Genomic DNA, 227,846 nt, shown 5'->3' with positions numbered 1-227,846 from the left:
CCGTCCGCCGCAATCCGGACGGCGACGTCGTCGAGCGGCCGGCCGTCGTACACGCAGCCGCCGCTGGTCTCGGTCATGCCGTAGGTCTCGACGGCGTTGGCGGGCAGGGCCATGCCCGGTGGGGCGCCCCCGATCAGCACCGCGTCGAAGGACGCCAAAGCGTCGGCGCCCGCGGGGTCCGCGATCACCCGCCGCAGTTGGGTCGGGACCAGGGAGACGTAGCGTCGGCCGTGCGGCATGGCCGCGGTGGCCGCCGCGAACGCGGCCGCGGTGAAGGGGCCGGTCGCGAGCGTGGTGACTGACGCATCGGCCATCCGCGCCCTCGCCAGCACCATGGCGCCGGCGATACGGTCGGTCGGCATGGCAAGGAGCCAGTGGCCTGGACCGCCCAGGCGGTCCAGCGTCGCCGCACTCGACGCCCGCATCGCAGCGCCGCTGACCCACACCTCCCGCGGTTCGCCCGTGGAGCCCGACGTGCGAGCGGCGATGCCGTCGGTATGGCGGTCGAGCGCCGCGGCGACGGCAGCCTCGGGACCCTCGACAAGGGGCGCGTAGTTCATGCCGCCAGCCTAGGTGCGCCCCCTACACTGGTTCGCATGAGGACCCGCCGCGCCCTGCCGCTCACCGCCCTCGCCGCCGTCACCGCTTTGGTCACCGCTGCGTGTTCGTCATCGCCGGAGGTCGTGGAGACCCCCGCGGTGACCACCACCGCCTCGCCCACCGCCGTGGAGCGCACCACGCCGCCGTCGCCGTCGCCCGCACCCGTGGGCCCGGAGGTGGTCTGGCCCCTGACCGGCGTGGACGCCGAGGGTGCCGACAAGGCCGCGCTCGCCAACCCGGCGCTGTCCATCAAGATCGAGAACTCGGCGCAGGCGCGACCCCAACAGAATGTGCAGAACGCGGACATCGTGTTTGAGGAGTACGTCGAGTCCGGCATCTCCCGCCTTCTCGCGGTGTACCAGTCGGACATTCCCGACACGCTCGGCCCGGTGCGTTCCATGCGCCCCATGGACAAGAACATCATGGGGTCGATGGAGGGTCCGCTGATCTTCTCGGGCGCCCAGCGCCGCTTCATCAACGCCACGGTGGACTCTGGCCAGGAGGTCATCGCGCAGGACACCGGTGGGTACGGCTTCTACCGCACGTCCAACCGTTCCGCGCCACACAACCTCTATGGCACCCCGGCCGACTTCCTCGAGCAGACGGACGCCGCTGCGCCCCCGCAGCAGTTCGCCTATGCGTACGAGCCCGAGACCTCGAACGTGGTCGAGGAGGGCTCTACCGTGTCCTCGATCGACATCTCGATGTCGCGCTACTCGCAGCCCTCGTGGGACTGGGACGGCTCCGTGTGGCAGCGCTTTGAGGGCGGCTCACCGCACACCCAGGACGACGGTACGCAGCTCAGTGCCACGAACGTCATCGCGCTGTGGGTGACGGTGAAGTACACGTCCTCGAGCGGCGGCTCCTCGGTGCCGGAGACGCTGGTCGCGGGCGAGTCGGGTGAAGGCTACGCCGTGGTCGGCGACTCGATGGTCGAGGTCACGTGGTCCAAGGCCGGCCAGTACGACCCGTTCGTGATCGAGACGCCGGCGGGCGAGCCCATCGAGCTGCTTCCGGGCAACACCTGGGTCGAGCTCATTCCGAATGCCGGTATCTCTAACTCGACATCGATCGACATCTCGTAGCGGCGACGCGGCGCCTCGCCGCCACTCACTGCCCCCAATGGGACAACCACCGTCGCTTTGGGAAGATCTGTGCGTCCTCTGGGACGCATACCGTCGCGCGGCCGGTCAGAACGCGTACGGAAACTTTGTCCAGTCGGGCTCGCGGTGCTCCAAAAACGCGTCGCGACCCTCCTGGGCCTCGTCGGTCATGTAGGCCATTCGGGTGGCCTCGCCCGCGAACACCTGCTGGCCGGCGAGCCCGTCGTCGGCCAGGTTGAACGCGTACTTGAGCATGCGGATGGCCTGCGGCGACTTGGTGGCGATGATCTTCGCGTACGCGAGCGCCGTCGCCTCGAGCTCGGCGTGAGGAACCGCCTCGTTGACCGCGCCCCAGCGTTCGGCATCGGCCGCCGAATACTCCCGCGCCAGGAAGAAGATCTCCCGCGCACGCTTGTCGCCCACCTGCCGGGCGAGCAGCGCGGAACCGTAGCCGGCGTCGAAGGACCCAACATTCGCATCGGTCTGCTTGAAGCGCGCGTGCTCGAGCGACGCGATCGACAGGTCGGCCACCACATGCAGGCTGTGCCCGCCACCGGCCGCCCAGCCGTTGACGGCCGCGATGGTCACCTTCGGCATGGTCCGCATGAGCCGCTGGACCTCGAGGATGTGCAGGCGGCCGCCGTGCGCCGGGGCATCGGCCGCCGTGCCCTCGTAGAGGTAGCCGTCACGCCCGCGGATGCGCTGGTCGCCGCCCGAGCAGAACGCCCACACGCCGTCCTTGGGCGCCGGCCCGTTACCGGTGATGATCACCGCGGCGACGTCGGCGGTCATGCGTGCGTGGTCGAGCGCGCGGCAGAGCTCGTCGACGGTCTGCGGCCTAAACGCGTTGCGCACCTCGGGTCGGTTGAACGCGATGCGCACGGCGGGCAGGTCCCGTTCCGTGTCCCCGGACCGATCGACCCACCGGTGGTACGTGATGTCGCCGTCGGGGAAGCCGTCGATCGCGCGCCACTCGTGGGCGTCGAAGGTGTCGGACACGGAGGCGGGTACGTCGCTCATGCGGCCAGCGTATCCGCGCCCCTCATATCGCTTTGGACCACACGTGTGACTCGTGAGGCGCGAGAGGCGGCTGTGCTCCTCACTTCCGCCCCAGAGGTCACAAGCGTCACATCTGTGGGCCAAACCGATAGGGGCGCGCGCCGTAGGCTGAGCCCATGGAGTTCCGGCCCTTTACCGTCGCGCTCTCGACGCGTTTCCGGGCCACGACTCGTCGCACCGGCGTCCTGATCCGCACCCGCGATGACGAGGGGCGTGACCACTGGGGCGAGTACAGCCCGTTTCCCGACTACGACGCTGAGCGGGCCTCGCGCTGGTGGCGCGGTGCCATGGAAGCCGCCCGCGGCGACTGGCCGAGCCCCCGTCGCGAGAGCGTCGCCGTCAACGCCATCGTCCCGCTCGTCGACCCCGACCGGGCTCGCGAATATGCGACCCGCAATGGCTGCACGACCGCCAAGGTCAAGGTGGGCGGAGGCTCTGAGCTCGCGGAGGACCTTGCCCGCGTCGAGGCGGTCGCCGACGCGCTCGGGCCCCAAGGTGCCATTCGGGTCGACGTCAACGGCGGCTGGGATCTCGACGAGGCCGCTCGCTGCCTCCCTCTCCTCGACCGCGCCGCCCGCGCCGGGGGCGCACACGGCCTCCAATACGCCGAGCAGCCCGTCGCGACCGTCGAGGACCTCGCCGCCCTGCGCCGCCGCGTCGATGTACCCCTGGCCGCCGACGAGTCCGTGCGCATCCCCGGTTCCGCCGACGCCGTCCTCAAGGCCCATGCCGCCGACGTCATCATCCTGAAGGCTCACCCCCTGGGAGGGGTGCGCCGCGCCCTCGACATCGCTGACAGCGTGGGCGACCTTCCCATCACCGTGTCCTCCGCGATGGAATCCTCCGTGGGCCTCGCTGCGGGAGTGGCCCTCGCCCTCGCGCTCGATCGTGAGCCGCTGGCCTGCGGCCTCGGCACCGGTGCGCTCCTCGCGACAGACACCGTGGCCCACACCTGGCTGCCCTCCCACGGCCGCATGGGCCTGCAACCCCTCGAGGTGACTGCGTGAGTTATCCGTCCGCTGCGTTTGCCCGCGAACTCGTCGCGACCCTCGCCCAACGAGGCGTGCGCGAATTCGTGCTGTGCCCCGGCTCCCGCTCGGGCCCGCTTGCGCACGCACTTGCTGAGGCCGGCGCCGACAATCCGCCGCTCGGAGCGCCCGGCGTGGACCTCCACGTGCGCATCGACGAGCGCTCCGCGGCGTTCCTGGCGCTGGGGCTTGCAAGGGGTGCTGCCGCGACAGGACAGGCCCGGGCCGTCGCCATCGTCACGACGTCCGGCACCGCCGTGGGCAACCTCATGCCCGCCGTCATGGAGGCGCACCACAGTGGCCTCCCGCTGCTGCTCCTCACCGCGGACCGTCCCGGTGAGCTCCGAGGCGTGGGAGCCAACCAGACCACCGACCAGGTGGGCATCTTCGGCACCTTCGTGCGCTGGAGCGCGGACGTCGCGGCCCCGGCGGACGGTGACGCCCCGGGCCACGCCGCCCGCCTCGCGACGCAGGCCGTCGGCGTCGCGCTCGGCGATCCCAACCGCGACGACATGACGGGCACGCCCGGCCCCGTGCATCTCAATCTCGAGTTCCGCGACCCCCTGAGCACCGACAACGGCGTGTGGGACGACCCGCCGCACGTCGACGCGCACCCGTCCACGGGCTCACACGGCATCCCCATGGTCGACGAGCCCGCGCCGCTGCCCGAGGTCGAGCGCGGTCTGGTCATCGCGGGTGACGGCGCGGGCCCCGCCGCCCGGCTGATCGCCGAGGCCCACGGGTGGCCGCTCCTCGCCGAGCCCACCTCGGGCGCCCGCGAGGGCGACGCCTGCATCCCGCGCTACCTGGACCTCTTGGCGGCCGATGCCGGACGCACCCTGGCGAACCAGGTCCACCAGGTGGTGGTGGTGGGCAGGCCCACGCTCACCCGCCAGGTGCAGCGGTTGATCGCCGATGCCCCCGCACTCATGGTCGCGGGCCACGGTGCACGCTGGCGCGAGGCCCCCCGGCACGCCGAGCGTGTCCTCAGGGGCGTCCCGGCCTCGTGGACGCAACGCTCGGACGGGACGCTGGCGCTAGGCGACTCCGCATGGCTCGCGCGCTGGCGCGAAGCGGCCTCCGTCCTCGAGCCCCAGGCGACTTCGTGGGACCGCCGGGCCGTGGCATCGGCCTTCCTGGAGTCCCTGACCCCCGGCGAGCCCGCGCTCCTCGGCTCCTCCGGTTCCATCCGCGCCGTGGACCAGGTGGCCCCTGCGTGGGAGGTGGGCGACGCCCCGGTGCTGGTAGCGAATCGCGGGCTCGCGGGCATCGATGGCACCGTGGCGACGGCCGTGGGCATGGCGCTCGCGGCACGACGGCCCGTGAGTGCGCTCATGGGCGACGTGACGTTCCTGCACGACGTGGGTGGGCTGCTCATCGGCCCGCGCGAGACACGGCCGCGCGTGCGCATCGTCGTCATCAATGACGGCGGCGGCACCATCTTCGGCGGGCTCGAGCACGCCAGCGCGCCGCCGCCCAACGTGGAGCGCGTCTTCACGACGCCCCACGGCGTGGACCTCGCGCCGCTCGCGGCCGCCTACGGGGTCCGCCACACCCGAGTCACGAACGCCGACGCGCTCGCCCGCGCCCTCGCCTCGCCGGTGACGGGCATGGAGCTCGTCGAGGCCGTGGTGCGCGCTTAGGCGACCTCCAGGACCACCTTGCGCTGGCCCGGCCGAGGGGCGCAGGCGGCGGCGAATGCTCGCTCCACCTCTGCGATCGGGACGACGTCGGTGACCATCCGCTCGGCGAACCACGGCTCGGCAATGAGGAAGTCCTGCGCGCGCTCGAGCATCGCGCGGTGGTGGCGCGTCACGCCCGTCACGAGTGTGCCGTGGCGACGGAAGAAGGACCGCATCGGCAGCGCGTACCACTCGTCGTCCGGCACCCCGAAGGCGACGACGGTGCCGCCGGGAGCGACGGCGTTCATCGCATCGGCCACCGTCGACGGTTGATGGCCCACCATCTCGATCACGATGTCGGGACGATCCGCCTCTGCGAGACCCCCAGCCCAGACCCGTGAGTTCTGCCTGACCAGCGCGTCAAACCCGAGCCCCTCGGCATCCGCGGCCCGGTCGAGTGGATCGATCCCCGTGATGCGCCCCGCGCCGAGCTTTCTGGCCAGCACCGACGTCATCAGTCCAAACGGCCCCACGCCCACGATCGCCACGGAGCGGCCCGCCAACGGTCCCAGCCGGTCGAACACGGTGAAGAGGCAGGCGACCGACTGCGCGACGGTCGCGAGCGCATCGGTCGTCTCCATCCGCACCTTCGCGACCTGGTCGCCGCGCGTCACGAACACCCCGCGCAGCGCGTCCCAGTTGGAGGCCCAGCCGACCACGCGGTCGCCGGGGGAGAAGTCCACGTGGGCGCTCGCGAGCACCTCGCCCACGACTTCGTGCATGGGGCGGCCCGGCTGGCGCGGCCCACCCTCGGGCACCAGCGCGCCGCGCGCGAACGGCAGGTCCGAGCCGCACACGGCCCCGGCGGTGAGGCGCACCAGCAGCTCGCCCGGCCCGGGCGCCGACGGCACCGGCACCTCGACGCGCTCGAACCGATAGGGGGCGATGAGGCGGTAGGCCCACGTGGTGTCGTCGCTCATGGCGCGACGCTAATGGCCTATGCCGCGGCTGGCCTGGGACCGAAGGCCGGGGTGGGCGTCAGGGCGAGGCCTGCGGGGTCTAGTGGCGCCGTGCCACGAGTACCGCGTCTCGCCACAGCCGCTCGTGACCGGCCTCGACCATGGTGACGCGCTCGCGGATCGAGGCTGACACCTCCCACTCCGAACGGTCCAGCACGTCCGCGACGTCCTCCGCCGCGAACGCGGATCGCGCCAGGTCGGGGTGTTCGGCGGCGTGGGGATCGGTGGGGTGGTGGCCCACGACGAGCAGGCGACCGCCCGGCGCGACAGCGGCAGCGAGCGTCTCCACGAGCCACCGGCCACCCTCGCCGGGGTGCGTGTACATCGACGTCACCAGCTCCCACGGCCCATGGTCCGCGATGACGGCGCTCAACTCGCGGTCGGTGAAGGTCACGTGCGAGGACACGCCCGAGGCCTCGGCGTGCACCTGGGCACGCGCCAGCGCCGTCGCAGAAAGATCAACGCCCGTCACCTGCCACCCCTGGGTGGCGAGCCACACGGCATCGGCTCCCTCGCCGCATCCCACTTCGAGGGCCGATGCCGGGGCGAGGTTCTCGACCTCGTCCACCAGCGGGGCGTTGGGCTGGCCGGACCACAGCGCCTCGCGCTCGCGGTACTTCGCCTCCCACGATGCACGCGAGAAGTCCGTCATCGGCTCCGCGTCGTGCGAGTGGGAATGTGCAGTGTGCGTCATCATGCCTCCCTGCGCTGCGTGCTAGCTCTCATTGTGCCTATGCCCACCGACACGCGCGCGGCGCGCGTCCCGAGTCAGGCAGGTGACAGCGTCCAGGAGACCCGGGGCGCATCACAATGTCGGACGCCAGATGGCCTCATCTCGACGCTTCGGGCGATTGCAGGTATCGGATGAGGTTCGGAGTCAGGACGAAGGAACCGCTGCCGTTGTCGACCACAACGCCGACTTCCGCGTTCAACGTCTCCACCAACTGCGCTCCAGTCATCTCTAAGGCGAATGGAGCGACTTCCTGCGCACGCTCCAGCGCGACATTGGAAACGAGAGAAACAATGCAGGTCGTGCCCTCGTGATCGATCGTGAGGGGCGAGAAGCCGCCGACTACCGCGGGGTCACCCCTCGACGGGACCACCACTGGCACCTGTAGGAAGAGGCGCGCCATTGCAAGACGAGCCGCGTCCTCCTCACTTCCCGCATTCATGAGTGCCTTGAGAACGTCGAGAGGCGTTGGTTCGCTCACAGTCCTGCCTCAATGTCGCGTAGCGACGCTCGTGCATGTCGCTCGTCGCGCTGGCAGATGCGTCCGCTGAGGTCGATGTCGTACCACTGGCCGCACGTGTCGCATTGGTAGACCTGGAGAAAGGTGGTCTTCGCCTCTGCAACGAGTCGAATGTGACGGTACTCCACAGCTCGCAGTTCTGCGAGGCACATATCGCATCCGTAGTCAGGGTGTCGCATGGTGGAATATCCCCACATTGAAGCGCCCCGGGACACACCAACCTGAAGTCATGAGAACGGTCTCGTCCGAGGCTCGTTCTGCTTTCGACAGTATCCACCGAGCCCCGTCGTGTCGGACGTCATAGCGAAGGTCACTACCGTCGTCTGCGATCACGATCGCGTCCTCGTCAATGATCCGGTGATAGCCGGCCGTGGAAGCCCACACGGAAAACGCTGCCAACTGATCGAGCATCATGGGTCCATGCCGCCCTTCACTTCCACAAGGACGCCAAGCCTGAGGGACTGCTGAGGGTTGAGGTGTGACTCCTTAGTTGCGGTGGCGGAGGCGCGCTTGCACGTCAAAGGGCGGCTTGGAGTGCGACGTCGGTGCGCGTCTCGGCGGCGTTCGACAACGACGACAACGGCACGATCGCCTCGTAGACGCCGGCAGCGGTCTTGGCCAGGTTCATCGACTCGGCGTCATGCGCGTTGTGGCCGGTGTAGACAATGTGGGCGTTCGGGCCGCCGTCACCTGCCTCCATGCCAACAATCTGCACTGGCCTGCCGTCAAGCGTGGCGGTGACCCGCACGACGTCCATCGAGTCGAGCGTGGGGGACGCGACGCTCTTCCACCAGATCCCGCGTGGAGATAAGAGCATGCCTTCTTGCTCGACGGGTGAGCACACGATGATGCTTCCGTCGGGCAGGGTGTCGGCGAGGAAACGGTTGCCCGCGATCGTCGCCCAGGTCCCGATCATCTCGGGAAAACGTACGGGGGTGGGGCGCAACTGCTGCTGCGGGGAGGGCCCCACCCATCCCAGTGCGATGTGCGCGTAGGTTGCCAAGGCTTCCTCGCGGCCGTCAGCATAGACGCGCCACAAGGTTGTCCCCGCCGGGATAGGGGACGGTGCCATCCACCAGTAGGGCACGAACCCCGACGCCGATTCCACAAATCCCGTACCGGACAACGGGGAATGGTCGACGAATGCCGGTGCGTCACTGCCCGGCGAAGCGAGCTGCACTGTCCCGGTGACTGGCAGACGCAAGATATCTAGCGACGGCGCCGCGGGATCGAAAGGCGAGCCCGGGAAAGACAGGCCAAGCTCCTCGTGAAGCGCCGCGACCGTCAGCCCCGACGCGAGGTCTTGTCCGCGCACCACGTAACCGCCCAGCCACGGCAATCCCGCCTCGATCAAGGACCGCGCACGCGCACCAGTGACCGCTGAAACAAGGAACGTCATCTGGCCGTATCTCCGTTCGTCATCCACGGTGGATCGATCGGGGTACGGATCAGCTTGAACTCCAAGTCGGGATCGTCGAGTTCGACGATCTTGTCCCACTGGTCGGGCCCCATGGCGCCATAGTCAAACTCCGCAGCGCGAGCCTGCTCGCGCGTGACTGGCGACCCTACATGCCCTGTGTCGAGGTACAGGGTGAACCTGCCCGCCTGGTTGGGGTACCCGTTAACGAGCAAACCCTTGTATGTCACGTCGTAGGTGTAGTTCACACACTCAAGCCACTCATCCGGGGCCGGATAGTGGGCGAAGCCGTCCGGTTCTCCGGTGACGATCCCGACGCGAACAGACTCGAAGCCCTCGCGAGCATGCTCGGACCATGCGTAGTACCTGTGGTCCGCACTCGTGAATAACGGGAACTCCTCGCCATCGATGACAGCGTAGGGGCCCGAGGGTGACGTCCGGCGCCTCATGGTTGAACTCCCCGCGCTACTGACCAACTGCCTCGCTCCAAAACCCCGACAAGTCTCGGCCCATCTGGCCCGACCTGCCACAACTTAGCGCCGTCGCTCAGCGACACCGCGCCGCCGTTGATTTCATACTCGGGTCTCCATGTGCCGTCGGTATTGCCGACGAAGCCGTTGCCAGTGAACGGCTGATCGTGATCCGAGCTGCCTCCGAACTTCTGCGAGTACGGGGTGTCAATGCGCGCGGCGTCAGGGGTCGTGAACTCGATGTACGCGTAACCCTTCGCGTCCGCAGCAGTGTAGGGACTGCCGTCATAATCCAATCGAAGGTCCTCGACGACGCGGGAGAGACCGCCCTGGGGTTCGATGTCCGTGGCGCGTGCGACGAACCCGCGCACGGCGGCGTCGTATTCACCCGACAGGTATTTCTGGGCAGTGTCCAGCGGCACGACCTTCACCATTGCGGTGTCGGGGGTGGGAGCAGGAATGAGCTCGCGCAATTCCTTGAGCGTGGCAACCTGATCGGCAGTGAGATCGTCAACGGGCGTGCGTCGAAGGTCGTGCAACTGCTCGTTCGACAAGCTATGAGACTGCGCGAAATCGAGGATCGCGGAGTCAGAGGACTCGATGGGACCGCTGCTGCTCGTTCCCCCCGTGGGAGGTCGAGGCTGATCACCGCTGTCCGGTCTGTGCCCACCGGGAGTTGGCGCTTCGGGTGTGTCCGTGTCGGGCTTGACGGAGGGGCCGTCCGTGTCGGGCCTTAAGGCGGGCGCCTCGGTGTCAGGCCTCACGACTGGCGCGTCCGGGTCGGGCCTCACCTCGGGAGTCTCCGCGTCGATCCGTGGCGCGGGGGTGTCGATGCGGGGGGTGTCGACGTCGGGTTTGACGCTGGGGGTGTCGACGTCGAGGTGGACGCGTGGTGTGTCGAGGCGGTTGAGGTCGGGGAGGAGGTGGCTGGTGATGCGCGTGGTGACGCCCTCGATGCGGGTGATGGCGGAGGTGACGCGGGTCAGGCCTGCGGCTTTGGACAGTCCCTTGATGGTGCCGGCGGCCCAGCCGCCGACGGGGATGAACATGGTCGCAATGTTCAACACGGTTTCGGTGCCCGCCTGTGCGGGTGCGTCTTCCCACGTGTCCCACGCGACCAGGGACTTGCCCAGTTCCGTCATGGTCGTGAGGGACTCGCCGTACGCTTCTGGTCCGTTGACGGCCATGTTGACGAGGCCGATGGGGCTGGCCGTCACGGTCGATAGCGCGACGACGGTGTCACCGATCCCCGCCCAGGAGTCCAGCGCGAAGTCCCAGTCACCCCATTCACCGGTGATCGGGTTGTAGGAGATCAGGGAGCCCAAGCCCTCGACGGTGCCCTTGCCGAACTGAACGAAGCCGTTGCCGACTTGTTCGCCGCAGTTGCGTTCTTCCTCGACCTTCGCACCCCAGGGAAGCTCGGTGCCCTCTTGTTTGAGCTGCCACGCCTCCACCGCCTGAACCTCGGCGAGGCAGGCGTCTTCACGAAGCGCGTTGATCGCGTTGGCGCATTCGGCCTCTGCCTGGGATAACAGCGCGAAAGCGTCAGCGACCTCGTCCATGAGGTCGTTATTGATGCCCACATGCTCGCCCGACTCGAGCCAGGACACGAGAATCTCGACCCGGCCACCCACGATTCTCGTGGTCTCGCCCCTGCCTTGCAGATAGGCGGCAGCGTCGTACACCGAATGCCACGTATCGGCCTGGGTGTCGACACCTGCGGTCGCGTAGCCGTAGCCGTAGCCGGTCAGGGAGTGGGCCGAAGCGTTCGCATCCCACTGGTAGGTGGTGGTGGAGCGCGCCGACATCCACACCGTGTTGCCCGGCTCCAGGGAGTTGACGAACGTGTGTGCACGCGTCTTGATGTCAGACAGGGTGGTCTTGATGGGGGTCACGGTGGAGGCGTAGTCCTCCAAGATTCCCGCCATCGACACCATCCTGCCCGCCACGACCTCAAGCGACGCGCTCGGCGCATCCATCGCGCCATACATGGGTTCGCCGTCGGGAATAGTGAACACGCTCGGAAGGGCACGCCACGCGGTGGACACCTCGTCGGCCTTACCCGTCAGGTTCGACGCCAACGTGCGCGCACTCGTGGCCGCTGAGACAATCTTGTCGGCATTGAGCTGATGGCCGGGAATCGCTTCGGGCTGTATGAGCCCATCAAACGCGACACACTGGCCTACCGTGACAGTCACAGGCCCACGTCCGTCGAGTCCGCAGCCGCCTGACGAATGATCCCGGCCTGCTCCTCATCACCAGCCATGACGAGATTCGCGGCTTGAACCGTCGAGGAAAGAGCCGTCTGGTAAGCACCGATCGCGGGCGAGACCCGGTTCGTCAACTGGTCCGTGAGCAGCCCCGACACGGCCTCCATCACCACCCCGTCGAAACCGGTTGACTCAGCCAACACGTCAACACAGTCCTCACCCAAAGCGGTCGACAAGCCCCCATCGGAGGCCACAAACAAGCCCGCTAGGTCACCCACCAGCGTCGATGTCGACTCAACCGTCGATTGCAACGCCTGCGGCTGCACATGCCAACCCGTCACTACCTACCCCCTTAAGACGGCACCGAAACCACGACGCCACCTGCCGCCTGGCCCCTCGGAACGCCACACGCTCGCGCGTTAGCCGATGTTGCCCACAGCCGTCTTGGCCTTCGACAACGCCGCCTGCGCCGTCTCGTCGGACTGCTCCAGGGAAGCACGCAGCGTCGCGATGATCTGCTTCACGCCGGCAGCCGCGTTCTTCCACCGCAGTTCCTTCGCCGCATAGTCGTCCGACACGCCATCGGCCTGATAGTCGGCCATCGCGGTGCGCACGTCAGCATCACGAGCCTCGATCAACGCCTCCAAGCGAGCCGCGACCGCGTTGAAGTTGTCCTGCGCATTCTGCGACGCCGCAACGTCATAGTCGCGACGATCCGTCACATTCCCAGCCATGGCTCCCCCTCACGCACCCGTCGAAAATCGAGCGGCATCGAAACTGACCGAACCCTGGCTCGAGCGCGTCTGATCCGCCATCTCGGACTCGGACTCCACGAACGACCGGTCCATTCCGGCTACACCGGCGAGAACAGCCTGCAACGCGCCCGACAACTCCACAGCAATCTGATCCGTGTTTACCTTGAACTGATCAAACGCCGCACGCGCCGTGCCATTGAACCTGCCCTCTAACGGCTCCGCAGCATCACCCAACTGCCGTACCAACGAAGCCAAATCCTCGCCCGACGTCTGCGTCTGCTTGGTCAACTGACCAAGCGTCTGAGAACCCATAGCAAACTTCACGCCTGCTCCTCCCCTAAAGATGAGTACTGACTGGGCCACCATACATAAGAGCATCGTTTCCCGGCAGGTCGATATGTCCAAATCCTCACACGTCCTACCGACAACGCCTCTGCACCTCTACGATGCGGAACGTGCCAGCCCCCATCACGTCCGCCTCCCGTAGTGCCAGCGTGGACGCCTCGAGGGCCATCGCCGCCGCCACCCCCGCGACAACCACGGCGGCGTGGCTTCTTGTCGTCATCGAGTTCCTCGTCCTCGTCGGGGTCGTGGTGGCCGCGCGCCACACCGGGCCGTTGGTCGCCGGGGTCGCATTGCTCGTCGTGGTCCTCGTTCTAGCGGCCGATGCCGGGGCCACGGTGGGGCGTGGGCAGGGCCTAGCATTCAGGCTCGTGGGCGTCGTGATGGTCGCGAGGGAGGACGATGCGCCACTGGGCTGGGCACGGATACTTCCCCCGCGTCCGGCGCGGCTCGCGACCCTGCGGGGCGGAGCTCACCCCGTCGACCCGCGTCGCGGCCCCGTGGTCCTTGTCGCGCTCGACGCGCGGCGCGACGAGTCCTCGTCCCGAGTTGCGCGGTCCCGACCGGGCGCGGACATCGCCGTCCCCGACCACCACGCGTCGACCCGAGACGCACAACCGCGCATCCCGGTCCTGCCGCCGGGAATGGAGCCGGCCCCGCCGCCCCCGCGTTCGCTGCGGGGCCCTGTGACGCTGACGGTCGACGGGTCTGCGCGCCACGCGGTCACCGGCACCGTCATTATCGGCCGGCGGCCGGCGGCGCAGGACGGCTCCGGGACGATCGTCGTGAATGACCTCAGCCGTACGCTGTCGAAGAGCCACCTGCGCCTTGAGGTGCAGCCCGAGGGGCAGATCTCCGTGACGGACCTCGGGTCGACCAATGGCAGCGCCATCGTCGCGCCGGAAGGATCGCGCGTGCGTCTGGCCGCCCACGTGCCTCGAGAGGTGCCGCTCGGCGCCTCGGTAGAGATCGGCGACCACATGGTGACGTTCAGCCATGGAGGCCACTCATGACAGAGCGGGACCTGGCGATCGTCGAAACGGCGCGCGAGCGTCGCGACAGGCTCGCGGCCGCCGCCGTTCACGGAGGGCTCGACGTGCGCCGGCGCGTGCGGCCCGTGCACATAAGGATCGTTGTCGGCATCGTCGTGGGTGCCATCGCGGTGGCCGTATGCGCCGGCGTGTCGTTTGTCGGTCAATACCTGCACGACCGCGCGGATGCGGCAGCCACTGGCGCCGCGACTGTCGCGTGGACCGCACCGGGGGGGAATGAAGAAGCATGACGCAGTACACACGGTTGGTCGTTGTCGGATCCACGCGACGCGCCACGATGGTGGTGCCCAGTGACGAGCCGCTTGCGGCGCACCTGGCGACCATCGCGGACACCGTCGAGGAGCCGCACGCGATCGCCCGCCTCGCGGTGGTCGACGACGCCGGCCAGGAACTCGACACGAGCCATGGTCCCGCCGAGTTGCAGATCGCCGACGGCGCCGTGCTACGCCTGGTGCGCGCCGCCGCCCTTCCCGCGCCCCCCGAGGTGCTGGATGTGACCGATGCCGTCGCCGAGGCACGTGACGGCCACCCCGGCGCCTGGGGTTCCCCGCACCGCCGCCGCGCCGCTGGCGTGGTGGCCGGCGTTGCCACGGCGGTGGGACTGCTGCCGGCAGCGGATGCCCTTCCATGGCTCGCAGGTACTGTCGCGATCCTGATTGCGGCGGCGTGCGCCGCAGCGGCGCTCACCGGCAAGCGTGACCTCGCCGCGCCGCTCCTGGGCGCGGCGGTCGGCGCCGCCGTCGCTGCTGCCCTCCCGGTGGCATCGGCCATTGACGCCGATTCTCCTCCCGTGTTGGTCGCCGCGACGGCGGGCACCGCGGTGTGGCTGGTGCTCATCGTCGGGGCGGGGGTGCGCCACCGCGCGGCCGCGCTCGGCAGCGCCATCGGCACCGCGCTCATGGGAGGCCTGCTCCTGGCCCTCGCATGTGGCGCGGGAAGTGCTCAGGCGTCAGTGGTGCTCGGCGCTGTCGCGATCGCCGCGCTCGGCGTGGTGCCGGGGCTCGCGTTGGCCTGGTCGGGACTCGCGCGCCTCGACGACCACGCGAACGACGGAACGCCGCCACCACGTGCGACCGTGACGGTCGGCATCGCGCAGGCTTACAGGACGAAGACGTGGAGCGTGTACGCGCTCGTCAGTGTGCTCGCGGTGGTGATCGCGTCGCTCTTGGCCACAGGGGAACTGTGGGCTCAGCTCACGGGCGGAGCCATTGCCGTCGTCATGCTCCTACGCTCGCGCGTCATGGCACTTGCCGTGCACATCTGGCCGGTGATGCTCGCTCCCGTTCTCAGTGTCGCGCTCGGGCTCGTGGTCGCCGGCGATCAGACGACCATGGTCGCGGTGGCGAGCGTGGCGGCGCTGGGTGCGGTCGTGGCCGGTGCCCTCCTGCCTGCCCAGCACACGCGCATCCGCCTGCGGCGGTGGGGGGACACCATTGAGGCGATCGCGGCGATCGCGATAGTGCCGTGCGCCATCGGCGTGTACGGCGTCTACGGCACCATGCTCGGGTTGTTCTCGTGACGCTGGTCGTAGGAGCGGCGTCCATGGGAGCGCTCGCGGATGCTTTGCCGCGCGTCGCTTCCCCGACGGCGACGGTGAGGCGCATTGTCGTGACATCGCTCGTTGCGGGGGCGGGCACCACCACTGTCGCGTCGCTCCTCACCCGCACGCTGGCGCGCCACCGCAGCGGGCCCGTCCTGCTCACCTCTCCCGCTATCGCGGGGCGCACGGACCACACGGTCCCGTGGCATGGAGCAAGCCTTGGCGCAGCGTTGGGCGACGACAGGAGCTTCGACGTCTCGGTGGTCGACCGCGCGAGGATTGGCGACCCCGCCTTCGCGCTTCCTGCCGTCGCCGATGCCACGATCGTCGTCATCGTCAGCACCTGGGACCGCGCGGTGGGTGAGGACTCGCTCGCCCTCGCCGACGCCCTCGCCGCTCACCCCGACGGGTGCGCGAGTATGGTCGTCTTCACGAACGGTGGCCGGTCGCGTTCGCCGTGGTCGACGTTCGTCGCGGAACGCCATCCGCGCGCGAGCGCGAGCCTGCCGTACGACGAGGCCCTCACCATGGGCCAACTAGAGCGAGCATCGATCCGGACCCGAATCGCCGCCGTGACCGCTGCGGGTGACGCCATGACCGCCACGCGCGAGGGGCTGCACGCATGACCAGCCAACTCGTCCATCGTCCTGGCCGCGAGACGCGTCCCCTCGAACAGCCCGAGGCGCGCACTCTTGCCGCGCCTCCGCCGCTCGGCGACGCGCCGCCCGGCGGCCTCCCTTTGCAGTCATTACTGCCCGTCATCGGCTCACTGTCCTCCATCACGATGATGGTGGTCCTGCGCGGCAACCCCGTGATGGTGATCGTCGGCGCCATGATCCTGGTGGTCGCGCTGGTGGGTGGTGTGGGCATGGCGGTGTCGTCTCGCGGGCGTCAGGTGCGTCAGCGTCGCCTGGCCCGCGAGCGCTACCTCGACTACCTGGAACGTGTCCGTTCCGAGGTCAGGAGCGAGCGGACGGAGGTCCGTGACGAGGCCCGGCTGCTTGATCCCGCTCCGGTGGACCTTGCGGACGTCATCCGCAACCCTGCACGCCTGTGGGAACGCCGCCGCGGCGACGAGGACTTCCTGCGCCTGCGCGTGGGAGAGGGCGTGGTCCCCTGGTTTGGCCTCGCCATGCCGGAGGAGCACGACCCCGTCCAGCCCCACGATCCGATGATGGTCAGGGCGGGGCAGCAGGTGTGTGAGCTCTACAGCGCTATTGGGGGCATGCCGATGGTCGCGTCGCTCGCCGGCGCCGCCGCGGTCACCATCGTGGCGCCCCGGGAGCAGGGAAGAGCGCTGGCGAGGGCGATCCTCGCGCAGACCGCCGCGCTCCATGCACCGACCGACGTCTCCCTCGCCCTTGCCTCCCCGCCCGAGGCGCGCACCGAGTGGGATGGCTTCGACCTCCTTCCTCACGCCGCGCTTGATGGTCAGTGGGATGGACCGATTCTCGCGCGCCGGGTGGGTGCGGGTGCGGCCGAGGTGCTGGCCACCATGGCGGACGACGTGACGGCGCGCACGGCGTTCGCCTCGGGCAGGCGAGCGGGCGAGCGCGCGCCCTTCGGGGCGCTCCTGGTCGTCGAGGACTATCACGAGGGGGCGACGGCGCCCCTGGCGTTGCCGGGCGGCGTGGCCGCGCGTACTGCGGGGTTGATCCACCTCAGCCTCGTCGAGAGCCGCCTCGACGAGCCCTCGGACACCGACGTGAGGTTGACTGTCACCGTCGAGGCCGATGGCCCGCGCCTCACCGTCGAGTGGCCCGACGATCCCGACCAGCCAACCGTCTCCGCACGGCCGGACTCGCTGTCGCCTGCGGTATTTGCCGCGCTGTGCTCGGCGCTTGCTCCGCGACGCCTCAGCGTCGTGTCGCGAGCCGAGGGAGGGACGGGAGGAACGGTCGGCCCCCTCGATCTCCTCGGCGTCGCCGCGGTTGAGGAGCTGTCGCCCGCGCGGTGGGCGACCCACGCCGGGCCCCGTTTCCTGCGCGTCGGTGTCGGGTCGGACGACCTCGGCAACGCCGTGGAGATTGACCTCAAAGAAGGCGCCCAGGGGGGCATGGGCCCCCACGGCATCTGCATCGGCGCCACCGGATCCGGCAAATCCGAATTCCTGCGCACCCTCGTCCTGGGCCTTGCCGGGCAGCACAGCCCCGAGGACCTCGCGATGATCCTCGTCGACTACAAGGGTGGGGCGGCCTTCGCGCCGCTGGCCCCGTTGCCACACGTCTCGGGACTGATCGACAACCTCGAGGGCGAGTCGGGTCTCGTCGAGAGGGCTCGCGCGTCGATCGCGGGCGAAGTGGTACGTCGCCAACGCCAGCTGAAGGAGGCCGGTTCCCTCGCGTCGATCACCGAGTATCGCCGCGCCCGTGCCGTCAACCCGCACCTGGCTCCGATGCCGCATCTGTTTGTGGTCATCGACGAGTTCGGTGAGCTCCTCACCGCGGAACCCGAGTTCGTGGACCTGCTCCTCACCATCGGCCGCATCGGGCGTTCCATCGGAGTGCACATGCTGCTGTCGAGTCAGCGCATCGAGTCGGGGAAACTCCGGGGGCTCGATACCTATCTGTCGTACCGCATCGGCTTGCGCACCTTCTCGGAATCCGAGTCGCAGGTGGTGCTCAACACGGTTGACGCCTTTCACCTGCCCCCCGAACCTGGCTGGGGCTTCCTGAAAGTCGATACGACCGTCTACACACGATTCCGCTCAGGGTACGTGTCGGGGCCCACCCCAGGACCCATCGAGCTCGACACGGATGAGCCCGCCTTCGCCGTGCCGCTGCCGGCATCGAACAGCCTGGCGGCGGTGCTGCAGGGCCGCGAGGAGAGCAGTGCCACTCGGGCCACCCCCGACGCGCCGCGGCCCCCGCTCGTGGAAGAGGCCGTGGCACGACTGCGGAAGGATGTACCCCCGGTAGCGAGCGTCTGGCTTCCGCCACTTCCCGAGCGACTCGCCCTGTTCGACGTCCTCGACAGCCACCATCGCGAGCCGCTTCAGGTTCCCCTCGGACTCATCGATGACCCGGCACGCCAGTTCCAAGGGTCATGGCGCATCGACCTCGACGCCAACGGTGGTCACCACGCCGTCATTGGTGCTCCGCAGTCGGGCCGCACCACCTTCTTGCGCGCCTTCGCGGCGGGCATCGCCACAACCCACACCCCGGCACAGGTCACGATGTACGGCCTTGACCTTGCAGGCGCCGGGCTCGCGCGGCTGGAAGGCTTTCCGCATGTGGGAGGCATTGTCACGCGCCATCGCGCGGAGCAACACCTGCGCCTGCTGGAAGAGCTGCACGCCATGCTCGCCGAGCGCGAGCGGCTCTTCAGGGAAATGGCGATCGAGTCGATGGCCCACTGGCGTGCCGTCCACGCCGCCGGCCGTCTTCCGACAGTGATCTCGCCCGACGTGGTGCTCCTCGTCGACGGCTATGGGTTGGTGCGCACGGACTTCGACCACCTCGAGGCCCCCATGGCCGACCTGCTGACGCGCGGCGGGTCCTTCGGTATCCACGTGGTGATGTCGCTCACCCGGTGGGCGGAGGTGCCCATGCGGCACCAGCCTCTCATCGGCAACAAGGTCGAGCTCAGGCTCAACGACCCCACAGAGTCCACCATTGCGCGCAAACTCGCGGAGACCGTCAAGCGCCCGGGACGCGCCCTGACGGCGGCCAAGCTGTTCGCGCAGGTCGCCATCCCGCGCATCGATGACGGGCCTGAGGAGAACGCTGGCGAGGCGTTGACCGCGCTGGCGCAGCGCACGGCGGCCGATTGGCGTGGCCCGGCGGCGGCGCCCATCCGGCTCTTGCCCGACATCCTCGCCCCAAGCACGCTGCCCGGGGTGTTCGACGAGCCCGACCGTATTCCGCTGGGCCTGCGCCAGGACACGATGTCCCCCGAGATGCTCGACCTGGCCGGAGCAGACCCCCATCTGCTGGTGCTCGGCGATCCCGGCTCGGGCAAGACCGCGGTACTGCGACGCATCATCGTGGGCCTCACCGAGCGTCACGGGCCCGACGAGATGGTCATCGCCCTCATGGAGCCGCGTGGCACGCTCGCAGCGGAACTTGACGACGACTACCTCGGCGGCCACGCCACGAGCGGCCCGCGGGCGCGCGAGCTCGCGGCCGCCGTCGCGCAGGAGCTCGCCAAGCGTCGCGACGGGCAGTCCTCCGCGGCCATGCGCGTCGTTGTCATCGCCGACGACTTCGACATCCTCTCGGCCGGCAACTCCGCTCCGCTCGAGCCGCTGCTGCCGTTCCTGCCGCAGGCGCGCGACCTCGGCCTATCGGTGATCCTGACGCGCCCGGTGGCGGGGGCGTCGCGCGCGTTGTACGACTCGACCATGCAGACCGTCAGGGATGTGGGGGCGACCGGTCTGCTGCTGTCGGGCGAACGCTCGGAAGGTGCCCTATGGCCGGGCGTATACGCGGGTGCCGCCATTCCCGGGCGCGCGCGCATCATCCGCCGGGCCCAGCCGCCGCGCCTCATGCAGGTCGCGTTTGACGAGCCGGGCAGCGACTCGAAAGGGGCCGACGCATGATCGGTGAAGTTGACCTGGGTCACCATCCGCTTGTCGCAGCCGTGACCGAGTCCATGGTGGTGGTTGACGCCCCGGCTCGCGTGGTCTATCTGAGCGATGCCCTGGTCGACGTTCTTGCTCGTGCGGCGGAGATCGGCCTCAGACCGGTCCTTCGCACCCGCCCCGGCGCAGAGATGACCTTCGCCGCGCGCTATCTGGTCGAGGTGCTCGGTGGAGCCTGGGTGGCGGCCGCGCCGGACGGCACAGTGGAGTCGCCGACCACCGGCCACGTGTGGAGTGCAGTCGCCGACCCCGTCACACCCGGCCCCCGTGAGTCGCCGGTGGCGCTACGCACGCTAGACGCGCCTCCCACCCTCGTCGCGGCGTTCTCCGTGTCCGTCCACCATGCCGCGGACGAGGCCACAGAGCTGGGGCGGACGCTGGAGGTCCTCGCCGCCGCGCTCGCGGACGATGCCCCCGCGGGATGGAACACCCACGAGCCCGCGCTGCTGCCGTGGGACGAGGACGTGCTCACTCGCCATGCGCGAGGACGCATGCCCACGTCCACCCGTTCGGTGGTGGTAGGCCGCGAGGGGCGAATTGAGGCCACGATCGTGGCGCGACGCACCACCACGGGAGTCGACGAGACGGTCGTGGGACTGGCCTCGGTGCCGGGGGTGACCGTGATGGCCGGCGCGCTCGAGGCCATCACGGAGCGTGCAGACCATGCGCTCCGTCGGGTCGCAGACGCCGCTCGCATGCCACTCATGGGAGCGGTATCGGCCGTGACCGGCTGGCCGGACCTCGTGCAGCGTCCCGGGCGGGCATCGCCCCCCACTCCGGTGGCGCTCCTCGTCGGGCCCCGTGCCGCGCGCGGGTTGGCCAAGGACATCGATCAATGGTCTGACCGTCATCGTCTCTCGCGGGCGGGACGCCAGCGTCTTCCGAGCCTGGTCGCGACCTTCGAGCCCAGTGCGAACGGCAGCTGGGGTCAGCTCGCGGAACTCTTGCGGGAGGTGGGCGTGGAACGCCTCTCAGCGGCGGCGGGCGTCATGTCGCCCGAGGGTGCCAAGGAGGGCAACTCATGAGCAGCGGCGCCCTCGTCCCCGTGGTGTTGCTCACGGAAGACAGCCCGTCGGCTGCCCTGATCGAGCACCTCGCTTTGAGCGTCGACGAGTCGTTTACGGTGCTTCCCTCGGCCGACGGCGCCACGGCGAGCGTGTGCGACGCGTATGGCCGGCGGATGCTGGAGGTGTCCGTTCCCAAAGCGATCGCGTACTCCGCCGATATCCCACGCGTGCTGCGCCTTCACGACCCGGGCGTATGGGCGGGGGCGCGATACTGGACCGAGGTATGTGCCTGGGTGGTCGACCCCGCCGTGGGGATGGACGTCGCCCCCAACCTCGGGATTGCCCTGGCAGCAGCCCTGGGCGAGGAATGTGGGGGAGTCGCGATCCTGACCGCGACGGGCGACATCGTCTGACGCGGTCAGGCTCCTACAGCGTTCCCAGCGCGCGGCGCATCGGCTCGAGTTTCGCTTCCGATTCTGCCCATTCGGAGTCGGGTTCGCTCGCCGCGACGATCCCGCAGCCGGCGAACAGGCGCAGTCGAGTGGGGTCGGACGGCGACACCTCGGCCGAGCGCAGGCCGATGCACCACTCGCCGTCACCCGCAGCGTTGATCCAGCCCACGGGTCCGGCGTAGCGGGCGCGGTCGAGCCCCTCGAGTTCGTCGATCACGCGCGCGGCCGTGAGTGTGGGCGTCCCGCACACGGCGGCCGACGGGTGCAGCTCGCGGATCAGTTCGAGCGCCGACGCGTTGTGGCTGAGCACGCCCGTGACGTCGGTGGCGAGGTGCATGACGTTCGGAAGGTGCAGCACCGAGGGCTCCTCGGGCACATTGACAGATCCACAGTGGGCCTCGAGCACGTCGCGCACCGAGCGCACCGCGTACTCGTGCTCCTCGCGGTCCTTCGATGAGCGCGCGAGCGCGGCGGCGTGGGCGAGGTCGGCCGTCTCGTCTCCCGTGGGCCGGATGGTGCCGGCGAGGACGCGCGACGTCACCAGGCCGTGGTCCACGCGCGCGAGCAGCTCGGGCGTCGCGCCCATGAGCCCGTCGACGGCGAACGTCCAGCAGCTGGGGTAGTCTTCGGCCAGGCGTGCGAGCACGGCTCGGGTATCGAGGGGAGCCGATGCCGTGGCCGCCACCGCGCGCGCCAGCACCACCTTGTCCAGCTCGCCGGCGCCGATGCGGTCCACGGCGGCCGTCACGGCGCTTGCCCACGCGTCGCGGTCGCCGTCCGCGATGGCAACCGAGGGCATCGGAGCGACGGGAGTGGCGTTCGCGGTGGCCTCGTCGAGCCCGGGGAGATCGATGGCGCCGTCCTCCGAGATGACGGTGAGCCACGCGGTATCGCCGCGCACGCCCAGCACGTAGCGCGGCACGATGAGCGCCCCGCCCGCGGGCGACGAGTCGGCGAAGGCGAAGGAACCGAACGCGATCAGCCCGGTGCCGGGAACGTGGACGTCGTCGCGCACCACGGCGTGCCGGGTGACGCGGCGCCACCAGGCGTCGGCCTCGTCGATGCGATGGGTCCCAGCGGTGTCGAGCCGGGCGACCTCGCCCCACGCGACCATGCCCTCGCCGCGCCTCACCCACGAGATCCCGGGGACCGGCAACCGCGAGATGAGGTCACCGGGATGGTCGATCTCCACGGTGCGGACGGTCAGCGGGCCGGGGGTGGCTGGTTGGACGCTCACCTGACGAGCCTACGCCGGGCCGATGCCCCGGCAGGACCGCGCGCGGTCTCGCCTACGCGCGGATCCCCAGCCGCCTGAGGTGCGCGTTCGCGAACCGACCCGTCGGGTCGAGGGCCTCGAACAACAGCCTCGCCTGGGCGAGCTGAGGATGGACGGCGGCCACGGCATCGGCCGTCATCGTGTGGACCTTGCCCCAGTGCGGGCGAGCGCCGAACGGCGCGAGCGCCTCCTCGATGCGCGGCGTGAGCGCGGCGACCTCGGCGGGCCGGTTGCGCCACGTGAAGTGGATCGCGAGAGTGTCGCGCCGGTAGGCGCCCGAGAGCCACAGGCCGTCGGCGGCCAACGTCCGGAGCTCCGTCACCAGGAGGTGCGGCGCGATGTCGGCGGCCAGGGCGCGGACCGCTACCAACGCATCGGCCCCGTCCTCGAGCGCCACGAAGTACTCGGTCTGGATCTCGTCGCCATTCGAGGGAGTGTGGTCCAGGCGGAAGTGCGGGAGCCGCTCGAGCCACGGACCCTCGACACCGCCGCGCACCGTGAGTGCCGCCGGGTCGGCGTCGACCAGCCCCGACTCGTCGGGGGTCTCGAGGCGCGAGCCCAGCCACGTCGGCCCGGGCTCGTCGCTCACGCCGAGGCGGGTCTTGCGCCACACCTGCTGCACCGTCTCCTCGTCCCAGGTGGTGAACGCGCTCACGGAGTAGCCGGCGCCCATGACTCCCGGAAGGTCGTCGAGCAGCGCCGACCACGGCAGGCCGCGGTACACGTCCTGACGGACCACGTAGGAGGGCTGGATGTCCAAGGTGAGGCGCACCACCACGCCGTAGGCCCCCAGGCCGATGACGAGCCCCTCGAAGCCATCCTGGCCACGGGCCACGGTGCGCAGCACTCCCTGGGCGCCCACAAATTGCAAGCCGGCCACGGCATCGGCCAAACATCCGTTGGTGAGCCCCGAACCGTGGGTGCCCGTCGCTACGGCCCCGCCCACCGAGATGTGGGGCAGCGAGCCCATGTTGTGCAGCGCCCAGCCGCGTTCGTGGAGCCAGGCGGCCAGCACGCCGTAGCGCACGCCCGCGCCGACGGTGACGGTGCGCGCCTCCTCGTCGAGGACCGGGTCGGCGGGGATGTCCGTGACGGTGACGAGCGTGCCCGCGGTGTCGGCGAGGTCGTTGAAGCTGTGGCGGGTGCCGAGCGCTCGCACGGGACCGTCGGTGTCCGCGAGCAGCTCCTGGACCTGCTCGATGCTGGTCGCCTCGACCAGGTCACTCGCGCGGAAGTGGTGAGTGCCTGCCCAGGTGGCGCCGATGCTCATGCCCGCCAGCCTAGGGGGAGCGGGGAACGTCGCGGGGAACCATGACGAGGGCCGATGCGTTGGCCGGGTGACGCAGCACGCCGCCAATGGGCGCCTGGGGCCGCCGGGACCGACGTCCCACGGATCTAGGTCCCGATTTATGCAACAGATGGGTTGCCATTTTCGTGCGGGGAGCGGCGCATTTAGGTGCGCACGCACTCCCTCACACCCCGTAGGCTATGTGCGTGAAATCCACAGCCGATGTCATCGTGGTGGGCGCAGGGCCCGGAGGCTCCGCCGCCGCGTACTACCTGGCATCCGAGGGTTTCGACGTCATCGCCCTGGAGAAGTCGCGCTTCCCGCGCGAGAAGGTCTGCGGCGACGGCCTCACCCCCCGCGCCGTGCGCGAGATCGACCTGATCGGCCTGCCCACCCCCCGCGAGGAGGGGTGGATTCCCAACTGGGGCCTGAGGATGGTCGGCGGCGGCCACCGCCTGGAGTTCCCCTGGCACGAGCAGGAGTCGTTCCCGAACTACGGCCTGTCGCTGCCGCGCGCGAACTTTGACCACAAGCTGGCCGAGCACGCCCGCTCCGCAGGCGCCGATGTCCGCGAGGGCTGGTTCGTCACCGGCGCCGTGCGCGACGAGCGCACCGGGCGGGTCATCGGCGTGACCGCGCGCGAGACCGATGACAAGGGCCGCAAGGTCGGTGACGAAGTCACCTACACGGCCCCGGTCGTTATCGCTGCCGACGGCGTCTCCGCGCGCATCGCCCTCGGCCTTGGCATGGAGCGCAAGGACGACCGGCCCATGGGCGTGGCGGTGCGCACGTACTTCGAGACCCCCCGCCACGACGAGGAGTGGATGGAGGGCCACCTCACCATCTGGGACGGCGAGCCCGGGAACTCGAACCTGCTGCCCGGCTACGGCTGGATCTTCCCGCTCGGTGACGGCACCGCCAACGTGGGCCTGGGCACTCTCAGCCCCAACGGTCAGCCCTCGGGCCTCGACCACCGCGCGCTGTTCGACGGCTGGGTTCGCAACGGCATCGAGGGCTGGGAGATCGACCCCGACGTCCCCGTGTCCAAGGTGCAGGGCGCGGCCATTCCTATGGCCTTCAACCGCCAGCCCCACTACGTGCCCGGCATGATGCTGGTCGGCGACTCGGGCGGCATGGTGAACCCGTTTAACGGCGAAGGCATCGCGTACGCGATGCAGGCCGCCCGCCGCGCCACCGAGCAGATGGTGGCCTGGCGCGAGGCGACAACCGACGCCGCCAAGGAGGCCGCGCTCGCGGGCTACGCGACACGAATGAAGGACGACCTGGGCGGGTACTACTCGCTGGGCCGGGTCTTCGCCCAACTGATCTCGCATCCCGAGGTCATGAAGGTGTGCACCCGCTACGGGCTTCCTCGTCCGGTCATCATGAGGTTTACGCATAAACTGCTCGCGGATGTCTATGAGCCGCGTGGCGGGGACTGGGCCGACAGGCTGTTGTCCACACTGACAAAGATTGCGCCGGCCGCATGAGCCGCGCACGGCGAGCCGAGGACGAGACAAGCAAGGGAGTCGACCAGTGAATCCGTATGTGCCGATCGTGGTGATGATCGTCATCGCGGGACTCATGGCAGCGGCGGGCCTCATGGCCAGCAACCTGATTGGTCCCAAGCGTTACAACTCGGCCAAGCTCGACCAGTACGAGTCGGGCCTGCAGCCCACCCCCGGCGCCGCGGGCGGCGGGCGCATCCCGATTAAGTACTACCTCGTCGCGATGAGCTTCATCGTGTTCGACATCGAGGTGGTGTTCCTCTACCCGTGGGCCATCGCCCACCAGGCGCTGGGCTGGTTTGGCCTCATCGCCACCATGACGTTCCTCGTCCTCATCACGATCCCGTTCGTGTACGAGTGGCGACGCGGCGGATTCGACTGGGAGTGATCTGACATGGCACATGACGACAGCGCACCTCCGTTCCTGCTGGGCACCGTCGAGAAGTTCGTGGGCGCCATGCGCGCCGGCTCGCTGTGGCCCGCGACCTTTGGTCTCGCCTGTTGCGCGATCGAGATGATGGGCACCGGTACGTCCCGCTTTGACATCGCGCGCTTTGGCGCCGAGGTGTTCCGCGCCTCGCCGCGTCAGGCCGACATGATGATCGTCGCCGGCCGTGTGTCGCAGAAGATGGCGCCCATCGTGCGCCAGGTGTACGACCAGATGCCCGAGCCCAAGTGGGTCATCTCGATGGGCGTGTGCGCCTCGTCGGGCGGCATGTTCAACAACTACGCGATCGTGCCCGGCGTGGACCACGTCGTCCCCGTGGACGTGTATCTGCCGGGCTGCCCGCCGCGCCCCGAGATGCTGCTGAACGCGCTCATCACCCTCCAGGAGCAGGTCAAGCAGTACCCGATGCTGTCGCACCGCAAGGAGATCGCGCGCAAGGCCGAGGCGGCCGCGCTCGCCGCGACCCCCACCTCCGAGATGAAGGGCCTGCTGCGGTGAGCGACGACAAGAACCTCGACGCCGTCACCGGCCCCGCGTCCCCCGAGGGTCGCGCGCCGCTGACGCTGATCAACGTCCGCGAGGGCATGTTTGGCGCCAAGGGCGATACGTCCGGCTACGACGGGCTCGTCCAGCAGGTGCAGATGCCGGGCGCCTCGGAGCGCCCCTACGGCGAATGGTTTGACGGCGTCGTCGACGTCCTCAGCGAGCTGCTGGGCGACGACGCCGATGAGGCGATCGAGTACGTCGTGGTCGATCGCGGCGAGCTCACGCTGTACATCGCTCGTGAGCACCTGCTCGCCGTCGCGCAGCACCTGCGCGACGACCAGGACCTCCGCTTCGAGATGTGCCTGGGAGTCTCCGGCGTCCACTACCCCGCGGACACCGGCCGTGAGCTCCACGCCGTCTACCCGATGCAGTCGGTCACGCACAACCGACGCCTGCGCCTCGAGGTCGCCGTCCCCGACGGCGACTCGCACATCCCGTCGATCACGTCGATCTACCCGATGAACAACTGGCACGAGCGCGAGACCTGGGACTTCTTCGGCATCATCTTCGACGGCCACCCCTCGCTCGCCCGCATCGAGATGCCCGACGACTGGGTAGGCCACCCGCAGCGCAAGGACTATCCGCTCGGCGGCATCCCCGTCGAGTACAAGGGCGCCGAGATTCCCTCGCCCGATGAGCGGAGGCAGTACCGATGAGCACCGACACGAAGGCCACCGGCCCCTTCGTCGAGGACCCCGACGTCCCCGAGTACACCGTCTACGGCTCGGACTGGTCCGAGGTGGCCGCCGAGGCCGCCCGCCTGGGCCAGCAGCGCATCGTCATGAACATGGGCCCCCAGCACCCGTCGACCCACGGTGTGCTGCGCGTCATGCTCGAGCTCGAGGGCGAGATCGTCACGGAGGCCCGCGCCGGCATCGGCTACCTCCACACGGGCATCGAGAAGAACATGGAGTTCCGCACCTGGACCCAGGGCGTGACCTTCTGCACGCGCATGGACTACGTGGCCTCCATGACTCAGGAGCTCGCGTACTGCCTGGGTATCGAGAAGCTGCTCGGCATCACCGACGACATCCCCGAGCGCGCCTCCGTGCTGCGTGTGCTCATGGCCGAGCTCACCCGCATCGGCTCGCACCTCGTCGCCGTCGGCACCGGCGGTAACGAGCTGGGTGCGACGACCATCATGACCACGGCATTCGTGGCGCGCGAGGAGACCTTCCGCGTCATCGAGGCGATCTCCGGCCTGCGCACCAACAACGCGTACGTCCGTCCCGGCGGCGTGGCCCAGGGCCTGCCCGAGGGCGGCGTCGAGATGATCCGCGCGATGATCCCCAAGGTCAAGGAGGGGCTCGACGAGCTCGCCCTCCTGCAGATGGAGAACCCCATCCTCAAGGGGCGCCTCAAGAACGTCGCGACCATGAACCTGTCGGCCTGCATGGCCCTGGGCATTACCGGTCCCATCCTGCGCTCGACGGGCCTGCCCTATGACCTGCGTAAGGCCGAGCCGTACTGCGGCTACGAGACCTATGACTTCCAGGTCCCCACCTCGACGGACAACGACGCGTGGTCGCGCATGGTCATCCGTATGGAGGAGTGCTACGAGTCGCTCAAGATCGTCGCGCAGTGTGCCGACCGTCTCGAGAAGATGGGCGACGGCCCCGTCATGGTCGAGGACAAGAAGATCGCCTGGCCCGCACAGCTGTCCATTGGCGGCGACGGCCAGGGCAACTCGCCCAAGCACATCAAGCACATCATGGGCGAGTCCATGGAGGCGCTGATCCACCACTTCAAGCTGGTGACCGAGGGCTTCGACGTCCCCGCCGGCCAGGTGTACCAGGCGATCGAGGGCCCCAAGGGACTGCTCGGCGTGCACCTGGTGTCCGACGGCGGCACCAAGCCGTGGCGCGCCCACTTCCGTGACCCGGGATTCAACAACTTGCAGGCACTGTCGATCATGGCGCAGGGCGGCCAGATGGCCGATGTCGTGGTCGCCATCGCGTCGATCGACATGGTGCTGGGAGGCGTGGACCGATGACCTACACCCCTGAGACCCTCGCGCAGCTCGAAGCGGACGCCGCGGACATCGTCTCGCGCTACCCCGTCAAGCGCTCCGCGCTGCTGCCGCTGCTGCACCTCGTGCAGTCCGTGGACGGCTACGTGAGCCCCGACGGCATCGCGTTCTGCGCGAAGACCGTGGAACTCACCAGCGCCGAGGTCAGCGCCGTCGCGACCTTCTACACCCAGTACAAGCGCCGCCCCAACGGCGAGTACCAGGTGGGCGTGTGCACCACCGCGCTGTGCGCGATCATGGGCGGCGACGAGATCTGGCGCCAGGTGTCCGAGAAGGCCGGCGTCGGTCACGACGAGACCACCGCGGATGGCAAGATCACGCTCGAGCGCATCGAGTGCAATGCGGCGTGCGACTACGCCCCCGTGATGATGGTCAACTGGGAGTTCTTCGACAACATGACGCCCGACCGCGCACTGCGCGTCGTGGACGACATTCTCGAGGGACGCGACGTCAAGCCCACGCGTGGCTCGCACAAGGTCGGTACCTTCAAGGAGACCGAGCGCGTGCTCGCGGGCTTCGAGGACGGCCGTGCGAATGAGGACCAGGGCGTGGGTGACCCCACGCTTGCGGGCCTCAAGGTCGCGCGCGAGCAGGGCTGGGAGGAGAAGCGATGACCGACCTCACACCGGTGCTGTCGGCGACCTGGGACGCCAAGGAGTCCTGGACGCTCGACACCTACACGGACCACGGCGGCTACGGTGCGCTGAAGAAGGCGCTTGGCATGGCGCCCGGCGACCTCATCCAGGCCGTCAAGGACTCCGGCCTGCGCGGCCGCGGCGGCGCAGGCTTCCCCACCGGCATGAAGTGGGGCTTCCTGCCTCCGGACGACGGCGGCCCCCGCTACCTCGTGGTGAACGCCGACGAGTCGGAGCCGGGCACGTGCAAGGACATCCCGTTCATGTTGTCCGCACCGCACAACCTCATCGAGGGCGTCGCGATCACGTCCTTCGCCATCGGCTGCAACCACGCCTTCATCTACCTGCGCGGCGAGGTCACTCACGTGTACCGCCGCCTGCTGCAGGCCGTGCGCGAGGCCTACGAGGCCGGCCACCTGGGCAAGGACATCCACGGCAGCGGCTTCGACCTCGACGTCACCGTGCATGCGGGTGCCGGCGCCTACATCTGTGGCGAGGAGACCGCGCTGCTCGACTCGCTCGAGGGCCGCCGCGGCCAGCCGCGCCTGAAGCCCCCGTTCCCGGCGGTCGCGGGCCTCTATGCCCGCCCCACGGTCGTGAACAACGTCGAGTCCGTCTCCTCCGTGCCGGCGATCGTCGAGCGCGGCGTGGAGTGGTTTACGTCGATGGGTACCGAGCGCTCGAAGGGCATGGGCCTGTTCTCGCTGTCCGGCCACGTGGAGCGTCCGGGCCAATACGAGGCGCCGCTGGGCATCACCCTGCGCGAGCTGCTCGAGATGGCCGGCGGCATGCGCGGCGGCAAGAAGCTGAAGTTCTGGACCCCCGGCGGATCGTCGACGCCCATCTTCACCGATGAGCACCTCGACACCCCGCTGGACTACGAGTCCGTCGGCGCCGCCGGCTCGATGCTCGGCACGCGCGCCCTGCAGATCTTTGACGAGACCACCTGCGTGGTGCGCGCCGTGACCCGCTGGACGGAGTTCTACAAGCACGAGTCGTGCGGCAAGTGCACGCCGTGCCGCGAGGGCACCTACTGGCTCACACAGATCCTGAAGCGCCTCGAGGCCGGTCGCGGCACCGAGGCCGACATCCAGCAGCTGCTCGACACGTGCGACTCGATCCTGGGTCGCTCGTTCTGCGCGCTGGGCGACGGCGCGACGAGCTCGATCTCGTCGGCCATCAAGTACTTCCGCGAGGAGTTCGACGCACACGTCGAGGGCGGCTGCCCGTTCGACCACGCCGCGTCCGCGCTGTTCGCGTACGAGCCGAAGGCCATCGAGGAGGCCCACGCATGACCGCCACCCCCGAGAAGGCCGCGGCCGTCGAGACCGTCTCGCTGACGATCGACGGCACGGAGGTGACCGTTCCCAAGGGCACGCTCATCATCCGTGCGGCCGAAGAGGTCGGCATCGACATCCCGCGCTTCTGCGACCACCCGGCGCTCAAGCCCGCCGGCGCGTGCCGCCAGTGTCTCGTGGACGTCGCCGCCCCCGACCGCGAGGGCAACGTCCGCCCGTTCCCCAAGCCCCAGGCCTCGTGCACCATGACGGTCATGGAGGGCATGGTGGTCAACACCCAGCACACTTCCGAGGCCGCCGACAAGGCCCAGAAGGGTGTGATGGAGCTGCTGCTCATCAACCACCCGCTGGACTGCCCCATCTGCGACAAGGGCGGCGAGTGCCCCCTGCAGAACCAGGCGATGAGCAACGGCCGCACCGAGTCGCGCTTCATCGACGTCAAGCGCGTCTTCGAGAAGCCGTTGGCGCTCAGCTCCGAGATCCTCCTCGACCGCGAACGCTGCGTGCTGTGCCAGCGCTGCACCCGCTTCTCCAAGGAGATCGCCGGCGACGCGTTCATCGACCTGCAGAACCGCGGCGCGATGCAGCAGATCGGTACGTTCAACGAGGACGTCCTGAACTTCGATGGCTACGAGCCCATCGGCGTCGCCGCAGAGGACGAGTCCGGCAAGGCCTTCTCGTCGTACTACTCGGGCAACACCGTCCAGATCTGCCCCGTGGGCGCGCTGACGTCCGCCGCCTACCGCTTCCGCTCGCGTCCGTTCGACCTCGTGTCGTCACCGAGCATCTCCGAGCACGACTCGTCGGGCTCGGCCATCCGTGTGGACCACCGCCGCGGCAAGATCCTGCGCCGCCTGGCCGACCAGGACATGGTCGTCAACGAGGACTGGATCACCGACAAGGACCGCTTCGCGTTCGCGTGGCAGAACCTTGCCGACCGCATCACCCGCCCGCTGGTGCGCGGCGAGGACGGCGAGCTGCACGAGGCGTCGTGGCCCGATGCTCTCGCGGCCGCAGCCGCAGGGCTCAAGGCCGCCACCACCGGCGATGAGGCCCTGGGCGCCGCGGTGCTGCCCGGAGCGCGCGTGACCCTCGAGGACGCCTACGCGTACTCGAAGTTCGCCCGCCTCGCGCTCGGCACCAACGACATCGACGCGCGCACCCGCATCGCGTCCGACGAGGAGCAGGCGTTCCTCGGTGCGACCGTCGCCGGCACCGGCCTCGGCGTGACCTTCGCCGAGCTCGAGAAGGCCCCCGCCGTGCTTCTGGCCGGATTCGAGCCCGAGGACGAGGGCGGCGTGGTGTTCCTGCGCCTGCGCAAGTCGCTCGGTCGCCAGCAGGTCTTCACCATCGCTCCGTTCCTCACGCGCGGCGCCGAGAAGCTCTCCGCGACCCTGATCCCCACCGCCCCCGGTGGCGAGGGCAAGGCGCTGGCCGCCGTGAAGGGTTCGACCGACGCATCCGAGGCACTCAAGGCCGAGGGCGCCGTCATCGTCGTGGGCGAGCGCCTCGCCGGCTCGCCCGGCGCGCTCACCCAGGCGCTGGCTTTGGCCAAGCGCACCGGCGCCAAGCTCGCGTGGATCCCCCGCCGTGCGGGCGAGCGCGCAGCGCTCGAGGCCGGGGCTCTGCCCGGCCTGCTGCCCGGCGGACGTAGCGTCACGAGCGCATCGGCCGTCCAGACGGTGGCCGATGCGTGGGGTGGCTCCGTCCCCAGCTCACCTGGGCGCGACGCGGCCGCGATCGTGGCCGATGCCGCGGCAGGCAAGGTTGGCGCGCTCGTCGTGGGCGGCGTGACGCCGTCCGACGTGACCGGTCCGTTCGCCGAGGCCCTCGAGCGGACGCCTTTCGTGCTGTCGCTCGAGGTGCGCCGCGGCGAGGTCGCCGAGTACGCCGACGTGGTCCTGCCCGTGGCTCCTCCGTCCGAGAAGGCCGGCACCTTTGTGAACTGGGAGGGTCGTCTGCGTGGCTTCGCCACCGCGATCCCGACCGACGCGATGGGCGACCACCGCGTGCTCGACCTGCTCGCCCGCGAGCTCGGCACCGACCTGCGCACCGGCTCCGTCGCGGACGTCTACGCGCAGATCGCCGCGCTCGGCACCGCCGCCAAGGGTGAGCGTCCCGACGCCCCCAAGGTGGACGCGGCCAAGGTCGACGCGAAGGCAGGCGCCTCGCTCGTCCTCGCGTCGTGGCACCAGCTGGTGGACTCGGGATCGCTCCAGGAGGGCGAGCCCTACCTCGCCGGCACCGGCCGCACGGCCGTCGCCCGCATCGCCCCTGCCACCGCTGCCGCCGCCGGCATCACCGACGGCGTCGTCACCGTGGCCTCGGCCTACGGCGCCATTGAAGTGCCGGTCGTCGTGACCGACGGCATGGCCGATGGCGTGGTGTGGGTCCCGACCAAGTCGCCCGGTTCGTGGGTGGCACAGGAGCTCGGCGTGGAGCCGGGCGCACTCGTCACCGTGAAGGGGGGAGTGGCGTGATCCCGTTCGAGACTGTCGACCCGGCGGACCTGACGAACGCCGAGGCCCTGGCGAATGACCCCATCTGGTTGGTCATCGTCAAGGCCGTCATCATCCTGGTGTTCTTGCTCACCAGCGTGCTGTTCGCGGTGTGGTTCGAGCGCCGCGTGATCGGCCGCCTGCAGCGCCGCCCCGGCCCCAACCGCCTGGGCCCGCTGGGATTGCTCCAGTCGGTGGCTGATGCCACCAAGCTGCTGACCAAGGAAGACATCACCGTCCGCGCGGCGGACAAGGTGCTCTACATCGTCGCCCCGGCGATCTCGGTGTTCTGCGCGTTCCTCATCTTCGCGGTCATCCCGTTCGGTCCCACCACGCACATCCCCGGCACCGACATCTACACGCCGCTGCAGCTGACCGACTTCCCCGTCGCGATTCTGTTCATTCTCGCGTGCGCGGCCCTCGGTGTGTACGGCATCGTCCTCGGTGGCTGGGCCTCCGGCTCGGTCTACCCCCTCATGGGTGCGGTCCGCTCGACCGCTCAGGTGATCTCCTACGAGCTCGCCATGGGTCTGTCGCTCGTGACCGTGTTCCTGCTGTCCGGCACCATGTCGACGTCCGGCATCGTGGAATCCCAGGCCGACCGCTGGTGGGCCTGGCCGCTGTTCCCCGCCTTCGTGCTCTACGTCATCTCGATGGTCGGCGAGACCAACCGCCTCCCCTTCGACCTGCCCGAGGCCGAGGGCGAGCTGGTCGCCGGCTTCATGACCGAGTACTCGTCGATGAAGTTCGCCTGGTACTTCCTCGCGGAGTACATGAACATGGTCAACGTCTCCGCCGTGGCCGCCACCCTGTTCCTGGGTGGCTGGCACGCGCCGTGGCCCGCCTCGTGGGCCGGCGCCGAGTTCCTCAACTCCGGCATCTTCCCGCCCATCTGGCTGATCGTGAAGATCTGGCTGCTGATGTTCGTGTTCGTGTGGATCCGTGGTTCGCTGCTGCGCTTCCGCTACGACCAGTTCATGCGCTTCGGCTGGAAGGTCCTCATCCCCGTGGGCCTCGCGTGGGTCGTGTTCTTCTCGGTCGGCCGCCAGGCGTTCGATTCGTGGGGCCGTGACCTCAACGTCTACGACGCCGTCGCCGGACTGGTCGGCATCCTGCTGACGATCTCCGTCATCAGCTTCATCTCCGATTCCAAGGAGACCAAGGCAGCCAAGGAGGCCGCCGCTGTAGAGCCCGAGCCCGAGGTGCTCGACGCGTTCGCCGGCGGCTACCCGGTGCCGCCGCTGCCGCACCAGACCCTGCCCCCCTCGCCGCGCTCGGGTCGCACCGTCGAGGCGAGCGCCACCCGTACCCCGGAAGGAGGCGCCGATGACTGAGTCAGACGACGTCTGGAAGGTCAATCGCGAACGCGACGGCCAAGCCAAGCCGTTCGAGTCGAACCTGCCCCAGGCCGGCCCCGTCGGCAAGATCTTCGCGCCCGTCGCCGGGTTCGGCGTCACCATGCGCAACTTCTTCAAGCCGACCGTCACCGAGCAGTACCCGGAGAAGAAGGTCGCGCCCATGCCGCGCTACCACGGCCGGCACCAGCTCAACCGCTATGCCGACGGTCTCGAGAAGTGCATCGGCTGCGAGCTGTGCGCGTGGGCGTGCCCCGCGGACGCGATCTACGTCGAGGCCGACTCGAACACCCCGGACGAGCAGTACTCGCCCGGTGAACGCTACGGCCGCGTCTACCAGATCAACTACCTGCGCTGCATCTTCTGCGGCTTGTGCATCGAGGCGTGCCCCACGCGTGCGCTCACGATGACCAACGAGTACGAGCTCGCGGGCCCCACCCGCGAGGGTCTCATCTACGAGAAGCAGGACCTGCTGGCCCCCATGGGTGAAGCGATGCTCGCCGCGCCGCACCCGATGGTGCCGGGCACTGTCGACGACGACTACTACCGCGGCGACGTGCTGAAGGTCGTCGAGGAGCAGACCGAGTGGGTGCGCGAGAACCGTCCCGAGGACCCCACGCTGCCCGAGAACCGCGGCATGCGTGAGGAGAACCCCGAGCACCGTCGCGGTGAGCACTCGGATGCGAGCGCGAACGTGGCGCGTCACCAGACCGCAATGCAGGGCGTCAAGGGCGGCCTCGGGAGTGGGATGTAGTCATGGTGAATGAAGCCCTCTTCTGGATCGTCGCCATCATCACGGTGACCGGATCGCTGTCGTTGCTGTTCGCCCGCAAGGGCGCACACATCGCGATGAGCATCGTCACGGTGATGTGCGGCCTGGCCGCCGCGTACGTCGGCCTGGGCGCGCCGTTCCTCGGCGTCGTCCAGATCGTCGTCTACACCGGCGCCGTCATGATGCTGTTCCTGTTCGTTCTCATGCTCGTCGGTGTCGATCAGCGCGAGTCGCTCAAGGAGACCATCAAGGGCCAGCGCTGGATCGCCCTCGCCGGCGCCGGCGGCATCGCGCTGCTGCTGATCTCGGTCATCGGCCGCGTCACCCTGTACTCGCCCGACGAGTTCACGGACGGCAACCCCGAGGAGATCGCCCTGGTGCTGTTCTCCGACTACGTGCTCGTGATCGAGGTCCTCGCCGCGCTGCTGATCACGGCCGCCGTCGGTGCGCTGATCCTCACGCACGTACCGCGCTTGGTACCTAAGCACTCGCAGGTCGAGCTCGCCGAGGCCCGCATACTGGCCGGCGCCGACCCCGTCAACAAGCCGATGCCCGGTGTGTACGCGCGCCACAACGCGCTCGACGTGCCCGCGCTGGACCCCGAGGGCAAGCCCATCGAGGACTCCGTCTCGCGTGTGCTCGAGATCCGTCACCAGACGCAGGAGGGTGCCGAGTTCCGCCACCAGCTCGCGGATGCCGACAACCCCGACCACGACGCACAGCCCTCCGACGCGCCGCCGCGCGACTCGCACGACCGCAACCCGCGCCAGGGCAAGGGGGAGTCCCGATGAACCCCATGAACTACGTCATCCTGGCGGCCATCCTGTTCTCGATCGGCTCGGCCGCCGTACTCCTCCGTCGCAACGCGATCGTGGCGTTCATGGGCGTCGAGCTCATGCTCAACGCCGCGAACCTCGCGCTCGTGGCGTTCTCCCGGATCCACGGCGAGCTGAACGGTCAGATCATGGCCTTCTTCGTCATGGTCGTCGCCGCCGCTGAGGTGGTGGTGGGTCTCGCGATCATCATCGCGGTCTTCCGTGCCCGCCAGTCCATCTCGCTCGACGAGCCGGCAGAGCTGAAGGGATAAGCAACCAATGCAGTCACTGATCTGGCTCGCGATTGCGCTGCCACTGGCGAGCGCGGCCGTGCTGCTCCTCGCGGGGCGTAGGGCCGATGCGTGGGGCCACTGGGTAGGCGTCGCCGCCTCAGGCGCCGCGTTCCTCGTCGGCTTCTTCGCGCTCATCGAGATGCTCGGCAAGCCCGCCGAGGAGCGCGCCCTCGACACCACGCTCTACACGTTCATCCCCGGCTCCGACCTGCAGGTCGACGTGGGTCTGCTCGCGGATCCGCTGTCGATCACGTTCGTGCTCCTCATCACGTTCGTGGGAACGCTGATCCACGTGTACTCCGTGGCCTACATGGAGCACGACAAGGACCGCCGCCGTTTCTTCGCCTACCTCAACCTGTTCGTCGCGGCCATGCTGCTGCTGGTCCTCGCGGACTCGTACCTGCTGCTGTTCGTCGGCTGGGAGGGCGTGGGCCTCGCCTCGTATCTGCTGATTGGCTTCTGGAACCACAAGCCCGAGTACGCGACCGCCGCGAACAAGGCGTTCGTGGTCAACCGCATCGGCGACATCGGCCTCATCATCGCGATGGGCATCATGTTCACCACGTTCGGTGCGCTGGACTTCGCCACCGTGGGTCAACTGGCCGGCAACGCGTCGACCACCACGCTCACGGCAATCGGCCTCGCGCTGCTGCTCGCGGCCTGCGGTAAGTCCGCACAGTTCCCGCTGCAGTCCTGGCTGGGCGACGCCATGGCGGGCCCCACGCCCGTCTCGGCCCTCATCCACGCGGCCACGATGGTCACCGCTGGCGTCTACCTGATCGTGCGCTCGGCGCCCATCTTCAACGGCGCCCCCGACGCGCAGGTGGTCGTGGCGATCGTCGGCGCGATCACGCTGACGCTCGGTGCGCTCATCGGTATGGCGAAGGACGACATCAAGAAGGCGCTGGCCGCCTCGACCATGTCGCAGATCGGCTACATGATGCTCGCCGCGGGTCTCGGCCCCATCGGCTACGCCTTCGCGATCTTCCACCTGGTCACGCACGGCTTCTTCAAGGCCGGCATGTTCCTCGGCGCCGGCTCCGTGATGCACGCCATGAACGACCAAGTCGACATGCGCCGCTTCGGTGCCCTCAAGGGCGCCATGGTCGTCACCTGGGTCACGTTCGGCCTGGGTTGGCTCGCGATTCTCGGTGTCCCGCCCTTCTCGGGCTTCTGGTCCAAGGACAAGATCATCGAGTCCGCGTTCGTGGGCGAGGGGTGGCAGCCGTGGGTCTTCGGCCTCACCGCGCTGATCGGCGCCGGCCTCACGGCCTTCTACATGTCGCGTCTGTTCTTCATGACCTTCCACGGCAAGGCCCGCTGGACCGATGAGGTGCACCCGCACGAAAGCCCCGCGCTCATGACCGTGCCGATGATCATCCTCGCGGTCGGCTCGGCCTTCCTGGGCCTGTTCCTCGCGGTCGGCGATCGGTTCTCGCACTTCCTCGAGCCCGTCACCGGGCACGTCGAACATCACGAGCCCGTCCTGCCGGTGCCGGTCATCATGGCCGCGACGCTCATCCTGGTCGCCGCGGGTGCCGTGTTCGCGTGGCTCAAGTACGGCCGTGCCGAGGTCGCCGAGGAGGCCCCCGCGGGCTCGCTCGCGACCATTACGGCTCGCAACGACTTCTTCCAGGACTCGGTCAACCGCGCGGTCTTCCAGCGCCCCGGCCAGCACGTCACTCGCACCCTCGTCTACGCCGATGCGGCGATCGTCGACGGTGCCGTCAACAAGCAGGCCCGCGGCTGGGCCTCGATCGGCGAGGCTTCCCGCAAGGTCCAGAACGGACAGGTGCGCTCCTACGCAGCCACCATGCTCGTCGGACTGGTCATCGTCGTCGCCGTCATCGTGGTGGGGGGTCTGTAAACCGTGTTCCCATTCCTGACCGTTCTCGTCGCGCTTCCCGCGATCGGTGCCGCCCTGCTGTGGGCGCTGCCGTCGTCGGCGCTGACGCGTGTGCGCGAGATCGCGCTCGGTATCACCGTCGTCGAGGCTGTGCTGTTCGTCATCATGGCGCTGCAGTTCGACAAGGGTGACGCCGGCGCCTTCCAGTTCTCCGAGACCTATGCCTGGATCCCCCAGATCGGCGCGAGCTGGGCGCTCGGGGTCAACGGCATCGGCCTCCTGATGGTGGCCCTGTCCGTGATCCTGGTGCCGCTCGCGATCCTCGCGGCATGGCGTGAGGACAAGATCCCCGCGCGTCGCCGCCACTACCTCGCACTGATCTTGCTGAGCCAGGCGTTCATGGTCGGCATCTTCGCCGCCCGCGACGTCTTCCTCTTCTACGTGCTGTTCGAGGCAATGCTGATCCCGATGTACTTCCTCATCGGGTCGTTCGGCGGCGCCCAGCGTCGCTACGCCGCGGTGAAGTTCCTGCTGTACTCGCTGGTCGGCGGATTGATCATGCTCGTCGCCGTGGTCGCGCTGTACTTCGCCGGTCCCGGCGGGGAGCAGGCGTTCCTGACGGACAACCTGACCGGCACGCTCGACCTCACCACGGCCCAGGAGCGCCTGATGTTCGTGGCGTTCTTCCTGGCGTTCGCGATCAAGGCGCCGATGGTGCCCGTGCACACGTGGCTTCCGACGGTCGCGGAGGAGGCCCGCGCGGGCACCACCGCGCTGCTGGTCGCCGTGCTCGACAAGATCGGCACGTTCGGCATGATCACGCTGTGCCTAGCGCTGTTCCCCGAGGCCGCCCAGTGGGCCGCCCCGGCGATCATCGTGCTCGCCGTGATCTCGGTGATCTACGGCGCCCTCCTGGCGATCGGCCAGAAGGACATGCTCCGCCTGGTCGCATTCACGTCGGTAAGCCACTTCGGCATCATGGTCCTCGGCATCTTCGCGTTCCAGGCCACCTCGGTCGAGGGCGCGGCGCTGTACATGTTCAACCACGGACTGTCGACCGGCGCGTTGTTCCTGCTGGTGGGCTTCCTGATCTCCCGCACGGGCACCGCAGACGTCGACGCGTACGGCGGTCTCCAGCGCATCGTCCCGGTGTTCGCCGGCACGTTCCTCGTGGTGGGCCTGTCGGCCCTGTCGCTGCCCGGCCTGTCGCCGTTCGTCTCGGAGATTATGGTCCTCGTGGGCGCCTACCCGGTCGCCTCCGTCGCCGTCATCATCTCCGCGGTCTCGGTGGTGCTGGCCGCGCTGTACATCCTGCTGACCTACAAGAAGGTCTTCACCGGCGGCGTTCCTGCCGAGACCCCGGCGACGACCCGCGACCTCAGCCTGCGCGAGAAGCTCGTGGCATGGCCCCTGGTGGGCCTCATGCTGCTGCTGGGCTTCGTGCCGGGCATCGCGATCGACTATCTGCGCGAGCCGTCTGCTGACGTCGTCGCGCACGTCACCCTCGAGGAGGCCGACGCGTGAACTTCGTGACCCCCACGATCGACTGGGCGGCGCTGACGCCCATCATCATCGTGCTCGGCGCCGCCGCGGTGGGCATCCTCATCGAGGCGTTCGTGAAGTCGCCCGCCACCCGCCGCACGGTCCAGCTGGGCCTCGCGGTCGTGGCCCTTGCGGCCGCGCTCGGCGTGGTCATCGCCCAGTGGGCGACCCTCGAGGGCGCCGGCACCGTCGCGATGGCGGGCATGCTGACCGTGGACCGCCAGGCGCTCGCCTGGATGTCCATCCTCCTGGTCTTTGGCATCCTCGCCATGCTGCTGTTCGCCTCGCGTGACGGCGGCGGAGCGTTTACAGAGTTGGGTGCGAGCACGCCCGGTTCGCTCGAGGAGAAGCTCGCGCGCCGCGCGGGCCTCGCGGTCACCGAGGTCTACCCGCTCGCGTTGTTTGCGGTGGGCGGCATGATGCTGTTCACGTGCGTGACGGACCTGGTGTTCCTGTTCGTTGCCCTTGAGGTGTTCTCGCTGCCGCTGTACATCATGGTGGCGCTGTCGCGCCGACGTCGGTTCCTGTCGCACGAGGCCGCGCTGAAGTACTTCCTGCTCGGCGCGTTCTCCTCGGCGATCTTCATCTTCGGTGTGGCGCTGGTCTACGGCGCCACCACGGTCACGAACCTCGACATGATCGGTCGCGGCGCGACGATGATCGCGGACGCCGACCCCATCCTGCTCGCGGGCGCCGTCATGGTCGTCGTGGGCCTCATGTTCAAGATCGGCGCCGTGCCGTTCCACTCCTGGGTGCCCGACGCCTACCAGGGTGCGCCCACCCCGCTCACCGCGTTCATGGGTGCGGCGACGAAGGCCGCCGCGACCGCCGCGCTGGTGCGTGTCATGTTCGTGGCGTTCGCCCCGCTCGAGTGGGAACTGTCGTGGCTGATCTGGGCCGTCGCGATCGCGTCGATGGTGCTCGGCACCGTGGTCGCGCTCGTCCAGACCGACATCAAGCGCATGCTCGCCTACTCGGCCGTCGCACACGCCGGCTTCATCCTGGTGGCCTTCGCGGGTCTCGAGGGCGAGGCGCTCACCGCGCTGCCGTTCTACCTGCTCGCCTACGGCCTGGGCACCATCGGTGCCTTCGCCGTGGTCTCGCAGGTGCGTGAGCGCGCCGAGGACGGCGGCGTGGGTGCCGAGGCCGTGCGCCTGGGCCAGTGGGCTGGCCTGGGCAAGCGTTCGCCCCTGCTCGCCGGCTCGATGGCGCTGTTCCTCCTGTCTTTCGCCGGTATCCCGCTCACCGCGGGCTTCATCGGAAAGTTTGAGGCGTTCTCTGCGGCCGTCGCTGGCGGCGCCTGGGTCCTCGTGCTGATTGCCGTCCTGGCCTCGGCCGTGGCTGCGTTCTTCTATGTGCGCCTCATCGTGCTGATGTTCTTCACCGACGCCCCCGAGGGTGCCGAGGAGGTCATCGCTATCGAGGACTCGGCCCTCACGCGCACGGTCATCTACGTGACCGCCGTCGCCATCCTGATCCTCGGCATCCTGCCCGCCGGTGTGCTCGACCTGTTCGCCGACGCGTCGGTGCTGCTGGTCAACGCTGGCTGATCCGATGACCTCGCTGCCGATCGGTGACGCCGAGCTCGAGGAGAGGCTGCTGCCTCGCCTCGAGCTCGTCGAGGAGCGCCTGCGCGACGCCGTCGCGCAGTCAGACTCGCTCGCCGATGCCACGTCGAAGCACCTGGTGAATGCCGGCGGCAAGCGCCTGCGTCCCATGCTCACGCTGCTCGCCGCGCAGCTCGGTGACGGCGCCCGGCCCGAGGTCGTCGAGGCCGCGGTCGTGGTCGAGCTCACGCACCTTGCGACGCTGTACCACGACGACGTCATGGACTCCGCTCCCACCCGTCGCGGCGCCCCGTCGGCGCACGAGGTGTGGGGCAACTCGGTCGCGATCCTCACCGGCGACCTGCTGTTCGCCCGGGCGTCGCGTGTGGTAGCAGGGCTGGGACCGGAGGCCGTCCGGCTCCAGGCGGCGACGTTCGAGCGCCTGTGCCTGGGCCAGCTGCACGAGACCGTCGGCCCCGACGAGGGCCAGGATGCCGTCGCGCACTACATCCAGGTGCTCGCCGACAAGACGGGGTCGCTGATCGCGACCTCGGCCCGGTTCGGCGCCCTCATGGCGGGCTGCACGCCGCAGGTCGTGGATCAGGTCACGCGCTACGGCGAGCTCGCCGGCGTGGCGTTCCAGTTGGCCGATGACGTGATCGACCTACGTTCGGACGCCGCCACCACCGGCAAGACGCCAGGCACCGACCTGCGTGAGGGCGTGCCCACCATGCCCGTGCTGCTGCTGCGTGCCCGCGTGGCCGCCGGCGGCACCGACGAGGAGCGCCAGCTGCTCGCCGACATCGACGGCGACCTGTCGGACGACGCGGTGCTGGCCGACGTGGTTGCCCGCTTGGCGAACCACCCCGTGGTCGACGAGACGAGCGCCAAGGCCCGCGAGTGGGCCGTGCGCGCCGAGGAATCGGTCGCGTCGCTTCCCGATGGCCAGGTCAAGGCCGCGTTCAACGCCTTCGCCGACGCCCTCGTGGCCCGCGCCTCCTAGCACCCGCCCCGGCGACAGTGTGAGCCGACACACCCGGGACACGTGTCGGTTGAGCCCACACCTGTGACGGATGTTATCTCGTGTGACAGCGCACGGTGTCTCATCAGCGACATTGGTCACTTCTGTCACAGGTGTGGGCCAAACCGATTCAGACGGGCTCCGCCGCCTCCACCTGGGCCACACCGCGGCGAGGACGAGCCCGCCACGCGTCGACGCTGATCACCACAAGCGCGACCCACACCAGCACAAATCCCGCCCAGCGCGACGGCGGCATCGGCTCCCCGAAGTGCCACACGGCAAGGATGAACATCATGGTGGGCGCGATGTATTGCAGCAGCCCCATGACGAACAGCGGCAGTCGCCGCGAGCCCGCGGCGAACAGCAGCAGCGCTCCGGCGGTGAAGATGCCGGTCGACATCAGCAGCAGGTCGTGGCCGATGCCTAGACCGGGCTCACCGCGGTCCCCAAAGGTGCCGGTCGAGCCCATGACGAGAATCGCGATGAGGCCCACGGGCGCGAGGACCAGCGTCTCGACCGTGAGGCCCGTCACCGCGTCGACGGAGGTGCCGACGCGCTTCTTGATCAGCCCGTACAGGCCGAACGAGCCCGCCAGGACGAGCGAGATCCACGGGAACTCGCCCAGGCCGAACCCAATGACGAGCACCGCGACGGCCGCGATGGCGAGCGCGACAATCTGCATGCGCCTCAGTCGCTCGCCCAGGAACACGACTCCCAGCAGCACGGTGAAGAGCGGGTTGATGTAGTACCCCAGCGATGCGGAATTCACGTGGTCGGTCACGACGGCGTACACGTAGATCAGCCAGTTGACGGCGACCACAATGGCGGCAGCCGCGAGGGTCAGGAACGCCCGCCGGTTGGCGAGCACCTCGCGTAGAGGACGCCAGCCTCGCACCACGGCAACGATGGCGAGACACACCACCAGTGACCACACGGCGCGATGAGCGGTGATCTCGATGGCACCGGCGGGCTCGAGCGCCGCCATGAGCAGCGGGAACAGGCCCCACATGAGGTAGGCGCCCGCGCCATACGCGAGGCCGGAGCGTGAAGAGGTCACGGGGATCAGTCAACCACCGGCCGATGCGCCTGCGGACCAGTCACGAAGCGTCGCCGCAGGGTGGTGCCAGCGGCGTTGCCGCTGGCACCACCGCGTTCGGTGGTCAGTCCGCGGTCATGGCATCTGCGCCGCGATGAACGCGAGCATGGCAGCTCGCGAGTTGCCGCCGTCGATCGCCTCGTCAGGCAACGCGACGGCCTCCTCCCACGCGGCGCCGGCATCGTCCTGGCCGGCCAGAGCGAGGTACATGAGGAGGTAGTCGCCGAAGCCGGCCTCGCCGGCATCGGCCCGAGCGCCTTCGACGGTGTCGCGGATCACCTGGGCGTCGTCCTCGTCGATCGCGGCGAGGTGCTGCTGCACCGGCGCCATCGGGATCAGCTCGATGCCCAGCTTTGCGGCCTCGGCGGGGGAGAACCACGTGGCATGCTCGCGTTTGCCACCCCACTCGAGGGAGACGAAGTCGTGCTCGTATTCGGGAAACTCCGACAGGTCGGGCCGGACCCACCGGGTGAGTGCGGCATCGGCCTCCGCGGACAGGAGCCAGGTGGCGGTCTCGGTCATCGCGTCGTCCCCACGGGCCTCGGCCCAGGCGGCGAGCCCGTTCCACGCGAGCACCGCCTCGGAACTGGACTCCTGGTTGTTGCCGTCGCCGAACGGCGACATGCCGGACGCCCACGCGTGCCCCGCGACCGGGTCGAAGGACCGCAGCTGGGGGAAGCGCTCGGAGGCCGTGGGGCTCGCGATATCCGCGGCGAGCTGATCGATGACGGGACCGATCGTGTCGGCCAGCGCGGGATCGTGCCCCACCGCCACGGCCGCAGCGTTCAGGAAGTAGCCGTAGTGGAAGTGGTGGTCGTTGAATTCCTCCGATCCGAACGACGGCTCCATCCCGGTCACGCCACGGAAACCCGGGTCGTAGACAAAGCACTGGGTGTCCCGTGACTCGCACCCACCGGCCTCGGTCCACACGGCGAGGGCGTCATTGAGGGGGCCGGCGAGGGAGTCCGCGAGCTCGTCCTCTCCCAGCTGGTCCGCGATCGACACGAGCATGGCCTGACGGTGCAGGGCCTTGCCGCCAAAGTAGGTGTCCACCGGGAACTCCGGGGTGCTTGCCGCGGCCTCCTGAAGCGCCGCGACGATGGCCGAGCGCTGCTCGGAGCCGATGCCGCCGAGGTCGAGCGCCATCGTGGGTGCGGTCAGCGGCACGTCCCATGACACGGAGCCCGCCGCACACGCGAGCAGCGGGCCGTGAATGGTCTCGTAGCTGCCCAGGGAACAGTCGAGCCCCTCGGCGCGGTCGTGCGGGACGGCGACCACGGTTCCCGATTCCGCATAGGTCACCGCGGTCGTGGCGCCATCCTCGCCCACTCCCATGGCAAGCTCCGTGGCGCCGACCGGCTCTCCCAGCGCCGCGGCGAAGGCGGCGGGGTCGCCGTCGTCGGGCACCACGGCAAGCTGGGCCGTGGAGCCCTGCGGCAGCGTCAGTGCGCTGCCGTCAACCGTCCCGCCGTCCGTCACGAGGACGTAGGTGGTGTCGCCGATCTCCAGCACGGCGAACTCGTCGTCCTGACGCGCGGGCGCGGAGAGCGTGAGGGACACGTCGGAGGCGGCCGTCACGGCGATGGCGGGCCATCCCTTGGCGAAGCTCACCTGCGCGAGCGTGGAGCCGGCGCCGTCACGGTAGTCGAGTGTGGCGCCCACGGGGTCGGCGGCGGAGGCCACCGGCAACCCCTCGGCGCCGTCGACCTGCATCGTCACGTCCCGTGCGGCGGGGCCGGCGATGAGGTCGGCCGAGGCCTGCACGCGGGGAAGGCCCACGGCCATGCCCCCCTCGACGGTCGTGAGCGACAGGGGATCCCCAAACGCGGAGTACGACTGATCCCCGAACACCAGGCCCGAGTACCACCGGTTCGTGGGTGCGGGCAGGTCCTCGACGACGCGGGCGGACCCGGTGGGCGCGAGCTCTCGCTCGGGAAGGCCCGCGCCTTCCGGTGCAGCGGTCATCGCCACGGCATCGCTGCCCGGAGCCGTCGTCTCCTCGGCGTCCTCGCACGCTGCGAGTGCGAGGACGCCCGCACAGGCGATGGCGGTCATGGTCATCCACCTCATGTGAGCCCCATCCGTGCAAGGAAGTTCATCGCCGCGTCACGCAGACCGGCCAGCGGACCATCGTCGCGAAGGTCGACGGTCGTGACGAGCGGGGTGCCTGGCGCGGTGAGTCCGGTGGGCTCGCTATCGTCCAAGGCGGCCGATGCCACGGTCACCACCGCACGGGCCTTGCCGTCCTCGGTGGTCGCCTCGACGGTGTGGACCTCTCCCGTGAACTCGGAGCGGTCCGGCAGTTGGATGGTGGCGGCCGCGCCGTCCTCGAGGCGGTCGTAGTCGCGCGGGCTGAGGGTGAGCTCCGCCTCCACGCCGAGAGATCCCTCCTCGTAGACGGTCGCCACGGCGCCGCCTGCGGGGATGTAGCCGCCCTGACCCACGGGAAGCTGAGCGACGGTGCCACTCGCGGAGGCGGTCACCGTCCACGAGTCGTCGACCAGCTCGGCGGCCTCGGCGGCCTCATCGGCCAGCTCGTCGGCTTCGTTCTTGTCGGCGACGGTGGCGCCGTGACCGGAGGCGACCTCCGCCGCACGGTCGGCGGCCGTCTCCGCGGCATCGGCCGCCTGCTGAAGCTCGTCCTCGCGGTCTTGGCTCTCCAGAGTGAGAAGGGGGTCGCCCTCCACGACGGTGTCGCCAACCTCGACCATGGTTGCGGTGACTCGCCCCCCATAGTCGGTGCCCATGGGCAGGTCGGTCGCCGTGAACGTGGCCGTCTCGGACATGGCGCTTGACTCGCGCTCGGTGTACACGAAGGTAAGGGCCGCGACGATCGCCACGACGACGATCAGTCCCAGCGTGAAGCGGATGCGATTGGCCCAGGTCATGACAGCTCCCTCCAGGTAATTCGTCCGGTATGGGTGGTCGTTGCGGGTGCGGGGGTCCACGGTGACGCCGCCCGTGCGAGGGCGGGTTCACCGGTGTGGTGGGGCTCAGCGGGCCGGGCGACGACCGTCCGGACGGGCTCGGTGCCGTGCGTCATCGCAGCGGCAGGGGCATCGGCACCCACGCCGCGGGCCTCGCGCCGCGCGGCGCGCAGGAACGTCGCGAGGATCAGGGTGTTCGTGACGCACCAGGCCGTCGCGAGGGACACGCCGCCGTCCTCGATGTCGCGCAGGACACCCACCGCCGACGTCAGCAGCAGAAACACGAAGAACAGCATCTGCGGCACGACGTAGTTGTAGGGCGAGCTGGAGCGCGCGGTACCCGTTGCCTGCCAGCCCACATCCTTGCGACGCAGGGCGTTCATGAAGGCCTTGACGTAGATCGGGAAGGAGACAGCGGCAAGCGTCAGGGTTTCCCATCGGAAGGAGCCCATCGTGTACCAGGCGAACAGGATCTGCATCACGTAGAAGCCCGCGTAGTACAGGAACCAGGTGAGCACGGTGGTGGTGATGGTCACCGGCCGCAGGTCGAGGTAGATCTCGAGGGGTGGCAACAGCAACAGGATCAGGGGCGCGATGCCGGTGAGGTAGAACGTCGCCGTCACGAGGTACTGCAGGCGTTGCTCCCCGGTGAGGCGCACGCGGCGGCTCAGCGGGTTGCGGGTGAGGAGGATTTCGAAGCCACCGGTGGCCCAACGCAACTGCTGCTTCGAGTAGGCCTCGATGGTCTCGGGCGCCTCGCCCACGGCGAGGACGTCGGGGATGAACAGCGATCGCCAGCCGGCTTCGTGCAAACGCAGGGACGTCCACACGTCCTCCGACTTCGAGTCCGTGGACATCCCGTCGATGTCATCGATCGCCGCGCGCCGGAAGATGACGTTGGTGCCCACGCAGAAGGCGGCGTTGTAGCGATTGCGTCCCGGCTGGATGAAACGGTAGAAAACCGCCTGCATGTAGCCCGCGCCACGCGCGATGGGGGTGCGGAGGTTGTCGTAGCTCTGCGGCGACTGGACAAAGGCGAGCCGAGGGTCGTGAAAGAACGGCACGGACTGCTCGAGGAGGTGGGGGCGGGGGACGAAGTCGGCGTCGAGGATCACAAAGAAGTCGCCTTTGGCAAGGGTGAGGGCGTGATTGACGTTGCCCGCCTTGGCGCCTCCGGATGTGAGGCGGCGCACGTACCGGGCGCCCTCCTCGGCGGCGAGCGCCTGGACGGCGTCGGACCGGCCATCGTCGAGTACCCAGGTGCGGTGCAGGCCGTGAATGTTCACCGCCGCGCGCACGGTACGCCTGATCACCTCGGGGTCCTCGCCGCACGTGGTGATGAGAACGTCGATGTCGACGGGGCGGCCGTCCACATGGAGCCGGCGCTCGCGGGGGTCGCCGTCGACAGCGCCGTCGGGACCATAGAGGTGGTCCTTCGCGTGGTAATACGCGAAGTCGCGGGGGTTGTGGCCGCCGGACAGGATGGTCCACATCGCGACAAAGGCCTGGGCGACGAGAACGAACTCGGCCACGAGGACCATGCCGTAGGGAAGCCAATCACCCCGGTGGGCGGGGTTGAGAAGGAACGCCGCGTAGGCGAGGGTGCCGATCGCGGCGGCGCCCACGGTGAGGAACATGAGGGGGCTGGGGGTCGTGCCCGGTTCGATATCGGGCAGGGAGCGCCGTGCAGGCGCGGGGGCAAAGGGGGACGTGGGTGCGGACATCAGTGCTCTCCTTGGTCACGTGCGGCATGCGGGGACGCGGCCGCCACGGGGCGGGAGGGGGAAGCGCGACAGGCCGGACGGTCCGTGCCTGGGGCACTGTCGACAACGTCGGCGGTGGCGCGTGGAGGCGCCCTGCGCGGGTCGGGAAGGACGGTCCTTCCGGTCTGGCCAACGTAGGCACCGCCCGTTCACAGAGTCGAGCGGCACTCTCTCAGATTCGCCCGCCACGGACGCGGATTCCTACAGCAGGCCGATGCGGTCGGCGAAGTCCCGTACGGCGTCCTCGACACCCGCCAGCGGGCCGTCGTCACGGAGATGCAGCGTCGCTTCGAGGGGGGTGCCCGCCTGGATCAGTCCCCCGGGTTCGGCGTCCAGCGCGTCGGAGTCCACGCGCATGCTGACGTGTGCCGCACCGTCGATGGTTTCCACGGTCATGTCGGTGACGGTGCCGGCCAGGACCCGTTCGTCGGGCAGGCGCAGTTCCACCACGGCGCCAGGCTCGACGAGCCCGAAGTCGCGCGGGGTGAGCACGAACTCAAGGTCGGCGAACAGGGTGCCCGCCTCATCGATGGTCGCGAGGACGGAGCCGGGCCCCGCGTACGAGCCCTCGGTGATGTCGATGGCGGAGACCACGCCGTGGGTGCCGGCGCGCAGGAGCACGCTGCCGTCCTCCTGGATGTCCGCGCTCGCGGCGGAGACCACGCCTGTGGAGACGTCCTGCTCGAGCCTCAGGCTCGTGACGAGGAACAGCTCGTCGCCGGCGTCGACGCGGTCGCCGCGGTCCACGTAGGACTCGGTGACGATGCCTCCGTAGTCGGTGCCGACGGCGAGTTCTGCGGCGTTGATCGCGCCCGACGTGCTGGCGACCTCGGTGCGCCGTTGGTTGAACAGGAGGGTGGCCGCGGCCACGACGATCAGCACCGCGAGGATGCCTACCAGCAACTTGAAGCGATTGGCCCAGGTCATGGCACGAGCTCCTTTCGACGGGTGCGTCGCGGCGGCGCGGGTTCCCGCTGCGGCTCGACGCGGGCCGCGATGGCAGCGGGCGGACGGGCGACGACGATGCGCGGCTCGGCCGCGTGCCGGGTGGCTGGCGCGGGCACGGGCGCGGGGACGGCGGTCGGACCTCGTCGCAGGGCGCGCGCCTCCCGGTGGGCGGTCCACACGAAGGCGCCGAGAATCACGGTGTTGGTGACGTTCCAGGCGGTCGCGAGGGTAAACACGCCGTTGTCGACGTCACGCCAGACGGCGACCGCCGACGTGAGGGCCAGGAACAGGAAGAACAGGATCTGCGGGATGACGAAGTTGTAGGGCGAGTGGCCCTTGGCCGTGCCGGTCGACTGCCATCCCACGTCGCGTCCCGTGAAGGCGTTCACGAACGCCTTGGTGTAGATCGGGAAGGAGACGGTCGCGAGGGTGAGGGTCTCCCAGCGGAACGACCCCAGGGTGTACCAGGCCAGCAACACCTGCATGAGGTAGAACCCCGCGTAGTACAGGAACCAGGTCACCACGGTGATGGAGAGGTTCATGGGCCTGAGGTCGAAGTAGATCTCGAGCGGCGGCACGAGGATGAGGAGGAGGGGGCAGATCCCGGTGAGGTAGAACGTCGCCGTGACGAAGTACTGCACCCGCTGATCGACGGTGAGCTTGCGGCTGGCGAGCGGCAAGTGGGTGAGGAGGATCTCGAACCCGCCGGTGGCCCACCGCAGTTGCTGCTTCGAGTAGGCCTCGATGGTCTCCGGCGCCTCGCCAACCGCGAGCACCTCGGGGATGAATACCGAACGCCAGCCCCGTTCGTGGAGGTGGAGGCTGGTCCACACGTCCTCGGACTTGGAGTCCGTGCAGATGCCGCCCACATCGTCGATGGCCTCGCGCCTGAAGAGCACGTTGGTGCCCACGCAGAAGGCCGCGTTGAAGCGATTGCGGCCGGGCTGGATGAAGCGGTAGAAGACGGCCTGCATGTAGGCCGCGCCGCGGGCGACGGTCGTGTGCAGATTGCCGTACGCCTGGGGCGTCTGCACGAACGCGACCTGCTCGTCCACCATGAACGGCACGGTCTCCTCGAGAAAGGCGGGATCGGGCACAAAGTCGGCGTCGAAGATCGCGAAACAGTCGCCCTTGGCGATCGTGAGCGCATGGTTGACGTTGCCGGCCTTGGCGCCCCCCGAACTCAGCCTGCGCACGTAACGTGCGCCGATCTGGGCGGCCATGTCTCGCACCTCATCCGAGCGGCCGTCGTCCAGAATCCAGGTGCGGTGGCGGCCGCGGATAGCGATCGCGGCCTCAGCCGTGCGTCGGATCACGTCCACGTCCTCGCCGTAGACCGTGATGAACACGTCGACGGTCAGCCGCCGACCGGCCACGATGAGGGGCCACTGGCGCGGATCGCCCTCGGGTGAGGGGCCGTAAAGGGTGTCCCGCGTGTGGTGGTAGGCGAAGGACCTGGGGTCCTGACCGCCGGACAGGATGGTCCACATCGCGAGGAGCGCGTGGAACACCAAGACCGACTCTGCAGCGATGACCATGAGCCACGGGATCATGTCGCCACGATGGGCGGGATCGAGCAAAAACAGGGAGTAGACGAGGATCCCGATGGTGCTGACGAGCACGATGAGGATCATGACGGGGGACTGGCCCGCGAGGCGTTGCCGGGTAGCGGCGTCGCGGCTGGTCGACATCGAGGACATCACGGCCTCCGGTGTACGGCGTGAAGTGCTGTTCAGATGCACGAATGCGGTTCGACGCCGTCGGCGATGGGACGGCATGGCCGCCTGCCCTGAGTGCCACGAGACGCGGAGGTCTCGTCGTCAGCGTACGACGCGTCAATGTGACGAACCAGACATTCCGCGTAAACAACGTGTGACACGAGTCTCACGACAAGGCGCCCTTACGCACGGAAGCCTCGGTAGCGCTACCGCTACCGAGGCTCCCTCGACGTCTATGGCATCGGCCACACATCGACATCCCGACGGCCGATGTCGTGGTCGGCTACACGTGAATGCCGCACTCCGTCTTGCCCTGGCCCGCCCAGCGGCCCGAACGCGGGTCCGCTCCGGGGGCGACCTTTTGGGTGCAGGGCGCGCAGCCGATGCTGGGGTAGCCCTGGGAGGTGAGCGGGTTGCGGGGGAGATCGTGCGTGGCCTGGTAGTCCTCGACGGACTGGTCGTCCCACAGGGCAAGGGGGTTGATCTTGACCAGGCCGTGCTTGGCGTCCCAGGAGACCACCGGCATCTCGGAGCGGGTGATCGCGTCAACGCGGCGGGCGCCCGTGACCCACGCGCGGTAGTTGCCGAGAGCCCGCTTGAGCGGCTCGACCTTGCGCATCTGGCAGCACAGGTTGGGGTCGCGAGCGAAGAGGTCCTTGCCGTACTGGGCGTCCTGCTCGGCAACCGAGAGCTCCGGCTCGGCGTTCACGATGGTGATCGGGAACGCTGCCGCGGCGGCGTCGCGCGTCGCGAGCGTCTCGGCAAAGTGGTAGCCCGTCTCGAGGAACAGGACGTCCACGCCCTCGAGCCGGGTCCCGAACAGGTGCGGGAGGATCGTGTCCTGCATGGAGCCGGCGACCACCAGATCCTGGCCGAACGTCGCCACCGCCCAGTCGGCGATGTGGCCCGCGGAGGCGTGCTCGAGCCGGGCATTGACCTCCGCACACGTCTCGGCGTTCCACTCCTTGGGGTTGAGGAGGGTCAGCATGGCGGCCCCAGGCAGGATCGTGGTCATTTGATCAGTTCCTCCTCGGCACGGAAGGCCCAGTCCGCGAACGTCTCGTCGGCGCTCACGCGGTCGGCGAGGTAGTTCGTGGTGACCCGCTCCACATATTCGGGCATGCCCTTCTCGGTGACCTTGTGGGCGCGGATCTTGCGTCCAAAGTCGTTGTCGTCGCCGCGGCCCAGGCGGCCTCCCAGGTGGACCTGGAAGCCGGGGACCTGCTCGCCCGACTCCTCGTCCAGCACGAGCTGGCCCTTGAAGCCGATGTCCGCGATCTGCACCCGCGCGCACGAGTTGGGGCAGCCGTTGACGTGCACGGTGATGGGGTTGTCGAGGTCGGGGAACTTTTCGTCCAAGACCTTCACCACCTCGCGCGCCGTCGCCTTGGTCTCGACGATCGCGAGCTTGCAGTACTCGATTCCCGTGCAGGCGATGACGTTGCGGTGGAACTCGCCGGGGTCGGACTCGAGCTCGAGCGCGCGCAGGCCGTTGACGACGTCGTTGACCTTGTCCTCGGGCACGTCGAGCACCAGGATCTTCTGCAACGGCGTGAGGCGGATGCGGTTCGAGCCGGCCGCCTCGGCGATGTCCGCGATGGCGTTGAGCTTCGCGCCGGAGACGCGACCGGCCACCGGGGCGACGCCCACGTAGTAGTTGCCGTCCTTCTGACGGTGGATGCCCACGTGGTCGCCGCGGTCGCCGCGCTGAGCGAGCTTGGGGGCGGGGCCCTTCGGCAGCTCGTAGCCGAGGTAGTCGTCCTGCAGCACCTGCAGGAACTTCTCGGGACCCCAGGCCTTCAGGACGAACTTGAGGCGGGCGCGCGTGCGCAGGCGGCGGTAGCCGTGATCACGGAAGATCGAGGCGACGCCCTTCCACACCTCGTGGGCGATCTCGGGCTTGACGAAGACGCCCAGACGGTGGCCCAGCATGGGGTTGACGGATAGGCCGCCGCCCACCCACAGGTCATAGCCCACGCCTAGCTCGGGGTGCTCGACCGCGCAGAAGGCGATGTCCTGCACCTCGTGCAGGATGTCGGGGATCGGCTGCCCGGTGAACGCCGTCTTGAACTTACGCGGCAGGTTCGAGAACTCGGGGGAGCCAATGTAGCGATCCATGATGTCGCGGATCTGCGGCGTGGGGTCGATGAGCTCGTCCTCGGCGACGCCCGCCACGGGGGAGCCCAGGATGACGCGCGGGACGTCGCCACACGCCTCGGCGCACATCAGCCCGACCTCTTCGACGCGGCGGAAGATCTCGGGAACGTCCTCGATGCGGATCCAGTGGAGCTGGATGTTCTGGCGGTCCGACACGTCCGCGGTGTCGCGCGCCATCGTCTCGGAGATGGTGCCGATCGTGCGGGCCTGCGCGACGGACAGCTGGCCGCCGTCCGAGCGCACGCGCAGCATGAAGAACTCGTCGTCGAGCTCGTGCGGCTCGAGGATGGCGGTCTTGCCGCCGTCGATGCCCTGGCGACGCTGCGTGTACAGGCCCCACCAGCGGAAGCGGCCGCGCAGGTCGCCCGGCGGGATGGACCAGAAGCCCCACTTGGAGTACATCGACTCGATGCGCCCGCGCACCTCGAGCGGGTCGCCCGCAGCCTTCATCTCCTCGTTGGGGTTCAGCGGTGTGCGGTCGCCCGCGGCCCACTGGCCGTCCTTCGAGGCGGTGTTCTTGCGCGCGGCGGCCTCGCGGGTGCGGATGAGGCGCGCCTCTTCGCGGTGGCGCCGGCGCTCCTCCGCCTCGGCGGCGGCAGCATCGGATGCAGGCTTGGTGGTGTCGGTGTCGGTCACCGAGACTCCTCGACTCGTCAGGTTCTGGGAGCGAGGCCTTGTCGAGCGCGACTGGTTAGCGCTCGGAAGGCCGAGCGCCCAGGGCTACAGGGGATCTGTGTCCGTGGGCGGTCAGGCCGGCAGACACATGGCACAGCAGCAGCGGCACATCATGGATGCGCGGACAATCTGCTGCTGGGACATAGGTCCCAGTGTGCCACAGGGGTTCGTGCGCGGGAACCCCCTAGTTGGCCGCCTGTGGGGCCACCTCGCGGCGGTGGAAATCGATCAGTTGGCTGATGAGTCCGTCACGGTGCGTCAGCAGCGCGATCTCGCGGGTGCCGAGCCTCACGCCGCCGGCGACGAAGTTGTGGGAGCCCGTCAGCGCCACGCGCCGCCCACCGGGAAGCGTGAACACCATGAACTTGGCGTGGAGGTAGGTGTCCCGCCCGTAGCGTGTGCGGTGGCCCGTCACCGCCATCGACGAGGAGATCAGCACGCGGTTCGCGGCGGAGGCCAGGCGGGGCGGGTTGAAATACAGCTCGTGGTCGCGCGACTCGATCAGGCGTCCCAGTTCGCCCGTGGGGCAGTACTGGCTGACCAGCAGGATGTGCTCGGCACGCTTGGCGTACTTCACCGCGCGGCGGTAGATGATCGAGTCGCCCGGCACTCCGCCGTCCACGAGCACCTCGTCCCGGTTGCCCGTGCGCAGCGACAACGAGCGATGGCCCTGCTCCAGCAGGCTTGCCTCGCGGATGCGTGCAAACACCGCGTCGAGCATGTCAGCGAGCGTCGCGTCCTCGCACCTGAGCATGAAGTCCACGTTGCTGACGCCCCGGTCGTCGAGGTTCACCCCGCCAAACGCGTACGCCACGTCGTCGACCACGCAGAACTTGGTGTGGGTGCGCCCGCGCCAGATGAGGCCGCGCTCGGACCCGAGCCACATGAACGTCGCGCCCGCGTTCGCGAGTCGCGAGGCCATCGCGGAGCTCGCGCGCTTGCGGCGCGTCAGGTGCCCGCGCGGCAGGAACGTTCCGGCGGCGTCGACATAGGTGAAGACGTCGGCGGCGACGCGCACGTCGACGCCTCGCCGCGCGGCCGCCTCGAGCGCCGTGATGAGCGGCCCCGTCTTGTCGTCGTCGGCGAGCGTCAGCGTGGTGATGAGGACGCGGCGGGTCGCGGTCGCGATGCGGCTGACCGCATCGGCCAGGTAGTCCGTCGCCGTCAGCAGGCGAGGAGTCACGACGGCCGATGCCGTGGCTGGCTGGGCGGCGGCGGGAGCCGTGGGGGCGGACGGGGCCATGGCTCCAGCGTGGCGGGGTGCGCTCGGCCGTGCTCGCAAGGACGCCGATTGGCTAGCAAATGTTCATGTCTATACTCGGTCCCTAGTGCCGTTCGAGAGCGCCCTCGAGGCCTGCTTCCCTGCCGCCAAAGAAAAAGTGAGTCCCGTGACCACCGAACGACCCTTGCGCGTCGCCGTGATCGGCGCCGGCCCCGCCGGAACGTACGCCTCCGACATCCTGTCCAAGTCCGGCCTCGACGTGTCCATCGACATCATCGAGCGCCTGCCCGCGCCCTTCGGGCTGGTCCGCTACGGCGTGGCCCCCGACCACCCGCGCATCAAGCAGATCATCGTCGCCCTTGCCAACGTGCTGGGCCGCGGCGACATCCGCCTACTCGCCAACGTCAACATCGGCACCGACCTCACCCTCGAGGACCTGCGCGCCCACTACGACGCGGTGATCTTCGCGACCGGAGCCTTCAAGGACTCCGACCTCAACATCCCTGGTATCGACCTGGAGGGATCCTTCGGAGCCGCCGACTTCGTGTCGTGGTTCGACGGCCACCCCGACGTCCCGCGCACCTGGCCGCTCGAGGCCAAGGAGGTCGCCGTCCTCGGCGTCGGCAACGTCGCGCTCGACGTCGCCCGCGTGCTCGCGAAGCACCCAAAGGACATCGCCGTCACCGAGATCCCTCAGAACGTCTACGAGGGGCTTGCCGCCTCGCCCGTGACCGACGTCCACGTGTTCGGTCGCCGCGGCCCCGCGCAGGTGAAGTTCTCGCCGCTCGAGCTGCGTGAGCTGGGCCACGTGCCCGACGTCGACATCGTCGTGTACCCGGAGACGGACTACGAGTTCGACGAGGCCTCGATGGAGGTCGCCGAGAACAACAAGCAGCAGAAGCAGGTCGTGAAGACCCTCACCGACTACGCGATGAAGGACCCGGGCACCGCCTCGCGCCGCATCCACCTGCACTTCCTGCAGTCCCCTCACGAGGTGCTCGGTGAGGACGGCAAGGTCGTCGGCATCCGTATGGAGCGCACCGAGCTCCAGGGCGACGGCAACGTCAAGGGCACGGGCGAGTTCATCGACTACCCGGTCCAGGCCGTGTACCGCGCCGTCGGCTACTACGGCACCGAGATCGACGGAGTGCCGTTCGACCACTCGCGCGGCACCATCGCCAACGAGGGTGGCCGCGTGGTCGACGGCGGCGACGTCGTGCCTGGTTTCTACACCACCGGCTGGATCAAGCGCGGACCCGTGGGCCTCATCGGCCACACCAAGTCCGACGCCCAGGAGACCATTGCGAACCTGGTCGAGGACGCCCCGCGCCTCTACGCCGAGTCGCAGGCCGGTGCCCAGCAGCTGAGCCCGGACAACGTGCTCCACCTTCTCAAGGAGCGCGGCGTGGACGTGGTCCAGTGGCACGACTGGGAGATCCTCGACGCCCACGAGCTCGCGCTCGGCGAGGCCGACGGGCGCGAGCGCGTCAAGGTCGTTCCCCGCGAGGAGATGACGGACATCGCGCTCAAGCGCAAGTAGTCATGGCAGGGCACGAGGCCGGCGCCGGGGGTGACCCCGCGCCGGCCTTCGTGCGTTCCGTGCGGGCTGCGCGTGCGGTGCCGACGGTGCGCCCCGCTCGGCCCGACGACCCGCGCGACCGGAGGGCCGTCTCCGACCTCCTCGCCGCCTACCTGATCGCCACGGAGCGCGAGAAGGGCGCAGAGGTTGCCGGGACATCGGCCCTCCCCGAGAGCTATCGCCGGGAGGTCGCGGACCCGGCCGCCGCGCTCGCGGGCGCGACGGTGCTCCTGGCCGAAGACGCGGGCGAGCCGCTCGGGATGGTCGTGTTGACCGCGCCCGATGAGGGTCGGTGCGAGGTCAAGCGGCTGTGGACGGTGCCGGCAGCCCGGGGCCGCGGGGTCGCGGCGGCGCTGGTCGAGGCCGCGTGCGAGCGCGCACAGGCTCGCGGCGACGCGGAGGTCGCGCTGACCGTGTGGAGATGGCGCGACGGTGCGAGACGGCTCTATGCGCGGCTCGGGTTCGTCGAGGTCGATTCGTGGGAGGAGCGCGCCGACCTCGTATGCATGACACGCGCGCTCGCGCCCGTCATCTCACCGATCGACGGGCCCGAGCGCTCGTAGAATCACTCCAGCCCGTCGATACGGACGCTGACGGGCTCGAGTGCGTATCCGGGCGTCGTGGCCCGGGAACCCGGCCGCGGCATCGGCCGTTGCCACGCTGAAGGACCACGAGGGAAGAGGAACCGTGTCAGGCAAGTACTTCAACGGCGTGAAGACCATGGGGCTGTTCGTCCTGATGTGGGTCGTGTTGTTGGGCATCGGCTCTTTCGTGAACGGCGGCCAGTGGCTGTGGGCCTTCGCGCTGTTCGGCGTCTTCGGCACCTTCTACGGGTACTGGAACTCCGACAAGCTCGCGATCCGTGCCATGCACGCCCGCCCCGTGACCGAGGTCGAGCAGCCCGCGATGTACCGGATCGTCCGCGAATTGTCCGCCGAGGCCAACCAGCCCATGCCCGCCCTGTACGTGTCGCCCACCCAGGCGCCCAACGCCTTCGCCACGGGCCGCAACCCCAAGAACGCCGCCGTGTGCTGCACCGAGGGGATCCTGCAGATCCTCGACGAGCGCGAGCTGCGCGGCGTACTCGGCCACGAGTTGCAGCACGTGTACAACCGCGACATCCTCATCGGCTCTGTCGCCGCGGCCTTCGCGGGCATCATCACGGCGCTCGCGCAGATGATGTTCTTCTTCGGTGGCGGCGGCAACAACCGCGACAACCCCCTGGGTCCGCTCGGCATGATCGCGATGTTGATCCTTGCACCCATCGCCGCGACCCTCATCCGCATGGCCATCTCCCGCACCCGCGAGTACGACGCGGACGAGGACGGGGCGACGCTCACGGGCGACCCGCTCGCCCTCGCGAGCGCGCTGCGCAAGCTCGAACGCGGCACCGCCGCCCGTCCTCTGCCGGCCGACCCCAAGCTCGAGAACGTGTCGCACATGATGATCGCCAACCCGTTCAAGGCCGAGGGTCTCGCGAACCTGTTCGCGACGCACCCGCCCATGGACCAGCGCATCGGCCGCCTCGAGGAGATGGCCCGCCGCAACGGGCAGCACTTCTAGGAACCCCGTCTCGTCGGACGCGGGGCCAAGGGAATGGTCGGCCCCGGCCGGGACGTTGCCCTCGTGCAAGGTTCGTCGCCGACCGAGCGGCGCCTCGCAGCGCGGAGGCACCATGCCCGGCAAGCGGGTAGGAACGTCACTGACCGGAGCCATGGTGGCGCTGGGCGCCACGGCAGCGGTCGCTGCGTACGACCTGCTCCAGCGCAAGCATTCGGTACTGCACAACTATCCGGTGGTGGGGCACCTGCGCTACGGGCTGGAGAAGATCCGGCCGGAGATCCAGCAGTACTTCATCGAGCGCGACTGGGACGGTAAGCCGTTCGACCGGGACACCCGCTCGATCATCTACGAACGGGCCAAGGGCACTCACTCGGAGAAGGCCTATGGCACCGAACTCGACGTCTACGAGACCGGTCACGAGTTCCTCGTGCACTCCACGGCGCCGCTCGAGGCGCCCGACGAGCCCCCGCGCGTGAGCGTGGGAGGCCCCGACTGTGCCAAGCCCTACTCGATGTCGCTGCTCAACGTGTCGTCCCTGAGCTTCGGTGCGCTGTCCTCCAACGCCATCCGCGCCCTCAACCGCGGCGCCGAAAAGGGCGGGTTCGCCCACGACACGGGCGAGGGAGGCATCTCCCCGTATCACACGGAAAGCAACGGCGACCTGGTGTGGGAGATCGGCACTGGGTACTTCGGGTGCCGCACCGACGACGGTGACTTCGACGCCGCGCAGTTCGCGCAGAAGGCTCAGTGGGACCAGGTGAAGACCGTGTCCCTCAAGCTGTCGCAGGGCGCGAAGCCGGGCATCGGCGGCGTGCTGCCGGGCAAAAAGGTCACGGAGGAGATCGCCAAGACCCGCGGCGCCAAGGTGGGCGAAAAGCTGGTCAGCCCTCCTCGCCATCGGGTGTTCTCGACGCCCACCGAACTGATCGAGTTCATCGCGCGCATGCGTGAGCTGTCCGGCGGCAAGCCGGCCGGCTTCAAGTTGTGTGTGTCGTCACGAGTCGAGGTGCTCGCGATGGTGAAGGCGATGCTCGAGGTGGGTACCGCGCCCGACTTCATCATCGTCGACGGCTCCGAGGGCGGCACCGGTGCCGCCCCCCTCGAGTACGAGGATCACATGGGGATGCCGCTCACCGATGGACTCATGCTTGTGCACAACGCGCTGGTGGGCGCGGGCCTGCGCGACCGGGTGCGCCTCGGCGCGAGCGGCAAGGTGGCTGCGGGTAACGACATCGTGAAGCGCCTCATCCAGGGCGCCGACTACACCAACGCCGCACGGCCCATGATGATGGCCACGGGCTGCATTCAGTCCCAGCGCTGCCACCTCGACACGTGTCCGGTGGGGGTCGCCACCCAAGACCCGCGCCGCGTTCGCGCACTCGACGTGGAGGACAAGTACATGCGGGTCTACCGCTATCACAAGTCCACCGTCGACGAGGCCGCCCGCATGATGGCGTCCATGGGTGTGCGCCGCCCCGAGGAACTCAGTCCCGAGCAGTTGCGGCTTGTGATCGGCCCCGGCGAGACGGTCTCGTACGCCGACCGCTACGACTGGCTGCACACCGGTGAGCTGCTGAGCGAGGCCCCCGCCAACTGGGCGCGTGACTGGGACCTCGCCTCCGCCGATTCCTTCCATACCCCGCACGTCACCACGAGAGGAGACACCCGATGAGCACGACCGTCGCGACACACATTGTCGACGCGCTCGCCGACCACGGCGTGACGCAGATCTGGGGGGTGGTGGGCGACGCGCTCAACCCCCTCACGGATGCCATCCGCACCGAGGACCGCCTGGAATGGGTGGGGGTGCGCCACGAGGAGGCCGGCGCCTTTGCCGCGGCCGCGCAGGCCCAACTCACCGGACGTATCGGCGTCGTGATGGGCACCGTGGGCCCCGGCTCGCTGCATCTCATCAACGGCCTGTACGACGCGAAGAAGTCGCACACCCCGATGCTCGCGATTTGCGGCCAGGTGCCGAGCGCAGAGATCGGCACCAACTACTTCCAGGAGGTCAACAACGACCGCGTCTTCGAGGACGTGTCGGTGTGGAATCAGACGCTGACCTCGCCCGAGCAGCTGCCCCAGATGCTCGTCTCCGCGGTCAATGCGGCCTACGCCCAGGGCGGCGTGGCCGTGCTGACGATCCCCGGCGACATCGGCGGGCTCGAGCTCCCGTCCGGGACTCCTGCTCCCTCCTTCGCGGTCCCCTCGGCCGCCGCCGTCCCGAGCGAGGACGCGCTCGCGGCCGCTGCTGCCGCCCTCGACAAAGGCAAGAAGGTCGCGATGCTCGTGGGCCGCGGCGCCGAGCATGCCCGCGAGCAGACCCTCGCCGTCGCCGGGCGGCTCAACGCACCCATGGTGGTCACCCTCAAGGGAAAGACCGGTTTCGACGGCCACAACCCGTACAACGTGGGCCAGGCGGGGCTGCTGGGCAACAAGGCGGCCGCCGACGCACTCCAGGACTGCGACGTCCTCCTCATGGTGGGCACCGACTTCCCGTACCGAGACTTCTATCCGGCCGATGCCGTGGTCATCCAGATCGACCGGGCCGCCACCCATATCGGTCGCCGGGTTCCCGTCGATGTCGCCGTGACCGGCGACGCGGGCGAGGCGCTCGCGGCCCTGCTGCCGCGCCTGACCGCCCACGAGGACACGGGCTTCCTCGACTCGATCCGCGATACCTACGAGTCGTGGCGCGAGCGCCAGGACCACATCGCGGACCCCGACTACGAGGAGTCCGGCGTGGTCGCGAAGGTGCGCTCGGTCTTCGACAACCCCGACGACCGCATTCGGCCAGAGGCGCTCGCGGCAGCCGTGGACCGTCACGCCCCCGACGACGCGATCTTCACGATGGACACGGGCATGTCCACCACGTGGTCCTCGCGCTACGTGGAGATGCGGGGCGACCGCGAACTACTCGGCTCGTTCAACCTGGGCTCGATGGCCAATGCGTTGCCGCAGGCGCTCGGCGCCCAGGCGCTTGACCGCACCCGTCGCGTGGTGTCGCTGTCCGGTGACGGCGGCCTCATGATGCTACTGGGCGACCTGCGCACCGCGGTCTCGTACCGACTCCCCGTAGTGGTGGTCGTCTTCGACAACGCCTCGCTCGGCATGGTGCAACTCGAGCAACAGGAGGGCGGCATCGCGTCCTTCGGCACGCAGCTCGACAACCCGGATCTTGCGGCCGTGGCGACGGCGATGGGGCTCGCTGGACGTCGGGTCACGGAACCTGACGATCTCGACGGCGCGCTGCAGTGGGCCTTCTCGCAGGACGGTCCAGTTCTGCTCGACGTCGTCACGAATCCCGACGAGGTGGCGGTCCCGCCGCACCCGAAGGTCTCGCAAGCGTGGGGCTACGCGGTGGCGAAGGTGACCGAGGCCGTCGAGAGCCGCTGACTCCGCGCAGTAGCGCCACTCACGCCGATGCCCGGGTCGCCTCCGTAGGGAGGCGACCCGGGCATCGGCCGTATGTCAGCGGTAGTTGACGAACTGGAGCGCGGTGTCGACGTCCGCGTTCTTGAGGAGCGCCATGGTGGTCTGGAGGTCGTCGCGCGACTTCGACGAGACACGCAGCTCGTCACCTTGGATGAGGGCCTTGACGGACTTGGGCCCCTCGTCGCGGACGATCTTGGTGAGCTTCTTCGCCACGTCCTGAGCGATGCCCTCCTTGATCGTGGCGCCCAGACGAAACTCCTTGCCTGACTGCTGGGGCTCGCCCGAGTCGATGGCCTTCAGCGAGATGCCGCGCTTGATGACCTTCGACTGGAACACGTCGAGGATGGCGAGCACGCGCTCCTCGGAGTTCGCCTTCATGACGATGGTCTCGCCGGACCACTCGATCGAGGCGCCCACGCCCTTGAAGTCGTAGCGCTGCTGGATCTCCTTGGACGCCTGGTTGAGCGCGTTGTCGACCTCCTGGCGGTCCACCTTGCTCACCACGTCGAAGCTGCTGTCGGAAGCCATGTCATCCTCCTTTGGGGACCGCCGGAGGGGCGGCCCATGCGTCTGGGTTGTCTGCGTCCGGCACGGATTCGCGTCGGAGCCGCTTTGGTTGCTATCCTTCCATGCGCGCCAGGTTCCTCGCGGACCGGGAGCACGGCAGGTTGCCCGAGCGGCCAAAGGGAGCTGACTGTAAATCAGCCGTCACTGACTTCGGGGGTTCGAATCCCTCACCTGCCACTACAGAAGGCCCCGCTTCGGCGGGGCCTTCGTCATTCTCGTCACTGAGATAAGGGTCACACTGGCTCGTGCCGGGGTGCGGGCGAGGCTACAGTGCCGGGCAGTCAGACGCTGAGGGAGCACCATGACGCCGCTGTTGATGCACCTACCCGCGCGCGTGCGCACGGCCGCGCTGGCCGTCGCCGTCGCGATCCTTGCCGCCGGGTGCGCGGTCCCTGCCGACAGTGTGAGCACGAGCGGCGAGACATCCGTGAACGCGTCTCCCACGCCCGTCTCGAGTATCCCGTCGGCGTCGGCTACTGCGGAGCCGTCGCCCAGCCCGAGCGCCTCGCGCGCGGAGGCAAGCCCCTCGCCGTCGGCCTCGTCCGATGCCGCGGGCTCGGCGATGGCAGCAGTGTTTGCGCTCGCGGTCCGTGAGGCCGCGTCGAGCGACGGTTACTCCCGTGAGCAGTTCGGTGATGGCTGGGTCGACGTGGACCGCAACGGCTGCTCCACCCGCGACGACATGTTGGGGGAGCGCCTCAAGAACATCGAGATCTCGGGATCGTGCACGGTGACCGCGGGCGACCTCCCAGATCCGTTCACGGGGGAGTGGATTCACTTCGAGCGTGGAGGGGCGAGTGAGGTCGACATCGATCACCTCGTGGCGCTGTCAGCAGCGTGGACCACGGGCGCTCAGGACCTCACCTACTCCGAGCGAGTGTCGTTCGCGAACGATCCGTTGAACCTCGAACCGGTGGATGCTGGTGAGAATCGCTCCAAGGGCGACGACGACGCCTCCGAGTGGCTGCCGCCCGAGGCGGATTTCCGCTGCGAGTACGTGGCGCGTCAGGTCGCCGTGAAGGCCAAGTACTCCCTGTGGGTGACCCCGGCCGAGCTCGATGCGATGGTCGACGTTCTCGAGACGTGCCCGGATCAGGAGCTTCCAGCGCCCGGCGATCAGCCCGTGGTTTCGACGGGTCTGGGCGAGGCTCCGGCGCCGGCGAAGACCGCCGAGCCCCAGGACACCCCGGCGCCCAAGAAATCGTCGAACGCGCAGGCCGCGCCCACGGAGACATCAGAACCCGAACTGGACGAGCGCTACCCGTACTGCAAGGACCTGCCCTCCGGCTACGGCCCGTACGTCAAGGGCACCGACCCCGAGTACGAGTGGTACTCGGATCGTGACGGCGACGGGGTGGTCTGCGAGTAGGCGCCCGTCAGCGCTCGATGGCGTTGCCCGCCGCGACGGACGCACGGGCGTCCAGCACCCGCTGGTTGCGTGAGCCCCGGAACGCGAGCGATAGGTCTCGCTGCGACTCTTCGTAGGTGCCATCGATCAGCACGTCGATCTCGGCGAGCAGCGCACGCTTGTCGTCGGAGTCCTCCAGCAGCGCCTCGAACCGGTAGCCCGTCCAGCACCACACGTCGCGAGTGCTCCCGAACTCGGCGCGCAGCCGGCGCACCGCGGCGAGCGCCACCTGGGTATTGAGGAACGGCTCGCCGCCCAGCAACGACAGACCCTGAATCGAGGGGTGAGCCAGATCGGCCACCATGCGGTCCTCGAGCTCGGCTGAGTAGGGCTGTCCGTACCGGAACGACCACGCCGCCTCGTTGTAGCAGCCGTCGCACTTAAAAAGGCAGCCCGCGACATAGAGGGAGCACCGCACACCCTCGCCGTCGACGAAGGAGAAGGGTTTGTAGTCCGCGACGTAGGAGTGCGACACCTTGGTCGCCTGCCACGTGCGGACGTCCGGCTCGCGCGTCATCCCCGGCCCCCGGGACCGCCCTCACTGCCGCGCGAACCGGACGCCGCTTGAATCGACCCGGCCGCGCCGGCAGCAGCCACGCTCACCGCTGTGGCACCCCCAGCGCGCTCGACGGCGCTGTCGCCGCCAAGGCGCACGGTCCCGGGCAGGTGCTTGACCCGCGCCGCGATCTCCTCGTGCCTGCCGTGAACCATGGGTCGCGCCTGGGGGTTGCCCAGGTACCCGCACGTGCGCTTCACGACGTCGCAGGTGCGTGGGTCGTCGTTGCCGCATTCGGGGCACGCGAAGCCGCGCGCGGTGGGGTCGAAGTCTCCGGTGAAGCCGCACGCGTAGCAGCGGTCGATGGGCGTGTTGGTACCCAGATAGCCCACGCGGTCGTAGGCGTAGTCCCACACCGCCTCGAGGGCCCGGGGGTTGCTGCGCAGCACGGGGTACTCGACGTAGTGAATGAAGCCGCCGGACGCGTACTGCGGGTAGGGCGCCTCGAAGTCGAGCTTCTCGAACGGCGTCGGCGCCTTGCGCACGTCGTAGTGGAACGAGTTGGTGTAGTAGTCCTTGTCGGTGATGTCCGCGACGGAGCCAAAGCGCTCGCGGTCCAACCGGCAGAAGCGGTCCGTGAGCGACTCGGACGGCGTCGAGTACACCGAGAAGTGGTACCCGGACTCGGCCTTCCACGCGGCGGTCGCTGCCGCGAGCCGGCGCAGTACCGCGAGCGTCAGTTCCTTGGCCTCCGGCAGCGACTCCCACTGCCCGCCGTGGAACGCCGTGGCGACCTCGTACAGGCCGATGTATCCCAGCGACACCGTGGCGCGGCCGTCGCGGAACAGGTCGTCCACGTCGTCCTCGACCGCCAGGCGCTGCCCGAACGCACCATGCACGTACAGGATGGGCGCGTTCGCGGGCACGGCCTCCTTGCAGCGGGCCACGCGGAACGTGAGGGCGTCGTGCGCCACCGCGAGACGCTCGTCCAGGAGTCGCCAGAAGGAGTCCAGATCCCCCGCTGCCTCGAGCGCGATGCGAGGCAGGTTGAGCGTCACGACGCCCAGATTCATGCGGCCATTCACGACGTCGTTGCCGTCCGCATCGGTCCAGCCCTGCAGGAACGAGCGGCACCCCATGGGCGCCTTGAAGGAGCCGGTGAGCTCCACGATCTTGTCGTACGACAGCACGTCGGGGTACATGCGCTCCGTCGCGCACAGCACCGCCAGTTCCTTGATGTCGTAGTTGGGGTCGTCCGGCTCGAGGTTGACGCCGCGGCGCAGCGTGAACAGCAACTTAGGGAAGATCGCCGTGCGGCCCTCCTTGCCCAAGCCGCGCCGGCGGATCTCGAGGATGGCCTTCTGGATCTCCCGCTCGTACCAGCCGGTACCGAGCCCGAAGCCGACGGACGTGAAGGGCGTCTGCCCGTTGGACGTGAACAGCGTGTTGATCTCGTACTCGAGGGACTGCATCGCGTCCTCGATGTCCTTGCGCGTGCGCGCCTCGGCGTACGGCCGATGCTGGCTGGGGTCGGCGATCCACGTCGCCGCCTCGCCGAGGTGCTTGTCGTAGTTGAGGGCCGCGTAGGGGGCGAGGACCTCGTCGATGCGGTCCACGGTGCAGCCGCCGTACTGGCTCGAGGACACGTTGGCGATGATCTGCGAGATCTGTGCGGTCGCGGTCTGGATGGAGCGCGGCGGCTCGATCTCCGCGTTGCCCATCCGGAAGCCGTGCGCGAGCATCTCGGGCACGTCGATGAGGCAGCAGTTCGTCATGGGGGCATACGGCTGATAGTCGAGGTCGTGGAAGTGCAGGTCGCCCTTGGTATGAGCGTTCGCGACGTGAGGGGGCAGCATCCTCAGGCCGATGGCCTTGCCCACGAGGCCTGCGGTGAGATCGCGCTGCGTGTTGAACACGTCGGCGTCCTTGTTCGCGTTCTCGTTGACGACCGAGGATTCCTTCTCGAGCAGGGTGGTCACGGTGTGGTTGAGGTCGGTCGCCTTCGCGCGACGGAAGTCGCGTGCAACCCGGTAGTCGATGTACGCGCGCGCCACGTCGTATTCGCCGGCCTCGAGCAGCTCGTGCTCGACGGCGCCCTGGATCTCGTAGATCTTGACGTCGCCTACGTGGCCCGCCCGGAGCTCGTCGACGATGCTGGCGGTCAGCGCGGCCACCCGCGCCTCGTGCGCGGCGGTGTCTGCTCCGTGTACCTCGCGGAAGGCCTTGGCGAGCGCCGCCTGGATGCGCCGAGCGTCAAAGTCCAGGGTGCGGCCGTCGCGCTTGACGACGCGCAGGCTCACGACCGTCGAGTCCGTGGTGATGCGATCACTATCCGCGATGGTCATGACCCTGATTCCCTCCCCGACGATGGTCTGGCCCGGCGACCCGTACCACTACATGTGGGGGTGCCGTGTGAGAGATGACACTAGATCTGGTTGTGAGGAGTGCCTGGGCCCTAAGTCCCACGGGTCCGTAGGACGCCTCCTAAACGGGCCAGGACGCGTCCGCGACACGCCGCCCGAGTTCCGGGTCCACCATCGCGCCGGTCGCGCTCATCACCGCGTCGGCACCCGCGGCGACGTGGGCCGCCACGTCCGTGAGGCTCATGACCCCGCCCACGCCAATGATCGAGACGTCCGCTCCGGCATCTGACCTCCAGCGCGCGATGCGGCGCACCATGGCGATGGCCGCGGGAAGGATCGCCTCGCCGCACACCCCAGCGATCTCGCGTCCGGCCCCGGGCAGCGCGGCGGCCCCGGTGGAATCGACGAGGCGCGCGGGCACCGTGTTGATGGCCCCGTAGCCGTCGACGATGGGCGCCGTTGCGGCGAGGAACTCCTCCAGTGCGGGCTGCGACGCGAAGTGGGCGAGCTTCAGCACCACAGGCACGTCGCCCACCGCCTCCTTAACCGCGGCGGCGATGCGGGCCACGAGAGCCGTGTCGAAGCACAGCAGGTTCCCGGTGCCCTCGTTCGGGCAGGACAGGTTCATCTCGAGGATCGGTGCGCCCGCCTCGACGCAGAGTTCGGCCGCGCGCACGTGGTCTGCGACGTAGGCGTCCTCGCCGCTGCCGCGCCCCGTGCCTTGAAAGGAGCCCACCAGCACCTGACCCGGCCCCGCTGCCGCCACAGCGCGTGCCATGTCGGGCTGCCACTCATCGGGATCACGCGACGGGACCCCGAAGGAGTTGGAAATGGACCGCGCGCGGTTCAGATCGGAGCCGGCGACGAGCGTGTCGAGTCGGTCGGGATTGAGCGGGCCCTCCGTGGTGACCGCGAGGCAGTTGGGGAAGGGGTGCGAGGCGTGCGCTCGGGTGCGCACCGTCTTGTAAACCGCGATGTCGACCCCATGCGCGAAGGCCGCGGCACAGAACGCGGCATTGACGAGCGGGCCGGCGGGGATCCCGAAGGGCCGGTGCACGGGCCGGCCCAGGAAGGTGTGGTCGGTGTCGCGCGAGGAGGCCTGGACGGGTGACCCGGCCACGGCATCGGCCGCCCACGCCCCGAAGGGGCCGTGCGCGTAGTTGTCCTCGTACGAGCGCAGCGGATCGTAGAACCAGGTCACACGAGCCACAGTAGGCCCGCAGACGCGCGTCAGCCCGGGACCGACGGTCCCGGGCTGACGCGAGAGGCGAGGGGTCAGTCGATGACGCGCTTGTGGCCGTCTTCGGTCTTGACGAACTTGCCGCGGTGGATCTCCACGCCGTCCATGTCCTCAAGCTCCATGCCCTTGGTCTCCGGCACCTTGAAGATGACGAAGAAGAGGCTCAGCAACGCCATGGCCGCGTAGAAGCCGTACGCGAACGTGAGGCCGATGTGCGCGAAGATCGGGAACGTCATGGTGATCGTCCAGTTGGCCAGCCACTGGGCGGCGGCGGCCACGGCGAGCGCGACCGCACGGATCCTGTTGGGGAAGATCTCGCCCAGCAGCACCCACACGACCGGTCCCCACGTGGCGGCGAAGAACGCGGTGAAGAGGTTGGCTCCGGCCAGGGCGACGCCGCCCCATACGCCGTCGAGCGAGGCGTTGCCGTCGGCGTCCACGGTGGCGGTCGAGAAGGCGATCGCCATCGCTAGCAGCGACAGGAACATGCCCGACGATCCGATCAGCAGCAGGAGGCGGCGTCCAATGCGGTCGACGAAGATGATCGCGACGATGGTGAACACGATGTTGGTGATCGACGTGATGGTCGAGGTGAGGAACGCCTGACTCTCCTCGAATCCTACCGACTGCCACAGCGACGTGGAGTAGTAGAAGATCACGTTGATGCCGACGAATTGCTGGAAGACGCTCAGCAGGATGCCGATCCACACGATCGGCATGAGGCCCAGGCGGTTGCCGCGCAGGTCGCGCACGGACTGGTTCTCGTCGTGGCCGATGGAGCGCTCGATCTCGTCGATGCGGTGGTCGACGTCCTGCTCGCCGGAGAAGTCGCGCAGCACCGCGGCGGCCTCCTCCTTGCGGTGGCGGAACACCAGATAGCGGGGGGACTCGGGAAGCCGCAGGGCCGCAAGGCCGTAGACGAGAGCGGGGATCACGCACACCATGAACATCCAGCGCCAGGCCTCGAGGCCGAACCACAGCACCTCGTCGGCGCCACCGGCGACCTCGGCGAGCACCTGGTCGCTCAGCAGCGCGGCGAAGATACCGAGGACGATCGCCATCTGTTGCAAGGATCCCAGGCGGCCGCGGAACTTGGCGGGCGCCACCTCGGCGATGTAGGCGGGCGCGATCACGGAGGCGGCGCCGATCGCGAGTCCGCCGACGATGCGCCACAGCATGAGGTCCCACACCGCGAAGGCGAGCCCCGAGCCCACGGCGGAGGCGAGGAACAGGATCGCGGAGATCACCATCACGCGGATGCGCCCGTACCGGTTGGCGATACCGCCGGCGAACCACGCGCCGACAGCGCATCCCAAGAGGGCGGAGGCGACGACGAAACCGGTGAGCGAATCGCCCAGGTCGAAGTCGGAGGAGATGGAGTCGACGGCGCCGTTGATGACGGACGAGTCGAAGCCGAACAGGAAGCCGCCGAGTGCGGCTCCGATGGTGATGCCGAGGACGCGGCGATTGAGCTTCGCGTCAGCGATCGGAGCGGGGGAAGTGCTCACGGAAGGGGGCTCGCTTTCTCATCAGCCGTGGCGGCCATCGCCACGGGAGTCGCTCTGCTCACCCTAACGCCGCATCTGTGCCGGCGCCCGCGGGAACCAGGGCAGATGCGAGAGTCGGGGCGAGGTCGCCACGAGGGGCGACGCTGACCGACTCGAGGTCCAACCACCGGGCCATGGTGAGTAATTCCCGCGCCGCTGCCGCGGCGACGCGATCGTCGGGCAACCGGCGCGACCCGGGGGCGGCCGCTGGCTCGCGCCATGAGGCCTGGACCAGCAGCATGCCCGCCTTGCGGTCCGCCTTGAGGTCGAAGCGCGCGGGAATCTGGTCGCCGACCAGCAGCGGCAGGCAGTAGTACCCGTATTGACGCTTCTCCTCGGGCGTATAGATCTCGATGCGGTAGTCGACGCCGAACATGCGCTTCAACCTGGGTCGGAACCAGCACACGGGGTCGAAGGGGCTGAGCAGTGCCGTGGCGCCCGCGCGACCGGGGTCCACCGCGTCGGTGGCGAGGAGCGCGCGGTCCTTCCAGCCCTCGACCGTGACCCACTGGGCGAGCCCGCGCTCGACGGCCGATGCCGCCCACACCGCCGCCCCCTCGCCGTCGCTGCCGCGGGCGCCGGCCGCGAAGGGGAGCCGGAAGTGGTCGGCCAGGTCTCGCAGGGTGCCGATGCCGCACGCACCCAGCGCGCGATCGAATAGCGCCTGGCGTGCGGCGCTCGGGGATTGACCCCAGGACGCGGGCGTCGCGCCCGGGTCATCCGCCCCCAGGGTGGCAGGTGCCTCGCCCCACGCCCGCTCGGTCGAGTCGTACGTGCGCGCAAAGTGCCGTCCCCGCGAGGCGGCAACGCCGCCCGTCATGAAGAGGTACTCGAGGGCGCGCTTCACGTGGCCCTGGTCCCACCATGGCCCCCGTGGCCCCTCGGCGGGAGCAAGGTGTTCGAGATCGCGCGCCACGACGGGCCCATGCTGCTCGACGGCCGCCTGCACGGCGGCGATGAGGCCAGGGCGCTCTGTCTCTAGCGCCGCCCGCGTGCGCGCCTTCCACGACTCGCCGCCCACCATGCGGTGGTACATCAGCGGCAGCAGGTCGTGCGGCATCACCGAGGCCTCGTGTCCCCAGTGCTCGAACGCCTCGGCGGCGTGACCGTGTTCGTGCCCCCACAGGACGTCGTCGGCCATCGCCGTGTCGTACGGCCCCAGACGCGAGTACAGCGGCATGTAGTGCGCGCGGCTAAGCACGTTGACGGTGTCGAGCTGCAGCACGCCCTGGCGCTCGAGATAGGCCGTGACGTCCGCGGGTCGCACCCGCCGGCGCGGACGCGACGTCGTCAACGACTGGGCGGCCAGAAAGATGCGGCGAGCCTCGCGCGCGCTCAACTCCGTGCTCATCCCGCCACCCTAGCCAGGGGGGCTGACAACGCCACCGGACCACGGCATCGGCCGCCCGAAAGAGGGCCCTGGGGGCCGATTTCACTTATCGGTCTCGGGGCGTGTACCCTAGTCCGGCTGGCCCCGATAGCTCAGTCGGCAGAGCGTTTCCATGGTAAGGAAAAGGTCCAGGGTTCGATTCCCTGTCGGGGCTCCAAGGATGGCTCGCCGCCGCACCTCTCGCGAGGACGGCGGCGGTCCCATTCTCGCGGCGGGGTAGCTCAGTTGGTTAGAGCACACGACTCATAATCGTGGGGTCGCGGGTTCAAGTCCCGCCCTCGCTACGACGCGGACGATCCGTCCGCGACCGCGCCTTAAGCAAGCGCGTCACGACAAGGCTGGGAGAGAACCATGGCCAAGAACGACGTTCGTCCGAAGATCACGCTCGCCTGCACCGAGTGCAAGGACCGCAACTACATCACGCGCAAGAACCGCCGCAACAACCCTGACCGTGTGGAGCTCTCCAAGTTCTGCCGGAAGTGCGGCAAGCACACCGCGCACCGCGAGACGCGCTGATCGAGAGATCTGACAGGCCCGTTCCTCCTCATGGAGGGGCGGGCCTTTCGCTATTTCTGGGCGTGTGTGCCGGGCAGCGCTCCCACGTGTGAGAACAGGCTCGCGGCGCACGGTACGCTATCGCCGCATCCTCTGACCGCTTCCGCGAACCCCGACGCGAGCGGCAGAATCACCATTGGGAACTCAGCACCCATCAAGTTACTGAGGAGACACTCATGTCTGCGCCAGCGCGCACCGGCCTGATCGGCCGCGTCGACACCTTCTTCGAGATCACCCAGCGTGGCTCCACCTTCGGGCAGGAGATCCGCGGTGGGCTCACCACCTTCTTCACGATGGCGTACATCGTCGTCCTGAACCCGCTCATCATCGGCACGGTCGCGGACGGCGAGGGCAACTTCCTCGGCGGAGGCGCCGAGCCGAACATTCCGCTGGTCGCCGCCGCGACCGCGCTCGTGGCGGGCCTCATGTCAATTCTCATGGGCGTATGGGCGCGCTTCCCGCTGGCGATGGCCGCGGGCCTGGGCATCAACGCCTTCCTCGCGTACTCGATCGCCTCGCGTGCCGGCATGAGCTGGCCCGAGGCGATGGGCTTCGTGGTCATCGAGGGCGCCATCATCCTGGTCCTGGTGCTCACGAACTTCCGTAAGGCGGTCTTCGCGGCCGTGCCGATGTTCCTCAAGCAGGCCATCGCGGTCGGCATCGGCCTGTTCCTCGCGTTCATCGGCCTCGTGGACGCCGGCATCGTCTCCACCGGCGCGGGCACCATCACGCAGTTCGGTGACGGCGGCTACATCGACACGTGGCCGATGATCGTCTTCTTCGTGGGTCTGCTCACCGCGATCATCCTCATGGTGAAGAAGGTGCGCGGAGCGCTGCTCATCTCGATCATCGTCGCCACCGTTCTCGCCGTCATCGTCGAGGCCGTCGCTGGCCTGGGCGCCACGAACGCCGACAACCCCGGCGGCTGGGCGCTCGTCGTCCCCGCCATCCCGGACTCGGCGGTCTCCGCCCCCGACTTCTCCCTCATCGGCCAGGTGGATCTCTTCGGCGGCTTCGCGTCGGTGGGCTTCCTCACCGCACTGCTGCTGATCTTCTCGCTGCTCATCACCGACTTCTTCGACACGATGGGCACGATGACGGCCGTGGGCGCCGAGGCAAAGTTGAACGACGAGAACGGCAACCCGCCGCGCACCCAGCAGATCCTCATCGTGGACTCGATCGGCGCCGCCGCCGGTGGTCTGGGCTCGGTGTCCTCGAACACCTCGTACATCGAGTCCGCGGCCGGTGTGGGTGACGGTGCGCGCACCGGCCTCGCGTCCGTCGTGACCGGCATCGCGTTCCTGCTGTCGACGTTCCTCACCCCGCTGTACGCGCTGGTGCCCTTCGAAGCCGCCACGCCTGTGCTGGTGCTCGTCGGATTCCTGATGGTCTCGCAGGTCGCCGACATCGACTGGAAGGACTACCGGATCGCGATCCCCGCGTTCCTCACGTTCATCCTGATGCCGTTCGGCTACTCGATCTCCGTCGGCATCGGCGTGGGCTTCATCTCCTACGTGCTGCTCCAGGTGATCACCGGTGCCGGCCGCAAGGTGCACCCCCTGCTGTGGGGCGCCGCCGCGGCGTTCGTGTTGTACTTCGCGCTCGGCCCCATCATGGAGGCCCTCGGCTAACAGCCACCCGTACGACCCGGAGGCCCGCGTCAGTGATGGCGCGGGCCTCCTGGCGTCTCCCCGCGGTGTCGCACATGGCCTCAACTGCGGCACGAACCTGGATGTGGGGACGCTCATGGCCGCATGTGCGCCACGAGGCGGGCGCGGAGCAGGGGTTCGCTAGGCTGGCCGATGTGCCAGTGAATCCCGATGCCGTGGGCCGCGAGTACGGCCCCTTCGAGCCGTACGAGGTGACGCGGGTGAAGATCCGCGAGTTCGCCGACGCCGTCGATGCCATGTCCGGAGCCCACTACGACGTGGCGGTCGCGCGAGCCGAAGGCTACGCCGACCTCGTCGCTCCCTCGACGTTCGCCGTGATCATCGCCCAGAAGGCCGAGTTCCACGTGGTCGTCGACCCCGAAGTGGGAGTCGACTTTTCCAAGGTGGTGCACGCCGAGGAGCGCTTCACGCACGTGCGGCCCCTGGTTGCCGGCGACGTGATCTCGGCCACCATCCACATCGATGCGATCAAACAGCGCGCGGGCATCTCCATGGTGACGACGCGCGCGGAGTTGGCCGACGCGGACGGAGCGCCGGTGTCCACCGTCGTCTCCACGCTCGCGGTGAGGGAGGACGCATGACCGAGTCGACGAGCCCCAGCTTCGCCGGCCTCGAGGTGGGCCAGCTGGTCGCCGAACGCGAGGTCGCCGTCACGCGCGACACCCTGGTGCGCTACGCGGGCGCCTCGGGTGACTTCAACCCCATCCACTACAACGACGTCGTCGCCGAGTCGGTGGGTCTGCCGGGCGTCATCGCACACGGCATGCTGACCATGGGTGTCGGCGCCTCCGTGGTCGAGGAGTGGGCGGGCGCGGGCAATGTGTCCGACTATCAGGTGCGCTTCACGCGCCCCATTCCGGTACCGAACCCCGGTGAGGCCGTCGTGTCTGTCCGAGCCGTCATCGGCGCCCTCGACGAGGAGCGCCGCACGGCGCGCGTGGACCTCACGGTCGAACACGATGGTGTCAAGGTGCTGGGGCGCGCCCAGGCAGTCGTCGACTGCGCGTAGCCCCACACCGCGCGGCGGTGACGGACGGCCGATGCCGTGGCGTCCTTACCGGCCCGCGCCCACCGCTGCGGTCGTCGTGCCAATGCGCAGTTCCAGCGGCGTGAGCACGGGGGCGGGATCGTTGCCGTCGAGCAAATCCTTGACGGCGCGCGCAAGGGCGTGGCCCTTCTCGACGCCGTCCTGATGCACGGTGGTGAGCTCATGCGGAGCGAGCCACGGGAGATCGAGTCCGTCGAAGCCGGTGATCGAGACGTCGCCGGGCACTGACAGGTCGAGCTCGCGTGCGGCCAAGATCGCGCCCGCGGCGAGCAGGTCCGACTGCACCACGAGCGCCGTGGGCTGCGACTCGTGGGTGAGTGCCAGGTGGCCAGCGGCGATGCCCTCGGCGACCATCGACTCGCGCGCCTCGACCACGACGCAGGGTTTCACGCCGGCCAGCCTGAACGCTTCGAGCCGGTGATGCATGGGTGCCCAGGAGGTCTCGGGCCAGTAGTCCAGGGGACGCAGTTGGGTCTCGAGGCCGGGTGCGTGGGGGAGCGTGATGGTGCCGATGCGTTCGTGGCCCAGCTCGCGTAGGTGCTCGATGAGTTCGACGGTGGCCGCGCCGTCGTCGATGGTGACCTGGCCGCCGCCTGCGGGAGGCTCGGCGTCCATCACGACCACGGGTAGGCCGCGCTTGCGCAGAATCGCGAGCGCGGGGTCGTCGTGATCGCGCACACGCAGGATGACGGCGGCGTCCATGGGAGCCGACTCAAGCAGGGAGGTCTCGCCCTCCTCGCCACGCGGCGCGGGGATGAGCAGCGCTCCTAGGCCCATGTCGCCCAGGTCCGAGATGAGGCCGTCCATGACATTGAGGATGAGGGGCGCGCGGAAGGCGAGGGTGAAGGAGTCATGAATGACGACGCCCACCACGCCCGAACGGCCCGAGCGCAGCGCACGCGCCTGCGCCGAGGGACCGGTGTAGCCCAGCTCGGCGGCCGCGCGCTCCACCTTCGCCTTCATCTCGGGGGAGATGGGGCCGGCGCCCGAATAGGCGAGCGAGACTGTCGACAGCGACACCTTCGCGGTTGCGGCCACGTCGGCCATCGTGGGACGTCGTGTCCTCGCCACCGAATCCTCCTCCTGCTGGGTGCTCCTACAGTAGTACCGCCCGTTGGCGCCGAGTGAAGGAGACCGCCACCCATGCCGATCCCGCGATTCGCGCCGACGCACATGCCGCCGCCCGCCCGGGTGGCCCAGGCGCGCCTCGGCGTCCTCGCGTTGTTTGTGCTGATGGGGGCGTGCCTCGCGACGTTCCTGTCGCGGGTGCCGACCATCAGGGACATGTTGGGCGTGAGTTCGGGAACCCTCGCGGTCCTCATCGCGGCTGGCGCCGTAGGGTCCCTCATCGCGCTGCTCGTCACCGGATGGGCCGCCGCCCGGTTTGGCACGCGGGCGTTGTTGGTGTGGTCGAGCGTGACCTGGGCGGTCGCGGTCGGCCTCGTCGGCCTGTCCACCGAGGTCGCCCAGCTGTGGCTGTTCTCGGTCGGGTATTTCCTGGTGACGTTCTCGATGGCGTTTATCAATGTCGCCATCAACGCCGAGGCCGCGACCGTCGAGCGCCACCTGAGCAAGGCCGTGATGAGCCAGTTTCACGGCGCCTTCTCCATCGGCATGGCGCTGTCGCTCGCCGTGGGTGCCCTCGCCTCGCACGCGGGTGTCGCGCCGCTGTGGCACTTCGTTGCCGCAGCCCTCGTCATCACCGTGGTGCGCATCGCGATCGTGCCCGTCGCCTGCCTGGACGGCTCCGCCCAGCCGGCCACGGCATCGGCCACCCTGGGTGGGCCCTTCGCGACCGCGAAGGCGGAGTACCGCGAGCGGCGGGTCATCCTCATCGGCATCATCGTGTTCGCCGCGTCCATGACGGAGATGACCGCGGCACAGTGGATGGCACTCACCGTCGTCGACGACTTCGGCCGTCCCGAGGCCATGGGCGACGTCATCTATTGGGTGTTCGTCGTGGCGATGGTGTCCGTGCGCTGGACGGGCGCGCCGATCATCGCGCGTGTGGGCCGTGTGGTGTCCCTGAGGATCTCCGCGGTCCTCGTCGTCGCGGGCCTGATGGTGTTCGCGTTCGCCCCGTCGTTCGCATGGATTCCCGTCGGCGCCGTGCTGTGGGGACTCGGCGCGGCGCTCGGGGTGCCCATCGCATTCTCCGCCGCGGCGGACGACCCCGTGCGCGCCGCGGCCCGTGTCTCGGCCGTCGCGTCCTTCTCGACCGTCGCCGGCCTGCTGGTGCCGCAGCTCATCGGCTTCCTCGCCGAGGTGGTGCCGCTGCGTGACGCGTTGCTGGTGGTGGCGGTGGCATCGGCAACATCGTTCACCCTCGCGCGGGCCGTGCGTACCGACGCACCGTTATTTCGTTCGCAGCGGTTGGCCCGTCGGCGGGAGGAACGTGCCGCGCTCGAGGCCGATGAGGCTGGCGCCGGTTACGCGGGCTACATCGCGGACGAGCCGGACTCGCCCGCTCGTGGTGCGAGCGGCCGCAACCGCTAGCCGCCCGCCCGTACGCTGGAGACCATGACGACCCTCGCCGAACTCACCACCCTGCGCGTGGGCGGCCCCATCCGCTCCTTGGTGGAGGCGCGCACGGAGCGCGATCTCATCGACGCCGTGCGTGAGGCCGATGCCGCAGGCACCCCGCTGCTCATGCTCGGCGGGGGATCGAACCTGTTGGTCGGTGACGAGGGTTTCGACGGTGTGGTGGTGCGCGACGCACGCGCCGACATATCGCTGCAAAACGATGGCGCCTGTGGCGGACTGTCGATCACCGCGACCGCCGGCACGCCCTGGGACCGGCTCGTCGAGCAGGCCGTGGCCGAGGATTGGATGGGCTTCGAGGCTCTCTCGGGCATCCCTGGCTCGACCGGAGCGACGCCGGTGCAGAACGTCGGCGCGTACGGCCAAGAGGTCGCGGACACCGTCGCGCTGGTGCGCGTCTGGGACCGGCTTGAGGAGCGCGTGCGGTCGTTGCCGCTCGTGGCCCTCCAGTTCGGCTACCGCGACTCGCTCCTCAAGCGATCCATGCGCGGGCTCGCCCCCGACGGCGACGCCTGGCGTCCCACCCCGCGCTACATCGTGCTCGACGTCACCTTTCACACGCGCATGGCGAGCCTGTCGGCGCCCATCAAGTACGCGCAGCTGGCGGCCGCGCTCGACGTTGCCGAGGGCGCGCGCGTGCCGCTGACCGAGGTGCGCGAGGCCGTCCTCGCGCTACGTCGCTCCAAGGGCATGGTGCTCGACCCCGCGGACCGCGACACCTGGTCGGCAGGGTCCTTCTTCACCAATCCCCTTCTGACGGCCGATGCCGCGGCCGGCCTTCCCGAGGACGCCCCGCGCTTCGCGGCGGCGGGGGGCATGGTCAAGACGTCGGCGGCCTGGCTCATCGAGCGCGCCGGCTTTGCGCGCGGTTTCGCCGTAGCGGCCGATGCCCCCGCCTCGTTGTCGACCAAACACACCCTGGCGCTCACGAACCGCGGGCAGGCGAGCGCAGCCGACATCGTGGCGCTCGCCCGGGCGATTCAGGCAGGCGTCGCAGCGCGCTTCGGCGTGGACCTCGTGCCCGAGCCCGTGACGGTGGGCGTCGACCTGTAACCGGCCCCGGCATCGGCCGCCGTCGAGCCCATCCGCATTCCTGGTGGCCGGATTTCCGGCACGGCCTTCCCTGTGGCGCCGCACATGAGGCCATGTGCGGCACCACAGGAGCGGCTTATCCGTCCGCAGCGATCGCCTGCAGGATGTCCAGGCGCGACGCGCGGTACGCGGGCCAGATGGCCGCCACCACACCCGCGATCGCGGCGAGCACCGTGTAGACGATCAGCCACACCCACGGGATGGTGACGCCGTTGAAGCCGAAGTCGGCCAGTGACAGCACCAACGCGGAGCCGAGCGCGACGCCCAGCACCATGCCCAGCAGGGTGCCGAAAACGGCCATGATCATCGACTCGATGGTGATCATGCGCCACACCGAGCGCCGCTTCATGCCGACGGCACGCAGCAGACCGATCTCGCGGGTGCGTTCGGTGACCGACAGCAGCAGGGTGTTCGCGACGCCCAGCAGCGCGATGACGAGCGCCGATCCGAGCAGTGCCGAGATGATGCCCAGCAGCAGGTCGATGAATTGGTTCGCGAGCTGCTCGAGCTGGCCGGGCTGCGCGAGGATGACGAGCGGGAAGTCCTCGCTGAGAGCGTCCTGGATGGCCTCTTGCTGCTCGGAGAACGTCACGCCCCCGTCGGTGGTGTCCGCGTCATCCGCCACGACGGAGTCGTCGAAGACAATCAGTGTCTGGACCACCTGAACGTCCCCGAACAGGTCCTCGCCCGTCGGGAAGGTGACGAAGAACGCACCCTCGTTCTCGTTGAGGTACAGGCCCGTCACGTCGAGCGTGGCCTCTCCCTCGGGGCCCTTGAGCGTGACCTCGTCGCCCACCTCCACGCCGAGGGCTTCGATGGTGGGGTTGATGTAGACCTCACCGTCCGAGAGCTCGCCAATGGCAGGGTCCGTCGCGTACTCGTATGTCTCTGCGGCGGTGGCAGGGTCGAGGACGGCGACCGCGTAATCCATGTCGTCGTACGTCGCGGTGCCGAAGCCCACCGAACTGGTGAAGGCCACACCATCGACTCCCTCGATGACGTCGATTGCGCCATCCGGTACGGGGCCCTGGGCGCCAGTGGCGAAGAGGTCGGCCTTGGTCGAGGCGAACTCCTCCGTGACGACGGACTTCAGCGATTCAGTGAACGTGGCGACCAAGGCGAGCAGCATGACGCCGATCATGAGCGCCGCCGCGGTGTTCGCGCTGCGGCGCGGTTCGCGCTGGATGTTGTTGGCGGCGAGTTTGCCGTCGACGCGGAACCAGGCGGACAGAGGGCGACGCATGCCGCCGGCCAGGGGTGACAGCAACTGAGCCGCCAGCAGGGTGACACCGATGACGAGCATCGCGGCACCCGCGCCCACCCAGATGTACGGCTTGTCGAATCCCGCGTACAGCCCCACGGTGACGAGCACCGCGCCCACCAGGGCGAGGGCGCCGCCCACGATGTTGCGCACCTTGAGGGGCTTCTTGCCGCCGGTGGCCGACTCGCGCAGGGCCTCCATAGGGGCCACCCGCGAGGCGTGGATCGCGGGCAATAGCGCAGACACCAGCGTGACGGCGCCGCCCATCGCATACGCCCATCCGACGGCCTCGAGAGGCAGGGTCATGGTGCCGAAGATGTCGCCGGCGAACAGGGACACCAGCCACGAGAACGCGAGCGCCAGCAGGTAGCCCAGCACCACGCCCAGCGTCGACGCGATGACGGCGACGACGAGCGCCTCGAGCAGAATCATCGAACGAATCTGCCGTCCCGTGACGCCGATCGCCCGCATCAGCCCGAACTCGCGTGTGCGCTGGGTAACGATGATGCGGAAGGTGTTGACGATGATGTACGCGCCCACGAACAACGAGATGAACGCGAAGGCAATCGCGAAGATGTCGACGTACTGCAGGACGTCGTCGAGAGCCTCGGTCTGCTCGGCGGCCTTCTGCTCGCCGGTGAGGGCGCGGGTGCCCTCGGGTAGCACGTCCCCGACGCGCGCGGCCAGCGCCTCGAGGTCCTCGCCTTCCTGGGCGATGACACTCACGGAGGCATAGTTGGGGTCGTCCGCGAGGCGGTGGGCGTCCGCGTCGGAGATGTACGCAAGCGTCGCGCCCTGGAGCGAGTTGTCCTCACCAAAGCGCACCGAACCCACCAGCTCGAATTCGTCGACGCCCGCCTCGGTCGCGATACGCACGGAGTCCCCGAACGTGTATCCGAGGTTCTCGACGGAGTCGAGGTCGAGCACGATCTCGCCGTCGGCCTCCACGCCGCGTCCGTCCACGACGGTCGACTGGTCGACCCGCGGGTCGCCGTAGAAGTTAAAGATCTGGCTGGGGGCGCCACCGGCCGAGGCGAACGGGTCAGCGTCGCCCTCGCCGGCATCGGCCGCCAGCACGGAACCGTTGACCTGGATGCCTCCCGACGCGATATCGACGCCGCCGATGGCCGCGATGGCGTCGACGTCCTCAGGCGTGAAGATGCCGTCGCCGGCGGCGAACGGGTCGCCGCCCTCGTCGGCGTCGGTGGCGTCGGGGTCGACCTCCACGACGATGTCGGTGCCCGCGTAGATGTCGTCGAACAGGTCGGAGAAGCCGCTCGAGAGCGCGTTGGTGAAGGTTTGCGTCGCGGCGACGAGTGAGACGCCCAGAGCCACCGCGATGGCGGTGAGGATCAGCCGCTTGGGGTTGTGCCGTACAGACTTGAGTGCGAGGCGGAACATCAGTGCCCCATCTGCTTCATGCGGTCCAGCACGCGCTCGGCGGTCGGCTCACGCATCTCGTCGACGATCTGGCCGTCCTCAAGGAACAGGATCCGGTCGGCATAGGACGCCGCGGTCGGGTCGTGGGTCACCATCACGATGGTCTGGCCAAACTCCTTGACGGCGCGCTGCATGAATGACAGCAGCTCGGCACCCGAACGCGAGTCGAGGTTGCCCGACGGCTCGTCCGCGAAGATGATCTCGGGGCGCGACACGAGCGCACGCGCAACGGCGACGCGCTGCTGCTGCCCGCCGGACAGCTCGGCGGGTAGGTGGGTGAGCCGCTGGCCCAGGCCCAGGATGCCGATGATCTCGTCGAACCACGCCTTGTCGACCTTGGTACCCGAGATGTCGAGGGGCAGCGTGATGTTCTCGCGCGCCGTGAGCGAGGGGATGAGGTTGAAGGACTGGAAGACGAACCCGATGTACTTGCGGCGCACCTCGGTGACCTGCGCCTCGGATAGCTGCGTGATGGTGGTGTCGGCGATGGTCGAGGACCCCGCCGAGAGCTTGTCGAGACCCGCCAGGGTGTGCAGCAGCGTCGACTTGCCCGAGCCCGAGGGGCCCATGATCGCGGTGAATTCGCTGCGCGCGATCTCGACGCTGACGCCGTCGAGCGCGCGCACCGCCGCCTCGCCGTGGCCGTAGTCCTTGTAGCCGTCTCGCATCGAGGCCGCGAGCGCGGGTGCGGCGGTGGAGGTCATGGTGGTGCCTTTCGTCGGGCAGGAAGGAGGGGCAGACGTCATCGTCGACGCGCCCAGTCTGCCAACTCGCACGCGCGCGTGTGCATCGGCCGCGCGAATGGTTTCGACGGCCGCTGCTCAGGGATGACCCCCGGCTCAGCCTCGGGGGACGACGATGCCCGACTCGTAGGCCTCGACCACGGCCTGCACGCGGTCGCGCACGCCCAGCTTGGTGAGGATGTGGCTCACGTGAGTCTTGACCGTGGTCGATGACACCCACAGCTCCTGGGCGATCTCTTGGTTCGACATGCCGCGAGCGATCAGCCGGAGTACCTCGACCTCGCGCTCCGACAGGTCCCCGATGGCCTCGGGGCTGGGCTCGTGGTCCGCGGGGTCGGCAGGCGCCGTCGCGGCGAAGCGCTCGATGACGCGGCGTGTGACCTCCGGGGCGAGGAGCGCCTCACCGCTCGCCACCACGCGCACAGCGTTGACGAGTGTGTCGCCGTCGGCGCTCTTGAGGAGGAAGCCCGAGGCCCCGACGCGCAGCGCCTCATAGACGTATTCGTCGTCGTCGAAGGTCGTGAGGATGACCACGCGCGTCTCGGGGCTGCCGGCAAGCACCTCGGCTGTCGCGGCCAGGCCGTCCATGCCGGGCATGCGGATGTCCATCAGCACCACATCCGGCGTCCAGGACCGCACCATCGTTGCCGCGTCGGCGCCGTCGGCGGCCTCCGCGACGACCTCCATGTCGTCCTCGGTCTCAAGGATCATGCGCAGCCCCACCCGCACCATCGCCTGGTCGTCCACCAGTGCCACCCGAATCATCGGCCCTCACCCTCCGCCGCCTGTGCGGCCTCCGTCACCTGATCGTCCCCCGAAGGCAGCACGGCGTGCACCTCGAAACCTCCGCCGCGGCGCGGCCCGTGCGACAGTGCGCCGCCGAGCGCCTGCACCCGTTCCACCATGCCGGCCAGGCCGTGGCCGCCGGACACCCGCGCGCCCTCCGAGCCCACTCCCTTGCCGTCGTCCTCCACCGAGATGCGCACGGCATCGGCCGTCCTGTTGACGATGACCTGCGCGCTCGCGCCCGGGCCCGCGTGCTTCATCGCGTTCGTGAGGGCCTCCTGCACAATGCGGTATGCGCTGACCTCGACGCCCGCGGGCACGTGGGACGAGCCGGAGATCTCGAGCGTCACGGGCAGGCCGGCCTCTCGCACCTGGCGCACCAGCGCCGGCAAGGCGGCCAGCGAGGGCATGGGGGACAGCTCGTCGCGCAGGGGCGCGCGCTCGGCGCCGCGGCCGCCGGCAAGCGCGCGGTCCACATCGGCGCGTTCCGCGGCCTCTTGCTCGGAGGCCCTCAGCACCCGAATCATGCGCTGCATCTCCTCGAGGCCGGTGCGCCCCGAGGCCGCGATGGTGGCGAGGGCGTCGCGTAGCTCGGGGGACGAGTCGCCCAGGCGCCGGCGCGCTCCCTCGGCCTGCAACGTCATGACGGTCATCTCGTGGGCGACCACGTCATGGAGTTCGCGTGCGATGCGCGCGCGTTCGGCACGCACCGCATCGGCCGCCGCCTCGTAGCCCGCCTGTTCGCGCCTGGCGTGGGCGACCTCGAGCTCCGTCACACGCTGTCGACGGCGCCGATCGTTCATGCCCAGCAAGACGGGAATGGCGATGGCGACGGGCTCCATCACGAGCGCGTAGACGCCCACGCCGTCCACCGTGGCAATCCCCAGCACGGTCCACGCGAGCGCAATCGCCAGCAACACGGCGGCGTGCGTGAGCGCGACGTTGCGAGGCGTGGAGGAGGCGACGCCGTAGAGAGCGAGGAACATCCCGAGCATCGCCGGCGTGGGCTCATACCCCAGCCCGGCGACCAGCATCCATACCGCGAAGGTGCACCACAAGACGGCGCGCGGGTAGCGCTGGCGCCACACCAGCGGCACCACCATCAGCGCCATGAGGGTCCAGCCCGCCGCGTCCATGGGGCGGTAGTCCTCGAGCGACACCTCGGTCAGGGACAGCGCCCACGCCACCGAGACCAGCAGCAGGGCCGCCGCGATCGCGGCATCGACCCAGCGCGGGGTTTTGATGTCCATTCGCCCAGCGTAGGGCGGCATCGCCCGCCACGACATCCTTCATATGGCCGATGCCGTGGCCGACCCTCGGACGCCACGCACCACCCGTACGGGCGGTGCGTGCGGCATCGGTCCTAGCCGACGAAGCGGTAGCCCACGCCGCGGATGGTCTCGATTGCGTGGGGCCCCAAGTGCGAACGCAGATAACGGATGTAAACGTCGAGGACATTGTCGCGGGCCGCGGAGCCCCACACGTGTTCGAGCGCCTCGGCACGCGGCACCACCTCTCCGCCGCGGGTCATGAGGAGGTGGGCTAGCTGGAACTCGCGCGGGCTGAGCGGGATGGGGGCGCCGTCGCACGTGAGCACGCGAGCGACGGGGTCGAGTTCGCACGCGCCGACCACGAGCACGCCCTCCGGCACCGGAGTCTCCTCGGGCGGCTTGCGTGCACGCAGGCGGATGCGGGCCACCAACTCGTCGAACACGAAGGGCTTGGCCATGTAGTCGTCGGCGCCGCGCTCAAGTCCGCGCACCGTGTCCTCGGCGGAGCTGCGCGCGGTGAGGATGATGACGGGCAGGTCGGAGCCGGTGGCACGCAGGCGCCTCAGCAGGGTGAAACCCTCCTGATCGGGCAGCCCGATGTCGAGGACCATGATGTCGTGGTCGCCTTCGACCGCGCGTTCGAGCCCCTCGCGACCGGTGCGGACGGCCTCGACGTCGATGTCGGCGGTGCGTAGACCCTTGATGAGGGACGCGACGAGCTTGTCCTCGTCCTCGACCAACAGCATGCGGATCATGTGGACACTCCGTTTCTGGGCAGGATCATGGTGAACGTCGAGCCGCGGCCGGGCTCGGAAAACAGCTCGAGGCGGCCCCCGTGGGCCACGACGATCGCGACGACGATGGTGAGCCCCAGCCCCGAGCCCTCGACGTCGGGGTCGAGCCGGTGGAAGCGTTCGAGGATTTCCTCGTGCTTGGTGGCCGGGATGCCGACGCCCTCGTCCGACACCCACAGCCTCAGTTGGGTGGGGGTGAGGGACGAGCCCATCAGGATGCGCGACTGGTCGGGGGAGAACTTCACAGCGTTCGCCGCGAGCTGGAGCCACGCCTGGGTGATGCGCTGGGGGTCGACGAGCACCATGCCGTGCGCGACGCCGTCGAGCTGCCATGCGCGCTCACCTAGGGCGCTCGCGCGGGCAAACGCCGACTCGGTGAGTTCGACGAGGTCGGTCTCGACAGGGTCGATGAACTCGGGGCGGTCGGACTTCGCAAGGGTCACGAGGTCGTCGACCAGGCGGGACATCATCGAGACCTCTTCAAGCAGGTCCTTTTGCGAGCGCTCGACCTCGTCGGGGTCGCGCGGTTCGAGCACCTCGAGGTTGGTGCGCATGATCGCGAGCGGAGTGCGCAGCTCGTGGGAGGCATCATCGAGCAGGCGCCGCTGATCCTCGAAGGCACGCTCGATGCGGTCCAGCATCGCGTTGACCGTCGTGGTGAGGCGCGCGAGGTCGTCGTGTCCCTCGACGGGGATGCGGGCCGAGAGGTCATGTTCCGAGATGCGACGTGTGCGCGCCTCAAGGGTCGCGATCGGTTGCAGGGTGCGTCCCACGGTCGTCCACGCGACCACACCGATGATCGCGAGGGCGAGGGCGGCGACCAGCGCGTACAGCTGGAACGTCTCGGCGAGGTTGGCCTGGAGCGCGCCGCGATCGGTCGCAATCGTGAAGACGCCCACCTGCTCCCCGTCGGGCTCGACGATGGGCACGGCGGCGTAGCGATAGTCCGCGGTGTCGGTGGTGACCTGGCGCACGATGACGGTATCGGCGGCGTTGTCGGAGGCCTCCGCGAGGAACTGCTCGTCGTCCTCGAGTCGGAGCCTGCTCGGGGCCGAGGGCACGTAGCGAGCCACCACTCCCACGTGCGCGACCGCGGATTCGGTGGGGCTCGCGACGACGCGCAACATCGCCTCGCGCATGAGGTCCGTCGAGGACGCGTACGGCTCGCCGGTGGTGGGGTCGACATCGTTGGCGAGGTCGATGAACGCCTGCGTGCGCAGCGCGATGCCCTCATTGATCTGGTTGTCGATCCGGGCGCGTTCGATGGCCCAGGCCGTGAGGCCCGCGATCAGCAGTGCGGCGGCAGTCAGCGCGATCAAATAGGTGAGCAGGCGCGCGCGCACAGACGTGCGCTGTGCCACGCCCGTCGCCTTGTCCATGAAGCGGGGGATGTGCGACCTCCCATCGTCAAGGCTCACGCTAGCGCGCCGCGGGGAGCGCGAAGGGAGGTCCCGGCCGTAGCCGGGACCTCCCTGAGGCGTCTGTGTGCGCGCGCCGTACTCGGTCAGCGGCGCCCCTGGGCTCCGGCACGCTCGCCAGACGCACGCTCGCCCGGTGCGCGTGCGCCCGATGCGCGCTCGCCGCCCTCGGTGCGCGACCACCCGTCCTGCGGGCCGCGGGCGGCGCTGCGCGCGTCATCACCGTGGCTGTCATCACCCTGGCGGGCATCGCGGCCCGAAGCGCGCTCGCGGTCCGCGTCGCTGTCGTCGCTGTTGCGCGTGTCACGCCGGGCTTCGGCGAAGGCGTCGATGGCCGCGTGGAGGTGCTCCCGCTCGGCACTTCCCGCGCGTCGGTCGAACTCGACCCCGCAGTCCTTGGCGGCAGCCACGAACGCGTCTTTCCAGGTGTGCATGGCCTCGCGATGCTCGGCGCGCGTGGCTTCGCGATCGACGTCGGGCCGCTCGGGCAGGTCGCATGCGGCAAGGACGGACCCGAGCGTCGCCGTCTGCCCAGCGGTGCCGACGGGGGAAGGAGCGGTGTCGGCCTGGGTCGTGGCGGACACGACTTGTGCCGACACCTCCTGCGCGCCGACCGCGTCGGATGTCTCCGAGGCGGCGGGCGTGCCGCTGGTGTCGGGGCCGCAGGTGCCGTCCACGTCGCATTCGATGACGGGGTCTGCCCCGATCTCGATGGGCGTGCCGGGAAGGAGTTCCCGCCGGTCATCGGCGTCAACCTGTGACGGCGTCGGGGAAGGAGTCGCGCCCTCCTCCTGGGTCAGCGTGATGCCCGAGCCGACCGCGCCGCCGTCGTGGGCGCCCGCCATCGCCGTCGCGGTGCCCGCGACGATCATGGTGAGCCCGAGGAAACCTGCCGAGACCGCGACGGTGCGAACAGTGGGGTACCTCATGTCCACGAGTGTGCCGACCTGACCCTGAGTGAATCCTCAGGTGAACCGCTCACCGATCGTCGAGTCGCAGCCACCGGAAGGTGCGTGCCGAGATCACCAGACCCGCCACCAGCCACACCGTCAACATCACGGCAATGAGCGGCAACTGCCACGAGCCCGCGGCCTCGGCGGCCTCGAACTGCTCGGGCAGGAACACGGCGCGCATGCCCTGCGCGAGCCACTTCAACGGGAAGATCTCGGCGAAGCGCTGCAGCCACGTGGGCAGCTCCGTGAAGACGAAGAACACGCCGGAGGTGAACTGCAACACCAGCACCACCGGCGTGAGGATGGCCGATGCCGCCTTGCCGTTGCGCAGCAGCGACGAGGTCGCGATGCCCCAGGCGGTCGAGCACGCGAGGCCCAGGATGAACACCCACGCAAACGTGAACCAGTGCCACGCGTCTGGCGGCAGGGTGACGTCGAACAGGAGCACGCCCATCACGATGAGCAGGGCGATCTGCACCACGGAGACCGCGAGCACCTGCAGGATCTTGCCGAAGAAGTACGCCGTCGGCGGCAGGGGAGTGGCGTGAATGCGCTTGAGCACGTCCTCGGAGCGATCGATCGAGATCGAGATCGCGAGCGACTGGAAGCCCGTGTTGAGCATGCCGGACGCGATCATGCCCGCGAGGAAGTACTGGCCGAAGGACACTCCGGTGCCATACAGATCGTCGGTGTTGAAAATGGCGCCGAACAGCGCGAGGAAGATCATCGGGAAGAAGAAGATGAAGATCATCTGCTCGCGCGAGCGCATGAACTCCTTGACCTCAACCACAAAACGGTCGGCGGTCATCGACCACCACGACGGTGCGGTGAGGGCGCTCACGACTCGGCCCCGGCATCGGCCGTCTGGCCGATGAGGTCCAGGTAGACGTCCTCGAGACTCGGGTGCACCACCTCAAGCCCGGGCACCTCACCGTCGTGCCGCGCCAGGAGGTCGCGCAGCAACGCGCTGGGGCCGGTCGTGGTCTCCGTGCGCGTGACGCCGTCCTCGCTCCACGACACCCGGGCGCCGGTCGCGAGCGAGCGCAGCCCCGCGGGGGTGTCCAGCGCGACCAGGCGGCCGCGGGCCAAGATGCCGATGCGGTCGGCAAGGTGGTCCGCCTCGTCCAGGTAGTGCGTGGTGAGCACGACGGTGGTGCCGTCGTCCGTCAGGGATTCGATGAGACGCCAGAATTGGCGGCGTGCCTCGGGGTCGAACCCCGTCGTGGGCTCGTCGAGGAAGATCAGTTCGGGGCGGCCGATGACCGCGAGCGCGACGTCGAGCCGGCGACGCTGGCCCCCTGACAGTTCCTGCGGCTTCTCGTCGGCCTTGTCGGTCAGCCCGACCGCCGCGAGCGTCTCGTCCACATCCCGGGGGTGCGAGTACAGGGCCGTCGCGTGGGTGAGGGCCTCGCGGGCCGTCAGAAACGAGCGCGGGGACGTGGACTGCAGCATGAGGCCCACCCGCTCGCGCCAGGACCGGGTCGCCATGATGGGGTCGATCCCCAACACGCTGACCTCGCCGCCGTCGCGGGTGCGAAAGCCCTCGAGAATCTCGACGGTCGTGGACTTGCCCGCACCGTTGGGTCCCAGCAGCGCGAACACCTCGCCCCGCTCGATCGTGAGGTCGAGGTCGTCGACCGCCCTCGCCCCGCCATAGGACTTCACCAGGCCACGGACCTGGACCACTGCATCGGTCATGAGTACGAGGCTAGTGGGCGGCCGATGCCGTGGTCGCCCTGCCTACAAACCGTACGTTTCGCACAGGCGCAGCCACACCTCGCTTACGGTGGGGAACGCCGGCACGGCATGCCAGAGGCGATCCATGGTGACCTCTCCCACGATCGCGATGGTGGCGGCATGAAGCATCTCGCCGGCGTCGGGGCCGACGAAGGTGGCGCCCACGATCACGCGGCGCTCGCGGTCGACCAGGAGCTGAGCGCGCCCGGCGTAGTCGGGGTGCGTGACGCCGGCGCCCGCGGCGGAGGACATGTCCACTGCGACCTCGTCGACCACGCGGCCGGCGGCATCGGCCTCGGCGCGCGTGAGCCCTACCCAAGCCACCTGCGGGCGCGTGAACACCACCTGGGTCTGGGCGCCGTGGTCCGCGGTAGCTCGGAGGGGGCTCCACGGCGCGGTATCCGTGACCCGCGCCGTCGCGTCACCGTCACCGAAGGTGGCGGCGAGCACGTCGCCGCAGACGCGTGCCTGGTATTTGCCCTGGTGAGTGGTGGCGGCCCGGCCCGTGACGTCGCCGCACGCATAGAGCCAGGGGGCGTCCTCGCTGTCGCCGCGTACCGCGAGCACCGCGGTCGTGTCGTCGATCGCGAGGGCGGACCGCGGGTCGAGCCCGATGCTCTCGAGCCCCACGTCCCCGGTGCGCGGGGTGCGGCCCGTCGCGACCAAGATCTTGCTGGCCGTGACCTGTTCTTCTCCCTCGCCGGTGACTACGGTCGCGGAGACGGAGTCGCCGTGACGCTCCACGCGGGTCACCTGGGTGCCCGTGCGGACGTCGACGCCTGCCGTGCGGAGGGAGTCGGCTACAGCCGCCCCGGCGAACGGCTCGGCGGAGCCGAGGAGGCCGCCGCGGGCGATGAGAGTCACGCGCGCGCCGAGGTCCGCGTACGCCGTCGCCATCTCGCAGCCCACCACGCCCCCGCCGAGGATGATGAGGGACTGAGGCACGGCATCGGCCGCCGTCGCGTCCCTCGATGACCAGGGCGTGGCCTGGGCGAGCCCTGGTACATCCGGGAGCATGGGGACCGAGCCGGTGGCGACCACGACGGCGCGGCGTGCCTCGAGGAGGCGGGTCCCCGTCTCGCCCTCCGGCAGTTCGCCCGCGGTGACCTCGACGCGGCGTGTGCCCGCCAGCCGGCCGTGGCCGCGGATAAGGGTGATGCCCACGGACTCGAGCCAGTCCTCCTGGCCCTGGTCGTCGCCCTCGCCCGTGACGCGGTCGCGCCACGCGAAGATCGCCTCGGGATCGAGGGGGCCGGGCTCGGGCAGGCCGGGGATCCCCGTCGCCGCGGCGCGGGCGGCGCCTGGACGTAGCAGCGTCTTGGACGGCATGCAGGCCCAGTACGAGCATTCCCCGCCCACCAGTTCGGCCTCGATCAGCGCCACGCTGAGGCCTCCTCGACGCGCCCGATCCGCGGCGTTCTCGCCCACGGGGCCGGCTCCGATGACGATGACGTCGTAGGTTTCCATGACCGCATCGTCACCCGGGTGCGATCAGAGCGCAAGGCCAAACGGTGCATCGGCCCTGGAAAGACCGAGGGCGGCCCCGGCGCCTGCCGGGACCGCCCTGTCGGGACGTTGTCGCCTACTGGGCGAGCAGCTCCTGGATGCGGCCCACACCCTCGGCGAGGTCGGCATCGGCCAGCGCGTAGGACAGTCGCACGTAGCCCGAGGGCCCAAAGGCCTCGCCGGGTACGACGGCCACTTCGGCCTCGTCGAGGATGATCGCCGCGAGCTCGGCGGAGGTGTTCGCGACCTTGCCCCGGATCTCGCGGCCAAGGACGCCCTCGACCGACGGGTAGGCGTAGAACGCGCCCTGCGGCACGGGCACCTGGAAGCCGTCGATGGCCGACAGCATCTCGACCATGGTCTTGCGGCGGCGGTCGAAGGCCACGCGCATGGCCTCGACCTCGTCCATGGGCCCGGTCAGGGCGGCGATCGCGGCGCGCTGGCTCACGTTGGCCACGTTGGACGTGAGGTGGCTCTGGAAGTTGGTGGCGGCCTTGATGACGTCCGCGGGGCCCTGCATCCAGCCCACGCGCCAGCCGGTCATCGCGAAGGTCTTGGCAACGCCGTTGAGCACGATGGTCGTGTCGGCGAGCGCGGGAACCTCGCGCAGGATGGGCGTGAACTGGGCGCCGTCATAGAGCAGGTGCTCGTAGATCTCGTCGGTGATCACCCAGATGCCGTGCTCGAGCACCCACTCGCCGATGGCCTTGGTCTGCTCCTGCGAGTACACGGCGCCCGTGGGGTTCGAGGGGCTGCAGAACAGCAGCGCCTTGGTGTTCTCGGTGCGGGCGGCCTCGAGCTGGTCCACCGTCACGAGGTAGCCCTGGTCGGCTCCGGCGAACACCTCGACGGGGGTCGCTCCCGCGAGCGTGATGGCCTCGGGGTAGGTGGTCCAGTAGGGCGCGGGCAGGATGACCTCGTCGCCCGGGTCGAGGATCGCGGCGAACGCCTGGAACACAGCCTGCTTGCCGCCGTTGGTGACGAGCACGCTGGCGGGGTCAATCTCGTAGCCCGAGTCGCGCCGGGTCTTGTCCGCGATGGCCTGCTTCAGCTCGGGAAGACCGGCGGCAGGCGTGTAGCGGTGGTTCTTCGGGTCGCGCGCGGCCTCGACGGCGGCATCCACGATGTGCTGCGGCGTGGGGAAGTCGGGCTCACCCGCTCCGAAACCGATCACCGGACGGCCTGCGGCCTTGAGGGCCTTGGCCTTGGCGTCGACGGCGAGGGTGGCAGACGGCGCAATGGCGCCGAGGCGGGCAGACACGCGGCTGGAGGAGGTCATGGGTGCATTGTTCCACGCGTGCGCGCTGCTTCCACCCGTGAAACCTGTGCCCGTCAGCACCTGCAGCCCAGCCCGTCATCTCGCAGATTGTCGGGCTGGGCTGCAGATATCGGCACTCGCGCCCATCAGATGCCCCGACGACGGGCTCGAGTGCGGGGTGTTGTCCACAGATGGCGTCCCGAGCGCCCGTCCGACGTGAGGACGCGGCAACGTAGACCGCATGGACGTCGCCCGGGCACTGCGCAGATGCGGCGGTGTGGCACGGGTCCGCGACCTGGTGGCGCTCGGGTGCACACGCCACCACATCTCGGTGGCTCGCACGGACGGCGAGATCATCGATGTCTCGCGCGGGCTGGTGGCGCTACCAGACACGGGCGGCGAACGTCTCGCCGCGGCGCGGCTTCACGGCACCGTGACGTGCTCCACCGCGCTCGGGCAGCGAGGCGTGGCCGTGCTCTCATCCCCGTCGTCGGTGTGCGTGGAAGTGGACCGCGCGAGCGGGGCGGCACGTCGCCGGCCGGCGGGAGTGCGCCTTCACTTCCATACAGGCGCGCCGACGCCGCTGCGCGCGATGAGGGTGGCACCCGTGTCCGAGGCGCTCGATGCAGCCGGGTGCTGTCTCGACGAGCGTGAGCACCTCGTGGCCGTGGATTCGGCACTCCACCAGGGCCTGGTGCGGCCGGACCAGATCGCTGCGTTTGCCCGCTCCACGCATCATCGCCGCGACTGGTTGCTCGCTCACATGGATGGGCGGGCGGAGTCGCCTCCGGAGACAATCGCGCGCCTCGACCTCGCGCGGGCCGGGATCTCCGTCCATCCGCAGCGCTTCATTGATGGTGTGGGGCGGGTGGACCTCGTCGCTGCCGAGAAGGTAGTGGTGGAAGTGGATGGTCGTCAGCACCACGACAACCCGGCGGCGTTTCAGCGGGACCGCAGTCGTGACCGCGAACTGACGCGGCGTGGCTACATGGTCTTGAGATTCACTTATCGCGACCTGTGCGGCGCCGCACCGATCAGCGTGGCGGACGCGGTAGCTGCAGCACTGGCCGGGGCGCCGCTCCCGTCAATCCGCTGAATGTCGGGTCCGAGTGCAGGTTTCGGCTGTGCAGCCCGTCAATGCGAGAATGGACGGGCTCGAGAGCCGGAGCGCCGAGGGCGAGCATGCCCCAGGCAGACCGGGTTCGCTTTTCTGAGCCAGAACCCGTACCATTGCAGTTCGGCGATTGACGATCCCGATGATGACCCGCGCCCTGGCACGGTGACGCATCGGCGAACGGCAAGAGCCAACGGAGGTCCCAACGCCTCCGGAGGGTAGTGGCGCAATTGGTAGCGCATCGGTCTCCAAAACCGACGGTTGGGGGTTCGAGTCCCTCCTACCCTGCTGGGCACGGCCTTGGTCGTGCACCCACAACACCCCCGATTCCGAGCAAAGGATTTCCTGGTGAGCGAATCTGCCGTGACGGATTCCGGAGAGCGGGACCCGCGGCACGAAAGCCGCGAGGGCCTGAGCATCTTCGGACGCATCGCGCTGTTCGTGCGCCAGGTGGTCTCCGAGCTCAAGCGGGTGGTGACCCCCACCCGCGAGGAACTGATCCGTTACATCTGGATCGTCCTGGGCTTCGTGGCCGTGATGATGGTGCTGGTGTTCGTGCTCGACCTCGGGTTCGGATCGCTGTCCGCGTGGGTGTTCGGCGGCTAACTGCCGCACAACGAATCTAGGAAGTGGTGACTCGTGAGTGACGACAAGCTCGACGCGGCCGGCGACAAGCTGGACGCCCTCGTAGCCGACATCGCCGAGGCGACCGACCGCGCACAGGCGGCCGCGGACGCCCCGGCCGACGACGTGACCCCTGCGGTCGACGAGGCTCAGCTGTCGGACGCTCCCGAGGACACGCTGATCGAGGACGACGACGACACCATTCCGTCCGACGACGAGATCGAAGCCGCCGAAGAGGCCGCCGTCGAGCTCGAAGACGAGGCCGCGGAGGTTCCCGCCCCGGTCGACCCCATCGAGGAGTTCAAGGCCCAGCTGCGTATGCAGGAGGGCGACTGGTACGTCATTCACAGCTACTCGGGTCACGAGAAGCGCGTGAAGCAGTCCATTGAGCACCGCCGCGAGAGCCTTCACCAGGAAGACTTCATCTTCCAGGTCGAGGTGCCGATGGAAGACGTCGCCGAAATCAAGAACGGCCAGCGCAAGCTGGTGACCCGCGTGCGGATGCCCGGATACGTCCTGGTGCGCATGTACCTCACGGACGAGTCGTGGGGCACCGTGCGCAACACCCCCGGCGTTACGGGATTCGTGGGTCACGCCCACCAGCCCGTGCCGCTGACGCCCGACGAGGTGTACGCGATGCTCGCCCCCAAGGAGGGCGCCGACGCCACGTCCGAGGAGCCGTCGCAGAGCAAGGCCGCGCCCGTCGAGGTCGACTTCGTGGTGGGCGAGTCCATCACCGTCATCGATGGCCCGTTTGCCACGCTGCCCGGCACCATCTCCGAGATCTCCGTGGAGTCCCAGAAGCTCCAGGTTCTCGTCTCCATCTTCGGCCGGGAGACCCCGGTCGAGCTGGCGTTCACTCAGGTCCAGAAGATCTGAGCCTGACGCCAGCACCCACGGCGGCAGCCAGCCGCCCCCAGCAACAGAAGGACCCGAAACATGGCAGCCCCTAAGAAGAAGGTCGCTGGTCTGATCAAGCTTCAGATCCAGGCCGGCGCCGCGAACCCCGCTCCGCCCGTTGGACCCGCCCTGGGTCAGCACGGCGTGAACATCATGGAGTTCTGCAAGGCCTACAACGCGGCCACCGAGTCGCAGCGTGGCAACGTGATTCCCGTGGAGATCACGGTCTACGAAGACCGTTCCTTCACGTTCATCACGAAGACCCCGCCGGCCGCAGAACTCATCAAGAAGGCCGCAGGCGTCCCCAAGGGCTCCGGCACTCCGCACACCACCAAGGTCGGCTCGCTGACCGAGGAGCAGGTGCGCGAGATCGCCGAGCAGAAGATGGCCGACCTCAACGCCAACGACATCGACGCCGCTGCGAAGATCATCGCCGGCACCGCCCGCTCCATGGGCATCACGGTCTCCTAAGGACCGCACCAGAAAGACCAGTGGGAGGGGTCGCGCTGACCCGCCACCACGACTGCAAAGGAAGAAGCAGATGACCAAGCGCTCCAAGGCTTACCGCGACGCAGCTCAGCTCGTCGACCGTAGCCAGCTCTACACCCCGCTCGAGGCCGTGCGTCTCGCGCAGAAGACTGCCTCGAAGAACACCGACTCGACCATCGACGTCGTGTTCAAGCTGGGCGTCGACCCCCGTCACGCGGACCAGGCCGTCCGTTCGACCACCATCCTGCCTCACGGCACCGGCAAGACCGCTCGGGTCCTGGTCTTCGCCAACGGTGACAAGGCAGACGCCGCACGTGAGGCCGGCGCCGACATCGTCGGCGGCGACGAGCTCATCGACGAGGTTCAGGGCGGACGCCAGGACTTCGACGCTGTGGTCGCCACGCCCGACCTCATGGGTAAGGTCGGTCGCCTCGGCCGCGTGCTCGGCCCCCGTGGCCTCATGCCGAACCCCAAGACCGGCACCGTGACGATGGACGTGGCCAAGGCCGTGTCCGACATCAAGGGCGGAAAGATCGAGTTCCGTGTCGACAAGCACGCCAACCTTCACTCGGTGATCGGCAAGGCGTCGTTCGGCGACGAGAAGCTGCTCGAGAACTTCCAGGCCGTCCTCGACGAGGTCCAGCGTGTGAAGCCGTCCGCCTCGAAGGGTCGCTACATCATCAAGGCCTCCATCTCGGCGACCCAGGGCCCCGGTATCCCCGTGGACGCCCTCGCCAAGATCGAGAAGTAGAGCAGGCACACCAGACGCACTCGCGCGAGGCCCGGTGACCCCGGACTGAGTGTCAGAGAGCACGCGACCGCCCTCGCCCCCCACCGGGGACGCGGCGCGTCGCCCGGCCCGGCTGCCCGTCCCACTGGACGGACAGCCGGGTCATCTCCTTTTCCGGCGGCCTATGCCGTGGCATGGCCCCGTATGGAGGCCCGCCATCGCATCGGCCGCCTCAAGGAGACACCACTCGAAAAGTGGTGTAAGATTTTCAACGCCCAAGACCGCCGGTTGTCAGGAGCGCGCAAGCGAGCCCGACCGAAGTCCCGCAGCAGCGGAGGCCAGCGCAGGTGAACTGAGAAGCGTCGTACGACGCGGCCCAGCCCCGCCTGCGCGGGGCTTTTCTGTTGTCCGGGGGAGGCCGTCTCCGCAAGGAGGCGCCGACGGTCACCCGAAGGAAGGACACCCCATGGCGACGCCAGACAAGGTGGCAGCAGTCAAGGAGCTCGCGGACCAGTTCCGTGACGCCTCGGCTGTCGTTGTCACCGAGTACCGCGGCCTTTCGGTGCCGCAGCTCGCTGAGCTGCGCACGAAGCTCCGCGGCGCCGCGACCTACGTGGTCGCGAAGAACACTCTGACGGCGCTCGCGGCCAAGGATGCCGGCGTGGAAGGTCTCGACGACCTCTTCGTTGGTCCCACGGCCATTGCATTCATCACCGGTGACCCGGTGGAGGCTGCAAAGGGTCTGAAGGGTTTTGCCAAGGAGAACGACAAGCTCGTCATCAAGGGCGGCGTTCTCGAAGGCAATGTGCTCTCCGCCGAGGAGATCAACAAGCTCGCAGACCTCGAGTCCCGTGAAGTGCTGCTCGCGAAGGCGGCGGGTGCCATGCAGGCCTCGCTCGTCAACGCCGCATACATGTTCCAGGCACCGCTGTCCAAGGCAGCGCGCGCCGTCGACGCCCTGCGTGCCAAGCAGGGAGACGCGGCCTAAGGGCCGCTACCCCCATCTCCACCCTCTGCTCACACGCAGCAAAAAGTTAGGAAACCATCATGGCTAAGCTCACCACCGAAGAGCTCATCGAGCAGTTCAAGGAGCTCTCGCTCATCGAGCTGTCGGAGTTCGTGAAGGCGTTCGAGGAGACCTTCGACGTCACCGCCGCCGCCCCCGCGGCCGTTGCCGTGGCCGCCGCCCCCGCGGGCGAGGCCGAGGCTGCTGAGGAGAAGGACGAGTTCGACGTCATCCTCACCGCCGTTGGCGACAAGAAGATCCAGGTCATCAAGGAGGTGCGCGCGCTCACGTCGCTCGGCCTCGGCGAGGCCAAGGCGCTCGTGGACGAGGCCCCCAAGGCCGTCCTCGAGGGCGCCAAGAAGGAGGACGCGGAGAAGGCCAAGGAGCAGCTCGAGGCTGCCGGCGCCACCGTCGAGCTCAAGTAAGCTCACCCCTTTTCGCACGCGGGCCGGGTCTCCCTTCGGGGAGGCCCGGCCTTCGTCGTTTCTCCCGATGGCCGATGCCGTGGCGGGCTCGCCCTTGCCGCTCGCCGGGCCGCGGTGGCGCACTCCGTGGCCGGTCATTGGTACGCTCGTGGCCAGCGAAAGCGTTCCGGTGCCGCCCAGATGTGGCAACGCCCGGCGAGTCGGCTTGCGCCGTTGGACATTTTGTCCGGCGGCGAGTACGCTCTTGCTTTGCGCTGTCTATTGCCCTGCCCTCAGATGCCTACCCGGCGCGCCTCCGCTCCATAGCGGCTTGGCCCCGGGATCCGGTGGAGCTGCGGCTTGTGACTCGCGACACGCACGCTACAAAAAGGGAAGGACCCGCCCTTGGCTGCTTCGCGCACCCCCTCGGCTACCGCCATCGCCAACCGCTCCGCATCCCCCCGTATCTCCTTCGCCTCGATTGCCGAGCCGATCGAGGTCCCGAACCTGCTGGGGATTCAGACCGAGAGCTTTGACTGGCTCATCGGCAACGAGACGTGGAAGGGCCGCGTGGCTGCGGCTCAGAAGGACGGCCGCGATGACGTCCCGGAGATCGCCGGTCTGCAGGAGGTCTTCGAAGAGATCTCCCCGATCGAGGACTTCGGTCAGACCATGTCCCTCAGCTTCTCGGACCCGTACTTCGAGGAGCCCCGCAACACTCCCGAGGAGTGCAAGGAGAAGGACTTCACGTACGCCGCTCAGCTGTTCGTCACCGCTGAGTTCATGAACAACACCACGGGCGAGATCAAGTCCCAGACGGTGTTCATGGGCGACTTCCCGCTCATGACCCCCAAGGGCACGTTCATCGTCAACGGCACCGAGCGCGTCGTCGTGTCGCAGCTGGTCCGTTCGCCCGGTGTGTACTTCGAGCGCACGCCCGACAAGACGTCGGACAAGGACATCTTCACCGCGAAGGTCATCCCCTCGCGCGGCGCCTGGCTCGAGTTCGAGATCGACAAGCGCGACGCCGTCGGCGTGCGCGTCGACCGCAAGCGCAAGCAGCCCGTGACGCTGTTCCTCAAGGCCCTCGGCATGTCCGACGAGGCCATCGCGTCGGAGTTCAAGGACTTCCCCGCGCTGCTCGACACCCTCGAGAAGGACACCGTCCACTCGCAGGAAGAGGCGCTCGTCGACCTCTACCGCAAGCTGCGCCCGGGCGAGCCGCCCACGGTCGAGGCCGGTCAGAACCTGCTCGACAACTTCTACTTCAACCCCAAGCGCTACGACCTCGCGAAGGTCGGCCGCTTCAAGCTGAACAAGAAGCTCAAGGTCGGCAAGGCCCTCGGTGACTCGGTGCTGTCGCTCGACGACATCGTCGCCACCGTCAAGTACACGCTCGCCGCACACGCCGGCCACGCGACCTTCGAGTCCCTCGCGGGCGAGGTTGAGGTCGAGACCGACGACATCGACCACTTCGGCAACCGCCGTATTCGCGCCGTCGGCGAGCTGGTGCAGAACCAGATTCGCACCGGTCTGTCGCGCATGGAGCGCGTCGTGCGCGAGCGCATGACGACGCAGGACGTCGAGGCGATCACGCCCCAGACCCTGATCAACACGCGCCCCGTCGTGGCCGCGATCCGTGAGTTCTTCGGCACCTCGCAGCTGTCGCAGTTCATGGACCAGAACAACCCGCTGGCCGGCCTGACGAACAAGCGTCGTCTGTCCGCGCTGGGCCCGGGTGGTCTGTCCCGTGACCGCGCCGGCATGGAGGTCCGTGACGTTCACCCCTCGCACTACGGCCGCATGTGCCCCATTGAGACCCCTGAAGGCCCGAACATCGGCCTGATCGGCGCCCTCGCGACCTACGGCCGCGTGAACCCGCTCGGCTTCGTCGAGACGCCGTACCGCAAGGTCATCAAGGGCCAGGTCTCGGACAAGATCGACTACCTGACCGCAGACGACGAGGACCACTACGTCATCGCCCAGGCGAACGCCGCGCTGGACGACGACAACTCGTTCGCCGAGGAGCGCGTCCTGGTCCGCTCGAAGGGCGGCGAGGTCGAGTTCGTGCCGCGCGACGCCGTGGACTACATGGACGTTTCGCCGCGCCAGATGGTGTCGGTCGCGACCGCCCTCATCCCGTTCCTCGAGCACGACGACGCCAACCGCGCCCTCATGGGTGCGAACATGCAGCGTCAGGCCGTGCCGCTGGTGCGCGCCGACGCCCCGCTCGTCGGTACCGGCATGGAGCGCCGCGCAGCCGTGGACGCCGGTGACGTGGTCGTCGCGACCAAGGCCGGTGTGGTGACCGAGGTCAGCGCCGAGCTGATCACCGTCGCCAACGACGACGGCACCACGGGCTCGTACCGTGCCGCCAAGTTCCAGCGCTCCAACCAGGGCACCAACTACAACCAGCGCGTGCTGGTCGACGAGGGCGACCAGGTCGTCCCCGGCTCCGTCCTCGCGGACGGTCCGTCGACCGACGAGGGCGAGCTGTCGCTCGGCCGCAACCTGCTGGTCGCCTTCATGTGCTGGGAGGGTCACAACTACGAGGACGCGATCATCCTGTCGCAGCGCATCGTGCAGGACGACGACCTCACCTCGATTCACATCGAGGAGCACGAGGTCGACGCCCGCGACACGAAGCTGGGCCCCGAGGAGATCACCCGCGACATCCCCAACGCCTCCGAGGAGGTGCTGGCCGACCTCGACGAGCGCGGCATCATCCGCATCGGCGCCGAGGTGCGTGCGGGCGACATCCTGGTCGGCAAGGTCACCCCGAAGGGTGAGACCGAGCTGACCCCGGAGGAGCGCCTGCTGCGCGCCATCTTCGGTGAGAAGGCGCGCGAGGTGCGCGACACGTCCCTCAAGGTCCCCCACGGCGAGTCCGGCACCGTCATCGGTGTGCGCGTGTTCACCGAGGAGGACGGCGACGACCTGCCCGCAGGCGTGAACCAGCTGGTGCGCGTCTACATCGCGCAGCGTCGCAAGATCTCCGAGGGTGACAAGCTCGCCGGTCGTCACGGCAACAAGGGCGTCATCTCGACGATCCTGCCTGTCGAGGACATGCCGTTCCTCGAGGACGGTACGCCCGTCGACGTGATCCTGAACCCGCTGGGCGTGCCCGGCCGCATGAACGTCGGTCAGGTCCTCGAGACCCACACCGGCTGGGTGGCCAAGCACGGCTGGGATGCGACCGAGTCGACCGAGGAGTGGGCCAAGAAGCTGCCCGAGGCCGCCAAGAAGTCGGCCCCCGGCACGCCGGTGGCAACCCCCGTGTTCGACGGTCTCGAAGAGAACACGCTCATCAACCTCCGCACGGTCATCAACCCCAACCGCGACGGCGACCGCCTGGTCGACGAGAACGGTAAGGCGCGACTGTTCGATGGTCGTACCGGTGAGCCGTTCCCCGAGCCCGTGGCCGTGGGTTACAAGTACATCCTGAAGCTCCACCACCTGGTCGACGACAAGATCCACGCGCGTTCGACCGGCCCGTACTCGATGATCACCCAGCAGCCGCTCGGCGGTAAGGCCCAGTTCGGTGGCCAGCGCTTCGGTGAGATGGAGGTGTGGGCCCTCGAGGCATACGGCGCCGCCTACGCGCTGCAGGAGCTCCTCACCATCAAGTCGGACGACGTCGTCGGCCGCGTGAAGGTGTACGAGGCCATCGTGAAGGGCCAGAACATCCCCGACCCGGGCCTGCCCGAGTCGTTCCGGGTGCTCATGAAGGAGATGCAGTCCCTGTGCCTGAACGTCGAGGTCCTGAACCAGGAGGGTCAGGTCATCGAGATGCGCGACAACGAGGATGACGCGTATCAGGCTGCCGAGTCCCTCGGTATCTCCCTGTCCAGCCGCCCGGACGCCTCCAGCGTCGACGAGATCTGAGAGAAGGAACCTGAATGTTCGACGTGAACGAATTCGGCGACCTGCGCATCGGCCTGGCGACCGCGGAAGAGATCCGCAACTGGTCGCACGGCGAGGTGAAGAAGCCCGAGACGATCAACTACCGCACGCTCAAGCCCGAGAAGGACGGCCTGTTCTGCGAGAAGATCTTCGGCCCCACCCGTGACTGGGAGTGTGGCTGCGGCAAGTACAAGCGCGTCCGCTACCGCGGCATCGTCTGCGAGCGTTGCGGCGTCGAGGTGACCCGCTCGCGCGTGCGTCGTGAGCGCATGGGCCACATCGAGCTGGCCGCCCCCGTGACCCACATCTGGTACTTCAAGGGTGTGCCGTCGCGACTGGGCTACCTGCTGGACCTCGCGCCCAAGGACCTGGAGAAGGTCATCTACTTCGCGGCCTACATGGTCACCGAGGTGGACGAGGAGGCGCGTCACCGCGACCTTCCCGAGCTGCGCAACGAGATCGAGAACGAGAAGAAGTACCTCGCCAACCAGCGCGACGTGGACATCAACAACCGCGCCGAGAAGTTGGAGAAGGACCTCGCCGAGCTCGAGGCCGAGGGTGCCAAGGCCGATGTGAAGCGCAAGGTCAAGGACGGCGCCGAGCGTGAGATGGCGACCCTGCGCAAGCGCGCGGACGCCGAGATCGATCGTCTCGACGCGGTGTTCGACCGCTTCACGAGCCTCAAGGTCCAGGACCTCGAGGGCGACGAGCTGCTCTACCGCGAGCTGCAGCGCCGCTACGGCCCCTACTTCAAGGGCTCGATGGGTGCCGAGGCGATCCAGAAGCGTCTCGAGGACTTCGACCTCGAGGCGGAGGCCGAGAACCTGCGCGACATCATTGCCAACGGCAAGGGCCAGCGCAAGACGCGTGCGCTCAAGCGCCTGAAGGTGGTCAACGCGTTCCTCACGACCACCAACAGCCCCACGGGCATGGTCCTGGGCGCCGTCCCGGTCATCCCGCCGGACCTGCGTCCCATGGTGCAGCTGGACGGTGGCCGCTTCGCGACCTCCGACCTCAACGACCTGTACCGCCGCGTGATCAACCGCAACAACCGCCTCAAGCGACTGATGGACCTGGGTGCGCCCGACATCATCGTGAACAACGAGAAGCGCATGCTGCAGGAGGCCGTGGACGCGCTGTTCGACAACGGCCGTCGTGGTCGCCCGGTGACGGGTCCCGGCAACCGCCCCCTCAAGTCCATCTCGGACATGCTCAAGGGCAAGCAGGGTCGTTTCCGTCAGAACCTGCTGGGCAAGCGTGTCGACTACTCGGGCCGTTCGGTCATCGTGGTCGGCCCCCAGCTGAAGCTGCACCAGTGCGGTCTGCCCAAGCAGATGGCGCTCGAGCTGTTCAAGCCGTTCGTGATGAAGCGTCTCGTGGAGCTCAACCACGCGCAGAACATCAAGTCGGCCAAGCGTATGGTCGAGCGCTCGCGCCCCGAGGTCTGGGACGTGCTTGAAGAGGTCATCACCGAGCACCCCGTGCTGCTCAACCGTGCGCCCACCCTGCACCGTCTGGGCATCCAGGCGTTCGAGCCTCAGCTCGTTGAGGGCAAGGCCATCCACCTGCACCCGCTCGTCTGCGGCGCGTTCAACGCCGACTTCGACGGTGACCAGATGGCCGTGCACCTGCCCCTGTCGGCGGAGGCACAGGCCGAGGCCCGCGTGCTGATGCTCTCGAGCAACAACATCCTCAAGCCGTCGGACGGCCGTCCGGTGACCATGCCCTCGCAGGACATGATCATCGGCCTGTACCACCTGTCGCTGCTCAAGGACGACGTCAAGGGCGAGGGCCTGGCCTTCACCTCGACCTCCGAGGCACGCATGGCGTTCGACGCGGGCGAGATCGACCTCAACGCGCAGATCAAGCTGCGCGTTGACGGCGACACCATCCCGCCGGTGGGCTTCGAGCTGCCCGAGGGCTACGAGGCCGGACAGCCGTTCGTCCTCGAGACCACGCTGGGCCGCGCGCTGTTCAACGAGACGCTCCCCGTGTCGTACCCCTACGTCAACCGCAACGTCGACAAGAAGGTGCTGGGCGACATCGTCAACACCCTCGCCGAGCGTTACCCCAAGGTTGAGGTCGCGGAGTCGCTGGACGCCCTCAAGGCGGCCGGCTTCCACTGGGCCACTCGCTCGGGCGTCACGATCGGTATCGGCGACGTGGCGATGCCCGCCTCGAAGCAGGAGATCCTCGAGCGTTACGAGGCTCAGGCGGAGAAGGTGCAGGTCCAGTACGAGACCGGTCTGATCACCGACGACGAGCGCCGTCAGGAGCTCATCGAGATCTGGACCCAGGCCACCAACGAGGTCGACCGCGCCATGCGTGAGTCGTTCCCCAAGCACAACACCGTCCACACCATGGTCGGTTCGGGTGCGCGTGGTAACTGGATGCAGGTCCGTCAGATCGCGGGTATGCGTGGCCTCGTGGCCAACCCGAAGGGTGAGATCATCCCGCGTCCGATCAAGTCGAACTACCGCGAGGGCCTGTCGGTCCTCGAGTACTTCATCGCGACGCACGGTGCCCGTAAGGGTCTGGCCGACACCGCGCTGCGTACCGCCGACTCGGGTTACCTGACCCGTCGTCTGGTGGACGTGTCGCAGGACGTCATCGTGCGCGAGGAGGACTGCGGCACGGAGCGTGGACTGGCGATGCCCATCGTCGAGACCACCGCGACGGGCGAGGTCGTCAAGCACGAGCGTGTGGAGACCTCGGTCTTCGCCCGCACGCTCGCGACCGACGTCACCGACGCCGACGGCAACGTGGTCGGTAAGGCCGGCGCGGACATCGGCGATGTGCTGATCGACAACCTAATCGGCCACGGCATCACCGAGGTCAAGGTCCGTTCGGTGCTCACCTGTGAGTCCGCCGTCGGTACCTGCGCCAAGTGCTACGGCCGCTCGCTCGCGACCCGTGAGCTTGTCGACATCGGCGAGGCCGTCGGTATCGTTGCGGCCCAGTCGATCGGTGAGCCCGGTACCCAGCTGACGATGCGTACGTTCCACACCGGTGGCGTGGCGTCCGCAGACGACATCACGCAGGGTCTGCCGCGTGTCCAGGAGCTCTTCGAGGCCCGTACCCCCAAGGGTGAGGCCCCGATCTCCGAGGTCGCCGGAACCCTGAAGGTCGACGACTCGGAGGCCACGCGCCGCCTGGTCGTCACGCCCGACAACGGCGACGAGCCGTTCGAGTACCCCGTCACGAAGCGTTCGCGTCTCCTGGTTCAGGATGGCGAGCACGTCGAGGTGGGCCAGCAGCTGGTCGCCGGTGCGGTGGACCCGAAGAGCGTCCTGCGCATCCTCGGCCCCCGTGCCACGCAGAAGCACCTGGTCGACGAGGTGCAGAACGTGTACCGCTCACAGGGTGTGGAGATCCACGACAAGCACATCGAGGTCATCGTGCGCCAGATGCTGCGTCGCGTGACCGTGCTGGACTCGGGTGACTCCCCGCTGCTGCCGGGCGAGCTCGCGGAGCGTGCGCGCTTCGAGAAGGCCAACCGTGAGACCGTGACGAAGGGCGGCAAGCCGGCATCGGCCCGTCCCGAGCTCATGGGTATCACCAAGGCGTCGCTCGCGACCGAGTCGTGGCTGTCGGCGGCCTCCTTCCAGGAGACCACGCGCGTCCTCACCGAGGCCGCGATGTCCGGCAAGTCCGACCCGCTCGTGGGCCTCAAGGAGAACGTCATCCTCGGTAAGCTCATCCCCGCCGGTACCGGTCTGCACCAGTACCGCACGGCGACCGTCGAGCCCACCGAAGAGGCCAAGGCCAACCTGTTCCCGACCTTCGGGTACGAGGAGTGGGACGGCCAGTTCTTCTCGGAGGGCACCGGCGAGGCCGTGCCGCTCGAGGAGTTCGACCTGCCGCGCGACTAAGCGCCGCGTCACGCTTGGCCCGGCTGCCCTTCGGGGTGGCCGGGCCTTCGCGTGTCTCGGCGGGCGCGTGGGCCGGGTCCCGCTCGCCGCCGGGCTGCTCATGTCCTCACGCGCGCCACGACGGGCGCGTGCATGGCGGAGATGAGGACATGTGCGCCACGACCCGAGGGGGCGGGCGCGAATGCACGCCTCCGCGTGGCCGATGCCATACGTACGCTTCGCTGTGGCGCACCTCATACGGCCGTTGCCACGGCATCGGCCCTGCTAAAAAGCCCTCAGCGAGGCGTGCCATAGCAGTCGGGTTGGCGCTGTTCGCGCATGCGCTCCGGCGTGTCTACAATAGATGCGGTCGATCCGACCGCACGGGTGTCGCCACCCGCAGGAGGCCCCGACGGTCCCAGGCTTTGACGCCTACGCGTACGGCGAGTATTGTTGATACTCGTGCCCGCGACGTCGGGCCCCTATGCGTGCCCTTCCGGGTACGCCATCAAGAAGGTGCGACACGCCCGGGCGCGGGGGTCGGACCACCACGAGTTTCGTCCACCGATCAAACGGAGAAGTAGTGCCTACGATTCAGCAGCTGGTTCGAAAGGGCCGGCACCCTAAGGCCAGCAAGACCAAGACGCCGGCCCTGAAGTCCAGCCCCCAGCGTCGTGGCGTGTGCACCCGTGTGTACACCACCACGCCGAAGAAGCCGAACTCGGCACTGCGCAAGGTCGCCCGTGTGCGCCTGTCCAGCGGCATCGAGGTCACCGCGTACATCCCCGGTGAGGGCCACAACCTGCAGGAGCACTCGATCGTGCTCGTCCGCGGTGGTCGTGTGAAGGACCTCCCCGGTGTGCGCTACAAGATCGTCCGCGGCTCGCTCGACACCCAGGGTGTCAAGGGCCGCCAGCAGGCTCGCAGCCGCTACGGCGCGAAGAGGGAGAAGAAGTAATGCCTCGCAAGGGACCGGCCCCTAAGCGGCCCATCATCAACGACCCCGTTCACGGTGCCCCCATCGTCACTCAGCTGATCAACAAGGTCCTGCTTGACGGCAAGAAGTCGACCGCTGAGGCGATCGTCTACGGTGCCCTCGAGGGTGTCGCCGAGAAGTCCGGCCAGGACGCCGTGACCGTGCTGAAGCGTGCGCTCGACAACATCCGTCCCGCCCTTGAGGTCCGCAGCCGCCGCGTTGGTGGCGCGACCTACCAGGTGCCGGTCGACGTGCGTCCGACCCGCTCGACCACGCTCGCGCTGCGCTGGCTCGTCGACTTCTCGCGCGCTCGTCGCGAGAAGACCATGACCGAGCGTCTGATGAACGAGATCCTCGACGCCTCGAACGGCCTCGGCGCCGCTGTCAAGCGTCGCGAGGACATGCACAAGATGGCCGAGTCGAACAAGGCGTTCGCGCACTACCGCTGGTAGTCGCTGCCCTGTTCTGACGGACAACCCAAGGAGAACCACTCGTGGCACAGGACGTGCTCACGGACCTCACCAAGGTCCGCAACATCGGCATCATGGCGCACATCGACGCCGGCAAGACCACCACCACCGAGCGCATCCTGTTCTACACGGGTGTGAACCACAAGATCGGTGAGACCCACGAAGGTGCGTCGACGACTGACTGGATGGAGCAGGAGCAGGAGCGCGGCATCACCATCACCTCCGCCGCGGTGACCTGCTTCTGGGACAAGCACCAGATCAACATCATCGACACCCCCGGTCACGTGGACTTCACGGTCGAGGTCGAGCGCTCGCTGCGCGTCCTCGACGGCGCGGTCGCGGTCTTCGACGCGAAGGAGGGCGTGGAGCCCCAGTCGGAGAACGTCTGGCGTCAGGCCGACAAGTACGACGTCCCCCGCATCTGCTTCGTCAACAAGATGGACAAGCTGGGCGCGGACTTCTACTTCACGGTCGACACCATCGTGAAGCGCCTCGGCGCCAAGCCGCTCGTCATCCAGCTGCCCATCGGCGCTGAGAACGACTTCGTCGGCATCGTCGACCTCGTCGAGATGAACGCCAAGGTGTGGCCCGGCGACGCCAAGGGCGACGTGACCATGGGTGCGACCTACGAGACCACCGAGATCCCCGCGGACCTCAAGGACAAGGCCGACCAGTACCGTGCCGAACTCCTCGAGACGGTGGCCGAGTCGGACGAGGCGCTGCTCGAGAAGTACCTCGGCGGCGAGGAGCTGACCACGGCCGAGATCAAGGCCGCGATCCGCAAGATGACGGTTGCCTCGGAGCTGTACCCGGTCCTGTGTGGCTCGGCGTACAAGAACCGTGGCGTCCAGCCCATGCTCGACGCGGTCATCGACTACCTGCCCGGCCCGGCCGACGTGCCCGCCATCAAGGGTGTCGACGCCAAGGACGAGTCCATCGAGATCGAGCGTCACGCCGACGCGAACGAGCCCTTCGCGGCCCTTGCGTTCAAGGTTGTGTCGCACCCGTTCTTCGGCCGCCTCACCTACGTGCGCGTCTACTCCGGTCACCTCGAGACCGGTGCCCAGGTCATTAACTCGACCAAGGGCAAGAAGGAGCGCATCGGCAAGCTCTTCCAGATGCACGCCAACAAGGAAAACCCGGTCGACACGATCCAGGCGGGTCACATCTACGCCGTGATCGGTCTGAAGGACACCACGACCGGTGACACCCTGTGCAACCCGGACCACCAGGTCGTCCTCGAGTCGATGACGTTCCCGGAGCCCGTGATCGACGTGGCCATCGAGCCCAAGACCAAGGGTGACCAGGAGAAGCTGTCGACCGCCATCCAGAAGCTCGCCGAGGAGGACCCCACCTTCCGCGTGCGCCTGGACGAGGAGACCGGCCAGACCGTCATCGGCGGTATGGGCGAGCTGCACCTCGACATCCTCGTGGACCGCATGCGCCGCGAGTTCAAGGTCGACGCCAACGTGGGTAAGCCCCAGGTGGCGTACCGCGAGACGATCCGCAAGACCGTCGACAAGTACGACTACACGCACAAGAAGCAGACCGGTGGTTCCGGCCAGTTCGCGAAGGTCCAGATCCGTCTGGAGCCCCTCGAGGCCGATGCCGAGGTGCTGTACGAGTTCGACAACGCCGTGACCGGTGGTCGCGTGCCGCGCGAGTACATCCCGTCGGTCGACGCCGGTATCCAGTCCGCGATGGAGCTGGGCATCCAGGCCGGTTACCCGGTCGTGGGCGTCAAGGCCACGCTGCTTGACGGTGCCTACCACGACGTCGACTCCTCGGAGATGGCGTTCAAGATCGCGGGCTCGATGGCCTTCAAGGAGGCCGCGCGCCTCGCGAAGCCCGTCCTGCTCGAGCCGATGTTCGCCGTTGAGGTCCGTACTCCCGAGGAGTACATGGGTGACGTCATTGGTGACATCAACTCCCGCCGCGGCCAGATCCGCCAGATGTCGGATGCGTCCGGCGTCAAGGTGGTCGACGCGCTCGTGCCGCTGTCGGAGATGTTCGGTTACGTCGGCGACCTGCGGTCGAAGACGTCCGGTCGCGCCGTCTACTCGATGGTGTTCGACAGCTACGCGGAGGTCCCGAAGGCTGTGGCCGACGAGATCATCGCGAAGACCCGCGGCGAGTAACCCCAGCCGGCGTAATAATCAGGAACAATAACGACCAGTAGGGATCTACCCCGGATGGCTTCGAGCCACACCAGGGACTAGCATCTTTACCTCAGTCTCACTAATCAGGAGGAATACCTCATGGCTAAGGCCAAGTTCGAGCGGACCAAGGACCACGTCAACATCGGCACCATTGGTCACGTTGACCACGGTAAGACGACGCTGACCGCTGCGATCTCGAAGGTGCTGCACGACAAGTACCCGGACCTCAACCCCTTCACGCCTTTCGAGGACATCGACAAGGCTCCTGAGGAGCGCGAGCGCGGTATCACGATCAACATCGCGCACATCGAGTACGAGACCGAGAAGCGCCACTACGCGCACGTCGACGCTCCGGGTCACGCCGACTACATCAAGAACATGATCACCGGTGCCGCCCAGATGGACGGCGCGATCCTCGTGGTCGCCGCGACCGACGGTCCCATGGCCCAGACGCGTGAGCACGTGCTGCTCGCCAAGCAGGTTGGCGTTCCCTACCTGCTGGTCGCGCTGAACAAGTCCGACATGGTCGACGACGAGGAGATCCTCGAGCTCGTCGAGGTCGAGGTCCGTGACCTCCTGTCCTCGCAGGGCTTCGACGGTGACAACGCTCCCGTCATCCAGGTCTCGGCGCTGAAGGCGCTCGAGGGCGACGCTGAGTGGGTTGCCAAGGTTGAGGCGCTCATGGACGCGGTGGACGAGAACGTTCCGACCCCGCAGCGTGACATGGACAAGCCCTTCCTCATGCCGATCGAGGACGTCTTCACGATCACCGGTCGTGGCACCGTCGTCACCGGTAAGGTCGAGCGCGGCAAGCTGGCGATCAACTCGGAGGTCGAGATCCTCGGCATCCGCGAGCCCCAGAAGACCACCGTCACCGGTATCGAGATGTTCCACAAGCAGATGGACGAGGCGTGGGCCGGCGAGAACTGCGGTCTGCTGCTGCGTGGCACCAAGCGCGAGGACGTCGAGCGCGGCCAGGTTGTGGTCCAGCCCGGCACCACCACGCCGCACACCCAGTTCGAGGGTCGCTGCTACATCCTGAACAAGGACGAGGGTGGCCGCCACAACCCGTTCTACACGAACTACCGTCCGCAGTTCTACATCCGCACCACCGACGTGACCGGCGTCATCACGCTGCCCGAGGGCACCGAGATGGTCATGCCCGGTGACACCACCGACATGTCGGTTGAGCTCATCCAGCCCATCGCCCTCGAAGAGGGTCAGGGCTTCGCGATTCGTGAGGGTGGCCGCACCGTGGGTTCCGGCACCGTCACCAAGATCGTCAAGTAAGTAGTTTCCTACTTCGCGCGAGCGGGGGTTCGGCTTCGGCCGGGCCCCCGCTTGTGCGTGCGGGGGGCCGATGCCGGAGCCGGGTTTCGTCCTCGTAGGCGAGTGGGCGGGATTCGGTCGCGGTGCCCCGCGACGCGAGCGTGATACCACGGTAGAGTGGACGGTCGCAGGCAAGCGGGGCCCGTGTTGCGAGGAACCCCCAAATCTGGCACAATATTCAGGTTGCCTATTGCGGGCAGCCGCACACCACACCCACGTGACCATCGAGAAATCGAAGGCGCACAGGTATGTCGAAGATAAGCGACACGCCCGAGCGCGGGGGTCGGTGGAAGTGGAGACCACAGTCGTCCAAGAGAAAAGGCAGAACCACGCCATGGCGGGACAGAAGATCCGCATTCGGCTGAAGAGCTATGACCACGAGGTCATCGACTCCTCCGCCCGCAAGATCGTTGAGACGGTCACGCGCGCCGGCGCCTCGGTGGTCGGCCCCGTGCCGCTTCCGACGGAGAAGAACGTGTTCTGTGTGATCCGTTCTCCCCACAAGTACAAGGACTCCCGCGAGCACTTCGAGATGCGCACCCACAAGCGCCTCATCGACATCGTGGACCCGACGCCCAAGGCTGTCGACTCGCTCATGCGCCTCGACCTGCCCGCGGACGTCAACATCGAGATCAAGCTCTAATCCAGAGAAATAAGGACACAAGCACCATGACTACGACTTCCAATGCCCAGCGCACCACCCGTGCGCTGCTGGGTACGAAGCTGGGCATGACGCAGGTGTGGGACGACGAGGGCCGGGTCATTCCCGTCACCGTCGTTCAGGTTGACACCAACGTCGTGACCCAGGTGCGCAACGTCGAGCGCGATGGCTACGAGGCCGTCCAGCTCGCGTTCGGCACTGTTGACCCCCGTCGCGTCACGAACCCGCTGAAGGGCCACTTCGAGGCAGCCGGCGTCACGCCGCGCCGCCACGTGGCCGAGGTTCGGACCGCTGACGCCGCCGACTACTCGCTGGGCCAGGAGCTCACCGCCGAGGTGTTCGAGGCAGGCCAGAAGGTCGACGTGACCGGCACCACCAAGGGAAAGGGCACCGCCGGTGTCATGAAGCGCCACGGCTTTGCCGGTGTGGGCGCCTCCCACGGTGCGCACCGCAACCACCGCAAGCCCGGCTCGATCGGTGGCGCTTCGACGCCGTCGCGCGTGTTCCGTGGCCTCAAGATGGCCGGTCGCATGGGTAATGACCGCAAGACCATTCAGAACCTCACCGTCCACTCGGTTGACGCCGAGAAGGGTCTGCTGCTCGTCAAGGGCGCCGTCCCCGGTAACAAGGGCGGGGTCGTCCTCATCCGCTCCGCCGTGAAGGGTGCGTGACACCATGGCTGAAACGCTGACTGTCGACGTGCTCGACGCCTCGGGCAAGAAGGCCGGCACCGCCGACCTGCCCGGCGAGGTGTTCGACGTCGTCACGAACGTCCCCCTGATTCACCAGGTCGTCGTCGCCCAGCGCGCCGCCGCCCGCCAGGGCACCCACGCCACCAAGACCCGCGGCGACGTCGCGGGTGGTGGTAAGAAGCCCTACAAGCAGAAGGGCACCGGTCGTGCCCGCCAGGGTTCGATCCGCGCTCCCCAGTTCGCTGGTGGTGGCACGGTGCACGGTCCCCAGCCGCGCGACTACTCGCAGCGCACCCCCAAGAAGATGAAGGCCGCCGCCCTGCGTGGCGCCCTCTCCGACCGGGCCCGCGCCAACCGCGTCCACGTCCTTCAGGGCGTCATCGCGGGCGAGACCCCCTCGACCAAGCAGGCCCTTGAGGCCGTCGCGAACCTCACCAACGGCCGTAGCGCCCTGGTCGTTCTCGAGCGCTCGGACGAGATCGCATTCAAGTCGCTGCGCAACGCGGCCTGGATCCACGTCATTCCGGTTGACCAGCTGAACACCTACGACGTCCTGGTGCACGACGACACCGTCTTCACCTCCGGCGCTCTCGAGGCGTTCCTGGCCGGCCCGGCCACGGGCAAGTCGGCGACCGCGGTTGCCACCGAGTCCGAGGCGGAGGAGACCAAGTGAGCACCCTGAACAAGAACCCCCGCGACATCCTCATCCGTCCGATCGTGTCGGAGAAGAGCTACTCGCTCATGGACGAGGGCAAGTACACCTTCGAGGTCGACCCCCGGGCGAACAAGACCGAGATCAAGATCGCCGTTGAGCAGATCTTCAACGTCAAGGTTCTCTCGGTGAACACCATCAACCGCAAGGGCAAGACGCGCCGCACCCGCTTCGGGATGGGCAAGCGTAAGGACGTCAAGCGCGCGATCGTCACCGTCGGTGGCGGCGAGGCGCTCGACATCTTCTCGGGCCACGTGGGCTAGGTAAAGGACTCAAGCAACCATGGCTATTCGCAAGTACAAGCCGACGACGCCGGGCCGCCGTGGCTCGTCGGTCGCCGACTTCGTCGAGGTGACCCGTTCCACCCCCGAGAAGTCGCTGACCCGTCCGCTTCACAAGAAGGGCGGCCGTAACAACACCGGTCGCATCACCACCCGTCACCAGGGTGGCGGTCACAAGCGCGCCTACCGCGTGATCGACTTCCGTCGTCACGACAAGGATGGCGTTCCCGCGACCGTCGCTCACATCGAGTACGACCCCAACCGCACCGCGCGCATCGCGCTGCTGCACTACGCGGACGGCGAGAAGCGTTACATCATCGCCCCCGAGAAGCTGTCGCAGGGCACCGTGGTCGAGGCTGGCCCCGGCGCTGACATCAAGCCCGGCAACAACCTGCCGCTGCGCAACATCCCGGTCGGTACGGTCATCCACGCCATCGAGCTCAAGCCCGGTGGCGGCGCCAAGATCGCCCGCTCGGCGGGCGCCTCGGTGCAGCTCGTCGCCAAGGAGGGCCGCTTCGCGCAGCTGCGCATGCCCTCCGGCGAGATCCGCAACGTCGACGCGCGCTGCCGCGCGACCGTCGGCGAGGTCGGCAACGCCGAGCAGTCGAACATCAACTGGGGTAAGGCCGGCCGTATGCGCTGGAAGGGCAAGCGCCCGACCGTCCGCGGTGTCGTCATGAACCCGGTTGACCACCCGCACGGTGGTGGTGAGGGCAAGACTTCCGGTGGTCGCCACCCGGTCTCGCCGTGGGGTAAGCCCGAGGGCCGCACCCGCAAGCCGGGCAAGGAGTCCGACAAGCTCATCGTCCGCCGCCGTCGTACTGGCAAGAAGCGCTAAGGAGCCTGAAGAATGCCACGCAGTCTCAAGAAGGGCCCCTTCGTCGACGACCACCTGCAGAAGAAGGTGGACGCCCAGAACGATGCGGGTACCAAGAACGTCATCAAGACCTGGTCGCGCCGTAGCGTCATCACGCCGGACTTCCTGGGTCACACCTTTGCCGTGCACGACGGCCGCAAGCACGTCCCGGTGTTCGTCACCGAGTCGATGGTCGGTCACAAGCTGGGCGAGTTCGCCCCGACCCGCACGTTCAAGGGCCACGTGAAGGACGACCGCAAGGGCCGCCGCTAAGGCGCCCGAGCGTAGGTAAGAGGAGTTACTGATGGAAGCCAAGGCGCAGACGCGATACGTTCGCGTGACCGCCCAGAAGGCTCGCCGCGTCGTGAACCTGGTCCGCGGGATGAACGCAGTCGAGGCCATCGCCTCGCTGAAGTTCCAGCCCCAGGCCGTCGCTGAGGATGTGCGCAAGCTCATCGCCTCGGCGGTTGCCAATGCGCGGGTCAAGGCCGAAGCCGCTGGTGAGCGTTTCGACGAGCGCGAGCTCGTTATCCAGTCGATCACGGTGGACGAGGGTCCGACCATGAAGCGCATTCAGCCGCGCGCTCAGGGTCGTGCCAACCGGATCCTGAAGCGCACGAGCCACATCACTGTGGTCGTCGCTCAGCCCGCCGCCGTCAAGGAAGGGGCCAAGTAATGGGTCAGAAGATCAACCCGCACGGCTACCGCCTGGGGATCACCACCGACCACCGCTCGCGCTGGTTCGCGGACTCGACCAAGAAGGGCGAGCGCTACCGCGACTACGTGGACGAGGACGTCAAGATCCGCAAGCTCATGTCGCAGGGCCTCGAGCGCGCTGGCGTGTCCAAGGTCGAGATCGAGCGCACCCGTGAGCGCGTGCGTGTCGACCTGCACACCGCGCGTCCCGGCATCGTCATCGGCCGCCGCGGTGCGGAGGCAGACAAGCTGCGCGCCAACCTCGAGAAGCTGACCGGTAAGCAGGTCCAGCTGAACATTCTCGAGGTAAAGAACGCCGAGGTCGACGCTCAGCTCGTCGCCCAGGGCATCGCGGAGCAACTCGCTTCGCGTGTCGCGTTCCGTCGCGCCATGCGCAAGGGCATCCAGTCCGCGCTGCGTGCCGGTGCCAAGGGCATCCGCGTGCAGTGCTCGGGCCGCCTCGGTGGCGCTGAGATGTCGCGTTCGGAGTTCTACCGCGAGGGCCGTGTGCCCCTGCACACGCTCCGCGCGAACATCGACTACGGCTTCTTCGAGGCCAAGACCACCTTCGGCATCATCGGCGTCAAGGTGTGGATCTACAAGGGCGACATGACGGAGAAGGAGTGGGCCGCCGAGCAGGCGAAGGCCCCTCGCCCCCAGCGTGGCCGCCGTGACGGCCGCGGCCCCCGTCGTGACGGTGGCCCGCGTCAGCAGTCCGCCTCCGGTTCGGCCGAGGCTCCCGCAGCCGAGGCTCCGGCCGAGGCGAAGAAGGAGGCTTAAGCAGCATGCTTATTCCCCGTCGTGTGAAGTACCGCAAGCAGCACCACCCGAAGCGTTCGGGTATGGCGACCGGCGGTACCCAGGTGACGTTCGGCGACTTCGGCATCCAGGCTCTCGAGCCCGCGTATGTCACGAACCGCCAGATCGAGGCGGCTCGTATCGCCATGACCCGTCACATCAAGCGTGGTGGAAAGGTGTGGATCAACATCTACCCCGACCGTCCGCTGACCAAGAAGCCTGCCGAGGTCCGCATGGGCTCCGGTAAGGGTTCGCCCGAGTGGTGGGTGGCCAACGTGAAGCCCGGACGTGTGATGTTCGAGCTCGCCGGTGTGCCGGAGGAGCTGGCCCGTGAGGCCCTCCGCCGCGCGCAGCACAAGCTGCCCATGAAGACCCGTTTCGTGACCCGTGAGGGTGGTGACATCTGATGGCTATCGGCACCAAGAGCCTGATGCCCGGTGAGCTCGACGCCATGGAGGACGAGCGCCTCGTGGAGGAGCTGCGCAAGGCCAAGGAAGAGCTGTTCAACCTGCGCTTCCAGTCGGCCACTGGCCAGCTCGAGAACCACGGCCGCCTCAAGGCCGTCAAGCGCGACATCGCCCGCATCTACACGATCCTGCGTGAGCGCGAGCTCGGTATCCGCACCGCCCCGTCGGCGTCGGCCGAGTAAGGAAGTTCGAGGACACATGGCTACCAAGAAGCACAGCACGGCCACCGCCGAGCACCGCGCGTACCGCAAGACGCGTCGCGGTTACGTGGTGAGCGACAAGATGGACAAGACCATCACCGTCGAGGTTGAGGACCGCGTCAAGCACCCCCTCTACGGCAAGGTCATCCGTCGCAACAGCAAGATCAAGGCCCACGACGAGCTCAACACCGCCGGTATCGGCGACCTCGTTGTCGTGATGGAGACCCGCCCGCTGTCCGCGTCCAAGCGGTGGCGTCTGGTCGAGATCGTCGAGAAGGCCAAGTAACTAACGTTCGACCAGGCTCGCCGGGTAAGACCGGTCGAGAACCAGACGACAGGAGACACACATGATTCAGCAGGAGTCGCGGCTGCGCGTCGCCGACAACACCGGTGCCAAGGAGATCCTTGTCATCCGCGTGCTCGGTGGCTCCAAGCGCCGCTACGCCGGCATCGGCGACACCATCGTCGCCACCGTCAAGGACGCCATCCCCGGCGGCAACGTCAAGAAGGGCGATGTCGTCAAGGCGGTGGTCGTGCGTACCGCTAAGGAGCGCCGCCGTCCCGACGGTTCGTACATCAAGTTCGACGAGAACGCTGCGGTGATCCTCAAGAACGCGGACTCGGGCGAGCCCCGTGGCACGCGCATCTTCGGCCCGGTGGGCCGTGAGCTGCGCGACCGTAAGTTCATGAAGATCATTTCGCTGGCACCGGAGGTCATCTGATGGCGAAGATCAAGAAGGGCGACCTCGTGGTCGTCATCACCGGTCGTGACCGTGGCCAGCAGGGCCGCGTGCTCACCGTCGACGTCGAGAACGACCGCGTGGTCGTCGAGGGCGTCAACCGTGTGACCAAGCACATCAAGCCGGGCACCCGCCGCGACCAGCAGCAGGGCGGCATCGTTCAGACCGAGGCGTCGCTGCACGTCTCGAACGTGATGCTCGTCGACCCGGAGACCAAGAAGGGCACCCGTGTGGGCTTCCGCACGGAGCAGGTCGAGCAGGACGGCCGCACCCGCACCAAGCGCGTGCGTGTCGCCAAGCGCTCGGGTAAGGACGTCGAATGACCACCGCAACGGCCCAGCCGCGCCTCAAGGAGAAGTACCGCTCCGAGATCATCGCGAAGCTCCGCGAGGAGTTCGGTCACGAGAACATCAACCAGGTCGCCGGCCTGACCAAGGTCGTCGTCAACATGGGTGTCGGTGACGCCGCGAAGGACTCGAAGCTCATCGAGGGTGCCATCGCGGACCTCACCGCTATCACCGGGCAGAAGCCCACCGTGACCGCGGCCCGCAAGTCGATCGCCCAGTTCAAGCTGCGTGAGGGTCAGCCCATCGGCGCCCACGTCACGCTGCGTGGCGACCGCATGTGGGAGTTCCTCGACCGCCTGATCTCGATCGCCCTGCCGCGTATCCGCGACTTCCGGGGCCTCAGCTCCAAGCAGTTCGACGGCAACGGCAACTACACGTTCGGCCTCACGGAGCAGTCCATGTTCCACGAGATCGATCAGGACAAGATCGACCGCGTCCGCGGCATGGACATCACTGTGGTGACCTCCGCGACGACCGACGCCGAGGGCCGCTCGCTGCTGACGCAGCTGGGCTTCCCGTTCAAGGAGAAGTAACCATGGCGAAGACTGCCCTGAAGAACAAGGCCGCCGGCAAGCAGAAGTTCGCCGTCCGCGCCTACACCCGGTGCCAGAAGTGCGGTCGTCCGCACTCGGTGTACCGCAAGTTCGGCCTCTGCCGCGTGTGCTTCCGCGAGATGGCTCACGCAGGTGAGCTTCCCGGCATCACCAAGAGCAGCTGGTAAAACCACTACGCCACAGGTCCGCGAGCTCTCGCGGAAACCATGGCGAGGAAGAGTTCAACACTCATGACGATGACTGACCCCATCGCAGACATGCTGACGCGTCTGCGCAACGCGAATGCGGCGTACCACGAGACCGTGTCGATGCCGCACTCCAAGCTCAAGGCGAACATCGCCTCGATCCTGGAGCAGGAGGGCTACATCACCGGCTCGGAGACTGCCGATGCCGAGGTGGGCAAGACCCTCACCCTGACCCTGAAGTACGGCCCCAACCGTGAGCGTTCGCTCGCGGGCGTGCGCCGCGTGTCCAAGCCGGGCCTGCGTGTGTACGCGAAGTCGACGAACCTGCCCAAGGTTCTCGGCGGACTGGGTGTCGCGATCCTGTCCACCTCCTCCGGTCTGCTGACTGACCGCGAGGCCGAAAAGAAGGGCGTCGGCGGCGAAGTCGTCGCGTTCGTCTGGTAACCGGAAAGGAGCACTCATATGTCACGCATTGGCAAGTACCCCGTTCCGGTTCCCGCCGGAGTGGACGTCACGATCGACGGCGCGCTCGTGAGCGTCAAGGGCCCCAAGGGCACCCTGACCCACACCGTGGCCGCCCCGATCTCCGTCTCGCAGGGCGAGACCGGCATCGAGGTCAAGCGCCCCGATGACGAGCGCCTCTCGAAGTCGCTGCACGGCCTGACCCGCACGCTGATTGCCAACATGGTCGAGGGCGTCACCAAGGGTTACGAGAAGAAGCTCGAGATTGTCGGCACCGGTTACCGTGTCGCGCTCAAGGGCTCGGACCTCGAGTTCGCGCTCGGCTTCTCGCACCCCGTCGTGATCGCACCGCCGCAGGGCATCACGTTCGCCGTCGACGGCCCGACCAAGTTCTCGGTCGCGGGCATCGACAAGCAGCAGGTCGGCGAGGTCGCCGCCAACATCCGCAAGGTGCGTCCCCCGGAGCCCTACAAGGGCAAGGGCGTGCGCTACGCCGGCGAGCAGGTTCGCCGCAAGGCCGGAAAGACGGGTAAGTAACCATGGCTATCACCATTAAGGGCAAGGGGAAGCAGGTACAGCGCAAGCGCCGCCACTTCCGCCTGCGCAAGAAGATCTCGGGCACGACCGCTCGTCCCCGTCTGGTCGTCACCCGTTCGTCGCGCCACATGGTCGCGCAGATCGTGGACGACACGATCGGCAAGACCCTGGTGTCCGCGTCGACCCTTGAGGCCGACGTGCGTGCGCTCGAGGGCGACAAGACCGCCAAGGCCTCGAAGGTCGGCGCACTCGTCGCCGAGCGCGCCAAGGCTGCCGGCATCGACACCGTGGTCTTCGACCGCGGTGGCAACAAGTACCACGGTCGCGTGGCCGCGGTCGCGGACGGCGCACGAGAGGGCGGCCTGGCCCTGTAGGGCCCGGCCGAGGAGGTATTCGTATGGCTGACAACAGCAACCGTCGCGACAACCGTCGCGGCAACGAGCCCGACAACAAGTTCATCGAGCGCGTCGTCACGATCAACCGCGTCTCCAAGGTCGTGAAGGGTGGTCGTCGCTTCAGCTTCACCGCCCTCGTGATCGTCGGCGACGGCGAAGGCAACGTGGGCGTGGGTTACGGCAAGGCCAAGGAGGTGCCCGCGGCGATTTCCAAGGGCGTCGAGGAGGCCAAGCGCAACTTCTTCCGCGTTCCCCGCATCCAGGGCACCATCCCGCACGCTGTGCAGGGTGAGGCCGCTGCGGGCGTCGTGTTCCTGCGTCCCGCGTCGCCGGGTACCGGTGTGATCGCGGGTGGTCCCGTGCGCGCCGTGCTCGAGTGCGCTGGCGTTCACGACATCCTGTCCAAGTCGCTCGGCTCGTCGAACGCGATCAACATCGTGCACGCGACCGTGGCGGCCCTGAAGTCGCTCGAGCAGCCCGAGGCGGTGGCCGCACGTCGCGGCAAGGCCGTCGAGGACGTGGCCCCGGCCGCGATGCTCCGTGCACAGGCAGCGGGAGTGAAGTAATGGCACGCCTCAAGGTTCAGCAGAAGAAGTCGACGATCGGCGTCAAGCCTGCGCAGCGGGAGACCCTTCGGTCGCTCGGTCTGAAGCGCATCGGCGACATCGTCGTCAAGGAGGACCGTCCCGAGATCCGCGGGATGGTCAAGGCGGTGGATCACCTGATCACCGTCGAGGAGGTTGAGTGATGGCTGAGGAGAAGAACGCTCCTGCCGAGGCCGCTGAGGCGACCGAGGCCAAGAAGCCGGCCGCCAAGAAGCCGGCTGCGAAGAAGCCCGCCGCCACCAAGGCTGCCGCCGAGAAGAAGCCTGCCGCCAAGAAGGCGACTGCTTCGAAGGCTGCCGCGGAGGACAAGCCGGCCGTGAAGGCGACTGCCAAGAAGGCAGCCGCGAAGAAGGCCGACGCCGAGCCCGAGGCCAAGGTGACGACCCTGAAGATGCACCACCTGCGCCCCGCGCAGGGTGCACACACCAAGAAGACCCGCGTGGGTCGTGGTGAGGCATCGAAGGGTAAGACCGCCGGTCGCGGTACCAAGGGCACCGGAGCTCGCTACCAGGTTCCGGAGCGCTTCGAGGGTGGACAGACGCCCATCCACATGCGCATCCCGAAGCTGCCCGGCTTCAAGAACCCGAACAAGGTGACCTTCCAGGTCATCAACGTCGGTCAGCTCGGTGAGCTCTTCCCGAAGGGTGGAGAGGTCACGAAGGCCGAGCTCGTCGCCAAGGGAGCCGTCCGTAAGAACCAGCCCGTCAAGGTGCTGGGCGAGGGCGAGATCTCCGTCAAGGTGACGGTCGTGGATGCGGACAAGGTTTCGCAGTCCGCGAAGACCAAGATCGAGGCCGCAGGCGGCTCGGTCAACGAGGGCTAGAGTCTAGGGGCGGGCCGCACCACGGTGCGGCCCGCCCTACGCTCACCCGGGCACAGTCCCGGACCCCACTAGTGGAGGATCAATGCTGCGAGGCTTCCTCAACGCGTTCCGCACGCCGGATCTGCGCAAGAAGCTCCTGATCACGCTCGGAATCATCGCGATCTATCGCATGGGCGTGGCCATCCCGACGCCGGGAATCAACTACGAGAACGTGCAGCTGTGCGCGAACCAGACGACGACGAACAGCGCGTTCCAGATCCTCGATCTTTTCTCGGGTGGAGCCCTACTCCAGCTGTCGATCTTCGCGCTCGGCATCATGCCGTACATCACCGCGTCGATCATGGTGCAGTTGCTGCGCGTGCTCATTCCGCGCTTCGAGACCCTCTATAAGGAGGGACCGGAGGGTCAGGCCAAGCTCACCCAGTACACGCGCTACATCACCGTCGGCTTCGCAGCGTTGCAGTCGGCGTCGTACATCACGCTCGCGCGCAACGACGTGTTCTTCCCCGGCTGTGCCGTCCCGATCATCCCGAACGACTCGTGGTACACGATCGCCATCATGATCCTCACGATGACGACCGGTACGGTCCTCGTCATGTGGCTCGGCGAGCGGATCACGGAGCGCGGTGTAGGGAACGGCATGTCGCTGCTGATCTTCACCTCGATCGCCGCATCGTTCCCCGGCGCCGTGTCGACCATCTGGAACTCGTCGGACGGTGTACGCAACACCGTGCTCGTGGCGATCCTCGTGCTGGCGATCATCGCCGCGGTCGTGTTCGTCGAGCAGTCGCAGCGCCGCATCCCTGTGCAGTACGCCAAGCGCGTCGTGGGCCGCCGTACGCTCGGTGGTTCCTCCACCTACATTCCGATGAAGATCAACATGGCGGGCATCATCCCCGTGATCTTCGCGTCGTCGCTCCTCACGCTGCCGACCGTCATCGTGCAGTTCTCGGGCAACAACCCGGCCGACTGGGTGATCTGGCTTCAGAACCACGTTGCCAACCCGGGTTCGCCGCTGAACATCGCTCTGTATGTGACGCTGATCATCTTCTTCGCGTACTTCTACACGGCCATCACGTTCAACCCGGACGATGTGGCCGACAACATGAAGAAGTACGGCGGCTTCATCCCGGGTATCCGTCCCGGCCAGCCGACCGCCGACTTCCTGTCCTATGTGCTGTCGCGCATCACCGCCGCGGGCTCGATCTACCTCGCGCTGGTGGCGCTGCTTCCGACCGTCGTCTTCGTCGCCCTCGGGCTCGGCACCTCGATCCCGTTCGGCGGGGCGTCGGTACTGATCCTCGTGGGTGTCGGCCTCGACACCGTCAAGCGCATCCAGTCTCAGCTGGAGCAGCACAGTTACGAAGGGTTCCTCCGATAATGCGTACCGTTCTCCTTGGCCCGCCCGGAGCGGGTAAGGGCACCCAGGCAGCCCGTCTCGCGGAGCGCTATGGCGTCCCCGCCATCTCGACCGGAGATATCTTTCGCGCGAACGTGAAGGGTGAGACCGCCCTGGGCCGCAAGGCGCAGGAGTACATGTCTGCCGGTGCTCTCGTTCCCGACGAGATCACGAACGCGATGGTGCGGGATCGACTGGCGCAGGACGACGTCGCCGACGGTTTCCTGCTCGACGGCTACCCGCGCAATCCGGAGCAGGCTGTCGAGCTCGACACCATGCTGAGCGATCTTGGTGTGACGCTCGACGTCGCGATCGAGATCACCGCCGACTCCGACGCGGTGACCGAGCGACTGCTCAAGCGCGCCGAGATCGAGGGCCGTGCGGATGACACCGAGCCCGTGATTCGCAAGCGTCTCGAGGTCTACGCGACCCAGACGGCACCGTTGACGGCCTTCTATGAGGGACGTGGCGTGCTGGTGCAGGTCGACGGGCTCGGAGAGGTCGGCGACGTGACCGACCGCATCGTCGCCGCCGTCGAGTCCCACTAACGTGGCTGCCCGCATCGAGTACAAGTCTCGCGAAGACATGCGCGTCATGGCTCGCGCGGGACTCGTGGTCGAGCGGGCGTTGGCGGCCGCCGAGGCCGCCGCAGTGGTGGGTGCGACGACGAAGGACGTGAACGACGCCGCCGCCGAGGTCATCGACGCGGCCGGAGCGACGTCGAATTTCCTGGGCTACCACGGCTTTCCCGCGGTGGCGTGCGTCTCGATTAACGAGGAGATCGTCCACGGCATCCCGGGTGAGCGAGTCATTGCCGACGGCGATGTCGTCTCCGTGGATTGCGGTGCGATCGTCGACGGATGGCACGGCGACTCTGCGCGCTCCTTCGTGGTGGGGCAGGCGTCCGAGGTCGACCGCAAGCTGGTGGAGGCGACCCGCCGCTCCATGTGGGCTGGCATCGCGGCGCTCGCCACGGCGACCCGTCTCGATGACGTGTCCGCGGCTATTGAGGACGTCGCCGATGCCGCGGGACTGTTTCCGCTCGAAGGGTACGTGGGTCACGGCATCGGTACCGCCATGCACCAGGCACCTGACGTCATGAACTACCGGACCCGAGGGCGCCACCCGCGCGTGAAGCCGGGGATGTGTGTTGCCATCGAGCCGATGCTCGTGCGCGGGACCGGTGACTCGCACGTGCTCGATGATCATTGGACCGTGGTCTCGGCCGACGGCAGCAGGGGTGCCCACTGGGAGCACTCGATTGCCATCCACGAAGACGGCATTTGGGTGCTGACGGCCACCGATGGCGGTGCCGCCGGGCTCGCGGCACACGGCGTCGTCCCCGTCGCGCCGTAGCCCCGCCACCAGCACGGCGCTCCGGTGTGACGTATTGCACACCGCGAAACGCGACTGTGACGCCGGTGCCATTCAGGCGCAAACGTCTCTCTCTACGGTGGCAGGTACCGGGTCGGTACGCATCCGTCGTTCGCCCGGGCTGAGGGAGAGACCATGGCACGCGGATTCAACTACGCGCCTGGCGCGAGCGAAGAGGTCAGCCAGGCACAGGAGCCCGGCCTGCATCGGACTCAGGTGACGGTGTTGGCGTCGAGCAAGAATGCCTTGGTGCGGGAGGCGATTGCCGCGCGCGACGACCTGCCGCTGGGCATCATGGTGACGATGGCACACGATCGTGCGACCGAGGTACGGGCAGCGATCGCGCGGAACCCGACCGCCACACCACCGATCATGGAACACCTGGTGAACGACCGCCACGTGCCGGTGCTCGAGGCGTTGCTGAGCAACCCCTCGCTGTCCGCGGCGCTCGTCGAGAAGCTGGCGTTCCACCGCAAGAGCGAGGTTCGCTCGGCGGCCGCCGCACGCTTGAACGGCGCTGTCACGACTGCGGCGGACCCTGCGCCCGCCCACTCCGCCGCTGCACCGGAGATCCACGAACACGTCGCCGTCGTGGGCGACTCGGTGGTACTGGAATTCCCGTCGGGCGAGCCGGTGCCGGCGGTAGCGGCCGCCGAATCAGACGCCGTCACATCTCGACCGACGCGCACCGCGCCCATCCGCGGGTTCCGTCTGCCGCCGCGATAACTCCGGGCGCTGTGACGAGGGCTCGGCGAGCGTCGCGGACCTCCTCGTCACACAATGTTCATGAACGCCCCTGGTATCCGCCACCTCCACGTCACCTTGACGACGTAACGTCTCATCCTCAAGGCTGAGGAGGTGCTCCGATGGGGGCAAGGGACGACGAGGGCTCATGGTCGCGGGCGTACATGGCGAGCTCGGGGCTCGCGCTCACCACACGCGGACGTGGGGAGTCGGCCGACCTGAGCCTTGCGAGTTCCGCGAGCCTGTCGCGTCAGCGGGTGTCCGCGCTGTCGCAGCATCGGGACGCCGCGGTGCGCGAGGCCATCGCACGCCGCGACGACTGCCCCTTTGGCGTTCTGGCCGCGCTCGCACACGACTCCCGCCCCCTGGTGCGCATCGCCGTGGCGGCCCACGCCCGTGCCGGCCGCACGGTGCTGGCACATCTCGCGTCCGATCGCGATCCCCACGTCGTGAAGGCGGTAGCCCGCAACCTTGAGGCGCCGCGAGAGATCGTCGAGCGCCTCACTCGGCACCGCCGCGAGGAGGTGCGCCACCTCGCCGAGCGCATGTTGGCCGAGCGTGACGCCGCGCTCCTCAGCGGTGCTGCGCCAGCGGATGCTGGCCGGGGCCACGTTGACGGGCCCCACACCGTGGCGTTACACCACGTGCAGGCGAACGTGGAGGCAGACGCGGCCCATCCGATGCGCCGTGTCGCGCCGGCGACACTTGCACCGCGTCCTGCCGTGGGGCGCACCCAGGCCCGACCCTCCACGACGCCAGCCGGGCAGTGGGCGCCGGCGTCGCAGGCCCCTGCCGTCGGCACGTCGTAGCGTGACACTGCGCGCACGGATCGCGTGCGGCGCGCCGCGTGGCGTTCTTCACAGCTCGCTGGGCGGCTGACCTCGTGCACGGGTAAAATCCTCCCCACAGCCAGGTGAGAAGGGATCCTTCCGTGAGCATGTCCCCGATGCGCGATACCGCCGATGCAGCGGTCCTCGCCCAGGACCCCTCCCTTGAGTCTGCAGAACTCCTGACGCTCGCCGCGCACCGCGACCCCCAGGTACGTGCCGCCGTCGCCGCACGGACGGACGCCCCCATGGCAGCGCTGATGTCGCTCGGGTACGATCCTTCGCTGGATGTCTTGCACGCGTTGCTGCGCAACCCGCGCACGCCGTCGTCGGTAGTACGCAAGTTGTCGGATCATCGCAATGCGGCCCTGGCCGATGCGGCCGTGCAACGCCTGCGCAACGGCTACCGCTGAGTTCCGCCCGCGCGCTTGAGTCAAGCGCGACACTCGCGTATAGTAGATCCTCGGGCGTTTTAGCGCGCCCTCACACCAGTCAACCAACGTGAGTGGAGTCCATGGCCAAGAAAGACGGAGTCATCGAGGTCGAAGGCACCGTGGTCGAGGCGCTGCCCAATGCGTCGTTCCGAGTGGAACTGACCAACGGGCACCTCGTCCTCGCGCACATCTCGGGCAAAATGCGACAGCACTACATCAGGATCCTCCCTGAGGACCGTGTGGTCGTCGAGTTGAGCCCGTATGACCTGTCCCGCGGCCGCATCGTCTACCGCTACAAGTGATCGTCGTCCCGGTGCGTCCGCGTCTGGGCGCCCCGAGGCGAAGAAGGAATCATGAAGGTTAAGCCCAGCGTCAAGCCCATCTGCGATAAGTGCAAGGTCATCCGTCGTAACGGCCGAGTCATGGTCATCTGCGACAACCTGCGCCACAAGCAGCGTCAGGGCTAGACAACTCAAGACAGACCGCGCTCACACAGCCCTCAGGCAATCCCCCGGCTCGGAGGCCGGGGCCCGCACCCAGACACCCCGCGGGACGTGTGAGCGTCAGACCTCCGACTACTGAGGAGTAGAAGCAAGACAATGGCACGCATCGTCGGCGTCGACATCCCGCGCGAAAAGCGCATGGAGATCGCGCTCACCTACATCTACGGCATCGGCCGTACCCGCGCCCACGAGATTCTCGCCGCCACCGGCATCTCCGCGGACCTTCGCGTCAAGGACGCGACCGACGACCAGCTCGTCGCGATCCGTGACTTCATCGAGGCCAACTTCACCGTCGAGGGCGACCTGCGCCGCGAGGTGCAGGCCGACATCCGCCGCAAGGTCGAGATCGGCAACTACCAGGGCCTGCGCCACCGCCGTGGCATGCCGGTCCGTGGTCAGCGCACCAAGACCAACGCCCGCACCCGCAAGGGCCCCAAGAAGACCGTCGCCGGAAAGAAGAAGTAAGCCATGGCAGCTCCCACGCGCAAGCCGCGCAAGAAGATCAAGAAGACAGTCGCGCACGGTCAGGCTCACATCAAGTCGACCTTCAACAACACGATCATCTCGATCACGGACCCCTCGGGCGCCGTGGTGTCGTGGTCGTCCTCCGGCCAGGTGGGCTTCAAGGGTTCGCGCAAGTCGACGCCCTACGCCGCCCAGATGGCCGCCGAGGCCGCCGCTCGCCGCGCGCAGGACGCCGGCATGAGCAAGGTCGACGTCTTCGTCAAGGGCCCGGGCTCCGGTCGCGACACCGCGATCCGCTCGCTCACGGCCGCCGGCCTCGAGGTGACCTCCATCAAGGACGTCACCCCGCAGGCGCACAACGGCTGCCGTCCTCCCAAGCGTCGCCGTAACTAGCGAACGGGGGCCGCGACGCGGGCTACGAAGCCCACACCGCGACCCCGCCTCCTTGACCGCGGCCGATGCCCACGGCATCGGCCGCAGTCAAGATCCTTTCAACTGAAGAACCTCCACCCTGACGGACCGATCCGGCAGGACTTGCGAGCATCAAATAGCGGGTGCTCGGAAAGGAAATGAACAGTGCTCATCGCACAGCGTCCCACGCTGACCGAGAAGGTCATTTCGGACAACCGTTCGCAGTTCTCCCTCAAGCCGCTCGAGCCTGGCTTCGGCTACACGCTCGGCAACTCGCTGCGCCGCACGCTGCTGTCGTCCATCCCGGGCGCGGCCGTGACGTCGGTGCGTTTCGAGGGCGTCCTTCACGAGTTCTCGACGATCGAGGGCGTGAAGGAGGATGTCACCGAGATCCTGCTGAACCTCAAGAACCTGGTCGTCTCCTCGGAGCACGACGAGCCCGTCGTGATGTACCTGCGCAAGTCGGGTGCCGGCGCCGTCACGGCCGCCGACATCGCGCCGCCCGCCGGTGTCGAGATCCACAACCCCGACCTGCACGTCGCGACCCTCAACTCGAAGGCCCGCTTCGAGGTCGAGCTGACCGTCGAGCGTGGCCGCGGCTACGTGCCCGCCTCGATGAACAAGAGCTACGACGCCGAGATCGGCCAGATCCCCGTCGACTCGATCTACTCGCCCGTGCTCAAGGTCACCTACAAGGTGCAGGCGACCCGTGTCGCGCAGCGCACCGACTTCGACGAGCTCATCATCGACGTCGAGACCAAGAACTCGATCTCCGCTCGCGACGCGCTGGCCTCGGCCGGTTCGACGCTGGTTGAACTGTTCTCGCTCGCCCGTGGCCTCAACGAGGCCGCCGAGGGCATCGAGATCGGCCCGTCGGACACCGACGAGTCGCTCGAAGAGGACTACAACCAGCCCATCGAGGAGCTGAACCTCACCCAGCGCTCGTACAACTGCCTCAAGCGCGAGGGCATTCACACCGTGGGCGAGCTGACCGCCCGCTCGGAGGCGGACCTGATGGACATCCGCAACTTCGGGCAGAAGTCGATCACCGAGGTCAAGGAGAAGCTCGCTGAGCTGGGCTTCTCGCTCAAGGACGGTGGCGTCGAGTTCGGCGCCAACGGCCAGGGCGTGTACTTCTCGGGCAGCGAAGAGTAACAAGGAGAACGAAGCAACATGCCTACCCCCACTAAGGGAGCCCGTCTCGGCGGCGGTCCTGCGCACGAGCGTCAGATGCTCGCCAACCTCGCGCAGAGCCTGTTCGAGCACGGCCGCATCACCACCACCGTCACCAAGGCCAAGCGCCTGCGTCCCTACGCCGAGCGTCTGGTGACGTTCGCCAAGCGTGGCGACCTTGCCTCGCGCCGTCGCGTGCTCGGGATCCTCTCGGACAAGGGCGTCGTGCACACCCTGTTCACCGAGATCGGCCCCGGCTTTGCCGAGCGTGAGGGCGGCTACACCCGCATCACCAAGATCGGTAACCGCAAGGGCGACAACGCCCCCATGGCCGTGATCGAGCTCGTCGAGTTCGGCGCCCCCGCCAAGAAGGCCGTCACCAAGGAGGCCGAGAAGGCCACCAAGAAGGCTGCCCCCAAGAAGGCCAAGGCCGAGAAGGTTGAGGCGCCCGCCGTCGAGGCCGAGGCCACCGAGACCGAGGCCGTCGAGACCGAGGCTTCCGCCGAGGGCGACGACAAGTAAGACCGACGGCCGATGCGCGGGGTCACCTGCGCGTCGACGCCACTCACGAGACGGGCCCGCATGACCGAGCTATCCAGCCAGGTCGTGCGGGCCCGTCTCGCGTTCTCCTACGACGGCACGGATTTCGCAGGCTGGGCCGCCCAGCCGGGGCTGCGGACCGTGCAAGGCGAGATGGAGGTCGCGCTCGCGCGCATCGCCCGCGCCCCCGGGACGGGCGAGCCGCTCGGCCTGCGCCTCACCGTGGCGGGACGCACCGATGCCGGGGTTCACGCGCGCGGCCAGGTCGCCCACGTCGACATCCCCGCCGAGGTGTGGGCACGCATGCCGGGACGGGCCGAGCGAAGTCCAGCCGAGGGGCTACGCGACCGGCTCGACGGCACCACGCCCGCTGACATCGTGGTGCACGAGGCCCATGTCGCCGCCGCGGGGTTCGACGCACGGTTTTCTGCCACCCAGCGCCGCTACGCCTATCGCATCTGCGATCAGCGGCCGCTGCGGGACCCCCTCACGCGTCGACACGTCCTGTGGCACGACGGTGCACTCGACGTCGACGCGTTGAACGAGGCAGCGGCGACGCTGACCGGGCTGCGGGACTTCGCTGCCTTCTGCAAGGCGCGCGAGGGGGCGACCACGATCCGCGATCTCGTCGAATTTTCGTGGGCGAGGGTGGACAGTGGACCGGACGCGGGCCTGGTGGTCGCCACGGTGCGCGCCGACGCGTTCTGTCACTCGATGGTGCGCTCGCTCGTGGGCGCGGTGCTGCCCATCGGCACGGGGCGCCGCGACCTCGACTGGCTCGCGGCCGTCGCCGCCACGCAGGCCCGTGCGCAAGGCGTGGCCGTCGCCCCGGCACACGGGCTCACCCTTGAAGAGGTCTCCTATCCGGCCGATGCCGAGCTCGCCGTGCGTGCGGAGCTCACGCGGGCACGGCGTGAGGCTCTCGATTAGGCGGTGACGGCGGTCGTCACTCGGGCCAGGAGCGGCGGGATTTCTGCCGCCGCGACCGCGGGATGCTCAGGGTGCCATTGGATGCCCAGGACGGGCGCGAGGTCATGCCGGATCGCCTCGACGACGCCGTCTGTGGCGCGCGCCACGACCGTCAGGTTCGCCCCGACCTCGTCCACCGCCTGGTGATGGGTGCACCACACGCCCGCGCCGGGTGTGAGGGTCGAGTCATTGCTCAGGGTCGTGCGCACCCACACGTCCTCGCCGGTAAGGCGGTGACCCTCCATGTGCTGCACCAGCGTGCCGCCGCACGCGACGTTGAGCAGCTGGTGGCCGCGGCAGATTCCGAGAAGGGGAGCGCGGCGCGCAATCGCGTCCCGGATGACCGCCAGCAACACCGCGTCGGAGTGAGGGACGTGGTGGCCACCGTCGGTGTAGCTCTCGGCCCCGTCGTACAGCGCAGGGGTGACGTCTTCACCGCCCATGATGACCACTGCATCGGCCGCCCGCGCCATCTCGACGACCTCGTCCAGATCGGCATTCGCCGTCGCGACGAGTGCCGGCAGCCAGCCGGCCGCCGCCACCGCCGCAAGCGTCGCGGCGTTGAGCTCATCGAGCAAGCGCTGGTAGCCCGGGGCGTGCGGCCGGGCGTCGCTCACGTGCAGCACGAGCAGGGGACGAGTGGACGTCACGGCAGCCTCCGAGGGACGATAGTGAGGCGACACTACTGCCCGCATATGACGGGCTCGGTACGAATTGACCGTCAAGCCACCACGCCGGTACAATCGTCTGTCGTTGTGCGTTCCGGCTGGAAGTGTCTCCCACTCGCCTCCGCAGGACCCGCCGACCGAACCTCGCGATGCACCCGCATCGCCCATCGTTAACAAGTAAGAAGGCTTCACAGTGCGTACGTATTCTCCCAAGCCGGGTGACGTCACCAAGAACTGGTACGTCATCGACGCTACTGACGTGGTTCTCGGTCGTCTGGCCTCCCAGGCCGCTTCGCTGCTCCGCGGCAAGCACAAGGCGACCTTCGCCCCCCACGTCGACGGCGGTGACTTCGTCATCGTCATCAACGCCGACAAGATTTCGCTGTCTGGCAACAAGTCCACCGACAAGATGGTCTACCGTCACTCGGGGCACCCGGGCGGGCTCAAGGCCGTGCCGATCGGCGAGCTCCTCGAGAAGAACCCCCAGCGCGTCATCGAGAACGCCGTCAAGGGCATGCTTCCCCGCACCAAGCTTGGCCGTGCCCAGCTGACCAAGCTCAAGGTCTACGCCGGCTCTGAGCACCCCCACGCCGCGCAGCAGCCGCAGGCGTTCGAGATCACCCAGGTCGCGCAGTAAGCGCGGACGGACACAAGGACTGATTGAAGTGGCAGACGTGACTGACACCGTCGAGAACGACACCCCCACCGAGTACACCTCCGAGTCCGCGCCCGAGCGCGGCAAGGGCACCTCGGCCATTGCTCCCGGCGCCGGCCTCGGCCGTCGCAAGGAGGCCATCGCGCGTGTGCGCCTGGTCCCCGGCTCGGGTCAGTGGAAGATCAACGGCCGCACCCTGGAGGACTACTTCCCCAACAAGGTGCACCAGCAGCTCGTGAACGACCCGTTCTCGCTCCTCGACATCGAGGGCAAGTTCGACGTGCACGCCCGCATCACCGGCGGTGGCCCCTCGGGTCAGGCCGGCGCACTGCGCCTGGGCGTCTCTCGTGCGCTGAACGAGATCGACGAGGAGACCAACCGCCCGGCCCTCAAGAAGGCCGGCTTCCTCACCCGCGACGCTCGCGTGGTCGAGCGCAAGAAGGCCGGTCTCAAGAAGGCCCGCCGCGCTCCGCAGTACTCGAAGCGCTAAGCAGAAACCGCGCATGGCGCGACTTTTCGGCACGGACGGGGTCCGCGGCCTGGCTAACCGTGATGTCACGGCAGAGCTGGCCGTGGACCTCGCCGTGTCTGCGGCCAGGGTCCTGGCGGAGCGCGGAGAGTTCTCCGGGCACCGCCCCAAGGCCGTGCTGGGCCGCGACACCCGCGTGTCCGGCCAGTTTCTTTCCCACGCCGTGGCGGCGGGCCTCGCGTCCGCCGGCGTGGACGTCCTCGATGTGGGTGTGTTGCCCACGCCGGGCGTCGCCTACCTCACGGATGCCGTCGAGGCCGACCTGGGCGTCGTGATCTCCGCGTCCCACAACCCCATGCCGGACAACGGCATCAAGTTCTTTGCGCGCGGCGGTCACAAGCTCGACGACGCGGTCGAGGACCAGATCGAGGAGCGGCTGCGCGAGCCGTGGCAGCGCCCCACCGGGGCGGCCGTGGGCACCATCCAGGATGCCTCGCACCTCGCGAGCGACTTCGTCGATCACTCGGTGGCGGCGGTGCGATCCTTCGCGGGCGCGGAGGAGCCGCTCACTGGGCTCACCATCGTGGTGGATACCGCGCACGGTGCCGCCTCCACCGTGGGTCCCCAGGCACTCGCAGCTGCCGGCGCGACGGTGATCGCGATTCATGACCAGCCCGACGGCCTCAACATCAACGACAACGCCGGCTCCACCCACATGGGTGCGTTGCAGGATCGGGTCGTCGAGGAGGGCGCCGACTTCGGCATCGCCTACGACGGTGACGCGGACCGTTGCCTCGCGGTCGACCACACCGGCGCTCTCGTGAACGGCGACCAGATCATGGGGCTGCTTGCGATCGCGATGAAGGACGCCGGCAGCCTGTACCACGACACGCTCGTCGCCACCGTGATGAGCAACCTGGGCCTGCACCGCGCCATGGACGCCGCGGGCATCACGATCATCGAGTCCGCGGTCGGTGACCGCTACGTGCTCGAGGCCATGCGCGAGGGCGGCTACAGCCTGGGCGGCGAGCAGTCGGGCCACGTGATCGTGTCCGACTACGCCACGACGGGCGACGGCGTGCTCACGAGCCTGCTCATCGGCGCGCGGGTGCGCGAGTCGGGCCCGCTGCGCGACCAGTGCGCCACCATTGAGACGCTGCCGCAGATCCTCGTGAACGTCTCGGGCGTGGACCGCAGCCGCGTGCACACCGACGCTGGTGTGCAGAGCGCCGTGAGCGCCGCCCGCCGCGAACTGGGCAAGTCCGGCCGCGTGCTGCTGCGTCCCTCGGGCACCGAGCCCCTGGTGCGCGTCATGGTCGAGGCCTCGACTCCGGCCGATGCGCAGCGTCACGCCCAGGCGCTGGCTTCCGTCGTGACCGAGCGTCTGGCGATTTCCTGAGCCACCGCGCACCGCGCGCGATTCATCCTTGCGCGGACACGGATCAGGGTGATTCCCCATCGCGGGCGACCCGCGAGGCTGAAACACTGATGCCGTGACCGACCGTAGTTTCACCGACTGGATTCTGCACTTCTCCTCCACCGTCGAGGAATGGGTGCTGGAGCTGTCCGAGTCCCTGTGGATCTACCCCGGCATCGCGGGCGTGTCTATGGTGGACGGCTTCTTCCCCGTGGTGCCAAGCGAGTCGGTGGTCATCGCGACCTCGACCACCTCGTACCAGACCGGTTCGCCCATCCTGCCGCTCATCCTGGTGTGCGCCGCGCTGGGCGCATGGCTGGGAGACCAGATCGCGTACCTCATTGGCGCGAAGGCGAACATCGCCCAGTGGCGCCTGTTCAAGCGCGACCGCTGGCGCCGTTCGCTCGACTGGGCTGAGACGCAGCTCGAGCGGCGGGGCACGACATTCATCATCGCCGCGCGGTTCGTTCCAGGTGGCCGGGTCGTGGTCAACCTAGCCGCGGGCGCGCTTCGGTTCCCTCACCGCAGGTTCATGGGCGTCGACGCGATCGGTGCCAGCATGTGGGCGATATGGAGTGTCGCGCTCGGCACCATCGCGGGGGCGATCTTTCCCGAGGACAACCTGGTGCTGTCGATCGTGATCGGGGTCATCGCCGGCGTGGTATTTGGCTTTTTCGTGGACCGCATCCTGGGTTGGTTTGGCTTGACGTCGCCTGACCTTCCCGACCTTGTCAGCGACATCGAGGCGAACCTCACCCCCGAGGAACGCGAACGGGCGGCCGAAGCCGAGCGGCTGCGCCTGGAGCGACGTGAGCACCGTGCCGAACACCGCGCGGAACGGCGCGAGAGTTTCACCGGTCAGATCCCGCTGGCGCACCGGCGCCGCACGGCCGATCCGGAGGGCGACGACCCCACCGCATCGGCAGACGACTCGCAGCGCTAAATTCGGTCCATGAGCGAACAAGGCGCCGATGCCGCCGTCACCTGGGAGGAGGCGAGGTCCGTCAACCTCGCGAACTGGGAGGCTCGCGTACCGCTTCACGTTGACGCGTATCCCGAGGTGGCCGCGCTGCGCGCGGACCCGTCCGCCATGAGCACCGTCGTGCACGACGACCTCGAGGCGCTCGGCCGCCATCTCCCTGCGGGCATCGCGGGGCTCGAGGTCTGCCACCTGCAGTGCCACATCGGCACCGACACCCTCTCGCTCGCTCGGGCAGGCGCGCACGTGACAGGGGTGGACTTCTCTCCTGCGGCGCTCGCGGCCGGCAAGGCACTTGCCGCCGAGCTCGGACTTGCCGCGACCTGGGTCGAGACCGATGTCCTCGACGCGCGCGCGGCCGTCTCAGGCGCCTTCGACCTCGTGTACACGTCCATCGGCGCCATCACCTGGCTGAGCGACCTCGATCGCTGGGCCGCACAGGTGGCAGCGCTCCTGCGTCCGGGAGGCATCTTCTATATCCGCGACGGCCACCCGGCGCTGTACTCGCTCGACGAGACCGCTGACCGCCTGGTGACCCGCTACCGCTACTTCGCCAACGGCGACGCGATCGAGTGGAACGACCAGTCGACATACGCGGGCGACGGCACCGTGACGAGCCCGCGCACGCTGGAGTACCCGCACGCGCTATCGGAGACCGTGACAGCGCTGCTCAGCGCGGGTCTCGACCTGGTGGCCTTCGACGAGGGAACGACGCTGCCGTGGAAGTTTTCGGACCTCATGGAGGAGCTGCCTGGCGGCGACTACGCGTACCCGGAGCCTCTACGGTCGCGCATCCCGACCACCTTCACGCTGGTGGCTCGCAAACCCGCGTAGCGCGCCGCAGGCCGCCTAGAGCTTGCGCATGTGCACGGACTGGACCTGGTGGTCCGCTCCCTTGGACAGGATGATGGTCGCGCGCGAGCGCGTGGGAGCGATGTTGCGCGCGAGGTTGGGTGCGTTGATCGAGTCCCAGATGTGGCCGGCCTTCTCGACGGCCTCCTCGTCGGTGAGGTCCGCGTAGTTGAGGAAGTACGAGTCTGGCCGCGAGAACGCCGTCGAGCGCAGTGACAGGAAGCGGTCGATGTACCAGCGGCGCACGTCGGTGGGCTCGGCATCCACGTAGATCGACACGTCGAAGTAGTCCGACACCGCCAGTGCCGTCTCATCAAGGTCACGGGGGCTGGCCGGCTGGAGCACGTTGAGACCCTCGACGATGAGGATGTCGGGGCGGCGCACCACGGCACGCTCGCCGGGAACGATGTCGTACGTGATGTGCGAATAGACCGGCGCGCTGACCTCGTCGACGCCGGACTTCACGTCCGCGATGAACTGGCGCAGGGCGCGCCTGTCATACGACTCAGGGAAACCCTTGCGCTGGAGCAGGCCACGCTCGGCGAGGACGGCGTTGGGGTGCAGGAAGCCGTCGGTAGTGATGAGCTCGACGCGAGGCGAGTGGGGCCACCGCGCCATGAGTTCTCGCAGCACGCGCGCGGTCGTGGACTTACCCACCGCGACCGAACCGGCGATGCCGATGACGTAGGGCGTGCGCCCCGTGGACTCGCCCAGGAACGCGCTCGTCGCGGAGTGCAAGCCCCCGATGGCGCCCGAGTACAGGTCGAGCAGACGCGACAGGGGGCGGTAGATCTTGTCGACCTCGGCGAGGTCGATGGGGTCGCCCAGCCCACGTACGCGGCGGATGTCCTCCTGCGTGAGAGGCAAGGGCGTGGTCGTGGCGAGCGCGGCCCACTGGTCACGAGAAAAGGTCGTGAAGGGGCCGTCCGAGGCGGGCGAGGTACGGGGACTCACGGCCACCATTGTTCCGCATCGTGCGTGCTGTGCCGTGCCGCGGGCTTGCCGCCGTAGACTCGTCCGCATGTGTGGAATCGTCGGTTACGTCGGGGCGGGGGCGGCGTCTGACCGTGCTCAGGGTGTCGTCATGGGGGGTCTGGCGAGGCTCGAGTACCGCGGCTACGACTCGGCGGGCATTGCCCTCGTGGCCGACGACCGGGACCGCGTCGCCACCGCCAAGAAGGCCGGCAAGCTCGAGAAGCTCGCCAAGGCGATCGCGGAGACCCCGCTGCCCGCGGCATCGGCCGCCATCGGTCACACCCGCTGGGCCACGCATGGTGCCCCCACCGATGCCAACGCGCACCCCCACCTCGCGTTGGGCGGGCGCATCGCGATCATCCACAACGGGATCATCGAGAACCACGGCGAACTGCGCGCCGAGCTCGCGGCGCAGGGCATCGACTTCCTGTCCGACACGGACACGGAGGTCGCGGGCCACCTGTTGGGTTCGCTCGTCGAGTCGGGGTTGAGCCTGGCCGATGCCATGCGCGCCGCCGCGCGCCGGCTTGAGGGCGCCTTCACGCTCCTCGCCGTCGACTCGCATGAGCCCGACGTCGTCGTGGGCGCGCGCCGCAACTCGCCGCTCGTGGTGGGCCTGGGCGAGGGCGAGAACTTCCTGGGCTCCGACGTCGTGGCGTTCATCGAGCACACCCGTACCGCGCTCGAGCTCGGTCAGGACGAGGTCGTCGAGATCACGCCCGAGGGGGTCGTGGTCACCGATGCGAATGGCGCCGTCGTCGAGCGCGAGCCGTACCACGTGGACTGGGACGCCTCCGCGGCCGAAAAGGGCGGCTTCGCGACCTTCATGGAGAAGGAGATCTACGACCAGCCCGCGGCCGTCGCCGACACGCTGCGCGGCCGCCTCGACGAGAAGGGCCGGCTCAAGCTCGACGAGGGCATGGTCGACGAGTACATCCTCAAGTCCATCGACAAGATCATCGTCATCGCGTGCGGGACCGCCTCCTATGCGGGCCAGGTGGCGCGCTACGCGATCGAGCACTGGACGCGCATCCCGGTCGAGGTTGAGCTGTCGCACGAGTTCCGCTACCGCGACCCCATCGTGTCGGTGAAGACCCTCGTGGTGGCTGTCAGCCAGTCCGGCGAGACGATGGACACCATCATGGCCGTGCGCCACGCGCAGCAGCAGGGCGCCACCGTGATCGGCATCGTCAACGCGCAGGGCTCGACCATCGCGCGCGAGGCCGATGCCGTGCTGTACACCCGCGCCGGACCCGAGATCGCGGTCGCCTCGACGAAGGCCTTCCTCGCGCAGATCACCGCCGGCTACCTGCTGGGCATTTACCTCGCGGAGTTGCGCGGCAATAAGTTCCCCGACGAGATCGATGCGCTGCTGGCCGACCTGGACGCCATGCCCGCGAAGATCCAGCGTGTGCTCGACACGTCCGAGCCCATCCGCGAGGTGGCACGCTCCATGGCGAACGAGCGCACGGTGCTCTTCCTGGGCCGCCACGTGGGCTTCCCCGTAGCGCTCGAGGGGGCGCTTAAGCTCAAGGAGCTGGCGTACATCCACGCCGAGGGCTTCGCCGCGGGCGAGCTGAAGCACGGCCCGATCGCTCTCGTCGAGCAGGACCAGCCGGTGTTCGTGGTGGTGCCGAGCCCGCGCGGGCGCGAGTCGCTACACGCCAAGGTGCTGTCCAACGTGCAGGAGGTCCGCGCCCGCGGCGCCCGCACGCTGGTCATCGCCGAGGAGGGCGACACGGTCGCGGCTTCACACGCGGCCCACACGTTCTACGTGCCCAGCGCGCCCGTGCTCATGACGCCGCTGCTGTCGGTCATCCCGCTGCAGATCTTCGCCCACGAGCTCGCTGCCGCGAAGGGCTACGACGTGGACCAGCCGCGCAACCTCGCCAAGTCCGTCACGGTCGAATAATGCCGGTGCTGGGCGTCGGCATCGACGTGGTCGAGATCGCGCGGTTCGAGGAGACGCTCGCGAAGTCGCCGTCCTTCGTCGAGCGCGTCTTCACCCCGGATGAGCGCGAATTCGGTCCGCACTCGCTTGCCGCGCGGTGGGCTGCGAAGGAGGCCCTGGCCAAGGCGCTGGGCGCTCCGGCAGGCCTGCACTGGCATGATGCCGAGGTGCTGCGCGAGGAGTCGGGCCGGCCCGTCATGACCATGCGCGGCACCGTCGCGGCGCGCGCGGCCGAGTTGGGCATCACCCACCTGCACCTGTCGTTGTCGCACGACGCGGGCATCGCCTCCGCCGTCGTGGTGGCGGAAGGAGACTGATGAGCGCTCTCGAGATCACCATCGACCACGCCGCAATCACCCACAACGTGGGCATCTTGCGCGAGATGGCCGGTGACGCCGACGTGATGGCCGTGGTGAAGGCCGATGCGTATGGACATGGGCTCGTCGGCGCCGCCGCCGCCGCTCGGGCCGGGGGAGCGGCGTGGCTGGGAGTCGCTCAGCCGGGCGAGGCCCTCGCCCTGCGCGCGGCCGGCGATACCGGTCGCATCTTCACCTGGCTGTACGGCACCGAGGTGCCGGCGCGGGCCCTCATCGCCGCCGACGTCGACCTGTCAGTCTCCTCGCTCGCGGTGCTCGAGGTGGTGGTCGCCGCTGCACGCGACCTGACGCGACCGGCCCGGATCCATGTCTGCGTGGACACCGGCCTGGGCCGCGAGGGCGTCACCCTCCACGACCTGCCGGCATTGGTGGACGCCGCGGCGGAGGCCCAGGCCGCCGGTCACGTGCGCATGGTCGGCATGTGGTCGCACCTCGCCTGGGCCGATCAGCCGGGTCACGAGACCATCGACCTGCAGGCCGAGAACTTTCGCGCGGCCCTGGTGGCCGTCGCGGAGCGGGACATCGAGCTGGAGGTGCGCCACCTCGCGAACTCGGCGTGCACCCTCACGCGCCCCGACCTGCATTTCGACCTGGTCCGCCCCGGCATCGCACTGTACGGGCTGCCGCCTATCGCGGACCCGGCGGGGGAGGACTTCGGTTTGCGTGCGGCGATGGCGGTGCGCTCGCGGGTGGTGCTCGTCAAGGACGTGTCGGCCGGCCAGGGCGTGAGCTACGGCCACGAGTACGTCACTCCCTACGCGACCACCCTGGGGCTCATCAGCGCGGGCTACGCCGACGGCGTGTTCCGGGCTGCCGGCGGCCGTGCCGAGGTCGAGATCCGCGGCCGTCGGTACACGATCGCCGGGCGCGTCTGCATGGACCAGTTCGTTGTGGACCTCGGCCCCGCCACGGAGGTGAGCGAGGGGGATGTCGCCACCCTGATCGGCCCCGGCGGTCCCAGCGCCACGGACTGGGCCGATGCCATCGGCACCATCGACTACGAGGTCGTCTGTCGCTTCGGGGGACTTCGACCCAAGGAGGACGCATGATCGACGAGACCGTCACGATTCCCGATGCCGACGCGATGCGCGCCTTTGCCGCTCGGGTGGTCGCACCCCTGCTGCGTCCCGGTGATCTGCTCATCTTGAGCGGCGACCTCGGCGCGGGCAAGACCACCTTCACCCAAGGTTTGGGCGACGCGATCGGCGTCCGCGGACCCGTCGCGAGCCCCACCTTCATCATTGCTCGCACCCATCCGTCCGAGGTGGGCGGTCCGGGCCTGATCCACGTCGACGCCTACCGGCTCGGATCGCTCGCCGAGCTCGACGATCTCGACCTTGACTCGACGCTCGAGGACTCCATCACGGTGGTCGAGTGGGGCGAGGACAAGGCCGAGCAGCTCGCCGACGACCGCCTGCACCTCACGCTGACGCGCGAGCGCGGAGGCGACGTGGACCTCGCGAACCCGGACGTGGGCGTGCGCGAGGTGCGCATCGTCGCCCACGGCGGCCGCTGGTCGGACGTCGAACTGCCCGCGAACTAGGCTTGACCTCATGATTCTGGCCATCGACACCTCCGCGTCCGTCTCCGTGGCGCTGCTCGACGACGGTGCTGAGAACGTCCTTTCCGAGCGCGCCGAGTTCGCTCCTCGCGGGCACGCCGAGTTGCTCTCGGGCTTTGTCGAGCACGTGCTGGCCGATGCCGGTGCGACCGGTGCCGACGTCTCTCGCATCGTGGTGGGTACCGGCCCCGCGCCGTTCACCGGTCTGCGCGTGGGCCTCGTCTCGGCGCGCACCCTGGGCTTCGCCTGGGGCGTTCCCGTGCTGGGGGTGTGCTCGCTGGATGCGCTCGCGGCCGCCCACGGCGGCGAGGTCACGGTGGTGGCCGATGCCCGGCGCAAGGAGGTCTACTGGGCCACCTACCGCGACGGCGAGAGGATCGACGGGCCGTCCGTTGCCGCCCCCGGCGACGTGGTCCCTGCAGGCTCGGCCATCGGCCGCGGCGCGCTGCTCTATCCCGACGCCTTCCCTGCCGCCGAGGGCGGTGACGTGGACCCCGCTTGGCTCGCGCGCGTGGCGGTGCGCTCCCTTGCGAGGGGCGAGAAGGACTTCCCGATCGAGCCGATGTACCTGCGCCGCCCCGACGTGCATGGCGTCCCAGGGGCCTGACTCGGGCGCGATGCTGCGCGATCTGACCGAGGCCGATCTCGAGTGGGTCGCCGCGCGCGAGCGCGAGATCTTTGGCCGCTCCGCCTGGTCGCCCTCGCTCATTCGCGAGGACTTCCTGCACGGCTTCTCGCGCTGGCGTGGCGTGGAACGCGATGGCGTGCTTGCCGGCTACGCGGTGTATGGCTATGAGGGCGACGCCTTCCATCTGATGAACCTCGCCATCGCCCCCGCGGCCCGCCGCCACGGACTGGCGCGCCTCATCATGGACGATTTCCTCGCGGAGGCGCGGCGGCTTGGTGCTCCCGATGCGTGGCTCGAGGTGGCGACCACCAACGTTGGCGCGCTGGCGCTGTACCGCTCCTATGGCTTCGAGGATGTCCGCGTGCGTCCTCGCTACTACCAGCCCGAGGGTCTCGATGCGTTGGTCATGCGGCGTCGACTCGCCTAGGACCTACCGGGCGGTGACGTCGCGCCGGCGGCGCTGGAGGATGCTGATGAACTCGTCGGCCATGGCCAGCCGCTCGCTGAGCTTTTCGCGGCGCGCCTCAGCGTCCTCGAGGAGCGATTCCAGCTGTCCGATCGCGGCGGCATCGGCGCCGTCCGCCATGGTCTCGGAGAGGGTCAACAGGTCGCCCATTTCCTCGAGCGTGTAGCCCAGTGGCTTCATGCGGCGCACCAGCAGGATGCGGTCGATGTCGTCCTCGGTGTAGAGCCGAAAACCCCCCTCCGTGCGCGCGGAGGGCGTGATGAGCCCCACCTCTTCCCAGTGGCGCAGCGATCGCAACGACAGGCCGGTGCGCTCGGCCACGGCGCCGATGTGGTGGGTGGTGGGTGTGGCGTCAGTCATGGCGTCATTATCCCGGGCGGCAGGGGCCCCGTCGCTAACTCTGACGTTGCGGTAGAGTTCTGCGCGGCCCGGCCCCGCCGAAAGTGGGAGCGGGCCCGTCAGCCGACCACAGCATCGGCCACCCATCATTGTCGACGTGAGGACACTCCTGTGCCTGCCCTGCCCTCCGACCGCCTTCCCGAGCCCGCGCCCGTGACGGGCGCCCCCGAGGCGGACGCCTCCTACTCGGTGCGCGCCGCGCTGCGCTCGCCGCGGCGCCTCAGGACGGAGGTGCTGGCGGGACTCGTGGTCGCGCTCGCGCTGATCCCCGAGGCCATCGCGTTCTCGATCATCGCCGGCGTGGACCCGCGCGTGGGACTCTTCGCGTCCTTCACCATGGCCGTCTCGATCGCCTTCCTCGGCGGACGTCCCGCGATGATCTCGGCGGCCACGGGAGCCGTGGCACTCGTGATCGCGCCGCTGGTCGAGTCGCATGGACTCGACTACCTGGTGGCTGCGGTGATCCTCGCCGGGGTGATCCAGGTGGCGCTGGGCCTGCTGGGTGTGGCGAAACTCATGCGGTTCATCCCGCGCTCCGTCATGGTCGGCTTCGTCAACGCGCTCGCCATCCTGATCTTCACGGCGCAGTTGCCCCACCTCATCGACGTGCCGTGGACCGTGTACCCGATGGTCGCGATCGGAATCGCGATCATGGTGTTCCTGCCGCGCTGGACGTCGGTGGTGCCCGCGCCACTCGTGGCGATCGTGCTGCTGACCGCCGCGGCGGTCCTCGGCGGAATCTCCGTGCCGACCGTGGGCGATGAGGGTGCCCTGCCCGAGTCCCTGCCGTCGCTGCTGTTCCCGAATGTGCCCCTGACGCTCGAGACGCTCCAGATCATCGCCCCCTACGCCCTCGCCATGGCGCTCGTCGGGCTGCTCGAGTCGCTGATGACCGCCAAGCTCGTCGACGACGTCACCGACACGCACTCCAACAAGACGCGGGAGGCGTGGGGTCAGGGCGCCGCGAACGTCATTACCGGCTTCTTTGGCGGCATGGGTGGCTGCGCGATGATCGGGCAGACGATGATCAACGTGAAGGCCTCGGGTGCCCGCACGCGGATTTCGACGTTCCTGGCAGGCGTGTTCCTACTCATCCTCGTGGTCGGGCTGGGCGACGTGGTGGCGCTCATGCCCATGGGCGCGCTCGTGGCCGTGATGATCATGGTGTCCGTCGGCACGTTCGACTGGCACTCGATTCGACCGGCCACGCTGCGCCGGATGCCCAAGTCCGAAACGCTCGTGATGCTCGCCACCGTCGTCGTAACCGTGTGGACCCACAACCTCGCCTACGGCGTGCTCGTGGGGGTCATCATCGCCATGGTGCTGTTCGCGCGTCGCGTCGCCCACCTCACGACGGTCACCCGGCTCGACGCCTCCGACGAGGACGACGAGCGTGTCTACGCCGTGAGCGGCGAACTGTTCTTCGCGTCCTCGAACGACCTGGTGTACCAGTTCGACTACTCAGGAGACCCTTCGCGGATCGTCATCGACATGTCCGGCGCGCACGTGTGGGACGCCTCGACCGTGGCGACCCTCGATGCCGTGCGCACCAAGTACGAGTCGCGCGGCAAGACCGTCGAGATCGTGGGGCTCAACGAGGACTCGGCGGCCCGTCACGGCCGGCTGTCCGGAAACCTGGGCGCGGGGCACTAGCCCAGCCGCGGTTACAGCTCCCGGATGGCCTGCTCCGCGCTCATGCGGCCCTTGCGCTCGCCCGCGCCGTGTGACTCGGCCGGGTAGCCCACGAGGAGCACGAGCTCGGAGCGCCACGACGAATCCGCCAGGAGGGCGCTGTCGAGTGCGGCACGGTCGAAGCCGCCCACGGGGCGCACCGCGAGACCCGCCGCGCGCAGCCCGAGGATCAGGTATCCCGTCTGCAACATGGTGTTGGTGTGGGAGAAGCGGGTACGGGCCTCCGGGTCGGCCTCGAAGCGTGCGGCGGCGCTCTGAGAGCCTCCGGTGACGGCGAAGGTGTCGTGGAAGCGCTCGTCGCGCGCGGCCACCAGTACCAGCGGGGCGGCGGCGACCTTGTCACGATTGCCCGCTGCGGCGGCGGCAAGCACCTCCGCCCGGGCATCCTCGGAGGTGGCGGCGAGCACGCGCAGCGGAACGGTGTTGTTCGCGGTCGGGCCCCACTTGATGAGGTCCCAGACCTCGTGGACCACGTCCATCGAGACGGGGCGCTCGTCCCACTGCAGAGCCGAGCGGGCGTCGGTGAAAAGGGTGGCGCGGGCTGCGGCATCGATCGCGAAGTTAGTAGACATGTCAACTATTGTCTCGCGGCCCTCGGGCCGCGCCGACCAGGTGAGGGGCCAGCGAAAGGTGGCCTCCGCATCGGCCGCCCGTGCGAAGCGAACTAGACTCGGGCCCGTGGATCCGTTGGTATTGGGCATCGAGAGCACCTGCGACGAGACGGGCGTGGCGCTCGTGCAAGGCGGCGAGCTCCTCGTCGACGTCACCGCGTCGTCGATGGACGAGCACGCGCGCTTCGGCGGCATCGTCCCCGAGGTGGCCAGCCGCGCCCACCTCGAGGCCTTCGTGCCCACGCTCGAGGAGGCCCTGAGCCGCGCGGGCAAGACACTGAACGACGTCGACGCGATTGCTGTCGCGGCCGGCCCCGGACTCGTGGGCTCGCTGACCGTGGGCAACGCGGCCGCGAAGTCGCTTGCGGTGGCGCTCGGCAAGCCGCTACACGGGGTCAATCACGTGATTGGCCACGCTGCCGTCGACGAGCTGGTGCACGGCGAGTTTCCCGAGAAGGTCATGGCGCTCGTGGTGTCGGGCGGCCACACGTCGTTGCTGAAGATCGAGGACGTCGCCACCCAGGTCACCGAGTTGGGTCACACGCTGGACGATGCCGCGGGCGAGGCCTTCGACAAGGTGGGCCGGCTGCTCGAGCTGCCCTATCCGGGCGGCCCGCACATCGATCGGCTGGCCCGCGAGGGTGACCCGACGGCCATCCCCTTCCCGCGTGCCCTCACCGCCCCGAAGTTCCAGGAGAAGCACGCCTACGACTTCTCCTTCTCCGGCCTCAAGACCGCCGTCGCCCGCTGGGTGGAGCGCGAGCGCGACGCTGGCCGTGAGATCCCCATCAACGACGTCGCCGCGTCCTTCGCGGATGCGGTCGCCGACGTGCTCGTCATGAAGACGCTCAACGCGTGCCGCGAGCACGGTATCGAGACCCTCGTCATCGGCGGTGGGTTCTCGGCGAACTCGCAGCTGCGCGAGATGGCGACGCGCCGTGGCGAGGAGGCGGGCATCGACGTGCGCATCCCGCCGATCCGCTACTGCACCGACAACGGCGCGATGATCGCCGCGCTCGGTGCCGCCGTGGTGCGACGCGGCCTCGCGCCGTCCGACCTGGGCTACGGCGTGGACTCCTCGATGCCTCTCACGCGCGTCCTGGCGTAGCAACGGGGGAGAGCGCCTCGCTGGCCGCGGCCCTCACGGCATCGGCCATCGCGACCAGCGCCGGCGCATGCGTGCGCCACTGCTGCCAGAACAACGTGACGTGGACCTCGGGTCCGCCGAGCTCCACGAGCTCGAGGCCGTCGCGTTGAACGTCGGGCAGTAGAGCCCAGCCGAGCCCCAAGGCAATCGCGCGGGCGAACTCCGTCGACGACGGCACGTAGTGGCGTGGCGGCGCGAACGGGTCGATGCCGCGTGACTCGAGGTAGCGGCTCTGGATGGTGTCGCGGGCGTCGAAATCGAGGACGGGGGCGGCGGTCAGCGTCGCGTCCGTCGGCCCGTCAGGGAACCATCGGCGGGCGAATGCCGGCGCGGCGACGGCCCGGTAGGTCAGTACGCCGAGCGGCGTCACCGTGCACCCGGGAACAGGTGTGGCGACCGTCGTCACGGCGGCTGCGACCGTGCCGTTGGCCAGCAGCGCCGTGGTGTGACCCTCGTCCTCTCGATGCAGGTGCAACAGGACGCCGTGTTCAGTGGCGGCGGTCGCGAGGGGAGCGAGGATCCAGGTGGCGAGGGAATCCGCGTTCACCGCCAGGGCGAGGGCGTTGGCGCCGCCTCCGGCGCCGAGCTCTGCGGCGAGCGCCTCGTCGAGATGCGCCACCTGCCGGGCGTAGCGGATCACGTTTTCTCCTGCGGGGGTCGCGCGCACGGGGCGCGAGCGCACCAACAGCACGTGACCCGTGAGGCGTTCAAGGGTCGCCAGGCGCTGCGACACCGCGGATTGCGTCACATGGAGCCGTCGGGTTGCGGCATCGAGCGAGCCGGCGTCGACGGCGGCGGCGAGAGTGAGGGCGAGGTCGGCGGGAACCTTCATGAAGTCACACTAATGCAGATCCAGATTTCCTTGGTGGTGCTGATGGTGGAGTCGCATTAGCGTCGGCGCATGATCTTTCTCGCTGGTCTCGGCCTTGGCCTCTCCCTCATCGCCGCCATCGGAGCCCAAAACGTGTTCGTAATCCGCCAGGGAATCCGTCGCGAGCATGTGCTTGCGGTGATCGTGGTGTGCGCGGGATCCGACGCCGTCCTCATCTCCGTGGGGACGGCGGGGTTGGGTGCCCTCATCGGTGCGCACGCGTGGGTGGAGACTGCCGCGCGTGTCGGCGGCGCGCTCTTCCTGGCCACCTACGCGGTGTTCTCGGCCCGGCGTGCGTGGCGCGGCGCCGAGGAGGGCTTGCGCGCGGCCGATGCCCGGGTCACCGGCCGTGGGATGTGGGCCGCGGTGGGCACCACCCTCGCGATCACATGGCTCAACCCGCATGTGTATCTGGACACCGTGGTGCTGCTGGGCTCGGTCGCGGGCACCTATGGCGAGGCGAAGTGGGCCTTCGCGGCTGGCGCGATGGTCGGCTCCCTCGCGTGGTTCACCGCCCTGGGCTACGGCGCGCGGCTGCTGTCCGGCGTGCTCGCGCGGCCGGGCGCATGGCGGGTGCTCGATGGCGTGGTCGCGGTGGTGATGGCCACGCTTGCCGTGTCGCTCATCCTCGGCGCCTAGGGTGGGGTCATGGCCAGGCTGAGCGATGCGGACGTGGTGCGGCTGCGCGAGCGGTACTCGGCCGGCGCGCGCCAGGTCGAGCTCGCCGAGGAGTTTGGCGTCGCGCAGACGTCGGTGTCGGCCATCGTGGCGGGCAAGACGCGGGCCGATGCCGGTGGTCCCATCGCTGTGCCCTCGCCTCGCGCGCGAGTCGGTGCCGGCGGTGCGCCCGCGCAGCCCCGGGCTCGCCTCACCGACGCTGTCGTCGCCGAGGTGCGCGAGCGGGTCGCGGCTGGCGAGGCCCGAGCCGAGGCGGCAGCGGCGCTCGGCATCTCGAAGGCGAGCGTCGACTCGATCATGTCCGGTCGTCGGGGTGGCGCCACCGCACAGCGCGTGGGCTCGCTCGACGACGCTGCCCGGGCGCGCATCCGCGCCGCGCACGCCGCCGGCCAGTCCCAGAGCGCGATTGCCCGCGCTGAGGGGACCAGTCAGCAGATGGTGAGCAAGGTGCTGCGCTCGGGCATCTGAGTTCCGTCAGGGCGCCAGCGACTCGGCGAGGATCGCGAGCCGTCGGTTGCCCATGCGGGTCAGGATGACCGTGAGCCGCTCGTCGCCTTTGAGCTTCAGCTGAGGCCGCAGCTGCTCGGGGGTGATGTCGACGCCGCGCTTCTTGATGTCGACCGCACCAACGTTTCGTGTGCGCAAAGCCTGCGCGATCGCCTTGGGCTTGAGGGGGACTGTCTCGAGGACGCGGTAGCCGCGCGCGAACGGGGTCGCGACCGGCGCGGGTGCGGCGATGTACGCGATCATCGGGTCGACGAGGTGGCCGCCGAGACGCGCGGCAACTTCACCCACCAGTCCGGCGCGGATCACGGCACCGTCCGGCTCGTAAAGATAGTCAGTCAACTCACCGGCGTCGGCCCGATCGGTGGAGCCCGTGAGGCGATGCGCCTGGTCGCCGTGCACGACGAGCGCCGCGTGCCCGGCCGCAGTGGCGAGCGGCCCGTGCCACAGAGCCGCCTCGATGACGGAGCCGTCGACGGAGACCCACTCGGCCTCCGCGTCGGCCGGGATGGCCTCGTGGGGGATGGCCGGGCCTACCTTCACACCCAACGCGGGGTGAGAGGCACGCAGCGCGAGCACGTCGTCGAGCGCGGGCGCGTAGTCCTGGGGGTCGTGCCGGCGTCCACGTGCGGTGCGCCGGGCAGGGTCGGCGAAGAGCGCGTCGACGTCCAGCGACTCTGTGAGCGACATCGAGTCCGCATGCACCACGCGAGCCGTGTCCCAATGGCGCAGGTTGTGATCGGCCAGTAGGGCAGTCGCCTCGTCGCGCTCGATCGCCGTCACGTCGAGCCCAAGCGCGGCGAAGGCCATGGCATCGGCCCCGATCCCGGCCGTGAGGTCGGCGACGGACTCCACGCCGGCGTCGCGATAGCGCGCCGCGTGCCGCGCGGCCACCGTGAGGCGGGTCGCCTGCTCGAGCCCGTCCTGGGTGAGGAGCATGCCGCTGGTGAAATCCCCGAGCTTGCCCACGGCATCGGCCCGCAGTCGTGACTGGGTCAGCGCCGCCGCCACGAGCGCCGGGTCGACCCCCTGGGTGCGTATCGACTCGCCCATCGCGAGCGAGCGCTTCGCGTCATACGGGGGCAACGCATCGACCAACGCGAGCCCGTCGGGCGTGAGCAGCAGGCGGGCGGTCGCGGCGTCCATGGGACGATCCTTGCACGCGCTGCTTCGCGCGCGGTGAACATGCGGTTTCCGGTTAGCACTCTCGATAGGTGAGTGCTAAATTGAGGTTCGTCCCCGCAACGGGACACGTGGCCGCATCAACCGCCCTGACCCCCGCGACGGCAGGCTGGACGATGAGCCGCGATACACACATCTGTCTGGATCACGGAAGGTGAGGTCCGCTGTGTCGGTCTCTATCAAGCCTCTTGAGGACAAGGTCGTGGTGAAGCCCTCTGCCGCCGAGCAGACCACCGCGTCCGGCCTCGTCATCCCCGACACCGCCAAGGAGAAGCCCCAGGAGGGCGAGGTCCTGGCGGTGGGCCCCGGTCGCGTTGACGACAACGGTAACCGCGTCCCGCTGGACGTTCAGGTCGGTGACAAGGTCATCTACTCGAAGTACGGCGGCACCGAGGTGAAGTACGGCGGCGAGGAGCTGCTCATCCTCTCGGCGCGCGACCTGCTTGGCGTGCTGCAGTAACGCTGCTGCGCAACAGAACCCCGGAAGGCGATGGCCTTCCGGGGTTCTGTGATCTCTGGGGCCGATACCGTGGCGGGCTCGGCCTCCGGGGCTAGCTCGCCTGCTTGAGGCGCCCCGCGAGCATCGCGTGACGCTCGTCCTCGCTCATCCCGCCCCACACGCCGAACGGCTCACGCGCGTCGAGCGAGCGCTCGCGGCACATGTCCAAGACGGGACACCGAGCGCAGTACTGCTTCGCAGCCTCGGCGCGGCGTCGTCGGGCGGCGCCACGCTCTCCCTCGGGATGGAAGAACAGATCGGGATCGGCGTCGCGGCACGCGCCCTCGTACTGCCACTCCCACTGGTCCTGCGTTGGTGCGGGAAGCCTGGCGATGCTTTCCATGGCCCACTCCTCATCTCTTGTCGAGAATCGTCGCGCCACGTCCTTGAGGCACGACACTGTCGGTGTTCACACAGCCCGATCGGGAGACCTCCATGGGGGTGGAGACTTCCTCTCGGCAACGCCATCTACTGACATTCATACCTGGAAGATCCGGGTTTGGGAAGCCCCATTTGTCCAGTTCACGCAACGTTCGCGTGGAGGCCGGACGTGCTCCCTGACGGGAGCCGACGCCGCGTGCCCGTGTGCATCGATGCAACCGCACTGGCGAGCCGAGGGCGTCGGTCGCCGGCCCGTTGTGGCCCACGTAGAATCTGGCCATGGCGCCTGAACTCAACAACCCCTTCGGATTCACCGGCCTGACCTACGACGACGTCCTGCTTCTGCCCGGCCAGAGCGATGTCATTCCGTCCGAGGTGGACACGTCCACTCGCCTCACCCGCGACATCCGCATCGCGACGCCGCTGCTCAGCGCCGCGATGGACACCGTCACCGAGGCGCGCATGGCGATTGCGATGGCCCGTCAGGGTGGAATCGGCGTCCTGCACCGCAACCTCTCCATCGAGGACCAGGCGCACCAGGTGCAGATCGTGAAGCGGTCCGAGTCGGGAATGATCACCGACCCCGTCACGGTGGGTCCCGAGGCGACGCTGACCGAGCTCGACGCCCTGTGCGGCAAGTACCGCGTGTCCGGCCTGCCCGTCGTGGACGAGGACCGTCGCCTGCTGGGCATCATCACCAACCGCGACCTGAGGTTCGTTGACCCCGGCGAGTACGACTCGCTCAAGGTGCGCGAGGCGATGACGCCCATGCCGCTCATCACCGCGACTGAGGGCATCTCGAACGCCGAGGCCGCCGAGCTGCTGGGCCGCCACAAGGTCGAAAAGCTTCCTCTCGTTGACGCCGATGGTCGCCTCACGGGCCTCATCACCGTCAAGGACTTCGTCAAGACCGAGCGCTACCCGAAGGCGACCAAGGACGACCAGGGGCGCCTGCGTGTGGCCGCCGCCGTGGGTTTCTTCGGCGATGCGTGGGAGCGTGCGACCGCGCTGGTCGAGGCCGGCGTGGATGCGTTGGTCGTCGACACCGCCCACGGCCACGCCCAGGCGATGATCGACATGATCAAGCGACTCAAGTCCGACCCGGCCACCAGCCACGTTCAGGTCATCGGCGGCAACGTCGCGACCCGTGAGGGTGCCCAGGCGCTCGTCGACGCCGGCGTGGATGCCGTCAAGGTGGGCGTGGGCCCGGGCTCGATCTGCACCACCCGCGTTGTGGCGGGCGTAGGCGTGCCGCAGGTGACCGCGGTGTGGGAGGCCTACCAGGCGGCCGGACCCGCGGGCGTGCCCGTCATCGCCGACGGCGGCCTGCAGTACTCGGGCGACATTGCGAAGGCGATGGTGGCCGGCGCCGAGTCCGTGATGATCGGCTCGCTGTTCGCCGGCTGCGCCGAGGCCCCCGGCGACCTCGTCCTGGTGGGCGGCAAGCAGTACAAGCTCTACCGCGGCATGGGCTCCATGGGCGCGATGGCCTCCCGCGGCCGCGTCTCGTATTCGAAGGACCGCTACTTCCAGTCGGACGCCCCGAGCGACGACGACATCATCCCCGAGGGCATTGAGGGTCGCGTCCCCTTCAAGGGCTCGCTGCACGACGTCGCCCGTCAGCTCGTGGGTGGCCTGGGCCAGTCCATGTTCTACGTGGGTGCCCGTACCATCGATGAGCTGCGCTCGCGCGGCAAGTTTGTCCGCATCACCGCAGCGGGCCTGAAGGAAAGCCACCCGCACGACATCCAGATGACCGTCGAGGCGCCCAACTACACCGGTCGCTAACCCCAGGTGGAGATCACCTGGCAGCTGCTGCTCGTCCTCGGTGTTGTCGCGCTCCTGGCGGGGTGCCTCGATACCTTGGCCGGCGGCGGAGGCCTCATCACCGTGCCCGCGCTGTTGCTAGCCGGCGTGCCTCCGCTGCAGGCGCTCGGCACCAACAAGCTCCAAGGCACCGCGGGCACGTTCATGGCGACCACCCAGGTGATCCGCCGCCATGGCGTGCGCTGGGGTGACGTCAGACGGCCGATGCTGTGGGCCTTCCTCGGCTCGGCCGCGGGGTCGGTGGCGATCCTGTTCGTGCCGCCCGACGCTCTCGACATCGTGATTCCCGTGGTGCTCGGGCTGATCGCGGCATACTTCCTCTTCGTCCCCAAGTCGCATGAGCCCCCCGCGGCGCCGCGAGTGTCCGAGCGCGCCTATGAGGGCGCCGTGGTCCCGGTCATCGGCGCCTATGACGGAGCCTTTGGGCCGGGCACGGGATCGCTGTTTGCGCTCTCCGGCGTCGCGCTGAAGGCGCTGCCACTGCGTCGCTCGACCGCGTTGGCGAAGACGCTGAACTTCGCGACCAATATCGCGTCACTCCTGGTGTTCGCGTTCGCCGGAAAGATGGTGTGGGCCATCGGCGCCGTCATGATCGTGGGTCAGCTCATCGGCGCCTACATCGGCTCCCACATCCTGCTCCGGGTGAACCCCATGGTGCTGCGCGTGCTCATTGTGGTGGTGTCGCTCGGCATGCTGGTGCGCGTTCTCGTCGCTTGACGCGGATCGGTTTGGCCCACACGTGTGACAGTTGTGGTCGCATGGGAGGTGAAGCGATAGAGCACACGCCACCTGAGTCACATCCGTCACAAGTGTGGTCCAAACCGACCTTAGGGGTAGAGGCCGCGCAGTTCGTGGGCCTCGATGACGCGGCTCACCGCCAGTGCCGTGGCCGCCTCGCGGTAGGTGATGCCGCGGGCGCCCGCCTGCTCGACCACCGCGTGCCAGGCATTCGTCATGCGCTCGGCCAGGCGGTCATTCACCTCGGACTCGCGCCACTGGTACGCCTGGTTGGACTGCACCCACTCGAAGTAGGAGACGATCACGCCGCCGGCGTTCGCGAGGATGTCAGGCACCACGAGGATGCCGCGGTCGGCGAGGATCGCGTCGGCCGCCTGGGTGGTGGGGCCGTTGGCGCCCTCGACCACGATGCTGGCCTGCACCTGGGGCGCATTGTGTTCGGTCAGCACTCCCTCGACGGCGGCTGGCACCAGCACGTCGACCGGCAGGGTGAGGAGTGACCCGGGCTCGATCGGCTCGCACGAGTCGAAGCCGGCGACGGAGCCGGTCGCGTCGGAGTGCTCACCCAGGCGCGCGATGTCGATGCCCTCCTCGAGCCAGATCGCGCCGTCGACATCGCTGACGGCCTGCACGCGCACGCCCGCCTCGGCGAGGAAGCGGGCCGCGCCCCGGCCCACCTTGCCGAAGCCCTGGACGGCCGCGGTCGCGGTGGTGGGGTCGATGCCGCGAGACTTCATGGCCATGAGCGCCACATGCGCCACGCCGCGGGAGGTCGCGCTTGCGCGGCCCAGCGAACCGCCCAGCGAGATGGGCTTGCCGGTGACCACGCCGGGCACGGTGTGGCCGCGGCTCACCGAGTAGGTGTCCATGATCCACGCCATCGTCTGCTCGTCGGTACCCATGTCGGGCGCGGGGATGTCCACCTCGGGGCCGATGATCGGCAGGATCTCCGCGGTATAGCGTCGGGTCACGCGCTCCAGTTCCGCGGTCGAATGCTCGCGTGGCTCGAGGGCCACGCCGCCCTTCGCGCCGCCGTACGGCACATCGACGAGCGCGCATTTCCACGTCATCCACATCGCGAGCGCCCGCACCTCGTCGAGATCCACCGCAGTGGAGAACCTCAGCCCGCCCTTAGCCGGGCCGCGCGAGAAGTTGTGTTGGACGCGGAAGCCCTCGTACACGGCGATGGAGCCGTCGTCGCGCCTGAGTGGCACCGCCACCGCCATCTCGCGCCGGGGCGTGGCGAGCATGGCGTGGACACCGTCACTCACCCCCAGCAGATCGACCGCCTGGGCAAGCTGAGCCTTCGCGTCGTCGAGCGGGCCCCGGGTCAGGGTGCTCTGGACGCCGGTGGATGGGTTCATCCGGGCCTCCTCATCGAGTTACCTCGACTCTAACGCCCGAGTTCGCCCGCCAGACGCGCGCGGCGCGCCGATCAGAACAGTGCGCCGGCGCCCTCGTCGGTCGCGTCGACGCGCGCGGCCGCGACCGGCCACTCGGGACGCGGAAGATCGTCGACGGTGCCCTTCGACTTGAGGAAGGCCGCAAAGTGCGTGGCCCAGGTACGGTGCGCCTCGATCTGCTGACTGTGCAGGTCGGCGAGCTCGGACGTCCCCATCGCGGGGAAGGCCGCGGCAAGAGCGTGGACGAGGTCCAGGGTGGCGAGCACGTCGGCGTCGGCCGCGTGCAGGTCGTCCGCGACCACCGGCACCGCGTACAGGGTGCACAGGTCGATGAGCTTGCGCTTGCCGCGGCGGTAGCGGTCCAGGTGGCGGTCGAGCACGAGCGGGTCGACCACGGGCGAGACCTGCCCGCCGGGCACGCGCGAGGCGAGCGACGCCAAGCCGTGGCGTGCGAGCTCCGACTCGAGCAGCGAGAGGTCGAACTGGGCGTTGAAGGCCACCACAGGGAAGCCGGCTGACAGTGCGGAGCCGAGGATCTCGGCGATCTCCTCGAGCGCCTGCGAAGGCGCCATGCCATGCTCACGAGCGTGCGCGGTGGTGATGCCGTGCACCTCGGTCGCGCGCGCGGGGATCTCGACGCCGGGGTCGATGAGCCACGTCCGGGTGGTCACCTCGGAGCCCGTGCGCGTGATGACCGCAGCGGTCACGATGCGATCATGATCCGTCGACACACCCGTCGTTTCGGTATCGAAGCCCACCATGGTCTCGTCTAGCCACGTCATGGTGACACTCTCCCACGGGGGACCGACATCGCCGGCCCAGCCACGGCATCGGCCGTCCGCCTGGCCCGCAAGCCGCGCCCGACCGATAGGCTGGACCGGTGAGTTACGAGACCGAGATCGGCCGCGGCAAGCGCGGACGCCGTGCCTACTCCTTCGACGACATCGCCGTGGTGCCCTCGCGCCGCACGCGCGACCCGCAGCAGGTGTCGCTGAACTGGCAGATCGATGCCTTCCAGTTCGACATCCCGGTGATCGCCGCGCCCATGGACTCCGTCATGAGTCCCGCGACCGCGATCGCGCTGGGACGCCTGGGCGGGCTCGGTGTGCTGGACCTCGAGGGCCTGTGGACGCGCTACGAGGACCCCACGTCGCTACTCGAGGAGATCGCCTCGCTCGACGGCGTCGCCGCGACCGCGCGCATGCAGGAGATCTACCGCGAGCCGGTCAAGGGTGAACTGATCGCCGAGCGCCTGCGCGAGATCCGCGCCGCCGACGTCACCGTCGCCGGTGCCCTCAGCCCGCAGCGCACCCAGGAGCACTACGAGACGGTGCTGAAGGCCGGCGTCGACCTGTTCGTCATCCGCGGCACCACCGTGTCCGCCGAGCACGTCTCGCCCGAGGTCGAGCCACTCAACCTCAAGAAGTTTATCTACGACCTGGACGTGCCCGTCATCGTCGGCGGCGCCTCGACCTACCAGGCCGGACTGCACCTCATGCGCACCGGCGCCGCCGGTGTGCTCGTCGGCTTCGGTGGCGGCTCCGCGCAGCGCACGCGCGCCACGCTCGGCATTCACGCGCCCATGGCGACCGCCGTGTCTGACGTCGCGGCGGCCCGCCGCGACTACCTCGACGAGTCCGGTGGCCGCTACGTGCACGTCATCGCCGACGGTGGCCTGGGCCGCTCGGGCGACCTCGTGAAGGCGTTCGCGTGTGGCGCTGACGCGGTCATGCTCGGCTCGGCCCTCGCGCGCTCCGAGGAGGCCCCCGGCCGCGGCTATCACTGGGGCCAGGAGGCGTACCACGCCGAGCTGCCGCGCGGCGAGCGCGTCGAGGTCGGCACCGTCGCCCCACTCGAGGAGATCCTCCACGGACCCGGCCACCTCGCCGACGGCACCACCAACATCATGGGGGCGCTGCGCCGCTCGATGGCTACCACCGGCTACTCGGACCTCAAGGAGTTCCAGCGCATCGACGTGGTGGTCTCGCCGTACCACCCCAGCTAAGCCGTACGACAGACAGGGGCCGATGCCGTGGGTGACCACGGCATCGGCCCCCGTTTTTGTGGGGTGACGGCCCCACGGGCGCAGGTGGTGCCGCGCCCGCGACAGGTCATGCGATGAGTCGGTGTCGCGACGTAGCGCGGTCCTACGCTGGCGCGCGTGACCCACCCGCTCCTGCGACCCTGGCAGCGCTTCGCCGACCGCCGGCCCGAGACCGCGCAGTTCCTCGTCTTCATGGGCGTCAACACGGCGATGACCGTCCTTCAACTCGCGCTCATGCCGGTGCTGAAGGCGTGGTTCAACGGCACGGAACTGGTGGATGTCCCGTTCCAGGTGATGGCCATCGGCGACTCGTTCGTGTTCGACTACCCGGCCGGCGCGCTGCCGGAGGGCGGCGGCGGGCTGGCGTACTTCCTCGCGGTGCAGCTCACCATTGCCGTCGCGCAAATTATCAACTTCTTCCTGCAGCGCAACGTCACGTTCAAGTCGAACACCAACCCGTGGCGCGCAGCCGCCTGGTACGCGGTGGCGTACGTGGTGATCACGTTCGTGGCCGCCGTCGCGCAGGGCTTCTACAAGACTCCCATCTACGACCTCTTCATCGAGGCCTGGGGGCTCGGAGCCACCGGCGAAACCTTGGGCGACGTCACCACCATGCTGATCAATGCAGGCATCTCGGTGCTCGTCTTCTACCCGATCTTCAAGGTCATCTTCCGGCGAGAGCCCGAGGCCGATGGCGCGCAGGCCGCGGTGGACGCCGGGCCCGTAGAGGCTGGCGTCCGGTAGGGCATCGTTCGCGCGGATGATGACTCCGCGCGTCCGTCCTGGTTAGGCTCGGTGGGTCCCCCTCACCGACCAGGAGACGCGTGTGCCTGACCTGCGGATCGATCATCTGACCAAGACTTACGGCGACCTCAAGGCGTTGGACGACGTGTCCTTCACCGTGCGCGGCGGGGAACTGTTCGGCTTCGTCGGGTCGAACGGCGCCGGCAAGACCACCACGATGCGCATCATCCTGGGCGTCCTGCGGGCCGACTCGGGGTCGGTGACCTGGAACGACGCGCCTCTCGACCTCGAGGCGCGCAGGCGCATCGGCTACATGCCAGAGGAGCGCGGGCTCTACCCTCGCATGAAGGTCGGCGAGCAGCTGGTCTACCTCGCGCGACTCCACGGACTGAGCGCCGCCGACGCCGCGCACGCGATGGAGCACTGGACTGAGGTCTTGGGTGTCGCGGAGCGACGCGACACCGAGGTCGAGAAGCTGTCGCTGGGCAATCAGCAGCGCGTCCAGCTTGCCTCCGCGCTGGTCCACGGACCCGAGGTGCTGGTTCTTGACGAGCCGTTCTCCGGCCTCGACCCCGTCGCCGTCGAGGTCATGAGCGGTGTTCTTCGCGAGCAGGCCGCGCGCGGCGTGCCCGTCATCTTCTCCTCGCACCAGCTCGAGCTGGTGGAGCGGCTGTGCGACCGCGTGGGCATCGTGCGCGCCGGGCGTATGGTCGCTCAGGGCACCATCGACGAGCTCCGCGCGACCGAGCGGCCCGTGTGGGAGATCGCAGGCAGCCTTCGGGTGGGATGGGCCGATGCCGTGGCCGGCTCGGTCACCGAAGTCACCCCAGGCGTGTGGCGAGTCGAGGCGGCGGACGCCGACGCCGCCCACACGGCCCTCGCATCGGCCGTCCAGGCTGGCACGGTCACGTCGTTTGCCCCGGTGCGGCCGAGCCTCACCGAACTGTTCCAGGGCGTCGTGTCCGAGGAGGTGGCCGCGTGAACACCGTGTGGCTGATCGCGCGCCGCGAGTTCCGCGTCCGCACCCTGTCCAAGGCGAGCCTCATCTCGTCGGGCATCATGATCGCGATCATCGTGATCGGCTCGCTGATTGCGAAGCCGTTCCTCGCCGGCGACGACGAGCCGGGGGTCGTCCAGGTCGACACCGCCACCGCGGGCGAACTGGTGCCGTACCTCGACGCCGCCGCCGAGGCGCAAGATGCGCCGTACGTCTTCGAGGAGGTCGAGGCGCCTGCCGAGCCCGCCATCGCCGAGGACACCGTGGGGTTGGTGGTAGGCCCGGCCGATGCCCCCACGCTCTACCTGGACGGCGGCGATGAGACCCTCACCGGTGTGGTCCAGGCCGCCACGCAGCAGTTCGCGCTGACCGCGACGGTCGAGGACCTGGGCGGCGACCCGGGGAAGGTCGCGACGGCGCTCGCGGGTGCGGTGGCGAGCGTTGAGATGCTCGGCGACGACGCCGGCGAGTTCGATTCCGGCGCCTTCTTCGCGGGCTTCGCCGTGATCTTCATCCTGTTCTTCGTACTCATCCAGAGCTCGTCGGTGATCATGATGGGCGTGGTCGAGGAGAAGTCCTCCCGCGTCGTCGAGATCCTGCTCGCGACGGTCAGGCCCGCCACGCTGCTGGGCGGCAAGGTGCTGGGCGTGGGGCTCTACGCCCTGGTGCAGGCGGCCGCGATGGTGGTGCCCGCCGTGTTCGCCACCTGGTACCTGGGGCTGCTCGAGCAATTCGAGATCCCGCTCGGGCCGCTGCTGAGCAATCTTGCCGTGTGGTTCGTGCTGGGCTTCGCGATCTTCACCGTGTTTTTTGGTGGACTCGCGGCCCTCGTGTCGCGGCAGGAGGACATCGGCGCGGTCTCGACGCCCATGATGCTGCTCATGATGGTGCCGCTGTATCTGTCGATCTACCTGGTGCCCAACAACCCCGACGGCGCCGCGACGGCAGTCCTGACCCAGGTGCCCTTCTTCGCTCCGTTCATGGTGCCGATGCGCGCGGCTTTCGGGACCATCGCGGGCTGGGAGATCGCCCTCGCGATTGGCATCTGCCTCGCGACCATCCCGCTACTCACCTGGATCGCGGGCCGCGTCTACGCGGGCGCGGTGCTCAACACCGGTGGACGCATGAAGTTCAGGGACGCACTCGCGCGCGGCTGAACCCGACCGGCGGTCATCATCTGGCCGGCCCCACCAGGGGTACGGTGAAAGGACCACGATGCCCGCGAGGGGCACTGGGCCGCTGGCGGCATCCATCGTGGGGATGGAGATGCACCATGAAGGCCGTCCGTTTCGAGGCGTGGCACACCGCTCCCGCGCTACGAGACATCGACAAGCCCACCCCTGCCCCGGGAGAGGTGCTGCTCAAGGTGGCCGGCGCGGGAGCCTGCCACTCCGACGTGTCCGTCTTTCAGGATTACGACGAGTCGCTACCGATCTCGCGACTGCTGCAGCCGCCGTTCACGCTGGGTCACGAATCCTCGGGTTGGGTCGAGGAACTCGGCGAAGGGGTCGAGGGCATCGCCGTGGGCGACGCCTACCTGGCCTATGGGCCCATCGGCTGTGGCCACTGCCGCGCGTGCTCGCGCGGCCAGGACACGTACTGCGAGAACCAGGCCACCAACCCCTACGCCGCGATCGGGCTGGGCCGTGACGGCGGGATGGCCGAGTACATGACGGTGCCCGTGCGCAATCTGGTGCCGCTTGGCGACGCCGACCCGGTCGCCGCCGCTCCGCTCGCCGACGCCGGACTCACGCCGTATCACGCCATCAAGAACTCTGCGCATGTCCTGGTGGGCGGCGGCAAGTACGCGCTGGTCATCGGGCTAGGAGGCCTGGGCCAAGTGGCCGTGCAGATCCTGCAGGCCATCACCGGCGCCACGGTCATCGCGACGGACAACAAGGCCGATGCCATGGAGCTGGCGGCCAAGCGCGGCGCCGTCACCGTGGAGGGTGGCGAGGGACAGGCCGAGCGGATCCGCGAGATCACCGGCGGCAGGGGAGTCGACGCCGTGTTCGACTTTGTCGGGGTGAAGCCCACCATCGAGCTCTCGCGTGCGGTGGTTGCTGTCCAAGGCGCGATCACCATCGCCGGCATCGCCAACGGCACCGTCGAGTGGAATTTCATGTCGACGCCGTACGAGTCGACGCTTACCAACACCTACTGGGGCACCATCGAGGACCTCTACGAGGTTGCCGCGCTGTACCGCGCTGGCAAGATCGAGATGGACGTGACCCGCTTCACGATGGGCCAGGCGCTCGAGGCCTACGACAAGCTCATCGAGGGCTCGGTGCTGGGCCGCGCGGTTGTGGTGCCACACGCGTAACGCGCGATAGAGCGAGGGCCGATGCGGTGGCTGGCCAGCCACCGCATCGGCCCTCACCCTTGGTAGGCGTTAGTCGTTATCGGCCCCCGTGTCCGAGACGCCTGCCATCGCCTTGCGCGTCTCCTCGCCGGCGTCGGGCCACACCCAGTCGGCCACCTCGGGCAGGTCGGCGCCGTGCTCGCGGGCGTAGCGACGGGCCTCGAGGCGCTTGTCGTGGAGGTCCTGGCGCAGTTGCGCGGCGCGCGTGCCCAGGTGCGGCACGCGGTCGATGACATCCATGGCCAGGTGGTAGCGGTCGATGTCGTTGAGCATCGCCATGTCGAAGGGCGTGGTCGTGGTGCCCTCCTCCTTGAAGCCGCGCACGTGCAGGTTCTGGTGCCCATTGCGGCGGTACGTGAGGCGGTGGATGAGCCACGGGTAGCCGTGGTAGTTGAAGATGATCGGCTTGTCCGTGGTGAACAGCTGGTCGAAGTCGCGGTCGGAGATGCCGTGCGGGTGCTCCTTCTCGGGCTGCAGACGCATCAAGTCGACCACGTTGACCATGCGGATCTTGAGGTCGGGAAGCTCGCGGCGAAGGATGTCGATCGCCGCGAGGATCTCCAGCGTCGGCACGTCACCCGCTGCCGCCATGACCACGTCGGGCTCCTCGCCCAGCGGCACATTGGAGGCGAACTCCCAGATGCCGAGTCCCCGGGTGCAGTGGTCGATCGCCTGGTCCATGGTGAGCCACTGCGGCGCGGGCTGCTTGCCGGCGACCACCACGTTCACGTAGTCGCGCGAGCGCAGGCAGTGGTCGTACGTCGACAGCAGCGTGTTGGCGTCGGCGGGGAGGTAGACGCGCACCACCTCCGCCTTCTTGTTCACGACGTGGTCAATGAAACCGGGGTCCTGGTGTGAGAAGCCGTTGTGGTCCTGGCGCCACACGTGGCTGGACAGCAGATAGTTCAGCGACGCGATGGGCTGACGCCACGGCAGCTCGCGCGACACCTTGAGCCACTTGGCGTGCTGGTTGAACATCGAGTCGACGATGTGGATGAATGCCTCGTAGCTGGTAAACAGGCCGTGGCGACCGGTGAGGAGGTAGCCCTCAAGCCAACCCTGGCACTGGTGCTCCGAGAGCATCTCGACGACCCGGCCCGAGGGGCCCGTGTGCGCGCCGTCGTCCTCGCGCGTTCCTTGCCACACCTTGTCGGTGACATCGAGCACCGCCTGAATGCGGTTCGAGGCGAGCTCGTCGGGAGCGAAGATGCGGAAGTTGTCGTCGTTGTTCTGCATGACGGCCTTGAGGAAGTCGCCCAGGGCGCGGGTGGCCTCGGCGGGGCCCGCGCCGGGGTTCGGCACGTCCACCGCGAAGTCGCGGAAGTCGGGCATCTTGAGGTCGCGCAGGATGATGCCGCCGTTGGCCTCGGGCCGGGCGGACATGCGCAACTGGCCCTCGGGTGCGAGGGCCCGTGTCGCCGGCTTGGGCGCGCCGGCCTCGTCGAAGAGGTCCTCGGGGCCGTAGGACTGCATCCAGGACTCGAGGGTCTTCAGGTGCTCCTCGGTGTCGCGGGCGCTGGACAGCGGCACCTGGTGCGAGCGCCACGAGCCCTCGGTCACGTTGCCGTCGATCTGGTCGGGGCAGGTCCAGCCCTTCGGGGTGCGGAACACGATCATGGGCCACATGGGGCGGTCCATGTCGGGGTTCTCCGCCGCCTCGGCCTTGATGGCGGCGATCTCGTCCATTACGTCGTCAAGAATCGCGGCGAAGCGGGCGTGGATCGAGTCGTGGCTCTCGTCGTCGAAGCCGGCGACGAAGACGTGCGGCTTGTGGCCGTAACCCTTCATCAGGTCGGTGAGTTCCTCGTCGCTGATGCGTGCGAGCACCGTCGGGTTGGCGATCTTGTAGCCGTTGAGGTGCAGGATCGGCAGCACCACGCCGTCGGTGGCGGGGTTCACGAACTTGTTGGAGTGCCAGCTGGTGGCGAGGGGGCCGGTCTCGGCCTCGCCGTCTCCCACGATCGCGGCGACGAGCAGGTCGGGGTTGTCGAAGGCCGCGCCGTACGCGTGGCTCAGGGCGTAGCCCAGCTCGCCTCCCTCGTGGATCGAACCGGGAGTTTCGGGCGCGACGTGCGAGGGGATGCCGCCGGGGAACGAGAACTGCTTGAACAGGCGCTTGAGGCCCGCCTCGTCCTCCGAGATGTCGGGGTAGGTCTCGGTGTAGGTGCCGTCGAGGAAGCTCGAGGCGACGAGGCCCGGCCCGCCGTGGCCTGGGCCGATGATGTACATCGTGGGCTGCTGGCGCGCCTTGATCATGCGGTTGAGATGTGCATACAGGAAGTTCAGGCCGGGGGTGGTTCCCCAGTGGCCCACGAGGCGCGGCTTGACGTCGTCACGCTTCAGGCCGCCGCGCAGCAACGGGTTGTCGAGCAGGTAGATCTGTCCCACCGAGAGGTAGTTGGTGGCGCGCCACCAACGGTCGATGCCGTCGATCTCTTCGGTGCTCGCCGACTCGGCGGTGCGGGGGGACCAAGGGGTGGTGCTCATCAAAACCTCCGTCGCTGGTAGGGACCGGTATCAGCCTGTCACCGTCTGGCGTGCGATGCGAGGGCAAAGGTCCCAAGGGGAGGTGTGTGGTCGCGAGGAAGCCCACGATGGAATATAGTTGCGCCGTCAATAGTTGTGGCTTCAAGTCCGCGAGGGGATCGCCCCGTCGCTTCTCACCTACGTTCGAAGGATCATCATGGACATCGTCTTCCTCATCGCGCGCATCCTGTTCGCGCTTATCTTCCTCCTCAGCGCCGTGGGTCACGTCACCCAGGCCAAGGGCATGGCGCAGTACGCGACGGCCAAGGGCGCTCCCGGCGGCGAGTTCGGCGTCATCGCCTCCGGCGTCCTCATGGGACTGGGCGGCCTCATGGTGCTGCTGGGTGTCTGGGGCGGCCTGGGTGCCCTCCTCATTGCCGCCGCGCTCATCCCCGTCACCTTCTTCATGCACGCGTTCTGGAAGGAGTCGGACGCTCAGGCCAAGCAGGCCGAGCAGATCAGCTTCAACAAGAACCTGGGCCTCATCGGTGGCGCGCTCGCGCTGTTCCTGCTGTTCGCTGTCACCGGCGCGGACATGGGCCTCACCATCACCGAGCCGCTCATCGCGCTCGGCTAAGTCACACACCAACGCGAGGGCGGGCCGGGTTTTCCCGGCCCGCCCTCGCGGTTTGTCGTGGGGCCGATGCGGTGGCCGGCCGTGGGGTCGCCGCTAGATTTTCGAGTGCTCGCCCAGGCGGTGCCAGGCGCGGTCGTGATACACCAGCGCTCCCTCGTGGTCGTCGGCGTCCGTGTCGCGCGCGATGTGAGACTCGAGCGCCTGTGCGGCGAAGATCGTGGACGATCCCGCGTTGAGGCGATCGATGACGGCGCAGCGCACCCACGCGCGGACGTCGCTGTACACGGGCTCTCCTGTCGTCAGCCGCGTCCACGGGTGCGTCGAGGCGAAGCGGTCGATCCCGCGGGCGGCGCCGAGCTTCGCGAGCCCGAGATCGCGGGCATCCAGGAGGTGCACCACGACCGTCTGGGCGCGCGACAGCACGGCGGAGGCCGACGACTCGGCGGAGATCGAGAACACCAGCAGGGGCGGATCGGCGCTGACCGACGAGACGGACGAGGCGGTCAGCGCGACCGGGCCGTCGCCGGCATCGGCCGTGATGACGGCGACGCCGTTGGGGTGGCCACGAAACAGCGTCTTGAAGTCGTCCGCGGGGAGCGCGGGTTCGCCGTCGTGGGGCGCGGAGAGGCGTGTGACATCGGGGGACAGGCAGGTCATCGCTTGGCTCCTAGCTGAGCTCGTCGCGCAGGATGGCCGCGCCGGCTCCGAGGGCGGACAGCTTGGCCAGGGCGACGTCGCGCGGGAAGGGCGCCAGCCCGCAGTTGGTGCTGGGGATGAGGTTCTCCGCGTCGACGAACTGCAGCGCCTTGCGCAGGGTGCCTGCGACCTCGTCGGGGGTCTCGATCGCGTGGTTCGCCACGTCGATGGCGCCCAGCATCACCTTCTTGCCTCGCAGGATCTCGATGAGGTCCATGGGCACGTGCGAGTTCTGGGACTCGAGCGAGACGATGTCGATCGCGGAGCGCTGGAGCAGCGGGAACGACTCCTCGTACTGGCGCCACTGCGAGCCGAGGGTCGCCTTCCAGTCCGTGTTGGCCTTGATGCCGTAGCCGTAGCAAATGTGCACGGCCGTCTGAGCCTTGAGGCCCTCTGCCGCGCGCTCGAGCGCCGCCACGCCCCAGTCCTTGACCTCGTCGAAGAAGACGTTGAACGCCGGCTCGTCGAACTGGATGATGTCGACGCCCGCCGCCTCGAGCTCGCGGGCCTCCTGGTTGAGGATTCCGGCGAACTCCCACGCGAGCTGCTCGCGGCTGCGGTAGTGGTCATCGAAGAGCGTGTCGACCATCGTCATGGGACCGGGCAGGGCCCACTTGATAGGGGTGTCCGTGGTGGAGCGCAGGAACGCGGCGTCGTCGACGAATACGGGGCGCTCGCGGCCCACCGCGCCCATGACGGTGGGCACGCTCGCGTCGTAGCGGTCGCGGATGCGCACGGTCTCGCGGCGCGCGAAGTCCACGCCGCTGAGGTGCTCGATGAAGGTGGTCACGAAGTGCTGGCGGGTCTGCTCTCCGTCGCTGACGATGTCGATGCCGCGCCGGGTCTGCTCGTGAACGGCGATGCGCAGGGCGTCGTGCTTGCCCTCGGTGAGCGCCTCGCCCTCGAGTGACCACGGAGCCCACAGGGTCTCGGGCGCCGCGAGCCACGACGGCTTGGGCAGGCTGCCGACGATCGAGGTCGGAAGAAGCGTGTGAGTCATGGGGGACCTCCGGGGCTTACGAGACGGGGGCGAGGTAGTCCGCGGCCCACCGGTCGAGCACCTCGCGGTGCGGCTCGATGAAGTGCTCCTCGGTGTACTTGCCCTGCGAGGCGCCCAGCTGGCTGCGCTCGACGCGGTCGTAGTCGATCTGGGTGCGCGAGAAGTCCGGCGACTCCAGGCTGGGGCGGTACTGCACGCCTGCGGCCGAGTTCGCGTTGTAGATCTCGGGGCGGTAGATCTTCTGGAAGGTCTCCATGGTCGCGATGGTGCCGGCGAGTTGCAGGTTGGTGTAGTCGTTCAACAGGTCGCCGCGGAAGTAGAACGCGAGCGGGGCGACGCTTCCACGCGGCATGAAGTAGCGCACCGTGAGGCCCATCTTCGCGAAGTACGCGTCGGTGAGGGACAGGCCCTCCTGCTCGAGCGTGTACTCGACACCCAAGATCGGGTGCTGGTTCGCGGTGCGCACGTAGGTCTTGGACGTCGAGACGCTGATGCAGATGACGGGGGCCTGGGAGAAGCGCTCGCGGTAGGCCGCGGAGTCGACGAAGTGCTGGAAGAGCTTGCCGTGCAGGTCGCCGAAGTCCGCGGGGATGGCGGGCTTACCTGTGTCGTCGACCGACGCGGGCAGGCGCACGCTGAAGTCGTAGTCGCGCACGTAGGAGGAGAAGTTGTTGCCGACGATGCCGTGGTGGCGCACGCCCGTGTGCCGGTCGACGATGTGAATGTCGAGGACCTCGAGCAGCGGGAAGCCGTCGGCCGCGTCGTCGACCTGCACCGAGGCCGACACGATGTCCAACTCGAGCGTGTACCGGTCGCCGGCGGCGTTATCCCACGACGCGAGGTCGTTGAACCGGCGGTCGATCATGGCCACGGTGGTGCGCAGGTTCTGCTCGCGCTGCTCGCCGCGAGCGAGGTTCGCGAAGTTGGTGGTCGCGCGCGTGCTCTCTGACGGCGTGTAGTCCTCGTCGAAACGCGTGGTGCTGGTGGTGAAGGTGAACTCGTGCGACATGATCGCCCATTCGGTCAGGGGTGGCCGGGGTCGGCCCTGAAAAGGGAATGGCTCCATGGTGCAGGCGGAACCCGGATATCGGGTAACTAGATCGATCTATGCATTTGTATAGGATTCGTCTATGGCACACGGAGCGAGCGGCCTCACGCTGCAGCAACTGCGGTACTTCATCGAGGTCGCGGCGGAGGGATCGATCTCCGCGGCGGCCGACGTGCTCTACGTCGCGCAGCCCACGATGTCCGCTGCGATGAAGGACCTCGAGGCGCGGGTGGGCCGCGCGCTCCTGGCGCGTTCCTCTCGCGGCGTCAGCCTCACCGACGACGGCGCGGAGTTCCTGGGCTATGCGCGCCAGGTGGTCGAGCAGGTGGAGCTGCTCGAGCAGCGATATCTCGGCAGGGCACCCTCACGGCGCCTGCTCGGCGTCTCCACGCAGCACTACTCGTTCGCGGTCGACGCGTTCGTGAGAATGGTGAGAGACACCGACGCCGCGGAGTATGAGTTCGCCCTGCGGGAGACCCGCACGTGGGACATCATCGAGGACGTACGCACGCTGCGCAGCGAGGTCGGCATCCTGTATCGCAACGACTTCAATCGCAAGGTCATCGACAAGCTGCTGCGTGATGCTGGCCTCGCCTTCCACACCATCTTCTTGGCCCAGCCACACATTTTTGTGGCGCGCAGCAACCCGCTCGCCGGTCGTGAGCGCGCGTCGCTCGCCGACCTCGAGGGACTGCCGCGCCTGACCTTCGATCAGGGCGCCAACAATTCGTTCTACTTTGCCGAGGAGATCCTCTCGACCCTGTCGGCATCCCACGAGATCCGGGTGTCCGACCGTGCGACGATCTTCAACCTCATGATCGGCTTGGGCGGGTACACCATCTCCACCGGCATTGTGAGCGGCGAGCTCGACCCCCAGATCGCGGCAATCCCCCTCGACGTCGACGAGCGCATCGAGATCGGCTGGATCGGCCACGCCGCGATCCCGCTGACCCTGCAGGCCGAGCGCTATCTCGATGAGGTGCGGGCCGTCGTCGCCGGCTTCGGTGTGGAGGTGCTCGGCTAGGCGCCCAACTCCTCCGACAGCTCGAGCCACCGCTCCTCGAGCTGGGCGTTTTCCTCCTCGAGGTCGCCGATCTGCTTCGTCAGCGCCGCGAGGCCCGCGAAGTCCGCCTGATCGTGCATCACCATCTCGTGGTGGATGCCCTCCGTCAGTTCGCCGACCTTGGCCATGCGCCGCTCGACGGACTGCAGCTCCTTCTCGACCGCCCGCCGCTCGGCGCCACTCAGCCGGACAGTCTGAACCGGATTCGCGCTCGACCCGCCGGTGGGGACGGCCGATGCCGTGGCCGGCTCGGCGTGTCGGCTCTCGTTTCGGTTCACACTGTTCGGCGCGGAGGGCGAACCCGAGCCGAAGGTGCCCACGCCGTCAGCCGCCGCGCGACGGTGGCGCGTGAGTTCCACGTACTCGTCGACGCCGCCGGGCAGGTGGCGCAGGCCCCCGTCGAGAACCGCGTACTGCTGGTCGGTGACGCGCTCGAGCAGGTAGCGATCGTGGCTGACCACGATGAGCGTGCCCGGCCACGAGTCCAGCAGGTCCTCCATCGCGGCCAAGACGTCGGTGTCGAGGTCGTTGGTGGGCTCGTCGAGCACCAGCACGTTGGGCTCGCTCAGGAGCACCAGCAGCAGCTGGAGACGGCGGCGCTGGCCGCCCGAGAGGCGCTTGACCTGGGTCTTCAGCTGAGCCGAGGTGAAGCCGAGTCGCTCGAGCAGCTGCGTGGGGGTCATCTCGGAGCCGTCCGCGAGCTCGATGGAGCTGAACTGCTTGACGACCCCGGAGACGCGCTCCTCGGCATGCTGGTCCAGCTCCGCGAGCTGCTGGCTGAGCTGCGCGACGCGCACGGTCATGCCCGTCTTCACGCGCCCGCTGGTGGGCTCCTGATCGCCCGTGATGAGGCGCAGCAGCGTGGACTTTCCTGCACCGTTTTCACCCAGGAGCCCCACGCGCTCGCCGGGGCCGATGTTCCAGTCGACCTCGTGCAGCACGTCCTTGGTGGCGCCGTCGGCGGTCGTATACGACACCGAGCAACGGATCAGCTCGACCACGTCCTTGCCCAGGCGCGCGGTCGCCATCCGGGTCAGTTGCACCTGGTCGCGCACGGGAGGCACGTCGGCGATCAGCGCGTTCGCGGCGTCGATGCGGAACTTGGGCTTCGAGGTGCGCGCGGGGGCGCCGCGCTGGAGCCACGCGAGCTCCTTGCGCATGAGGTTCTGCCGCTTGGCCTCGGTGGCCGCGGCGATGCGGTCGCGCTCCACGCGCTGCAGCACGTAGGCGGCATAACCGCCCTCGTACATGTCGACCGTGCCGTCGTGCACCTCCCAGGTGCGGTCGGTGACGGCGTCGAGGAACCAGCGGTCGTGGGTGACGACGGCGAGCGCGCCGCGCCCGCGGGCCCACCTGCGGTTCAGGTGCTCGGCGAGCCACGCCACCCCCTCGACGTCCAGGTGGTTGGTGGGCTCATCGAGGAAGACCACGTCGTGTTCGCCCGTGAGGACTGCTGCCAGGGCGACCCGTCGCTGCTGGCCGCCCGAGAGCGACCCGACCACGGCATCGGCCGGAAGGTCGGGCACCAGGCCGGACATGATGTCGCGCACGCGCGCGTCGCCGGCCCACTCGTGGGTATCGGCGTCACCCACGATCGCCTCAAGCACCGTGAGGGACTCGTCCACATGGTCGGACTGGTCCAGGACGCCCACGCGGGTGCCGCGCGTCGCCGTGACCTGGCCGTCGTGGGGTGCGAGGCGGCCCGCGAGGATCGCCATCAGCGAGGACTTGCCCGCGCCGTTCGAGCCGACGATGCCGATGCGGTCGCCGTCCTCGAGGCCGACGGTCACGTCCGTGAGGACCGTGCCGGTGCCGAAGTCGAGGCCGATGGACTGCGCGCCGAGGAGATGTGCCACCCGACAAGGGTACGGGCGTGCGTGGGGCACACTGACGGCATGAAGATTCGCGAGGCGGCCGTGGGGGCCGCGGCCCTCGATGCCGGTGTGATCGTGCTGTTTTCTGTCATCGGCAGGCGCAGCCACGACGAGGGGGTGCTCGGGGAGAACGGCCTCGGCCTCGCGACGACGGCGTGGCCCTTCCTTGCCGGAGCCGCCGTGGGATGGGTGATCGCTCGCGGCTGGACCGGCCCGTGCGACGCGAAGCGCACCGGCACGATCGTGTGGGCCTCGACACTCGTGGGTGGCATGGTGCTGCGCGCGGCGACCGGTCAGGGCGTGCAGGTCTCCTTCGTCATCGTCGCCGGGGCGTTCCTGGGCGCGGGGCTGGTGGGCTGGCGCCTGGTCTCGGGTGCCCTCGCCAAGCGGCGGGGCCTCAAGCCGTGAGGTGCGTCGCGGTCCGCCACGTCGCTTTCGAGGACCTGGGCGTGTGGGAGGCGGAGATCCGCGCCCACGGTTTTAAGGTGACCTACCTCGACGCGGGAGTCGACGACCTCGCCGATGCTGCCGACGCCGACCTCGCCGTCGTGTTGGGCGGGCCGATCGGTGTGGGGGACCGGGATGCCTATCCCGTCCTCGACGAGGAGATCGCCCTGATCGCGGCCCGTCTTGAGACGGGGCGGGCGACCGTCGGCGTGTGCCTGGGAGCGCAACTCATGGCGGCCGCGCTCGGGGCCGAGGTGCGCCCCGGCGTGGCCGAGATCGGCTGGGCGCCCGTGACGCTGACGGCCGATGCCGTGGCGGGGTCGATGCGTCACCTCGCCGGGGCACCGGTGCTGCACTGGCACGGGGATACGTGTGACCTGCCGGAGGGCGCCACGCTGCTGGCCTCGACCGACGCGACTGCGCATCAGGCGTTCGAATCCGGTGCCGGCTTGGCGCTCCAGTTTCACCCCGAGGTCGACGGCGAGGCGATCGAGCGTTGGCTCATCGGGCACAGCCTCGAACTTACGGCGCGGGGCATCGACGTGGCCGAACTGCGCGAGCAGACCGCGACGCACGCGGATGCGGCGGCCGTCGCCGGCGTGCTGATGATCCGCGACTACCTGCGCGCCCGCTGGTAGTCGCGCGGCGGCAGGCCGCGTTACGGGAGTTCGCGAGGCGCCGAGGCGTCGGTCAGTGCGGCCGCGCTCGCGCTGAGGTGACGGTCGGGGTCCCACGTGTCCGGGGCGCGGACGGTGACGAGCGGCCACAGGGGAGCGCTGAGGAGGACCCTCGCGGCGGCATCGGCCTTATTCGACGAGATCTCGTCGCACAGGTCCTCGAGGAGGACGGCGACGTTGCGGTGGACGTCGGCCGGCTCATGCTCGGTGAAGTCGACGTCGATGGTGTAGGTGCCGAAGCCCGAGGCCCGCAGCAGGTCTTCGCGCTCCTCGGTCTCCTCGAAGGGCTCCGCGAGCGGGGCATACATGAACGGCAGCACGACGCCGTGGTACTCGGGGCGCAGGAGCGAAGCCGAGTGAGCGTCAAAGACGTCGATGTCGGCGAACTGACGCTCGGTGAGCACCGGCACCGCGAGCACGTGGGGGTCGGACTTGGCGAGCTCCATCGCGGTGGCGAGTGTTGAGGTGGTGCCGCAGTGGACCACGTCGAGGGACTGCGGGCCGAAGATGTCTCCGGTGATGAGGTCCGACATCGGGGTGAATCCGTGGCCGTGGGTGCCCGCGTCGCCGGGAAGCACCACAACCAGGTGCCAGCGACGCTTGTGCGCGGCGCGGTCGACGTGGGCGATGACGAACGAGTGGAGCGGGTCGGCGAGCGGCGGGCAGGGGCCCTCGGCCGCGACCGCAATGCCGTCACGCCAGCGTCGGTCGAGCGCGCGCAAAAATTCTTCGCTGGGCTCCCGCGTGGCGTGTGCCACCCACGCCGAGACGTCGATCATCGCTGGTGCTCCTCAGGTGCCGCAGCCATGTGCCGCAGCGTTCATGCCACCCTACGGGCGCAGGGACACCCCAAGGCGCACCAGGGGGCGTGCCCCGCAGTGGGATACATCACACTGGGGACGGTGGTGTTAGGACACCGCCGCGATCGACTGGAGGGCGATCTCGCGCTCCTCGTTGGTGGGCACGACCCACACCTGGACGCGCGAGTCGTCGGTGCTGATGAGGGTGGCGGCCTTCTTGCGGCCCTCATTGCGCTCGGGGTCGATCTGGATGCCGAGGCCCTCGAGCCCCGCGAGCGACTGCTCGCGCACGATGTGGTCGTTCTCGCCCACACCGGCGGTGAAGACAATCGCGTCCGTCGTCCCCAGCAGCGCCATGTATTGGCCCACGTACCCCTTGATGCGACGCGTGTAGACGTCCAAGGCGAGGGCGGCATCGGCCGATCCCTCGGCGATCGCCGTATGCACGTCGCGCATATCCGAGTAGCCGCACAGGCCCAGCACGCCCGACTGCTTGTTCAGCAGCGTGTCGATCTCGTCGATGGTCATGCCCGCCGCACGGTGCAGGTGGAACACGACCGCGGGGTCGATGGTGCCGGTGCGCGAGCCCATGACGAGGCCGTCCAGAGGGGTGAGGCCCATGGAGGTGTCGATCGCGTGGCCGCCCTGGACGGCGTCGGCGGAGGCGCCGTTCCCCAAGTGCAGGGTGATGATGTTCACGTCGCGGGGATCGCGGTCCATGAGCCGCGCGCATTCGCGCGAGACGTAGGCGTGCGAGGTGCCGTGGAAGCCGTACTTGCGGATGCCGTGCTCGCGGGCCACGTTCCTCTCGAGCGCGTACGTGTACGCGGCCTCGGGCAGGGTCGTGTGGAACGCGGTGTCGAACACCGCGACGTGCGGGATGTGAGGGAACGCGGTGCGCGCCGCCGCAATGCCCTGGACGTGGCCGGGGTTGTGCAACGGGGCGAGCACCGACAGCTGGGCGATGGAGCGCTCGACGGAGTCGTCGATGATCGTAGGAGCGGAGAACTCCGCGCCACCCTGGACCACGCGGTGGCCCACGACCGTCAGCTTGGACAGGTCCACGCCGGACTCGGGGGCGGACAGTGTTGCGATGATTTCCTGGATCGCCTCAGTGTGGTTGGCGACGCGCTCGACGAGGGCGACGGCGAGCGGCTCATCCTGGGTGGTGTCGACCACCTGGTACTTGACCGAGCTGGAACCGCAGTTGAGGACGAGCGCGAGCCCGACGTAGTTGACGCTCACGCGTCTCCCTCCTTGGCCTTGAGGCCCTGTGCCTGAATCGCGGTGATCGCGACGGTGTTGACGATGTCCTGGACGAGCGCGCCGCGCGACAGGTCGTTGACCGGCTTGCGCAGGCCCTGCAGGACCGGGCCCACGGCGACGGCGCCGGCGGAGCGCTGGACAGCCTTGTACGTATTGTTACCCGTGTTGAGGTCGGGGAAGACCAGCACCGTGGCCCGGCCCGCGACGGGGGAGTTCGGTGCCTTCGAGGCGGCGACCGACGGCTCGACGGCTGCGTCGTACTGCATCGGCCCATCCACCAGCAGGTCGGGGCGGCGCTCGCGCACCAGGCGCGTGGCCTCGCGGACCTTGTCGACGTCGTGGCCCGAGCCGGACTCGCCGGTCGAGTACGACAGCATCGCGATGCGCGGTTCGATGTGGAACTGCGCGGCCGTCTCGGCCGACGAGATCGCGATGTCGGCGAGCTGCTCCGCGGTCGGGTCGGGGTTGACGGCACAGTCGCCGTACACCAGCACCTTGTCCGGCAGACACATGAAGAACACCGAGGAGACAATCGAGACGCCCGGCGGGGTCTTGATCACCTGGAACGCGGGCGTGATGGTGTGCGCGGTGGTGTGCGCGGCGCCGGAAACCATGCCGTCGGCAAGCCCCTGGCGCACCATCATGGTGCCGAACATCGACACGTCCTGGACCACGTCGCGGGCCTGGTCAATGGTGACGCCCTTGGCCTTGCGCAGCTCGGCGTATTCGGTCGCGAAACGCTCGACGAGGTCGGGGTCCGAGGGGGAGACGATGCGGGCGGCCTCGAGGTCAAGGCCCAGTTCCCCCGCACGCGAGCGGATCGCGGCGTCCTGACCCAGGATTGTGAGGTCCACGACGTCGCGGGTGAGCAGCGTGGACGCGGCACGCAGGATGCGGTCGTCGCCGCCCTCGGGAAGCACGATGTGCTGACGCGAGGTGCGCGCGCGGTCCAGGAGGTCGTACTCAAACATGAGTGGGGTGACCACGTCGGTGCGCGCGACATCGAGCAGCGCGAGCAAAGCATCGGCGTCGACGTAACGCTCGAACATGCTGAGGGCGGTGTCGACCTTTAGCGTCGACTCACGCGAGACACGACCACGGGTGTTCCAGCAGCGCCGCGCGGTGCCATAGGTGCCGATCTCGGTGGTGATCACCGGCAGCGACGAGCCCAGGCCCTCGATGAGCCGGGCGATGGAGGGCTCCGGCGCGAACCCCCCGTTGAGGATGATGCCGGTCAGCGCGGGGAAGCCCTCGGCGGCGTGTGCCGACAGGAGTGCGAGCAGAGTGTCGGACCGGTCGCCCGGCGTGATGACCACGGCGCCGTCATCGATGCGCTCGAGGAGGTGCGCTGCGGTCATGGCGCCGATGTTCACCGAGCGCACCTCGCGCGATAGCAGCGCCTCGTCGCCGGAGATCATGGTGCCGTCGACGGCCTCGACGAGTGCGCTCAGCAGCGGCGCGGTGAGGATGGGGTCTTCGGGGAGGGCACCCATGCCGATATCGGCGGGGAGGCTCGCGCGCACCGCGGCGAGCTGCGAGGGCTCGCAGCGGTTGGCGAAGACGGCCGCCACGCGGGCGTGGCCCTCCTCGAGGTCCAGGCGCGTCTGCTCGACGACGCGCGCGACGTCCTCGGGCGAGCGGTCTCGCCCATGCACGACGAGCGCGACGGGCGATCCGAGGTTGGCGGCGATGCGCGCGTTGAAGGCAAACTCGGCGGCGCCAGAGACGTCCGTGTAGTCGGTGCCGACGATCACGACCACATCGCAGTCGCGGGCGACCTCGTGATAGCGCGACACGATGGTCGCGAGGGCCGCGTCGGGGTCGGCGTGGACGTCGGCGTAGGTGACGCCGATCGCGTCGTCATAGGCGGTGTCGACGCCCTCTTGGCCGATCAACAGGTCGAGGACGTAGTCGGAACCGTCCGCGACTCTGGCGACGGGGCGGAAAATGCCCACGCGGCCGACGGTGCGGGTTAGCAGGTTGGTGATGCCCAGGGCCACGGTGGACTTGCCCGTGTCTCCCTCGGCCGATGCGATGTAAATGGAGCGTGCCACGCACACCATCCTGTCACGCGCGCGGGCCCCGCGCGCATGACGATAGGCCCGGTTCGCGCTCGCGGTCGCCCGCTATCGGGTGAGGTGCGGCCAGCTTGGCATGGCGCGTCGACGGGGTGCTGACTAGGCTGGAATGCGCTGAGGCCGCGGGGCCCCGTCTGAGATGCGCGAGGCGCGCATGGGGCGCCGCAAGGAATGGGCGACACCATGGACACGACTGATGCGCGCTCGCGCGGCACGTTCGCCGACATGGTCGTGCGCGTGCTCGATCGCCGGGTGGGGGCGCTGTCGGGTGACGCGGGCCGGGCCATAGCGACGACCCACACGTTCTTGCTGTTCGCCCTCATCGTGTCGCTGTCGTACACCGCTTTCTATATGACGTACGACATCATCGGCCTGGGCGCGCTCATCATCCTTCACCTGGTCTGGGTCGCGTTGTATGTGGGTGGGCTCGTGCTGGCCAGGCTGGGGCGCGTCCTCGCGGCCGCTCTCATCGCGTTCGGGATTCCCACCCTCCAGCTGGTGACATCGACGGCCTTCCTTGGCTGGGAGGCGGGCACGCACCTGTTCCTTCTCACCGGCGGCCAGCTGGTCTACATCATGCTGACCGAACGGCAGCGGGTGTGGCGGTGGGTGTGGGTCGTGATCACCCTGGCGGCGTTCCTGGTCTGCCAGTTCCTGCTGCCGGCGACCGGCCTGTTCTATGCGATGCCGACGGTGCTGCTGCACACCTTGTTCTCCATCAACGCGGTGCTGACCGCCTTCATTCTGTTCATGGGAGCCGCGCTCGCCCATTATCGAGTGGAACAGGCGCGAGCCATGGCCGCCGACGCCGCCGAGCGTGCCGAGTTGCTGGCCAACACGGACGAGCTCACGGGACTCGCCACACGGCGCCCCGTGCTGGACAGCCTTGAGCGCCTGTCGCGGGCGAACGGTGCCGACTTTTGCCTGGCGCTCGCGGACCTCGACCACTTCAAGGTTCTCAACGACGAGTTCGGCCACGGGTGTGGCGACCGGGTCCTCGAGGAGATCGGCGCCCGCCTGCGCACGGGGCTGCGCCTGACCGATTCCGTGGGACGATGGGGAGGCGAAGAGTTCATTTTCGTGCTCGCCGAGGCCTCCCTCGAGGCGGCGACGGGCACGATGGAGCGCATCCGCCAGGGCATCGCCGACACGCCGGTGCCCTGCGATGGACACACGCACCGGGTGACAGTGTCGATCGGTCTCACCCCCGGCGACCACTCCGGCAGCGCACGCTACGCGGTGCGCCGCGCGGATGACGCGCTGTATGACGCCAAGCGGAAGGGACGTGACCAAGTGGCGGTACGCGAGCCCTCCGCGGGGGCCGAAGCGTGAGCGCACGTCAAGGGGACGTCCGCTGGGGACCCGTGTCGACTGTCGTCGCGGCTCTCGTGGTGGTCCTCGGCGTGTGTGGTGCGCTGGGCGCGTGGCAGTGGAGCGTGGGTACCCACGGCGGTGATCCCGTCGAGGCTGCCGACGCCGTGCCGCTCGCCGACGCTCTGGCGCCTGCCAGCCCCGCCGAGGGCGGTGTGGGCAAGGCGGTCACCGTCTCTGGAGCGTTTACCCAGGCCGATGCGGCCCTCGTGGGCGGGGGTCGCGTCATCGCCGGCGTTGAGGCCGTTCTCGTCGTGCGGCCCTTTACGGTGGCGGCCGATGCGACGGGCACCGGGGAGGCAGCGACGCTCCCCGTGGTGGTGGGCTGGGTTCCCGCGGATGACCTCGCGCGAGTGGGCGGCCCTTCCGGCGCTACCGAGCTCAGCGGCTACCTGCGCGGCTCCGAGGGTGCATCGGTATCGACCAGCGAGGGCGCTCCCGACGGCACGTTCCTGGCTGACACGCTCTCGCCGGCGGTGTTCGCCCAGCACTGGGACAGCCCGATGTACTCGGCGCTGCTGGTGACTGACACGCCCGAGGAGGGACTGCAAGCCATTCCCGCGCCCGAGCCCGAGACCGAGCTGAACTTCCGCTCGATCGTGTACGCGTTCGAGTGGTGGCTGTTCGCGGCGTTCTTCCTGTTCGTCGGCGTGCGGTGGATACGGGACAATGGGCGCGTTGCCCCGGACGCCGCGGACGGTGACGAGCCGGCACCTGACGTGCCGACGGACGCCGCCACGGCATCTGCCGCCGTCAAGGAAGGAAGCCCGTGACCCCCAGCCCCCGCCCCGCCGTCACCCCCGGCGCCCTCACGCGCTACAAGGTGATGGCGATCGTGACCGGCTCGCTGCTGATCCTCGTCTTCCTCGGGATGCTGCGCTATCTGCCGGGCCTCGACAGCCTCGAGGAGTCGCTCGACCCCGCGATGTTCCTCCTCGCGCAGATTCACGGCTTCGTCTACATGGTCTACCTCGTCACCGTGCTGCAGCTGTGGCTCCAGGCCAAGTGGGGCTATGGCCGCCTGTTCACGATGTTCCTGGGCGGCATCATCCCGTTCCTGTCCTTCGTCATCGAGCGCCGCATCGCCGACGAGCTCGACCCCGCCAAGGAGGCCACCTCATGACCACCGCCCAGCCCGTCGCCGAGGTCGCGGCCGAGACCCAGCATCGCCCGGTGCTGGTGGTCGACTTCGGCGCCCAATACGCGCAGCTCATCGCCCGCCGCGTGCGCGAAGCGAATGTCTACTCCGAGGTCGTCCCGCACACCATGAGCGCCGAGCGCATGCTCGCCAAGAACCCCGCGGGCATCATCCTGTCGGGCGGACCCTCGTCGGTGTATGAGGAGGGCGCGCCCTCGATCGACCCCGCGATCTTCACCGCCGGCGTGCCGATGATGGGTATCTGCTACGGCTTCCAGGCGATGGCGCAGGCTATGGGCGGCACCGTGGCACAGACCGGCCGGCGCGAGTACGGCCGCACGGTCGCGTCGGTGGCCGACGCCGGAGTGGCGCTCGCGGGCTCCGGCGCCGAGCAGACGGTGTGGATGAGCCACGGCGACTCCGTCCAGGAGGCCCCCGCGGGCTTCACCGTGCTGGCGACGACCGAGGGCGCGCCCGTCGCGGCCTTCGAGAACCTCGATGTCAAGATGTGCGGCGTGCAGTGGCACCCCGAGGTCAAGCACTCGCCCGAGGGTCAGGCGTCGATCGAGAACTTCCTGTACAACGTCGCGGGCATCGCCCCCGACTGGACCAACGCCAACATCATCGACGAGCAGGTCGAGCTGATCCGCGCGCAGGTGGGCTCTAAGCGCGTGATCTGCGCCCTGTCCGGCGGCGTGGACTCCGCGGTCGCCGCGGCGCTCGTGCAAAAGGCGGTGGGCGACCAGCTCACCTGCATCCACGTGGACCACGGGCTCATGCGCGCCGGCGAGGTCGAGCAGATCGAGAAGGACTTCGTCGACTCGACCGGTGTGCGGTTGATCATTCGCGACGAGAAGGAGCGGTTCCTGTCCGCTCTCGCGGGCGTGAGTGACCCCGAGACCAAGCGCAAGATCATCGGCCGCGAGTTCATCCGCGTCTTCGAGGACGCCGCGCGTCAGGTGGTCGAGGAGGCCGGCGCGCACGGTGAGGACGTCGAGTTCCTCGTCCAGGGCACGCTCTACCCCGACGTCGTCGAGTCCGGAGGCGGCGAGGGTGCGGCCAACATCAAGAGCCATCACAACGTGGGTGGCCTTCCCGACGACCTGCAGTTCTCGCTCGTCGAGCCGTTGCGCGCGCTGTTCAAGGACGAGGTCCGCGCCGTGGGCCGCGAGCTGGGCATCCCCGAGGAGATCGTGGGACGCCAGCCCTTCCCCGGGCCAGGCCTCGGTATTCGCATCATCGGTGAGGTCACCGAAGAGCGCCTGGACATCCTGCGCGCCGCGGACCTCGTCGCGCGCGAGGAGCTGACCGCAGCGGGCCTGGACCAGGAGATCTGGCAGTGCCCCGTGGTCCTGCTCGCCGACGTGCGCTCCGTGGGTGTGCAGGGCGACGGCCGCACGTACGGCCACCCCATCGTGCTGCGTCCCGTGTCGTCCGAGGACGCCATGACCGCCGACTGGTCCCGTCTGCCGTACGACGTCATCGCGCACATCTCGAACCGCATCACGAACGAGGTGCGCGAGGTCAATCGCGTGGTCATCGACGTCACCTCGAAGCCGCCGGGCACCATCGAGTGGGAGTGATCCCTCCCGTCCGCCGTCGGTGTCGGTTTGGCCCACGGATGTGACGGGTGAAACGCCTGAGGCCCGTGTGACAGTGCAGAACTGTCACACGGGCCTCAGGCGTTTCAGGTGTGGGCCACACGGACCCAGGGTGCGTGACTACTTGATCTGCGCGTCCTCGAGGACCGCCTCGAGGATGGTGACCTCGCCGCCGTCGACGTAGTCGGTGACGTCGACGTTCGACGGCCGGGCCATGATCCACAGGTCGCCGTGAAGCGCGTAGAGATCCTCGATCTGGTCGCCGTCCTTCTCGTAAGCGGCAAAGACGACGGGCACGTCGCGCCCGTCGATCACGTCGACCTCGCCGCCGTACGCGTCGACGAGCTGGTCGGCGAGGGCGTCGGCGTCGCCTGCCACGGCCTCGGCGAATGACGCCTGGCCTTCCACGCGGTATGTCTCGACCTGGACCCAGACGGAGTCGCGATAGGCATCCGAGCCTGGCTCGGAGAGGTCGAAAGGCTCGCTCGCGTCGACGAGCACCGCGTAGGGGGCGGTGCCGTCGCCGTACGTGCCCTCGTACTGCCATTCGCCGGGGAGGGCGACCGCGATGGTGGCCGCCGCGGTGCCAAGCGAGGCGGTGCCCTCGGCGTCCTGTGCGCCGTCCGTGGGATCTCCGCTCGAGTCCACATCGATGTCGGCATCGGTCTGTGAGCTCGGCGCCTCCGAGGGCTCGCTACCGGCCGGCACGGTGGTGTCCGTGGTGGCGCTCGCGGTGGGGCGCGCCTGGTCGTCACCGCCGGTGCAACCGGCCACCATGAGTGCCGCGGCGAGGGGGAGCGCAAGGGTTGAGACGCGCATGGGTACTCCTTCGGTTGGCTTCCCCGGGGCCAACGCCGACGGCGGGCCCTCGCTTCCCGCGAGAGTCCGCCGTCGTAGTGGAGCGGCCTAGGAGCGTGGCCGCTCGTCGTCCTCGTCGGTGCGGTCGTCCTCGCCGTCATCGTGATCCGGGTCCGTCGCCGCCCCAGCCTCGGTGAAGATCACCTCGGTCGGGGTGGGCTGGGACGGGGAGCCCGGCATCACCGAGGTGGGCGCCGCGTCGGCGTCCGGGGTCTCGGTAGCGGCGGCAGCGTCATGCAGCGGCTCCTCGACGACCGGCGCCGTCGCGGCGCGAACCTCGCGCGAACGGCCGATGCTGCTGAGGGCTGCGGACAGGATGAGCCAACCGCCCACCGCGCCGAGCGCGATGATGGCGGCGAGTTCGAGGTCGATCGTTGTGCCAGAGAACGCGACGGCCATCATCACGCCGGCGCCGATGACGAGCAGGGCCCAGAGGGCTGAGGCGATGCGTTGGCCCGCGCGGCGGCGGGGAGTGGCGGTGGTGATCACGGGGTGACCTCCTCGGTGATGTAAAGCGTGGACACGTCGGGTGCCTCCAGGGTCAGCACGGGGCCGTCGCCCGTGGCGAAGTCAAGGACCGTAGCGTCGGCGGTGCCGTCGTTCCACAGGTCGCACCACACCTGGCGTTCGGTGAAGTCGACGGTGACTGACCCCGGCGACGTGAGGACGAGCGAGGTGCCAGCGGGGATGACGGCCTCGGTGGTCGACCCGCGGACGGGAATGGACATGTCCTCGTCAACGGTGGAGAGCTGAATGTAGGAGTCGGCAGGGCCGAACATCTCCTCGCTGGCACTGTCGGAGTAGTCCCAGCAGCTGCCCGCCGCGTAGATGGTCGTGTAGTCGTCGCCGAAGGCCTCGCGGATGCTGACCTGCTCGGGGCCCATGGCCGTAGCCGTCGCCTCGGACTCGGAGCCTCCGTCGTCGAAGCCGAAAGCCTCCTCGTAGTCGATGGCGCCTCCGTCCATCCAGTAGCCCCAGTCGCCGTAGTTGGCGCGGATGGTGTCCGCGTTGGCGACCATGGGGATCGACACGATGACGGCGCACACCGACAAGAAGCCAAGGAATCCGAAACGACGCCCCGAGAGTGCGACCACCAGCAGGACCGCTCCGAGGCCCATCGTGATGATGGCTCCCCAGGCGAGGACGGGGCTCACCGCGAGCTGACCCGAACGAGCGATGGCGAACACCACGGCGACCGCGATGACCAGCACCCCGAGGAAGGCGAGCCAGGCGGCCTTGCCGGGCCCCGGCACGCGCGGGGGCTTCGGACGCGGCGGCGCAGAGGTGACGGGCGGGACGTACGTCTGCTCCCCGGTCGTCGAGTTCCATGCGTACGACGACGAACCGTTCGGGACGGGGCCTCCCACTGCAGGGCTATAGCGCCACGTGTGATCGCGTGGCGTGTTCACGCGCGGGTCGCCCGGCAGGAGCGCGGGCTCCCACGGTTGCGGCGATGCTGCGACCGTGGGGGTGGCCGATGCGTCGGCGGCCGTGGCTCGCGAGTCACCTGGTGTGGCGGCGGGCTGGGGTTCGCTGGGCGAAGCGGGCTCGTCGGGAGAGTCCGAGTCGGTGACGGCGGTACGAGCGCCGGCCGCGGCATCGGCCGCCGATGCCGCCGACGGCGCGACGGGAGCGGCGCTCGACCACGTGGTGCCGGTCGGGGTGCCGGGCGGGACGGAGTCACGATTGTTGCGACGCACCAGGTAGATGACGAGGAAGATCAAGCCGCCCAGGAGCGCGAGTGGGATCACGACGGCGAAGAACGCCGCGACGATATGAAACGGGCCGAACTGGCTCTGGTTGTCCCACGGGAACGGGTCGCCGTCGAAGATGCCTCCGAACAGTCCGCCGTTGTCGAGGGTGACGAAGCCGAGGACGCCCATGACCGCGATGCCGATAAGTGCGCCCACATTGGTGACGCCGCGGCCGAAGTCCTGGATGACGATCGCTCCGCGCCGGTCGGGCAGAAGCCCCCACGCTGCGGCGTAGGCGAGCAGCACCAGGCCATTGAGCAGGATGCCGGCGAGCACCATCAGCAGTCGGGCGGGCACGGGTGCGAGGCCGATGCGGGCGCCGAGCCCGGAGGCGACGCCACCCAGAATGCGATCGCCGCGCTGGATGTTCCAGCCGCGGATCGCGGTAAAGAACGCGGCCTCCTTGGGGGGCGGTGGTGTCTCGCTCATGTCACTCCTTGTGCCGAGGATTGCTGTCGGCGCTCAGGTGGCGCCCGATCATGCCCCCACTGTCGCAAGGCCGCATGGCCGACCGCTATGAGGGAACGCCCTGATCCTCACCCTGAACTTGCCGCCGACGACACCCTGAGATCCGGGAAAACCCCTGCTTGAGCGCGCGCGGCTGTGTGACGATGGTGCCGTGACCACAGCACCGGCCCCTCGGGTCGCCCGCCCCCTGCAGCGGCGCCGCAACGCGCCCGCGATCTGGCGTGGCCTCGGTGGGCTCGCACTGCTCGTGATCGCAGGCGTGCTTGCGTTCGACCGCTGGGGAGGGGAGGACCTGCCCGGCTGGCTGATCCCCCTGGTGCTGTTCCTCCTTTCTCTTGGCCTCACGTGGAGCCCCCTCGACGGCGCTTTCGGGCAGGACGCGTGGCGGCTGGACGTCTCGGGGCTGTTCAGGCGCGACGACCTGTGGCGGCTCGTGGTGGGCGTGACGCTCGGCATCACGGCGCTGTGGTGGTTCGCGCTGTGGGATTACACCGACCGGATGTGGGTGAGGTCGATCGTCACGACGGTCGTGGTCATCCTCGGCCTGGGTCTCATGCTTGCACCGTGGTGGTTGCGTGCCATTCGCCAGGTCTCGATTGAGCGCCAGGCGCGCATCCGCGAGCACGAGCGTGCGGAGATCGCCGCGCACCTGCACGATTCGGTCCTGCAGACCCTCACCCTGATCCGCTCGCGGGCCACGGACCCCGATGCCGTCGCACGGCTTGCCCGCGCCCAGGAGCGCGACCTGCGCGCGTACTTGTACGGCGAGCGGCGTGACCCCGATGCGTCGGTGGCCACCGCGATCGCGGAGGCCATTGGCGAGGTCGAGGACGCGCATTCGGTCGTCATCGACACCGTGAGTGTCGGCGACGCGCCGCTCACCCCCGACCTGCGCGCGGCCGTCGCCGCCACGCGTGAGGCGGCCAAGAACGCCGCCCGCCACGCCACGGGCCCCATTTCTGTCTATGCCGAACTCACCGCGAAGGCGTTCGAGGTGTTCGTGCGCGACGCCGGGCCCGGATTCGACCCGGGGGCGATCCCCGACGACCGGCTGGGAATCCGGCAATCCATCATGGGTCGCGTGGAGCGCCACGGCGGGCACGCCGAGATCCACTCGTCACCCGGCGCCCGTACCGAGGTCGCCATCGTTGTCCCCCGAAGGGAGTCCTGATGTCCGTCTCCGTGGTGATTGTCGACGACCACGACGTGATTCGTGTGGGAGTGCGCGAGTCTCTCGACGACCAGATCGAGGTGGTGGGCGAGGCGCGTGACGTCGAGTCCGCGGTCGCCGAGATCCTCGCACGCCGGCCCGATGTGGTGATCCTCGACGTCCACCTTCCCGGCGGCACCGGTGCAGGTGCCCTCGATGTGTTGGCCGAGATTAAGGGGCGCGTCGACGGCACGCGGGTGCTCGCGCTGAGCGTGTCTGACTCGGCGGAGGACGTCGTATCCGTGATCCGCGCCGGCGCGCGCGGCTACGTGACGAAGTCGATCTCGGGTCCGGACCTGTCCGATGCTGTGCGCCGGGTCGCGGGGGGCGACGCCGTCTTCTCACCGCGGCTCGCGGGCTTCGTGCTGGACGCGTTTGGCGCTGCTGGGGGAGAGGTGGCCATCGCGGACGACGAGCTCGACCAGCTCACCGCGCGCGAGCAGGAGGTCATGCGGCTCATCGCCCGCGGCTACACCTATCGCGAGGTGGGCGAGAAGCTGTTCATCTCCATCAAGACCGTCGAAACCCACGTGGGCAAGGTGCTGCACAAGCTGCAGCTGTCGAATCGCCACGAGTTGGCGCACTGGGCGGCTCAGCGAAGGATCGTCTGAGACCCCTCGCGGGCCCGGACTAGTGTCGCGGAGGCACCGTTCGTGACACGTTGGTGTCCGAAGTGGCGCATATGTCCTCAATTGCTCCCTTCGGAGGGCTGCCACGCTCACATAGCATGTGGGCACGATGACACTTCATGAGCGCATACGGCACCCTCGCCGCTATCCCGCGGGACGTGACCGGCAAGGGACGCCAAGTCCTGGCGTGGTGGTGTCGCTCGCGGCGTTCTGCGTGCTGTCGTCGATCTTCTACGCCGGGTTCTTCCTGTGGTGGCGCCCGGAGAAGTGGGAGTTCTTCGTCGCGCTGGGTGCACTGTCGATTCCGGTCTTCATTGGCGCTCTCGTCGCGGCCGTGCGTGGCAGCGTCGTGGGCGCGGCGGTCACGTTCTTGGCGACCACGCTGGTGTGCCTCGTGCCGTTCGCCGTGGTGTTCTCGGTGAGTTCGGGAGTGCAGTTCTTGTTCTTGGCCGTGGGGTTTCTTACCTTGGCGGCTCTTCCCGATCGGCTTGTCGTCGTGCGGTTGGTGTTCTGCGGGGTCGTGATCGTGGCGATAGCGGCCACGGAGATCGTCGCGCCACCGGGCAGCTCGGCAATCGCCGACACTGATCCGGCGTTCGCTGCGATGGCGATCGGCATGCGGTTGGGCGGTATCGCGCTCGTGCTGACTGCCATCACCATGATCCTGCTGCGGACGGCCCGGCTCGAGCAGCAACTCGTGCAGCTCGCCGCTCAGGGCGAGCGGCGGGCGAACACCGACGAACTCACGGGGATCGGCAATCGCCGCCCGGCCATGCGCGAACTTGAAATGGTGGCGAGCGATCCGTCGCGTCATGCCGCGCTGGCGCTTATCGATATCGACCTGTTCAAGACCACGAACGACACCTGGGGACACGAGATCGGTGACGCGGTGATCAGTGCCGTCGCCACGCGAATCGAGGCGTCGATGGGGCGCCAGTGTGTGGTGTCCCGGTGGGGCGGCGACGAGTTCCTCGCGATTTCTCGCCCCGGCCACGTCACCATCGAGTCGTCGGTGCAGAAACTTATGCAGTCGCTGCGCGAGGAGCCGATCGAAGTGGGAGACGCGACGATCGAGGTGACGCTGTCAGTCGGCATTGCCGTTCGTCATCCGGGGACACCGGTGAGCGAGACTCTTGCTGCTGCGGACGAGGCGCTTTACCGTGCGAAGAGTGAGGGGCGTGATCGGGTGCGCGTCGCGCCGCCACGCCCGGAACACGGCGCCACTGTCCACAGGACACCTCGATCGACTTCCGGTACCGCGGGGAGCGCCTAGACTTTTCGGGTCATGGATGCGCTCTTCGAACTCGACGGCCCGGACCCCATCAAACCCGCCCAGGCGCGTGTGAACGACCCGGCGCCCGCGCCCGTCGAGCCGCTCGTTGAGCCGGCCGCTGCCGACGTCGAATCCGGCTGGGAGCCCGGCCCCGAGCCGGAGCCCGAGCCTGAAGACGAGCCCATGCCGGAGGAGGCCTGGACCCCTCCCACGGAGGTGCCGGCGCAGCCGAGCTCCGTCGCGGCAGCGGGCTCCAGGCCCCGCCAGTCGTACGGCGACTGGGGCGCCCCCGCCCCGGCGATGGACGCATCGGCCCTCGTGGAAGGCCTCAACCCCTCGCAGGCCGAGGCCGTCGAGCACGCCGGGGAGGCACTGCTCATCATGGCGGGCGCCGGCTCGGGCAAGACCCGCGTGCTGACGCACCGCATCGCCTACCTCTTGGCCACGGGCCGCGCGCGCCCCCACCAGATCCTCGCCATCACCTTCACCAACAAGGCCGCGGGGGAGATGCGCGAGCGCGTCGAGAACCTCGTGGGGCCCGACGCCCGTCGCATGTGGGTGTCGACCTTCCACTCGGCGTGCGTGCGGATCCTGCGCGCCGACCACAAGGCCGCCGGGCTGAAGTCGAGCTTTTCGATCTACGACCAGACCGACTCCGCGAACCTCATGAAGCTCGTGGCCAAGGAACTGGACATCGACCCCAAGAAGTTCACGCCCAAGGCGCTCCTGAACCGCATCGGCAAGTTCAAGGACGAGCTCGTGAGCCCCATGGAGGCGCTCGCGGCCACCGAGAACGCGTCGAAGTTCTCGATCGACCACGCCGCGGGCCGCGCCTACGCCGAATATCAGCGTCGCCTCGACGCCGCCAACGCCGTCGACTTCGACGACATCATCGTGCGCACCGTGCGCCTGCTCCAGGAGAATCCGCAGGTGGCCCGCGCGTATCGCGAGCGCTTCCGCCACGTGCTGGTCGACGAGTATCAGGACACCAACCACGCGCAGTACATCCTGGTGCGCGAGCTGATCGGCAAGCCCGGCGACCCCGAGCTTCCCCCCGGCGAGCTCACCGTCGTGGGTGACGCCGACCAGTCGATCTACGCCTTCCGCGGCGCGACCATCCGCAACATCCTGGAGTTCGAGGCCGACTACCCGGCCGCGCACATCGTCCGCCTGGAGCAGAACTACCGCTCCACGCAGAACATCCTGAGCGCCGCCAACGCGGTCATCAAGAACAACGAGGGGCGCCGACCCAAGAACCTGTGGACCGACTCGGGCGCGGGCGCCAAGATCGAGGGCTACGCGGGGGAGTCGGAGCAGGACGAGGCGCAGTACATTGCCGGCGAGATCCGACGCCTCATCGACGCGGGCGACTACTCCGCGGGTGACATCGCGATCATGTACCGCGCCAACGCGCAGTCGCGCGCGCTGGAGGAGCGCTTCATGCGTGCCGAGATCCCCTACAAGGTCATCGGAGGCACCCGCTTCTACGACCGCAAGGAGATCAAGGACATGATGGCCTACCTCTCCGCGGTGGTGAACGAGGACGACGACATCGCGATGCGGCGCATTATCAACACCCCGCGCCGCGCCATCGGCGACACCGCCGTCGAGGGCATCGACGCCTTGCGGCGATCGTTGACGACGGCCGATGCCTCAGTCAGTTTCGGAGATGCGCTTCGTCGTGCGGACGAGGCAGGGCTTCAGACGCGCGCGGTGCGCGCGATCGGCGACTTCGTGTCGCTCATGGACGACCTACGCGCGATCGCGGCGGACAACGGCCCGGCGGGTGTGCTCGACGCGATCGCGGACCGCTCCGGCATGCTCACGGCGTACCGCAACTCCGAGGACCCTCAGGACGCGAGCCGCGTGGAGAACATCATGGAGCTCGTCGCCGTAGGCCGCGAGTTCTCCGAGGAGAACCCCGAGGGCACGCTCGAGGACTTCCTCGAGAAGGTGGCCCTCGTGGCCGATGCCGACCAGCTGCCCGACGAGGATGGCTCGGGCGGCGTGGTCACCATGATGACGCTGCACACCGCGAAGGGACTCGAGTTTCCCGTCGTCTTCCTCACCGGCATGGAGGACGGCACGTTCCCGCACATGCGGTCGATCGAGTCCGGCGAGACGAAGGACATGGAGGAGGAGCGGCGCCTGGCCTACGTGGGCCTCACCCGTGCGCGCCAGAAGCTCTACCTCACCCGCGCGCAGATGCGTTCCAGCTGGGGAGCACCGCAGTACTTCGGCGCCTCACGCTTCACCGAGGAGATCCCCGCCGAGCTCATCGAGTGGAAGATCGCCCAGCAGTCGATGGCGTCGCTCAGGGCAAACTCGGATCGCGGCACGTCGCGCTCCGGCTCGTGGGGCGGCTTCGGTGGAGGCTCGGGCGGCTACGGCGGCAACCAGGACCGCGCGGACGGCAACACGTATGCGCGCGCCGGGGCCGTCACCTCGCGGTATGTGCCCCCGAGCCCCCCTGGCGGCGCCGGCGGCGATGTCGGCTTCGAGGTGGGTGACCGCGTCATGAGCGACAAGTTCGGCATGGGCAAGGTCGTGGGCACCGAGGGCTCGGGTCGCAACGCCGTGGCCAAGGTCGACTTCGGCTCGGAGGGTGTGAAGCGCCTGGTGCTCAGGTTTAACTCTCTCGAGAAGCTGTAGCGGATCCCGCGTCGCCAGTGGCGTGCGACGGCGGTCATGCGGATGAAACAGGCGGCTGGCTAGCATCCGAGTGAGACGCGCCCGCACGAAAGGACCGCTCATGACCTTCGAGGTGCCTGCCATCGACATCACTCCCTATGTGAGGGGAGGTTCCGCTGAGGAGCGGGCCGCGGTCGCCGCGGCGGTGGACCACGCGTGCCGCACCGTGGGGTTTATGCAGATCCACGGCCACGGCATCCCGAGCCCGGTCACGGAGGGCCTCGCCGCAGCCATGGATGCATTCTTTGGCCTCGATCTCGACGCGAAGAAGGGCTATCGAACGCCGCCGGAGATCAACCGCGGCTACTCGCCGCCGAAGTCGGAGTCGCTGAGCCTGTCCCTCGGTGTCGAATCCGCGACGCGCATGAACGACTTCTTCGAGGCATTCAACGTGGGCGCGACCGCCTCGGACTATCCGCACGCCTGTGACCTGTCACCGATCGACTATGCGGACAACCTGTGGCCCGACGTTCCCGGCTTCGAATCCCAGGTCTGGGCCTACTTCGGCGAGGCGGCGCGCGTCGCCCGCACCATGACGCGCATCTTTGCCGACGCACTCGGACTCGCACCCACGTTCTTCGACGAGCGCTGCGACCACTCGCTCGACGTGCTCAGGATGAATAACTACGCCTTGCCTCCCGGCACGAACGTCGAACTCGACGGCGACCTCACGGGCATGGGAGAGCACACGGACTTCGGCATCGTGACGGTCCTGTGGGCCGACCGCGTGAAGGGCCTGCAGGTGCTCGACAGCGAGGGCCGCTGGAACGACGTCCAGCCCGACGAGGGCGCGATGCTCATCAACCTGGGTGACGTCACCGCGCGACTCACCAACGAGCGGTGGATGTCCACGCTGCACCGCGTGAAGCCTCCCGTCGTGAACGGCACCATCGAGCGCCGTCGCAGCGCCGCGTTCTTCCACGACGGCAACGTCGACACGGTCATCAGCACGCTGCCGTCCTGCGTGGATGCCGACCACCCAGACCTTTACGAGCCCGTCACCGTGGGCGAGCACATTGCGGCGAAGCTCGCGGGGTCACGGGCCGGCGTGCGCAACCTCGGCGCCGGGCGTGAGTCGGCACGGGTGCTCGCGAGCGAGCGGTAGTTTCCGTCCAGGCGCACCCCGCGCCACAGAGGAGGTATTGATGGCCTGGTGGGTGAAAGCCGGCATCGGTGCGGCAATCGTCGTGGTGGTGGCCGCGCTCACCGTGGTGCCTGTCCGCGCGGTCGGCGACGCCGTGACGCCGGTCTCGCAGACCGCAGCGGCGGCTCAGGACGGGTGCGGTGCCATCACCCTCGAGGCCGACCTGGAGTCCTCGGGACGTGCGCCCGTGCTCGACGTGTGGGGCCTCACCCGCGTGGACGTCACCATGGTGGAGCCCACCATCACGACAGCCGCGACAGACGCGTGCGAGGACGACGTGGTGCTCACCGGAGGGGTGCTGGTGTTTGACCCCAATTGCGACCTACCGGTCGAGGCCCCTGAGGAGCTGGACGCGGGTCTTGATCCCGGCGCCCCAGAGGAGCGGTGCGGCGGGAATGGTTGGTCGCTCGTTCCGTGGGCGGACTCGTTCGCCCTGGAGGACCTCGTTCCCGGCGGGCAGTCCTTCGCGTATGCGGGCGAGCGCCTCTCGCTGGGCTCGTCCTTTGTGCTGGGCGACCGCTGGTGCGCGGGTGCGCAGTACTTCATCGAGCAGCGCTGGGGCGGGACGCTGAACGTGCCCGCGGAGGAGATTGCCACGGGTGACCTGTGCATCGCGACCCGCCCGGCCGGGGCATCGGCCCGATAGGCTGACCGCGGAAGCGAGACTCGGGAGGAAGCCGTGGAATCCAAGACCTCAAAGGTGTCCATCGTCGGCGCCGGCGCCGTGGGCGCAACCCTGGCCTACGCAGGCCTGATGCGGGGATTCGCCCGCACCGTCGCGCTGTATGACATCAATAAGGCGAAGGTCGAGGCCGAGGCCCTTGATCTCGCTCAGGGCATCCAGTTCATGCCCGAGGCCACGGTGATCGGCTCGGACGACGTGGACGTGGTCTCCGGCTCGGACGTGGTGGTCATCACCGCAGGTGCTAAGCAGCAGCCGGGTCAGTCCCGCATGGACCTCGCGGGCGCCACCATCTCGCTCATGGACAAGGTGCTGCCGCCGCTGCTGAAGGCCGCGCCCGATGCGATCTACATCCTCGTCACCAATCCCGTCGACGTGGTGACGTACGCCGCGATCAAGAAGTCCGGCATGGACCCCGCGCAGATGTTCGGCTCCGGCACGGCGCTCGACACGTCGCGCCTGCGCCACCAGATCGCCGCCGTGTGCGACGTGGCGGTCGGTAACGTTCACGCCTACATCGCGGGCGAACACGGCGACTCCGAGGTGGCGCTGTGGTCCTCCGCCTCCATCGGTGGCCAACTGCTGACCGAGTGGCGCGACCGCGAGGGCAACATTGTGATGACGCCCGAACGCCGCGAGCAGATCCACCACGACGTGATGCGCTCCGCCTACACGATCATCGAGGGCAAGGGAGCCACCAACTACGCGGTCGGTGCCGCCGGCGCCCGCATCGTGGAGGCCGTTCTGGGTGATCAGCGCCGCATCATGCCCGTGTCGACCCTCATCGACTACCCCGGCGTGGGCGAGGTGTGCATGTCGCTGCCGTCGGTGGTGGGCCGTCACGGCATCGAGCACCACGCCACCGTCCCGATGGACGAGGCCGAGACCGCCGGCTTGCTGGCCTCGGCCCAGTCCATCAAGGACGTCGCCAACCGGTTCGGGGTGGCGTAGCCGCCCCGAACCGGGGGACGCTAGACGAGAGCGGGTTCGCGCTCGTCCCGGGGTCGCACGGCCGATGCCGCCGCGGGCTCGGCCTCGATCGTCACCTGGGGTAGCCACTCGAGCCAGCCGGGCAGGTACCAGTTGCGCCTGCCCAGCAGGGTCATGAGTGCGGGCACCAGGATGGAACGGACGACGGTCGCGTCGAGGATGACGGCCGCGGCGAGGCCGAAGCCCATCTGCGAGAACTCCGCGAGGTCGCCCAGGGCGAAGCCCGCGAAAACGGCGACCATGATGAGTGCCGCGCCGGTGATGAGGGAGCCGGTGCGTGACAGGCCATAGGCGACGGCTTCGCGCGTGGGTGCCCCCGCGTCGTGACGCTCCTTGATGCGGCTGAGCAGGAACACGTGATAGTCCATCGACAGCCCGAACAGGACCGCGAAGAGGAACAGCGGGATCCATGGCGCGATGCCGTCGACCTGGGGGAAGCCGAGGAGGGTGCCACCCCAGCCCCACTGGAAGACCGCGACGAGCATGCCGAAAGCGGCGGCCGTCGACAGCAGGTTGAGGGCGATCGCCATGGTGGGCACCACGACCGAGCGGAACGCGACCAGCAGCAGCACAAAGCTCGCTCCCAGCACCGTGAGGAGCACCCAGGGAGTGGCGTCGCGGATGATGCCGGTGAAATCGACGGCCTCGGCCTGATCGCCGCCCACGTACGCCGTGGCCTCGGTGCCCTCGAGGGCCGCGGGCACCACGTCGTCGCGTAGGCGCGCGATGGCCGCATCGGCCTCGGGATCCGCCGCGTCGAGCAGCTCGGTCGACGTGACGATGGCGTCGTCGCCCACGTAGGTCACCGCGGCATCGGCGAAGGCGGGGTCGGCGCTCACACGTGAGGCGATCTCCTCGACCGCCACCCGCGCGCTCGCCCCGCCCTCGACGGCGATGACGGTCGCGCCCTGTCCCAGCCCGTAGTCCTCGGCGAGGGTCTCCGCGGCCACCCGCAGGGAGTTGTCCTCGGGCAGCGCATCGAGGCCGGGGAACGCCATCCGCATCTGCGTGGCCGGGGCGGCGAGCAGTCCCAGGATCACCAGGCCGCCCATGGCCCACGCGCCTGGGCGGGCGCTGACGGTGCGTGCGATGGCGCGCCACGCACGCGGCTCGGCGTCCGGGTGGCGGGCGGGCAGGCGCCCCGCATTGACGCGCTGTCCCAGTAGTCGCAGGATCGCCGGCAGCAGGGTCAGGGAGGCGGCGACGGCCATCACGGCCACCAGGATGGCGCCCGCGCCGAGCGAGCGCATGATGGTCGACGGCACCAGCAGCAGGCCCAGGAGCGAGATGACGACCGTGATGCCGGAGAACAGCACGGCACGGTTGGCGGTGCCGCCCGCGACTGTGACGGCATCGAGCACGCTTCGCCCGCTCGCAAGCTCCTCGCGGAAGCGCTGGACCATCACCAGGGAGTAGTCGATGCCGAGGGCGAGGCCCATCATCGTGATCATGTTGACCACGAAGAAGGACAGCTCGAAGGCCTGACCGACGACCGCGGTCGCGCCCACGGCCATGACGATCGCCGCGATCGCGACGACCAGCGGGATGCCGGCCGCGAGAAGCGCCCCGAAGACGCCCACCAGGATCACGAGCGCGACCGCGATGCCGATGGCCTCGCCGCGCACCAGCCCCTCCTCGGCAAGCGAGTCGAACATGGCCGAGCCGGTCGCCTCACCGGCGACGGACACCTCGAAGCCCGCGGGCGTCGCGTCCTCCAACGCGGCGAGCATCGAGTCGACCACCTCGCCGTCCTCGTCGGCGGTGACCGATGCCGTGATGAGTGCGGACGAGCCATCGGCGGCCGCGGGGCCGGCGGCATCGGCGGTGGGCGCCGTCACAGTCGCGACGCCGTCGACGGCGTCGAGGGCGCGCACCAGCGTGGCGAGCGCCTCGGCAAAGGCCGGCGAGCCAAACCGCTCGTTGTCGGATGCCACGACGACGGTCTCGACGGTCGCGTCCGAGGCGCCCACGGCATCGGCCGTCGCCTCATTATGAGCGGCGACCAGTGCGGTCGCGGAGTCGGACTCGGTGGCGACCTGGATGCGATCGTCCTGCGTGAGCGCGTCGCCGAGGCCCGACGCGGCGTAACCCGCGGCGACAAGCGCCACAAACCAGACGGAAACGGTGAGCCACGGCCGGCTGGCCGCGGTGCGGGCGAGGCGCCCGGTGATGCCCTGGGGACTCATGTCTGCTCCTGTCGATAGGGACACCTCGACGCTAGAAATGCGACCCGTGCCCGGTCAGCACGCCTGCGAGCCATTCGTGCCGGGAGGGTGGGGGAATCGTGGCCGCCGCGCGAGGGGGCGATAGAGCGGGCGCGTCCCCCGGACGAGGGAGACTCAAAACGTCCGCGCGAGCGTGGGCGGAACGGGGATGCACCGGGCACGATGGTCCCTATGCGCGCACTCGGCCACTATTTCGCGAACACCTGGTCTGCCCGGACCTGGCGCGAGGTGTCGTACCTGCTGATCGGCCTGCCGCTGGGCATCCTGTGGTTCACCTACGCGGTGACGATGTACGCCGTGGGCCTCGCGCTCGTCATCGTGTGGATCGGCGTCGTGGTGCTGGCCTTCATGCAGTGGACTCTCAGGCCCCTTGGCGCGCTCGAACGTCGCCTCGCCAACGGCGCCCTGGACGCCGAGGTCGAGGAGCCCGGGCCGCGCGGGTATCGCCTTCACGAGCCCGGCGAGCCCATGACGCTCGCAGGCGCCGGCCGCTGGGGGCACGCGCTGCTGCACGACACCAACGGGTGGCGCATCCTCGCGTGGATCATGATGCGCATCGTGCTCGGACCGCTCGGCTTCGCGCTCGCGCTTGCGGCGATCGTGGTGCCGGTGAGCCTCATCGCCGCGTGGCTCATCGCCGTCGGGTACGCCGCAGGCGTCGTCCCGGGGCCGGGCGCCGACGATCCCACTGCGGCCGCGATCGTCGACACCGTGGTGTTCTGGACCCTGGTCGGGACGCCCGTGGTGGCCTTCGCGGTGCCCATGTTCTCGTGGATCTCCCACCACTTCTCGTGCCTGCACCAGCCGCTCGCGCGGTGGGCGCTCGGCCCGTGCGCACAGGAGAAGGTGGCTCGCGTAACCGCACGCGCCGAGCTCGCCGAGACCCAGGTGCGCATCGACCAGGAACTTCATGACTCCATCGGCCACATGATCACCATGAACATCGTGCAGGCCGGCGCCGGCGCCCACGTGTTCGACAGCGACCCCGAGTTCGCGCGCCAAGCGCTGCGTAACATCGAGGAGCGCGGGCGTGCCGCCATGGGCGAGCTGGACCGCATTATTGCGGCGCTCAGGGGCGACGACTCGGAGCCGCGCGCGCCCCTGCCTGGCGTCGCGCAGCTGCCCGAACTGGTCGCGGCCGCCCGCGCGGCCGGTCTTTCCATCGAGGCTCATCTGGGCGTGGCCGATGCACCCAAGCCCGTCTCGCGCACCGTCTACGCCGTCACCCGAGAAGCGATCACCAATGCCGCGAAGCACGCGCCGGGCGCCGCGATCTGCGTGCGGGTCGACCTGGTGGCCGATGCCGTGGGCCTGCGGGTCGTGAATGGTCCCGGCACGTCGGTGCCGGGCCGCGGCGGCATGGGCCGAGGCCTCGCGGGCATCCGCGACCGGGCGGCCCTCCTCGGAGGCGTGAGCCGCACCGGACGGACCCACGACGGCGGCTTCGAGGTGCTGGCGCTGCTCCCGCTCGAGGTATCGCTCGGCGCCGACGAGTACGCATCTCCGTGGGACACGATGCGCGAGAAGGTGGGCGCGTGAGAATCCTCATCGTCGACGACGATCCGTTGGTGCGCATGGGGCTGCGCGCCATCCTCACCTCCGTCGAGGGGTGGGAAGTCGTGGCCGAGGCGGGCGACGGCGAGGAGGCCATCGCCCGCGCGTTCGAGCACGATCCCGATGTGGTGCTGATGGATGTCCGCATGCCCGGTCTGGACGGGCTCGCCGCCACCCGCAGAGTCCTCGACGAGGGCTGCGCCACGCGCGTGCTGGTGCTCACCACCTTCGAGGTCGACGAGTACGTGTTCGAGGCGATGCGGGCGGGCGCCTCGGGGTTCGTGCTCAAGCGCGTGCCGCCCACGGAACTAATCGAGGCCGTCCGCATCGTCGCCTCGGGGGAGTCGCTGCTGTTCCCCGCGTCCACGCGCGCCGTCATCGAACGCTTCGCCGCCCCCGCCGAGCGCGCGATGCCAGAGCTGACGGACCGCGAGCAGGACGTGTTGCGGCTCTTGGCTCGAGGCTTGTCGAACCAAGAGATCGCGTCCGCGCTGTTTGTGTCGCTCGAGACCGTCAAGTCGCACGTCGCCTCGATCCTCACCAAGCTGGGAGTGCGCGACCGGACGCAGGCGGTGATCGTCGCGTACGAGGCCGGATTTGTCCGCCCGGGTGACGCGGCCGACCTCTAGGCCACGGCATCGGCCCTCCACAGGCCGTCAAGAATCACGACACTTCCCTCGCCCGCGTGCCGACGACGTTACGCCCCGGTCACACGGGGCCGGTATCGTGACCCCCACGTACTGGCGCGCGAGACCCGCGCGGCCTTTCACGACAGCAAGGACGCACATGGACCTGTACGAGTACCAGGCTCGCGACATGTTCGAGAAGCACGGAGTCCCCGTGTTGCCCGGCATCGTCGCCGAGACCCCCGCGGAGGCCAAGGCCGCCGCCGAGAAGCTGGGTGGCGGCGTCGTTGTCGTCAAGGCCCAGGTGAAGACCGGAGGACGCGGCAAGGCCGGCGGCGTGAAGCTCGCCCGCTCGCCCCAGGAGGCCGAAGAGGCAGCCCAGCAGATCCTCGGCATGGACATCAAGGGCCACACCGTGCACCGCGTGATGATCGCGGCCGGCGCGGCCATTGCGGAGGAGTTCTACTTCTCCGTCCTGCTGGACCGCGCGCAGCGTCGCTATCTCGCGATGTGCTCGGTCGAGGGCGGCATGGAGATCGAGCAGCTCGCCGTCGAGCGCCCCGAGGCCCTGGCCCGCGTGGCCGTTGACCCCCTGGTCGGCATCGACGCCGCCAAGGCCGCAGAGATCGTCGACACCGCGAACTTCCCCGAGGACTTGAAGGCCCCCGTCGCGGAGGTCATCGTCAAGCTGTGGGACGTCTACAAGAACGAGGACGCCACGCTTGTCGAGGTAAACCCCCTGGTCCGTACCGAGGACGGGTCGATCATCGCCCTCGACGGCAAGGTCACGCTCGACGAGAACGCCGGCTTCCGCCACGAGGACCACGAGGCCCTCGAGGACAAGGCCGCCGCCGATCCGCTCGAGGCGAAGGCGAAGGCTCTGAACCTCAACTACGTGAAGCTCGACGGCTCGGTGGGCATCATCGGCAACGGTGCCGGCCTGGTCATGTCGACCCTCGACGTGGTCGCCTATGCGGGCGAGTCGCACGGCGGCGTGAAGCCCGCCAACTTCCTCGACATCGGCGGCGGCGCGTCTGCCGCGGTCATGGCGAACGGGCTCGACGTCATCCTCAACGACCCACAGGTCAAGAGCGTGTTCGTCAACGTCTTCGGCGGCATCACCAGCTGCATCGAGGTCGCCAACGGCATTGTGGGCGCGCTCGAGACGCTCGGCGACGCGGCCACCAAGCCGCTCGTGGTGCGCCTGGACGGCAACTCGGTGGACGAGGGCCGCGAGATCCTCGCGGCCGCGAACCACCCGCTCGTGACCATCGTCGACACCATGGACGGCGCCGCGGCCAAGGCCGCCGAGCTGGCCAACGCGTAAGGGAGCCTCACATGTCGATCTTCATCAACAAGGACTCCAAGGTCATCGTCCAGGGCATGACCGGCGCGGAAGGGTCTAAGCACACCGCGCGCATGCTCGCCTCCGGCACGAACATCGTCGGCGGAGTGAACCCCCGCAAGGCCGGCACCTCCGTCGACTTCGACGGCACCGAGATCCCCGTCTTCGGATCGGTGGCCGATGCGATGGCAGAGACCGGCGCCGATGTGACCGTTCTGTTTGTGCCCCCGGCCTTCACCAAGGCGGCCGTCACCGAAGCGGTCGACGCGGGCATCGGCCTGGCCGTCATCATCACCGAGGGCGTGCCCGTCGCGGACACCGCCGAGTTCTTCGCCTACGCCCAGTCCAAGGGCGTGCGGCTCATCGGCCCCAACTGCCCCGGTCTCATCACGCCGGGCGAGTCCAACGTGGGCATCACGCCCGCGAACATCACCGGTCCCGGCCGCATCGGCCTGGTGTCGAAGTCGGGCACGCTGACCTACCAGATGATGTTCGAGCTGCGCGACCTGGGCTTCTCGACCGCTGTCGGCATCGGCGGTGACCCCATCATCGGCACGACGCACATCGATTGCCTCGAGGCGTTCGAGAACGACCCCGACACCGACGCGATCGTCATGATCGGTGAGATCGGCGGCGACGCCGAGGAGCGTGCCGCGGCCTACATCAAGGAGCACGTGACGAAGCCGGTCGTCGGCTACGTCGCGGGCTTCGAGGCCCCCGAGGGCAAGACCATGGGCCACGCCGGCGCCATCGTGTCGGGCTCCGCGGGCACCGCGCAGGCCAAGAAGGAGGCCCTCGAGGCCGCCGGCGTCAAGGTGGGCAAGACCCCCACCGAGACCGCCGAACTGATGCGGGCCATCCTCACGAAGTAGTTCTCGCAGCGCCCCAGGAGCCACGGGGTGCCCGGATTCTCGCGATTCCGGTCGCTGGCTGGCTCCTGGGGCGCTGTCGTGCGTGCCGGTCCACCGAATCGGCCCGGCAGCGGCGACCATAGAGACATGTCGCGCCTGCCCTCCCACCCCGTGCGCACCGCCGCTCAGGCCGTCAAGGGGTGGTTCGCGGGCTACCCGGGCTGGGTGGGGGGAGTGCTGACGGGCCTGCAGGGTGCTCTCGGCCCCTACCTCGCCGTGACGATCCTCGCGCTCGCGGTCATCGCCGCCGACCCCGGCCCCACGACCATCGACGGGATCCCGTGGGGCTCGGCGTTCACGGTCGCGACCACCGTGTTCCTCATGGCTCACGGCGTGCCGGCCATCACGAGCATCGGCACCATCACGCTGTTGCCGCTAGGCCTCACGCTGCTGTCGGGGATCACGACCGCGGCACTCGCCCGTCGCTTCGCCACCCGATCGTGGATGAGCTGGGGCCTCGCGGTCGCGAGCTACGTCACACTCGTGGGCGTGATCGCCACCGTTGCACTGTCGACCAGGCCTGACGGCGGCAGTCTCATCGTGCGCGCCTGCACGGTCGCGGCCCTCATCGCCGCACCCTCCGCCGCGCTCGGGATCTGGCGTGCCCACGGCGCCACGTTCGGCTGGGCCACTCAGCTTCCCGCCTGGGCGTGGACCGGTGCCCGCCGCGCGAGCGCCACCGTGGCGTGGAGCGTCGCGCTCGCCTCGGCCACCACCCTCGTCTTCGCGATCCTGGGGCGCGACGCGATCGCCGCCAGCGCCACGGCATTGGGCGTCGACGGCGTCGGAGGCGTCGTCCTCGCGCTCGCCCAACTCGCGTATGCGCCCACCGTCATCCTGTGGATGCTGAGCTGGCTGACGGGCTTCGGCTTCTCCGTGGGTGTCGGGTCCTCCTACACGCCCGGCGAGGTCGCGACCGGCGCCCTCCCGCAGGTGCCGCTCCTGGGGGCGCTGCCCGCCGAGTCCGGCGGCTATCTGGTGTGGGCGCCGCTCGCGCTTGTCGCCATCGCGGCGCTGGTGCGGGCGCTCGGTCGCCGCCGCGGCCCGCTCGACTGGGATGAGGCCAAGGCCGATGCCGTCGCGCTCGCCCTCGTCGCCGTCGGCGCATTCGCGCTGATGGCCTTCGCCTCGGGCGCCATTGGCCCCGGGCGGCTCGAGACGTCCGTGGGGCCCGCGATGGTGCCCGTCGTGACGGCGTGGTGCGGGCTCGTGCTCGCGGGCTACCTGGCGGTGACCGGGGTCATCGCAGCGCGCGACGCCGCCGTGCGCTGGCGCGCACGGCGGGCCGATGCCGCGGCTGGCTCGGGAGCGAAGCCCACCACCGCCGAGGCCAGTGACGCGCAGGCGAGCGGCCGCGAGAAGCCGGCCGATGCATCGGCCTCCGTCACGACCCCGTCGTAACCCCGAACCGCTCGTAGAGGTCCTCGACCACGCCGTTCAGGGCATCCTGATAGTCGGCCTCGCACTGATCGGCGGCCGATCGCGTGACCGCGCGGCTCATGCAGTCCGACAGGTCCGTGACGATGTCGTGGAACACCACGAGGCTGAGGCCGGTGACCGTCATGAAGCCGGCGACGATGATCCCGAACGTGAGTGACAGCCGGTAGTACCCGAACTCCTTGTTCTTGCGCGTCACCCACAGGGCGCGCAGCCCCACGATCGCGGCGGCGGGGCCGGTAAGGAGCATGCCGTAGGCGAGCGGGATCGAGAACAGATACAGCAGGAGCGTGATCCCCAGCAGCACCATGAACGGCACGGTGTAGCGGCGTGCCTGCTCAGGCATCGTCGGCTGGGGGGTGTCGGTGTCGGGCACGGTGCTCCTGGGATCGAAGGTGACCCCAGCATGCCGATAGGCTCGCCCCGTGACAAACCGGCACGCTGGGAAGCGACTTGTGGTGCTCGCCTCGGGCGCGGGATCGACCATGCGCGCGTTGCTGGCCGCCGCCGCGGATGACGCCTACGGCGCCCAGGTGGTCGGGGTCATCACCGATAAGCCCGCCGTGGGCGCGCTTGCCATCGCCGCCGAGGCCGGCATCCCGACCGCCATCGTCACGCCGGTTGATTACGCCGACCGCGCCGCTTGGGACGAGGGTTTGGCCGATGCCGTGGCGGGCTTTGAGCCCGATCTGGTCGTGTGTCTGGGGTTCATGCGCATCATCGGCGCGCCGACGCTGACACGCTTCGACGGCCGCATCGTCAACACCCACCCCGCGCTGCTGCCGTCCTTTCCCGGCGCGCATGGGGTGAGGGACGCGCTCGCGCACGGCGTGCGCATCACGGGCTGCACGGTCATGCTGGTGGACGCGGGCGTCGATACCGGTCCGATACTCGCGCAGCACGCCGTCGAGGTCTGGGATGATGACACCGAGGAGACCCTCCACGAGCGCATCAAGATCGCGGAGCGCGCCTTGGTGGCCGAGACGGTCGGCCGGATGGCGCGCGATGGCTGGACGGTCGACGGACGGCGCGCGCGCATCGGCGCGTGAGCACACTTCACGAAAGGGACGGCATGGGCGAGCGGCAGGCAGTGGCACGGGCACTGATCTCGGTATACGACAAGACGGGGATCGAGGAGTTGGCCCGCGGGCTCGCCGAGGCCGGCGTCGAGATCGTCTCGACGGGCTCGACCGCGTCGCGCATCGCCGATGCCGGGGTGACGGTCACGCGCGTCGAGGAGCTGACGGGTTTCCCCGAGTGCCTCGACGGCCGCGTGAAGACCCTGCACCCGCGCGTGCACGCCGGCATCCTCGCCGACCGCCGCCTCGAGTCGCACCGTGCGCAGCTGGAGGAGCTGGGGGTGGAGCCCTTCGACCTGGTCGTGGTGAACCTCTACCCGTTCACCCAGACGGTCGCGTCGGGCGCCGCGCAGGATGACGTGATCGAGCAGATCGACATCGGCGGTCCCTCGATGGTGCGTGCCGCCGCGAAGAACCACCCGTCGGTGGCCGTGGTCGTCGACCCCGCGCGCTACGACTCGGTCCTGGAGGCCGTCGCCGGCGGTGGCTTCACCCTCGCCGAGCGCCAGGCGCTCGCGGCCGCCGCGTTCCGTCACACCGCGGACTACGACATCGCCGTCGCCTCCTGGATGACCTCGGTCGTCGCGCCCGAGGAGGGTGCGGAGCTCCCCCAGTGGGTGGCCGCGTCCTTCGACCGCTCCGCGTCGCTGCGCTACGGCGAGAACCCCCACCAGGCCGCGGCCGTCTATACGGACCCGTCGGTCAGCGGTGGGCTCGCGCAGGCGCGCCAGCTGCACGGCAAGGAGATGAGCTTCAACAACTACGTGGACGCCGACGCCGCCCTGCGCGCCGCCTACGACTTCGACGGCGCCGCCGTGGCCGTGATCAAGCACGCCAACCCGTGTGGCATCGCCGTCGGTGAGACCATCGCCGAGGCTCACGCGAAGGCCCACGCCACCGATCCTGTCTCCGCCTTCGGCGGCGTGATCGCCGCGAACCGGCCCATTTCGGTCGAGGCGGCCGAGCAGATCAAGGACATCTTCACCGAGGTCGTGGTCGCCCCCGGCTTCGAGGACGGCGCTGCGGAGGTGCTGCAGGCGAAGAAGAACATCCGCCTCCTCGAGGTCGAGCCGCGCGCCCAGGTGGCCGAGTGGCGCCGCATCACCGGCGGACTGCTGGTGCAGCGTGCCGACGCGATCGACGCGGCAGGCGACCCCGCGGACACGTGGGAGCTCGTGGCCGGCGAGGCCGCGGATGACGCGACGCTCGCCGATCTGGACTTCGCCTGGCGCGCGTGCCGCGCGGTGAAGTCCAACGCGATCCTGTTGGCCAAGGATGGTGCCGCCGTCGGCATCGGTATGGGCCAGGTCAACCGCGTGGACTCGTGCGGGCTAGCGGTGTCGCGAGCGGGCGAGGAGCGTGCGCGCGGCTCGGTGGCCGCCTCGGACGCGTTCTTCCCCTTCGCCGATGGGCTGCAGGTGCTCATCGACGCGGGCGTCAAGGCGGTCGTGTCGCCCGGTGGCTCGGTGCGTGACGCCGAGGTGATTGCCGCGGCCGAGGCCGCCGGCATCACGCTGTACCACACCGGTACCAGGCACTTCTTCCACTAGGCCGCTGCAATGACGGTCGAGGAGGGCGCCACCGGCGACGAGCGCGCGGCGGACGATCAGCCACCCACCGGCGAACAGCAGGTGGTGCGCGACAACACCACGCAGACGCGGCGGCGCACCGCGGCTCTCGCTCTGGTCATTGTCGCCGCCTGCGTCGCCGTCGGCGCCCTCGTGAATGCCGAGGCGGGCACCCTGCTCCTCGGGGGAGTCGCCTTCGGGGGAGCGGCGGCACGCATGGCGTGGCCGGCCGGCACGGCCTTCTCGGTGCGCCGCCGGGCGATCGACGTGACGCTCATGATCGCCTTCGGTGTGGCGCTGGCGTATTTCGGGCTCACCACGCCACTCGCCTAAGCCCGGCTGCGGCTGAGGTGCAGCCGCGTGCGGACGCCGGCCACGGCATCGGCGCCCCTGTCATGACGAAAGCCCCCGGCCACGCGGCCGGGGGCTTTCGTACGTGTGAGGTTCAGTCCTCGATGACGACGACGGTCTCCTCGACGCGCTCGACGATGATGAGGTCCTCCTCGGGACCGAAGGCGCGGAACAGCAGACCCGAGATCGCAGCACCGATGAGCGGTGCTACCCAGAACAGCCACAGCTGCTCAAGGGCCCAGCCCTCCGAGAACACCGCGGTGCCGGTCGCACGGGCGGGGTTGAGGGCGCCGTTGGTGAACGGGATGGCGATCATGACCAGGAAGCCGACGGTCAGGCCGATGCCGAACGGAGCCGCCGCCGCGCCAGCCTTGTTGAGGACCGAGGTGACGGAGAGCACGACGGCGACGAGCAGCGCCGCGATGATGATCTCGATGATGCCGGCGGGCAGCCAGTCGAACTGGGTGGGGGAGTGCTCGCCGTAACCGTTCGACGCGGTGCCGATGAACTGGCGGGTGGTGCCCAGCTGGTCGTACAGCTCGTTGGTTGAGACGAGGAACGCGAACAGGCCGGTGGCGGCGATCGCGCCGATGACCTGCGAGATGATGTAAGGCGCGACGTCGCGGCCGGGGAAGCGTCCGCCGAGCCACACGCCCACCGTGACGGCGGGGTTGAGGTGGGCGCCGGAGATACGGCCAAAGATCAGTGCGGCAATCATGACGCCCAGCGCGAAGCCGAAGGCCACCGCGAGCAGGCCCCAGCCCATGACGGACGAGAACAGCGCGGCACCCACACCCATGAGGACGAGGACGAACGTGCCACCGGCCTCGGCGAACATGCGGGCGATGAGGCTCGGACCGGAAGTGTCCTCGACCCACTCATCGGCTTCGAACTGCTCCTCGACGACCTCCTCCGTCGTCTCAAACTCGGGGGTTACATCCTCTGGACGGCTCTCCGACATCACCTGCACCTTTCGTTAAGGGACTGCGCGGGACGCGCGTCGAGCGCGTAGCGCGCACGGAAGCATCGTGGCACGTCTGGGGCGTTCGCGGGGTGCGGCTCCGCGGGGTTCTCAGCGAATTATGAGGTGGAGCGCTGTGGATCGCTGGTGTCGGCGCCCCGGGTGAGGCGCGCCTCGACGCGCGTCCTGACGGCCTCCGTAACGACATGCATCGCCCGAAACACCGTGGGCTGGAGCGCGAAGATGATGACCGAACAGGCGACGTAGACGGCCACGGTAGCGATGACCGCGTGGAGGGGGAGCCACCACTGGCCCGCCGCAGAGGTGGTGTCGACGATGTCGCTCCACAGCACGCGCCGCACGAGGGGGTTGTCATGGATGAGGTACACGCCGAATGCCGCCGCGGCCCAGTAATTGACCACGCGTGAGTTCCACGGCCGGGCTTTGATGGCCCACACGAGTACGGCGACCGCCGCCGCGAGAGAGAAGGGCGACTCGTCGGACGCGTAGGTGTCCATCAGCCAGCCGAGGTCGCCGGGAGTGGCCCCTCGCGCGACGCCGACGCCCACCAGCAGGGTCGGCACGGCGGCGAGCAACACCAGGGCGGCCGATGCCGTGATCGCCCAGGCGCGCGCGTCGCCTTGGATGGGGTGACGGCGTATATACGCGCCAAGGAGGTAGAGGTACGCGAACCAGGCGAGGTCCGACAGGTCGTTGTTGACGCGGTCGAGGAGCGTGAGGACGCTCCACAGGATGAACCCGGCGAGCAGGAGGCGCTGTTGCTGACGGACGGTGAGGTGGTCGAGCAGCAGCGACAGGTACGGCGCGATGAGGACCAGGATGACGAACGTGGTGACGAACCAGTATTCGTCGAACAGCACGGGGAAGAGGGCCTCGCGGATATCGGCGCCACTGACGGTCATCCCCGCCGCGGCCGCGGCGATCAGGATGAGCCATGACGCGGGGAGGACCTGGGAGTACACGGAGGACAGCGACTTGCCGCGGGCGGGGCGGCGGTCAAAGAAATACGCGCTGACGAGCACGAAGAGGTCCACGCCCCACTTGCCATAACTACCGAGGGCGGCGAGGAAGACGGCGGAGGATCCCGACTGCGTGTGGTCCTGGACGCCACCGTGCACCACGTAGTGGTGGCCGACGATGCCGAGCATGGCCACGATGCGCAGCGCCTCGATCCTGGCATTGCGTGCGGAGGGCATGCGCGAATGCTACGTGCGACTGGGCAAGGTTTCTGTATGGACTAGCCTGGGTGCGGAATCTGCTCCCCGATACCTACCTGTGTGAGGCACGTCAATGGCGAAGATCAAGGTCGAAGGCAAGGTCGTCGAGCTCGACGGCGACGAGATGACGCGAATCATCTGGCAGTTCATCAAGGACCGCCTGATTCACCCCTATCTGGACGTGGACCTCGAGTACTACGACCTGGGTATCGAGTCCCGCGACGCGACCGACGACCAGATCACCATTGACGCGGCCAACGCCATCAAGAAGCACAACGTGGGCGTGAAGTGCGCCACCATCACGCCGGACGAGGCGCGCGTGGAGGAGTTTGGCCTCAAGAAGATGTGGGTGTCGCCCAACGGCACCATCCGTAACATCCTCGGCGGCGTGGTCTTCCGTGAGCCCATCATCATCTCGAACATCCCGCGCCTGGTGCCCGGCTGGACCAAGCCGATCATCATCGGCCGTCACGCCCACGGCGACCAGTACAAGGCCACCAACTTCAAGGTGCCCGGTGCCGGCCAGCTGACCGTCACCTTCACGCCTGAGGACGGCTCCGCTCCCATCGAGCACGTGGTCGCGAACTACGGCCCCGACGGCGGCGTCGCGATGGGCATGTACAACTTCAACAAGTCCATCGAGGACTTCGCACGCGCGTCCTTCTCGTACGGCCTGCTGCGCGACTACCCCGTGTACATGTCGACAAAGAACACCATCCTGAAGGCCTACGACGGCGCGTTCAAGGACATCTTCCAGCACATCTTCGACACCGAGTTCAAGGCGCTCTTTGAGGCCAAGGGCCTCACGTACGAGCACCGCCTGATCGACGACATGGTGGCCTCCGCGATGAAGTGGGAGGGCGGCTACGTCTGGGCGTGCAAGAACTACGACGGCGACGTCCAGTCCGACACCGTCGCGCAGGGCTTCGGGTCGCTGGGTCTGATGACCTCCGTGCTGATGACGCCCGACGGCAAGACCGTCGAGGCCGAGGCCGCTCACGGCACTGTCACCCGCCACTACCGTCAGCACCAGCAGGGCAAGCCGACGTCCACCAACCCAATCGCCTCGATCTTCGCGTGGACCGGTGGCCTGAAGCACCGCGGCAAGTTGGACGGTACCCCCGAGGTGACGGGCTTCGCCGAGACTCTCGAGGACGTCGTCATCAAGTCGGTCGAGTCCGGCAAGATGACCAAGGACCTCGCCCTCCTCGTCGGCCCCGACCAGGAGTGGCAGACCACCGAGGCCTTCCTCGCCACGCTCGACGAGAACCTCTCGGCGCGCTTGGCCTAAGCGACTGGGCCCGCAGGCCGACCGCCTGCGGGCCCTCTTTGCAGTTCCCCCCTCTCGTCCCCACCCCAGACAAGGAGCCACACCGACGTGAGCACCACCCCTGCTTCGACCCCCGTTACCGTCACCGTCACCGGCGCGGCGGGCCAGATTGGCTATGCGCTGCTGTTCCGCATCGCCTCGGGCCAGATGCTCGGCCCCAATACACCCGTCAAGTTGAACCTGCTGGAGATCCCGCAGGGTGTCAAGGCTGCCGAGGGCACCGCCATGGAGCTCGACGACTGCGCCTTCCCGCTGCTGGCAGGCGTCGACATCTACGACGACGCCGTGAAGGCATTCGACGGTGTCAACGTGGGTCTGCTCGTGGGAGCCCGCCCCCGCGGCGCGGGCATGGAGCGCGGTGACCTGCTGGCCGCCAACGGCGGCATCTTTGGCCCCCAGGGCGAGGCCATTAATGCCGGAGCCGCCGACGACGTGCGCATCCTCGTGGTGGGCAACCCCGCCAACACCAACGCGCTCATCGCTTCCGCGCACGCGCCCGACGTTCCGGCCGAGCGCTTCAACGCGATGATGCGCCTCGACCACAACCGAGCGCTCGCCCAGCTCGCGGCGAAGACGGGTACCACGGTCGCCGACGTGAAGAAGGTCGCCATCTGGGGTAACCACTCCGCCAAGCAGTACCCGGACATTGCGCACGCCGAGATCGACGGTCGCTCGGCGACTGAACTGATCGGTGACGACGCTTGGGTGAGCGACGTGTTCGTGCCGACGGTGGCGAAGCGTGGTGCGGCAATCATCGAGGCGCGCGGCGCCTCCTCGGCGGCCTCGGCTGCCAACGCTGCGATTGACCACGTGCGCGACTGGGTTCACGGCACGTCCGAGGGCGACTGGACGTCGGTCGCGATGCCGTCCGACGGCTCTTACGGTGTGCCTGAGGGCCTCGTGTCGTCGTTCCCTGCCGTGTCGCGTGAGGGCAAGTGGGAGATCGTTCAGGGTCTGTCAATCGACCCCGCGGGCCGCGAGAAGATCGATGCCTCGGTCGCCGAGCTTGTCGAGGAGCGCGATGCTGTGAAGGAGCTGGGGCTGCTGTAGCCCTCGGTGGGCTCGTGACGTCGCTCGATTGCGGGCATATGAGGTTATCGTGTTGTCGCCACGCTCACCCGCGCGGTCGACTGCACGCTCGTACTGCTGATAGAGCGCGCTGGTGAGCTCCCGCTCCATTGCATTGACGAAGCGCCCGGTCGATTGGCCGGGCGCTTCGTCCGTTTCTCGGGGTGGAAACCGCAGCTCTACGCGGGCGAGACCTCGCCGCCGAGGCTCACCACCTGCGCTTCGAGTTCCGCGACCCGGTCACGCAGCGTGTTGCCCCGCTTCCGGTGGAAAAGTGCCATCTTGTGGAGGTCCGCGATGCGGCGACCTAGCTCGGACTCGTGCTCACCCGCCGCGAGTTGGGCTGATGTCCACGGCTCACGCATCTTGAGCTTGGCGAAGTCCCATAGGTGCCCGAAGCGCTCGAAATCGGCCGCATAGATACGCTCGATGGCTTCTCTTACCCCGTTGCCAAACACGTCTGCCGTGACGGGCAAGGGGGTGGGATTAGCGCGCGGCATATAGAGCTCTTGGTTTTGCCCACGGGCCTCGAGATGGGCATGGAGGTCCTGCTTGAGGTCGGTGATCTCCGACAGTTCGTAGATGCGCGAGTAGGGCACCACATCCTCGGCAAGCATCTCGACCTGGTCTCGAAAGTGGGGATCCTTGGCCCGCAGCCACATATCCGGGTCGTTCTCCATGGTGAAGACGAAGCTCGCGAAGTCCTCGATGACGGTCTCGCGGGTCATCGGGTGCCGGGGGAACCAGGGCTCGTCGCGCCAGCGCTGGCTGTTCGGGATCTCGAGGAGAATGCGGTTCTGCCACGCTGAGAACAGCCGCAGTCGCGGGTCGCGGATGACGGCGAAGATGAACCAGCCATTTTCGGGGGAGATCGCGGCGCGCTCCTCGGCGGGAAGGCGGTCGAGTTTGGGTGACTGCACCCATAGGTCCCGGTGGTGGACGGCCTCCGTGTCGTCGATGAACGGCTGGGCTCCGGCACGGAAAGTGGAGAGGTCCTCGCCAGCGAGGTCGGCCATCATCCACTTCAGGCTGGTGCAGGCGTTCTTGTTGATGGCCTCGTAGATCACCTTGACGTCAGGTGCGATGTAGGTGCGCCACACGCCGCCGGGAACCTTGCGGAGCCCCTCGAGTAGGGCATCGTCGGTCGCGTCTGTCATGCGCCGATTCTACGGAGTCCCTGGCGTGGCTCGTACGCGTGTCGACGGTCGACGCCCCGTCTGCTTGACTAAGTCACCAATACCGCCCGCCACTGAACTTTGAGGTCCTGACGTGCCCCGTACCCCCGCCGCGCTTCCCGCCGACGCCGTGCTTGTTCATATCGGTCCACACAAGACCGGCACGACGGCTATCCAGATGATCCTCGGACAATCACGTAAGCTGCTCGAGGAGCATGGTGTGCTGTATCCCGGTGGCCGTGGCAAGTGGCATCACCACGATGAAGCCAAGGCGCTACGGGGTTTTACCGACGGATGGTCAGGCGACGCCGACGCGAGGGCGGACGAGTCGCACTGGCTCGCGGTCGTGGAGGCCGTGCGCGCCCACCCGGGCCGTGTGGTGATTTCGAGCGAGTACTTCGCTCAGGCGGATCAGACTTCGCGACTGCGACTGCTGAACGACCTGGGCGAGGACCGTGTGCACGTGATCTTCGGGACGCGCAACCCTGTCGCGATTGGGCTGTCGACGTGGCAGCAAGGAATGCGGATGGGCTACGCCGGTGCCCTCGACGAGTGGCTTGAGCGCACCTACCGGCGCGATGTCGGCGGATCGGTGAACAAGTTCTGGTCGCAGGCTGATCCCGCGGAACTCGCCGCGACCTGGTCCCAGGAGGTGGCGCCCGAGCGCGTCGTCGCGCTGGTCATCGACGAGAAGGATCGCTTGTTGTTGCCCGCGACCTTCGAACAGTTGCTCGATCTGCCGGCGGGCTCGCTAGCGTCGCAGAAGCCACGCCAATCGAACCGTAGTCTCACCGCTGTCGAGGCCGAACTCCTGCGCCGCGTCATCGCCACCGTGAGGCCCCACGTGTCGTGGGCCGAGTTCTCACGCATCATCCGAGGCGGAACGACCTTGCGACTGTTGCAGAGCAGGACTCCGCTGCCCGGTGAGGCGAAGACGGTGTTGCCCCCGTGGGCGCTGGAGCAGGCCGCTCTGGTTGCCGGGCACTCTATTGCGCGACTCGAGGCTTCGGACCACGTGATCGCGGGCAGACTTGAATCTCTCGCCGATATCCCCGCGCCCGCGGAGTCGCCGGGGTCCTTTAGCGAAGTACCGATTGATCTCGCCGTTGAGATGGTGGCGGGCGCGATCGGTGTCGCCACTCGCGGGCACTGGTCATTCGACGAGAAGCGCCGACCCAAGCGCGAGAGGGGCGCGCCCGTCGTGTCGGCGCCGGCGCCAGCGAAGCCTGCGGAGAAGAGGGCACTGCCGGCCGCTCGCGTGAAGCCACTCGACGAGTACCGCACGGGTGAGTTGCTGCGCTATTCGGCGCGGCGCGTGCGCGTGTCGGCAGCAACGCGGGCGGGGCGCATCGTCGGGCGTCTCTCCAAGCGGTGAGTGCGGCCCTCCGTGGGGGGTCTTAGCGCCCGGTAAAGAGGTGCTTCACCCGAGACGCGAGGTTTGCGCGCCGGGAGACCTTCTCGGTGGTTTCGGTTGGATCCCAGTACGGCGACAGTTCGCCTAATGACGCGGCGTCCGGCTTGTAGTAGGGGGTCCGCAGCGTGAGGTGCGTGCGCTCCCACGCGATGTCGTGACGAACGACTCGCGCGGGTGCGCCCACGGCGATGCAATTGTTGGGGATGTGGCCGGTGACGACCGAGCCCAAGCCGATGACCGAGCCACGCTCGATGCGCGCTCCGCCCAGCACGACCGAGCGCATCCCGAGCCACACGTGCTCGCCGATCTCGATGTCCTTGACCGGGTTGACCCGCTTGCCGGTGTGGACGCTGAATATTAGGTGCGCGTCATCGGCGCGGATCTGGCACTCCGCAGCGACCATGACGCCCGCAGCGATCCGGATGCTTCCACCCTCGGCGACGGACATCGCGAGCTTTCCGGTGGTGCTCAGATCGTCCCCAAGGTCAATGGTGGAGTCTTCGCCGATGCGGGCAGTGACCGTGACCTTCCGGCCGCGGGGGTTGTCGCCGATGCGCATGGTGCCGCCATTGCAGTCGAACGAGACGTCCAGCCCTTCGAGCTTCGCTCCGCAGTCCACGATGAGCCGATTGCCTTTGCCCGAGAACGCGACCCTAATTCGTCCGTGCCGTCTGGTGCCCTCGTATTCAACGACGTTGCCGTCGTCGTCCTGGATAGGGAATGAGAGCGGTGACGACGCTCACCTGTTCTCCGAGGCGGGCTCCACAGGCGCAAATTCCGCAAGAGGTGACGGCACCGCACGGCGCATCTCGAGGATGGCTTGGGTGACACGTTCAGACGCGTGCGCGTCTCGGAACGCGAAGGTGGCATCGGCGCGAGCTGCGTATTCCGCAGTGGCCGTGCCGTCGCCCTCCAGTGCCTCGCGGATGGAGGCGACCACGTCATCCACGTCCTGGACCACGGGACCGAACCCGTCTCTCTCGTACGAGAAGTAGCCCGGCCGCGACGTGTGGCCTCCGTTGACGAAGCGCTCCGCGTCGAACTGGAAATAGACCACGGGACGGTGCAGGAACGCCGCGTTGAAGGCCATGGACGAGTAGTCCGTGATCAGGGCAGCAGAGTCGACGAAGTTCGCTTGGGCCTTGCCGTCCTCGAAGTCAAGAAGCGTGACGTGAGAGGGGACCCCGAGTGCTGTGAGGGCTTGGCGGAGATTGGGGTGAGGCAGTAGAGCCACGCGGAGCCCGGCGCTTTCTGCTGCGAGGCGCAGCTCGTCCGAGCGCAGCAGCCCGAGCCATTGCTGCGCGTAATCGGACCCTTCAAAAGCCGCGAGCGACGCGCTTGTGAGGCCATTCTTGACCGTGCCCTCAAGCCAGTGCCGCCAGGTGGGTGCGAGGGTGATGTACTTTCCGCGCGAGCCTTGCCCCGCATTGTCGAGTTGGTAGAGCGCGTCGAAGCGCGGCAGGCCGGCGAGCACGACCTCTCGTGTCGAGTACACGTAGTTGTTGCGGTCGCCGACAATGGATTCGTGTTCGGGCACGGTGCTCGTGACGAAGAGGTCGATGCCCTTGGGGTTGACGTACCGGGAGAGGTCATCCTTGATGACGCCGTGCTGCAGGAACACAAAACGCCACGGTTGGCGACCGACGACGTTGCGGTAGCGGCGGGGCTTCATGACCGAGTCGTCGGCGTGCGAAGAAATGACGAACTCCGCGTTCATGAGGAGGAGCAACCACAGGCGGCTTCCATACCGGACGACCTTGCGATCGCCACTTCGCAGTCTGCGCCATGCGGGCGACGACCCACCTACCACGAACCAGGCGTTGATGTCCTGGTGGTTTGCTCTCACATGGCGGTACATCACCTCGGCGCTATCTTCCGCGTCCGTCGGACGGTCTATGAAGACCCACGAACGGCGCAGGAAGTGCTTCGCCACCCGGCTACGGCCGATGGCGAGCGTCGCCTGGTCGAGGAGCGGCTTGCGGCGGCGCTTTGCGGTCGTGCCAACCGGTGCCTTGGGAAAGCCGAATTTGCGCGCAACCTCCCTCGGCGTGAACTCAGTGCGGACGGAGCTCGGCCAGTCTGTGGCTAGTGGGTAACGCTCGCCATCGCGCCAAACTGACACGTTGTGTCGAGACGAGAGCCACACCAGCCGTTCGTAGACGAGGGGCGCACCGAACATGTCATGTGAGCGCACTTTGGTGTGGACGGGCTCGACGCTCTCACCGGCCGACTGGAACGTGAAGGACGGTTCCGTACCAACGAAGCGGTAGGCCAGTCGCACCAACTTCCGTTTGTCGTCATAGCGGTCGACAACGATCTCGGGCGACGCCCATTGAGTGCCCGCGAGGCCGTGAGTGAGCGCCACGCGCCAGGGCCCATCGAAGCGCCTGAGCCTGAAGGATTGGACAACATGGGGTTGGAGGTGTGCGGCGATCTCTTTGAGGTGCGCGCGGAAAATTTCGAGTGTCTGCGGCGGCACGGCCGTGCCAGAGTTGAACGATACGTCCTGCTGGAAATACCAGGAAAGTTCGTAGAGTATGACGTTCTGGAGCCAGACTGGAGGGGCGCTGAGCCCGAGGCTCGCCGAGAGGCGCAGCACGCCGAGGAAGCCGTGCTCGGCAGTGGTGGTAAAGCGGTGTTCGCTTGAGTTCGTGGATTGGAGCGTAGAAGAGTTGTCGGCGCGTTTGCGGTAAAAGTACTCGGCCGACTTGAGGAAACCAATCGATGGCTCCTCGCAATGGAGGAGGTAGCTTGCGTTGAACAGGCCGTCCTCGAAGTTCGCGCGTATTCGCGTGTCGAACTCGAGCCCGTGCTCGCGTAGGCGATCGAGTGGCATGAAACTGGAGTTTGACCCGCCGTGGAAATAGTCCGGGCGTCGAGCCAAGTTGACGACGTGATCCCTGTAGAAGAAAGCCGCAAGCGGGTGGTCGTACGCGATCGAATTCTTTGCCTCGTGAAACATGACGCGGTTCGTCGCAATCATCGAAACAGACGGCGTTGCCTTCAGTTGCGCTGCGACGCGCTCGAGGTATGATTCGCCTACCCAGTCATCCGGATCCGGAAAGCTAATCCATTCTGCGGTTGCGGCGCGCATTCCCGTATTTCTCGCGGCGCCCTGTCCCGCGTTCGGCTGAGTCAGAACAGTCGCGGCGAGAGCGGTCTTATTCGCCCAATTTTCCAACCATTCCAGCGTGTCGTCGGTCGAACCGTCGTCAACGAAGATGACTTCAAATTCTTCTGGGTCGATCGTCTGCCGTTCGAGCGATTGGGTGAAGTCCTTCAAATACCGACGCACATTGTAGGCAGCGACGACGAGTGCAAACTGCTTGCGCCGGTGTCCCTGGGGGCTCTGGTCGGCTGGATTCTCCACGGGTGACGCCTCCGGTAGGGTCCTAGTTCTCGGAGGATCTTAGCGGAGCGTGAGCGAGGCCGCCGCATTGGCCTGCGTGACCGCGCCGTGTGCACCTTGTGGTCGGCTATCCTAGGCAGAATCCATCGGCAGGTCTCCATGGTGGGGCATGGACTTCATTCCTGAGCCAGGCCGGAGCATATGATAGGGAGGCCGCCGGTGCACAGGGAAGCTCTCGTCACGCTGGTTATTCCTTGCTACAACGTGGCGCGCTATCTTTCGAAATTCCTGGATTCCCTGGAGCACCAGGCCGAGAATCTCGATTTAGTGACATTGATATTCGTCGACGACGGGTCGACCGACGAAACTGTTTCTGTCATCGCTCAATGGCTCGAGAGTAACCCGGACAAGGGACGGCTGCTGACTCAAGCCAATGGTGGTGCCGCCGCGGCACGCAACGCCGGGCTACGCCTCGTTGAGACGCCGTGGGTGAGTTTTCCAGATCCTGATGATGTCCTTGCCGAGGGCTATCTCGCGACGGTACTTGAGTTTCTCACGTCTCCCCGCGCCGACGGTGTTGTGGCGGCGACGACAAATATCCTTTTCCTGAGTGACTCGACGGGGAAGATCAGCGACACGCATCCGCTCCGCGGCAAATTCGCAGCAGGCGAGAGGGTCGCTACTCTGGACGATGACCTGCGACTTATCCAGTTGTCGACAGCGACTGCCTTCCTCCGCATGGACGCCGTCCGAAGCGCGAGCGTGACCTTCAACCCGGAGATCCGGCCGAACTTCGAGGACGCGGAGTTCCTCGCGCGCCTTTTCCTGGCGCAGGACCAGCCGGGCGTTGCCGTACTTCCCGGCGCGCGCTACTTGTACCGGCGGCGTGCCGATCAGTCATCACTGGTGCAAACGAGTTGGGCCAATCCGGTCAAGTACGACGCGGTGCTGCGTCGCGGCGTCCTCGGCCTTCTCGACAGCGCACTGGCCGAGCGCGGCGAGGTGCCCCGTTGGCTTCAGTATCTGGCGATCTACGAGATTCAGTTCTATCTGCGTAACGACGAGCACACTCAGTCGGGGACTGCTTCGCTGACAGCTGAAGTTAAGGCACGATGCGTTGCGAACATCGCGGCGATTCTCGAGCACATCGACCTCGAGGTACTGGAGTCGTTCGATGCCTCGGCAATGCAACGCTGGATTCGAGTCGCGTTGATTGCGCGCAAGACGGGCAGCGTTCCCGATGAGCCTGTGCTTGTCGGACCTCGTGATCAAGCGCGAAGCCTGGTACGACTGCGCTACGAGTTCTGCGGGACGCGGCCGGTCGAGCGATTCACGGTGGATGGCGCCACCGTGAGCCCGGTGCACGCAAAGGACCGGGCGTTGGTGCACTTCGACAGCGTGTCTTACTACGAGCGAATTGTTTGGCTACCTGATCCCGGTGAGATCGGAGTCCAACTCGACGGCACCACGAAGTCGTTGCTTCGTGCGCAGTGGTATCGATGGCGCAAGCCGAAGCGAAGCCCCGAGGTCACCGCGCCCAGGGCTCCGCAGTCGTCCACGCGCCCGTCACGGATGACCTCCTTGCGCCGTCTGCGTGCGCGCGTCATGCGCCGCGCGCGCCGATACCAGCCTCAACTTCAAGACTGGCTCGAAAAAGTTGTCGTAGGGGTGGTCCGCAGATCAGGTCCTCTGCAGAAGTACGAGGACGCGTGGATCCTGTGTGATCGCGACACTCAGGCGCAGGACAACGCAGAGCATCTCTATCGGTATCTCGCGTCACAGCGACCCGACGTCAACGCATGGTTTGCCGTCTCCAAGACGTCCCCCGACTGGGATCGGCTCAAGCGCGAAGGATTCAGGCTGCTTGACTACGGATCTCGGCGCCATCACATTGCGCTCCTGAACGCATCGGAACTCGTGTCATCGCAGATCGACCACTACATCGTTTCGCCGTTGCCGAGTCGGTGGAAGCAACATAAACGTTGGCGCTTCACCTTTCTGCAACACGGGGTCACGAAGGACGACCTATCACGATGGCTTAACAGCAAAGACATCGCACTATGCATTACGACCACCCCTGAGGAGCACGCATCGATGGTGGCCGACGGCACCTCGTACAAGCTGACGACCCGTGAAGTCGCCATGACTGGGCAGCCTCGACATGACCGCCTCGTGGCGCTCGCGCGTGAGGTCAGCGGAACGCTGCGGCGGACCATTGTGTTCATGCCGACATGGCGACGGGAGCTTATGGGGTCTCATGTCTCAGGCGGGAACCTCCGCACCCTGGACGAGTCGTTCTGGTCCAGCGAGTACTTTCTGCGGTGGAATGAGCTGATGGGTTCTGATTCGCTTGCGAGGATGGTTAACGCTGCGGGAGTTCGTTTGGTCCTCATGCCGCATCCGAACTTGGAAAGGTACCTCTCCGACGTGCCGCTACCACCGCACATCGAGTTAGCGTCCTATGCAGCAGACGACTTCCAGCAGGTCGTCGCGAATGCGGGCTTGGTCGTGACGGACTATTCTTCAAACGCTTTCGAGGCCGCCATTGCCGGTCGGCCGGTTCTGTACTATCAGTTTGATCGGGACACCTTCTATGCGGGCGGCCATGTCTATCGCAAGGGCTACTTCGACTACGAGCGAGACGGATTCGGCCCGGTCGAGACTGACCTCGAAGGTGTACTTCACAGGATCACGGACGCGATCACCCGCGGCTTCCGACGCGAAGACATTTACGAACAGCGTGCCCTCGCGGCGTTTGTTGCTTGTGACGGGCACTCGAGTGAGAAGGTCGTTGCGGCGATAGAAGCCGGGCGTGTGCCGTGCGCGGAGAAGCAGTGAGGGGATAGTGCGTCGATGAGTGTTCTCGTGAGTGTCGTGATTCCGGCGTACAACGTCTCGGCGTATTTGCGCCAGGCGGTTGATTCGGTCGCAGCGTCGGGCGACACTGAGGTGATCGTTGTCGACGACAGGTCAACGGACGCAACCTCGCGGATTGCGGACGAGCTCGCCGAGGCGCACGAGTCGGTCGCCGTGGTGCGTCCCGATGCGAATGGGGGCCTTGGCAAAGCGCGGAACTTAGGGCTTGAACACGCCGCCGGGGAGTACGTCGTTTTCCTTGACGGAGACGACTACTTCGTGCCTGGGGCCATGGAGGCGATTCAGGACGCCATCGACACGCATCAACCGGACATCGTGCAGTTCGGCTACGCGCGTCTGTACCCCAACGGCAACGCGGAGGAAGGCATCAAGCGCGCTCCGCTACAGATAGAGGGGCCGTTCACCGCCGCTGAGGTGCCTGAGATCTATGAGGTCCTCAACGTGGCCTGGAACCGTGCCTACCGGCGCGAGTTCCTGCTCGACACGGGGTTGAGGTTTCCCGTGGGGTACTACGAAGACATCCCATGGACCTATCCCGTACTGTCGCAGGCCGCCTCCATCGTCGGCATCGACCGTCCGCTTTACATGTATCGCCAGCGGGGCGCGGGTTCCATCTTGCGCTCGACTGACCGCCGTCACCTCGAGATCCTCGACCAGTTCGAACGACTGTTCGTTGAGCTCGATCGGCTTGGAGTGAAAGGTGAAGAGCGGTCTCAGATCTTCACCTGTGCGTTCCGGAACCTCGCCACAGTCCTGAGCAACCAGCGTCACCGCGTGCCCGCAGAAGAGCGGGCGGCCTTCTACGGGCGGGTCCGGGCGGCGACTAAACGCTTCGCGCCAGACGGATGGACCCCGCCGGCAACCGGAGACAAGGCGCAGGCCATGCGTTGGATCTGGTCGCATTCCTACCCCTACTTCCTTGCGAACGTGTCCGCCCGCGAGACTTATCAGGTGGCTCGACGTCAACCCACCCGCGCCGCGAGAGCTGCCAAGCACTTGGCTCGGAAGGGTTACCACCACCAGCGCGCATACGACGTCCTCCGCCGCACCGCGCCTCTGGACGACAACCTCGTGGTGTTGGAGGCGTTGTGGGGCCTTTCTCCGCGCCTCAACTGCCTGGCGATCGCCCGAGAGATTCGGCGCACGCACCCGGGCATGCGCATCATGTGGCTCGTCAAGCCCACCGAAGTTCCCGGGGTCCCTGAGGGCGTGGATTACGCGGTGAAGGGATCGCACAAGTACCACCGCGCGCTAGCGACAGCCAAGTACCTGTTTGTCGACGCGAACCCGCCGTCCTGGTGGCGCAAGCGCGCGGGCCAAGTTGTGACGCAGCTCTTCCACGGCACGCCCCTGAAGTACATGGGTGTCGAAGAACGCGGCAAGAGTCCGGCATGGCGAGACGGATTGCTACGCCGATGCGCCCAGTGGGACTTCGCAGTGGCATCTAACTCGTACTCGTCGGAAGTGTGGAAGCACAGTTACCCGGTGCCCTTCGAAATGCTCGAGGTGGGCTACCCCCGCAACGACGTCCTCGTCAACGCGCAGGACACCGCGAAGGAGGCGGCGCGCGAGGCCCTCGGCCTCGCAGCCGCTTCGCGGGTCTTCCTCTACGCGCCGACGTTCCGCGACGGCGGCATGGGTGCCGCAGCGGGCCTCGATCTCCGGGCGCTACAGGAGTCGCTCGCGCCGGACGACGTCTTCTTGGTGCGCGGGCATTACTTCCACGGGCGGCAGGCATCTATCCCCGGACAGGGCCAAGTCCTTGACATGTCAGCGTACCCGGCCGTGGAGGATCTCTACCTGGCGGCGGACGTCCTCGTCACGGACTATTCGTCGGTGATGTTCGACTTCGCCAACCTGCGTCGCCCTATCATCGTGTTCCCGTATGACTGGGAACTGTATTCGCAGGTGCGTGGCACCTACTTCGACATTACGGTCGATGCTCCCGGCGAAGTGGTGTGGACCACGGGTGAACTGTCACGAGCGATCGCCTCGCGCAGCTACGAGACCCCTGAGAATCAGGCGCGGCTGGAGCGGTTCGCTGACATCTTCACGGACCTCGAGACAGGGCACGCAGCGCGGGATATCGTCGCGCGGGTCGTCGACGGCACTCCCATTCCCGCTCGGACCCACCAGCAGGTCCCCGTGTTGACGTCGTGGAAGATGGATCGGCTGTCCTGAGCCTGCAGCCTAGCGACCTAAGCGGTCGAGGAACCGGATGACCTTGCGGTTGCGATAGCGTGCGAGCGTCTCGCTCGACTTGCGTTCGCGTGCCTCGGCCTTGGAGCGGGCAGCGCGCGCTGCCTCAAGCTGTGCGGTGAGGAGCTCGACGCGTTCCGATATGTGAGTGAGGTCTTCCTGAGCCTGGACATATCGGTCGGTCAGCGGCTTGCGATCCTCGTTGGTCGCCGACCATGCGCCTGTCGGTGCGAAGGGGGCAATATCAAAGGTTGCACCGAACTCCACAGGGGTATGGGACGACACCGATTCCATAAGCGCATCCCACCACGCCGCCTGAAATGAGGTCGCGGCCGTGCCAGCTTTGGCCAGCGCCGAGATGAGGTCGTCGCCACGCTGGGTTGCTTCACGCAGAGCGGGTAGCACTAGGTCGATGGATGCCGCGGGCACCACAAAGCACCCCTGACCCACGTTGCCTAGCGATCCGCCCATGCGGATGGATGAGTAGTACGAGGGTGAGATCGCGACGGCTGGCGTCTGCGATGCCGGCGCGAACACGGTGGGGTGGTACCGCGTGGACAGCGACGCCGCGGATCCAGCGATCAGTGCGACGTCTTCGCGCGCCGTGACCATCCGGGTGACCCGGACACGCTCGGTAGCGGCGAGCACGGCGATGGCGTCGTTGCTCTCTTGGTCCCTGTTAGCCGTGGCGGGATCAAATGAACCGGCGTGGGGAACGAGGAGAACGTCGAGGTCGAGCTCGTCGACCACCCTGCGACAGACGTCGGCGACAGCAGCGTGATAATCCTCGATCGTGGGCCACGCGGCGCCAGCGTGCCACGTGAATGACGCCGCAACATAAGGCCGGTCTCCGGCGAGCTCGCGCGCGGCGGCGCGGGCCGCATCGTCCGCCTCGAGCAGGATCGCATCATCCAGGGTGCGGAATACCTTCGACGGATCGGGAGCGAGCGACTTCAGCACCTCATAGGTCGTGCCCTCACGCGCCCCAAACGCGGTGGCGTAGTCCAGCAGCTCGACGATGAGGTCGCGGTCAGGCTCATCGAGCATCGGCCCGACGGTCTGCGACGTGATGTACAGCGGGGTGCCGAAATGCTCGGCGATGCGCTTCGCGGCTACGCGCTCGAACAGGAGGTGGTAGTCGCGAGAGTTCATGTTGCCGCCGCCGGCGATAATCACCGCATCGGCGTCCCGGATAGCGGGATAGATCGGGTGGTCGCCCCAATCCTCTTCGGCGAGGACTCGCGCGACGTCGGCGAGGCGCCATTCGTTCCTCCCGCGGCTCCAGTCGCCGCGGAACCTGACCCGCCGCACTGCAGGAAGGCCGTAGAAGTCCTCGGCCACGCCGGGGTTGCCTGCCACGAGCGTGATGTCATCCACGCCGCGTGCGCGGAGCATGTCGATGGCGGCCTCGGTCATGGCCTCGTCGCCGAGGTGGTAGAGATCTGGCCAGGCGATGTCGCCGATGACTACGGCCTTCATGAACTCCCCGTTCCAGTGTCGAATGGACGGACCAAGATTACCCGTGAGACTCGCAGGCGAACGTACTGAGCGTCTCGACGCGACGCCTGGACGCGAGTGCTTCTCCCGTAGTCTTGCCGCGACGTAGCGGGTGGTGACGTTCGGGGTGTCGTCAGATGAGCTTGCTCGCGCGAACAAGGGGCCGCTACCCGGTGCGCCGCCAGGAGCGCCGCATGGGCATCGTGTGCGCGCTCGCGTGTGTGGGCGATGTCTTCGTTAAGGATTCCTCTGGTCGCAAGCGAGAGTATCTGTCGTCCCATTCTGCCGACGTGATTGTCGTGGGCGATGACTGGGCGGGCCGACTCGACGACCTGCGCGATCACTGTGACGTCGTGTATCTTCCGCGGACGCCCGATGTGTCGACGGCGGGGATTATTCGTAGCATCCGCGACGACCTCGACTAGCGATCAGCGTCCGGGCGCTCGTAACCAAAGCGCCGGTAGTCCTCGGTGTAGAAGTCCGAGACCCGCTTGGCCGCCTTGACGGTGACCTCGATGTCGGAGGGGCTGACGGTCGAGACATTGGAGCCGGCGTGCCGCCGCGGAGCGGAGCGCGGCACGTCCAGCCCCGTCAAGTCCGCCAGGTGGGACAGGCCAGCGTCGATGCCGTCCTCCATGCGCAGGGTCCGCGCGCCGCGCACCATGAAGTCAACCTGCGGGCGGAAGTGGTTGTCGTAGCGCCAGGGGTTGGTGAGGGTCTGGCGCAAGTTGGACTTGAGCCACTTCTCGAAGGCGCGTCCCGAGGTGTCGACTCCTTCATCGGAGCGATGGCGCCACACGTACTCCGACTTGATGCGCGCCAGGGGGTCGCGCACAAAGGCAAACACCGCGGCAAACCGCTCGAGCCGGAAGGTTGCCTCGATCTGCGCTGCATCGGCATGCTGCGGTGAGTTGAGCCGCAGGTAGTTCATCGAATCGGGGCCACTGGTGCCGTCGAAGTGGTCGACCTTCCACCCCTGCTTGCGGAAGGCCGTCTCGACGGAGCCGCCTCCGGTCTTCGGGATGTGGACGAAGAGCAACGCGGCGCCGTCCTTACGTAGGACCGGCATGCGGCCTCCTTGTCGTCAGGGTGAGGTCGATTTTACCGGCGACCCGGCGAGACGCTCACGGAACCTCCCCACGGCATCGGCCATGCGTACGGACTTGCGGCGACGGTATCGGCGCGCGGCGCGCGCCTCAGAAAGCAGCTCGGGCACCTGAGCATGCGCGGGCGCGAACCTACGTGCCTCGGATTCCCACATCGCCGCCCGCTCAATCTGCTCCGTGTACCCGTCGTAGAGGGGAAACGAGGCCTCGTTTGCTGCAGACCACGCTCCATCGGGGATGTACACCGCGGCTCGCGGGAGCTGCCCCGGCGAGACCCACGGCTTGCCGCGCATCGAGTCGACGATCGCGTCCCACCAGCGGCCCTGATAGTCGAGGGCGACGTGGCGGACTCCGGCGAGGTGGGCCCGCACGGCGCCCGCGTTTTCGATGAGTTCACCGAACGCCTCGGCAGCGAGGTCGAGGGATTCGGTGGACAGGACGTAGCGCTCGAGGCCGACGTTGCGCATCGCACCACGCATGCGCACGGACGAGTAATACGACGGCGCGATGCACCCCGCTGGCGTCCCCACGGCAGGCGCGAACACGGCCGGGTGGTAGCGGGTCGACAGTGAAAGCGTGGCGCGCTCGACAAGGGCGACGTCCTGTCGCGCGGTCAGCAGGGGTAGCGCCGCTACCCGTCCGCTGGTCGAGTAGTCGACGATGGCGCGGTTGCTGTCCTGGTCGCGCGTGGTGCGCTCGGGAGAGAACGATCCCGCGTGGGGCGCAAGAACGACGTCGATGTCATGACGACGGACCAGCTCGTCGCACAGCCGCGCCATCGCGCGGTAGTACGTCGCGGCGTCGGGGAACGTGGTGCCCGGTCCGTTTGAGAACGATGCGGCGACGTACCTGTCCGGCAAGCCAAAAGACTCGACGGCCTCGCGGGCGGGAGCGTCGGCGCGCAGCACCGCCGCGTCGTCGAGCGTGTGCACCACGCGCGACGGGTCCTCGGCCAGTCCCGACACCAGGGCGTGCGTCATAGCCTCGCGTGCGCCAAAAGAGGTCGCGTAGGCGGCGATCTCCGCCACCATCGCACGGTCGTCGTCGGTCAGTGTGGGGCCGACGGTCTGGCTCGTGACGTACAACGGGGTGCCAAAGTGCGCCGCGACGCGGGTGAGCGCAACGCGCTCGTACAGGTGATGACTGTGCGCGGCGTTCATGTTGCCGCCGCCGGCGATCACCACCGCGTCGGCATCACGCACCGCGGTGTACACGGTGCCGCGAGTGAACTCGCCTGCGGCAAGGGTGGCGTCGACCGTGCGCAGGTGACCGGCGTTGCCATCACGCGACCAACGACCATTGAAGCCTAGGCGGGGGACCGCGGGAAGCCCGTAGAACGCTGAGGCAACGTCCGCGTCGCCGGCGATGAGGGTGATGCCGTCGACACCGCGTTCGCGGAGCATGTCGATGGCGGCCTCGGTCATGGCCTCATCGCCCAGGTGATAGAGGTATTTCCAGCCAATATCGCCGATGACGACGACGTTCATAGCGGCCGGTTTCGCGGGTCGTATGCGTGCATCAGCCCACGGTAGGCGCGATGCCCGCGCGGCATCCGCGCGTTCATCGGAACGTCAGGAGATGGTCACCGCTTGGAAAGTCACGACTCGGTAACAGTGAAAATCGAAACGTTCCGACCCCTTGCGGAGAGTTGGTTAGTAACCTTTACTAACTAACTATGACGACGCAGGAGACGCAGCACAAGCCCGGGACGGCGGCACCCCGCCCCGTCCGCGCGGGCACCGCGAGGCCCACCTCGCGCCTGCGCCCCGAGCACGCCCGCCGTCACAACCGCGCGCTCGTCCTCCAGGCCTTGTACCGTGCCGAGGGCCTGTCCCGCGCGGACCTCGCCCGCGAGGTGGGGCTCACCCGCGTCACCATCTCGGACCTGGTTGCCGACCTCATCGCCGAAGACCTCGTCATCGAGCTGGGCCTGCGCCCCGACTCTCGCCCAGGCAAGCCCGCGACGCTGCTCGACATCAACCGCAAGGGCTTCTCCATCGTCGGGCTCGACCTGTCGAACAACTCGGCCTTCCGCGGGGTCCTCACGGACCTCGACGGCACCGTGGTGGAACGCTCCGAGGTCCCCGTCCGGGGCGTGACTGGCGACGCCGCGGTCCAAGCCGTCTACGACCTGCTCGACGACCTCCTAGCCCGTGCGTCGGCGCCCGTCATCGGCATCGGCGTCGGCAGCCCCGGTCTGGTGGATCTCGACGGCGCCGTCGTCTCGGCCCCCAACCTCGACTGGCACGACCTGCCGCTCCAGCAGCTCATCGCCGAGCGTTACGACCTGCCGACCCAGGTGGCGAACGACGCCAATATTGCGGCCCAGGGCGAGCGTGCGTTTGGTGGCGCGAGCGCGGACATGATGCTCATCCGCATTGGCCGTGGTCTCGGTGCCGGTCTCGTCGTCGGCGGGAACCTCGTGCACGGCTCCGGTTTCGCCGCGGGCGAGATCGGCCACGTCGTCGTCGGCACGGATGGTGGTGCCGACTGCGCGTGCGGCAAGGCGGGTTGCCTCGAGACGTGGCTGGCTTCGCCGCGTCTTGAGGCAAACATCTCGCAGGCGGCCGATGCGTCGGCCAAGGCGGCCGTCCTGCGTGAAGCGGGGGAGCGGCTTGGCATTGCGCTCGGCCCCGTCGTCGGCGCTCTCAACCTCGGCGAGGTCGTCCTCGCCGGTCCACATGATCTTCTCGCCGGGGACCTCCTCGAGGCCACGGCCGAGACGCTCCGCAGTCGCACCATGGGCGAGGTCCATGGCTCGCTCACGCTGCGGATGACCGCCCTGGGGCGCGACATCGTCGTGCTCGGAGCAGTCGTCACCGTCCTCACCGGACAACTGGGGATCTCATGAACCCAGGCACCACCCACGACGTGACTTCCCATGAGTCACGGACGGCACACACAACAGAAGGAAGAAGCACTATGAAGAAGATGACGCTTGGGGTGACGGCATTCGCCGCTGCCTCTGCCATCGTTCTCGCCGGATGCTCCTCGTCCGGTTCCGAGGGCGAAGAGAGCGCGGAGCCTACGAGCTCGGCCACGACCGGCACCGAGACCTCCGACGCCACCGCGCAGGACATCACCCTGTGGCTCATGGGCACCGACACCCCCGACCCGCTGATCGAGTTCCTCAAGACCGAGTACACCGAGGTCAACGGAGGCGCCCTCACCGTTGAGCAGATCGGCTGGGGCGACGCGATCGCGTCGCTCACCACCGCGCTGCCCGACTCGGAGAACACCCCCGACGTCACCGAGGTCGGCAACACCCAGTCCGCGACGTTCACCACGGTGGGTGCCTTCATGGACATCACGGACATGTACGAAGAGCTGGGTGGCGACTCGCTGCTGCAGGGCTTCGTCGAGGCCGGTGCGGTGGGCGACAAGAACTACGCGCTGCCGTACTACTTCGGTTCGCGCATGGCGTGGTACCGCAAGGATCTATACGAGGCGGGCGGCGTGTCCGTGCCCACCACCCTTGCCGAGGTGACCGAGGTCAACGCGTCGCTCAAGGAGCAGGGCGTGGGCGGCTTCTACGTGCCCGGCCAGGACTGGCGCGACGGCATCTCCTGGATCTTCGCCAACGGCGGCGAGATCGCGACGTATGACGGCTCCGAGTGGGCCGGCGCGCTCGCCACGCCCGAGTCGATCGAAGGCATGGAGCAGTGGCAGGAACTGTTCGAGACCGCCTCGGTGGCGCAGGTCACCGATGACGACTCGACGGCATACGAGGCCATCAACGATGGCTTCCTGTCGGGCACCCCCGCCGCCACGACGATGGCTCCCAACTGGGCCTACTGGTCGCTCGGTGACATCGCCGAGAACGACGAGGGCGAGCAGGTCGCCACATGGAACGACGAGAAGTTCGGCGCCTTCGTGCTTCCCGGCGTCGACGGTGGCGTGGCCCCGGTGTTCGCCGGTGGTTCGAACATTGGTATCTCTGCCGCCACGCAGAACCCCGAGGGCTCCAAGGACCTGATGCGCATCATCTTCGGCGACGAGTACCAGACCATGCTCGCCGAGAACGGTCTTGGCCCGGCCAACCTCGACTACGCCGACACCTACACCGAGGTCGCCGCGATGGGCGACATCGCCCTCGAGGCTGCCGAGTCGGCCAAGCTCACCCCGGCCGCGCCGGGCTGGGCCGCCATCGAGGAGGCGAAGATCATGGAGCAGTACTTCGCCGCTGTCGCCGAGGGCGGCGACGTGACCGCGCTGGCCACGGAGTACGACGCCAAGCTCAACGAGCTCATTAACGGCTGACACATCCCCAACTGACGGCTTGCCGTCATCCGCGTGGGCCCGGGCGCCGATCCCTGGCGTCCGGGCCCACGCGCGCTCCGTGCCCCCGGACATCCCCCTCAGCTCAACCTCAGAGGCACCCTCATGACTTCTCCCGCGACCGCGCCCGCCGTCGTCGACGCGCCCACGCCGCGCAGCGACGCACCCCGCGCCGCCAAGCCGCGCAGCGTGCGCGCGCTCCCGTACCTGCTCGTGACCCCCGCGGTCCTGGCTCTTTTGGTGGGCCTTGGCTATCCGCTGTACTGGCAGGTCACCAACTCCTTCAAGGAGTACGGACTCGCCCAGCAGTTCGGCCAGGCCCCCGAATGGGTTGGCCTCGCCAACTACGTCGAGCTGCTCACCGGCTCCCAGTTCTGGGCCGTCTTGTTGAAGTCCGTCGCCTTCATGGCGGTCACCGCCCTCGTCACCATGGCGCTCGGCATCGGCCTCGCGCTCGCGATGAAGGCCGTCAACCGCTGGGCGCGACTGAGCCTCCAGGTCGCGATGCTGCTCGCATGGGCCATGCCGATCGTCGCCCAGATGACCGTCTGGAACTGGCTCATCGACTCACGCAACGGCGTCCTGAACTACGTCCTCAGCCTCCTGCCCGGCGTGGACATGATCGGCCATAACTGGCTGGTCAACCCGTGGAGCTTCTTCGCCGTCGCATCGGTCATCATCACGTGGGCGGCCGTGCCCTTCGTCGCCCTGTCGGTGTACGCGGGCCTCACGCAGGTGTCCGGCGAGGTCACCGAGGCGGCGCAGCTCGACGGTGCCAGCGGCTTCCAGATGCTTCGACGCATCACCCTGCCCATCATTCGACCTATCCTCGTGATCCTGCTGCTCCTGCAGATGATCTGGGACCTGCGCGTGTACGCCCAGATCGAGCTGCTGCAGGGCTTCGGCGCCGCGGGCGATAAGTACGACCTGCTGGGCACCTATATCTACGGCCTCGGCATTGGCCAGGGACACTTCGGCGTGGCTGCGGCCGCCGCCATGATCGTGATGGTCTTCACCATCGGGCTGTCCTGGTTCTACGTGCGCGAACTGCTCAAGGAGGACAACTGAGATGACCCGCCGTCACTCCCTCGGCCGTCGCATCGGCTCCGTCGCCATCTTCGCCGTCGCCCTCCTGTGGGCGTTCCCGGTCTATTGGATGATCAACTCGTCGTTCCAGTCGGCCCCCACCATCTCCGCCCTCGAGCCCACCTGGCTGCCGTTTGGTGGCACGTGGCGTAACTACTCCGCGGTGCTCGACGGCTCGTCGGGCTTTGGTCAGGCGATGCGGATGTCGCTCATGATCACGGCGCTGTCTCTCGTGGTGTGTATCGTCTTCGCCTTTCTGGGCGCCCTCGCGATCTCGCGCTTCAAGTTCCGCGGCCGCAAGTCCTTCGTGCTCGCCATCATCATCGTGCAGATGCTGCCGGCCGAGGCCATGTTCATCGCGCAGTACAAGATGATCGCGGGGCTCAACCTGCTCAACACGGTCATCGGCGTCTCGGTGATCTACATCGCGAGCGTCATCCCGTTCACGGTGTGGATGCTGCGCGGCTTCGTCGCTGGCGTTCCCGCCGACCTCGAGGAGGCCGCGATGGTGGACGGCTGCACCAGGTTCGGCGCGTTCATGCGGGTGACGTTCCCGCTGCTGGCGCCCGGCCTGGTCGCGTCCGGCGTCTACGCCTTCATCCAGGTGTGGAACGAATTCGCGCTCGCCTCCGTGCTGCTCACCTCGGACTCCTCCGAGACCTTGCCGCTATGGCTGCGAGGCTTCGCGGAGCCGTCGACGCTCGGCATGATCGAGTGGGGCCAGGTCATGGCCGGCTCGGTGCTGGTTGCGGTGCCCGTCATCATCTTCTTCCTCATCGTGCAGAACCGGATGACCTCCGGCCTCGTCGGAGGGGCGGTGAAGGGATGACCGCCGTCAACCCGCTGGCCGTGCTCATGCCCGGCTTCGAGGGACCGACGCTTCCCGAGTGGGTCGCGCGCCGCCTCAGCGAAGGCATGGGTGGTGTGTGCCTGTTCGCGACCAACGTCGAGTCGCCGTCGCAGCTGAGAGAACTCACCGCCGCGATCCGTGAGGCCAACCCGCGTGCGGTCATCTCGATCGACGAGGAGGGCGGCGACGTCTCGCGCCTCTACCAGGCTCAGGGTTCGCCGTTCCCCGGCAACGCCCTGCTGGGTCGGCTCGACGACCCGGCCATCACCCGCGCTGTGGGCGCCCAGGTGGGCTGGGAATTGCGCGAGGTCGGTGTGAACCTCACCCTCGCGCCCGACGTCGACATCAACACGAACGTCGCCAACCCCGTCATTGGAGTGCGCTCGTTCGGCGCGACGCCCGAGCTGGTCGCAGCCCACGGCGTGGCATGGACCGAGGGCGTGCAATCCACCGGTGTGGCCGCGAACGCGAAGCACTTCCCGGGCCACGGCGACACCGCCCAGGACTCGCACGTGTCGCTGCCCACCGTGGATGCGGACCTTGCGACCCTGCGTGAACGCGAGTTCCTGCCGTTCCAGGCGGCGATCGACGCCGGTGTGGCGAGCCTCATGAGCTCGCACATCATGGTGCCCGCGATCGACGCGGAGAACCCCGCGACCTTCTCTCACGCGATACTCACCGATCTGTTGCGCGGCGAGATGGGCTTCGACGGCGCGATCGTCTCGGACGCCCTCGACATGGTCGGTGCCTCGGGCGAGATCGGCATCCCCGCCGCGGCCGCCCGCGCGCTCGCGGCCGGCTGCGACCTGCTGTGCATCGGCACTAAGAACACCGATGCCCAGATGAGCGAGATCGTCGCGGCCATCGAGGCCGCGCTCGAGGCGGGCACGCTGTCGGGCGAGCGACTTCAGGATGCCAGCCGTCGCATCGGCCGTCTGGTGGATACGACCCTCGACGCGCCCGAGGTTCCCGCACATCTCACTCGCGGAGCGATCCCCGGGCTCGACACCACGGCCCTCAGGGCCGGCTTCCAGATGGCCGATGCCGTGGCCGCCCGGCTCTCCCAGGTGACACCGGGTGACGTGGCGTGGGTGAGGCTCGAGCCGGCCGCCAATATCGCGGTAGGACCCTCGCCGTGGGGTCCGTTTGCGAGCGGCGTGACGGCCGATGCCGTGGTCTCGCCTGACAGTGGGCTCGGCTCGTGGAGCCCGGCGCCGAAACAGACCGTGATCGTGGTGGGCAAGGACAACCACCGCCACGCGTGGGCACGCGAGGCCATCGACGCGCTTCGTCGATTCGACCCCATCGTTGTCGACATGGGGTGGCCCGACCTCACAGCGCCCTATGCCGACATTGCGACCTTCGGAGCCTCGCGCTTTGCCGGCCAGGCCCTCATTGAGGTGCTCGCATGAGCGGCGTGCGCATCGGCGTCGACATCGGCGGCACCAAGGTCGACGCGATCGCCGTGGACGAGCGCCTGCAGGTGCTGCATCGCCACCGCGTGCCGGTCGAGAAGGGTCCGGCCGGTGTGGTGCGCTCCGCGCAGGCCGCCGTCGAGGTGGTCGCCCGCAAGTGCGCGGTCGACGTCGCCGACACGCTGAGCGTGGGTGTGGGCATCCCCGGCGCGGTGAGCGGGGGAGTGGTCCGTCACGCGCTGAACCTCGACCTCGACGAGATCGACCTCGCCGCCGCCCTGGCTGACGTGTGGGGTCGGCCCGTGCAGGTCGAGAACGACGTCAATGCCGCGGCCGTGGGCGCGTGGCGCCTGGTCGGGACCGACGCACGCTCGGTCGCCTACCTCAACCTCGGAACCGGGCTCGCTGCGGGGATCATCCTCGACGGTCAGCTGTGGCGGGGTGCCCGTGGAACCTCGGGCGAGGTAGGCCACATTTCGATCGATCCGGCTGGACCGCTGGATGGCGAGGGCAATCCCGGTGGGCTCGAGACGTACGCGTCCGGCTCGGGGATTGTGCGCCAGTGGGGCGACCCGACCGTGGAGGCTCGGGAGGTGATGGCGCTCGCGGCGAAGGGCGACCCGCGCGCGCAGGAGATCCGAGCGGGGCTGTTCTTCGGCGTGGCCCACGCGATTCGTGTGCTGGTGCTGGCGTACGACGTCGAGGAGGTCATCGTGGGTGGCGGCCTCACCGGCATGGGCGACGCCCTGCTCGATGGCACCGCCGGTGTGCTGCGCGAGTGGGCCGAGGGCTCGCGCTTCCTCGCCTCGCTCGAGCTCGCGCAGCGCACGCGCATTCTTGAAGGACATCGACCCGTCGCAGCCATCGGCGCGGCGCTGCTGGGAGTGACCCATGGCTGAAGTGCTCATTGTCGAATCGCCTGAGGCGGCCGGTGCACTGGTCGCCGACCACATCGCGGGGCGGGTCGCGGCCGAACCCACCTTCACGTTGGGCGTCGCGACCGGGTCCACCCCGCTGCCCGTGTACCGCGCACTCGCTGGCCACGCCGCCGACGGCCTGGATTTCTCCCGGGTGAGCGCCTTTGCGCTGGACGAGTATGTCGGCATCGACGTGGCCCACCCCGAGAGCTATCACTCGGTGATCGCGCGCGAGGTCACGGAGCCGCTCGGGCTCGACCCCGCGTTGGTGCACGTGCCGGACGGCACGGGGTCTGACGTGGCGACCGCCGGCGCGCGTTACGAGGAGGCGCTGACGTCGCATGGCGGTGTGGACCTGCAGCTCTTGGGCATCGGCACCGACGGGCATATCGCGTTCAACGAGCCCGGATCGTCGTTCGGTTCGCTGACCCGCGTCAAGACGCTCACGGAGCAGACCCGGCTCGACAACGCGCGCTTCTTCGACTCGCTCGACGAGGTGCCGATCCACTGCGTGACGCAGGGCCTCGGGACCATTCTGCGCGCGCGCCACCTGGTGTTGCTCGCGTTCGGGGCGGGCAAGGCGGAGGCGCTCGCGGCCTCGGTCGAGGGGCCCGTGAGTGCGGGGATGCCGGGCTCGGCGATCCAGCTGCACCCCCACGTGACGGTGGTCGTCGACGAGGCGGCCGCTTCCGCGCTGGCCCACGCCGACTACTACCGGTACGCGCAGGCCCACAAGCCCGCCTGGCAGCACCTCTAGGGTCGTCTCATGGTGATGCTGACGGATCTGCACGGCCACGGCGGTGGAGGGCACTCGTTTGGCGAGACGGTCGAGGGCACCCTCGTCGCCGCGGCGGCTCACCGCGCGGCGGGGACCTCGGCGATGGTGGCCTCGCTCGTGTCGCTGCCGCTCGATGTGACCGCGCATGCGATGGACGTGGTGCGTCAGGCCATGGACGCCGATTCCTCCCTCCTGGGCGTCCACCTCGAGGGGCCGTTCCTGTCGCCGGCGCGCAAGGGCGCGCACGCGCCGGAGAACCTCATCGATCCATCTGAGGTCGCCGTCTCGCGGCTCCTCGAGGACGGTGACGGCATCATCCGCCAGATCACCATCGCGCCCGAGCTCCCCGGCGCGCTCGACGCCATCGAGCGCTTCGCCGAGGCCGGCGTCATTGTCGCGGTGGGACACACGGAGGCCGATGCCGCGCTTTCCCGGGCAGCGTTCGACAGGGGTGCGACGCTCCTCACCCATGGGTTCAACGCGATGCGGGGGATCGTGGGCCGCGAGATCGGTCCCGTGGGGGCGGCGCTGGACGACGAGCGCGTGTTCATCGAGCTCATCGCGGACGGTATCCACGTCGACCCGGCTTTGATCGCGGCGGTGTTCCGTGCCGCGCCCGGCCGCGTCGTGTTGGTGACCGATGCGATGGCGGCCGCCTGCGCGGCCGACGGCTCGTACGTGCTGGGCTCGCTCGACGTCGAGGTGCGCGACGGCAAGGCGGTGCTCGCCGGGACGGACACGATTGCGGGTTCGACGCTCACCCTCGCGCGCGCCGTGGAGGTGTGCGTCACGGCGGGGGTGCCCCGTAGGGAGGCGGAGGCTGCGGCATCGGCCATCCCCCGAGCCCTGCTCGGGCTGGACTGACGGCCGGGCGAAAAGCCAGCCACGGCATCGGCCCCCCGTACACTTCTCCTTATGCCTTCTCCCGCCGCGCCCGACTTTGGCGTCGTGATTCTCACGATGGGCAAGCGGCGCAAGCGGCTGGTTCGAGCCATCGAGTCCGTGCTCAAGCAGCGCGACGTGACCACGGACATTCTGGTGGTCGGCAACGGATGGGACCCCGCATCCTTCGAGAAGCTGCCCTCGGTGGTGCGCACGCTGGCCCTGCCCGAGAACCTCGGTATCCCCGCGGGTCGCAACGCGGGCGTGTCCCACGTGGACGGCGAACTGATCTTCTTCCTCGACGACGACGCCGAGGTGGTCGACGACGACTTCCTGTCCGAGGTGCTCTCGCGTTTCGAGGACGACCGCGGGCTGGGCGCGTTGCAGGGGCGGGTGTTTGACCCGAAGGGCAAGGGCTCACCGTCGCGCTGGGTGCCGCGGCTGGGATCGCGCCCCGTCGACGCGCCGTTTGCGGCGTTCTCCCTGTGGGAAGGCGCGGTGGCGATCCGGCGCGACGTGCTGGTAGCGGCGGGGATGTGGCCCGGAGACTTCTTCTACGCGCACGAGGGCATTGAACTCGCCTGGCGCGTATGGGAGCAGCGCAAGAAGGTCATCTACGACCCCGAGCTGCGCATCTACCACCCCGTCAAGAAGCCCACCCGTCACGCGGACTACTACCGACTGTCCGCGCGCAATCGCGTGTGGGTGGCGCGGCGCAACCTGCCGGCTCCTTTGTCGGTGGTGTACGCGTCCGTGTGGGCCCTGGCGCAGGTGGCGCGGTCGGTGCCGCGATTCCATGGGCTGCGGCCGTGGTTTGGCGGGTTCCGTGAAGGGTGGCGCTCGTGCCCGCGGGACCAGAAGAGGATGTCCTGGAGGACGGTGTTCTATATCGCTCGCAAGGGGCGATTGTTGGTGGTTTAGCTTCGGGGGATCGCTCCGACGTCCTGAGACCATGTCCACGTTCCGCATCCTCGGGACCAGATGCCGTCGGTCACGATGACCTTCGGAGAGCGGCCCGCACCGTCGTGAAGCTCGGAATCCGGAGCATCGCGGAAATTGGCGTAGGTTACCCACACGCAGTTGCTGCCACCGGGCGCGGTATAGACGCCGGGTCCGATGTCGTATCCCACGAGGTGATCGCCGCGGCCAAAGCTCTCCCCGTGGGGGTTGGTGACGCGCAGTTCTCTCCATGGTGTGCAGCCGTCCGTTGAGAAGGACGTGTCGGCGGAGGTGATTTCAACGATGGATGGACCGAAGTCGCTCGCAGCCCAACTAGAGGTTCCCGCGGGGCGGTGGTCGCTTGCAGGTACATCGCGGTGCTCCCACACGCACTCGCCTCCGCTGCGGGGCGATGTGGTGTAGATGCCGGGGGCGACCTCGCCGCGGCCCGTCCCCACGGCGTAGAAGCCGTCGTGCGGCATGACGGCGTATCCCCGGTACATGAACGCCGCCACCGCCTCTCGCGTGACAGCGGCAGTGGGGCGGAATGTGCCGTCCGCGAACCCGGTCGTCATGCCTGTGCTCGCGAGCCACGTGATCTCTTTATAGAACTTCGCGCTTGGCTTCACGTCGGAGAAAGGCGAACGTGCGGGCGCAGTGAACCGCGGGCTGCCCTCGAAGCGGTACAGGAATGCGGCGACGGCTTCGCGCGAGATGTCTTCGTCGGGGTGGAAGAACCCGTCAGCGAACCCGCGCGTGATTCCCGCCTCACTCACCCACCAGATCTCGCGGAAGAACTGATGGCCAGTAGGCACATCCCGCCACCAGGGAAGGGCGGTGCGGTCCGGGTACGGCTCTCCCGCAAGCCGGTACACAAACGCGGCGAACGCTTCGCGAGTGATGTGATCGCGCGGGCGAAAGTCGCCGTCAGAGTAGCCCGTCGTGATGTGTTGCTGAGCGAGCCAATCGATCTCCGTCGCGAACTGGTGCGAGGGAGGCACGTCAGGGAACTGAAGTGCCGCGTGTGCTGCGGGCGCGGCAGTCGTCATCGTCACCGCCGCGACCAATGCCGCGACGAGCGCGGACACGCCGAAGCGCCTCGCGCGGGCGCCGTGGCGTCCCGGTGTTTCTCGATCCTGACGCGCGGCCATAGTCATCCCCCTCGTAAGCCGGTGCCAACGTTATCAGTCGCGGTATCGGATCGCGGGTCACCACCTCGACGATGTCGACGCACCTGGTCAAGAGTCCACCTGCGG

218 protein-coding genes and 4 tRNA genes (1 of these 222 running past the window's edge) are annotated in these 227,846 nt (G+C 68.4%); 150 read left to right on the top strand and 72 right to left on the bottom strand.

What is annotated here, in order from left to right:
• A protein-coding gene (locus B7K24_RS01130) for an AMP-binding protein (RefSeq protein WP_084128072.1) crosses the window boundary here: on the bottom strand, positions 1–560 show its 5' portion. It extends 460 nt beyond the left edge of the window; the window shows 560 of its 1,020 coding nt (coding positions 1–560); its start codon is at positions 558–560; its stop codon lies off the left edge, out of view.
• Positions 561–596: 36 nt separating this feature from the next.
• On the opposite strand from B7K24_RS01130, the gene B7K24_RS01125 reads away from it, so the two are divergent.
• Positions 597–1,685, top strand: coding sequence for a DUF3048 domain-containing protein (locus tag B7K24_RS01125; protein ID WP_159449094.1), 1,089 nt, complete (start codon positions 597–599; stop codon positions 1,683–1,685).
• Positions 1,686–1,790: 105 nt separating this feature from the next.
• Here B7K24_RS01125 and B7K24_RS01120 read toward each other — a convergent pair whose 3' ends face one another.
• Positions 1,791–2,723 carry a 1,4-dihydroxy-2-naphthoyl-CoA synthase gene (locus B7K24_RS01120; RefSeq protein WP_084128068.1) on the bottom strand — a complete coding sequence of 311 codons (933 nt, stop codon included), beginning with the start codon at positions 2,721–2,723 and terminating at the stop codon, positions 1,791–1,793.
• 155 nt (positions 2,724–2,878) lie between these two features.
• On the opposite strand from B7K24_RS01120, the gene B7K24_RS01115 reads away from it, so the two are divergent.
• Together B7K24_RS01115 and menD are read left to right on the top strand one after the other, a co-directional pair.
• Positions 2,879–3,769 (top strand): o-succinylbenzoate synthase, encoded by an 891-nt coding sequence (locus B7K24_RS01115; protein ID WP_084128066.1) that lies wholly within the window; start codon positions 2,879–2,881, stop codon positions 3,767–3,769.
• Positions 3,766–5,433, top strand: a complete 1,668-nt coding sequence (gene menD, locus B7K24_RS01110) for a 2-succinyl-5-enolpyruvyl-6-hydroxy-3-cyclohexene-1-carboxylic-acid synthase (protein ID WP_084128064.1) — start codon at positions 3,766–3,768, stop codon at positions 5,431–5,433. Before B7K24_RS01115 ends, menD begins: the two co-directional genes overlap by 4 nt.
• Here the strand turns inward: menD and B7K24_RS01105 are convergent.
• The 10 genes from B7K24_RS01105 to B7K24_RS01055 form a co-directional block, all read right to left on the bottom strand.
• Positions 5,430–6,392: a zinc-binding dehydrogenase gene (locus B7K24_RS01105; protein WP_084128062.1), complete on the bottom strand. Its 963-nt coding sequence runs from the start codon at positions 6,390–6,392 to the stop codon at positions 5,430–5,432. The genes menD and B7K24_RS01105 overlap by 4 nt on opposite strands.
• 79 nt (positions 6,393–6,471) lie before the next feature.
• Positions 6,472–7,125 carry a bifunctional 2-polyprenyl-6-hydroxyphenol methylase/3-demethylubiquinol 3-O-methyltransferase UbiG gene (locus tag B7K24_RS01100; RefSeq protein WP_159449093.1) on the bottom strand — a complete coding sequence of 218 codons (654 nt, stop codon included), beginning with the start codon at positions 7,123–7,125 and terminating at the stop codon, positions 6,472–6,474.
• Between the two features lie 136 nt (positions 7,126–7,261).
• Entirely contained in the window at positions 7,262–7,642 is a 381-nt protein-coding gene (locus B7K24_RS01095) for a hypothetical protein (protein ID WP_144268052.1), read from the bottom strand.
• A complete protein-coding gene (locus B7K24_RS01090; protein ID WP_084128058.1) occupies positions 7,639–7,833 on the bottom strand; it encodes a hypothetical protein in 195 nt (64 codons plus the stop codon). Before B7K24_RS01090 ends, B7K24_RS01095 begins: the two co-directional genes overlap by 4 nt.
• A 365-nt stretch (positions 7,834–8,198) precedes the next feature.
• Positions 8,199–9,107, bottom strand: a complete 909-nt coding sequence (locus B7K24_RS13175) for a hypothetical protein (protein ID WP_159449092.1) — start codon at positions 9,105–9,107, stop codon at positions 8,199–8,201.
• On the bottom strand, positions 9,077–9,547 hold the full coding sequence (locus B7K24_RS01075) for a hypothetical protein (protein WP_084128052.1): 471 nt from the start codon (positions 9,545–9,547) through the stop codon (positions 9,077–9,079). Before B7K24_RS01075 ends, B7K24_RS13175 begins: the two co-directional genes overlap by 31 nt.
• Positions 9,544–11,766, bottom strand: a complete 2,223-nt coding sequence (locus tag B7K24_RS01070) for a hypothetical protein (protein ID WP_084128050.1) — start codon at positions 11,764–11,766, stop codon at positions 9,544–9,546. The genes B7K24_RS01075 and B7K24_RS01070 overlap by 4 nt, the downstream gene beginning before the upstream one ends.
• Entirely contained in the window at positions 11,763–12,119 is a 357-nt protein-coding gene (locus B7K24_RS01065; RefSeq protein ID WP_084128048.1) for a DUF6507 family protein, read from the bottom strand. Before B7K24_RS01065 ends, B7K24_RS01070 begins: the two co-directional genes overlap by 4 nt.
• A gap of 78 nt (positions 12,120–12,197) precedes the next feature.
• On the bottom strand, positions 12,198–12,512 hold the full coding sequence (locus B7K24_RS01060; RefSeq protein ID WP_084128046.1) for a pore-forming ESAT-6 family protein: 315 nt from the start codon (positions 12,510–12,512) through the stop codon (positions 12,198–12,200).
• A 9-nt stretch (positions 12,513–12,521) separates the two neighbouring features.
• On the bottom strand, positions 12,522–12,857 hold the full coding sequence (locus B7K24_RS01055) for a hypothetical protein (protein WP_084128045.1): 336 nt from the start codon (positions 12,855–12,857) through the stop codon (positions 12,522–12,524).
• Positions 12,858–12,988: 131 nt separating this feature from the next.
• On the opposite strand from B7K24_RS01055, the gene B7K24_RS01050 reads away from it, so the two are divergent.
• Genes B7K24_RS01050 through B7K24_RS01020 form a run of 7 tightly spaced genes read left to right on the top strand, consistent with a single transcriptional unit; the run spans position 12,989 to position 21,469 of the window.
• Positions 12,989–13,888, top strand: a complete 900-nt coding sequence (locus B7K24_RS01050) for an FHA domain-containing protein (protein WP_084128043.1) — start codon at positions 12,989–12,991, stop codon at positions 13,886–13,888.
• Positions 13,885–14,157: a hypothetical protein gene (locus tag B7K24_RS01045; RefSeq protein WP_084128041.1), complete on the top strand. Its 273-nt coding sequence runs from the start codon at positions 13,885–13,887 to the stop codon at positions 14,155–14,157. Before B7K24_RS01050 ends, B7K24_RS01045 begins: the two co-directional genes overlap by 4 nt.
• On the top strand, positions 14,154–15,446 hold the full coding sequence (locus tag B7K24_RS01040) for a hypothetical protein (protein ID WP_084128040.1): 1,293 nt from the start codon (positions 14,154–14,156) through the stop codon (positions 15,444–15,446). The genes B7K24_RS01045 and B7K24_RS01040 overlap by 4 nt, the downstream gene beginning before the upstream one ends.
• Positions 15,447–15,469: 23 nt before the next feature.
• Positions 15,470–16,093: a hypothetical protein gene (locus tag B7K24_RS01035; protein ID WP_084128038.1), complete on the top strand. Its 624-nt coding sequence runs from the start codon at positions 15,470–15,472 to the stop codon at positions 16,091–16,093.
• Positions 16,090–20,007, top strand: a complete 3,918-nt coding sequence (eccCa, locus tag B7K24_RS01030) for a type VII secretion protein EccCa (RefSeq protein WP_084128036.1) — start codon at positions 16,090–16,092, stop codon at positions 20,005–20,007. Before B7K24_RS01035 ends, eccCa begins: the two co-directional genes overlap by 4 nt.
• The gene (locus B7K24_RS01025; protein ID WP_084128035.1) at positions 20,004–21,074 is read left to right on the top strand and encodes a DUF6177 family protein; all 1,071 of its coding nucleotides are present in this window, start codon (positions 20,004–20,006) and stop codon (positions 21,072–21,074) included. The genes eccCa and B7K24_RS01025 overlap by 4 nt, the downstream gene beginning before the upstream one ends.
• Positions 21,071–21,469 carry a hypothetical protein gene (locus tag B7K24_RS01020; protein WP_084128033.1) on the top strand — a complete coding sequence of 133 codons (399 nt, stop codon included), beginning with the start codon at positions 21,071–21,073 and terminating at the stop codon, positions 21,467–21,469. Before B7K24_RS01025 ends, B7K24_RS01020 begins: the two co-directional genes overlap by 4 nt.
• A gap of 13 nt (positions 21,470–21,482) precedes the next feature.
• Here the strand turns inward: B7K24_RS01020 and B7K24_RS01015 are convergent, their stop codons facing one another.
• Positions 21,483–22,745: an isochorismate synthase MenF gene (locus B7K24_RS01015; RefSeq protein WP_084128031.1), complete on the bottom strand. Its 1,263-nt coding sequence runs from the start codon at positions 22,743–22,745 to the stop codon at positions 21,483–21,485.
• Positions 22,746–22,797: 52 nt separating this feature from the next.
• Positions 22,798–24,054 carry an FAD-binding protein gene (locus B7K24_RS01010; protein WP_084128029.1) on the bottom strand — a complete coding sequence of 419 codons (1,257 nt, stop codon included), beginning with the start codon at positions 24,052–24,054 and terminating at the stop codon, positions 22,798–22,800.
• 224 nt (positions 24,055–24,278) lie between these two features.
• Here B7K24_RS01010 and B7K24_RS01005 point away from each other — a divergent pair, with 224 nt between their 5' ends.
• Genes B7K24_RS01005 through B7K24_RS00930 form a run of 16 tightly spaced genes read left to right on the top strand, consistent with a single transcriptional unit; the run spans position 24,279 to position 42,207 of the window.
• Positions 24,279–25,562, top strand: a complete 1,284-nt coding sequence (locus B7K24_RS01005; protein ID WP_373994153.1) for a geranylgeranyl reductase family protein — start codon at positions 24,279–24,281, stop codon at positions 25,560–25,562.
• Positions 25,563–25,608: 46 nt separating this feature from the next.
• Entirely contained in the window at positions 25,609–25,968 is a 360-nt protein-coding gene (locus B7K24_RS01000) for an NADH-quinone oxidoreductase subunit A (RefSeq protein WP_084101533.1), read from the top strand.
• Between the two features lie 6 nt (positions 25,969–25,974).
• Complete coding sequence (locus B7K24_RS00995; RefSeq protein ID WP_084101531.1) at positions 25,975–26,526, top strand: NADH-quinone oxidoreductase subunit B; 552 nt, start codon at positions 25,975–25,977, stop codon at positions 26,524–26,526.
• Complete coding sequence (locus tag B7K24_RS00990) at positions 26,523–27,230, top strand: NADH-quinone oxidoreductase subunit C (RefSeq protein WP_084128026.1); 708 nt, start codon at positions 26,523–26,525, stop codon at positions 27,228–27,230. Before B7K24_RS00995 ends, B7K24_RS00990 begins: the two co-directional genes overlap by 4 nt.
• Positions 27,227–28,567, top strand: a complete 1,341-nt coding sequence (locus B7K24_RS00985) for an NADH-quinone oxidoreductase subunit D (protein ID WP_084128024.1) — start codon at positions 27,227–27,229, stop codon at positions 28,565–28,567. Before B7K24_RS00990 ends, B7K24_RS00985 begins: the two co-directional genes overlap by 4 nt.
• Positions 28,564–29,217 carry an NADH-quinone oxidoreductase subunit NuoE gene (gene nuoE, locus B7K24_RS00980; RefSeq protein WP_084128022.1) on the top strand — a complete coding sequence of 218 codons (654 nt, stop codon included), beginning with the start codon at positions 28,564–28,566 and terminating at the stop codon, positions 29,215–29,217. Before B7K24_RS00985 ends, nuoE begins: the two co-directional genes overlap by 4 nt.
• Positions 29,214–30,533, top strand: coding sequence for an NADH-quinone oxidoreductase subunit NuoF (gene nuoF / locus B7K24_RS00975; protein WP_084128020.1), 1,320 nt, complete (start codon positions 29,214–29,216; stop codon positions 30,531–30,533). Before nuoE ends, nuoF begins: the two co-directional genes overlap by 4 nt.
• A complete protein-coding gene (locus tag B7K24_RS00970; RefSeq protein ID WP_084128018.1) occupies positions 30,530–33,016 on the top strand; it encodes an NADH-quinone oxidoreductase subunit G in 2,487 nt (828 codons plus the stop codon). Before nuoF ends, B7K24_RS00970 begins: the two co-directional genes overlap by 4 nt.
• 29 nt (positions 33,017–33,045) lie before the next feature.
• Positions 33,046–34,368: an NADH-quinone oxidoreductase subunit NuoH gene (gene nuoH, locus B7K24_RS00965; protein ID WP_084129186.1), complete on the top strand. Its 1,323-nt coding sequence runs from the start codon at positions 33,046–33,048 to the stop codon at positions 34,366–34,368.
• On the top strand, positions 34,361–35,143 hold the full coding sequence (gene nuoI, locus B7K24_RS00960) for an NADH-quinone oxidoreductase subunit NuoI (RefSeq protein WP_084128016.1): 783 nt from the start codon (positions 34,361–34,363) through the stop codon (positions 35,141–35,143). The genes nuoH and nuoI overlap by 8 nt, the downstream gene beginning before the upstream one ends.
• 2 nt (positions 35,144–35,145) lie before the next feature.
• Entirely contained in the window at positions 35,146–35,952 is an 807-nt protein-coding gene (locus B7K24_RS00955) for an NADH-quinone oxidoreductase subunit J (protein WP_084128014.1), read from the top strand.
• The gene (gene nuoK / locus B7K24_RS00950) at positions 35,949–36,248 is read left to right on the top strand and encodes an NADH-quinone oxidoreductase subunit NuoK (RefSeq protein WP_084128012.1); all 300 of its coding nucleotides are present in this window, start codon (positions 35,949–35,951) and stop codon (positions 36,246–36,248) included. The genes B7K24_RS00955 and nuoK overlap by 4 nt, the downstream gene beginning before the upstream one ends.
• 7 nt (positions 36,249–36,255) lie before the next feature.
• Positions 36,256–38,136: an NADH-quinone oxidoreductase subunit L gene (gene nuoL / locus B7K24_RS00945; RefSeq protein WP_084128010.1), complete on the top strand. Its 1,881-nt coding sequence runs from the start codon at positions 36,256–36,258 to the stop codon at positions 38,134–38,136.
• A 3-nt stretch (positions 38,137–38,139) separates the two neighbouring features.
• Entirely contained in the window at positions 38,140–39,639 is a 1,500-nt protein-coding gene (locus B7K24_RS00940) for an NADH-quinone oxidoreductase subunit M (protein WP_084128008.1), read from the top strand.
• The gene (nuoN, locus tag B7K24_RS00935; protein WP_084128006.1) at positions 39,636–41,207 is read left to right on the top strand and encodes an NADH-quinone oxidoreductase subunit NuoN; all 1,572 of its coding nucleotides are present in this window, start codon (positions 39,636–39,638) and stop codon (positions 41,205–41,207) included. Before B7K24_RS00940 ends, nuoN begins: the two co-directional genes overlap by 4 nt.
• Positions 41,208–41,211: 4 nt before the next feature.
• Positions 41,212–42,207: a polyprenyl synthetase family protein gene (locus B7K24_RS00930; protein WP_084128004.1), complete on the top strand. Its 996-nt coding sequence runs from the start codon at positions 41,212–41,214 to the stop codon at positions 42,205–42,207.
• Between the two features lie 148 nt (positions 42,208–42,355).
• Here the strand turns inward: B7K24_RS00930 and rarD are convergent, their stop codons facing one another.
• From rarD to B7K24_RS00885, 9 genes are all read right to left on the bottom strand, one after another.
• The gene (gene rarD, locus B7K24_RS00925) at positions 42,356–43,282 is read right to left on the bottom strand and encodes an EamA family transporter RarD (protein ID WP_234986502.1); all 927 of its coding nucleotides are present in this window, start codon (positions 43,280–43,282) and stop codon (positions 42,356–42,358) included.
• A gap of 114 nt (positions 43,283–43,396) precedes the next feature.
• Positions 43,397–45,376 carry a glycosyl hydrolase gene (locus B7K24_RS00920; protein WP_159449091.1) on the bottom strand — a complete coding sequence of 660 codons (1,980 nt, stop codon included), beginning with the start codon at positions 45,374–45,376 and terminating at the stop codon, positions 43,397–43,399.
• Positions 45,377–45,387: 11 nt separating this feature from the next.
• The gene (locus B7K24_RS00915; RefSeq protein ID WP_084128001.1) at positions 45,388–46,209 is read right to left on the bottom strand and encodes an HlyD family efflux transporter periplasmic adaptor subunit; all 822 of its coding nucleotides are present in this window, start codon (positions 46,207–46,209) and stop codon (positions 45,388–45,390) included.
• Positions 46,206–47,972: a glycosyltransferase family 2 protein gene (locus tag B7K24_RS00910; RefSeq protein ID WP_084127999.1), complete on the bottom strand. Its 1,767-nt coding sequence runs from the start codon at positions 47,970–47,972 to the stop codon at positions 46,206–46,208. Before B7K24_RS00910 ends, B7K24_RS00915 begins: the two co-directional genes overlap by 4 nt.
• A gap of 240 nt (positions 47,973–48,212) precedes the next feature.
• Positions 48,213–48,938 (bottom strand): HlyD family efflux transporter periplasmic adaptor subunit, encoded by a 726-nt coding sequence (locus B7K24_RS00905; RefSeq protein ID WP_084127997.1) that lies wholly within the window; start codon positions 48,936–48,938, stop codon positions 48,213–48,215.
• Positions 48,935–50,659: a glycosyltransferase gene (locus B7K24_RS00900; protein ID WP_084127995.1), complete on the bottom strand. Its 1,725-nt coding sequence runs from the start codon at positions 50,657–50,659 to the stop codon at positions 48,935–48,937. The genes B7K24_RS00905 and B7K24_RS00900 overlap by 4 nt, the downstream gene beginning before the upstream one ends.
• Before the next feature lie 301 nt (positions 50,660–50,960).
• Positions 50,961–51,665: a phosphoadenylyl-sulfate reductase gene (locus B7K24_RS00895; RefSeq protein WP_084129183.1), complete on the bottom strand. Its 705-nt coding sequence runs from the start codon at positions 51,663–51,665 to the stop codon at positions 50,961–50,963.
• A gap of 23 nt (positions 51,666–51,688) precedes the next feature.
• Positions 51,689–53,470 (bottom strand): nitrite/sulfite reductase, encoded by a 1,782-nt coding sequence (locus B7K24_RS00890; RefSeq protein WP_304441532.1) that lies wholly within the window; start codon positions 53,468–53,470, stop codon positions 51,689–51,691.
• 223 nt (positions 53,471–53,693) lie between these two features.
• Positions 53,694–54,752 (bottom strand): phosphatidylserine/phosphatidylglycerophosphate/cardiolipin synthase family protein, encoded by a 1,059-nt coding sequence (locus tag B7K24_RS00885; RefSeq protein WP_084127993.1) that lies wholly within the window; start codon positions 54,750–54,752, stop codon positions 53,694–53,696.
• 145 nt (positions 54,753–54,897) lie between these two features.
• Here B7K24_RS00885 and B7K24_RS00880 point away from each other — a divergent pair, with 145 nt between their 5' ends.
• The 5 genes from B7K24_RS00880 (at position 54,898) to B7K24_RS00860 (ending at position 61,269) form a co-directional block, all read left to right on the top strand.
• On the top strand, positions 54,898–56,271 hold the full coding sequence (locus tag B7K24_RS00880; RefSeq protein ID WP_234986500.1) for an FAD-dependent oxidoreductase: 1,374 nt from the start codon (positions 54,898–54,900) through the stop codon (positions 56,269–56,271).
• Positions 56,272–56,273: 2 nt separating this feature from the next.
• Complete coding sequence (locus B7K24_RS00875; RefSeq protein WP_084127989.1) at positions 56,274–56,873, top strand: GNAT family N-acetyltransferase; 600 nt, start codon at positions 56,274–56,276, stop codon at positions 56,871–56,873.
• Positions 56,874–56,997: 124 nt separating this feature from the next.
• Positions 56,998–57,873, top strand: a complete 876-nt coding sequence (gene htpX, locus B7K24_RS00870) for a zinc metalloprotease HtpX (RefSeq protein ID WP_144268047.1) — start codon at positions 56,998–57,000, stop codon at positions 57,871–57,873.
• Positions 57,874–57,985: 112 nt separating this feature from the next.
• Positions 57,986–59,545 (top strand): FMN-binding glutamate synthase family protein, encoded by a 1,560-nt coding sequence (locus tag B7K24_RS00865; RefSeq protein ID WP_144268046.1) that lies wholly within the window; start codon positions 57,986–57,988, stop codon positions 59,543–59,545.
• On the top strand, positions 59,542–61,269 hold the full coding sequence (locus tag B7K24_RS00860; protein ID WP_084127985.1) for a thiamine pyrophosphate-dependent enzyme: 1,728 nt from the start codon (positions 59,542–59,544) through the stop codon (positions 61,267–61,269). Before B7K24_RS00865 ends, B7K24_RS00860 begins: the two co-directional genes overlap by 4 nt.
• Positions 61,270–61,344: 75 nt before the next feature.
• Here the strand turns inward: B7K24_RS00860 and B7K24_RS00855 are convergent, their stop codons facing one another.
• Entirely contained in the window at positions 61,345–61,836 is a 492-nt protein-coding gene (locus B7K24_RS00855) for a YajQ family cyclic di-GMP-binding protein (protein ID WP_084127983.1), read from the bottom strand.
• Between the two features lie 134 nt (positions 61,837–61,970).
• Between B7K24_RS00855 and B7K24_RS00850 the strand changes: the two genes are divergently transcribed.
• Positions 61,971–62,052: transfer RNA gene (locus B7K24_RS00850), tRNA-Tyr, on the top strand.
• Positions 62,053–62,176: 124 nt separating this feature from the next.
• Complete coding sequence (locus tag B7K24_RS00845; protein ID WP_084129181.1) at positions 62,177–63,244, top strand: DUF1524 domain-containing protein; 1,068 nt, start codon at positions 62,177–62,179, stop codon at positions 63,242–63,244.
• Between the two features lie 7 nt (positions 63,245–63,251).
• Here B7K24_RS00845 and nrdG read toward each other — a convergent pair whose 3' ends face one another.
• From nrdG to B7K24_RS00820, 5 genes are all read right to left on the bottom strand, one after another.
• On the bottom strand, positions 63,252–63,800 hold the full coding sequence (nrdG, locus tag B7K24_RS00840) for an anaerobic ribonucleoside-triphosphate reductase activating protein (protein WP_084127981.1): 549 nt from the start codon (positions 63,798–63,800) through the stop codon (positions 63,252–63,254).
• Positions 63,797–66,124, bottom strand: coding sequence for an anaerobic ribonucleoside-triphosphate reductase (gene nrdD / locus B7K24_RS00835; RefSeq protein WP_084127979.1), 2,328 nt, complete (start codon positions 66,122–66,124; stop codon positions 63,797–63,799). The genes nrdG and nrdD overlap by 4 nt, the downstream gene beginning before the upstream one ends.
• Positions 66,125–66,263: 139 nt before the next feature.
• On the bottom strand, positions 66,264–67,343 hold the full coding sequence (locus tag B7K24_RS00830) for a tRNA-dihydrouridine synthase (protein WP_200808258.1): 1,080 nt from the start codon (positions 67,341–67,343) through the stop codon (positions 66,264–66,266).
• Between the two features lie 74 nt (positions 67,344–67,417).
• Positions 67,418–68,890 carry a sugar porter family MFS transporter gene (locus B7K24_RS00825; protein WP_084127975.1) on the bottom strand — a complete coding sequence of 491 codons (1,473 nt, stop codon included), beginning with the start codon at positions 68,888–68,890 and terminating at the stop codon, positions 67,418–67,420.
• Between the two features lie 58 nt (positions 68,891–68,948).
• Complete coding sequence (locus tag B7K24_RS00820) at positions 68,949–70,280, bottom strand: winged helix-turn-helix domain-containing protein (protein ID WP_084127973.1); 1,332 nt, start codon at positions 70,278–70,280, stop codon at positions 68,949–68,951.
• Between the two features lie 120 nt (positions 70,281–70,400).
• Here B7K24_RS00820 and B7K24_RS00815 point away from each other — a divergent pair.
• The 6 genes from B7K24_RS00815 (at position 70,401) to B7K24_RS00790 (ending at position 73,553) form a co-directional block, all read left to right on the top strand.
• Positions 70,401–70,476 (top strand) — tRNA-Thr (locus B7K24_RS00815).
• A 53-nt stretch (positions 70,477–70,529) separates the two neighbouring features.
• Positions 70,530–70,603, top strand: a tRNA-Met gene (locus tag B7K24_RS00810).
• Positions 70,604–70,670: 67 nt separating this feature from the next.
• The gene (gene rpmG / locus B7K24_RS00805; RefSeq protein WP_042213233.1) at positions 70,671–70,835 is read left to right on the top strand and encodes a 50S ribosomal protein L33; all 165 of its coding nucleotides are present in this window, start codon (positions 70,671–70,673) and stop codon (positions 70,833–70,835) included.
• A 215-nt stretch (positions 70,836–71,050) separates the two neighbouring features.
• Positions 71,051–72,505: an NCS2 family permease gene (locus B7K24_RS00800; protein ID WP_084127972.1), complete on the top strand. Its 1,455-nt coding sequence runs from the start codon at positions 71,051–71,053 to the stop codon at positions 72,503–72,505.
• Between the two features lie 173 nt (positions 72,506–72,678).
• Positions 72,679–73,125: a MaoC family dehydratase N-terminal domain-containing protein gene (locus B7K24_RS00795; RefSeq protein WP_084129180.1), complete on the top strand. Its 447-nt coding sequence runs from the start codon at positions 72,679–72,681 to the stop codon at positions 73,123–73,125.
• Positions 73,122–73,553, top strand: coding sequence for a MaoC/PaaZ C-terminal domain-containing protein (locus B7K24_RS00790; protein ID WP_084127971.1), 432 nt, complete (start codon positions 73,122–73,124; stop codon positions 73,551–73,553). The genes B7K24_RS00795 and B7K24_RS00790 overlap by 4 nt, the downstream gene beginning before the upstream one ends.
• A 45-nt stretch (positions 73,554–73,598) precedes the next feature.
• Here B7K24_RS00790 and B7K24_RS00785 read toward each other — a convergent pair whose 3' ends face one another.
• Positions 73,599–74,639, bottom strand: a complete 1,041-nt coding sequence (locus tag B7K24_RS00785) for a substrate-binding domain-containing protein (RefSeq protein WP_084127969.1) — start codon at positions 74,637–74,639, stop codon at positions 73,599–73,601.
• A 96-nt stretch (positions 74,640–74,735) separates the two neighbouring features.
• Between B7K24_RS00785 and B7K24_RS00780 the strand changes: the two genes are divergently transcribed.
• Together B7K24_RS00780 and B7K24_RS00775 are read left to right on the top strand one after the other, a co-directional pair.
• Positions 74,736–76,088, top strand: a complete 1,353-nt coding sequence (locus B7K24_RS00780) for an MFS transporter (protein WP_084127967.1) — start codon at positions 74,736–74,738, stop codon at positions 76,086–76,088.
• A gap of 24 nt (positions 76,089–76,112) precedes the next feature.
• On the top strand, positions 76,113–77,186 hold the full coding sequence (locus tag B7K24_RS00775; RefSeq protein ID WP_084127965.1) for a UDP-N-acetylmuramate dehydrogenase: 1,074 nt from the start codon (positions 76,113–76,115) through the stop codon (positions 77,184–77,186).
• Positions 77,187–77,301: 115 nt separating this feature from the next.
• On the opposite strand, the gene B7K24_RS00770 is transcribed toward B7K24_RS00775, so the two are convergent.
• The 11 genes from B7K24_RS00770 to B7K24_RS00720 all read right to left on the bottom strand — a co-directional run bounded on the left by B7K24_RS00770 (position 77,302) and on the right by B7K24_RS00720 (position 90,413).
• Positions 77,302–79,887 carry an ABC transporter permease gene (locus tag B7K24_RS00770; protein WP_084127963.1) on the bottom strand — a complete coding sequence of 862 codons (2,586 nt, stop codon included), beginning with the start codon at positions 79,885–79,887 and terminating at the stop codon, positions 77,302–77,304.
• A complete protein-coding gene (locus B7K24_RS00765; protein ID WP_084127961.1) occupies positions 79,887–80,630 on the bottom strand; it encodes an ABC transporter ATP-binding protein in 744 nt (247 codons plus the stop codon). Before B7K24_RS00765 ends, B7K24_RS00770 begins: the two co-directional genes overlap by 1 nt.
• A gap of 135 nt (positions 80,631–80,765) precedes the next feature.
• Positions 80,766–81,434, bottom strand: a complete 669-nt coding sequence (locus tag B7K24_RS00760; protein WP_084127959.1) for a response regulator transcription factor — start codon at positions 81,432–81,434, stop codon at positions 80,766–80,768.
• Positions 81,431–82,705, bottom strand: coding sequence for a sensor histidine kinase (locus B7K24_RS00755; protein WP_159449090.1), 1,275 nt, complete (start codon positions 82,703–82,705; stop codon positions 81,431–81,433). Before B7K24_RS00755 ends, B7K24_RS00760 begins: the two co-directional genes overlap by 4 nt.
• Positions 82,706–82,818: 113 nt before the next feature.
• Positions 82,819–83,481, bottom strand: coding sequence for a response regulator transcription factor (locus B7K24_RS00750; RefSeq protein WP_084127955.1), 663 nt, complete (start codon positions 83,479–83,481; stop codon positions 82,819–82,821).
• Positions 83,478–84,881: a cell wall metabolism sensor histidine kinase WalK gene (locus tag B7K24_RS00745; protein ID WP_159449089.1), complete on the bottom strand. Its 1,404-nt coding sequence runs from the start codon at positions 84,879–84,881 to the stop codon at positions 83,478–83,480. Before B7K24_RS00745 ends, B7K24_RS00750 begins: the two co-directional genes overlap by 4 nt.
• 143 nt (positions 84,882–85,024) lie before the next feature.
• On the bottom strand, positions 85,025–85,867 hold the full coding sequence (locus B7K24_RS00740; RefSeq protein WP_084127951.1) for a hypothetical protein: 843 nt from the start codon (positions 85,865–85,867) through the stop codon (positions 85,025–85,027).
• Positions 85,868–85,916: 49 nt separating this feature from the next.
• Positions 85,917–86,732 carry an ABC transporter permease gene (locus tag B7K24_RS00735; RefSeq protein WP_234986499.1) on the bottom strand — a complete coding sequence of 272 codons (816 nt, stop codon included), beginning with the start codon at positions 86,730–86,732 and terminating at the stop codon, positions 85,917–85,919.
• The gene (locus B7K24_RS00730) at positions 86,729–87,589 is read right to left on the bottom strand and encodes an ABC transporter ATP-binding protein (RefSeq protein ID WP_084127949.1); all 861 of its coding nucleotides are present in this window, start codon (positions 87,587–87,589) and stop codon (positions 86,729–86,731) included. The genes B7K24_RS00735 and B7K24_RS00730 overlap by 4 nt, the downstream gene beginning before the upstream one ends.
• Before the next feature lie 42 nt (positions 87,590–87,631).
• Complete coding sequence (locus tag B7K24_RS00725; protein WP_084127947.1) at positions 87,632–89,095, bottom strand: NAD(P)/FAD-dependent oxidoreductase; 1,464 nt, start codon at positions 89,093–89,095, stop codon at positions 87,632–87,634.
• Between the two features lie 115 nt (positions 89,096–89,210).
• A complete protein-coding gene (locus tag B7K24_RS00720; RefSeq protein ID WP_084127945.1) occupies positions 89,211–90,413 on the bottom strand; it encodes a pyridoxal phosphate-dependent aminotransferase in 1,203 nt (400 codons plus the stop codon).
• Positions 90,414–90,633: 220 nt separating this feature from the next.
• Here B7K24_RS00720 and B7K24_RS00715 point away from each other — a divergent pair, with 220 nt between their 5' ends.
• The 48 genes from B7K24_RS00715 (at position 90,634) to truA (ending at position 127,158) form a co-directional block, all read left to right on the top strand.
• Entirely contained in the window at positions 90,634–91,488 is an 855-nt protein-coding gene (locus B7K24_RS00715; RefSeq protein WP_084127943.1) for a DUF559 domain-containing protein, read from the top strand.
• 233 nt (positions 91,489–91,721) lie between these two features.
• A tRNA-Trp gene (locus tag B7K24_RS00710) sits at positions 91,722–91,794 on the top strand.
• A 60-nt stretch (positions 91,795–91,854) separates the two neighbouring features.
• The gene (secE, locus tag B7K24_RS00705; RefSeq protein ID WP_084127942.1) at positions 91,855–92,112 is read left to right on the top strand and encodes a preprotein translocase subunit SecE; all 258 of its coding nucleotides are present in this window, start codon (positions 91,855–91,857) and stop codon (positions 92,110–92,112) included.
• 33 nt (positions 92,113–92,145) lie between these two features.
• Positions 92,146–93,009 carry a transcription termination/antitermination protein NusG gene (gene nusG, locus B7K24_RS00700; protein WP_084127940.1) on the top strand — a complete coding sequence of 288 codons (864 nt, stop codon included), beginning with the start codon at positions 92,146–92,148 and terminating at the stop codon, positions 93,007–93,009.
• A gap of 60 nt (positions 93,010–93,069) precedes the next feature.
• Complete coding sequence (gene rplK / locus B7K24_RS00695; protein WP_084127938.1) at positions 93,070–93,501, top strand: 50S ribosomal protein L11; 432 nt, start codon at positions 93,070–93,072, stop codon at positions 93,499–93,501.
• A gap of 70 nt (positions 93,502–93,571) precedes the next feature.
• Positions 93,572–94,270, top strand: a complete 699-nt coding sequence (rplA, locus tag B7K24_RS00690; protein ID WP_084127936.1) for a 50S ribosomal protein L1 — start codon at positions 93,572–93,574, stop codon at positions 94,268–94,270.
• A gap of 445 nt (positions 94,271–94,715) precedes the next feature.
• Positions 94,716–95,237 (top strand): 50S ribosomal protein L10, encoded by a 522-nt coding sequence (gene rplJ, locus B7K24_RS00685; protein WP_084102339.1) that lies wholly within the window; start codon positions 94,716–94,718, stop codon positions 95,235–95,237.
• Between the two features lie 59 nt (positions 95,238–95,296).
• Positions 95,297–95,680 carry a 50S ribosomal protein L7/L12 gene (gene rplL / locus B7K24_RS00680; RefSeq protein ID WP_084127934.1) on the top strand — a complete coding sequence of 128 codons (384 nt, stop codon included), beginning with the start codon at positions 95,297–95,299 and terminating at the stop codon, positions 95,678–95,680.
• Positions 95,681–96,064: 384 nt separating this feature from the next.
• The gene (gene rpoB, locus B7K24_RS00675) at positions 96,065–99,544 is read left to right on the top strand and encodes a DNA-directed RNA polymerase subunit beta (RefSeq protein WP_084127932.1); all 3,480 of its coding nucleotides are present in this window, start codon (positions 96,065–96,067) and stop codon (positions 99,542–99,544) included.
• A 14-nt stretch (positions 99,545–99,558) separates the two neighbouring features.
• The gene (locus B7K24_RS00670; RefSeq protein WP_084127930.1) at positions 99,559–103,434 is read left to right on the top strand and encodes a DNA-directed RNA polymerase subunit beta'; all 3,876 of its coding nucleotides are present in this window, start codon (positions 99,559–99,561) and stop codon (positions 103,432–103,434) included.
• A gap of 562 nt (positions 103,435–103,996) precedes the next feature.
• Positions 103,997–104,371 (top strand): 30S ribosomal protein S12, encoded by a 375-nt coding sequence (gene rpsL, locus B7K24_RS00665; protein ID WP_084077292.1) that lies wholly within the window; start codon positions 103,997–103,999, stop codon positions 104,369–104,371.
• Positions 104,371–104,841, top strand: a complete 471-nt coding sequence (rpsG, locus tag B7K24_RS00660; protein WP_084102335.1) for a 30S ribosomal protein S7 — start codon at positions 104,371–104,373, stop codon at positions 104,839–104,841. The genes rpsL and rpsG overlap by 1 nt, the downstream gene beginning before the upstream one ends.
• A gap of 41 nt (positions 104,842–104,882) precedes the next feature.
• Positions 104,883–106,997 (top strand): elongation factor G, encoded by a 2,115-nt coding sequence (gene fusA / locus B7K24_RS00655; protein ID WP_084127928.1) that lies wholly within the window; start codon positions 104,883–104,885, stop codon positions 106,995–106,997.
• A 120-nt stretch (positions 106,998–107,117) separates the two neighbouring features.
• On the top strand, positions 107,118–108,308 hold the full coding sequence (gene tuf, locus B7K24_RS00650) for an elongation factor Tu (protein ID WP_084127926.1): 1,191 nt from the start codon (positions 107,118–107,120) through the stop codon (positions 108,306–108,308).
• Positions 108,309–108,681: 373 nt separating this feature from the next.
• The gene (gene rpsJ / locus B7K24_RS00645) at positions 108,682–108,990 is read left to right on the top strand and encodes a 30S ribosomal protein S10 (RefSeq protein WP_042213186.1); all 309 of its coding nucleotides are present in this window, start codon (positions 108,682–108,684) and stop codon (positions 108,988–108,990) included.
• Positions 108,991–109,016: 26 nt separating this feature from the next.
• Positions 109,017–109,679: a 50S ribosomal protein L3 gene (rplC, locus tag B7K24_RS00640; RefSeq protein WP_084127924.1), complete on the top strand. Its 663-nt coding sequence runs from the start codon at positions 109,017–109,019 to the stop codon at positions 109,677–109,679.
• Between the two features lie 4 nt (positions 109,680–109,683).
• The gene (rplD, locus tag B7K24_RS00635; RefSeq protein WP_084127922.1) at positions 109,684–110,373 is read left to right on the top strand and encodes a 50S ribosomal protein L4; all 690 of its coding nucleotides are present in this window, start codon (positions 109,684–109,686) and stop codon (positions 110,371–110,373) included.
• On the top strand, positions 110,370–110,675 hold the full coding sequence (rplW, locus tag B7K24_RS00630; RefSeq protein ID WP_084077284.1) for a 50S ribosomal protein L23: 306 nt from the start codon (positions 110,370–110,372) through the stop codon (positions 110,673–110,675). Before rplD ends, rplW begins: the two co-directional genes overlap by 4 nt.
• 19 nt (positions 110,676–110,694) lie before the next feature.
• Positions 110,695–111,531 (top strand): 50S ribosomal protein L2, encoded by an 837-nt coding sequence (gene rplB / locus B7K24_RS00625; RefSeq protein ID WP_084102328.1) that lies wholly within the window; start codon positions 110,695–110,697, stop codon positions 111,529–111,531.
• Positions 111,532–111,543: 12 nt separating this feature from the next.
• Entirely contained in the window at positions 111,544–111,822 is a 279-nt protein-coding gene (rpsS, locus tag B7K24_RS00620; protein ID WP_062293970.1) for a 30S ribosomal protein S19, read from the top strand.
• Positions 111,823–111,853: 31 nt separating this feature from the next.
• Positions 111,854–112,225, top strand: a complete 372-nt coding sequence (gene rplV / locus B7K24_RS00615) for a 50S ribosomal protein L22 (protein ID WP_084127921.1) — start codon at positions 111,854–111,856, stop codon at positions 112,223–112,225.
• Complete coding sequence (rpsC, locus tag B7K24_RS00610; protein WP_084127920.1) at positions 112,225–113,025, top strand: 30S ribosomal protein S3; 801 nt, start codon at positions 112,225–112,227, stop codon at positions 113,023–113,025. Before rplV ends, rpsC begins: the two co-directional genes overlap by 1 nt.
• A gap of 5 nt (positions 113,026–113,030) precedes the next feature.
• Positions 113,031–113,450, top strand: a complete 420-nt coding sequence (gene rplP, locus B7K24_RS00605; RefSeq protein ID WP_084127919.1) for a 50S ribosomal protein L16 — start codon at positions 113,031–113,033, stop codon at positions 113,448–113,450.
• Complete coding sequence (rpmC, locus tag B7K24_RS00600; RefSeq protein ID WP_084102324.1) at positions 113,450–113,692, top strand: 50S ribosomal protein L29; 243 nt, start codon at positions 113,450–113,452, stop codon at positions 113,690–113,692. The genes rplP and rpmC overlap by 1 nt, the downstream gene beginning before the upstream one ends.
• Positions 113,693–113,708: 16 nt before the next feature.
• Positions 113,709–113,996 carry a 30S ribosomal protein S17 gene (rpsQ, locus tag B7K24_RS00595; protein WP_084077278.1) on the top strand — a complete coding sequence of 96 codons (288 nt, stop codon included), beginning with the start codon at positions 113,709–113,711 and terminating at the stop codon, positions 113,994–113,996.
• 61 nt (positions 113,997–114,057) lie between these two features.
• Positions 114,058–114,432 carry a 50S ribosomal protein L14 gene (gene rplN, locus B7K24_RS00590; protein ID WP_084127917.1) on the top strand — a complete coding sequence of 125 codons (375 nt, stop codon included), beginning with the start codon at positions 114,058–114,060 and terminating at the stop codon, positions 114,430–114,432.
• Positions 114,432–114,773, top strand: coding sequence for a 50S ribosomal protein L24 (gene rplX / locus B7K24_RS00585; protein WP_084102322.1), 342 nt, complete (start codon positions 114,432–114,434; stop codon positions 114,771–114,773). The genes rplN and rplX overlap by 1 nt, the downstream gene beginning before the upstream one ends.
• The gene (rplE, locus tag B7K24_RS00580) at positions 114,770–115,330 is read left to right on the top strand and encodes a 50S ribosomal protein L5 (protein WP_084127915.1); all 561 of its coding nucleotides are present in this window, start codon (positions 114,770–114,772) and stop codon (positions 115,328–115,330) included. The genes rplX and rplE overlap by 4 nt, the downstream gene beginning before the upstream one ends.
• A gap of 2 nt (positions 115,331–115,332) precedes the next feature.
• A complete protein-coding gene (locus B7K24_RS00575) occupies positions 115,333–115,518 on the top strand; it encodes a type Z 30S ribosomal protein S14 (RefSeq protein WP_062069937.1) in 186 nt (61 codons plus the stop codon).
• Positions 115,519–115,581: 63 nt separating this feature from the next.
• Complete coding sequence (gene rpsH / locus B7K24_RS00570; protein WP_084127913.1) at positions 115,582–115,980, top strand: 30S ribosomal protein S8; 399 nt, start codon at positions 115,582–115,584, stop codon at positions 115,978–115,980.
• Positions 115,981–115,998: 18 nt separating this feature from the next.
• Positions 115,999–116,535, top strand: coding sequence for a 50S ribosomal protein L6 (gene rplF / locus B7K24_RS00565; RefSeq protein WP_084127911.1), 537 nt, complete (start codon positions 115,999–116,001; stop codon positions 116,533–116,535).
• 2 nt (positions 116,536–116,537) lie between these two features.
• The gene (gene rplR / locus B7K24_RS00560; RefSeq protein WP_084127909.1) at positions 116,538–116,909 is read left to right on the top strand and encodes a 50S ribosomal protein L18; all 372 of its coding nucleotides are present in this window, start codon (positions 116,538–116,540) and stop codon (positions 116,907–116,909) included.
• Positions 116,910–116,932: 23 nt separating this feature from the next.
• A complete protein-coding gene (gene rpsE, locus B7K24_RS00555; RefSeq protein WP_084077271.1) occupies positions 116,933–117,496 on the top strand; it encodes a 30S ribosomal protein S5 in 564 nt (187 codons plus the stop codon).
• Positions 117,496–117,678 carry a 50S ribosomal protein L30 gene (rpmD, locus tag B7K24_RS00550; protein WP_084127907.1) on the top strand — a complete coding sequence of 61 codons (183 nt, stop codon included), beginning with the start codon at positions 117,496–117,498 and terminating at the stop codon, positions 117,676–117,678. The genes rpsE and rpmD overlap by 1 nt, the downstream gene beginning before the upstream one ends.
• A complete protein-coding gene (rplO, locus tag B7K24_RS13585) occupies positions 117,678–118,358 on the top strand; it encodes a 50S ribosomal protein L15 (protein WP_084127906.1) in 681 nt (226 codons plus the stop codon). Before rpmD ends, rplO begins: the two co-directional genes overlap by 1 nt.
• Before the next feature lie 82 nt (positions 118,359–118,440).
• Entirely contained in the window at positions 118,441–119,739 is a 1,299-nt protein-coding gene (gene secY / locus B7K24_RS00540; RefSeq protein ID WP_084127904.1) for a preprotein translocase subunit SecY, read from the top strand.
• On the top strand, positions 119,739–120,305 hold the full coding sequence (locus B7K24_RS00535; protein ID WP_084127902.1) for an adenylate kinase: 567 nt from the start codon (positions 119,739–119,741) through the stop codon (positions 120,303–120,305). Before secY ends, B7K24_RS00535 begins: the two co-directional genes overlap by 1 nt.
• Before the next feature lies 1 nt (position 120,306).
• Positions 120,307–121,113: a type I methionyl aminopeptidase gene (map, locus tag B7K24_RS00530; protein WP_255372772.1), complete on the top strand. Its 807-nt coding sequence runs from the start codon at positions 120,307–120,309 to the stop codon at positions 121,111–121,113.
• Positions 121,114–121,266: 153 nt separating this feature from the next.
• Positions 121,267–121,857 carry a hypothetical protein gene (locus B7K24_RS00525; protein WP_084127900.1) on the top strand — a complete coding sequence of 197 codons (591 nt, stop codon included), beginning with the start codon at positions 121,267–121,269 and terminating at the stop codon, positions 121,855–121,857.
• Between the two features lie 140 nt (positions 121,858–121,997).
• Entirely contained in the window at positions 121,998–122,684 is a 687-nt protein-coding gene (locus tag B7K24_RS00520; protein ID WP_084127898.1) for a hypothetical protein, read from the top strand.
• Between the two features lie 122 nt (positions 122,685–122,806).
• Complete coding sequence (locus B7K24_RS00515) at positions 122,807–123,115, top strand: hypothetical protein (RefSeq protein ID WP_084127896.1); 309 nt, start codon at positions 122,807–122,809, stop codon at positions 123,113–123,115.
• 101 nt (positions 123,116–123,216) lie between these two features.
• Positions 123,217–123,438 (top strand): translation initiation factor IF-1, encoded by a 222-nt coding sequence (gene infA / locus B7K24_RS00510; protein WP_061960952.1) that lies wholly within the window; start codon positions 123,217–123,219, stop codon positions 123,436–123,438.
• Positions 123,439–123,489: 51 nt separating this feature from the next.
• Positions 123,490–123,603: a 50S ribosomal protein L36 gene (gene rpmJ / locus B7K24_RS00505; RefSeq protein ID WP_061960951.1), complete on the top strand. Its 114-nt coding sequence runs from the start codon at positions 123,490–123,492 to the stop codon at positions 123,601–123,603.
• A 132-nt stretch (positions 123,604–123,735) separates the two neighbouring features.
• Positions 123,736–124,104, top strand: coding sequence for a 30S ribosomal protein S13 (gene rpsM / locus B7K24_RS00500; RefSeq protein WP_084127894.1), 369 nt, complete (start codon positions 123,736–123,738; stop codon positions 124,102–124,104).
• Between the two features lie 3 nt (positions 124,105–124,107).
• A complete protein-coding gene (rpsK, locus tag B7K24_RS00495; protein ID WP_061963598.1) occupies positions 124,108–124,497 on the top strand; it encodes a 30S ribosomal protein S11 in 390 nt (129 codons plus the stop codon).
• A gap of 183 nt (positions 124,498–124,680) precedes the next feature.
• Complete coding sequence (locus tag B7K24_RS00490; protein WP_084127892.1) at positions 124,681–125,670, top strand: DNA-directed RNA polymerase subunit alpha; 990 nt, start codon at positions 124,681–124,683, stop codon at positions 125,668–125,670.
• Between the two features lie 18 nt (positions 125,671–125,688).
• Positions 125,689–126,210, top strand: a complete 522-nt coding sequence (rplQ, locus tag B7K24_RS00485; RefSeq protein ID WP_084127891.1) for a 50S ribosomal protein L17 — start codon at positions 125,689–125,691, stop codon at positions 126,208–126,210.
• Between the two features lie 60 nt (positions 126,211–126,270).
• Positions 126,271–127,158 (top strand): tRNA pseudouridine(38-40) synthase TruA, encoded by an 888-nt coding sequence (gene truA / locus B7K24_RS00480; protein ID WP_084127889.1) that lies wholly within the window; start codon positions 126,271–126,273, stop codon positions 127,156–127,158.
• On the opposite strand, the gene B7K24_RS00475 is transcribed toward truA, so the two are convergent.
• A complete protein-coding gene (locus tag B7K24_RS00475) occupies positions 127,155–127,847 on the bottom strand; it encodes a gamma-glutamyl-gamma-aminobutyrate hydrolase family protein (RefSeq protein WP_200808257.1) in 693 nt (230 codons plus the stop codon). The two genes, truA and B7K24_RS00475, sit on opposite strands and share 4 nt — an antisense overlap.
• 211 nt (positions 127,848–128,058) lie before the next feature.
• On the opposite strand from B7K24_RS00475, the gene rplM reads away from it, so the two are divergent.
• From rplM to B7K24_RS00450, 5 genes are all read left to right on the top strand, one after another.
• Positions 128,059–128,502 carry a 50S ribosomal protein L13 gene (gene rplM / locus B7K24_RS00470; RefSeq protein WP_084102305.1) on the top strand — a complete coding sequence of 148 codons (444 nt, stop codon included), beginning with the start codon at positions 128,059–128,061 and terminating at the stop codon, positions 128,500–128,502.
• Positions 128,503–128,530: 28 nt separating this feature from the next.
• Positions 128,531–129,010, top strand: a complete 480-nt coding sequence (gene rpsI, locus B7K24_RS00465; protein WP_304441531.1) for a 30S ribosomal protein S9 — start codon at positions 128,531–128,533, stop codon at positions 129,008–129,010.
• 13 nt (positions 129,011–129,023) lie between these two features.
• A complete protein-coding gene (gene glmM, locus B7K24_RS00460) occupies positions 129,024–130,388 on the top strand; it encodes a phosphoglucosamine mutase (RefSeq protein WP_084127886.1) in 1,365 nt (454 codons plus the stop codon).
• Positions 130,389–130,482: 94 nt separating this feature from the next.
• Positions 130,483–131,349 (top strand): DedA family protein, encoded by an 867-nt coding sequence (locus tag B7K24_RS00455; protein WP_084127884.1) that lies wholly within the window; start codon positions 130,483–130,485, stop codon positions 131,347–131,349.
• 9 nt (positions 131,350–131,358) lie between these two features.
• Complete coding sequence (locus B7K24_RS00450; RefSeq protein WP_084127882.1) at positions 131,359–132,219, top strand: bifunctional 2-polyprenyl-6-hydroxyphenol methylase/3-demethylubiquinol 3-O-methyltransferase UbiG; 861 nt, start codon at positions 131,359–131,361, stop codon at positions 132,217–132,219.
• A gap of 15 nt (positions 132,220–132,234) precedes the next feature.
• On the opposite strand, the gene coaA is transcribed toward B7K24_RS00450, so the two are convergent.
• Positions 132,235–133,200, bottom strand: coding sequence for a type I pantothenate kinase (coaA, locus tag B7K24_RS00445; protein WP_084127881.1), 966 nt, complete (start codon positions 133,198–133,200; stop codon positions 132,235–132,237).
• Between the two features lie 58 nt (positions 133,201–133,258).
• Here coaA and glmS point away from each other — a divergent pair, with 58 nt between their 5' ends.
• Genes glmS through rimI form a run of 6 tightly spaced genes read left to right on the top strand, consistent with a single transcriptional unit; the run spans position 133,259 to position 138,156 of the window.
• The gene (gene glmS, locus B7K24_RS00440; RefSeq protein ID WP_084127879.1) at positions 133,259–135,124 is read left to right on the top strand and encodes a glutamine--fructose-6-phosphate transaminase (isomerizing); all 1,866 of its coding nucleotides are present in this window, start codon (positions 133,259–133,261) and stop codon (positions 135,122–135,124) included.
• Complete coding sequence (locus tag B7K24_RS00435; protein WP_084127878.1) at positions 135,124–135,480, top strand: holo-ACP synthase; 357 nt, start codon at positions 135,124–135,126, stop codon at positions 135,478–135,480. Before glmS ends, B7K24_RS00435 begins: the two co-directional genes overlap by 1 nt.
• Entirely contained in the window at positions 135,480–136,589 is a 1,110-nt protein-coding gene (gene alr / locus B7K24_RS00430) for an alanine racemase (protein WP_084127876.1), read from the top strand. Before B7K24_RS00435 ends, alr begins: the two co-directional genes overlap by 1 nt.
• Positions 136,586–137,083 carry a tRNA (adenosine(37)-N6)-threonylcarbamoyltransferase complex ATPase subunit type 1 TsaE gene (gene tsaE / locus B7K24_RS00425; RefSeq protein WP_084127874.1) on the top strand — a complete coding sequence of 166 codons (498 nt, stop codon included), beginning with the start codon at positions 136,586–136,588 and terminating at the stop codon, positions 137,081–137,083. Before alr ends, tsaE begins: the two co-directional genes overlap by 4 nt.
• A gap of 10 nt (positions 137,084–137,093) precedes the next feature.
• Positions 137,094–137,708, top strand: coding sequence for a tRNA (adenosine(37)-N6)-threonylcarbamoyltransferase complex dimerization subunit type 1 TsaB (gene tsaB, locus B7K24_RS00420; protein WP_084127873.1), 615 nt, complete (start codon positions 137,094–137,096; stop codon positions 137,706–137,708).
• Complete coding sequence (rimI, locus tag B7K24_RS00415) at positions 137,689–138,156, top strand: ribosomal protein S18-alanine N-acetyltransferase (protein WP_084127871.1); 468 nt, start codon at positions 137,689–137,691, stop codon at positions 138,154–138,156. The genes tsaB and rimI overlap by 20 nt, the downstream gene beginning before the upstream one ends.
• A 3-nt stretch (positions 138,157–138,159) precedes the next feature.
• On the opposite strand, the gene B7K24_RS00410 is transcribed toward rimI, so the two are convergent.
• Positions 138,160–138,555, bottom strand: a complete 396-nt coding sequence (locus B7K24_RS00410) for a MerR family transcriptional regulator (protein WP_084127870.1) — start codon at positions 138,553–138,555, stop codon at positions 138,160–138,162.
• A 150-nt stretch (positions 138,556–138,705) separates the two neighbouring features.
• On the opposite strand from B7K24_RS00410, the gene B7K24_RS00405 reads away from it, so the two are divergent.
• The gene (locus B7K24_RS00405; protein WP_200808256.1) at positions 138,706–140,247 is read left to right on the top strand and encodes a SulP family inorganic anion transporter; all 1,542 of its coding nucleotides are present in this window, start codon (positions 138,706–138,708) and stop codon (positions 140,245–140,247) included.
• Positions 140,248–140,258: 11 nt separating this feature from the next.
• On the opposite strand, the gene B7K24_RS00400 is transcribed toward B7K24_RS00405, so the two are convergent.
• On the bottom strand, positions 140,259–140,858 hold the full coding sequence (locus B7K24_RS00400) for a malonic semialdehyde reductase (RefSeq protein WP_159449088.1): 600 nt from the start codon (positions 140,856–140,858) through the stop codon (positions 140,259–140,261).
• A gap of 106 nt (positions 140,859–140,964) precedes the next feature.
• On the opposite strand from B7K24_RS00400, the gene tsaD reads away from it, so the two are divergent.
• Positions 140,965–142,005: a tRNA (adenosine(37)-N6)-threonylcarbamoyltransferase complex transferase subunit TsaD gene (gene tsaD, locus B7K24_RS00395; protein WP_234986498.1), complete on the top strand. Its 1,041-nt coding sequence runs from the start codon at positions 140,965–140,967 to the stop codon at positions 142,003–142,005.
• Here tsaD and B7K24_RS00390 read toward each other — a convergent pair.
• Positions 141,986–142,876: an ArgP/LysG family DNA-binding transcriptional regulator gene (locus tag B7K24_RS00390; RefSeq protein ID WP_084127864.1), complete on the bottom strand. Its 891-nt coding sequence runs from the start codon at positions 142,874–142,876 to the stop codon at positions 141,986–141,988. The genes tsaD and B7K24_RS00390 overlap by 20 nt on opposite strands.
• A gap of 69 nt (positions 142,877–142,945) precedes the next feature.
• On the opposite strand from B7K24_RS00390, the gene B7K24_RS00385 reads away from it, so the two are divergent.
• Together B7K24_RS00385 and B7K24_RS00380 are read left to right on the top strand one after the other, a co-directional pair.
• Entirely contained in the window at positions 142,946–143,554 is a 609-nt protein-coding gene (locus B7K24_RS00385) for a LysE/ArgO family amino acid transporter (protein WP_084127863.1), read from the top strand.
• Positions 143,555–143,563: 9 nt separating this feature from the next.
• Positions 143,564–144,061 carry a hypothetical protein gene (locus B7K24_RS00380; protein ID WP_084127861.1) on the top strand — a complete coding sequence of 166 codons (498 nt, stop codon included), beginning with the start codon at positions 143,564–143,566 and terminating at the stop codon, positions 144,059–144,061.
• Positions 144,062–144,067: 6 nt separating this feature from the next.
• Here B7K24_RS00380 and B7K24_RS00375 read toward each other — a convergent pair whose 3' ends face one another.
• Positions 144,068–145,243, bottom strand: a complete 1,176-nt coding sequence (locus B7K24_RS00375) for a class I SAM-dependent methyltransferase (RefSeq protein ID WP_084127859.1) — start codon at positions 145,241–145,243, stop codon at positions 144,068–144,070.
• Between the two features lie 202 nt (positions 145,244–145,445).
• On the opposite strand from B7K24_RS00375, the gene groES reads away from it, so the two are divergent.
• Positions 145,446–145,739 (top strand): co-chaperone GroES, encoded by a 294-nt coding sequence (gene groES / locus B7K24_RS00370; RefSeq protein WP_084127858.1) that lies wholly within the window; start codon positions 145,446–145,448, stop codon positions 145,737–145,739.
• Between the two features lie 91 nt (positions 145,740–145,830).
• Here the strand turns inward: groES and B7K24_RS00365 are convergent, their stop codons facing one another.
• Positions 145,831–146,121 carry a WhiB family transcriptional regulator gene (locus tag B7K24_RS00365; RefSeq protein WP_084127856.1) on the bottom strand — a complete coding sequence of 97 codons (291 nt, stop codon included), beginning with the start codon at positions 146,119–146,121 and terminating at the stop codon, positions 145,831–145,833.
• A 317-nt stretch (positions 146,122–146,438) separates the two neighbouring features.
• Between B7K24_RS00365 and guaB the strand changes: the two genes are divergently transcribed.
• Complete coding sequence (gene guaB / locus B7K24_RS00360) at positions 146,439–147,947, top strand: IMP dehydrogenase (protein ID WP_084127854.1); 1,509 nt, start codon at positions 146,439–146,441, stop codon at positions 147,945–147,947.
• A 6-nt stretch (positions 147,948–147,953) separates the two neighbouring features.
• Entirely contained in the window at positions 147,954–148,703 is a 750-nt protein-coding gene (locus B7K24_RS00355; protein ID WP_084127852.1) for a TSUP family transporter, read from the top strand.
• Between the two features lie 110 nt (positions 148,704–148,813).
• Here the strand turns inward: B7K24_RS00355 and B7K24_RS00350 are convergent, their stop codons facing one another.
• Together B7K24_RS00350 and B7K24_RS00345 are read right to left on the bottom strand one after the other, a co-directional pair.
• Positions 148,814–150,088: a Glu/Leu/Phe/Val dehydrogenase gene (locus B7K24_RS00350; RefSeq protein ID WP_084127851.1), complete on the bottom strand. Its 1,275-nt coding sequence runs from the start codon at positions 150,086–150,088 to the stop codon at positions 148,814–148,816.
• Between the two features lie 71 nt (positions 150,089–150,159).
• On the bottom strand, positions 150,160–150,909 hold the full coding sequence (locus tag B7K24_RS00345) for an exonuclease domain-containing protein (protein ID WP_084127849.1): 750 nt from the start codon (positions 150,907–150,909) through the stop codon (positions 150,160–150,162).
• A gap of 98 nt (positions 150,910–151,007) precedes the next feature.
• On the opposite strand from B7K24_RS00345, the gene B7K24_RS00340 reads away from it, so the two are divergent.
• The 5 genes from B7K24_RS00340 to B7K24_RS00320 all read left to right on the top strand — a co-directional run bounded on the left by B7K24_RS00340 (position 151,008) and on the right by B7K24_RS00320 (position 156,235).
• Positions 151,008–152,132 carry a GuaB3 family IMP dehydrogenase-related protein gene (locus B7K24_RS00340; RefSeq protein ID WP_084127847.1) on the top strand — a complete coding sequence of 375 codons (1,125 nt, stop codon included), beginning with the start codon at positions 151,008–151,010 and terminating at the stop codon, positions 152,130–152,132.
• A 156-nt stretch (positions 152,133–152,288) separates the two neighbouring features.
• Positions 152,289–152,915 carry a hypothetical protein gene (locus B7K24_RS00335; RefSeq protein WP_200808255.1) on the top strand — a complete coding sequence of 209 codons (627 nt, stop codon included), beginning with the start codon at positions 152,289–152,291 and terminating at the stop codon, positions 152,913–152,915.
• 82 nt (positions 152,916–152,997) lie between these two features.
• Entirely contained in the window at positions 152,998–153,897 is a 900-nt protein-coding gene (locus B7K24_RS00330; RefSeq protein WP_084127844.1) for an ABC transporter ATP-binding protein, read from the top strand.
• Complete coding sequence (locus B7K24_RS00325; protein ID WP_084127843.1) at positions 153,894–155,069, top strand: ABC transporter permease; 1,176 nt, start codon at positions 153,894–153,896, stop codon at positions 155,067–155,069. Before B7K24_RS00330 ends, B7K24_RS00325 begins: the two co-directional genes overlap by 4 nt.
• Before the next feature lie 116 nt (positions 155,070–155,185).
• On the top strand, positions 155,186–156,235 hold the full coding sequence (locus B7K24_RS00320; protein WP_084127842.1) for an NAD(P)-dependent alcohol dehydrogenase: 1,050 nt from the start codon (positions 155,186–155,188) through the stop codon (positions 156,233–156,235).
• A 69-nt stretch (positions 156,236–156,304) separates the two neighbouring features.
• On the opposite strand, the gene B7K24_RS00315 is transcribed toward B7K24_RS00320, so the two are convergent.
• Entirely contained in the window at positions 156,305–158,761 is a 2,457-nt protein-coding gene (locus B7K24_RS00315) for a phosphoketolase (protein WP_084127841.1), read from the bottom strand.
• A gap of 196 nt (positions 158,762–158,957) precedes the next feature.
• On the opposite strand from B7K24_RS00315, the gene B7K24_RS00310 reads away from it, so the two are divergent.
• Positions 158,958–159,377, top strand: a complete 420-nt coding sequence (locus B7K24_RS00310; protein ID WP_084127840.1) for a DoxX family membrane protein — start codon at positions 158,958–158,960, stop codon at positions 159,375–159,377.
• A 93-nt stretch (positions 159,378–159,470) separates the two neighbouring features.
• Here B7K24_RS00310 and B7K24_RS00305 read toward each other — a convergent pair whose 3' ends face one another.
• Genes B7K24_RS00305 through B7K24_RS00295 form a run of 3 tightly spaced genes read right to left on the bottom strand, consistent with a single transcriptional unit; the run spans position 159,471 to position 162,082 of the window.
• On the bottom strand, positions 159,471–160,034 hold the full coding sequence (locus B7K24_RS00305; protein ID WP_084127839.1) for a flavin reductase family protein: 564 nt from the start codon (positions 160,032–160,034) through the stop codon (positions 159,471–159,473).
• Positions 160,035–160,044: 10 nt separating this feature from the next.
• Positions 160,045–161,073 carry a methionine synthase gene (locus B7K24_RS00300; protein ID WP_084127838.1) on the bottom strand — a complete coding sequence of 343 codons (1,029 nt, stop codon included), beginning with the start codon at positions 161,071–161,073 and terminating at the stop codon, positions 160,045–160,047.
• A gap of 16 nt (positions 161,074–161,089) precedes the next feature.
• The gene (locus tag B7K24_RS00295; protein ID WP_084127837.1) at positions 161,090–162,082 is read right to left on the bottom strand and encodes a putative oxygenase MesX; all 993 of its coding nucleotides are present in this window, start codon (positions 162,080–162,082) and stop codon (positions 161,090–161,092) included.
• A 121-nt stretch (positions 162,083–162,203) separates the two neighbouring features.
• Between B7K24_RS00295 and B7K24_RS00290 the strand changes: the two genes are divergently transcribed.
• Positions 162,204–163,145, top strand: a complete 942-nt coding sequence (locus tag B7K24_RS00290) for a LysR family transcriptional regulator (RefSeq protein WP_084127836.1) — start codon at positions 162,204–162,206, stop codon at positions 163,143–163,145.
• On the opposite strand, the gene B7K24_RS00285 is transcribed toward B7K24_RS00290, so the two are convergent.
• Positions 163,142–165,040, bottom strand: coding sequence for an ABC-F family ATP-binding cassette domain-containing protein (locus B7K24_RS00285; protein ID WP_084127835.1), 1,899 nt, complete (start codon positions 165,038–165,040; stop codon positions 163,142–163,144). The genes B7K24_RS00290 and B7K24_RS00285 overlap by 4 nt on opposite strands.
• 39 nt (positions 165,041–165,079) lie before the next feature.
• On the opposite strand from B7K24_RS00285, the gene B7K24_RS00280 reads away from it, so the two are divergent.
• Both B7K24_RS00280 and B7K24_RS00275 read left to right on the top strand, forming a co-directional pair.
• Entirely contained in the window at positions 165,080–165,466 is a 387-nt protein-coding gene (locus B7K24_RS00280; protein ID WP_084127834.1) for a DUF3054 domain-containing protein, read from the top strand.
• Positions 165,463–166,143, top strand: coding sequence for a glutamine amidotransferase (locus B7K24_RS00275; protein WP_084127833.1), 681 nt, complete (start codon positions 165,463–165,465; stop codon positions 166,141–166,143). Before B7K24_RS00280 ends, B7K24_RS00275 begins: the two co-directional genes overlap by 4 nt.
• A gap of 20 nt (positions 166,144–166,163) precedes the next feature.
• On the opposite strand, the gene B7K24_RS00270 is transcribed toward B7K24_RS00275, so the two are convergent.
• The 3 genes from B7K24_RS00270 to pta all read right to left on the bottom strand — a co-directional run bounded on the left by B7K24_RS00270 (position 166,164) and on the right by pta (position 170,311).
• Positions 166,164–166,961, bottom strand: coding sequence for a hypothetical protein (locus B7K24_RS00270; RefSeq protein ID WP_084127832.1), 798 nt, complete (start codon positions 166,959–166,961; stop codon positions 166,164–166,166).
• A 129-nt stretch (positions 166,962–167,090) separates the two neighbouring features.
• On the bottom strand, positions 167,091–168,227 hold the full coding sequence (locus tag B7K24_RS00265) for an acetate kinase (RefSeq protein ID WP_084127831.1): 1,137 nt from the start codon (positions 168,225–168,227) through the stop codon (positions 167,091–167,093).
• Entirely contained in the window at positions 168,224–170,311 is a 2,088-nt protein-coding gene (gene pta, locus B7K24_RS00260) for a phosphate acetyltransferase (RefSeq protein ID WP_084127830.1), read from the bottom strand. Before pta ends, B7K24_RS00265 begins: the two co-directional genes overlap by 4 nt.
• Before the next feature lie 198 nt (positions 170,312–170,509).
• Between pta and B7K24_RS00255 the strand changes: the two genes are divergently transcribed.
• From B7K24_RS00255 to guaA, 4 genes are read left to right on the top strand one after another with little or no spacing between them, the layout of a single operon-like run.
• Positions 170,510–171,658: a GGDEF domain-containing protein gene (locus B7K24_RS00255; protein ID WP_159449087.1), complete on the top strand. Its 1,149-nt coding sequence runs from the start codon at positions 170,510–170,512 to the stop codon at positions 171,656–171,658.
• Positions 171,655–172,470 (top strand): SURF1 family protein, encoded by an 816-nt coding sequence (locus B7K24_RS00250; protein WP_084127828.1) that lies wholly within the window; start codon positions 171,655–171,657, stop codon positions 172,468–172,470. Before B7K24_RS00255 ends, B7K24_RS00250 begins: the two co-directional genes overlap by 4 nt.
• Positions 172,467–172,820: a DUF3817 domain-containing protein gene (locus B7K24_RS00245; RefSeq protein ID WP_084127827.1), complete on the top strand. Its 354-nt coding sequence runs from the start codon at positions 172,467–172,469 to the stop codon at positions 172,818–172,820. Before B7K24_RS00250 ends, B7K24_RS00245 begins: the two co-directional genes overlap by 4 nt.
• Positions 172,817–174,418 (top strand): glutamine-hydrolyzing GMP synthase, encoded by a 1,602-nt coding sequence (gene guaA / locus B7K24_RS00240; RefSeq protein WP_084127826.1) that lies wholly within the window; start codon positions 172,817–172,819, stop codon positions 174,416–174,418. The genes B7K24_RS00245 and guaA overlap by 4 nt, the downstream gene beginning before the upstream one ends.
• Before the next feature lie 138 nt (positions 174,419–174,556).
• On the opposite strand, the gene B7K24_RS00235 is transcribed toward guaA, so the two are convergent.
• From B7K24_RS00235 to B7K24_RS00225, 3 genes are all read right to left on the bottom strand, one after another.
• Positions 174,557–175,255 carry a hypothetical protein gene (locus B7K24_RS00235; protein ID WP_084127825.1) on the bottom strand — a complete coding sequence of 233 codons (699 nt, stop codon included), beginning with the start codon at positions 175,253–175,255 and terminating at the stop codon, positions 174,557–174,559.
• Between the two features lie 87 nt (positions 175,256–175,342).
• Positions 175,343–175,783 carry a hypothetical protein gene (locus B7K24_RS00230; RefSeq protein ID WP_084127824.1) on the bottom strand — a complete coding sequence of 147 codons (441 nt, stop codon included), beginning with the start codon at positions 175,781–175,783 and terminating at the stop codon, positions 175,343–175,345.
• On the bottom strand, positions 175,780–177,477 hold the full coding sequence (locus tag B7K24_RS00225) for a PspC domain-containing protein (protein WP_084127823.1): 1,698 nt from the start codon (positions 177,475–177,477) through the stop codon (positions 175,780–175,782). The genes B7K24_RS00230 and B7K24_RS00225 overlap by 4 nt, the downstream gene beginning before the upstream one ends.
• A gap of 190 nt (positions 177,478–177,667) precedes the next feature.
• Between B7K24_RS00225 and B7K24_RS00220 the strand changes: the two genes are divergently transcribed.
• From B7K24_RS00220 to B7K24_RS00190, 7 genes are all read left to right on the top strand, one after another.
• Positions 177,668–178,687, top strand: coding sequence for a sensor histidine kinase (locus B7K24_RS00220; protein ID WP_084127822.1), 1,020 nt, complete (start codon positions 177,668–177,670; stop codon positions 178,685–178,687).
• Entirely contained in the window at positions 178,687–179,337 is a 651-nt protein-coding gene (locus B7K24_RS00215) for a response regulator transcription factor (protein WP_084127821.1), read from the top strand. The genes B7K24_RS00220 and B7K24_RS00215 overlap by 1 nt, the downstream gene beginning before the upstream one ends.
• A 205-nt stretch (positions 179,338–179,542) precedes the next feature.
• On the top strand, positions 179,543–180,628 hold the full coding sequence (locus B7K24_RS00210) for a GGDEF domain-containing protein (protein WP_159449086.1): 1,086 nt from the start codon (positions 179,543–179,545) through the stop codon (positions 180,626–180,628).
• Positions 180,629–180,640: 12 nt separating this feature from the next.
• Positions 180,641–183,280 (top strand): DNA helicase PcrA, encoded by a 2,640-nt coding sequence (gene pcrA, locus B7K24_RS00205; protein WP_084127819.1) that lies wholly within the window; start codon positions 180,641–180,643, stop codon positions 183,278–183,280.
• 100 nt (positions 183,281–183,380) lie between these two features.
• Complete coding sequence (locus tag B7K24_RS00200; protein WP_084127818.1) at positions 183,381–184,424, top strand: isopenicillin N synthase family oxygenase; 1,044 nt, start codon at positions 183,381–183,383, stop codon at positions 184,422–184,424.
• Between the two features lie 40 nt (positions 184,425–184,464).
• Positions 184,465–185,109: a hypothetical protein gene (locus B7K24_RS00195; protein ID WP_084127817.1), complete on the top strand. Its 645-nt coding sequence runs from the start codon at positions 184,465–184,467 to the stop codon at positions 185,107–185,109.
• Between the two features lie 33 nt (positions 185,110–185,142).
• Positions 185,143–186,096, top strand: coding sequence for an L-lactate dehydrogenase (locus B7K24_RS00190; RefSeq protein WP_084127816.1), 954 nt, complete (start codon positions 185,143–185,145; stop codon positions 186,094–186,096).
• Between the two features lie 20 nt (positions 186,097–186,116).
• Here the strand turns inward: B7K24_RS00190 and B7K24_RS00185 are convergent, their stop codons facing one another.
• Positions 186,117–188,321: an MMPL family transporter gene (locus tag B7K24_RS00185; protein ID WP_084127815.1), complete on the bottom strand. Its 2,205-nt coding sequence runs from the start codon at positions 188,319–188,321 to the stop codon at positions 186,117–186,119.
• A 210-nt stretch (positions 188,322–188,531) separates the two neighbouring features.
• Here B7K24_RS00185 and B7K24_RS00180 point away from each other — a divergent pair, with 210 nt between their 5' ends.
• The 5 genes from B7K24_RS00180 to B7K24_RS00160 all read left to right on the top strand — a co-directional run bounded on the left by B7K24_RS00180 (position 188,532) and on the right by B7K24_RS00160 (position 194,197).
• Positions 188,532–189,899, top strand: a complete 1,368-nt coding sequence (locus B7K24_RS00180; RefSeq protein WP_159449085.1) for a sensor domain-containing protein — start codon at positions 188,532–188,534, stop codon at positions 189,897–189,899.
• A complete protein-coding gene (locus tag B7K24_RS00175; RefSeq protein WP_144268042.1) occupies positions 189,896–190,543 on the top strand; it encodes a response regulator transcription factor in 648 nt (215 codons plus the stop codon). Before B7K24_RS00180 ends, B7K24_RS00175 begins: the two co-directional genes overlap by 4 nt.
• A 157-nt stretch (positions 190,544–190,700) precedes the next feature.
• Entirely contained in the window at positions 190,701–191,867 is a 1,167-nt protein-coding gene (sucC, locus tag B7K24_RS00170) for an ADP-forming succinate--CoA ligase subunit beta (RefSeq protein WP_084127813.1), read from the top strand.
• Between the two features lie 11 nt (positions 191,868–191,878).
• Positions 191,879–192,757 carry a succinate--CoA ligase subunit alpha gene (sucD, locus tag B7K24_RS00165; protein ID WP_084127812.1) on the top strand — a complete coding sequence of 293 codons (879 nt, stop codon included), beginning with the start codon at positions 191,879–191,881 and terminating at the stop codon, positions 192,755–192,757.
• Between the two features lie 126 nt (positions 192,758–192,883).
• The gene (locus B7K24_RS00160; RefSeq protein ID WP_084127811.1) at positions 192,884–194,197 is read left to right on the top strand and encodes a DUF6350 family protein; all 1,314 of its coding nucleotides are present in this window, start codon (positions 192,884–192,886) and stop codon (positions 194,195–194,197) included.
• On the opposite strand, the gene B7K24_RS00155 is transcribed toward B7K24_RS00160, so the two are convergent.
• The gene (locus B7K24_RS00155; RefSeq protein WP_084127810.1) at positions 194,181–194,609 is read right to left on the bottom strand and encodes a hypothetical protein; all 429 of its coding nucleotides are present in this window, start codon (positions 194,607–194,609) and stop codon (positions 194,181–194,183) included. The two genes, B7K24_RS00160 and B7K24_RS00155, sit on opposite strands and share 17 nt — an antisense overlap.
• A 109-nt stretch (positions 194,610–194,718) precedes the next feature.
• Here B7K24_RS00155 and purN point away from each other — a divergent pair, with 109 nt between their 5' ends.
• From purN to B7K24_RS00140, 3 genes are read left to right on the top strand one after another with little or no spacing between them, the layout of a single operon-like run.
• Positions 194,719–195,282: a phosphoribosylglycinamide formyltransferase gene (purN, locus tag B7K24_RS00150; protein ID WP_084129175.1), complete on the top strand. Its 564-nt coding sequence runs from the start codon at positions 194,719–194,721 to the stop codon at positions 195,280–195,282.
• A 23-nt stretch (positions 195,283–195,305) separates the two neighbouring features.
• Positions 195,306–196,862 carry a bifunctional phosphoribosylaminoimidazolecarboxamide formyltransferase/IMP cyclohydrolase gene (purH, locus tag B7K24_RS00145; RefSeq protein WP_084127809.1) on the top strand — a complete coding sequence of 519 codons (1,557 nt, stop codon included), beginning with the start codon at positions 195,306–195,308 and terminating at the stop codon, positions 196,860–196,862.
• A 9-nt stretch (positions 196,863–196,871) separates the two neighbouring features.
• On the top strand, positions 196,872–197,213 hold the full coding sequence (locus B7K24_RS00140) for a DUF3017 domain-containing protein (RefSeq protein WP_084127808.1): 342 nt from the start codon (positions 196,872–196,874) through the stop codon (positions 197,211–197,213).
• Between the two features lie 112 nt (positions 197,214–197,325).
• Here B7K24_RS00140 and B7K24_RS00135 read toward each other — a convergent pair whose 3' ends face one another.
• Together B7K24_RS00135 and B7K24_RS00130 are read right to left on the bottom strand one after the other, a co-directional pair.
• Entirely contained in the window at positions 197,326–198,192 is an 867-nt protein-coding gene (locus B7K24_RS00135) for an aquaporin (protein ID WP_084127807.1), read from the bottom strand.
• A gap of 119 nt (positions 198,193–198,311) precedes the next feature.
• Complete coding sequence (locus tag B7K24_RS00130) at positions 198,312–199,409, bottom strand: acyltransferase (protein WP_084127806.1); 1,098 nt, start codon at positions 199,407–199,409, stop codon at positions 198,312–198,314.
• A 94-nt stretch (positions 199,410–199,503) separates the two neighbouring features.
• Between B7K24_RS00130 and B7K24_RS00125 the strand changes: the two genes are divergently transcribed.
• Complete coding sequence (locus B7K24_RS00125) at positions 199,504–200,721, top strand: NADP-dependent isocitrate dehydrogenase (RefSeq protein WP_084127805.1); 1,218 nt, start codon at positions 199,504–199,506, stop codon at positions 200,719–200,721.
• Positions 200,722–200,808: 87 nt separating this feature from the next.
• A complete protein-coding gene (locus tag B7K24_RS00120; RefSeq protein ID WP_084127804.1) occupies positions 200,809–201,810 on the top strand; it encodes a malate dehydrogenase in 1,002 nt (333 codons plus the stop codon).
• 197 nt (positions 201,811–202,007) lie between these two features.
• Here the strand turns inward: B7K24_RS00120 and B7K24_RS00115 are convergent, their stop codons facing one another.
• A complete protein-coding gene (locus B7K24_RS00115) occupies positions 202,008–202,985 on the bottom strand; it encodes a sulfotransferase family 2 domain-containing protein (RefSeq protein ID WP_084127803.1) in 978 nt (325 codons plus the stop codon).
• Positions 202,986–203,097: 112 nt separating this feature from the next.
• Here B7K24_RS00115 and B7K24_RS00110 point away from each other — a divergent pair, with 112 nt between their 5' ends.
• Positions 203,098–204,378 carry a hypothetical protein gene (locus B7K24_RS00110; RefSeq protein WP_084127802.1) on the top strand — a complete coding sequence of 427 codons (1,281 nt, stop codon included), beginning with the start codon at positions 203,098–203,100 and terminating at the stop codon, positions 204,376–204,378.
• Positions 204,379–204,400: 22 nt separating this feature from the next.
• On the opposite strand, the gene B7K24_RS00105 is transcribed toward B7K24_RS00110, so the two are convergent.
• The gene (locus B7K24_RS00105; protein WP_144268041.1) at positions 204,401–205,036 is read right to left on the bottom strand and encodes an acyltransferase; all 636 of its coding nucleotides are present in this window, start codon (positions 205,034–205,036) and stop codon (positions 204,401–204,403) included.
• Between the two features lie 120 nt (positions 205,037–205,156).
• Positions 205,157–207,787: a CDP-glycerol glycerophosphotransferase family protein gene (locus B7K24_RS00100; RefSeq protein ID WP_084127800.1), complete on the bottom strand. Its 2,631-nt coding sequence runs from the start codon at positions 207,785–207,787 to the stop codon at positions 205,157–205,159.
• A 198-nt stretch (positions 207,788–207,985) separates the two neighbouring features.
• On the opposite strand from B7K24_RS00100, the gene B7K24_RS00095 reads away from it, so the two are divergent.
• Together B7K24_RS00095 and B7K24_RS00090 are read left to right on the top strand one after the other, a co-directional pair.
• Entirely contained in the window at positions 207,986–210,604 is a 2,619-nt protein-coding gene (locus tag B7K24_RS00095; RefSeq protein ID WP_159449084.1) for a CDP-glycerol glycerophosphotransferase family protein, read from the top strand.
• 27 nt (positions 210,605–210,631) lie between these two features.
• Entirely contained in the window at positions 210,632–212,824 is a 2,193-nt protein-coding gene (locus tag B7K24_RS00090; RefSeq protein WP_159449083.1) for a bifunctional glycosyltransferase family 2 protein/CDP-glycerol:glycerophosphate glycerophosphotransferase, read from the top strand.
• Positions 212,825–212,833: 9 nt separating this feature from the next.
• Here the strand turns inward: B7K24_RS00090 and B7K24_RS00085 are convergent, their stop codons facing one another.
• Positions 212,834–214,321 carry a polysaccharide pyruvyl transferase family protein gene (locus tag B7K24_RS00085; RefSeq protein ID WP_084127797.1) on the bottom strand — a complete coding sequence of 496 codons (1,488 nt, stop codon included), beginning with the start codon at positions 214,319–214,321 and terminating at the stop codon, positions 212,834–212,836.
• Positions 214,322–214,476: 155 nt separating this feature from the next.
• On the opposite strand from B7K24_RS00085, the gene B7K24_RS00080 reads away from it, so the two are divergent.
• Entirely contained in the window at positions 214,477–214,764 is a 288-nt protein-coding gene (locus tag B7K24_RS00080) for a hypothetical protein (protein WP_144268040.1), read from the top strand.
• Here B7K24_RS00080 and B7K24_RS00075 read toward each other — a convergent pair.
• Positions 214,761–215,408, bottom strand: a complete 648-nt coding sequence (locus B7K24_RS00075; RefSeq protein ID WP_084127795.1) for a sulfotransferase family 2 domain-containing protein — start codon at positions 215,406–215,408, stop codon at positions 214,761–214,763. The genes B7K24_RS00080 and B7K24_RS00075 overlap by 4 nt on opposite strands.
• 15 nt (positions 215,409–215,423) lie before the next feature.
• Complete coding sequence (locus tag B7K24_RS00070; protein WP_084127794.1) at positions 215,424–216,932, bottom strand: polysaccharide pyruvyl transferase family protein; 1,509 nt, start codon at positions 216,930–216,932, stop codon at positions 215,424–215,426.
• Positions 216,933–217,120: 188 nt separating this feature from the next.
• Here B7K24_RS00070 and B7K24_RS00065 point away from each other — a divergent pair, with 188 nt between their 5' ends.
• The 9 genes from B7K24_RS00065 (at position 217,121) to B7K24_RS00025 (ending at position 226,572) form a co-directional block, all read left to right on the top strand.
• The gene (locus B7K24_RS00065; protein WP_084127793.1) at positions 217,121–218,296 is read left to right on the top strand and encodes an ROK family transcriptional regulator; all 1,176 of its coding nucleotides are present in this window, start codon (positions 217,121–217,123) and stop codon (positions 218,294–218,296) included.
• A 71-nt stretch (positions 218,297–218,367) separates the two neighbouring features.
• The gene (locus B7K24_RS00060; RefSeq protein ID WP_084127792.1) at positions 218,368–219,705 is read left to right on the top strand and encodes an extracellular solute-binding protein; all 1,338 of its coding nucleotides are present in this window, start codon (positions 218,368–218,370) and stop codon (positions 219,703–219,705) included.
• A gap of 123 nt (positions 219,706–219,828) precedes the next feature.
• Complete coding sequence (locus B7K24_RS00055; protein ID WP_084127791.1) at positions 219,829–220,791, top strand: carbohydrate ABC transporter permease; 963 nt, start codon at positions 219,829–219,831, stop codon at positions 220,789–220,791.
• 1 nt (position 220,792) lies between these two features.
• On the top strand, positions 220,793–221,638 hold the full coding sequence (locus B7K24_RS00050; protein ID WP_084127790.1) for a carbohydrate ABC transporter permease: 846 nt from the start codon (positions 220,793–220,795) through the stop codon (positions 221,636–221,638).
• Positions 221,635–223,071, top strand: a complete 1,437-nt coding sequence (gene nagZ / locus B7K24_RS00045; protein ID WP_084127789.1) for a beta-N-acetylhexosaminidase — start codon at positions 221,635–221,637, stop codon at positions 223,069–223,071. The genes B7K24_RS00050 and nagZ overlap by 4 nt, the downstream gene beginning before the upstream one ends.
• Positions 223,068–223,973, top strand: a complete 906-nt coding sequence (locus B7K24_RS00040; RefSeq protein WP_234986497.1) for an ROK family protein — start codon at positions 223,068–223,070, stop codon at positions 223,971–223,973. Before nagZ ends, B7K24_RS00040 begins: the two co-directional genes overlap by 4 nt.
• Positions 223,966–224,748 (top strand): glucosamine-6-phosphate deaminase, encoded by a 783-nt coding sequence (locus B7K24_RS00035; RefSeq protein ID WP_084127788.1) that lies wholly within the window; start codon positions 223,966–223,968, stop codon positions 224,746–224,748. Before B7K24_RS00040 ends, B7K24_RS00035 begins: the two co-directional genes overlap by 8 nt.
• 9 nt (positions 224,749–224,757) lie before the next feature.
• Positions 224,758–225,633 (top strand): N-acetylglucosamine-6-phosphate deacetylase, encoded by an 876-nt coding sequence (locus B7K24_RS00030; RefSeq protein ID WP_084127787.1) that lies wholly within the window; start codon positions 224,758–224,760, stop codon positions 225,631–225,633.
• A gap of 51 nt (positions 225,634–225,684) precedes the next feature.
• Entirely contained in the window at positions 225,685–226,572 is an 888-nt protein-coding gene (locus B7K24_RS00025) for a glycosyltransferase family 2 protein (protein WP_084127786.1), read from the top strand.
• Here B7K24_RS00025 and B7K24_RS00020 read toward each other — a convergent pair.
• Positions 226,569–227,678, bottom strand: coding sequence for an S-layer homology domain-containing protein (locus B7K24_RS00020; protein ID WP_159449082.1), 1,110 nt, complete (start codon positions 227,676–227,678; stop codon positions 226,569–226,571). The two genes, B7K24_RS00025 and B7K24_RS00020, sit on opposite strands and share 4 nt — an antisense overlap.
• Positions 227,679–227,846 lie beyond the last annotated feature (168 nt).

Origin of the sequence: Demequina sp. NBRC 110055, from assembly GCF_002090135.1 — a bacterium.
GTDB lineage: Bacteria > Actinomycetota > Actinomycetes > Actinomycetales > Demequinaceae > Demequina.
The sequence above is the reverse complement of the archived record's forward strand: the minus strand, read 5'-3'. Positions and strand labels throughout refer to the sequence as shown.

Excerpts from the sequence above, each read along its gene's own strand:
- B7K24_RS00800 (WP_084127972.1), top strand. The coding sequence starts at position 71,051 with ATGTCTGCGCCAGCGCGCACCGGCCTGATCGGCCGCGTCGACACCTTC.
- B7K24_RS00085 (WP_084127797.1), bottom strand. The coding sequence starts at position 214,321 with ATGAAGGCCGTAGTCATCGGCGACATCGCCTGGCCAGATCTCTACCAC.
- B7K24_RS00115 (WP_084127803.1), bottom strand. The coding sequence starts at position 202,985 with ATGACAGACGCGACCGACGATGCCCTACTCGAGGGGCTCCGCAAGGTT.
- B7K24_RS00125 (WP_084127805.1), top strand. The coding sequence starts at position 199,504 with ATGGCGAAGATCAAGGTCGAAGGCAAGGTCGTCGAGCTCGACGGCGAC.
- B7K24_RS01045 (WP_084128041.1), top strand. The coding sequence starts at position 13,885 with ATGACAGAGCGGGACCTGGCGATCGTCGAAACGGCGCGCGAGCGTCGC.
- B7K24_RS00380 (WP_084127861.1), top strand. The coding sequence starts at position 143,564 with ATGGCCAGGCTGAGCGATGCGGACGTGGTGCGGCTGCGCGAGCGGTAC.
- secY (WP_084127904.1), top strand. The coding sequence starts at position 118,441 with ATGCTGCGAGGCTTCCTCAACGCGTTCCGCACGCCGGATCTGCGCAAG.
- rpmD (WP_084127907.1), top strand. The coding sequence starts at position 117,496 with ATGGCACGCCTCAAGGTTCAGCAGAAGAAGTCGACGATCGGCGTCAAG.
- nrdD (WP_084127979.1), bottom strand. The coding sequence starts at position 66,124 with ATGACCATCGCGGATAGTGATCGCATCACCACGGACTCGACGGTCGTG.
- B7K24_RS00670 (WP_084127930.1), top strand. The coding sequence starts at position 99,559 with ATGTTCGACGTGAACGAATTCGGCGACCTGCGCATCGGCCTGGCGACC.
- B7K24_RS00345 (WP_084127849.1), bottom strand. The coding sequence starts at position 150,909 with ATGACGTGGCTAGACGAGACCATGGTGGGCTTCGATACCGAAACGACG.
- B7K24_RS01075 (WP_084128052.1), bottom strand. The coding sequence starts at position 9,547 with ATGAGGCGCCGGACGTCACCCTCGGGCCCCTACGCTGTCATCGATGGC.
- B7K24_RS00140 (WP_084127808.1), top strand. The coding sequence starts at position 196,872 with ATGACGGTCGAGGAGGGCGCCACCGGCGACGAGCGCGCGGCGGACGAT.
- B7K24_RS00885 (WP_084127993.1), bottom strand. The coding sequence starts at position 54,752 with ATGGCCCCGTCCGCCCCCACGGCTCCCGCCGCCGCCCAGCCAGCCACG.
- rpsK (WP_061963598.1), top strand. The coding sequence starts at position 124,108 with ATGGCAGCTCCCACGCGCAAGCCGCGCAAGAAGATCAAGAAGACAGTC.
- rplA (WP_084127936.1), top strand. The coding sequence starts at position 93,572 with ATGACCAAGCGCTCCAAGGCTTACCGCGACGCAGCTCAGCTCGTCGAC.
- B7K24_RS00410 (WP_084127870.1), bottom strand. The coding sequence starts at position 138,555 with ATGACTGACGCCACACCCACCACCCACCACATCGGCGCCGTGGCCGAG.
- glmM (WP_084127886.1), top strand. The coding sequence starts at position 129,024 with ATGGCGCGACTTTTCGGCACGGACGGGGTCCGCGGCCTGGCTAACCGT.
- B7K24_RS00855 (WP_084127983.1), bottom strand. The coding sequence starts at position 61,836 with ATGGCTTCCGACAGCAGCTTCGACGTGGTGAGCAAGGTGGACCGCCAG.
- B7K24_RS00955 (WP_084128014.1), top strand. The coding sequence starts at position 35,146 with ATGGTGAATGAAGCCCTCTTCTGGATCGTCGCCATCATCACGGTGACC.
- tsaB (WP_084127873.1), top strand. The coding sequence starts at position 137,094 with ATGATTCTGGCCATCGACACCTCCGCGTCCGTCTCCGTGGCGCTGCTC.
- B7K24_RS01020 (WP_084128033.1), top strand. The coding sequence starts at position 21,071 with ATGAGCAGCGGCGCCCTCGTCCCCGTGGTGTTGCTCACGGAAGACAGC.
- B7K24_RS00215 (WP_084127821.1), top strand. The coding sequence starts at position 178,687 with ATGTCCGTCTCCGTGGTGATTGTCGACGACCACGACGTGATTCGTGTG.
- B7K24_RS00865 (WP_144268046.1), top strand. The coding sequence starts at position 57,986 with ATGCCCGGCAAGCGGGTAGGAACGTCACTGACCGGAGCCATGGTGGCG.
- B7K24_RS00290 (WP_084127836.1), top strand. The coding sequence starts at position 162,204 with ATGGCACACGGAGCGAGCGGCCTCACGCTGCAGCAACTGCGGTACTTC.
- B7K24_RS01010 (WP_084128029.1), bottom strand. The coding sequence starts at position 24,054 with ATGAGCATCGGCGCCACCTGGGCAGGCACTCACCACTTCCGCGCGAGT.
- B7K24_RS00750 (WP_084127955.1), bottom strand. The coding sequence starts at position 83,481 with ATGATCCGCATGCTGTTGGTCGAGGACGAGGACAAGCTCGTCGCGTCC.
- B7K24_RS00200 (WP_084127818.1), top strand. The coding sequence starts at position 183,381 with ATGACCTTCGAGGTGCCTGCCATCGACATCACTCCCTATGTGAGGGGA.
- B7K24_RS00715 (WP_084127943.1), top strand. The coding sequence starts at position 90,634 with ATGGACGTCGCCCGGGCACTGCGCAGATGCGGCGGTGTGGCACGGGTC.
- B7K24_RS00520 (WP_084127898.1), top strand. The coding sequence starts at position 121,998 with ATGGGGGCAAGGGACGACGAGGGCTCATGGTCGCGGGCGTACATGGCG.
- nrdG (WP_084127981.1), bottom strand. The coding sequence starts at position 63,800 with ATGACGCGCGAGCCGGACGTCCGCACGTGGCAGGCGACCAAGGTGTCG.
- B7K24_RS00305 (WP_084127839.1), bottom strand. The coding sequence starts at position 160,034 with ATGACCTGCCTGTCCCCCGATGTCACACGCCTCTCCGCGCCCCACGAC.
- B7K24_RS00780 (WP_084127967.1), top strand. The coding sequence starts at position 74,736 with ATGCCGATCCCGCGATTCGCGCCGACGCACATGCCGCCGCCCGCCCGG.
- B7K24_RS00040 (WP_234986497.1), top strand. The coding sequence starts at position 223,068 with ATGAGCGGCGTGCGCATCGGCGTCGACATCGGCGGCACCAAGGTCGAC.
- rplQ (WP_084127891.1), top strand. The coding sequence starts at position 125,689 with ATGCCTACCCCCACTAAGGGAGCCCGTCTCGGCGGCGGTCCTGCGCAC.
- B7K24_RS00030 (WP_084127787.1), top strand. The coding sequence starts at position 224,758 with ATGGTGATGCTGACGGATCTGCACGGCCACGGCGGTGGAGGGCACTCG.
- B7K24_RS00255 (WP_159449087.1), top strand. The coding sequence starts at position 170,510 with ATGGACACGACTGATGCGCGCTCGCGCGGCACGTTCGCCGACATGGTC.
- B7K24_RS00055 (WP_084127791.1), top strand. The coding sequence starts at position 219,829 with ATGACTTCTCCCGCGACCGCGCCCGCCGTCGTCGACGCGCCCACGCCG.
- rplV (WP_084127921.1), top strand. The coding sequence starts at position 111,854 with ATGGAAGCCAAGGCGCAGACGCGATACGTTCGCGTGACCGCCCAGAAG.
- rimI (WP_084127871.1), top strand. The coding sequence starts at position 137,689 with ATGGCGTCCCAGGGGCCTGACTCGGGCGCGATGCTGCGCGATCTGACC.
- B7K24_RS01090 (WP_084128058.1), bottom strand. The coding sequence starts at position 7,833 with ATGTGCCTCGCAGAACTGCGAGCTGTGGAGTACCGTCACATTCGACTC.
- rplD (WP_084127922.1), top strand. The coding sequence starts at position 109,684 with ATGGCTGAAACGCTGACTGTCGACGTGCTCGACGCCTCGGGCAAGAAG.
- B7K24_RS00060 (WP_084127792.1), top strand. The coding sequence starts at position 218,368 with ATGAAGAAGATGACGCTTGGGGTGACGGCATTCGCCGCTGCCTCTGCC.
- B7K24_RS00905 (WP_084127997.1), bottom strand. The coding sequence starts at position 48,938 with ATGACCTGGGCCAATCGCTTCAAGTTGCTGGTAGGCATCCTCGCGGTG.
- alr (WP_084127876.1), top strand. The coding sequence starts at position 135,480 with ATGAGCGCTCTCGAGATCACCATCGACCACGCCGCAATCACCCACAAC.
- B7K24_RS01115 (WP_084128066.1), top strand. The coding sequence starts at position 2,879 with ATGGAGTTCCGGCCCTTTACCGTCGCGCTCTCGACGCGTTTCCGGGCC.
- rpsJ (WP_042213186.1), top strand. The coding sequence starts at position 108,682 with ATGGCGGGACAGAAGATCCGCATTCGGCTGAAGAGCTATGACCACGAG.
- rplC (WP_084127924.1), top strand. The coding sequence starts at position 109,017 with ATGACTACGACTTCCAATGCCCAGCGCACCACCCGTGCGCTGCTGGGT.
- B7K24_RS00915 (WP_084128001.1), bottom strand. The coding sequence starts at position 46,209 with ATGACCTGGGCCAATCGCATCCGCTTCACGCTGGGACTGATCGTCGTC.
- B7K24_RS00755 (WP_159449090.1), bottom strand. The coding sequence starts at position 82,705 with ATGGACATCAAAACCCCGCGCTGGGTCGATGCCGCGATCGCGGCGGCC.
- eccCa (WP_084128036.1), top strand. The coding sequence starts at position 16,090 with ATGACCAGCCAACTCGTCCATCGTCCTGGCCGCGAGACGCGTCCCCTC.
- B7K24_RS00185 (WP_084127815.1), bottom strand. The coding sequence starts at position 188,321 with ATGAGTCCCCAGGGCATCACCGGGCGCCTCGCCCGCACCGCGGCCAGC.
- rplK (WP_084127938.1), top strand. The coding sequence starts at position 93,070 with ATGGCAGCCCCTAAGAAGAAGGTCGCTGGTCTGATCAAGCTTCAGATC.
- B7K24_RS00050 (WP_084127790.1), top strand. The coding sequence starts at position 220,793 with ATGACCCGCCGTCACTCCCTCGGCCGTCGCATCGGCTCCGTCGCCATC.
- B7K24_RS00895 (WP_084129183.1), bottom strand. The coding sequence starts at position 51,665 with ATGCTGACCCTCCTCAACCCCAAGGAGTGGAACGCCGAGACGTGTGCG.
- B7K24_RS00300 (WP_084127838.1), bottom strand. The coding sequence starts at position 161,073 with ATGACTCACACGCTTCTTCCGACCTCGATCGTCGGCAGCCTGCCCAAG.
- B7K24_RS00920 (WP_159449091.1), bottom strand. The coding sequence starts at position 45,376 with ATGACCGCCATCGCCTGTGCGGGCGTCCTCGCACTCGCAGCGTGCGAG.
- rplR (WP_084127909.1), top strand. The coding sequence starts at position 116,538 with ATGGCTATCACCATTAAGGGCAAGGGGAAGCAGGTACAGCGCAAGCGC.
- B7K24_RS00270 (WP_084127832.1), bottom strand. The coding sequence starts at position 166,961 with ATGATCGACGTCTCGGCGTGGGTGGCACACGCCACGCGGGAGCCCAGC.
- B7K24_RS00720 (WP_084127945.1), bottom strand. The coding sequence starts at position 90,413 with ATGACCTCCTCCAGCCGCGTGTCTGCCCGCCTCGGCGCCATTGCGCCG.
- rplE (WP_084127915.1), top strand. The coding sequence starts at position 114,770 with ATGACCACCGCAACGGCCCAGCCGCGCCTCAAGGAGAAGTACCGCTCC.
- B7K24_RS00390 (WP_084127864.1), bottom strand. The coding sequence starts at position 142,876 with ATGAAGGTTCCCGCCGACCTCGCCCTCACTCTCGCCGCCGCCGTCGAC.
- B7K24_RS00320 (WP_084127842.1), top strand. The coding sequence starts at position 155,186 with ATGAAGGCCGTCCGTTTCGAGGCGTGGCACACCGCTCCCGCGCTACGA.
- B7K24_RS00730 (WP_084127949.1), bottom strand. The coding sequence starts at position 87,589 with ATGACCGATGCAGTGGTCCAGGTCCGTGGCCTGGTGAAGTCCTATGGC.
- rplN (WP_084127917.1), top strand. The coding sequence starts at position 114,058 with ATGATTCAGCAGGAGTCGCGGCTGCGCGTCGCCGACAACACCGGTGCC.
- pcrA (WP_084127819.1), top strand. The coding sequence starts at position 180,641 with ATGGATGCGCTCTTCGAACTCGACGGCCCGGACCCCATCAAACCCGCC.
- B7K24_RS00985 (WP_084128024.1), top strand. The coding sequence starts at position 27,227 with ATGAGCACCGACACGAAGGCCACCGGCCCCTTCGTCGAGGACCCCGAC.
- nuoI (WP_084128016.1), top strand. The coding sequence starts at position 34,361 with ATGACTGAGTCAGACGACGTCTGGAAGGTCAATCGCGAACGCGACGGC.
- B7K24_RS01060 (WP_084128046.1), bottom strand. The coding sequence starts at position 12,512 with ATGGCTGGGAATGTGACGGATCGTCGCGACTATGACGTTGCGGCGTCG.
- nuoL (WP_084128010.1), top strand. The coding sequence starts at position 36,256 with ATGCAGTCACTGATCTGGCTCGCGATTGCGCTGCCACTGGCGAGCGCG.
- B7K24_RS00535 (WP_084127902.1), top strand. The coding sequence starts at position 119,739 with ATGCGTACCGTTCTCCTTGGCCCGCCCGGAGCGGGTAAGGGCACCCAG.
- B7K24_RS00435 (WP_084127878.1), top strand. The coding sequence starts at position 135,124 with ATGCCGGTGCTGGGCGTCGGCATCGACGTGGTCGAGATCGCGCGGTTC.
- nuoF (WP_084128020.1), top strand. The coding sequence starts at position 29,214 with ATGACCGACCTCACACCGGTGCTGTCGGCGACCTGGGACGCCAAGGAG.
- B7K24_RS01120 (WP_084128068.1), bottom strand. The coding sequence starts at position 2,723 with ATGAGCGACGTACCCGCCTCCGTGTCCGACACCTTCGACGCCCACGAG.
- rpsQ (WP_084077278.1), top strand. The coding sequence starts at position 113,709 with ATGGCTACCAAGAAGCACAGCACGGCCACCGCCGAGCACCGCGCGTAC.
- B7K24_RS00450 (WP_084127882.1), top strand. The coding sequence starts at position 131,359 with ATGAGCGAACAAGGCGCCGATGCCGCCGTCACCTGGGAGGAGGCGAGG.
- purN (WP_084129175.1), top strand. The coding sequence starts at position 194,719 with ATGCGCGCGTTGCTGGCCGCCGCCGCGGATGACGCCTACGGCGCCCAG.
- truA (WP_084127889.1), top strand. The coding sequence starts at position 126,271 with ATGACCGAGCTATCCAGCCAGGTCGTGCGGGCCCGTCTCGCGTTCTCC.
- tsaE (WP_084127874.1), top strand. The coding sequence starts at position 136,586 with ATGATCGACGAGACCGTCACGATTCCCGATGCCGACGCGATGCGCGCC.
- B7K24_RS00760 (WP_084127959.1), bottom strand. The coding sequence starts at position 81,434 with ATGATTCGGGTGGCACTGGTGGACGACCAGGCGATGGTGCGGGTGGGG.
- tuf (WP_084127926.1), top strand. The coding sequence starts at position 107,118 with ATGGCTAAGGCCAAGTTCGAGCGGACCAAGGACCACGTCAACATCGGC.
- rpmC (WP_084102324.1), top strand. The coding sequence starts at position 113,450 with ATGGCTATCGGCACCAAGAGCCTGATGCCCGGTGAGCTCGACGCCATG.
- B7K24_RS00525 (WP_084127900.1), top strand. The coding sequence starts at position 121,267 with ATGGCACGCGGATTCAACTACGCGCCTGGCGCGAGCGAAGAGGTCAGC.
- sucD (WP_084127812.1), top strand. The coding sequence starts at position 191,879 with ATGTCGATCTTCATCAACAAGGACTCCAAGGTCATCGTCCAGGGCATG.
- rplL (WP_084127934.1), top strand. The coding sequence starts at position 95,297 with ATGGCTAAGCTCACCACCGAAGAGCTCATCGAGCAGTTCAAGGAGCTC.
- B7K24_RS00400 (WP_159449088.1), bottom strand. The coding sequence starts at position 140,858 with ATGTCTACTAACTTCGCGATCGATGCCGCAGCCCGCGCCACCCTTTTC.
- B7K24_RS00775 (WP_084127965.1), top strand. The coding sequence starts at position 76,113 with ATGACGACCCTCGCCGAACTCACCACCCTGCGCGTGGGCGGCCCCATC.
- rplO (WP_084127906.1), top strand. The coding sequence starts at position 117,678 with ATGGCTGAGGAGAAGAACGCTCCTGCCGAGGCCGCTGAGGCGACCGAG.
- B7K24_RS00740 (WP_084127951.1), bottom strand. The coding sequence starts at position 85,867 with ATGAGGTACCCCACTGTTCGCACCGTCGCGGTCTCGGCAGGTTTCCTC.
- B7K24_RS01105 (WP_084128062.1), bottom strand. The coding sequence starts at position 6,392 with ATGAGCGACGACACCACGTGGGCCTACCGCCTCATCGCCCCCTATCGG.
- B7K24_RS00315 (WP_084127841.1), bottom strand. The coding sequence starts at position 158,761 with ATGAGCACCACCCCTTGGTCCCCCCGCACCGCCGAGTCGGCGAGCACC.
- B7K24_RS01035 (WP_084128038.1), top strand. The coding sequence starts at position 15,470 with ATGGGAGCGCTCGCGGATGCTTTGCCGCGCGTCGCTTCCCCGACGGCG.
- B7K24_RS01025 (WP_084128035.1), top strand. The coding sequence starts at position 20,004 with ATGATCGGTGAAGTTGACCTGGGTCACCATCCGCTTGTCGCAGCCGTG.
- B7K24_RS00385 (WP_084127863.1), top strand. The coding sequence starts at position 142,946 with ATGATCTTTCTCGCTGGTCTCGGCCTTGGCCTCTCCCTCATCGCCGCC.
- infA (WP_061960952.1), top strand. The coding sequence starts at position 123,217 with ATGGCCAAGAAAGACGGAGTCATCGAGGTCGAAGGCACCGTGGTCGAG.
- B7K24_RS00995 (WP_084101531.1), top strand. The coding sequence starts at position 25,975 with ATGGCACATGACGACAGCGCACCTCCGTTCCTGCTGGGCACCGTCGAG.
- B7K24_RS00860 (WP_084127985.1), top strand. The coding sequence starts at position 59,542 with ATGAGCACGACCGTCGCGACACACATTGTCGACGCGCTCGCCGACCAC.
- B7K24_RS00310 (WP_084127840.1), top strand. The coding sequence starts at position 158,958 with ATGGACATCGTCTTCCTCATCGCGCGCATCCTGTTCGCGCTTATCTTC.
- B7K24_RS00280 (WP_084127834.1), top strand. The coding sequence starts at position 165,080 with ATGAAGATTCGCGAGGCGGCCGTGGGGGCCGCGGCCCTCGATGCCGGT.
- B7K24_RS00160 (WP_084127811.1), top strand. The coding sequence starts at position 192,884 with ATGTCGCGCCTGCCCTCCCACCCCGTGCGCACCGCCGCTCAGGCCGTC.
- B7K24_RS00365 (WP_084127856.1), bottom strand. The coding sequence starts at position 146,121 with ATGGAAAGCATCGCCAGGCTTCCCGCACCAACGCAGGACCAGTGGGAG.
- rpsC (WP_084127920.1), top strand. The coding sequence starts at position 112,225 with ATGGGTCAGAAGATCAACCCGCACGGCTACCGCCTGGGGATCACCACC.
- B7K24_RS00765 (WP_084127961.1), bottom strand. The coding sequence starts at position 80,630 with ATGACCTCCACCGCCGCACCCGCGCTCGCGGCCTCGATGCGAGACGGC.
- B7K24_RS00725 (WP_084127947.1), bottom strand. The coding sequence starts at position 89,095 with ATGGAAACCTACGACGTCATCGTCATCGGAGCCGGCCCCGTGGGCGAG.
- B7K24_RS00875 (WP_084127989.1), top strand. The coding sequence starts at position 56,274 with ATGGCAGGGCACGAGGCCGGCGCCGGGGGTGACCCCGCGCCGGCCTTC.
- B7K24_RS00225 (WP_084127823.1), bottom strand. The coding sequence starts at position 177,477 with ATGAGCGAGACACCACCGCCCCCCAAGGAGGCCGCGTTCTTTACCGCG.
- B7K24_RS00930 (WP_084128004.1), top strand. The coding sequence starts at position 41,212 with ATGACCTCGCTGCCGATCGGTGACGCCGAGCTCGAGGAGAGGCTGCTG.
- rplF (WP_084127911.1), top strand. The coding sequence starts at position 115,999 with ATGTCACGCATTGGCAAGTACCCCGTTCCGGTTCCCGCCGGAGTGGAC.
- B7K24_RS00350 (WP_084127851.1), bottom strand. The coding sequence starts at position 150,088 with ATGAACCCATCCACCGGCGTCCAGAGCACCCTGACCCGGGGCCCGCTC.
- rpsH (WP_084127913.1), top strand. The coding sequence starts at position 115,582 with ATGACGATGACTGACCCCATCGCAGACATGCTGACGCGTCTGCGCAAC.
- B7K24_RS00295 (WP_084127837.1), bottom strand. The coding sequence starts at position 162,082 with ATGTCGCACGAGTTCACCTTCACCACCAGCACCACGCGTTTCGACGAG.
- nuoE (WP_084128022.1), top strand. The coding sequence starts at position 28,564 with ATGACCTACACCCCTGAGACCCTCGCGCAGCTCGAAGCGGACGCCGCG.
- B7K24_RS00790 (WP_084127971.1), top strand. The coding sequence starts at position 73,122 with ATGACCGAGTCGACGAGCCCCAGCTTCGCCGGCCTCGAGGTGGGCCAG.
- rplP (WP_084127919.1), top strand. The coding sequence starts at position 113,031 with ATGCTTATTCCCCGTCGTGTGAAGTACCGCAAGCAGCACCACCCGAAG.
- B7K24_RS00575 (WP_062069937.1), top strand. The coding sequence starts at position 115,333 with ATGGCGAAGACTGCCCTGAAGAACAAGGCCGCCGGCAAGCAGAAGTTC.
- rpsM (WP_084127894.1), top strand. The coding sequence starts at position 123,736 with ATGGCACGCATCGTCGGCGTCGACATCCCGCGCGAAAAGCGCATGGAG.
- B7K24_RS00910 (WP_084127999.1), bottom strand. The coding sequence starts at position 47,972 with ATGTCCGCACCCACGTCCCCCTTTGCCCCCGCGCCTGCACGGCGCTCC.
- B7K24_RS00770 (WP_084127963.1), bottom strand. The coding sequence starts at position 79,887 with ATGTTCCGCCTCGCACTCAAGTCTGTACGGCACAACCCCAAGCGGCTG.
- B7K24_RS00970 (WP_084128018.1), top strand. The coding sequence starts at position 30,530 with ATGACCGCCACCCCCGAGAAGGCCGCGGCCGTCGAGACCGTCTCGCTG.
- guaB (WP_084127854.1), top strand. The coding sequence starts at position 146,439 with ATGGCGCCTGAACTCAACAACCCCTTCGGATTCACCGGCCTGACCTAC.
- nagZ (WP_084127789.1), top strand. The coding sequence starts at position 221,635 with ATGACCGCCGTCAACCCGCTGGCCGTGCTCATGCCCGGCTTCGAGGGA.
- B7K24_RS00075 (WP_084127795.1), bottom strand. The coding sequence starts at position 215,408 with ATGCCGGTCCTACGTAAGGACGGCGCCGCGTTGCTCTTCGTCCACATC.
- B7K24_RS00235 (WP_084127825.1), bottom strand. The coding sequence starts at position 175,255 with ATGCGCGTCTCAACCCTTGCGCTCCCCCTCGCCGCGGCACTCATGGTG.
- purH (WP_084127809.1), top strand. The coding sequence starts at position 195,306 with ATGGGCGAGCGGCAGGCAGTGGCACGGGCACTGATCTCGGTATACGAC.
- B7K24_RS00065 (WP_084127793.1), top strand. The coding sequence starts at position 217,121 with ATGACGACGCAGGAGACGCAGCACAAGCCCGGGACGGCGGCACCCCGC.
- nuoK (WP_084128012.1), top strand. The coding sequence starts at position 35,949 with ATGAACCCCATGAACTACGTCATCCTGGCGGCCATCCTGTTCTCGATC.
- B7K24_RS01040 (WP_084128040.1), top strand. The coding sequence starts at position 14,154 with ATGACGCAGTACACACGGTTGGTCGTTGTCGGATCCACGCGACGCGCC.
- B7K24_RS01125 (WP_159449094.1), top strand. The coding sequence starts at position 597 with ATGAGGACCCGCCGCGCCCTGCCGCTCACCGCCCTCGCCGCCGTCACC.
- rplX (WP_084102322.1), top strand. The coding sequence starts at position 114,432 with ATGGCGAAGATCAAGAAGGGCGACCTCGTGGTCGTCATCACCGGTCGT.
- rpmG (WP_042213233.1), top strand. The coding sequence starts at position 70,671 with ATGGCCAAGAACGACGTTCGTCCGAAGATCACGCTCGCCTGCACCGAG.
- B7K24_RS00900 (WP_084127995.1), bottom strand. The coding sequence starts at position 50,659 with ATGTCCTCGATGTCGACCAGCCGCGACGCCGCTACCCGGCAACGCCTC.
- B7K24_RS00375 (WP_084127859.1), bottom strand. The coding sequence starts at position 145,243 with ATGGACGCCGCGACCGCCCGCCTGCTGCTCACGCCCGACGGGCTCGCG.
- B7K24_RS00130 (WP_084127806.1), bottom strand. The coding sequence starts at position 199,409 with ATGCCCTCCGCACGCAATGCCAGGATCGAGGCGCTGCGCATCGTGGCC.
- B7K24_RS00025 (WP_084127786.1), top strand. The coding sequence starts at position 225,685 with ATGCCTTCTCCCGCCGCGCCCGACTTTGGCGTCGTGATTCTCACGATG.
- B7K24_RS01100 (WP_159449093.1), bottom strand. The coding sequence starts at position 7,125 with ATGACGCACACTGCACATTCCCACTCGCACGACGCGGAGCCGATGACG.
- rplJ (WP_084102339.1), top strand. The coding sequence starts at position 94,716 with ATGGCGACGCCAGACAAGGTGGCAGCAGTCAAGGAGCTCGCGGACCAG.
- rplB (WP_084102328.1), top strand. The coding sequence starts at position 110,695 with ATGGCTATTCGCAAGTACAAGCCGACGACGCCGGGCCGCCGTGGCTCG.
- B7K24_RS00035 (WP_084127788.1), top strand. The coding sequence starts at position 223,966 with ATGGCTGAAGTGCTCATTGTCGAATCGCCTGAGGCGGCCGGTGCACTG.
- B7K24_RS00080 (WP_144268040.1), top strand. The coding sequence starts at position 214,477 with ATGAGCTTGCTCGCGCGAACAAGGGGCCGCTACCCGGTGCGCCGCCAG.
- pta (WP_084127830.1), bottom strand. The coding sequence starts at position 170,311 with ATGGTGTGCGTGGCACGCTCCATTTACATCGCATCGGCCGAGGGAGAC.
- B7K24_RS00070 (WP_084127794.1), bottom strand. The coding sequence starts at position 216,932 with ATGAACGTCGTCGTCATCGGCGATATTGGCTGGAAATACCTCTATCAC.
- glmS (WP_084127879.1), top strand. The coding sequence starts at position 133,259 with ATGTGTGGAATCGTCGGTTACGTCGGGGCGGGGGCGGCGTCTGACCGT.
- B7K24_RS00785 (WP_084127969.1), bottom strand. The coding sequence starts at position 74,639 with ATGGCCGACGTGGCCGCAACCGCGAAGGTGTCGCTGTCGACAGTCTCG.
- sucC (WP_084127813.1), top strand. The coding sequence starts at position 190,701 with ATGGACCTGTACGAGTACCAGGCTCGCGACATGTTCGAGAAGCACGGA.
- rpsS (WP_062293970.1), top strand. The coding sequence starts at position 111,544 with ATGCCACGCAGTCTCAAGAAGGGCCCCTTCGTCGACGACCACCTGCAG.
- B7K24_RS00195 (WP_084127817.1), top strand. The coding sequence starts at position 184,465 with ATGGCCTGGTGGGTGAAAGCCGGCATCGGTGCGGCAATCGTCGTGGTG.
- rpsE (WP_084077271.1), top strand. The coding sequence starts at position 116,933 with ATGGCTGACAACAGCAACCGTCGCGACAACCGTCGCGGCAACGAGCCC.
- B7K24_RS00845 (WP_084129181.1), top strand. The coding sequence starts at position 62,177 with ATGACGCCGCTGTTGATGCACCTACCCGCGCGCGTGCGCACGGCCGCG.
- rpmJ (WP_061960951.1), top strand. The coding sequence starts at position 123,490 with ATGAAGGTTAAGCCCAGCGTCAAGCCCATCTGCGATAAGTGCAAGGTC.
- rpsG (WP_084102335.1), top strand. The coding sequence starts at position 104,371 with ATGCCTCGCAAGGGACCGGCCCCTAAGCGGCCCATCATCAACGACCCC.
- B7K24_RS00820 (WP_084127973.1), bottom strand. The coding sequence starts at position 70,280 with ATGAGCACGGAGTTGAGCGCGCGCGAGGCTCGCCGCATCTTTCTGGCC.
- coaA (WP_084127881.1), bottom strand. The coding sequence starts at position 133,200 with ATGGTGGCCGTGAGTCCCCGTACCTCGCCCGCCTCGGACGGCCCCTTC.
- B7K24_RS00135 (WP_084127807.1), bottom strand. The coding sequence starts at position 198,192 with ATGTCGGAGAGCCGTCCAGAGGATGTAACCCCCGAGTTTGAGACGACG.
- guaA (WP_084127826.1), top strand. The coding sequence starts at position 172,817 with ATGACCACCGCCCAGCCCGTCGCCGAGGTCGCGGCCGAGACCCAGCAT.
- B7K24_RS00180 (WP_159449085.1), top strand. The coding sequence starts at position 188,532 with ATGCGCGCACTCGGCCACTATTTCGCGAACACCTGGTCTGCCCGGACC.